This window comes from Paenibacillus sp. FSL L8-0435 (genome assembly GCF_037965655.1).
Lineage (GTDB): Bacteria > Bacillota > Bacilli > Paenibacillales > Paenibacillaceae > Paenibacillus.
On the sequence record NZ_CP150185.1, the window covers coordinates 2,998,914 to 3,229,599 of the forward strand.

The following is a 230,686-nucleotide window of genomic DNA, read 5'->3' on the forward strand; positions in this document are numbered from 1 at the left end:
CGTAATCCTCATTCCAGGTGTGGGCATGATCAACACAGGTAAGAGCTGGGCGCTTTCCCAAGTAAGCGGAGCATTGTATCACAGAGCGATTGCCGTTATGCGTGGAGCTACTAGCCTGGGTCAATTCGTATCACTCAGTGCAAACGAATCTTACAATGTGGAGTACTGGCCGCTGGAATTGTACAAATTGTCTTTGGCTCCGGCAGAAACCGAATTCTCCCGTAAAGTGGCGTTTATCACAGGTGGAGCAGGCGGAATCGGAAGTGAAACAGCACGTAAATTGGTATCTGAAGGGGCACATGTGGTGCTTGCTGATCTCAACCTGGAAGGCGCACAGAAGGTAGCACAGGAAATTAATGATCAGTACGGTGCAAATCGTGCTTATGCGCTGAAAATGGACGTAACCGATGAGGAAGCCGTTCAATCTGCGTATGCTGATGTTGCGGTGCAATACGGCGGAGTGGATATCATCGTGAACAATGCCGGATTGGCCACATCCAGCCCATTTGACGAAACGTCCCTGAAAGAATGGAACCTGAATATGAATGTACTGGGCACAGGGTATTTCCTCGTGGCTCGCGAAGCGTTCAAGCTGATGAAACAACAGGGTATTGGAGGAAGCATGGTATTTATCGGATCCAAGAACTCGGTATATGCAGGTAAAAGTGCCTCGGCTTACAGCTCAGCGAAAGCGCTGGAAGCACATCTGGCACGTTGTATTGCAGCAGAAGGTGGAGAGTATGGCATTCGTGTCAACACGATTCTTCCAGATGCCATTCTACAGGGTTCAGCGATCTGGAACGGTTCCTGGAGAAATGAACGAGCAGCTGCATATGGAATTGAACCGGATCAATTGGAAGAGTATTATCGCAAACGGACGACATTGCTCGTGAATATCTATCCAAGAGATATTGCGGAAGGAATTGCCTTCTTTGCTTCTTCGAAATCCGAAAAAACAACCGGTTGCATGATGACCATTGATGGCGGTGTACCGGCAGCATTTACACGTTAAAATAGGAGGGTTCTTGCGGATGGATAACCAAGTCAAGCAAGCGTATGAAGCAGCCAAGGCATTGTATGCCCAGCACGGAATTGATACGGACGAGGTACTGAACAAACTCGCGGAGATCAAAGTATCCGTACACTGCTGGCAAGGCGACGATGTCAAAGGCTTTCTGAATAAAGATGGGGAGTTAACAGGGGGTATTTCCGTTACAGGTCAATATCCGGGGGCTGCGACCACACCAGCAGAACTTCGTAACGATCTGGAGCAAGCTTTTGCTCTGATTCCCGGCAAACATAAGGTCAATCTGCACGCGATCTACACGGATACAGACGAGCAGGTTGAACTGGATCAGATTGAGCCGAAGCATTATGAGAACTGGGTGAAGTGGGCCAAAGAACAAGGACTCGGTCTGGACTTCAACCCAACATGTTTTTCCCATGAAAAATCAAGTGACGGGTTCACGCTCAGTCATCCAGACCCTGAGATTCGCAAGTTCTGGATTGATCACTGCAAGGCATCCCGCCGGATTGGTGCTTATTTCGGGGAACAGCTTGGTCAGACTTGTGTAACCAATGTATGGGTACCGGACGGATTCAAGGATAATCCGGTTGACCGGTTGACACCACGTAAACGTCTCAAAGAATCGCTGGATGAAGTATTCGCCGAACCGCTTAATCCAGAGCACAACCTGGATGCGGTAGAGAGTAAGCTGTTTGGTCTGGGTTCGGAAGCATATGTGGTGGGTTCTCATGAATTCTATATGGGTTACGGTTTGCAAAATGATACGTTAATCTGCCTGGATGCGGGTCATTTCCATCCAACAGAGGTTATTTCCAATAAATTGTCGTCCTTGTCTTTGTTTACAAGTGGCATTCTGCTTCACGTAAGCCGACCGATGCGTTGGGATAGTGACCATGTGGTAATTATGGACGATGAGCTACTGGAAATTGCCCGTGAACTGGTTCGACATGATCTGCTTGCGACCACACATATTGGACTGGATTTCTTTGATGCAAGTATTAACCGTGTAGCTGCATGGGTTGTGGGTACTCGAAACACGATCAAAGCCCTTCTCCGAGCGATGCTCGAACCGGTGGAAGCTTTGAAACAAGCCGAGTTGGAAGGGGATTACACGTTGCGCCTTGCCTTAACGGAAGAGTTCAAATCCTATCCGTTTGGCGCGATCTGGGACTACTATTGTGCTCAGCAAGGCGTTCCAGTTCGTGAAAAGTGGATCACCGATATCAAAACCTATGAACAAGACGTATTACTACAGCGTGATAAATCATTGGTGTAACTGTATTTAAGTTTTGTATAAACCACTATGGAATGAATATCCCATGGTGGTTTTTTGGCATAATCACGCTGAAATGCATAACTTAGGCGATTGCTTCCATACTAGGAATATGGATCTGTATCGTATACGATTGCCACGCAGAGGAGGAATAATGGAGTTGAATCTATCCCACAACAAACTGTATATCGCTGCACTTGGCGGTGTGAATGAAATAGGGAAAAATATGTATTTCATCCAGTACAATCAGGACATCATCGTGATTGACTGTGGTTCGAAGTTTCCCGATGAGACATTGCCTGGTATTGATCTGATCATTCCGGATGTAGCGTATCTGCTGGACAATCTGGATAAAGTAAGGGGTCTTGTGGTTACTCACGGACATGAAGATCACATTGGTGGTATTCCCTATTTGTTAAAACAAATGAACATCCCGGTGTATGCATCCAGGCTCACTCGTGGGCTGATCGAACTAAAACTGAAGGAGCATGGGCTGCTGCGCAAGGCGGACCTGCATACGATCGATGCTCATTCCAGCATTACGCTGGGAGGAATCGAGGTTTCCTTTTTTGCAACGAGTCATAGTATACCGGATTGTCTTGGTATCTTTTTTCAGACCCCAGCAGGCAATGTTGTGCATACCGGAGATTTCAAATTTGATATGTCGCCTGTACATGGACCTTTCCCAGATCTGCACCGCATGGCCGAGATTGGCAAACAGGGTGTCCATATTTTGCTCTCCGAGAGTACCAATGCAGAAAGACCCGGATTTACACCTTCCGAGCGTGTTGTGGGAGACCACATTCTGGATGCCTTTATCCGTGCAAAACAAAAAGTATTCATCTCGACCTTTGCGTCGAATGTCAGCAGGGTACAGCAGATTGTGAATGCAGCATTCGAGACGGGTCGCAAACTGGCACTGTTGGGCAGAAGTATGGTGAATGTGGTATCGGTGGCCAGTGAATTGGGGTATTTGCAAGTTCCTGACGGATTGATAATTGAAGCTATCGATTCGGATCAGTTTCCACCTGAACAAGTTGTTGTATTATGCACTGGTAGTCAGGGAGAAGCGATGGCAGCCTTGTCACGTTTGGCATCCGGTAAACATCCTCACGTAAGAATTGACGCCGGGGACACGGTCATTATTGCTGCCGGTGCCATTCCGGGTAATGAACGGAATCTTGCACATGTAATTGATAACCTGTATGTTCTTGGAGCACGTGTGATATATGGTTCAAGTGGTGCAGCTGGGATGCATGTATCGGGACACGGCAGTCAGGAAGAACTCAAATTGATGCTTACCCTGATGAAACCGGATTATCTGATTCCGATCCACGGTGAGTTTCGCATGTTGTATCAACACAGACTGCTTGCTGAATCCGTAGGTATAGAGCGTGATCATGTGTTTATCGTGAATAATGGGGATATGGTCCAGTACAAAGATGGCATTGCTTCGCTGGGTCCCAAAATTGCATCAGGAAATAGTCTCGTAGACGGTCTGATCATGGGTGATGTCGGCAATATTGTACTTCGCGACCGCAGGCAACTGTCCTCCGATGGCATGCTGGTGATTGTGACTACACTGAGCAAAACGGAAAAACAGATGGTCACATCACCCGAAATTATCTCCAGAGGGTTTGTATTTGTTAAGGATTCGGAAGAATTCATGCATGAGATCCATGAGCTTGTTCTAAACCGGATGGATGAGTTGACCGGGGCTGGGGTGAATCAGTGGAATGTGATCAAAAGAAAGCTGAAAGACGAGATCGGTCACTATATTTACGCTCAAACAAAGAGAAGACCTATGATCTTGCCAATTATTATTGAGGTCTGAGTCAGCAGGGATAGGGATTAGCCTTGCCTTAATGGTCTGTGCAAACGTGTATATGGAAGCTTAACAGCCTGATGAATGTGGATCATACTTCGGTATGAAGTCACATTGCCATCGGGCTTTTGCTATTACATCGGGAATGTACAATAGATGTACGATAAATGGAGTTGAATCAAATTCGCCATGGGTTTGCGATTCGAAGTATAATAAAAGGTAAACCAGCTAATAGAAATAAGAGGAGTCTTTATGAATAAAACCATTTCTGATATCGCTCAGATGGCAGGTGTGGCAAAAAGCACGGTCTCTCGCTTCCTGAACGGCGGATCGGTTAGTGAAGATACACGCCAGAAGATTGAGCGCATTATCAAACAATACAATTATGTTCCCAACACATTTGCACAGAGTCTAAAGGCAAAGAAGACCAGTATTATTGGTACGGTTGTGCCACGTCTTGATTCTTTTGCAACATCCCAGACATTGATCGGAATTGATGAAGAACTGCGGAGTAATCAGTATCAGATGCTTATCGCAAATACGAGTCAGGACATGCAACGCGAGATTGATGCCATCTATGATTTTGCACGACAGAAGGTGTCGGGTATTATTCTGCTGGCTGCTGAAGTGACTGAAGCACATCTGAAAGCAGTGGAGGACATACGTATCCCCGTGTTGTTGGTGGGGCAGCAGCATGAGCAACTACATAGTCTGGTTCACAATGATGACCAGGCAGGTTATGAGATGGGCAGATATGTCGTCGAACAGGGTCATCGCAAGATCGTGTATATGGGGGTTAGCGAGAAGGATCGGGCGGTAGGGATCTATCGTAAACAAGGGTTCCAGCGTGCAATTGCCGAGTGTAGTGGCTGTGAAGTGAAGTATTATGAGACAAGCTTCAAGATGTCGGAAGCCATCGTTACCGCTGAAGCCATTTTGAAAGAAATCACACCAACGATCATTGTCGGGGCTACGGATAATATTGCACTGGGTGTGATGAAGATTGCGTTCTCCAATAAAATCCGCATACCGCAAGATTTGTCTGTTACCGGATTTGGCGGATACGACATTACGGAGATGATTCATCCCACGCTGACGACTGTGAAATATCATTATTTGCAGGCGGGCAAAGTAGCGGCGAATCACATTATTCGTCTAGTCAAAGGCGAGTCGGTGGAGGAACGAACAACACTGGACGTAGAGCTAATTCCTCGAGAAAGCGTTGACAAATTATAAAAACATCCTTTATGATAATTCCATCGAACCGGTTCCACTGTGAATATCCAATGAGGATATGCGAACACGGGCAGGCATTAATGCCATATGGAATTATTTTTTTGCTTTGTGTGGAACCGGTTCCTATATTTTGATTTTCGTATAAGTTATATAAGAAAAAAAACATTTACGGAGAGGGCAGAAAAAATTCGAAGAAACGTAGTGTTCGCCTTTATCACCGGATTTCACCTTTTAGAAAAGGGATCAGGAAATCTGGGGATAACAGCGATCGGAGGATTGTTCTGCCATCGTAGTCCCAGTGTGAAAATTTCTTGGTCTAACTTATATAAGCAAGAATGGAGAACAGCTATGAAAATGACTAGAGAGCAACGCTACAGACGAATTGAGCAAGCGGAGCCTGGAGAGATTGCGAAGCTTGAAGCACAGATATCCGTATGTCCTTGGCGACAAAGTTATCACATTCAGCCGATAACAGGTCTGCTTAATGATCCTAACGGCTTTGCATATTATCAAGGCTATTATCATCTGTTCTATCAGTGGTTTCCACTTGGGACAGAACATGGCATGAAATACTGGTATCATACCCGCTCGAAGAATCTGGTGAACTGGGAAAATGTCGGGATTGGAATTGAACCGGGTGGCAGATATGACTCACACGGGGCTTATTCCGGCAGTGCGATTGAAAAAGACGGCAAGCTGCACTTGCTGTACACGGGCAATACGAGGGATGAGGCTTGGGTCAGACATCCGTATCAATGCCTGGCAGTTATGGATGAAAGCGGTTCAGTAACCAAACTGAATGATCCCGTGATCTCGTCTGTGCCAGCCGGATACACGGAACACTTCAGAGATCCCAAGGTGTGGAAACAAGGAGACACGTATTATGGTGTAATTGGTGCGCAGAGAACAGACGAGACGGGATGTACAGTGCTGTATCGCTCCATTGATCTGAACAACTGGGAGTTTCTTGGTGAAATTCGTACGCAATTAACCTCCTTTGGTTACATGTGGGAGTGCCCGGATTATATGGAGATAGACGGGAGAGGTGTGCTTGTCTTTTCCCCCCAAGGCATAGACGCTGCGGGAGATCATTATCAGAATATTTTTCAATCCGGTTATCTGATCGGTGAGCCGCTCAATCTCCAGACAAGAGAGTTCAATCATGGTGAATTTCAGGAGTTGGATCGTGGATTCGACTTCTATGCTCCGCAGACGATGCTGGCTCCGGACGGAAGACGTATTCTGGTTGGATGGATGGGACTTCCCGATCTGGAATATCCGACAGACGATAGTGGCTGGGCTCATTGCCTGACCATTCCTCGGCAATTGTCAGTCCGAGACGGCAGGTTAATCCAGCTACCTGTTACAGAGATGGTGCAATTGCGTCTGCAAGAGGAAGGGACTCATATTCGCGCAACGATTGACAATGAAAGCCGATCTTTCACTGGTTTTAATGGGATTGCCTATGAGCTGAAATGTGAGATAAGCCCTGTAGATGCAGAGATTGTAGGCATCGAACTCCGGGCAAATGGAACTGAAAAAACGGTTCTTCTGTATGATCGGATTCAGCAGAAAGTTGTCTTGGATCGGACGATGTCTGGTACCGAGCTGGCAGAGCAGAATGGCGTTGTACGACAGTGCACACTTACTGCGGATGTGATTAAGTTCCATCTGTTCGTAGATGCATCTTCAGTCGAGGTCTTTGTAAACGATGGTGAGGAGGTCTTTACCAGCCGCATTTTCCCAAGCCGGGACAGCGTGGACATTCGTTTTTTTTCACACGGAGGCAAAGCTGATTTTGAAGCAGCAAAATGGAATTATTAAGTATTACGTGAGAGGAATGAGATTACATGTCGGAGAATCAACGCATTGCCCAGGAAGTCATTCATGCCATCGGGGGCAAAGAGAATATCGCATCATTTGCACATTGTGCAACACGTCTTCGCATCATGGTGAAAGATAAAGAAAAGATTGATCAGAAAACGGTCGAGAACATCGAGAAGGTGAAAGGGGCTTTTTTCAACTCGGGTCAATATCAGATTATCTTTGGTACGGGAACAGTGAATCGAATCTTTGAAGAGGTTGAGAAGCTGGGCATTGAAGGAACGTCCAAGGATGATGTGAAGAGTCAGGGGAAAAAGGAAGGAAACGCTTTTCAGCGGGCTATTCGCACATTTGGTGACGTATTCGTACCCATCATTCCCGTTCTGGTAGCTACAGGACTGTTCATGGGATTGCGCGGATTACTTACCCAGAATGAAATTCTGGCGTTGTTCGGTGCAACACCTGATGATATTTCGGCCAATTTCCTGTTGTTCACTCAAATCCTGACGGATACGGCTTTTGCATTCCTGCCTGCGCTTGTAGCGTGGTCTGCGTTCCGTGTATTCGGCGGAAGTCCGGTACTAGGTATTGTACTGGGGCTTATGCTGGTCAATCCCGCATTACCCAATGCTTACGCGGTGGCAGATGGATCAGCACAGCCGCTGCATATGTTCGGTTTTATACCTGTCGTGGGTTATCAAGGATCGGTTCTGCCTGCGTTCTTTGTAGGTTTGATTGGAGCCAAGTTTGAAAAGGTATTAAGAAGACGGGTACCTGAGGCACTGGACTTAATTCTGACTCCTTTTATTACGTTGACAGTCATGATTACGCTTGGACTTTTCGCAATTGGTCCCGTATTCCATTCCCTAGAAGAGTGGGTGCTGCATGGAACAACAGCTGTATTGGATCTTCCGTTTGGCATCGCAGGTATTATCATTGGATTCTTCCATCAGATTATTGTCGTTACCGGAGTACATCACATCTTTAATTTCCTGGAGATTCAACTACTGGAGAAAACGGGATTTAACCCGTTCAACGCAATCATCACCTGTGCTATGGCAGCACAAGGAGCGGCTTGTCTTGCAGTCGGTCTGAAGACCAAAAATATGAAACTCAAAGCACTCGCGTTGCCTTCTTCCTTGTCCGCATTTCTGGGCATTACCGAGCCAGCCATCTTCGGAGTTAACTTGCGTTACATGAAACCATTTATTATGGGGCTGGTTGGTGGTGGTGTGGGTGGTTTCATCGCTTCTCTGTTCCATCTGCAAGGTACGGGCATGGCTGTAACGGTTATTCCCGGTACACTGCTCTATCTGAACAGCCAACTGCCGTTGTATATCTTGTCCAACGTGGTTGCCATGGCGATTGCATTTGCACTTACCTGGTTCTTCGGATATAAGGATCAACCGGTCGCAGAAGAAGCGGTGAGCCATGAGAACAGTGGAGTAACATCAACTGAAGTTAAAGCAGAGGACTCTAATCCGCGTCTTAATTCAGTTACCGATGCCGTTACAAGCAATCGTCCTAAGGTAGATTTTCTCGAAATAGCTTCGCCAATGAACGGTACCGTCGTTGCTCTGGAGCAGGTTCCTGACCCGGCGTTCTCGGAAAAACACATGGGTGAGGGCATTGCCATCGAGCCATCAGAAGGAAAAGTGTACGCACCGTTTGATGGTGTCATCGCACATGTCATGAACAAGAGTAAACATGCGGTGATTCTGGAGCATGAGACAGGTGTACAGATGCTGGTTCATATCGGAATTAATACGGTAGGACTGAAAGGAAAAGGTTTTACCGCGCATGTGAATAGCGGAGATCGTGTAACTGCAGGACAATTGTTGATTGAATTTGACATGGATGTCGTTCAGGCAGCTGGTTTTCCTTTGATTACACCCGTGTTGATCCCAAGTGGAAACGAATCGATAGCAACGGTTACAGCAACCTCAACCGGTCGTGTGCAAGCCAATGGGGAAGTGGTACTTGTAGTGAATTTTACTGAGCCACAATAGAGGAGTATAGAGTGGGAAGCGGGGAGAGATTCATCTCACCCGTTTCCCTTTTTTTGTGTACAATCGTATGAAATTAAAGAAACAGATCATCGGTGATCTAAGTAATCCAAGTGAGTTAGCACGCAAGAGAGCACCATTTTACGATTATCCAATCTACGCCCGATGAATTAACAAACTTTAATCGTAATCCTATAGGCCAGCGTGCCGTTTCAGTCGCTCTGCAATCTGCATTAGATCTTCTGCAGATATCCCTGGCGCAAATTCTTCCGGTAGATCAGGCAGCTCAGGCACTGGCCCTCCATACCCCGGCAAGCCTGCAAAAGCCTCCAGTTTACCGCCATCGGTTGGGTGTGTCCCTTTCCAGATCTGGGCAATGCCCTGATAATCCTTGTCGCTGAACGTGTACAACCTGCGGTGCTCACCCTTCGCTTCCCACTTACGTGTCGTTTCAAAAGCTTTGTTATCTAGTCGTGGAATAGGGAACATCTTCGTTACATCCACACCTGTTGCAATTTCCAGTGCCTTGGCATACGCAAGAACGTGCACACCTCCGCGTACAAGCAGGTATCCTGTCATTTCTCGGGCTGTTTTGTTGTCTGTCATTTCGTAGACTCTCATTTTGTGAGTTCTTGCTCCGCATTCAAGAAAGAAGTTATGCAACAGATCAAAGATCAGATTGCCACTGCTCACGACATATGAACCATTCCAGGGTCTTCCCATGGAGTCATACGGGAGCGCTGTCTGAGCCGATTCGATAAAATGTGAAGTCATCCGTGCGTCTTTGCCTACACGTAGCGGGGTAGAGTCCGGGGCGCCTGGTGAAGTGGAACCTTCAAGCATGAGGTTAATCGTATTGGCGACAAGTTCGACATGGCCGAATTCCTCCGCGGTAATACTTGCAACAATGTCATAAAATGGACGCAGCTTGGATCTGCCTCTGAAATTAAATGACTGAAACATATAGTTATTTAATGTTGACATTTCCCCGAACTTTCCACCAAGCAACTCCTGAACTGCACTAGCTCCATTAGGGTCCGGATTATTGGATATGGGTAATTCGATGGCAAGACGGTCTACACGTTTAAACATGACATTTCCCCCTCAATCCTAGTTACTGTAAAAGTATGAAGGGTTACTTGTACGTTATTCGGTCGTTGGTGAAACAAAAAAACGTTCTGCCAGAGCTTAAAGCTCTGAACAGAACGTTAGATGAGTTCTTATTTGGAAGCTACGCCAACAACGCTTGTTCCATTTTTCGTGATTTTGTACGTCAGCACATCTCCGTTCCAGAAATGGAACTTAAGTGTGACTTCGCCATCATTGGTTTCATTGAAGAAGTTAGGTTTCAGTTCAATCACATTACGTTCGTAGTCTGGGCTAAATGTGTAGGAGAATTCTTTGAACGAAGTCCAGTTCTGTGGACCGGCGTTCTCTCCGTTTGCATATGTTGCTTCCATCGTAGCGAGCTGATTGCCGTTAAACGTAGTCGGAATGGCAAATGCACTGGTTGTGCCTGTTGCATCGTTCAACTTAGGTGTGTCATATTTAATGATATTAAAGTTCCAGTCAGCACCTTCATTGAATCCAGCTGTAAGTGTGGCATTTACGCCCAAATCACCAGAGGTTGTCAATTTGGTTAACAGATTGGATTTTAACGTAAGTACATCTTTTTTGATCGTATAGTCTTTACCTCTTACAAGAGGGTTGGTACCATTTTTCAACGAATTGAATTTGTTCCCATGCAGATTGAGTTTTACCTTCTGATCTTGAATGGCTTCATTTTGTTTAAGATATACGAGATCCGTTTCGGCTGTGGATGAACGACCTGTCCAGCTGGCTTTCATGGTATCAAATAATTCCTGATCAGACCAAGTAAAGCTTGTGCGACCGAAGTGTTGTCCGTTATCCCACAACATCGTGGTCATCTGTTTTTGACGCAGATATTGTCCAACAAATTCGAAGAATTTCAGCTTTTCGCCTTGCTCAATCACACCTGTGTGCTGGTCGAAACCAAGCAAGCCATACTCACCGACGATAACCGGAACGCCTTTCGCTGTGAAAGCATTGTATACCCGATCAAATGTGTCGGTAACATCCTTCTGTACTTCCTCGTTATACTTGGTGTAACCTGCGATGTTCACACTGAATGGCCAGAACCCGTAGTAGTGAACGGTTGCAATAATATTGCTGTCATTTAATTTTTGAATGGTCTTATTCAGTTCATCCAGATCAGGCTGAGCGGAAGAGGTATGCATCGTTGGAAGCACAAGTGGACGTGTCTCGTTGTTTCCACCCGAAGTTCTTACGATCTTGTGAAAAGAAGTGTTCAACTCGTCCAGCATGCGATATCCAATCGCTGCATCTGTTGTGCCGCCTTCAGAGAAACGTGGTTCGTTAACACTTTCGAACATGAGTTTATCGGATGCATCTTTGAATTTGTCCGCAATCTGAGTCCAAGCAGCGTTGTAACGTGCAAGCACGTTGTCATGGTCTTTCTCCATGTAACTGATCCAGCGCCAGGAATCATGGTGAAGATTAATCATGACGTAGAGATCCGCATCAAGGGCCCAGTTTACTACTTCTTGAACCCGATTCATGTAAGCGGAATCAATTGTGTAGTTGGGTGCGTCACCGATGTGGGCTTCCCAGGTCACTGGAATACGGATACTGTTGTAGCCCTCATCTGCGATCGACTGAATTAGTTCCTTCGTAATGCGCGGGTTGCCCCAGGCCGTCTCATCTTCACCAACGGCGTCAAGAGAGTTACCCAGATTCCAGCCAGGCTCCATGGCGTTCACGTAGGTCTGCATTTTGCTTGGCGCGGCTGAGGTATTGGCCTGTTCGCTGTTGTCAGTTGCAGCTGAAGCCATAGTAGAGGAGAAGAGAGATAGAATCATGGCGGTCACGAGCGTAAGAGATAAGACTGATTTGCGGTTTTTTTTCATTAATATAGTCTCCTTCGAATAGAGAATGGTTGAACATGAATAGCGGTTAAGCAGGGTGGAAATAGAGTTCAACGCAAACAAAAGTTCACTTGTTTAATACTGGAATCACCACCGATTTATGTACTGAAAGCGTTTTCGTAATTTACTATATCATGATTTAATATTGGACAATACCTGCACAATTGGAATAAAAATCATGTAAAAATCAGTGATTTTGCCATATTAATAGATTGTGTAGTAAGCGTTTATTTCATTGGAAATGAAAATCATAAGGTTGCTTTTAAATGATAATTAGATTTAAATACCCTGGGAGGGATCTAATATGAAACTGGATGCACATCAACATTTCTGGGAATACAGTGTCGCCGAGTACGGATGGATTGGCGAAGAGATGAAAGCCATTCGTCAATCTTTTCTTCCGGAAGATCTTGAACCTTTATTGCTCCAATCAGGACTGGATGGATGTATTGCGGTACAAGCCAGACAATCACTGATAGAAACGGAGTGGCTTCTGCAGCTGGCAGATCGGCATGAATGTATCAAAGGTGTTGTCGGATGGGTGGACCTTTGTTCGGATGACGTTCGGAATCAGCTTGAACTGTTCGCGTCCAATCCATATCTGAAGGGCGTACGTCATGTTATACAGGATGAACCTGATCTGGATTATGTATTGAGAGAAGACTTTCAGCGCGGAATTTCGTTGCTAAAAGAGTATGATTTGGCCTATGATCTGTTGGTATCCAAGGAGCAACTGCCTTATGCCGTTGAATTGGTTAAGACGTTTCCTGAACAGCGATTTGTCCTTGATCATCTAGCCAAACCCGACATAAAATCAGGTATACTCTCACCATGGAAAGAAGCGCTTGAGTCAATGGCCGCACAACCTAATGCGTACTGTAAACTTTCAGGGATGGTGACGGAAGCAGACTGGGCAAATTGGACTCCAAAGGATTTTACAGCCTATGTGAATATCGCCATAGAAGCCTTTGGTGCTGGACGGTTAATGTTCGGGTCCGACTGGCCCGTGAGCAACGTTTCAGCTACGTATTCTGAAGTATACGGTCTTATTAATTCTCACATTAATGCCCTACCTATACCAGAACAACAGATGATTTTTGGCGGCACATGTGCTGCGTTCTATCAAATATCGTAGTGGGCAATCCGAAGCTAAACCGGTTTCAAGAAGTTGACAACTGTTCTGATTCTTGCTAAAGTTTTATCCAATCCGCATAATCAAGATCTGGGAATGTTACCGATATGGGCATAACCTGAGCTGGCTTGTTTACACGTAATCGTGTACCCAGGCTGGTTCGGGTTTTTTCTATTTAAGTTGAACAACCGATTTTACACGAGACGACTGCGCGGCCAGAACAATCTTCCAATCGCTGTTATCCCCAGATTTTTTGATCTCCTTTTTAAAGGGGAAATCCGGTGATAAAGGCGAGTTTATGCTTACGAAGTAGCTTTCCATTGAAAGCTTTTAGCTTCGCTTCTCCAGATTTTTTCTGTCCTCTCCGTTTATGTGTAATTGTGTAGTTAACTTAAATATTTTGTCTTTTTAATATTCTAACGATTTGAGCGGATAGCTGAATTACATATTTGGAAGGAGAATGATGATGACGAATTTTACATTTCCTAAAGACTTTCTGTGGGGTGGAGCCATTGCTGCCAATCAGGCGGAGGGCGCATATCTGAAAGATGGCAAAGGGCTGAGTATCGTTGACTTGCTGCCTACCGGAGAGAATCGCAGAAGTATTATGAAAGGTCATGTTCCGGCTTTTACGCCGCTTGCTACCGAGTTCTATCCTTCGCATGAAGCGATCGATTTTTATCACCGTTACCCTGAAGACATTGCTCTATTTGCCGAAATGGGATTCAAAGCACTGCGTATCTCCATTGCCTGGGCACGGATTTTCCCAACAGGAGAAGAGGCACAGCCCAATGAAGCGGGATTACAATTTTACGATAACCTGTTTGATGAATTGTTGAAAAACGGCATTGAACCTGTGGTTACATTGGCTCACTTCGATGTGCCTGTGCATCTGATCGAGAAGTATGGCAGCTGGAGAAGTCGTGAACTGGTAACTCTTTTCGAGACTTACGCTACAACGGTATTCACTCGCTACAAAGACAAGGTGAAATACTGGATGACATTTAATGAGATCAACATGTTGCTTCATCTTCCATTCCTTGGGGCGGGGCTGGCGTTTAATGAAGGGGATAACATCAAGGAAATTCAATATCAGGCTGCTCACCACCAACTGGTTGCAAGTGCATTGGCAGTCAAGGCATGTCATGAGATTATTCCGGGTGCCATGATTGGGTGTATGCTCGCCGCAGGAAGCTTCTATCCGTATACTTGTAATCCGGAAGATGTGTTCCAGGGCATGGAAAAAGATAGAGAGTCCTATTTCTTCATCGATGTGCAGTCACGTGGGGAATATCCGGGTTACGCCAAACGTTTTTTCAAAGATCACGAGTTGAACATCGTTATGCAGCCGGGTGATGCCGAAATCTTGAAAAATCATACCGTAGATTATATCGGGTTCAGCTATTATTCAAGTCGTACAACCAGCACCGATCCGGAAGTTATCAAAAATATGACCAGTGGTAATGTATTTGGTTCGGTAGCCAATCCATATCTGGCGAAGTCCGAATGGGGTTGGACGATTGATCCCAAAGGGTTCCGTATTACCGCTAATCAACTGCATGACCGTTATCAGAAGCCGCTGTTTGTTGTTGAAAATGGATTTGGTGCCAATGACGTGGTTACTCCGGAAGGTGAAGTGGATGATGCATACCGGATTGACTACTTGAAACGACATGTAGCTGAAATGGGTGAGGCTATTCAGGATGGGGTGAACATCATCGGTTACACCAGCTGGGGACCTATTGATATTGTAAGTGCATCCTCAGGTGAGATGAGAAAACGTTATGGTTACATTTACGTGGACCGTAATAATGAAGGTCAAGGTGAGCTGACACGACTGAAGAAGAAAAGTTTTGAGTGGTACAAAAATGTGATCGAATCCAACGGAACAAACTTGGGTGACGCGTAGTTTATATTTTTCTGAATTAAAATGGTTTTGTACGGCAATAAAACATCGGAAGTTTCATCTATATAAATTGAACTAAACACTTACACAAAACGGAGAATACAGAAAAAAAGCTGGGGATAACAGCGATCGGAAGGTTGTTCTGTCATCGGAGTAGCTAGTGTAAATATTATCTAGTTCAATTTATATAACCATGGGACTTCCGATTGTTCCTGCATTGAAAGCGTTGACATATAGTCAGGTTCGCGCTATACTTGACGCAATTATATCGTTTCTGGGATTGTTACTACACGACGTAGGCAAAACCTAAGCACCAAAAAAAGCAGACCACCATGTCTTGTTTATTTTGTGATGCTTCAGGTTTTTTTTGTATGCCCAAAAGACGATGTATAACTGCCAAGAGAGTGGAACGTGACGGGGGGATTGAAGTGAAAATAGCAAAGGTTATCAACAATAACGTCATTAGCATCTATCAAGCGGATGGAGCAGAGCTTGTGGTGATGGGACGTGGGATTGCCTTTAAGAAAAAGCCGGGGGATAAAGTAGACGAGACCCGCATCCAGAAAGTATTTGCATTGAAAAACAAACAAACATCCGATAATTTCAAAATGCTGCTGCGTGAAGTTCCGATGGAACTGATTGAAATTGTGGAAGAGATCATCACGTATGCGCGTGAGAATCTGGGCCGAAAGCTGAATGAGAACATCTATGTATCCCTTACGGATCATATTAACTTTGCCATCGAACGTTATCGGGAAGGTGTGGAGATCAAGAACGCATTAATGTGGGAGATCAAGCAGTTGTACAAGCCCGAATTCGCACTGGGCATGAAGACGCTGGAACAGATCAACACCCGTATGAATATTGAGCTTCCACCAGATGAAGCCGCTTTTATTGCTCTTCATATTGTCAACGCAGAGATGAACGAAGAAGTTATTACAACGATGAATATTACGAAGTTTATCCAGCAGATTATTAATATAGCGAAATATCATTTCAAAATGGAATTTGATGAGGACTCTCTCAGTTATTTTCGCTTTATCACACATCTGAAGTTCTTCTCCCAGCGTGTGCTCAGTGGTACGCATTACGACAACAACTATGATCATTTCTATGACATGATCAAGGAGAAACATCCGGATGCCGCAGCGTGTACGGAGAAAATTGAGTTGTTTGTCAAAAAGGAATACAACCATGAGTTGACCAATGAAGAAAAATTGTATCTGACGGTTCATATCGAACGAGTGGTTAATCGATAATATTTAAATGTTGACAAAAATGGTTTAATTATAATAATATGTGATTAACAGGAATTGAATACGATTTAACTGGGATTGTTACTGGTTATGCAGGCAAAACCTAAGTCATGAGAAGGTCAGGACCATTGTGTCTCCTTGCTCAAGGCTTAGGTTTTTTGCGTGCAAAAAAATCGGTAAGAGGCCTGTTTGAGAAAAAGTGGGGGTGCAGATCATGAGTCAAGAGAAACTGGCCAAAGAGATTGTAGAACTGGTTGGCGGTGAGAAAAATGTGGAATCGCTGGTTCATTGTGCAACACGATTACGGTTTGTATTGAAGGACGATGCCAAGGCAGACAAAGCCAAACTTGAGAAAACAGAAGGCATCATCGCAGTCAAAGAAAATGGAGGACAATTCCAGGTGGTTGTTGGTAACAAGGTGCCTGAAGTCTATAGTGCCATTGGACAGATCAGTAACATTCTGGACGATTCGTCAGATAAAGAAAAACCTCGCAAAGCAGCCAAAGGACTCGGGGGTATTATCGATATCATATCCAGCATCTTTGCACCACTTCTGGGTGTTATGGCGGGAGCCGGTATTCTAAAAGGGTTATTGTTGATTGCGAGCAATATTGGATGGCTGGAAACGACAGAAACAACATATACGATCCTGTATGCAGCAGCAGATAGTCTCTTCTATTTCCTGCCTCTGTTGTTAGCGGTTACAACAGCACGTAAATTCCAGGGAAATATGTTTGTTGCGATGACGATTGCAGGAGCACTGATCTATCCGTCCATCGTCACGTTGAAATCAGAGGGAACACCAACGGATTTCTTCGGTATCCCTGTCATCTTGATGAACTATTCATCTACAGTTATTCCTATCATTTTAGCTGTCATTGTCATGAGCAAGTTGGAAAAGTTCTTTAATAAAACACTTCACGATAGTGTGAAAAACTTTGTTACACCATTATTTTTGCTAGTGATTATGGTACCACTGACCCTGTTGGTATTCGGGCCATTTGGTGTCTACGTTGGTAATGCAATTGCAGCCGGACTCGTTGCCGCATTTGGATTCAGTCCATTGCTCGCTGGAGCCGTTATGGGTGCAAGTTGGCAGCTGCTCGTTATCTTCGGAATACACTGGGGTCTGATTCCGGTATTTATCAACAACGTTGCCGTGTATGGACAGGATGGCGTTAAACCGGCTGCGACAGCTTCGATCTTTGCTCAAACGGGCGCTGCTTTTGGGGTTATGTTGAAAACCAAGAACAAAAAACTGAAAACGCTGGCGGGATCATCCACGTTGACGGCTTTGTTTGGTATTACGGAACCGGCCATCTATGGGGTAACATTACCACTGAAACGTCCATTCATTGCAGGAGTTATCGGTGGTGCAGTTGGTGGAGCTATCATTGGTCAAGCGGGCACATTGGCATTTGCATCTGGCGCACCGGGACTACTGACCTTGCCAATCTTCTACGGACCAGGTGGACAAGGTTTCCCTGGATTGATTCTGGGTATCGTAGTATCGTTTGTTGTTTCGGCTGTACTGACGTACATCATGGGCTTCAAAGATCCGGTTGAAGAAGAAACAAAAACTGAACCTACTGCATCTGCCGAGCAACCTGCCCGTACAACGAATGCTTCAGACGAAGATGTATTTAGCCCAATCGAAGGAACGATTGTTGAATTGTCGGAAGTTCCAGATCCGGCCTTTGCATCGGGAGCAATGGGTAAAGGGATTGCGATTGAGCCAACTGTGGGCAGAGTCGTAGCGCCTTTTGATGGTACAGTTACCGTTGCATTCAAGAAAAAACATGCCTTGGCTGTAGTGTCAGACACCGGTGCTGAAATATTAGTTCACGTGGGAGTAGATACCGTTAAATTGGATGGGCAACATTTTGTTTCCCATATCAAGGAAGGCGATCGGGTCCAAGCGGGAGATCTGTTGCTTGAGTTCGATATTGCACAGATTAAGGCTGCTGGTTATCATACGGTAACGCCGATTATAGTAACGAATTCTGCCAACTACGAGGAAGTAATTCCACAGGCTACCGGACAGGTTAGTAGCCAAGAGCTTCTATTAAAATTAAGTAGCGGTAATGGTCAGGAACATAAGTAGATTGATGCTGATGTACTAATCCGATGGTGTCGTGTTTTCATGGTTCCGTTGACATGGTGGAATTGGAAAATTATAATTGGAGTTGTACATCTACATCTATACATGTTAATGAAAGGTGGATTATTGAACATGACAAATGCGATGAGATTGCGCTTCCTTCCTTTGAATCGGTAATTGAATACGTTCAAAGGCTCTGACTATTGGTTCAGAGTAAACGGGATCAGTCTGTCATTTTCAATCATCCTGACCTTAAAATAAGTGTTATACTCGCTTTCCCGTTTACGTTGAATCACAGGCCGTGGCCTGTGATTCTTTGTTTTTTTTCTTCTGATTATCTTAATCAAGTAAATAATTAGGTAAAGGCGCTCAATACAGACTACTGGAGGTAACCGCTATGATGACGTTACTGTTCTATTGATACGAGCTGGCACGATAAGCTCGTATCGATAGAAGCGTGCTTCGCTATCGATACGAAATAAATCTTATTTCGGAGGTAGCGAATATGGAAAAGATATGTTTTGAGTTAGAACAGGTTGAGATGACCTATATGGATAAAACAATACTGAACATTGAGCGACTGGCTGTGCATCAACTGGATCGCATTGGTGTAGTAGGTGGGAATGGTCAGGGTAAAAGTACATTGTTGAAACTCATTGCGGGACAGATCCAGCCAACAGCCGGAAAGGTAAAACGTCATGCTGAGTTTGGTTATTTGGAACAAGTGGAACCACCCCAGTCTAACGAAAGTATTGAAGTTGACGGGGCTTTACTGAGTAAATTAGCCATACCTCAACACGACCAAGCATGGAGTGGCGGAGAACAGACCCGTTTAAAACTGGCTCAAATGTTCACCCATTATCATGAAGTACTGTTACTGGATGAACCAACAACACATCTGGATCAAGAGGGCATTACATTTTTGCTGGATGAATTGCGTTATTACTATGGGGCGCTTGTGCTGATCAGTCATGATCGTGCGGTTCTGGATGAACTGGTGACCACGATCTGGGAAATCCATCAAGGTGAGGTTCACGTATATTCTGGCAACTATAGTGATTATCAGGCACAGAAAAGGCTGGAGCGTGAACAACAAAACCAGGCCCATGAGCAGTTTTTCAAGGAGAAAAGGCGATTGGAGCTGGCCGCTCGGGAAAAGATGAAGAAAGCCGAGAAAATAACGCAGGCCGGAAGCATGTCCAAAAAAGAATCCAAGGCAAAAACAAACCGTATGGTTGAAACAAAATCCAAAGGCACCAGTCAAAAAGCGGTGCACCGCGCAGCTAAAGCGATTGAACAGCGAATGCAACAACTTCACGAGGTAAAAGCGGTGCAAGAGGATCGTCCTATGATCTTCCGTCAGCCAAAGACACTGGAGCTGCACAACCGATATCCAATTATGGCAGATCGCCTTACACTGGAAGTGGAAGGTAACGTATTGCTGGAGGATGTAAGTTTTCAGGTTCCATTAAAACAAAAAATAGCGATAACCGGAGCCAATGGCAGCGGGAAAAGTACATTGCTTAACCATGTTTTCCATGCTGGAGATCACATCACAATGTCTCCAAAAGCGAAGCTCGGTTATTTTCAGCAAATGAGCTATCGATTCACAACAAAAGAGACCGTATTACAATTTCTGAAAAATCGTTCAGATTATGAGGAATCAGAGCTCAGAAGTGCGTTGCATGCGATGCAGTTTACAGGTAATGACCTGCTGAAGAATGTTGGGACATTAAGTGGAGGAGAAGCGATTCGTCTTCAATTATGTCACTTGTTTCTTGGACAATATAACATTCTATTGTTAGATGAACCGACGAATTTTCTTGATATGCATGCATTGGAAGCGTTGGAGCGTTTTATCAAGGCCTATGAAGGGACAATTCTGTATGTATCTCATGATCAGAGGTTTATTGGAAATACAGCGGATCAACAATTTCAGATTACAGAGCGTCAATTAATTCAGGTGAATATATAAGTTGAACTAAAGAAGATTTACACGGATCACTCTGATGACAGAACAACCTTAGAGGAAGAGAAGTAACGAAAACCGCCAAAGTGATTTTGGCGGTTTCGTCGTTTTCAAAGATAGGCAGATCAGTTACCTTATATAGCTTCTATTAAGAATCCGCTTTTATAACCGTGGAATGCAGGTTACCTGTGAGACGTTGAGGTGGGAAAACCATGCGCACGGGCGCAATGATGATGGCAGCAAATACAGCTTTGATCAGATCCCCAATTATGTAAGGATAAAACCCTTGAATCATGGCCTCAGGTATGTCCATTTTGTAAGCATAGGCAAGCCAAGGGACCCCCGAGACATACACGAGCAGTGAACCAAATAGTTCAAATACAACAAAAGCGAGTATGAATCCTGTTACACCTTTGATGTTGATTCGTGCAAGCAACAATCCAATCAATAATGCGGAGAACGGCCACATCATCACATATCCTCCGGTAGGTCCAAGAAGTACTGCAAGTCCTCCGGTCCCGTGCAGCAAGGGGAATCCAAGAGCGGTGAGCAGAACAACCATCGTGACACTTAGAAAACCATAGAGTGGACCAAGTAATCCTCCGGCCAGCATGACAGCCAAAGTTTGTAATGTTATTGGTACTGGGGAGAAGCCAATGGGAATGCTTATGTAACCAAAAAGTACTAAAATTGCGGCCATAAGTGCGCTGAATACAATGCCTCGCAAAGATAATTTCATGTTTGAACAATCCTCTCCATTTTGGTAATATGATTGTTAACCAATTAAATAAATGTGGTTAACGATTAGGATCGTACCACATAACAATAGAAAGGGAAAGGACTAATTTACGATGCAAGGCAACCTGCCTATAATTACATTAGAAGATGTTCGAGTGCATTATGCTTCCGAAGGTAGTCAGGTGAGGAAAGCACTGGACGGGGTTTCACTTACGCTGCACCAAGGAGAATGGATTAGTATTGTAGGAGCGAATGGCAGTGGGAAAAGCACACTTGCTGGACTACTGATCGGATTCATTCCGCTATCGGGAGGGGTACGGAATATCTCGGATGAACTTACTGTTCGGGGTGTACTGCAGCAACCGGATGCTCAGGTACTTGGCGATACGATTGAAGAGGAGTTTCATTTTGCGCTGTCACCATTAATGGAATCTGTAGAAGAGCAATTGGAGCGCAGGCAGGATGCATTACATACCGTAGGACTTCAATATCCCCCGGAGAAGGCGGTCTCACAATTATCCGGGGGACAGAAGCAACTGCTTAATATTGCTGTAGCGCTCGCAGCCAAACCGGATATATTGATTCTGGATGAGCCAACAGCCATGCTTGATCCAGGAGCAAGAGACCGTATCGAGGCCATCGTTCAGAAGATTACCCAGCGGGGGACAACGGTGATCTGGATTACACACCATCTGGAGGAAGCAACCCTGTGTGATCGAATCATTGCTATGGAGAGGGGACGTTGTGTGTACAACGGGACGCCGGAGTCCTTTTTCTATAAAACAGAGTTGAATGAGAAGGCTACTCGGGAAAATGTACAGCTATCTCCCTGTGAACGCTTAGGGTTGGACCCTCCTTTTACTGTAAAAACTGCGTTATTGCTCAAGCAAAAAGGTATGATGCCAGAAGCCATGCCACTGCGACCTGAGCAACTGGCCAAGGAGGTCGCACGTTGGAGATCAAGCTAACCAATATACGCATAGAAGCATCGGAATCGGGCAAACGTGCACTGCTTGAAGATGTGAGTGTACAGTTGAACAGTGGGGAAATCACCTTGCTGCTGGGCTGCACGGGTTCAGGAAAAACGACTTTATTACAGACGTTGGCTGGTCTGAGACCGCCCGATGCAGGAAGTATCACATTAGATGGCACACCTTTATGGAAAGAAGGAAAAGTGCCGCAGTCGATTTTATTGCAAATGGGACTATTGTTTCAATTTCCGGAACAACAACTGTTTGCCCGAAGTATTCAGCGTGAATTCACATATTCTCTGCGTCCCTATCGACTTTCAGAGAAACAGCAACAAGAGCAGATCACAAAAGCACTGAACCAATGGGACCCGCCAGTATCTTCGGAGTTGGACCGACGTTTTCATCTGGACAGGTCGCCATTTGCTCTAAGTGGGGGAGAGAAGCGCAGGCTTGGACTTGCTCTCGGAAGTGTGACCAATCCACACTGGCTTCTGCTGGATGAGCCGAGCGCAGGGTTGGAAGCGCAAAGTGTCGGGCTTCTGCTGGATGTATTGGAGCAACATCGTCTGGCAGGTGGTGGTGGCGTGGTAGCAACCCATGATCTGGATACATTCTTGCCTTGTGCGGATCGAGTATTGTTGTTGCAGGAAGGCCATCTAATCGCAGATCTTACGCCGAGAGAACTTCACAAAAGGCCTGAACTGCTGGAGCAGACAGGGATCGGACTGCCACCATCGATGAGACTGACACAGCAGTTTAGAGCAGCGGGTCTTGAGCTGCCATTGACCGCAATGACGCCAGAAGAGATGGCTGAATGCATTGTTCAGTCTACGTTAGTTGAGGTGGGGATTCAGGACGGATCGAAAGAAGCATCAGGGACGGTAACGATGGAAGTCAAGAGCGATGCAATGAAGTATGAAAAAGAAGCACAGATAGCGTCGTCCATTAAAACGGAGGATGATCCGAAGCTTCTTCCGAACACCTTGACTCATTCGGGGGGATTATATGGCGTCATGGACCCGCGTCTGAAATGGATTTTGTATATTTTGCTGGTCACCGCAGCTATGCTTCAACAGCGATGGCTGGGATTGACATTAACACTGGTGCCGGTAGTAGCAGCACTTGCCGTGCTCCCGCGTCAGACTTTGGCTGGATGTATGAAGTTAATGAAGCCATTATTATTCTTTTTCATCATATCAACGGCCTTATCTGGGACAACTCTTTCAACAGAGGGAGGAGGTCTGCACTTTGGCTTTTCCCTGATGCAGGCGGAAGGCACTTTGCTGAATGTGTATCGTTTGTTTATCGTCACAATGGCAAGCCTTTGGTTTTCGTTGACGACACCTTATGGGCGAATGGTAGAGGGGCTTAACTGGGTACTCGGTATCAGTAAAAAGATCAGGTTGCCCGTAGCTTCGTTTGCTCTAGCTGTAGCGTTAATCTTTCGATTTATCCCGATGATCTGGAGTGAGTGGCAGCGATTCTCACTGATCGTACGGGCACGTGGAAAGGCAGCTTTAAAACCAAATACCGTTCGAATTCGTGACCTGGGTCCGATGGTGATTCCCTTGTTAATGGCACTGTTCCAACGTGCGGAGGATATGACCATTGCGATGGAAATGCGTAAAGTTAGAGAGCACTCTATGCTCGGAGGACGTTCATCATTATTGGCATGGTCCAAACGTGATACCTGGATTAGCATGGCTGGCCTCATTGTTTTTGTACTATTGATATGGATTCGCCAATTGTGATGGCGATGATTAACGTGATGGATCCGGTAATGGAACAAAACCTAAACGCAGTGTTTTCCAAAGATCATGCATAAATGCGTTTGTCCTCGCTCACAATAAGTGGACGTTGGTCATCTGAAGTGGATCAGGAGGGATAAGCGATGAAAGATAAGTTTTTGCGAGAAGAACGGCAAGAATATACCGATGTGTCTACGGTGGAGTCGCAGCGAAACGATATCACACTCGAAGAATTCCCGGAGGGCCCTTACGGTTCATCTTTACTATCCGAGTCTCTTGGGAAAAGTTCTCCGTGGCGGGTGGACCAGCGGTCTGCACATCGTTTTGACTATGAAAATCATGAGCTTCACGAGGGAGACGTAAGGGATTATCCAGGTCAGGATGTTTTTGACGAAACGGTTCCGGATAACGTGTCCAAGCCTCAATATACGGAAGAATCGTAAAGGGATTTTGATATAAATTAGAGCGTAGCCTCCGACAGGTTTTATCCTGTTCGGGGGTTATTTTCGTTGTGTTTAATGAAAACAAATCTCCTCCAATTCCACATTATGGGTTATCATGTTTGTAGCTCGAAGTAAATTTGGTGGTATATGCGGGGGGACTTGGAATGAGAGAGATCGATTATAGTCAATATTTCTGGCAGGATGATAAGATCAGATTACGTGCTTTGCGTGAAGAAGATTGGGAGGATCATTATTATAACCGCTTTGATACACCTGCCCGTCGGTTATTGGAGTGTGCAGTAGAGTTGCCGCCAACCCATATTGAAGCGAAGAGTTTCACGGAAAACTTCTCTGATTTTTCTTTAGCCAAAGGACGGATCATGTTTACAATTGTAAATATGGATGGTGAAAATGTCGGAGGTGTGAATCTGAACAGCATTGATGAGAGAAACGGTACCTTTAGCATTGGCATTCAAATTGACAGGGATCATCGAGGAAAAGGATACGGAACCAGAGCCGTTCGAATCTTGCTAAAGTATGCCTTCTTCGAGCGCAGGCTCAATAAATTTAATGATTATGTACTCGAGGGAAATGAACCTTCCGCAGCAATGATGAGAAAACTTGGATGTGTCCAGGAAGGTGTGCGTCGCCAAGTGATCTATACGGATGGAAAATACCAGGATCTGATCCTCTTTGGTTTAACCAAAGACGAGTTTATGGAAAAAGAGGGCCTTGTTTGAAGTAAAGGCTAATAAGGTGTAATTAAGTGTGTAGTAGGAGGAACTATGAACCAACCCATACTAACCGATGAATTAATCATCGATTGCAAGGATATTTATTTGCGCGAGTATCGAATTGAAGATTTAGAGAAACTGCAAGAAATTACGTGGCAACCTGAGGTGTATGAATTCCTACCGGGATGGAATGCTACGATTGAAGACAGGAGCCTGTGGCTCACCGAATATGAAATCCCTGAGAATCAGCGTTTTAAACAAGCTGTGATGGCGGGAGGGTATATCGGAGAGTTATATTTACGAATGGCTATCATACTTAAAGAAAATGACGAGTTTATCGGATGGTGTTGCTCGGGGATCAAGGAGGAACTGCCAGCTCCCAATAGGGAGATTATGTATGGCATTTCCAAGCATTACAGAAATCGTGGTTACACAACGCAGGCAGTGAACGCAATGACGGAGTATTTGTTTGAACATACAAATGTAGAAGTGTTAAATGCCATCGCTTTGACTACCAATCAAGCATCCAATAAGGTGATACAGAAATGTGATTTTGAACGGGGCAGTTCGATTGTGATCGAAAATGGAAAGTATAACCATTACCACCTGCGTAAGCAACAAGGCCAATTTTAATAGAACGTAGTCCCTTAGAGAAGTGCTATAAAATGAAAGTTTCGGATCAGGTTAGACAGTTATTGGTCTGGCTGTCTGATCTTTTTTTTGTTTATTTTAAGAAGCTACTGAGGAAACCTTGTTAGGATACGTGCTCCCTTACATAAATGCAAAAGTTTAATCTATCGCATAAGGCTTATATTAATAATTTTCCCCTCGATAATAGCGCTCCAGTTTGTTATCCAAATGAACAAGCTGCGCTTTTTTCTCCTCGATATCATTCAGCAACTTTTGCTTTTGATCCTCAATCAGCTTGGTTCTTTCCTTCAGCGTGGAGGTTCCTTCATTGACCTGATCATAATACTTTTTGATGTCTTCCACACTCATCCCAGTTTCGCGAAGACATTTGATAAAAACCAGCCAGTTCAGATCATCCTCCAAATAAAGACGGTTGTTCTGCTCATTTCGTGCAGCAGGTTTCAGCAGTCCCTTTCTTTCATAAAAGCGGATCGCTCCAATGGAGATTTCAACTTTTTTCGCTACTTCTCCAATCGTTAACATGTTAATCCCTCTTTTTATAAAAATAATTTGACCTACACTAAGTGTAGCATAGTAACTTATACATTGTTAAATATATATCAAATTATGGAAAGAAGGATTCGCATGAAAAAGACTGTTTTTGTAACCGGAGCAAATAAAGGAATTGGATATGAAATCGTCAAGCAGTTAGGTGAAGCAGGTTGGAGAGTTCTCCTCGGCGCACGTAGCGTTGAACGGGGTGAAAGAGCTGTTTCCGAGTTAACTTCTAGGGGGTTAGATGTAGAATTTGTACAGATCGACATGTGCGACTTGAAGAGCATTGAGCAGGCAGCCGATACGATTCAGAAGACTTATCCCGCAATAAACCTTCTGATCAATAACGCGGGTATGCCGGGTGCTTTCTCTCATTCCTTCACGGATACAAAAGAGGAAGATCTGCGGAACGCCTTTGAAGTGAACTTTTTCGGCACCTTCCGTTTGAATCAGCGATTGTTCCCGTTAATCAAAGATAATGAAGGCACAATCATTAATGTATCAACCGACATGGCTTCTCTGCATCATATGCAAAATGAGGAATCTACTTTAAATGCCTTCGACTATAATTCATCCAAAACGGCCAACAGTGCCATGACACTTTCGATGGCTTATGAAGTCAAAAACAGCAGGGCGCAAGTCTTCGCGGTAACGCCCGGATTCACATCAACAGATCTTAATGGCAATGCCGAAGGCGGTAAATCAAAAGAAGCCGGCGCTGCGATTATTGTGCGCTATGCGACGGATGGTAAACGCCATAATGGGGAGTTCCTAGATGAGAATGGCGTATACCCTTGGTAGTCCGCCGTTGCCAAAAGCAACGATAGAACAGGATGAATTTTAGCGTGTATCTTCAAACTCAAACTCATATTCAAACTTAGGCGAGCTATACGATGATGGATACCAAGGTCTCAAAAGTCTTGAGGTCCAAGATGGCTGATCCTGACGATTGGGTAGACAATTTTCTAACGAACATAGGACGTCTTATTGGCCTTTCGGTACGTTTCTTAAATTGTAAGGAACATCAGACACGCTATTTCCCGAAATACCCTTAGAAAAACGCAGTAAACGGCTGTTTATGGACCTATGTCAAAAAAGTAGACACTACGCTGCGGATTTGTCCGTAAATTGCATCGCAAAACGAGCAGGGGAAAGATACCCTAGCGCGCCATGCATTCGCTTGCGGTTGTAATAGAACTCAATGTACTGGTAGATGGCAGTATAAGCCTCTTCCGGCGTCTTAAAACGAGGGCTGCAGTAAATGAGTTCCTTCTTTAAAATACTGTGCCATGACTCAATACAGGCGTTATCATAACAGTTTCCTCGGCGGCTCATGCTTGATTCCATTCCGTATGATTTTAGTTGCTCCACGTATTCTTTTGACGTGTATTGAGAGCCGCGATCCGAGTGATGGAGTAATCCCGGAGCGGGGCGTTTGGCCTTGTAAGCATCCTCCAGTGCACCTACCACCAAACTGGTTTCCATATGGTTATATAGACGCCAGCCTACAATTTCACGTGTGCACAAATCCAGAACGCTGGCGAGATATAGACGACCTCCTCGGCAAGGAATGTAGGTGATGTCGGTAACCCATACCTTATTCGGTTTGGACGTTTTAAATTGCTGATTCAGCGTATTTGGCGCAAGGGGATGGTCGTGTTTGGAATCCGTAGTCTGAACGCGATATTTGGGCATGACCACAGAACGTAGATTCATTTGACGCATATATATACTGACGGTACGGGAAGAGATTCGCAACCCTTCTAAATGGAGCAGATACGTAATTTTAGGGCTTCCACACCGCATCTGGTGGTCGTAAAAATGATACCGAATACGCTTCATGACCTCGTCTTTACGGTTCTGCCGCATGCTGGTTCGGTCCATTCGCCATTTGTAATATCCGCTCCGTGATACTTGAAAGGTACTGCACATCTTCTCCAAAGAAAACTCGGAGCGATGATCTTCCACAAACTGAAATCTTAGCTCTTTGGTTTGCTGAAGATGTGCACTGCTTTTTTTACAATCGCCAGTTCTTCTTGTGTATCCGCAAGCGTGTGATCTTTCTCTTGAAGCAACCGGCGCATCTCTTGAAGCTCTGCTTCCAGTTCCTTCACTCGATCTACGCTGGCAACAGGCTCATGTTTTAGTTCGCGGTACTTACTCATCCATTGGTGCAACGTACTTTTTGGAATGTTGAGTTCTTCTGCCAAATCTCCAAGTGTCTTCGTCTGCTCTTGAATGAATTTGACCGTTTGTTTCTTGAATTCTTCGTTATATCGTTGCCGCTGTTCTCCCATGTGGACACCTCCGTTAGTCTTATTATCCTTCCGTCCGTTAACGGGTGTCCACTTTTTATTCTAGCTCCATTATTCTAATATAACGTGGCTCAGGTTCATTAGATCTCTGCGGACGCTCCAAATGCTTGAATAAGACGTCTCAGATTCATTAGCCTGAAAGCCTGAAACCAATTGAGCTACTACTCTACACTCTATTAATCGGATACAAAAAGAATCCCCCTTTCATTCCTCAACCGAGATGAGAGGGGATTCGTCATGCAATGAAAAGCCGGAATTAAAATGGAAGAAAAGCAGCATTTGGAGCTTGACTAGAGCTTGAGTAATGATCAAGTAGATCTTACGTAGAGCTGCTTATAGCCAACCTACTTGGAGGCTGCGCTCAGTCTAGACATCAGCCTTATACAGCGGCAGCAATATCATAAATTCCGTTCCCAGGCCTACCTGACTTTGTACCGTAACTTTCCCACCATGCGACTCCACAATCGAGCGGGTAATGGCTAGGCCGAGACCTGCGCCACCTTGTTTGCGCGAACGAGAACTGCTTGTGCGGTAAAATCGTTCAAAGATATGGGGCAGATGTTCAGGTTCAATGCCTGTGCCATTATCCTTCACTGATAATTCAGCTTTATGGTGCGTGGCATACAACGTTATGGAGATGGCTCCATGCTCAGGATCGGTATGCTGCACCGCGTTATGGAACAGATTCAGCACAACCTGTTTCAGTTTGTAAGGGTCAGCAAGTACATACACTTCAGCCGTCAGATCAAGATGAATGGATCTTTGCTGAGCCATCATGGCGAGTTGTGGCTGCATTTCGAGCAGCAGACTGTCTAGCTGAATGACCTCCCGCTCCTGCTTTGGAGCCTGATCGAGCTTGGTTAGTAACAGCAAATCTTCAACCAGCTTGTTAATTCGTACCGATTCGCCGTGCATGCTTTCCAGTGCTTTATACAATTGATCTTGATTGGTCGCTGCACCCCGTTGTAGAACTTCAATGAAGCCGTGAATGGAGGTGAGTGGGGTACGAAGCTCATGAGAAGCATCAGACAAGAAACGCTGCATCTGCTCTTTCGATTCCCGCTCCGCTTCAAACGAGTTCTCCAGCCTTTCAAGCATGCCATTGAATGAAACTGCAAGCTGATCCACTTCTTCTTGTCCCTGAACGACGGGAAGGCGTTCTGCGAGACTTCCTGCATCGATCTGCTGTACTTTATTCACCATGTTGGACAGGGGAACCAGCGTCCGGCGTAATACCTTAGTGTATAGAATAAGACCGGCTACCATGGCCAACAGCGATAACATGAGGAAGATTAGAAGCTGTTTAATAATCAAGTCTCTCAGTGGTTTCGTAGCCGTGCCCATCTGGACCATTGGTAAACCGCGATTGCGTGGACCGGGTGAAGCGAATACAATCAATTGGTCATTCCCTTGGCTATCCGTGACGATCCGGTAGGGAATGTGTTTTTGTTCTTTCAATTCATCTGTAATGTCCTGATATTCAGCGGTTGATAGTTGAGGGGCTTTCAGACCATCTTCTCCAAAAACATCCTCGAACGTACCTTGGTTATCAAACAGGGCCAGTGAACGGTCAGGAATAAACAGCACCCGATTACCAGACCCGTTTCCTGCCTGTCCACCAAAAGGATTGTTGGAAGAGCCATTACGTGACTGGATTCCGAGCCAAACCGGGGGCATGGACATGAGCTGTTCTTCCATGGTTTTTGCCTGATTCCGGTAGAGAAAGCTTTCCATGATCCAGAATTGCAGGATACCGATTAACAATAGTAACCCAGCAAGCACGAACAGTGAACGTGAGAGCAATTGAGAACGTAATGAACGAGGCCATATCCATTGGTGCAGACGTCTTAAACGAAGTTTATTTTTCTTAGGCAGCGAGTTCATCAGAGATCCACCCTGTACCCGACACCTCGAAGTGTGCGGATGAGTTTATGCTCTTTATCCCCGAGTTTGTCGCGCAAGGAGCGAACGTATACCTCCACAATATTTTCTTCCCCGCCAAAATCGTAGCCCCACACCCGACTCAAAATGGTCGCTTTACTCAGTACAATCCCATGATTAAGCACAATGAATTTTAATAGTTCGTATTCGGTAGGAGATAGCACCAGGACCTGATTCTGATAGGTGATTTCTTTGCGCTGATCATCAATTCGGAAGGGACCGTGGGTGACGGCTCCTATTAATAAAGGAAATTGATTACGCAGTCTGGCCTGAATCCGGGCGAGCAACTCGTCGAAGGCAAAGGGTTTGACCATGTAATCGTCAGCACCTAACCAAAGGCCCTTAACCCGATTCTCGACTTCGTCCTTCGCTGTCAGCATAATTACACCAACCTCGGCACCGGTCTTACGCAGACGCTCGACCACTTCGAATCCATCCATCTCTGGCATCATGACATCCAAAATAGCCATATGTGGCCAGAATTCAAGCGCCAACTCAAGCGCAGCCGCTCCATCGGGTGCGGTGCGCACATCGAAGCCCTCATTGCTTAATCCCAATTCTAGAAATTGTAAAATATGTGGTTCATCATCAGCCAATAGTATTTTAATTCCGCTGCTAAGCTTCATAATGTTCCTTCTCTCCTTGCCTGATCCATCTAGATTTCTCCCTCAATTGCGAGGGACTGTATGTTGTATTATCGCTTGCCAAACTGAAATTTAGCTGAAAGGATGGTGAATTATCCTCAGACAACATTCAGCGGGTACTCATCCCAGTTTTATTTTGGCATGTCACAATACTAGACATGAAGAACTTTGAAGGAGTGATTAACTTTGAATAACACCAAAAGAAGGATGGATCTTGTCCTTCTGCCGATTGTATTACTGGCGGCATTTCTGAATGGGTACGGTATCTGGAACGATCAATATGCCAATTCCTATTATACGACTGCCGTTGGGAGTATGCTCAGCAACTTCCATAACTTTTTCTATGCTTCACTAGACTCAGCAGGCTCGGTCACTGTAGATAAACCACCAGTCGTCTTCTGGATTCAGACGGCCTTTGCCTATGTCTTTGGATTGCGCGGATGGAGTGTTATTTTGCCGCAGGTATTAGCGGGAATCGGTTCGGTGCTCCTGATCTATTTCATGGTGAAACCTACATATGGACTTGCAGCAGCACGAATCTCGGCACTTGCGATGGCAACTGTGCCAGTTGTGGCTGCAGTCAGTCGGACCAACAATATTGACAGCATGCTGGTGTTTACACTACTGCTGGGTTCATGGTTTTTGTTCAAAGGCAGCAAACAAGGCAGTACTTGGCGCATTCTGGTTGCTTTTGGGTTAATAGGCGTAGCCTTTAATATGAAAATGCTTCAAGCCTACATGATTCTCCCGGCTTTTTACTTGCTTTATCTGCTTGCATTTCAGGCGAAATGGAGAAGGAAGATCATCCTGCTGATCGGCAGCACAGCGGTTCTGGCGGTCGTTTCCTTATCCTGGGCGGTCACTGTGGATTCTATACCCGAAGACGAGCGGCCTTATATCGGAAGCAGTGAAACAAACTCGGTCATGGAACTCGCCTTTGGATACAATGGTCTGGCTCGCCTAACGGGTCAGCAGAATACTGCAGGTAACGCAGGTATGCCAAATGGTATGGGACAGGGAAATAATCGGGGAAATCGAGAAGACTTGTCTTCAGACCCTAATCAGACAGGCAGTGGTGTTCCTGGTGCTGGGCAAGATGTCAATGCACCGGATAACGATAATACGAATGGTTCGAATGGCTTGAACACCATGGGTGGCATGAATGGGCCGAATGGCAATTTCCCGAGCGGGCAGATGCCGAATGTTATCGAAATGCCAAACGGAAGAAATTTCGGCGGTGGCATGGGCGGAATGTTTGGAACAGGGGAGAAAGGTCCTCTGCGTCTGTTCCAGACTGAACTGTCAGGTCAAGCTAGCTGGCTGTTGCCAGTTGTGCTGCTTGGATGCATTGCCATATTTGCAGGATTAAGACGGAGAAATATAACCAATAAACACAAGGAAGCCTTGTTCTGGCTAGCCTGGCTGCTTCCCGTTGCTGCCTTTTTCAGTGTGGCAGGTTTCTTCCATCAGTATTATCTGATTATGCTTGCACCTCCAATTGCGGCGCTGACTGGCGCAGGATTTGTAGCGATGTGGAAATCATATCGTGATCGCGATGGATGGCAGGCATGGTTGCTTCCGGTGTCCCTGCTGCTGACGACTCTGTTCGGCTGGTATATCATGCAGGTGTATAACGATACGATTGGTGCAGGCTGGTCCATTAGTGAATTGATCGCAGGCATACTGATTACGGTTATCCTGGTCGTTATACTTCATCGCACACATCAATGGAAACAGGGCTTCATTATCGCGGGATTCATGGTGATGCTGATCGGTCCAATCTACTGGGCATTCACCCCAATTACTTATGGTGGCAACAGCATGATTCCGGCAGCAGGACCGACTGGTTCCAATGGTATGGTTGGTGGAGCAAGAATGGGCATGCCAATGGGTAACGGTGCAGGAGACACAGAAATGCCTGCAATGGGTGGACGTGGCGGAATGGGTAACCGTAATGAAGAAGTGGATACAGCCACATTGAATTATCTGAAAGAGCACAATACAGGCGAAACGTATCTCTTCGCCACAACAGATTATAATCAGGCAGCACCTTATATTATCGACGAGAAAGCATCGGTAATTACACTTGGAGGTTTCTCCGGGTCAGACCCGGTGTACACAACAGAGGAACTTGAGCAACTCGTCAAGAGCGGGCAAGTGAAATACTTCATGGTTGGTGGCATGGGTGGCCGCGGAGGGAACTCGGAAATTAGCGATTGGATCAAAGAGCACGGAACCGAGATTCCAACGTCAGAATGGCAGACAGGCACCGACAGCGGATCTACAGATAACGGAGACACAGGAAACAGAGCTGGATTTGGATTCGGCGGACAGACGACCTTGTACGAAGTGAAATTGTAAGCCGAAATGAAAATCTCGAACGAAGTCCATTGGAAAAGGGAGGGGACAAACATGGCTCACGCGTACCGATACAGCATTATTATTCCCATGTATAACGAGGAAGCGGTGATCGAGGAGACTTATCGACGTCTGAAGAAGGTCATGGGCAGCACAGGAGAGAGTTATGAACTGTTGTTTGTTAATGATGGCAGCGTGGATCGAAGTGCACAGATGATCCGTGATTATGCCCGTTGGGACGAGAGTGTGAAACTGATTGATTTTGCCCGTAACTTCGGACATCAGATTGCGATAACAGCGGGTATGGATTACGCAGTGGGGGATGCCGTGGTTATTATTGATGCGGATCTTCAGGACCCTCCCGAACTGATATTGGATATGATCGCCAAATGGAAAGAGGGCTATGAAGTCGTATATGCCCGTCGCACCAGACGAAGTGGGGAAACTCGCTTTAAGAAATGGTCGGCGAGTCTGTTCTATCGTGTCCTTCGTGCTTCAACGGATACGGATATCCCGGTAGACACCGGAGATTTTCGCCTGATTGACCGCAAAGTATGTGATGAGATGAAACGTCTTCCGGAGAAAAACCGGTTTGTGCGCGGGTTGGTCAGTTGGGTCGGATTTCGTCAGACTGCGATTGAATATGAACGTGATGAACGTCTGGCAGGCGAAACAAAATATCCGCTGAAACGCATGCTGAAACTGAGCTTGGACGGCATTACTTCATTTTCGTATAAACCGCTCAAGCTCGCAGGTTATGTAGGTGCGATCCTGTCGGTTGGCGGATTCATCTATATGTTAACGGTTATTGTTTCGGCCATCTTTACGGATACAACGATTAAGGGATGGCCATCCATTGTAAGTATCATGCTGATGTTTAACGGATTCATCCTGATCATGCTGGGCATTCTGGGCGAGTACGTTGGCCGTATCTATGATGAGACCAAGGCGCGTCCACTATACATTGTGAGAGATGTGGTTCATGCCGAGGGCCAGCAAGCGCAATCCCGATTGACAGCTCGAGTTGCTCATCATGACTAAGCGTCTGGTGACACTCTTCAAGTTCGGTATTGTGGGTGTTGCGAATACGACAGTGGATGCGGTGGTGTTTGCTTTGCTTGCGGTGGTTGGTGTACCGCTTCTGATGGCTCAAATAATCTCGTACAGCTGCGGTGTTGCGAACAGTTATTGGCTGAACGGCAGGTGGACTTTTCGAGATGCGGCACGAAGGGGTGGCGATAGAGCGAAACTTATTCGTTTTCTAATCACCAATCTTATCGTTCTCGCGTTATCCGCCCTCATTCTGATGACTTTGCACGATGTGTTGGGTTGGAGTCTAGTGATGAGCAAGATCCTGGCGACCTTGATGGGGATGGTTCTGAACTATATGGCCAGCAGATATTGGGTGTTTCGTACAACGAACATATGAAAGGAGTCTATGATGATATGCGAATTAAAAAAGCAGTTATTCCGGCAGCGGGTCTCGGAACCCGTTTCCTGCCAGCGACCAAAGCACAGCCCAAAGAGATGTTACCGATTGTAGACAAACCGGCCATCCAGTACATTGTTGAAGAAGCAGTACAATCTGGCATTGAGAATATCCTCATTGTGACCGGACGCAACAAAAAATCCATAGAGGACCATTTTGATAAATCGGTTGAACTTGAACACTCTTTATATGCCAAGGGCAAACAGTCTTTACTGGAAGAGGTGCAGGCCATCAGCGAGATGGCAAATATTCATTTTATTCGTCAAAAAGAACCGCTGGGTCTGGGGCATGCCATTGGGTGTGCACGGCAATTTGTAGGAGATGATGCCTTCGCTGTATTGCTGGGAGATGACATTATGGTGTCTGATCCGCCTGCACTTGCACAGATGGTCCATCTCTATGAAAAGACAGGCAACCAGATCATTGGTGTCCGTCAGGTAGACGCGGCAAATGTGAGCAAATATGGCATTATTGATTCGAAGGGTGCAGAGGACCGGGTTCACCGGGTCACCAATCTGGTCGAAAAACCTTCCCTTGGAGAAGCGCCATCCCGAACAGCTGTAATGGGACGATACATTCTGAAACCTTCCATCTTTCCTATTCTGGATCAGATCGAGAGAGGTGCTGGAGGGGAATATCAGTTAACGGATGCCTTAAAAGAAGTAAGTCAGGTGGAGGAACTGTTGGCCCTTGAACTGGAGGGGCGTCGCTACGATATAGGCGATCAATTCGGATATATTCAGGCGATCTTGGAGATCGGACTGATGCGCAAGGAATTACAGCCCATGCTGACACCCTATCTTCAGAAGCTTGCAACCCAGTGGGGATAGGGATTGATATGCAGCAGAGGTTTAGATCTGCTGTAGGACGGGTTCTCCTCCGTGTCGTGGTTCTGTCATAGACTCTAGTATTGTACAATTATTCCAGTAAAGCTACAATTAGCAAGAAGTTTAAGTTGCTCTTTGAGGGGTGAGGAATCATGAATGAATCTATCATCAAGGACCTTATTAAGTATATGGACGTGGAGGACAACGCAGCCATTCAGTACATTCAGACTGAGCATCGGATGAAACTGGGACTCTTTTGGGGGATACAGGAAGGCAGCCGCGTTCTGGAAATCGGATGTGGTCAGGGAGATACAACGGCCGTGCTTGCACATCTGGTGGGGGAGAATGGGTACGTTCATGGTGTAGATATTGCACCAGAGGATTATGGTGCACCACTGACCGTAGGCGAAGCGGCAGCCAAGCTGCGGAGATCTCCGCTGGGTGATCGGATTCGAATGGATTATGATTTCGACATTCTAAGTGATCAAGCCCAATTCTCTGAGAATGAGTTTGATGTTATCGTACTTTCCCATTGTTCTTGGTACTTGAAATCGTTTGCCGAACTCGCCCAGATTCTTAACGAGGTTAGGACATGGGGACATCAGTTATGCTTCGCCGAATGGGATGCGCGAGTTACAGATGTGAGCCAGCTCTCACATTGGTTATCCGTTCTGATTCAGTCTCAGATCGAATGTTACAAGGAGAACAGCTTCTCCAATGTGCGCACGCTCTTTACACCGGGGGATATCCAAGAGCTTGTCTCTGCCGCAGGCTGGACGATTAAGGAAGAGAATTCGATCCATTCTCCTGAGCTGCAGGACGGTCGCTGGGAAACCGAAATGACACTGGCAGAAGCGCCTGTGGAACTGAAACTGCTTCAGATCCCGGACAAAGTAAAAACACTTCTTCTTTCTGAACTAAAATTACTTAGGACACATCATGCCACGGGGCCTGGGAGCCCACTGGGAACGTATGCGATGGTTGCCAAAAAGCAGTAAAGAAATAGCTATTTGTAGTATGTTATAATAAAAATGTCTATCGACGTACTTTTCACAGAAGACAGACCGTTTAGCTGAAGTTTTTCTTGCGATAATTGAATAGTTCAGTTCCGCTGGAAACATATAAATTCCATGATCTAAAAAAAATGTGTTTACTTCATCACAGTAATTTTGATATTATAATCGCAATATCAAATGCGACGAAGAGACGAGTAGATAAAATTCATTCTTTCAAAGAGAGCTCCGGCAGCTGAAAAGGAGTAAAGAATCTTTTATTGAATAAAGACTCAGAGCAGCACATCGGAACTTAGCATTAAGGGATGGTGTGACAGGAGCTCCTGTTACAGAGCTAGAGTATGAACGGTCTACAGCTAGCAACATGGTTGTAAACCTTTACTTGAAGAGGCGGATATGGTGACATATCGGCGAATCTGGGTGGTACCACGAGAGTTCAATCTCGTCCCTGAGACTATTGTCTTGGGGATGGGATTTTTTGGTTTTTCCGGGGCTGTGACTACACGCTTTGGAATTGCCTGAATAGTGTTAATTAAGGAGTCCATTTCATAATACGTTTTTAGTGAGTTATGATATTGATTCAAGAGAAGAATCACTCAAACCGAAAGGAAATGATGATTGAATGTCAGCAAAATTGAAAGTCGGTATCGTCGGAGGAACGGGAATGGTAGGTCAACGTTTTGTGGACCTGCTTGATCAGCATCCATGGTTTGAAGTAACAGCTATTTCTGCAAGCGCCAATTCGGCAGGTAAAACATATGAAGAATCCGTACAAGGCAGATGGAAACTCGCAGTTCCTATTCCGGAAGCGGTGAAGAAAATCGTTGTTCAGGATGCTTCCCAGGTAGAGGCTTTTGCCAGTCAGGTTGATTTTATTTTCTGCGCGGTTGATATGAAAAAGAATGAAATTCAAGCGCTCGAAGAAGCTTACGCTAGAACAGGCACACCTGTCGTGTCCAACAACTCCGCTCACCGCTGGACAGCAGATGTACCCATGGTAATCCCTGAGATTAACCCGGGACATCTGGACGTGATTGAAGCTCAACGTAAACGTCTGGGCACAAAAACCGGATTCATTGCTGTAAAACCAAACTGCTCAATTCAGAGCTATGTGCCAGCACTGCACGCTTTGCGTGAGTTCAATCCGACTCAGGTTGTTGCTTCCACGTATCAAGCAATCTCGGGAGCAGGTAAAAACTTTACGGACTGGCCAGATATGCTCGATAATGTCATTCCATACATCGGTGGCGAAGAAGAGAAGAGTGAGCAGGAACCACTCCGGATCTGGGGCAGCATCGAAAATAATGAGATCGTCAAAGCATCGGCTCCATTAATTACAACACAATGTATTCGTGTACCGGTAACGGATGGACATCTGGCTACGGTGTTTGTAAACTTCGAGAAAAAACCAAGCAAAGACGAAATTCTGGAGCGTTGGTTGCAGTTCAAAGGCCGTCCACAAGAGCTGGCTCTGCCAAGCGCACCGAAACAATTCATTACGTATTTTGAAGAAGAAAACAGACCACAGACAAAACTGGATCGTGACATCGAACGCGGAATGGGTGTCTCCACAGGCCGACTTCGCGAAGATTCACTCTATGATTATAAATTCGTGGGATTGTCCCACAATACGCTCCGTGGAGCAGCAGGTGGTGCGGTTCTAATCGCAGAACTGCTTAAAGCTGAAGGATATATTCAGCCGAAATAAGCATACGGCATCATAAGCAGCAACAGATTTCTGAAAATGATTTGAGCAAAACCGTCACTCGTTGATGGTTTTTTTCTATTGTGGGCAGGGCTCGGATAACGAGAAGCATTAGTTTAAAGAGATTAGAGAGACTACCTGCAGAGATATTATAGTAGAGGGTTATAGTGACGAAAAACGCCGACAATCATGTCGGCGTTTTTTTAACATTCCAGTATTTTGTTAGGCCGCGGATGTCTTATCTGACTTTTGCAGAAGCTGAGAGCGACGACCGAGCAGATAACCTGTCAGAGAAGCAAGCATCTGTTGAAATACCATGCCAAGCACAACCGGGACAGCAACTGGTGGCGGAAAATAAGAAACAGCGAGTACTGCACCTGCGCTAATATTACGCATACCTCCATTGAATACGAGAGCGACCTGATCAGCCTCATTCCAGCCCAGCAATCGGGCGATGAAGTAACTCAGTGCATAACCGAATGATGCCAGGAAAATAATGATGACCGCAAGTCCAGCGAGCTTCCAGTTGAAATCAGCCAAGTAGGGCGCAACGACAGACCCGTTAATCGCAACGACAGATGCCATAAACAATTTGGACAACGGGTTCAACCTTGGTCCCCAGACCGGGACAATGGCGCCTTTGGTCCACTCATTCAGCAGCATACCGAGAAGGGATGGTACAACAATCATCCAAAACAGACTGCTCATCATGGCTGCCGTATCCAGTGTAACACTGGTGCCGATTAGCAGGGATAACACGCCGGGTACAACGAAAGGAGCAAGCATGGTATCAATCAGGATGATGGAAAGCGTAAGTGCAATATTGCCCCGATAGATGCTGACCCAGATGAAGCTGCTGATTCCTGTCGGAATCACGGCTGCCAGAACAAGGCCCGTTATGGTGTACGCATCTGTAGGGAAAACCAGATGACCCATACCAAGAGCAATTAGAGGCATCGCCAAATGCAAAATAAACAGACATACAAACAGGGGGAACGGCTTCTTCAGCACGTTCACAAAATCCCGTATCCCCAGACTGATACTTCCAGCGAACGTCATGAACGCAAAAAGCCAAGGAGATAAAAAGGTATAAGAAGAAAGAAAACTCCCGCATAACACGCCAATAATAATACTGATTGGGGTAATCAGTGGCATGATGCGGTTCAAGCGTTGGTTCAAGGCTTGAAGCATAATCATGACATCCCTTTACCGTGTGATTTTACTATTATACATGTTAATAACGCTGGCTGCAGACCCATTTGCAATGAAGCAGTCTGAACAGGTATCATGGACTTGGAACAAGGATTCCGATTAGGAGAAAGGGAGATGATCATGTTTATAAGAAAAAGAAAGCACACATTAATGATGACAGGTCTTATTGCATCAAGTATTCTTTTGATTTCAGCCTGTTCAGTCGTGGAACAAGCTAATCAAAGTTTAAATTATGTGAGTGGGGCTACTGATTATATAGAACAGGTATCAAACGCCGGGGCTGATCTGCAAGAGCTCGCATCGGGTGCGGTGAATAATCCGGAGATTACAACGCAGATTCAGGAGAAAATCGATCTGATCCAAGCAGAAGCAAGTGAATTTTCTCAGTTGACTGCTCCTGCAATAGGAGAGAGCATTCATGAAAATCTGGTTAGTTACAATACTCAATTAACAGAAGTTGTAGACAATTTCGAGAATACAATTGCAGAGCAAGGTTTTACGGCAGAGAATTGGGAGAAGACAGGCATTCCTGAACTGATCACCAACATCAATAATTTGAAAGATCCGCTTAGCGGACTTCAGGGTGAATAAATTGAATTGATCTTACCACATTAAGACAATCCAGTTTGGAATCGAATACTTGAGAAGGGCGAGATATCGGAATGATTGAATTACCGTTATGCTCGCTTTTTTATTTCCCAAACGGATGCATATTTAATATCACAGGAGCTAGACTATATCATGTAAATAGGAGATGTATATGACATTTATCTCATATTTATGTGAAGATGGTCTATGGTTTTGACAAGGTTGGGACAGAGGCGTATGATAAGTATATAAGTTAATAAAATATAGTTACTTACTATAAGTTTTGAACTGCCCTTAAATATATTTTGCCAAAGGAGAGCTGAGTCATGACTCAACACAATGGAAAAGTAATTATTATTACAGGTGGAGCCAGTGGTATTGGTAAAGAAACAGCACTTCAACTTTCGGATCAAGGTGCGACTATTGTTGTCGCTGACTATAATGAAGACGGAGCGAAGAAGCTTGCGGCAGAGATTGAAGCAGCAGGCGGAACAGCGGGCGCGTACAAAGTGGATGTATCCAAAGGGGACGAGATTAAAGCCCTGATCGACTGGACCGTAGAGCAATATGGTACGTTAAGCGGTATTTTCAATAACGCAGGCATTGGACTTGTGAAGCCATTTCTGGAGATGGACCCGGAATCCTATCACAGAGTCATTGATGTAGATCAGCACAGTGTATACTACGGTATGTATTATGGCGCGAAAAAAATGGTTGAATTAAATGTACAAGGTACCATTGTAAATACAGCTTCGATCTATGGAAGTGTTGCTGCAGTAGGCAGCTTCAACTACAACGCAGCCAAGGCTGCGGTTGTTATGATGTCCAAATCCGGTGCACTTGAACTTGCTGAGCATGGAATTCGTGTAGTTGGTGTAGCACCTGGTTTTATCGAAACACCAATTCTGGGTGATGACCAAGCCATGAAGGATGCGCTTGCTACTCAACATATGCGTGGAGAGCTCATTCAACCAGAGAAAGTAGCCAGTGTGGTTACCTTCCTGTTCAGTGATGCAGCAAGCGCAGTGAACGGTACAACCGTAGCCGTAGATGATGGATTCCTCAGCTTCAAAACCAAATAAGTCCCCTTTTATAATTAAGGCAACTCATCTCAAAAAAACAGAAAAACGGTGCAGAACGATTTATTCGTTTTGCACCGTTTTTGTATTTTCATTATAAAGTAATCGTGGCATATGAGATGGAAATAAGTTTGTCGAATCATCCCGAAATTTCAGAGATCGTGATACAATTAACAAGGCTATAGCTTTTTATCATTTTGTGGTGTCATATACAATTCGAACGCCAAGAGAGCCATAACTCTCTTCTTTGTAATGACATTGAGAACAAGTTTTCGTCGAACATAACGCATCGTTATGAACTTGTAATTTTTCGTTGCACTGTGGACATTTATTTTCAAAAAGAGTCTTCAACACGTTAAACATGCTTAATCACTCATTTCGGATTAATTTACTTGGTTTTCATTATAACGGATAATATTCGCTGTGTATAGCACTTTTGAGTGATATCGAAATGAGATTTATATTGCACGAAAGGAAGCGCATAACCGATGGATCTTCTGCTTTTTGTCATCATGTTTATACTGGGTCTGGTCGGTTCATTCTTCTCCGGTTTGTTGGGTATTGGTGGGGCCATTATCAATTATCCGCTGCTGTTATATGTTCCATCCTGGATGGGACTGGAGCCATTCTCAGCACATCAGGTATCTTCGATTAGTATGTTTCAAGTGTTTTTCGCTTCACTTGCCGGTGTGATTGCATTCCGCAGAAAAGTAAAGACGGGTAGAAGTGGTGGAGCGATCGTCCACCGCGGTTTGGTGCTGTACATGGGCTCCAGCATTCTTGCTGGCAGTCTGATCGGCGGGTTCATATCCGGTCATCTGGACGGAAGGGTTATTAATCTGATCTATGGCATTCTGGCGATCATGGCGATTGTGCTAATGCTGATTCCCGGAAAGGGAACGCTTGATACCTCAGCTCCACTGGTGTTTAATAGATGGATTGCAGCAGGCACTGCTTTTGCAGTAGGAATTGTATCAGGAATTGTTGGTGCGGGTGGTGCCTTTATCCTTATTCCCATCATGCTGACGATTCTCAACATCCCTGTACGAACGACGATTGCTTCTTCACTGGCGATTGTATTTATCTCCGCAATCGGCGGCGTTATAGGGAAAATTACGGGTGGAGACATTCCGATGGAACCCATCATCTATACGGTGATCGGCAGTTTGCTCGGGGCATCCCTTGGTTCACGGGTTAGTTCGATGATCAATGTGAGGGTACTTCGATATGCATTAATCGTACTTATCGCCATCACAGCGGTCAAAGTCTGGTCTTCCATTCTGTAAAACCACGTATATGGGAATGAACAGTGACGATTTCGTAACCAAACGGTTGGATCGCCGTATAAAGGTTATGAACATGAGCTGAAGCGTTGGATACACGATCAAATGAGTTCAGTTTTCGTCCATGGAGCACCTCATCTCCTTTCATGGATACATGTTTAACATTAATAGAATTTGAGGTATCCACCCTATGAATAACGTACTTACAGAACAGGCTGATGCAGGATATCGGCTAGCTGAGCAGAAAGCATCTCAGTATTTCACTTCTCTTAGGCAGCAACTTATGAATAATACGTATACGACAGCACTTACCCAAGATATTCATGTATGGCAAAAAAAACATATTCATCGTTTTGCCTGGCTTTCTTTTTTATCACCTAGCAAAAGAAAACCGGATCCCCGGGATGTTCATAGATATATCCACTGGCTGAATACTACTGGGAAGCTGGATGATTACCTGGATCGGAGTATCTCCTATGTTTATATGCGGGATCTGGGGCAAGCCCTTGATTCTCCGAGTACGCAGGCCCGAATTCAGCACGTTGTCCAGAATACCAAAAAATACTTTATGGGCTCCGCTACTGGGCGCAAAGGACAGCCTGATTATATCAGTCTGGCTGCGTTGTACCGCTGGGGACAGAAGGAGCACATTGAAACGGCTGTCATCTGGGTGATGAACAAATTAAAGAATGTAGCATCCAACATCCCGAAGGAGCTGGATGCAGAGCAGGCGCAACGGAAGCTCATTAAGATCATTCTGGGTGTGGTCCTTCATGTGGACGATGAGATGAACGAGCAGACACCACCAGAAGAACGGGCCCGGAGATTTGATGCGGCGATTCGACTTGGTTATTCTTACGGTTTGACGTATCCATTTGTGGATGATCTGCTGGATTCTCAAGCTTTGACTGTTCAAGAAAAAGAACAATATTCCCAGATGATACGCGATGCACTTCTTACCGGGGTCGTACCTGATCTGGGGGAGTGGAAAGGCAGCAATCTGGAAGTGATCGAATATGTACATTCCGAGCTTCGGGAAGCATTTGAGTACATTAAGGACTATCAGCATCCAGAGAAACAGCGCACGTTCTTAGAGCAATCCTATGTGTTCTTTCAGTCTCAGGAGATCGATCACAACAAGAAATTAGCCAATGCGAATTATACGAATGAAGAATTGTACATTCCGATTATTATCAAATCTTCTTCTTCCCGATTAATCGTCCGGTCTGTTCTCAGTGCGCCGGAGGATGAGGGATTTGATCTGCGGACGTTCTATTACGGAATATATAATCAGTTGGCAGATGATTTTGCCGATATGTTTGACGATATGGAAGAAGGGGCAGTAACTCCATATACGTACTATTTGAAGTATCGAGATTTGCGTCCCGACTTGATCAATCCTTATGAATTGTACTGGGCAGTCATCTCACATCTAATCCATGATGTTTACAACTCGGATGCCAAGACCCGTGAGGTTATACTGGATCGTGCCATCAACGGGCTGAAGCGTTGTAAAGAACGGTTGGGGCAGCAAAAATATGATGAAGTGATGACGATCTTTGCCTCTGGGCAGCCTGAATTCAATCAACTGGTTCAACAGATGGTGCGAAAAGCGGATGACGTTGATTTCCTCGATAAATTGTTACGGGATCAGGTCGTGCTTCAATTGAGAAATGACAAGCAGGAGAAAGAGGAGTTCAAACAGACCATTCGAACGGTTCGCGAACAGATTAATGTGGAGTTGCAGATAGCCAAGCCAGGTGGACTTCATGAGATGAAAGAAACGCTGATCGATGCGGCCAATTACAGCTTGCAGGGCGACGGAAAAAGACTACGTCCGATATTAACTTGGGTTATGGGTGTGCGCGAGTATGGTTTACCTGAAGCCTCCATCGTTCCACTGCTTAGGTCGCTGGAGTACATGCATACTGCTTCCCTGATCTTTGATGATCTGCCCACCCAGGATAATGCTTCGACAAGACGTGGACGATCCACGCTGCATCAGGTACACAATAGCGCCACAGCGGAGCTCACGGGTCTGTTTCTCATTCAGAAGGCAATTGGTGAGCAATCCTCATTGAATCGCTTTGATGCGGCCACCGTGCTCACGCTCATTCAATATTCAGCTGAAAAAGCAGAGGATATGTGTATGGGGCAGGCGATGGATCTGAACTCCAAAGGCAAGGCATTGACGCTGGAGCAGTTGAACATGATCTGTTTTTACAAAACTGGCATTGCCTTCGAAGCTGCCCTGGTTATGCCAGCGATACTTGCCCAAGTGAAGGAACCGGAGATGGCTGCGCTGAAAAAGTTCGCTTATCATGCAGGGATCGCCTTCCAGATCAAGGACGACTTGCTGGATTTCGAGGGAAATCACCTCATTCTTGGGAAACCTGCAGGTCAGGATGAGCGGAACAACAATTCAACCTTTGTGTCTATTCTGGGTGATGAAGGCGCGAAGAAAGCGATGTGGGAGCATTATTGTCTTGCTACAGATGCATTGAACGAGATGCCGAAACCTATTCCCTTCCTGAGACATTTATTGGATTATCTTATTGGTCGCGAGCGCTAACCCGTTTTACTAACGATTCCGTGTTGCATATGACTTATTATGATATATAATGACAAAGGTCGGGATTCCATTGGATGGATTTCAGGCCTTGTTTGACTTTGTAGACACCAAACTTTTGAAAAGATATGTTTCAATAACTCAATTTTTGGGTACTAAGCTGGTATTGTGGTTTTAAAACAAACCGATCCTTTGTGGAACAACTTCCTTCCAATTAAAATTAACTTTCGACTATTTATAACATGAGTTTATATGCCAAAAGGAGAGTTTACAATGCAGGTTCAAAAGGTCGACCATCACGAATTGTTCGAGCAGATATACAACCAAGCACCTATTGGAATTGCACTCGTTGCTCCGACAGGAGAATGGAGAAAAGTGAATCCCGCATTTTGCTGTATGCTGGGTTATACGTATGAGGAATTAACGAAGCTCACCTACCAGGATATTACGCATCCGGATGATTCACCACAAGATGTGATCTATAATTGCGAGCTATTCGAAGGTAAATCGAAAGAGTATCAATATGAAAAGCGTTATATCCATAAAAATGGTAACGTCTTATGGATTTCGTTGCATGTTTCATTAGTTCGTAGCGAAATTACGGATGAACCTCTTTACTTCATTTGCCATATTGTTGACATAACTGACCGCAAAATGTCTGAACAAAAACTTCTGCATAGTGAAGAGATGTTCAAACTTATTACAGATCATGCTCAGGAGATCATCTATATTGCAGATCAGGAGGGCGTTTGTCGATTCTGCTCTCCCTCAGTCCAACGTTTGTTGGGTTATTCGCCAGAAGAAGTAATTGGTCAAAATAATGATGCATATTTCCACCCACAAGATGTGGAACGGATCTCACAGATGGACTTGACTAAAGGAAATCTGTTGAATATCAGGGTCCGTCATAAAGAGGGACATTATCTGTGGTTCGAGACCACATACAAGGTCTTTGGTGATGCTGAGCATGGACAGCAGATTCTTTCGATTGGACGAGATGTATCCGAACGAAAAAAACATAAAGACATCAGTGCAGAGGCTGAACGTATCGCTTTAATTGGCAGTTGGGAGTGGGATATGGTCAAAGACCAGATCGCGCTTTCCGATCAGATTTTTGAGATTTTTGAGCTTGAGCGCACCCGTAAATCATACTGTGCAAATGATGTTTTTAAAGTTATGAATGCTGCAGACATAGCTTCTTTACAAGAACAAATGGAATGGGTAAAACAAGGAAAACCGCTTGATTTTGAATACAAGCACAGTAGCTCTGATGGAAGTGAGAAGTATCTTCACTTACGCGGGCTGATCACGCTCGATGAATATCAGCAACCAGTTCAGCTGAACGGAACACTACAGGATATCACTGAACGTAAACGTATTGAATTTAAATTGCAGGAATCTGTGGAGCGATACACTTCACTTAAGAAATATAATCATGACGCCATTATCTCGTTTAACATGGATGGTAATATTATGAATGCGAATCCAGTAGCGGTGAAACTGACGGGTTGTCCCGTGGCTGAAATGATCGATACAAGCATAAGCAGATTTATTGGAGCGAGTAATCTCGGTCTGATCCTGCGCAGTAATAATGAGTTGGCTGAAAAGGAAATCAATGCTGTTCGTCATACGGATGGAACCGAGACAGAAGTCTTGGCTACGCTTGCTCCGATCATTATTAATAACTCTAATGTCGGGTACTACTTGATTGCAAAGGATATTACGGAGCAGAAGAAGCTGCTAGTTGCCAAAGAGACAGCCGAGAGAATGAATAAGGCCAAAAGTGAGTTTCTTGCGATGATGAGTCATGAAATTCGTACACCAATGAACGGTGTAATTGGGATGACGGATTTGCTTCTGGATACCCCTGGTCTTAGCGGGGAACAGAAGGAATATATCGAAATCATCCAGAAGAGCGGAGATTCCTTACTCGCCATCATTAATGATATTCTTGATTTTTCCAAAATTGAGTCAGGCAAAACCGATTTGGTAGATGATCCTTTTGATCTCGCAGAAATCGTCACAGAGACCGTGCAAATCGTAAAACCACTGGCTCGCGACAAGAAGTTGGATGTTCGTATGTGCGTAGATGACGCCATTCCGACTCCTGTGTATGGTGATGCTTACCGTCTTAAACAGGTACTTACCAATATCATTGGCAACGCGGTTAAGTTCACTTCAGAGGGCGGCGTTGAAATTGACGTTGGTATTAAGGAGAAGTGTGGCAATACCGTACAGCTTTATTTTAAAGTGAAGGATTCGGGTATTGGGATTCCGGTTGAGAGAAAACAACAATTATTTGAGCCATTCTACCAACTGGAGAATTTCATGACTCGCAAACCTCAGGGCACGGGTCTTGGCCTTGCCATTAGCAAAAAATTGGTGGAGCTTATGCAGGGAGATATCTGGATCGAGGAATCGGATGAACCGGGTACAATATTTGTATTTACTGCACGCTTTAAATTAACGAACGGTGAAGAGGGCAACAGGTTAGATCAACAACAGAAAAAGAACAGAACATCCGCTTTGCGGATTTTAATTGCAGAAGACAATGAAGTGAACCAACTCGTCCTTAGCAGAATAATCGAGAAAAAAGGACATGTTGTGGATCATGTCGTGGACGGTGTTGAGGCGGTTGAGGCGGTCAAACACAATGCATACGATATTGTCTTCATGGATGTGCATATGCCAAGACTGGATGGATTCGAAGCGACAAAAATGATTAAAGAATTAAAGTCCTCTGAGGATTGTCCATATATTATTGCGGTGACTGCAAATGCCGTAAGAGGAGACATGGAAAACTGCTTGAAGGCAGGCATGGATGCGTATGTCAGCAAACCGATAAAAATTGAGTCCATTATGCAAGCATTGGAGACCTATTACATCAAAAATAACCTCTGAGCGCGCTAAAATGGATTCATGAGCAAAAAGCTGCTAGCTTATATAAATAGGCTAGCAGCTTTTTTTATGCACAAATCTCTAAGGATTTTTGATCCACAATTTGGAGATGTCCAGATAACCGAATTCTGCTACCTGCATGCCGAAGATGCTCTGATCCAGTTCGGCCTGCTTGTTCATGTGACAGCCATGCAAGATCCAACAGTGATCACGTAGCAAGGCTTCAGCTTCATCCAGGAGCGCAGTACGGTCTGCCCGATGAAGTGTTGCGAAATGATCCAGTTTGTCATCCAATTGAGACTGGAATGCAGGAGACATACACATATGAAAATGGTTGGACAGGTTTTTGAAAAAGTGAATCATGCCGTACTGCCAATCTTCCTCCAGGATCTCTTCAGCGAGGATCAATTGCGCGTTTGTGGTTTCCTCAGAGTTGAAATAATCCACAACGGCCTGCATGCTGATGTTCAGACCGATGGACTCTGCCCGACACTGGAACCACTCCGCAACTTCTGCATCCTTATTATGTTTATACGATAATGTTACCGTCTCACCCTGGTACCCACAGTTATGCAGCAATTCACGAGCATGCTCAAGAGAGGCAACGGTCCAGTCTTGGGCTGCACTTTTCCACGGCAGAAAGCTGCTGGCTGGTGTGATCCGATTCCCGCCGAGATCTCGGACAAGCGCGACCGCATCATAGACGATACGCAGGGCTTGTCGAAATAAGGGATGATGATGGATGCCTTCCTTGTGAAAATTGAACAGCATATACTGACAACCCAGCGCCGGATAATTGATACTGTTCGTCTGATCACAGCCTGTTGCGAGACTCAATCGATCTGTCCCCGGTAGCTCATAATAGCGATCATTCGGACTCAGGTCAGGCACAAACCAGAAATGGACTTGATCCAGATGTGGCCGGATGCCGTAGTAAGCATCAAAAGCAGTAAGCTCCAGCACATCCTCATTCAGCTCAGAGATCTGAAAAGGACCGGTACCTATCAATGTATTGGCTACATTGTAATCGTAGGGCAGGATTGTCATCCGAATACAACTGAACAGATGCAAGAAGAATCGATTAGGACGATGTAGAACAAACTTGATGCAGTAATCACCAGCTACTTCCGCACGTTCAATATCCCGATATAACCAGATGGACGGACTATGTACATCAATCAATCGTTGCAACGTCGCTTGCACATCCCGGGACGTCATGACACGGCCGTTGTGGAAACGCACACCTTTTCGGAGATAGAAGGTCCATAAGCGATGGTCCTCGCTGCACTCCCACATGTGAGCCAGTGCTGGCAGGAATGATTCTGTCTTGGCATCATAAGTGATCAACGTATTACAGACCTGGCTTAATAGGTAGGTTTCAAATGCAGTATACACAAAGGCTGGGTCCAAATCACCTAACTGGCGTGACCTCATGATGCGCAGAATATCCTGACCAGAGGCAGTTTCATCGTGGCTATGAAATCCCATCTGTTGATGGAGGGAGAGCATGAGCTGTTCTCGCAATGTATCATCCACCTGAACAGTTCCGATGAGTTCAATAGCATTTTTCATTTTGCCTTTACCTAAAAGTTCGGTAAAACTCGCTTCCAGCGCTTCATTCATGCTACGCAGCATCGTTAACGCCGAATGATGTCCACGACCACGCCCGGCCTGCCAATGGATAAAGCCTTGTTCCTCCAATTTTCTAAGAATGAATTTCACATTACGAGGGGTGCAGCACAAGGCAGCGGACAGGCTATCAATCGTTACCGCTACAGGTTCATGAAGTTTGAATGAAAGTTGTTCCGCCCCGGCGAGCCTTATAAAGTGTGTATGCAGGGTATCCATGGTCATGACTCCTCTATTAAAGGTGAAAAGTGTGATCATATGTTTACACTTTTACTTCCCCCTTTTATCCTTACAATTATACATTAGAAGATGTAGTTCAAAAAGTCCGCTTTTGATTACGAAGGATGCCTATCGGCATCATCAGCATCGAATATGGAATTCAGCCGAAATGTCCGTTGCTCACGTAGTTTTGCCTACGCTCCGCTACTCCATTTCTAGCTTCATCCCATCTTCTCGGTACTGAAAACCGAACTTTTTGAACACGCATTAGAAGAGGTTGTTAAATCACCCCGCATTGGAGCACTTAGAAAGAATAGGAGAAGTTCGCATGAAGCAATATTTAAGACAAATTCACCCCTTGGCATGGACGATCATTATCGGAACCATGTTTGGACGTCTTGTGACGTCAATGAGTATCCCGTTTCTATCCATCTATCTGACACGTGTGCTAGATGCTACACCAACCCAGACCGGTATTACTGTGGCCGTTAGCTCGCTGGCAGGTGTCATGGTCAGCTTTTATGGAGGTTATATTTCGGACCGGATCGGTCGCAAAATTGTGATGTTAATCTCGGTATTTAGCTGGGCAGGTGTGTTTTTTATCTTTTCAGCAGCAGAGCATCTATGGGTGTTCTTTGTTGCCAATACGTTAAACGGATTATGCCGTGCAGTATTTGAGCCGACCTCCAGAGCACTGTTATCGGATATTACTTCACCGGAGAACAAATTGCTGGTGTTCAACCTCAGATATGCTGCAATTAATCTCGGTGTGGTGTTTGGGCCAATTATCGGATTTCAGCTGGGATCATCTGAATCGACGTTTCCGTTTGTGATCTCCGGCTTGGTATACATAGCCTATGGACTTGTATTATTTCTGCAATTCAAGCTACAGCATGCCAATCTGCCGGAGCGTCACCAGGCTACCGCCCCACGTTTGCGTGAAGCACTCATGACCACTGGTCGCGACCGGGTATTTCTGCCGGTATTAATCGGTACCACATTTTGTGTGCTGGGTTATGGGCATTTCAGTTCCACGTTGGCACAGTACTTGGCAAGGAGTCCGATCTTTGAGAATGGAAGTCAGATGTTCTCGTACATGCTTTCCCTGAATGCCGTGACGGTACTGATTATTCAGTATCCTCTTGTGCGAACCTTCCGAAACTTCCCACCGCTTGTCCCTCTGATTGTGGGTAACCTGCTGGTGGCAACCAGTCTGATGATGGTTGGAATCGCTGAAGGTGTACTCATGATGATGATGAGTGTCATACTATTTACCATTGGGGAAGTGTTGTTGTTCACCATGATGGATATGCTCATTGACCGGATTGCGAAGCCGGAATGGAAAGGGACGTATTTCGGTACCATCGGATTCAATAATATCGGTAGTGTCATTGCTCCTGTCATGGGAGGGGTGTTATTAAGTCAATTTGGAGCGGAGAATGGGCTCGCTGTCTTTCTACCGATTGCACTGACGACTGCCCTGGGAGTACCTTTTCTTCTGATCGCACATAGACGTCTTGTTGTTAGAGAGAAGCAAACCGAGTCCACATCAGTAAGTATGTAGCGAGAATAGAAAAGATTAATGACATGAATTAAATAACAATTCAGTTAAAATTATCTTGACGGATGTTAGTCCAGCGAATACAATAAACAACAAATATGTGAAACGGGTGGGATGATGATTATGTTTATGCCTATACAAATTTCGAATCGATAACTGAATACGCATGAGCATAGTGACATTAATCCAATTTTTTTGCAATGATCGCGTTGGGACAGTCATGTTTGTGCACCTCTGTCGTGGACGCTCATCATTATTGCGATGCAGAGGAGATATGGGAAATGTTTTGCATTTCATTCGATCTCTTTTGGCTACAAGCTGTAGATGAACATTAGTTCATCTATGGCTTTTTTGCATGCATTCCACCCAATTCGTTCACATGGAAAGGAGCGTTTGGAGCGTTATTTTATAAAAAACTAACTTGTTAAAAAGGAGAATGTACAATGGTCAATATATGTTCTACATATCAATTATGGGCGGGAAATCCCGATTTTAATGTCATTATGTATGACTCATCCTAGTGGGGGTAACTGCGATCGAAAGGTTATTCTGTCATCATAGTTACAGTGTAATGTTCTTTATTTCATTTGATATAAATAAACCGATAAAGAGGTGGGACCTGTGCCCAAAACAGAGAAAATCTCCATGTCATGGCTGCTGCGTTATCTAAAACCAGTTAAAGGACGGCTGGCCTTACTTTTAATCATGTTGCTCACATCAACGGGGCTTCAGCTCTTGAATCCACAGATTATCAAACGTTTTATCGATACAGCAGCAAGTGGGGGAGTCCTCACCAATCTTGTTCAGCTCGCAGGAATATTTCTGGTTGTTGCCGTGTTTAATCAACTCATCACGGTAGCGGTCAGTTATTTGGGGAACGACGTGGCCTGGCGGGCCACGAATCAACTGCGCGGAGATCTGCTGAAGCACTGCCTGCGTCTTGATATGCGTTTTCATAATGTGAAAACACCTGGAGAGATGATTGAACGTGTGGATGGTGATGTAACGAGTATCTCCAATTTTTTCGCGATGTTCATTGTGCAAGTGATCGGGAGTTTTGTACTGCTGGCCGGAATTCTCGGTTTCATGTTCAGTGTCAATGTGCCCATTGCTTTGGTTATGACCGTGTTTACATTGTTATCGATCCTGTTCATGGTGTTCATACGGAATCTGGGAGTTGACTCTTCCAAAAATGAGCGGGCGGCCAGTGCTTCCCTGTTCGGATTAATTGAAGAACGCATTGCCGGGATTGAAGATGTGCAAGCAAATGGTCATGTGCCGTATGTGATGAACCGTTTTTACCGCACAATGCGCACGGTATTCCGTAAGGGAAGAAAAGCCTGGCTGCTGCGGGTTATTCCGTGGAATACCACTGTAGTTTTGTTTGCTCTGGCGGTCACTGCGGTGCTTTTGCTGGGTGTGCATTATTATATGGAAGGTCTAATTAGTATCGGAACATTATTTCTGATCTACCAATATACACAGATGCTGAATGATCCGATTGAGATGCTTGGAGATCAGGTACAGGAGTTTCAAAAAGCAAAATCAGGCATGCTGCGCTCCAGAGAGCTGTTGTCTATGTATAGTGTGATTGAAGAGGGCACAGAGGAGCAATTGCCGGAAGGACCGCTTGGATTGGAATTCAGTCAGGTGCACTTCAGTTATAACCAGGATAAACCGGTATTGCAGGACATTAATTTTGCTATTAAGCCTGGTGAACGTCTGGGAATCATCGGTCGCACAGGTAGCGGCAAATCGAGTCTTAGTCGTGTTCTTCTCCGGCTGTATAATCTGGATCGGGGCACGATCCGTGTAGGTGGAACGGATATCACAAAGCTTTCATTACAAGCGCTTTATCGCCGCGTTGGCATGGTGACACAGGACGTGCAATTGTTTGATGGCACGCTGCGTGACAATCTGACCCTGTTCAATGAGGATGTATCGGATCAGATGATCAAGGAGACGACGGATCGCCTTGGACTTAGCCAATGGATTAATTCACAACCAGAAGGGCTTGATACGTATCTGGCAGCAGGTGGGGCTTCATTGTCCGCAGGGGAAGCACAGTTATTTGCCTTAACCCGCGTATTCCTGACCGAACCGAGTCTGGTTATTCTGGATGAGCCTTCGTCACGTCTGGATGCTGCGACCGAAAGTATGCTGCAATCTGCAATTGACCAGTTAATGAAACAATCCACAGGAGTCATCATTGCTCACAGACTGGCTACGCTGGAGAAAGTGGACCGGATTATGGTGCTAGGTGATGGGAAGGTACTGGAATTTGGAGCGAGAGAAGAACTTGCCAGTAACCCGGCATCTCACTATGCCAGACTGCTGATTACAGGCCGAGAGGAGGAATTGGCATGACTGTAGCAGGATTTATAGGCCGTTTGTTTCGATTCAGGCCTTTGTTATTTGTAATCAATGGATTGTTATGGTGTATATTTCACTCCTTACCGCTAGCCATTGGTATTGGAATGCAATGGTTTTTTGATCGCACAACAGTGGGGTCCAATGACTACATGTGGCTTGCTGTGCCGCTTATCTTTATTGCTTTGGTCCGAATGGCACGGGTGGGCACATTTTTTGTAGCCTTCTATGCATGGGTTACGTATCTGTATCATGTTCAGGCGATTTTGCGAACCAACATGCTCGCAGCGATCATGCGCTGGCCTGGGCGTAATCTTCCGGCTTCACCAGGAGAGGCGATGAGTCGCTTTCGGGATGATGTCGATGAAGTCGTCGAGTATGTAGAATCATGGGTGGACTTCTGGGGACGACTTGTATTTGCTGTTGTGTCCATCGTCATTATGGCGAACATTAATTGGCAGATCACATTGGTTGCTGTGCTGCCATTGGTGGTCGTGACCTTACTCAACAACCTGTCCGGGAATCGGGCTCGGAAGTATGCACAGGTTAATCGTGAAGCGACTGGGCGAATTACCAGTTTTATTGCGGAAACGTTTGGAGCAGTGCAAGCCCTGAAACTGGGTCAGGCCGAAGAGCATGTCTCTTCACGTTTCAACCAGTTGAATGAAGATCGTCGCCAGGCTGCACTTCGAGACAATCTGTTCAAGCAGTGGATGAGATCGATGAATCAGCATGTTCTAAGTATCTGTACCGGATTGATTCTACTGATGTGTGCAGCTGAGATGAAAGCAGGGAACTTTAGCGTAGGTGATTTTGCCTTATTCACCAGTTATCTGGCCAATATCGGATTTAGCATCTCACTGTTTGGTTATATGGTGTTTCAGCACAAAAGGCTCAAGGTATCCTATGATCGTATGCGTAAGCTATTCCGCCCGGGGGAAGAAGACCAGATCATGGATTCGAGGGAAATCTATCTGTATGAAGATCCGCCGGAGCTTGTAAGTGAACAGAGGGACCCTAAGGAGAAGTTGCAATCTCTTGAGGTGAATAAGCTGACTTATCAATATCCGAATTCTGCAAATGGCATAGAAGAGATCAGTTTCCGTCTGAAACGTGGACAATTTCTTGTTATTACGGGAAGGATCGGGTCAGGTAAATCAACACTTGTACGCACACTTCTTGGACTGTTACCCAAGCAAAAAGGGGACATTCACTGGAATGGAGCAGCTGTTGATCCAGCCACGTTCCTGATGCCGCCTAGAGCTGCGTATACCCCGCAAGTGCCAAGACTGTTTAGTGATACGTTGAAAGAAAATATCGTCCAGGGCAAACAGGGGAACACTGAGCAAGTCCTTGAAAAAGCCATTCGTCTGGCTGTGATGGAGAAGGATATCAAACATCTGGATCAGGGGCTTGAGACCCCGGTTGGTCCAAGAGGGGTGATGCTGTCAGGCGGGCAGATTCAGCGCGCGGCCACAGGACGCATGTTAATGACGGAGGCGGACCTCTTTATCTTTGATGACCTGTCCAGTGCACTGGATGTGGAGACAGAACAACAAGTATGGGAAGGGCTGTTCCAAGAGCCGGATGTCACCTGCATCGCAGTTTCTCACCGCAGGGCAGCACTTTCCAAAGCAGATCACATTATCGTGATGAAAGATGGACGCATTGAAGCTGAGGGAAGTTTGGCCGAATTGCTTGCCACCAATGAAGAGATGCAGCTGCTGTGGCAAGGGGAGCAAACCCCCGCGAAAGTCGGGTAGCTTTGAAAATTTAGAAAAGATAATAAGAAAGCAAAAAAAAGCCTTACAGACAACTCATTGAAGAGTACGGTCTGTAAGGCTTTTTATTGTTATAACGAGTGTAACGATGTAATATTTTTATCTCATCATTTGAGCAATCAAGGAATACGCAATGATGACCAGGAAGATAATAGTGATATGGTTAATGGAGAAGATAAACATCCGTTTGGACCATTTCTCTGTTTCTTTCTTATCAAAGGTAGCCACACTAAGAATGAGCCAGGCCAAGCTAACCAGAAATGCCACAATAGCGACAAATGGACTCATCGGCCAGAATAAAAAGCTGGAGATCAGTAACAGTACCAGATACACATTTGTCTGAATGTATGTCCGTCTGATGCCTTTAACAACGGGCAGCATGGGAACACCAGCAGCCTTGTATTCGTCAAAACGGCGAATCGCAATCCCATAGAAGTGAGGCATTTGCCATAAGAGCATCGTAACAACCAATGCCCAGATCTCGAAATGACCCAGTTCAGGTGAAATGGCTGCCCAACCGATGAGTGGAGGCACAGCACCCGAAAGACTTCCCACTTCCGTGTTGTAGATCGTTGTACGTTTGGTCCACATCGTGTAAGGGAACACGTAAAGCAACAGACCCAAAATACCAAATACAGCAGCGGATGGGGAAGCGATGTACAACATGATGCCCCCGATGATGGTGATTGCAATACCGAGAATCAGACCCGACTTGGTATCTACGCGTCCCGTAACGGTAGGACGTTTCTTCGTACGTTCCATGATCGCATCAATATCACGATCATACAAGTTGTTAAACACCCCTGCAGCTCCAATAATGAGAGAAGACCCAATAAAGGAAAGGATGATTGGTACAATATTAGCTAAGATTGAAGCATCAAATACATATAAAGCCAAACTTAAACCCGCAAACATGGCGATCAGGTTGGACTTGATGATTCCGATTTTGATCGTATCGAAGAAAACTTTCGGAATCGAGCTATACTCCAGGCTGATATTGGTCTGTGAACCATTGTTCAATGTTTTCAAGAACTCACTTCCTATATCTATACTTATATATTATGTCGCTATTATACCATTCAATACACTATGTGATTTAATTAACGTTTTAGTATTTAAAATAATGTCATTTGATTGTGAACAATTTAAAAACAAGGTTTTTTTTAATTGTTAAATAATTATTTCTGTGTTACAGGAGAAAATCTAAAAATCCGGTATAACAGTGATTCAAAGTTTGCTCTGTCATTGTAGTGTAAGTGTAAATAATCTTTTATTCAACTCACACAGGCTGGATTGAAGAAGGGAGTTAAAGATATATGTTGCAAAATGGTTAGGTTTTGTTTATTGTAGATATAAGATATCTTTAATGGTTTTGTTTTGTTAGAGTGTGTTCTTGTAAATCTCCGATATTACTTTCTTAAGAGAAAGCGGAGGTTATTTTTAAAACTAAATTAGAGATATTAAATATCTGGAAAGGGTGAATATTATGAGTAATATGGATCAACTCTTGGATGTACTTATTATTGGTGGAGGACCAGCGGGGCTTAATGCAGCCCTAGTACTTGGCAGGGCCCGCAAGAACGTTGTGGTCATTGATGATGAGACACCGCGTAACTGGGTTACAAGGGAGACTCATGGGTTTGTGACAAGAGATGGGGCAAGTCCACGTGAATTCCGGAAAGCTGCCAAAGAACAGATTGCAGCGTATCCTTCAGTTCAATTTGCATCCGATACAGCAACAGCGATAACAGGTAGCGATGGTGATTTTGTAGTTAAAACTACACAACGGGCAAGTTATCGCACGAAAAAGATTTTGTTTGCGGTAGGTAAGAAAGACCTTCCCTTGGATATTAACGGATTAACAGAGGTTTACGGTAAAAGTGCGTTTGTGTGTCCATATTGTGATGGATGGGAGTTAAGAGACCAATCGCTGGTCATCATCGTTAATGGAGTTAACGCATTACATATGGCAAAAGTCATATCCGGCTGGACAGAACGTTATACGATCTGTACGAATGGATCAGATTCCTTAACCGATGAGCACCGTGAAGAGCTGAAGCAGCATCATGTTACTGTATTCGATGCACCGATTCAATCCATTGACTCTGAAGAAGGGATGGTACAGCAAGTTGTACTACAGGACGGTACTGCGATTCCATGCACAGGGGTTTTCTTCCAACCGAAACTGTTTACCGGATCAGAACTGCCAAAGGCCATCGGTTGTGAAATTTCAGAGTTGGGAACGGTTATCGTTGATGCTTCCGGCAAAACATCTGTAGCGGGTGTATATAGTGCTGGTGATGCAGCATCCGAGATATATCAGGCAATCACGGCTGCGTCTCTGGGGGCATTGTCTGCGGTAAGCATTAATAATGAATTGAATTTCGAGAACTGGGATGAGCCAAGTCAACATTAGAATAAATTAAAAAGCTTCATAGAATCAAAGCGTCATTGGTTCATACAGTAGGGGATTGCATATGCAATCCTCTATTTGTTGTTATTCAACTTAAACGTTGAACGGTTCAAGTGAAAGTTCCCAGCCGGAAGAAAATTTGATATTAAATTTATTATGGTTTATTGTATTATCAAATGATATATATTACTATCATTTATAAAATCATCAAAGGAGAGATCACTTATGAATGAAAGCAGAACAGCCATCATATGGCTAACGAATACCTTGCTTCACGGCGTACAGATAAGAGGTGATCATCATGAGTGATGCAGCTTACATTCCACAGCCCAAAATGTATGGACCACTTGGCAATCTGCCTTTGATTGATAAAAATAAACCAACGTTGTCGCTAGGGGTGCTGGCTGAACAGCATGGACCAATATACCGAGTTACCGTTCCCGGTTATTCCGGTTTAATCGTATCTGGGCCAGATCTTGTGGCTGAGTTGTGCGATGTGTCCCGGTTTGACAAGTTTGTATACAATGAACTCGATAATGTACGTGCCTTTGGCGGCGATGGTTTATTTACAAGCAGAACATCGGAGCCCAATTGGAAAAAGGCCCATAACATTCTGCTTCCCACCTTCAGCAAACAGGCCATGAAAGGTTATCATCCCATGATGGTTGATATTGCCGAACAATTGATCAACAAATGGGCACGCCTCAATTCCAACGATACGATTGATGTTGCGGACGATATGACACGCCTTACGTTGGATACCATTGGACTATGTGGATTCAATTATCGGTTTAACAGTTTTTACAGACAGGACCACAGTCCTTTTATTGAAAGCATGGTTCGGGCATTAAATGAAGCAATGCAAAAGAGCTCACGTTTGAAAATTCAGAATCTGCTTATGGTCAAAACCAAACGACAGTTCCAAGAGGATATTCAGACGATGTTCTCTCTGGTAGATCAAATTATAGAGGAACGTAAAGCGAGTTCAGCACCCGAAGAGGTCGACTTGCTCGCACGTATGTTGAATGGTAAAGATCCGGAGACTGGAGAAATGCTGGATGATGAGAACATCCGGTATCAGATTATTACGTTTCTCATTGCCGGACATGAAACCACGAGTGGTTTATTATCTTTTGCTCTTTACTTTCTACTGAAAAATCCGGATTCGCTTCAAAAGGCGTATGACGAGGTGGATCAGATATTGGTCAGTGACTCACCACAGTACGAGGAAGTTCTTCAGCTTTCCTATATTCGCATGATTCTTAGTGAATCGCTTCGTCTCTGGCCAACAGCCCCGGGATTTGATGTATATGCTAAAGAAGACACCGTCATAGGTGGCAAATATCCCTTGAAGAAAGGGGAAAGTTGCAGTATTCTTCTGCCCCAGCTACACCGTGATAGAGAGGCATGGGGAGAGGATGCGGAGCTTTTCCGTCCGGAGCGATTTGAAGATACGGCGAAAGTGCCTCATCATGCGTATAAACCTTTTGGTAATGGGGAGAGAGCGTGTATCGGCATGCAGTTTGCTTTATATGAAGCAACACTTGTGCTGGGCATGGTCCTTAAACATTTTGAGCTGATCGATTATAGCAACTATGAGTTGGATGTTAAACAGACACTGACATTGAAGCCGGGAGACTTCCGGATCCAGGTGAAAGCGCGCGAAGTGTCACAAAAGACGAATAAGTCTACCAGATCTGTGGAAGAGAAACCTGCTCCTGTTGTTCATAAAAATATAACAAGTGACAGCCAGAGGGGAGAAATCCTGGCCGTTGAAGCAGATGGTAACCCTTCGCTCCTGGTGTTATATGGTTCCAATCTGGGAACGGCAGAAGGCATTGCCCGAGAGCTTGTGGAGAAAGGGCGTTCGTACGGAATCCCAAGTGAAGCAGCCGCTCTCAATGAGTGGATGGGCCGCTTACCCCGTCAGGGTGTCGTTCTCATCGTCACAGCTTCGTATAACGGTAAACCTCCGCAAAATGCTACGGCATTTGTAGACTGGTTGAAGGGAGTAGAGCCAGAGGAAGCACGGGATGTAAACTATGCCGTTCTGGGCTGTGGAGATCGGAGTTGGTCCGGGACGTACCAGAGCATTCCTCGATGGATAGATGAGAAGCTTGAAAAATGGGGAGGTAAAAGACTGTTATCTCGCGGTGAAGCGGATGCCGGAGGTGACATGGAGAAACAAGTCGAGGCGTGGCAACATATGTTGTGGCCTCAGGTGTTGAAAGCTTTAGGGATCAACGAGGAAGCAATCAAATCCTCGAAGCCAAGCGCCAGCAGACTTCAAATGGAGTTTGTCCGCGAGAAAACGGATATGCCTCTTGCACGAACTTATGATGCCAGCTATGCCACGGTTGTAGTCAATAAAGAGCTTCAGGCGCTGGGAAGTGGAAGAAGCACACGTCACATCGAAGTGTTACTGCCTGAAGGCATGAATTATAGAGAAGGCGACCATCTCGGCGTGTTGCCTGGCAATCCGAAGCAGAATGTGGATCGGATACTCAGTCGGTTCGGACTACGTGGGGATACTCCGATCCAATTAACTTCGGACGTCAGCCATCTTACACACCTACCACTGAACAGACCCGTCAAGATTCATGAGTTGCTCGCTTATTGTGTGGAATTGCAGACACCAGTCTCCAGAACACAGTTGCAGGAGTTAGCTAATCATACGATATGTCCACCTCATAAGCGTGAACTGGAAGGCATGTTGGACGAAAACAGCTACAGGGATGATATTCTTGCCAATCGAATCACCATGTTGGACCTGCTAGAAAAGCATGATGCGTGTGAGCTGCCTTTCGAAAGGTTCCTTGAACTATTGCCTCCGCTTAAGCCCAGGTATTATTCAATATCCAGCTCGCCAAGCCTGAATTCCGAGCAAGCGAGCATAACGGTATCGGTAGTAAGAGAGCCTGCACGGAGTGGCAAAGGCGAATACCAGGGAGTTGCTTCATCGTACCTTGCCGGTTGTCCATCCGGAGAACGTATTCTGATGTTTGTACGTACGCCGGAATCCGAATTTTATCTGCCGGAAGAGGCTGACGTACCCATGATCATGGTGGGACCAGGGACGGGGGTTGCACCGTTCAGAGGTTTCCTCCAGGCGAGAGCTGTCATGAAACAGAGAGGTTTGCCACTGAGTGAAGCGCATTTGTTCTTTGGGTGCAGGAATGATTCAGATTTCATATATCGTCAGGAGCTTGAGCAATACGAAAGGGAAGGGATCATTAAGCTACACACTGCTTTTTCTCGTGCGGAGGGCAAGCCCAAAACGTATGTACAGCATCTAATGAAAGAGAATTCCGAACAGTTAATTCACATGCTAATGAACAAAGGAAAGCTCTACGTATGCGGGGATGGAAGCCAGATGGCTCCTGCGGTAGAAGAGACTTTACAGCAAGCATATCAGGAGGTGCAGGGAGCAACGATGCAGCAAGCGAAAGACTGGCTCATTCAGCTTCAGGCCGAAGGCCGCTATGTGCAAGACGTGTGGGCGGGTAAAGGTCTGGTTGAACCCTCTCAACTTATCTATTAAAACTTAAAATGAAAGAGTAGTTTCAACTTCAATCAGTTGATGGTCAAACAGGTTATACATGGACCGCGATCTACGGAGGTTATGTAACCTATTAATTAATAATGAAATAATACTAATCATCCAAAAACAGCCGTTCGATCTGGAGTTTCACATCCAAATCAGCGGCTGTTTTAATTAGGTGTTTTGTAAGAACGAGTAATGATTCTTATCTGGAATCCTGAATCGTTGCTGTACTGTTGTTGGCGCTCAGGGCGGAAATCGGATCGAAAGGCGGCCCTGTTATTGTACCTACGAGCAGTGCAATATCCACCGCATTGACCGGACTGCCCCATGAATTTCCAGAGAAGACCATAACGGCCTGGTCATTAACAAATCCTCTCGTATTATAAACAACATTGCTAATAACTTCCCCAGTTGTATTAGGGTTAAAGTAGGCTGGCTGACGTAGGGAATAAAAAATATTGTTTTGTACAAGCAAGCCGGTCATATTACCGATTTGGGTCACGAGACCTCGATTGACAACCCAACCTGAAGAAGGGCCAGCTTGAGGAGGACCGAATATCGTATTATTTATTACGGTATGATTGGTTCCGCCTAATTGAATAAATTCAACAGCATAAGGATTATCACTCGTGATCGTTAATCCGTCTACAGTTACTCCGCTTCCAATGATGGTGAAAGGGATAACAGCAGCTTGTAACAGGATGATTGTACTAGGATAGCCTTTTAGAGTTATTCCTGCTTTATTAATGGTAATGTTCGCAGTGATTGGGTATGTGCCACCAAGAATATGAACGGTTCCTGTTGGAGATACCGCGGTTACACCTTGTTGAATCGTTCCAAAAGGACTGGCCTGTGTTCCGTCCCCGCCAATTGCACCTTGCAAAACATATACATCAAAGGGATTGGGCTGCACTGTGCCCGTAGCGCCCGTAACACCAGTAGCTCCAGTAGATCCAGTGGCTCCAGTAGATCCAGTGGCTCCAGTAGCTCCAGTAGCTCCAGTAGCTCCAGTAGCTCCAGTAGCTCCGGTAGTTCCGGTAGTTCCAGAAGGTCCAGAAGTTCCAGTAGCTCCGGTATCTCCTGTTGCACCAGTAGGGCCTTCTGGACCGCCGGATGGACCCGTATCTCCCGTTGCACCTGTAACTCCTGTAGAACCAGAACTACCTGTAACTCCGGTAGGGCCTGTTGAACCAGTCACGCCTGTGGCTCCAGTGATGCCAGTCGCTCCAGTTACACCAATCGTTCCCGTATCTCCAGTGGCGCCTGTCGGACCTGTAACTCCTGTTAAACCCGTGATCCCGGTATCACCGGTAACTCCGGTAGGGCCTGTAATACCTGTAGGTCCAGTAGGACCTGTTGCGCCAGTATCACCGGTTGTCCCTATGACTCCAGTGAGACCCGTGGCACCTGTAATTCCTGTAGATCCCGTGGCACCCGTCGCCCCTGTAATTCCGGTAGCGCCTGTTGGTCCCGTAGCACCGGTGAGTCCTGTGGCACCTGTGGAGCCAGTGCTACCTGTCGTCCCCGTAGCTCCATTAAAATTCTCGCTGCCAAATAATTCGGAATAAACGAGTCGGTGAGCAGCAACCAAAGAGCCGGCACTGTTTTTCCCCCAAAAAGAAACCAAAATGTCCTCAGGGGCTGCTCCTGTAACTGTAATAACGTATTCGAAACTGTTAAGATCGGCAAAATAAGTTCGTGTAGCAACCGCACCGGGTAAGATTGTGAATTGCTCACTTACGTATAAAGCTCTGCTTGTAATTAATGAATATCCCTGGACAAGTATAGTTGCGGCGTTCACGGCACTCTGATTTTCAATTTTAATGGAAACGATCTGAGTTGGCCTTACCCCATTTACGGGGCTATTATCAATAGGGCCAGTTAGCAGGATTGCCAAATTTCTCACTCCTTTTCTCAAAAATCGAAATTAAGTGTGACTCACACTGATGTATGTTTATTCGAAGACAGGGAAAAGTTCCCTACTTTCTCAGAATCAAATGTATAAAAGGTAATAATTAAAAAAGAGGATAATATGATGACTCTGATATGAAAATGCTTTCAAATAAATTTGAAATAAAAATGATTGACAGTGCCGATCTGAGCGGGTTTAATTATATAGACCGATTGTTATAATTATTTGAAGGAAGTGGCTTTCGTTGAGTGAAAAGTCTAATGCTAGAGAGTCTATTGTCAGCACAGCAGCGAGACTGTTTTTTTCACAAGGATATCATGCGACCGGTCTGAATCAGATCATCAAAGAGAGTAGTACGCCGAAAGGGTCGTTGTATCATTATTTCCCGCAAGGCAAGGAAGAGCTCGCGCACGAGTGTATTCAAAAAGCCAATGAACATATCCTGCTGACATTTGAGAAAACATTTGCAGCCCATGACAATACGGGGGACGCCATTCAGAGATTTATTCATGATTTGGCTCATGAAACAGAAGCAGCCGGGTTTACCGGATTTCTGCCATTCAGCTTCTGGGCAGCTGTGGAGACATCGTGTATTAGTCAGCAGTTGCGTATTGCATGTCAGGGTGTATTTGCAGATTGGCAGGATGTCATTAAGAAACATCTGATTCTGGATGGCGTTGGTGAAGAGAAGGCGCGGGAGACGGCACTTCTGATCATTTCTTTGATGGAGGGAGCACTGATTATCAGCCTGACGAATCAGGATAAACAGCCTCTGCTGACGGCTGCTGATTATTTGTCGGTTGTGACGAAGAACGCCAAACAGGTTCAATAATTTATAGCAAGAGACAGAGAAAAAGAAAGTTCGATACGTTTGAGGAGGATGGGATCGTGGAGGTTTCCATGAAGGCTGATTCTGCACAGAATCAACAAGAAACACAGCAATACAAGGTATTTCCGATTTTGTTCGCGATGCTGCTGAGCGGCTTTATTGGTCTGTTTGGAGAAACGGCATTAAACGTGGCATTGACGCCACTTATGGCTCTACTGGAAGTAGGTCCTACAACGATTCAATGGTTAACTACAGGTTACTTGCTTGTGTTGGGAATCCTGGTACCGGTATCCGGTATGCTGCTGCAGTGGTTTACCACAAGACAGCTGTTTACAACATCTTTGATTTTCTCGATTGCAGGAACATTTGTTGCTGCACTTGCACCTAGTTTCGAAATTCTATTGGTGGCACGGGTACTACAGGCGATAGGTACAGCGCTATTGTTGCCACTGATGTTTAACACCATATTGGTTATTTTCCCGATTGAAAAACGTGGAGCGGCCATGGGATTGATTGGTTTGGTTATCATGTTTGCGCCAGCAAGTGGTCCGAGTATCTCCGGTCTGATCCTGGCTAATCTGAGCTGGCATTGGATCTTCTGGATCTCCTTGCCGTTCTTCCTGATCTCACTGGTATGCGGCTTGTTGTTCTTGCCGAATATTTCGAAACTGACCAAGCCCAAAATTGACATACTGTCCATTATCCTTTCTACCCTTGGTTTTGGTGGTATCGTATACGGCTTCAGTAGTGCAGGAGGACATGGAGAAACTGGCGGTGGCTGGACAAGTCCAGTTGTTATCTCCACTATCGTAATTGGCGCACTGTCCTTGTTGTTATTCAGCATCCGTCAGCTGAGAATGAAACAGCCAATGATGGATCTGCGAGCGTTCAAATATCCGATGTTTACGATTGGCCTGATCCTGATATTCATCTGTATGATGATGATGCTGTCATCCATGCTGATCCTGCCAATGTATCTGCAACAAGGTATGGCCGTTACAGCGTTAACTGCCGGACTGGTTCTATTGCCGGGCAGTTTGCTGAATGGTTTACTGTCTCCGGTTATGGGTCGACTGTTTGACAAGTTCGGTCCGAAGTGGCTTGTGATTATTGGTCTGGCTATCGTAACGGTTGTACTCTTCATGTACACTGGAATTACACCTACAACAACACTGGCGAAAATCATTACGCTGCATGTGTTCATGATGGTCGGAATCTCGATGATTATGATGCCTGCACAGACGAATGGTCTGAACCAATTGCCACGTGAGTATTATCCTCACGGTACTGCCATCATGAATACGTTGCAACAGGTTTCCGGAGCGATTGGTACGGCTGTTGCGGTAAGTATACTGAGCGCAGGACAATCCCGCTTTTTGAGCGGAGTGGCGAACCCGGAAAGTCCAGAAAATCAACTGGCAGGTTTCACGTCAGGTGTACAGAATGCGTTTGTATTTGCATTAGTTCTGTCGATTATCGGTCTGATTACTTCACTCTTTGTGAAACGGGTCAAAGTAGGATCAACGCCAGGACAACAAGGTCCTATGCATTAATCCATTAACTAACATGAATAATTGATATTGTATAAGAGCGATGTGACCCTTAACGCTAAGGGTGCATCGCTTTTTTGCGTAAAATTTATTCTATCTTTTTTGGTCTTGACGTGAAACGGGTTACAGCCATTAGAGTAATAATGTAGACGGAATACGGCGATTTAAAGAATGAATTTCAGAGCAAATACTTCATGTTCCGGCAAAATTGTATATGTTCATACTAATATAAAAGGGTAATATAGAATGTATTAGTACAATTTTTAACCAATTCGAAAACGGTTTATATTTTATTTTTAATCAAGGAGACATTATTATGATCATCATTAATCCCATTGGCGATAACATTGAAAAGATGCTGTTGCACTACGAAAAAAACGGCCATCTCACTCTACAGGCTTCGCTTATCAGTAATCGCTCGGTTGTATATAGATTGCAAGACTATTGTCTTAAGGTATATGCTTCACGTGCAAGATTGGATGGGGAGATGGAAAGTGAGGCACTTAGGGCATTGCAGAGTAATCCCTATGCACCTAAATTGTATGCGTATTCACCAGGTGAGTACACCCTGACAGAGCGGATTGAAGCATTCAAACTGAAAGAGTACCGTGTGACATATGGACACATTCCTCCCAACTTGATATACGATATGTTTACGACGGAACTTCAGCAGATTCATGCTGGATATTGGGACTGGGATGTCATCCGATATGAGAATTTGCTCTGGACCAAGACAGGTGAAGTGAAGAGAACGAACTTTTGGTTGTGTGAGCCTGTGAACTCCAGACGTGAGAGCTTATATAACCAGATCATTCGAAGAATTGAGAACATCTACAATGGCGATCGAACCGAAATGGAGGCGATGGAACAGTACTTTTATCGTCACCAGTTGACTTCATTAGAGATCGAACAAGCTTTCAGCGATTTCAGGTCCCAACGGCCAAGACTGGCGATAGCACAATAAATCTCATACTTAAAACCCCAAAGATATTAGAGAATCTTTGGGGTTTCTTTTATGATATAACATAGCCTTACTTTAGCAGGATGTACGTTACTTCTTCACCAGGGCCAATATCTCATCCGCAACGAAGTCCGGGCGATATTGATGGATGTAGTGATCGGTATCTTTAATGGTCACCTGTTTTGAATCATCCGACCAGGATTTAAATTCAACTTGAGTTTTGTCCCATTCGGGTTCACTGGCACCGAGGTAATCAGCGGTCAGTATGGTGAGGGGAAACGGTAATTTTTGCTTGTGATCTACGACCACTTTGGCATTGGCAGCTATTTCACGTAATTCATCCAACGTGTTAGCATTACCATAGTTGTACAACAGCGCAGTTGTATCCAATTTTTTTAGATCGTCGGGTACAAGTTTCAATTCATTACGATTGGCATTGGAAGTTTCGACAACCAAGTCAGATTGCATCGAGAGGCGGAATAGTCCGGTTTGGATACGTAATTTATTCGCAAAACCACCAATTGTGTCTGCCAAAGAGTCATCGTCATTCGAATAATATTCGGGACTTCCGCCATCAATCATGACGATGCCTTTCACGAGATCCGGGTATTTTTGTGCAAAACGGATGGTCTCCAGCGAGCCGAGCGAATGTCCAACTAATACATAAGGCGGCTTCTGTCCAGATACCTGCAATAACTCGTGTAATTCTTCAGCTACGGTATCGACATCACGTTTCTTATCGGTCCGATCGCTATATCCATAGCCAAATCGATCATATACAGCGAATTTTGTGTTGGGAGCAAGCTTTTCATATAATGGATAATAATCTACATAGGGATTAGCAGTACCCCAGCCGGAGGCGAGGACGACTGTTACATCGCCTTCTCCTCCAGTATATAGATGCATATTGTCTCCATGGACTTCGTAGAGCTTTCCAGGGGGTACGAGTATTTTGGCATCGTGCCTTAAACCCACTTGTTGGTAGATCACGCCAGTACCCAGAAGCAACAGAACTATTGCCAGGTCAAATATCAAAAACTTAACTAATCTTTTGCGCCATTTCTTCATGTTCTCTCACATACTCTCCATGTATTTTCTCTATCATATATGCCTAATCTTATACGAGAGAAAACAGAGTCTTAATTCTATCTTAATTAACCGAAAATTGTATATCAACGGCCAATGAATTAAGATATAGCTACGATATGAATAGTTCTTATCCATATATTGAATCACAGATCGATTATATAGAACAGAAGGTATGTATAATGACAAAATACGAAAATCAGCTTCCGACATCAGCCGGCATGAACTTCAAATCCCTAATCAGTATATTGAGAGATTCCATGCGTGGCAATGTAGAGCGGAGGCCATCTGGCACGATGCCTATGGAGATATGTGAACCTGCTGAAACCTTGAATGCATCCGATAATCCACAGGTTACATGGTTCGGTCATTCGGCCTTTTTGCTTGAGATTGAAGGTCACAGATTGCTCTTTGATCCAATGCTGGGCAATCGTCCATCCCCGGTATCCTGGGTAGGTACCAAACGTTATAGCACGAATCTACCGATTCAACCGGAGGATTTCCCGGCGCTTGATGCAATCATTATATCGCATGACCATTATGATCATCTGGATTATGACTCCATCCGCAGATTGAAGGATAAAACAAAGCGATTTATCGTGCCACTTGGCGTCCGTCGTCGACTGATTCAACTGGGTGTGCCTTCAGAACAGATTACCGAGCACAACTGGTGGGATGAGTTATCGTTCAAAGGTTTAACATTCGCTTGCACGCCAGCTCGCCATTTCTCGGGCAGAGGATTATTCGACCGTAATTCTACCTTATGGTGTTCGTGGGTTATCGCTGGACAACATACAAAGGTATTCTTTAGTGGTGACAGCGGATATGGTCCTCATTTCAAGGAAATTGGCAGTAAATACGGTCCATTTGACCTCACTATGATGGAATGTGGGCAATATGACGAGCGGTGGTCCAACATTCACATGATGCCGGAAGAAACGGTGCAAGCGCATTTGGATGTAGGGGGTAAGTTGCTCATCCCGATTCATTGGGCCGCATTCACGCTCGCCTATCATGCCTGGAATGAACCGGTTGAACGGATTACGAAGGCTGCACATGCTTTGAACGTTAAGATTGCAACTCCCAAAATCGGCGAGAAGGTTGTTCTTCATACGGAGGATTATCCTACACGTCCATGGTGGAGACCGGAATTAGGATAAAAATAAAAGCGTTCAGCTCATCGAATGAGTGGACGCTTTTTCTATTGCATTTTACATCAGGATCGATAGTGCACTGTAAATTAACAACATACCCATGACGATATTAACAGGCCGCTCGTATCTTAATAAAAAGCTCTGGAATAACATGCCACCAAACGCCCAGGTCATATTGGCACTAATCCCGATGAAGGTGAGTAGCAAGGAAAATACGATTAAATGAACATGGGACTGCCCAAGAGGCAGAACAAAAACGGATATGGCAGTAAGCCCATACAGAATGACTTTGGGATTGATGAATTGTAGGGTGAACCCAAATAGAAATGAATAATGATTGACCTTGTTGTCTTGCGAATCTGCAGGTTTACTTCGCATGATTTTGAGTGCCAGATAGAGCATATACACACATCCTAAGACGTTCAAGACAGGTGTGATTCTAGGAATGTATTGATGAAGAATAAGGTTGAAATAACTGGACAGAAACATAATAAGCAGGCAGCCAGCTGCAACTCCACTAATAAAAGGAAGGGTCTTGAGGAACCCCTGATTTCTGGCATGCGTCATGGAAATGATATTGTTGGGTCCGGGTGTAAATGAAGCAATGATTGCATAGGTCACTAAAGGTATGATATTCATGGTTCCTCCACGTTTTCTTAGTTGTGTGATATAATGAACTGAAATGTACGTTATAACGTACGGTCTTTATTATTGTACAATATGTACGTTATAAAGCACAACACATAAATATAAAATGAGGAGGATGGATTTTGAAAAACATTAATAGTATTCTTGCTCAGAACCTGAAACAGCTTAGGGAACAACGAAAACTCAGTCTGGACAAAGTCGCCGAAATGTCTGGTATTAGCAAGACCATGCTTGGTCAGATTGAACGTGGTGAATCCAATCCATCGATTGCAACCGTATGGAAGATTGCTAATGGCCTGAAAACCTCCTTCACTGCTTTGATTCACGAGCCGAAGTCAGATACTACCGTTGTAACGGGCGATGATATTCAAGTATTGATGGAAGACGAGGGGAGGGTTCGAATATATCCGCATTTTCCTTTTGAAGAAGGACGTCGCTTTGAAATGTACATGATGGATATGGATATGGAATCTTCTTTAAGTGCTGAGCCGCATATCGAAGGTACGGAAGAATTTATTACTGTCTTTGAAGGAGAAGTTACGATTCGGGTAGGGACGGAAGAATATATGGTGAACCAAGGGGAGTCGATCCGTTTCCGTGCAGACAAGCCCCATGCCTATATTAACTCCGGTGCTAAGTCGAACAGATTGAACATGGTTATTCATTATTCAAAGTGACAATAAAGCAGCCTGATGTAATGAACTGAAACTCCTTTGTTAGTCGTGTCTCACAAAGGGTTCGGTTCAATACATTGGCTGCTTTATTGATGTGTGCACTATGATGGAGCCCAACCGCTCGCGATAGGGGACTCTGAGTTAAGGCTTTTCTTTGGCCTGACGCTGGATTTCCTTGGCTGTTAATGCTTTATCATATACTCTTACATTATCCAAGCTTCCGTTGTAGAACGGATCAGCCGTATAACGACTCTTGCCTACATAAGCTTCCGTTACCTGCAGATCTTTCGGGTTAAAAGTAATCTCAGAGCTGCTTGCAACCGATGTACCATTTACATACAGAGTTCCTACATCGCCCTGAAGGGTTATAGCCACATGAACCCACTCTTTAACAGGCAGTGGATTTGCTGCAATCAGGCTCTGATCCCGTCCCTCATTATGGATGGTGAATTGTAATGCCCCATTATGTTGGGAGGGAGTAAGGAACATATGCCTCGTCAAGCCATTTCCAAAGTCGAAAATACGCTGCCAAGACCCGCCACCGTCCCAATTGATCCATGCGCTAAACGTGAAATCCGTTGTATCTGTAATGAGTCCAGGTAACTGAATGTAACTGTCGGTTCCGTTAAATGTGGCAGCCTGATTTTTGCCACCAGCAGTAGAACTGACCACATTAAAGGCTTGTCCGTGATATTTGTTTTTACTGGAATCCTGTGCGACTTTGGCAAGTTTCTTGTGTTCAAAAGTATACTCCCCGAGCAATGGGCTTACCGCTTGCTGTGGAATGATAACGTTAAACGTTTTGGAGCTTACCGCAGTTCCTTTACGAATCGTGGCGGTTAATTTGACTTTGGCATCACCCTTACCAGCGCGTGGTCGCTGCACTACACCTGTAGCGGATAGAGCCGAAGCATTGGAGCTTTTCCACGTAATGTCTGCATCACTTGTTCCCTTGGTAGGCAGAGACAGATTGAAGAACACGTGATCCGTATTGCTAATGCTCAGGTCCTTTTTCACCGCATCTACAATGTCCTGATCACTCCGTTCAACACCTTGACTTCCCCAGATGGCAATTCCGGAGGAGGAGAGGGCACTAAAGGTCAGAACCGTACTTTGAGATTCCGAGTTCCATTCATGTGTGAAAACGCCTTTGTACACAACGTTATTCGAAGTGATCTGAACCTTGTTGTCTGCGTCAAGACTCCAAGTTCCTGTCACGGCACCATGAATCTGCCCATCTGCCGTGAACTGCGCGGTCTGGGATGACTTAATGTCCGCCGTGATGTCCTTACCATGATTCACCCATTGGTACTGACCAGCGATATCCTGAGTTGTCAGTTGCGTTGTATCCTCTCCCAAAGCCGCATAGCGATATGGAGAAACAACGGGCCAACCATCTGCATTCATATGCATCTCATGTACGCGAACTTCATGCTCTTCGCCACGCCCTGGAAAGCGGGTATGGAAGATAAGAAACTGTTTGCCAGTCTCCGGATCAACATAAGCAGAGTTATGTCCTGGCGATACATAGCCGCTACCTAGGCCTGTGCCCGGATCACCGATCTGTCTCTCGAACAGGAAGTTCCCCATTAATTTGACTCCAAAAGGCTCAATAGAACGATCATCAAACAATGGTTTATCCTTGTCAGCTTTAACGTTGATCATATCGTTTCCTTCCGCATCAAGGAAAGGCCCATCTGGTGTTTGGGAGCGAGCAACACGAATGTTGTATCCTCCATCAGCACCTAGTCCACCGTAAGACAGGTACAGATAATAATAATCGGTTTCGGGACTGTAGAGCATGTAAGGTGCTTCAATACGACTATGATTGCCTCCGGTCAGCTTTTTGCCATAACCTTGATTCGGCAGTGGTTTGCCTGTCGTTGCATCCATCTCCAGAATGAAAATCCCCCCGGAGTATGAGCCATACACCATCCATAACTTGCCGTTTTTATCATAAAAGACATCCGGATCAACCACATTGGGATGAATCGTTGCATCGTAAATGGTACCATCCTCACTGATCTGATCCCACATGCCGGATTTCAACAGAATGCCTTGATCCTTATAAGGCCCTTCGATGTTGTCTGCGACAGCAATGCCGAGCGCTGATCGCGGGGAGTCCCCTTTACAAGCATTGTAGTACATATAAAATTTGCCGTCCGCGAGCTGAATGACATCTGCCGCCCATAACGTATCCGTCTGCGCCCATTCCAGCGCTTCAGCGAATTCCTTGGTTACATTGGGGACAACAGGATTGTTATCTGTAACGCCGGATGCGACCAAATCCCAGTTCAAAAAGTCTTTGGACTTGGCTACTTGCAGATGAGATCCAAAAATATAAAACGTATCATCCACTTTAATGACAGAAGGGTCATGAACGGAAACATTTTTGAATGATGGAGCAGGAGTTGCGATAGAGGTGGTGGAGGTCTGCGAGTCACCCACAGTTGTCCCTGAAGCATTTGCAAACACCGAGACCGGCGCCAAAGTTGTTGCAGTAATTAATGCGGTGCTTAGTACAGAAATGTTAAGTACGCGTACCCAATAACGTTTCATACGTTTCCCCTTTCCTATTTCCGGAATGAAAAATTAACCGATACTTGGCAACACACGATATAAGGTTTGGCAGCCCTCCTTTGGAGCGATTCCTAAATCAAGCGCTTTCATTTGTTATATTATCAATTGGTTTATATGTTTGTAAACCATAAATATAATGTTTATAAGACTAAAATGAATAATTAAAGAGAGACGGGAAGAGCCGATACGGCTCATTACACTCAAATAAATCAGTTGTCTTTCTCAAATTAGGATTGAAATTGGGATCGATGATGCGATATTATTACGTTTAAGTAATGTGTTTAACTATATATCAATCATTTTATATTAATGCGAATCAAAAGGGTAAACCGACAATCCCCAACTACATAGGAGGTAAGAACATGAGCACATATCAAAATCAATTAATCGCACAATACACGTTCGAGGATACCGTTCAGATCGGAAGGGACAGTTCCGGTAAGGGACATGATGCTATAGCCAAAGGTGAAATCCTACCTGTGGTATCCGAGGTGAGAGGTAGATCAGCGGTAACTTTCAACGGGGGAGCGAATGGAACTTCTTATCTGCAATTACCTTCAGATCTGCTTCGGGATGTAAGCGATAACACAGGAATTACGATTGCCACTTGGGTGTTTCTGGGTAAGGGGTCCAATGTGTGGGAACGCATTTTTGACTTTGGTAAAGGGGAGAAGGGACCGTATTTATTTCTGACACGTCAGCTTCTGGGTACGTTATACGCTGGTGATAATCTGGTTGTCCACCCAAGCCGGGGAGTTGCAAGTGGAGAATGGATACATATTGCACTCTCGGTGGCAGGCAGCCAAGGGGGGACGTTGAGCAGTGCAGGGCCAATTGTATATGTAAACGGGGAGAAGGCGGCAGATGGATCGATCAGTCAGACGTCCAGTGGCAATTATGCCAAATTACGCGAATGGTTTGACTCTTTCATCGATTCTGAGAATTATAGCCAGAATTATATTGCACGTTCCCAGTATGAAGCGGATGTGGACTTTGCAGGTTCGTTATCCGACTTTCGGATCTACCAAGCAGCGCTTACCATGGATGAAGTCATTGAAGTCATGTGTGAATCACTGACAGATGAAGCGATTGTGAAGCTTGCGGCGGACAAGTACTTGTCCTTCCCCAACCGAATCATCACCAAGGATGTGTCACTGCCGGCACACTTGTTGGGTGGTAAAGTGTCTGTTGAATGGAGTTCCAGTAAGCCGGAAGTCCTGACCGAGAACGGAGAGGTCCAGGCAATCACATCGGCACAAGAGGTTACGCTCCGTGCGCTTCTGAACAGAGGTGATAGTGAGCAGAGTCAACGCTTTGACGTGTCTGTTGTGCCCGCGCATCTCCCGCCTTATACGGTCACCATCCATGGAGATCAGAAGGTAGCTGATATCAGTGAAGTCATGTATGGCCTGTTCTACGAGGATATTAACAACGCGGCAGATGGCGGAATCTATGCAGAGCTTGTTCAGAATCGATCATTTGAATCTTTTGCATTTGATACGTACTCGCATGACTCTGGAGAATGTGGTTGTTCGACAGGTCGAAATCGTGAACCTTTGTTTGCCTGGTCAGGCGATACGGAGAAAATGCTCGTACAACATACGGATGGACTAAACGTTCATTTTAACGTGGAAGACCCTGAAGTAAATGCTTATTATGTAACGGTTCAGGATGGGGCAACGATTCGAAATCGTGGATTCTCAGACTCCAACCAGCATTGTGCCATGTCCATCAAGCAGGGTGAATCCTATGACTTTACCGTATGGGCAAAAGCAGAATCGGCAGGAACAATCACCGTTCAATTGCAGGATGGAAGGGACATATCCATCAGTGATTCGGTAACACTGCATGTTGAAGGCGGGAACACATGGAAGAAATACGGTTTGTCTCTGATTGGAACGGAGACTGTACTTGGTCAACTGGCACTTACGTTTGCAGGTGACATCTCGATCGATATGGTGTCCTTAGTCCCTCAGAATGTATGGGGAGCTGATCCGACAGAAGAGGGAATATCGGCTACGGCACATGCCAATTACACAGGTAACCCGAACTATCGATTGAGAAAAGATCTAATCCAGGCACTCGCAGATCTGCATCCGAAGTTCTTGCGTTTTCCGGGAGGATGTATCTCGGAGGGATCTTTTATCTGGGATAACGTATATGACTGGAAGGATTCTGTGGGTCCGGTTGAGCTCCGCAAAGAAAATTATAATGTTTGGGGTTACATGATGACGATGGGCCTCGGTTATATGGAGTACTTCCAACTGGCGGAAGATCTGAATGCCGCTCCGGTTCCAGTCATGGCTTGCGGTGTGTTGTGTCAGGCACGCTCGGATTATGCTCACCCTGCGGGTGGCGCTTTAAGGGATTATTATATCCGCAACTTTACAGATCTGATTGACTTTGCGCTCAGTACAGACTTTGAACACAACGAATGGGCGACGGTACGAAGCCGGATGGGCCATCCTGAACCGTTTGATCTTCGTTATCTGGGCGTAGGCAATGAGAACTGGGGCACTGAATTTTTTGCCAACTTCGAAGTATTCAAACGTTCGATAGATGAGTACATGAAACAGAACTATCCTGATCATGAGCTGCACATTATCTCGACGGTTGGTGCTCAGGCAGATGATGATGCGTATCAGGAAGGATGGAAGTTCCTCAGCGGAAATCTGACCGGATCAGCTCAAGTGGCTTTTGCCGATGGTACTGAGGTGATTGAGGAGACCGTAACCTGGTATGAGAACCAGGACAATTACATGGACACCATCGCAGATGAGCACTACTACCGATCTAATGAATATTTGCTGAATAACGTAGATCGTTACAACTACTATGACCGGGCCTATCTTGAAGACGGAAGTATCGATTGGAAAGAAACATCCAAAGTATTTGTGGGAGAATATGCTTCCACGGACAAAAACACGCTGGCAGGAGCGGTCGCAGAAGCTGCGATCATGACCGGATTTGAAAATAATGCAGACGTTGTTCGTTTGGCTGCCTATGCGCCATTGTTCAACAAAGTACTAACGGACGGTACCTACCGCTGGACGCCGGACTGCATCTGGTTTGATGATGAAACGGTATGGTATACACCGAATTATTATGTACAGCAGCTTTTTGCAAAATATGTAGGAGATCAGGTGCTCGAGACTTCATTCTCCACCTATAGCAAAGGCAAACCGCTGAATCTCATTCCGCGTGGCGGCATCGAGATTGCAACAGGTCATGCAGACATCGTGGTGAAACGAGTCACGGTCACGTCCAATGTGGATGGCACCATATTGCTAGAGGAAGATTTCAGGGAACGTACAGAGCTTAGTGAGGCATGGAACCAGATTCCCGGATCGGAAGGATATACGTTAACCGCAGGAAAAGGACTCATTTTGAAGGCACAATCAAGTGGATTGAATGGATTGTACCTGTTGAATGACGAATGGACTAACTACAAGGTGCAGGTTGAGGCTGAAAGAATTTCAGGTGAGGATGGTTTTTACATCGGCGTGGGACTGACAGATATCTCGTCCGAGAACAAGGATGTCATTGAGTACGCAATCTGTTACGGGGGAAGTGCCACAGCGGTGAAGGTGTACAAACAAGGGATTGAGGGTTATACCTTAGGAGACTATTCATCCAGTTCGGCAGCGGGTAACCTGAGAGCGGCCAACTATGAACCACTCGAGAATGGGACCGATTACACAATCACGGTTAACTATGGTGGAGATACAGGAAAGAATCTGATCTGCTCCTATACAGACGGTCGCAATATCAGCAAGGTTCTGGATTACAAGCTGGAAGCTTACAACAGGGAAGTATTCCACTCTGTTACAAAGGACGCACGGCATGTGTATGTGAAACTGGTGAATGCAGATGGCGTGGATAAATCAACCCGGATTTGCCTTCAGGATCTGAAGGTTGATGCTTCAGCCAGATTGATCACACTTACTGGAGAAGATCATTTGGTGCATGTGCCGAATGTGAATCAGAAGAATGATGAGAAAGTGGTTCCCCAAGAACAGGAGATCAAGTTGAATGGTGAATCAGTGATCGTTGGTTTGTCAGCTCATTCGGTAAATGTTCTTATTATGGATCTTCTGTAAGCAAAATATATAAATAAAGGCCCCCTTAAGCAGACATCTGTCGTTTGCGATAAGGGGGCGTTTTGCTATTGAACTTCTTTTGAACTAGAAAGCAATTACTTTTCCACAAAAGGGTTAACATGTCCTTAGTACGGTATGTTAACCAATAAGGACATGGTCCTCTGCATAACCGATTTTGGATGTACGTTTCTTCTGAGCCAGTGCAAAAGCCAGAGTTAATGGTCCCAATCGTCCTGCAAACATCGTAATAGAGACTATAATTTTACCGGCAACACTTAACTCACTTGTCAGACCCATCGAGAGTCCTGTGGTGCTAAATGCTGAAGTGGCTTCAAACAGAACATCCAGAAAATGATTTTCAAGAATGCCTTCGGATATGGAGAGAAGAATGGAGATCCCAAGCACAAAGGCGAGAGAACTTAAGACAACAGCAAGTGCACGCATTACTGTTTCTTCTGCAATTTTACGCTCAAAAGCATGAATCTGTCCGCCGCCCCGAAATGTTTGTATGGTCGCAAGAACAAGGACCACAAAAGTATTGATTTTAATTCCTCCACCTGTTCCGCCGGAAGAAGCCCCAATGAACATTAGAATAATAATGAAAAATTGGGATGTGGCCAACATACTTCCAATGTCAATGGTATTGAATCCGGAGCTTCGAGGAGCGGTGCCCTGAAATAGAGAAGCCCATATACGTTCACTGTAAGATAAATCAGCGAACGTTGAAGGATTCCAACTCTCGAGTAAAAAAATGGTGAGGAATCCAATCAAGTAGAGAGAAAAACTACCGATTAACACAATTTTTGAATGAAGAGAGAGCTTTCTCCATGAACGTTTGCGGAATACATCCACAACCACAATATAACCCAAGCCGCCAATGATAAAGAGCGTAATGACCGTAAGATTAACAATCGGGTCACCAACAAAGGGGGTGAGGCTATCACTCCAAAGAGAGAAACCCGCATTATTGAAGGCAGAGATGGAATGGAATATGGCGTAATAGAAAGCTTGTCCCCATCCCAAATCGCTCTGCCAGCGCAATGTAAGAACCACTGTAGCCAGCGCTTCAAAAGCAAAGGCTATAAGTACAATATACATGGATAGCTTAACCAGACCTTGAGCTGAGGAGGTATTGGTGGCTTGTTGAATAAGAAGCCTCTGTTTCAAGCCAATCCGTTTCCCCAGAATAATGGCAACCATTACACCGAGTGTCATGAACCCTAGTCCACCAACCTGAATCAAAATCATGATAACGACCTGTCCGAATGTTGAAAAGACACTCCCTGTATCCAAGACAATCAGCCCATTTACACATATAGCAGAGGTTGCTGTGAACAAGGCATCAAGTAAACCGATGGAAGTCCTGGTACTTGAAGATATGGGCAATGCAAGTAATATGGCTCCGATCCAGATGAGAGTGAAGAAGATCATCATGATGAGTTGGGGAGGACTCATATTATTTTTCAACTTGTTCACAATCGATTCAATATTCGTCAAAGCCGAAGTTCCCGTCACACGTTTATCTCTTTGGTTCATAATCACTCTCCAGATTTCGAATGTCATCGTTACTACCTATTAACAAGAGCATATCTCCCGCACGGACTATGTCTTCCGCCATGGGTGAGATATTCAGGTTATTCCCCGTTTTGATGGCGATAACGGTACATCCATATTCAGCTCGAATATTGAGTTCCAGCAATGTTTTTTGATTCATACTTAAGGGAGCTTTGATCTCGACCAGATTATAATCTGAAGACAATTCAATGGAATCTATGATGTTGTCTGAACTAAGCTGATTACCGAGTCTCGTGGCCATGTCACGTTCAGGGTAAACAATCTGATCCGCACCGATCTTGCTAAGCACACTACCGTGGTTATCATTTTTGGCCTTGGCTGTTACTTTGGGCACATTAAGTTCTTTCAATAACAGAGTGGTCAGTATACTTGCTTGCAGATCTTCGCCGATCGCAACAATGGCGTGTGAAAAGTTGCTTGCCCCAAGCTCCATAAGGACTGATTTGTCAGTACAATCTGCTTGTACGGCATGGGTTGCCACCGTTGAAATCTCCTGAACAAGAGTTTCGCTTTTGTCTACTGCGAGCACTTCATGCCCATTTTTAATGAGTGTGTGTGTCAAGCTTGAACCGAATCGTCCAAGACCAAGTACCATAAACTGTTTTTTCATAATATCCCTCATTGTAATCAAAATAAATAACGGTTTCCTCTATATCCTAATAGGTAAATATTACATTACGTACACAGGATTGTAAGGTTTCATATTGTAGTTACCAAACCCTGTCCAACATGTCTATGTCTAAGGATATCTCAAAAGAGTACATTCTAATGCCTCAAGAATAGAATTGCAACTGATTCGTTTCTTTTATGGGATATGCTGTTGAACTGTGGAAAGCAGTCAACAAAAGATACCCAAAGTAAATAGCCCACACTATTGCGGTGATCTGGCTGCTCCTATAATAAACGTTGAAGGAGGAGTCAGCTATGCGTTCCAACTACAAACAATTTATCCGAAACGTTCCGCTTCATCTTATGATTCTGCCTGGACTGCTCATTATTATTGTATTCGGTTACATTCCGATGGCAGGTCTCTCTATTGCCTTTCAGAATTTCTCTCCCATTGCCGGATTCAAAAATCTAAATTGGGTGGGTTTGGACAATTTCAGGTATCTGTTCGATCTGCCGGGGTTCTCGCAGGTTGTATGGAATACGGTATTTATATCAACGATGAAAATTGTGTCCGGCTTGGTAATTCCGGTACTTGTAGCCTTATTGCTCAACGAGGTTCGCAAGACAGGATTTAAACGAACGATTCAGACGGTGATCTATATGCCTCACTTTTTCTCATGGGTTATTCTGGCGGGAATCATCGTGGATGTGTTATCTCCAAGCACCGGGATCGTTAATATGTTGCTGAAAGCCGTGGGCATTGACCCAATTCAATTCCTGGCCAGTAACGAGTGGTTCCCTTACATACTTGTCATCACAGACCAATGGAAAGAATTCGGATTTGGGACCATTATCTATCTGGCCGCCCTCACTAATATTGATAAATCTCTGTATGAGGCCTCTGTTATGGATGGTGCGGGAAGATGGAAGCAGACATGGCATATCACGCTGCCAGGCATTCGCCCGATCGTCATTTTGATGGTAACGCTTAGTCTGGGTAACGTACTTAACGGTGGCTTTGACCAAGTGTTCAACCTCTATAATCCATTGGTATATGAATCAGGAGATATTCTGGATACGATGATCTACCGGATCGGATTGCAGGATGCTCAGTATTCTGTATCGACAGCGTTGGGTCTGATCAAATCTGTCGTGTCTTTCATTTTTATCGGACTTGGTTATTTCTTGGCCTATCGGTTCGCGAATTATCGGATATTCTAGAAAGGAGGCAGAATCATGCACCATGCTTCAAGAGCCTATCGGTGGTTTCTAGGGTTTAACTACGTCATCCTGACGATTCTTGCCTTGTTATGCCTGTTCCCGATTGTGAATATATTAGCGATTTCATTTAGTTCAAGTGATGCGGTAAAAGCGGGTAGCGTCACATTCTGGCCTGTCGATTTCACGTTGTCCTCCTATCAATACATTCTGGAAAATCAGCAATTCCTGAACTCATTCGGCACAAGCCTTCTTCGTGTCGTTCTGGGGGTTACGACCAATCTGATCTTCACGATTCTCGTAGCTTATCCGCTCTCCAAAGAGGCTGCCAAATTCCGTTCAAGAACGTTCTATGCCTGGATCTTCGTATTCACCATGTTATTCAGTGGAGGATTGATCCCGGGTTACCTGGTGGTTAAGGAAGCGGGGCTGTTGGATTCCATCTGGGCTTTGATTCTACCGGGCGCCGTTCCGATCTTCAATGTACTTCTAATGCTTAATTTTTTCCGGGGATTGCCGAAGGAGCTTGAAGAAGCTTCCTGGATGGATGGGGCAGGACATTTCCGCACCCTATGCAGCATCTATCTTCCTATTTCTCTTCCCAGTATCGCGACCATTACGCTGTTTGCCATGGTGGGACACTGGAATGCCTGGTTCGATGGCATGATCTACATGAAGAGCCCGGAAGGCTATCCGCTGGCTACATATCTTCAGTCCATGTTACAGCAGGTGACGATGATTCAGAGCGAGATGATGACGCTAGAGGATGCAACGCTCTTAAGTCAGGTATCGGATAGAACAACCCAAGCTTCCCAGATCTTTTTGTCCGTTATTCCGATTCTGCTCGTGTATCCGTTCCTGCAGCGGTATTTCGTTCATGGGCTTGTCGTCGGAAGTGTAAAGGGATAAGATCGATAGGAGGAAAACCGATCGATGGAAGGAGCCGATTACTGGCTCCTTTTTTGCTATTGAGGAGAGGGGAGATGGAATATTGAGAGTCATCCAGGGGAGATGGAGAGAGTCATCCATTGTCGTCAAACTGATGATTGCTTTTGTACTGGTCATTCTGCCCTTGTACGGGATAAGCATTATGATTACGCAACTCAGCTCCAAACAAATGCAGACGGAGGTGGAGAAAGCACATGAGTCCAAATTGTACTTCTACCATAATCATCTGCAATTCGAATTGGAGCGAATGAGTGCGCTGGTTACCGAATTTTCATTTGATGAACCCATGTCCACGCTAAGTACACGAGCCGCGATTATGAGCAGATATGAAGTCACGTCCAGTCTGAACAACATTCACAATAAGCTGGGTCAGATCATGGTGACGAGTCCCTACATTAGTGATGTGGTGTATTATGTTCCCGCTCTGCATAAACGAGTCAGTGCGGTGGACGGGATTCGGGACGTAGAGGATACCGAGTGGAAGAATCTGCTCGCGACGATGGGGAATCTGAATGGCGAATTATCGCATTCCAATAACGATCTCTATTTCCTGAAAAGTAATCCGTATAACATGAACCATGAGGAGCCACCTAATTTCATATTAGGGATACGCTTGTCTGCTGAAGAACTGAAACACCGTTTGCAGCAGCTGTCGGAAACGGGTGAAAGTGAGATTACACTGAGTTTTGGTGAACAGCAACATGTAGTGATCTCTTCTTCAGAGCAGCCAGCACCTGTAAACCCGATTCGAACAGTTTCACCTGAACCATCCGAGTCCATGCAAGTTACGAAGTTCCAATCTGATCCATATCTATATTATTCGTTACATGATAAGGATCACTCGTTCACGCTGACAGCCACTATTCCGCAAGATGTGCTGAGCGCACCGCTGGAACAATACAACGTATGGTTATGGATGGTGACCTTCATGTCGGTTGTGATCATTGTTGTCTTCTCGTTTTCGATCTACAGATCGATTCACCAACCCTTAGCGGTGCTCATTCGAGGATTCAGGATGGCAGAGCAGGGCCAGACAAGCGTACATATTCCTTCATCCAGACGGGATGAATTCGGCTATTTGTACTCTCGATTCAACCATATGATAGAGCGCTTACATATTTTGATCGATGAGAATTATGTTGCACGGATTCGAACAAGTGAAGCGGAACTCAAGCACCTGCAATCCCAGATTCAACCTCACTTTCTATACAACAGTCTATTCAGCATCAAGCAAATGGCTGAAGTGGAGAATGTGGAGCTCATTCAGGAATTCACCGACTACCTGGGTCAATATTTCAGGTATATGTCCCGTGATTCTCATACGGAAGTATCGTTGGGGGCTGAGATTGACCATGCGCTGGTCTATGCGTCCATTCAAAAAATCCGGTTTGGTTCGAGGATTCAATTGGAATTGGAGGATCTGGATGCAAGGTACAGAGTTATTTCTGTTCCCAGAGTCATGATTCAGCCGATCGTAGAGAATGTGTTTGAGCATGCACTAGCCAAACGTAGCCAGGGAGGTATTCTACAGGTTTCGTACCAAAAGGATCAGGATAACCTGTCTATTCGCATCGAGGATGACGGGGATCAGTTAACCGACGCAACATTGAATTACTTGCAATCCTCCTTCGAAGAGACAGATCGGAAACATGGAAACGAAGAGATAACCGGGCTAATGAATGTGAATCAGCGATTAAGAATCAAATTCGGGGCTGTCTATGGTCTTACAGCACAGCGAAGTGAGCTCGGTGGATTGTGCATTATAGTGAAGATTCCATGGAAAGGGGAGTAGGATTATGCAGCGGATGCTTATTGTCGATGATGAACCTGTTATTCTGGACGGACTGTATGCGTTCTTTCAAAAAGCAAATCTACAGGACATGGAGATAATCAAGGCATACTCTGCCTATGAAGCTATTGATTGGTTGAACTCGGTAAAGATTGATATTGTACTCAGCGATATCTGTATGCCTGGCATGGATGGCATGCAGTTGATTGAGCAGATTATGGACCGGTGGCCACGATGCAAAGTTCTATTACTGACGGGACATAACGAATTCGATTATGCACACCAAGCCATTCGAAATCCTTGCGTTGTTGATTACCTGTTAAAGACAGAGGGCATGAACCACATTCGGGCTGCAGTAGAACGGGCATTAGCACAGATCTCGGAAGAGAATGATTTTCGCTACCAAGCTGCCTGGTTTCGCAGTAAATTACCGCGAGCGCTGCCCCAGTTACAGCGTCAATTGCTGCTGGATGTACTTAAGCGAACGGATAGACATGATACCGTTTCACTTCAAGAAGAACTGGATGCTGTGCAGCTACCTTTCGAATCCGATCAACTCGTTATTCCAGTGATCATCCGGGTAGAAGAATGGAACAACTATCAATCCCAGGCGGATCGCAGTCTAATCCGCTATGCCGTTGCCAATGTTGCGGAGGAGTTGCTGCAAGACAAGGCCAGGGTGAAGGCGATTGATCTGGACACTCAGATCATCGCTTGTTTTATTCAATCGCAAGAGGCGCATTCGTCACACGTATCTAATACGCAAGGGGAACGAGGGAGTCAGCTGGACAGCTGGAACCAGACCCTTCGTTTTGTCTATGGCACACTGGAGTCTGTGCAGCAATCCTGTGCGGACTGCCTGAACCTGTCTGTATCCATTATGGTCAGCGAGCAAGCGGTAGAGTGGAGCAGGGTTAATCAGGCGATCGCGCAGTTACGCCTGTCGATTCATGAGAGCCCCGGGTTTGGGATGGAGAAGCTCTTGCGTGTAAATATCCAGGATGAATTGCCATACACCCCTAGCATTATGAATCAACAGGGTGTTGTAGCGCTGCATCTGGATCAGATCAAACAGCGAATAACCGCCGGGGATCGGGAATGGATAGAGTCATTCCATAAATGGACCGAGGCGGCGAAGGAGGGACTTCAAGATCCGTTCTTTCGCATGAAAACGTATACGGGTGCAGCTAGTATACTCATTGAAGTCCTGCATGAACTAGGGTTGTACGAGTCGGCAATGGACGAAATATCGCTGTCCCAAATGCTGCATTTTGACATCCATACGGCATGGTCCGATCTGGTCATCTTTTATCAATCGGCATACGAATGGATGATCTCCAAACGAAGCGATGCCCGCGTGAACGACCAATCACAGATTCTGATTACGATCCATCAATACATCAAGCACCATCTGGAGGATGACCTCTCACTCACACGGATCGCACAGGAAGTCTCTCTTAACCCTTCTTATCTGTCGCGTTGGTATAAACGAATTACAGGTAAAGGCATATCCGACTACATCCATGACCGTAGAGTGGAGCGAAGCAAAGAGTTGCTTCTGGGTTCTTCTTGCAAGATGCATGAAATATCTGCGAAGGTTGGATTTAGCGATCAGCATTATTTTTATCGTTTCTTCAAAAAAGCAACAGGCTGCACCCCTCAAGAGTATCGGGATCAGAAAAGTTAAATGATATTTCAAATGGTAAATCAAAGATACCAGATGTCAACGGGGTACACTCGAAGTGATAGCGCTTTCTTTATAAAATAAAATTATATATAAGATGAGTCAAATTAAACCTTGAACGGAGAGAGCAGAAAAAAACTGAAGAAGCGAAGCGTTCACCTTTATCAACAGATTTCACCCATAGAAAAAGGGATAAAGGAAATCTGGGGATAACAGTGATCGGAAGGTTATTCTGCTATCGGAGTGGATGTTTAATATTTATAGTTCATCTTATATACCTCACGGGAGGAGAAAAAAGGGGGATTCGCATGAATATATCATTCAAGAAGTTCTCATTATTAACATTAACCATGGTGCTGGCCACCACGCTTGCTGCCTGTTCGTCTGGTGCGGGAAGCGCCGAGAATGAAGCAGCGCCGAATACACAGCAGGATGCGGGAGGACCACTTACGAAATATGACCCACCCATTAAATTGACTTCCACCATGAATGAAACAGGGAAAGAATCGCTCGCCCAAGGAGATACACACGCCAACAACATCTGGACCAGAGGGTACAAGGATGAACTCGGTATTGATGTAACGTACGAATGGATCGTTCCGGATGCCAATTATAACGATAAGATGAATGTCACGCTGGCGAGTGGTGATCTGCCGGATGTACTGAAAGTAAGTGCTGTTCAATTCGAACAACTTCATGAAGCGGGAATGCTGGAGGATCTGACCGAAGTATATGACAAGTATGCATCCGAACTGGTGAAGGAGTTCATGGCTGCTGAGGATGGAGCAGGTCTGAAGCCGGTAACGAAGGATGGGAAAATATATGCCATGGTAAGCTTCCCGGGCTCGCTGGATTCTTCTGATATGATCTGGATACGCCAGGATTGGCTAAAAAAGGTCGGTCTTGAGGCACCCAAATCCATGCAGGATGTCATCCAGATTGCAGAAGCCTTTACCTTCGAAGATCCAGACGGAAATGGCAAAGATGATACGTACGGTATTGCCTTGAACAAAGATTTACCTATAAATGCGTTCTTGCTCGGTTATCATGGTTACCTCGAAACCTGGATTAAGGATGCTTCAGGTCAAGTCGTGAATGGAACGATCCAACCGGAAGTGAAAGAAGGATTGCGTGAACTTCAGACTCTGTATCAGAAGGGTGTGCTTGATCCCGAATTTGGCGTGAAGGATTTTGCTAAAATGATGGAGGATGTGAATGCAGGTAAGTCAGGCATGTTCTTCCTGCCACAATGGGCACCATTTCAGGTTAGCAGCATGATTAAGAAAGACAAAAACATCGACTGGATGGCTTACCCGGTTCAATCGATTGATGATCAGCCAGCCAAAACACAGAATCATCTTAGTCTGGGCGGTATATTTGCCGTTCGCAAAGGCTACGAGCATCCAGAAGCGTTGATTAAACTTCTTAATTTTCAGGCTGAAAAAATGTTCGGTGAGTCTGCCAAGGAAGAACGGGCTGCTTATTTGAATGGACTGACAGGTCTTGGTTTTCATAATGCGACAGTCTCCAACCTGCCAGCCAACAAAAATGTGAAAGCACAGGATGAAGTAGAGCAGGCGCTCAAAACAGGAGATACCTCTGGATTGGAACTCGAAGCGAAGCTGTTCTATGACGATATTATGGATTATCGGAATGGGAATCTCGATAAGTGGCATATGGAGCGTATCTTTGGCCCAGAGAGTTCACAAGGTGTGATTAAATACTATCGGGATAATGACCTGATTGTTATGAATGAATTCATCTATGCACCAACGAGAACGATGAATACCAAACAGGCAACACTTGATAAACTGAGAGCCGAGACGTTTCTGAAAATCATCTATGGTAATTTGTCGATTGACGAGTTCGATAACTTTGTAGCCAATTGGAAGAAACTTGGCGGGGATCAGATCACACAAGAAGTGAACGACACCATCGCAGCTAACCAATAAAAGGGTTGAACTTCATAAGATCAAAGAAAAAATAGAAATGGTGCGCTCCCCTAAGGAGAGGCACCGTTTTTTTAATTGGGATTATCTGCGTTTCAATAACAGAACCCCACTGATTTCAGACGTTTTGTAGCGGTATACCACTTTGAATCCAATATCATTGTCCAGCAAGCAGTTCAGTGCATTGATCAGCCGTGCACCAGGAACCAGTGTGAATGTACATGGAGATGTATTACCAATTACACGCACACTTTGGATTCTGCGCGCAGAACCGGGAATGAGCGGATTTCTAGACCAGTAGATTAATACCAGATCCGGTTGTGGAACAGCATTGACACGAGCCATACTAATCATCTCTTTTCTATTAAAGGTTCTTAATAGTAGATGAAAAGTAGAGGAAAGGGTGTTAGACGGAAGACATGATGTTTAATAAATAGACTCTACTTATTCGTTGAGTGCTGTTTGGATGGCAACTTGTCCCCTGGCGTTCCCTTGCTGTTGTTTTTATTGTGACGCGCTTTTTCGGCATTTTCGTTAACTTTCTTCACAAAATCTTGAGTACTTTCCATTGTAAATTACAGCTCCTTCCATAAGCAAAATGTGTATTCCGATTGTTAATATAACCACTGGCAAGTGATATTATTTTGGTGACATCGCTAAATTTAATTCTGATTCCACATTCCTAGGTCAGTTGGGACATACTGGACATGGGAGGTTCATGCATCTAAACTAGATAGACCAGACACACTAAGAAGGGATGCGCAGATCCATACCATGTTGCAGAAATTCGGGTTTACACAATATGAAAGTCAGGTATACGAGGCTATATTCGCGCAGGATGAACCACTTGATGCCACATCGATTGTAAATTACTCCAACGTTCCCAAAGCCAAGATCTATGAAGTGCTTAATCGCCTGATCGACAAGGGAACGGTGCTGACAACGATGGATGGGAAGAAGAAACTATATATGGCGGTGGATCTTCAGTCCATTATCCATAAGATCAAGGCTGATTTTGAGAAAGATATTGAGGAATTGAAAAGTTACAAAATCAAACGTACATTCACCGATGAACATATCTGGACGTTAAAAGATGAGTCGTCCATCGCATCGAATATCGAACAGCTTATCGAGGAAGCAGATTCATCAATTCTTTTTCTGGCCTGGAATGAGCGAATGGAGAAATATCGTGAACTGCTGGAGCAGAAGGAAAAGCAGGGCGTATACGTTGAAGTACTTGCCGTTGGGGGCATGGAGACATCCTTAAACCGGATATACTCGTTAATCCCATTGCTAGATGCACCGGAACCTTCACAGCTGCTTATTGTGGATCATGCATATCTGCTGTTTGCCGGTGTGGAGCATGATTCATGGCGAGCGATCAAGACGATGTCCAAACCGATTGTTAAAGCGATGACGGATTATTTCTACCATGATGTTGCACTTACTCAGATTACCAAAAAATACGGTGACCAACTATTACAGGATGCTGAAATCGAGAAACTGCTCACCAGGTTGATCTATTAAAACTATTCTCTCGCAGGATAGTTTTTTTTGTTATATCTTTGTTTGAAAAAAACATGAAAATAACTATTGAAACTTTCATTTTTATGGGTTACTATCGTAGTTGTAACTTTTTGAGGAGGATTCAACATGAATAAGAAAGTATATGTGCTCGCTATCGCAGCATTTGTGGTTGGAACCGTTGAACTGATCTTGGGCGGAATTCTGGACCTGATTGCTACGGATCTTCATCTTTCCTTGGCGAAAGCCGGGTATTTAATCTCTATTTTCTCACTTGTCTATGCGTTGTCTGCGCCGATTTTGTTAAATATGACGGCCAGATTCGAGCGTAAAAAAGTATATATGTGTACGCTATTTGTTTTTCTGATCAGTAACCTGATCTCTGCATTCAGTACCAGCTTTTACATGCTGATGGCGGGCAGAGCACTCGGAGCCGCAACGGGTTCACTTATTTTTGTGCTCTCCCTGACCCTTGCAGCACGTATTGTGGAACCACAATACAAAGGACGTGCCGTGGGGATCATTACCATGGGAGGCAGCGCATCGCTTATCCTGGGTGTACCACTTGGTATCTTTGTAGGTAACTTGGCAGGCTGGCGTGAGGTGTTTATGTTGATCGCTGTTCTAACCGCAGTGGTTATGATGGCCATCTGGATTGCGATGGACCGTGTTCAGCCTATTCCTGCCGTATCTCTGAAGAAACAGCTTACGGCTCTGTGGAATCCAAAAATGTTGGCAATCCATGCTACAACTTTGCTTGTGCTTGCGGGCCATTTGACTTTATATGCGTATTTCACGCCATTTTTGCAAGAAACGCTGGGTGCCAGCGCCACGATGGTTACCTTTATCTATATGATGTTTGGGATCGCCGCTGTTGCAGGTGGAGGCATAGGTGGCATGTTATCCGATCGTCTGCATCCTGCCAAAGCCATTGTCATTGTGCTGATTCCCTTTATTGTGACTATGGCTGTCATTCCGTTCAGTGTAGGATTGCCTTTGATCGCATTCTTGCTATTGTTAAGCATCTGGAGTGCATTGAGTTGGACGGTTACGCCCGTTCAGAATAGTCTCATTATCAAAACTTCGCCGGAAACAGCCGAAACGCTAATCAGTACCAATTCAGGAATTGCACATGCAGGTATTGCACTGGGTACCTATATCGGTGGCATGGTGATTGATCATTCATCGATTCTGAACACTGGATGGGTTGGTTCTGTTCTGATTTTGCTTGGTTTGGTGTCTGCCATCTATGCCATTAGCGTTAAGGAAAAAACCGTTCAGGCGGTTGCTTAGAATAAAGAAATTGGAGATTGGACAAAAGGCTTGAACCTCTGCATTCCCATAGTTTAATGGGTGTAGAGGTTTTTTTATTGTTGATACACTAGAGTACGCGTCAGTAGATTAAACCATTTTCATATCGAGAAAAACTTGCTTTATTCATGGTAATCTATATAATTAAAAGAGTTTTAAAAAGTGTTATTTAATGTTGAATTACATGATGTGTAAAGAGGGAGCGGTGATCATGACTACGAAGACGGAAAAACAGAAAATGCTGGATGGCGAGCTGTACATGGCTTCGGATCTTCAATTGTCTGAGGACAGAGAGTATGCAAGAAAAATGACGCGGACGTTCAATCAAACGACGGAAACGGACGGTGAGCTTCGCACCAAGTTATTGAAGGAACTGTTGGGATCTACAGGTGAACACCTGGGTATGGAACCTAATATTCATGTGGATTATGGATATAACATTCATGTAGGCAATCATTTTTATACCAATTTTAATTGTACGATATTAGATGTGTGTGAAGTTCGTATTGGAGACCATTGCTTAATGGGGCCAGATGTACATATCTATACGGCTACTCATCCACTGCATCCGCATGAACGCAATACGGGTGCAGAATACGGCAAGCCAGTCACGATTGGCAATAATGTATGGATTGGTGGTAGAGCCGTTATTAATCCGGGGGTTACCATTGGAGACAACGTGGTCATTGCTTCCGGGTCTGTGGTTACAAAGGATGTTCCCGATAATATGATTGTTGGCGGCAATCCTGCTAGAATCATAAGAGAGATTGAGCTTTAATTTATTTTTAGATAGAAGATGGGAAGTGCTTACGAAATGATGACTGAAAAAGAGAAATCCCAATTAGGGCTCTTATATAACGCCAATTATGATCAAGAGTTAATTGAAGAGCGTTTACATGCCAAGGGACTTTGTTACGATTATAACCAGCTTCATCCAGCCAAGATCAATGAAAGAGAAGCGTTAATCAAGAAACTGCTGGGGAAAACGACGGATCGTTTCCTGATTGAACAGCCATTTTTATGTGATTACGGCTATAATATTGAAATTGGTGAGAACTTCTATAGCAATCATAATATTGTCATGCTGGATGGAGGAAAAATCAGTTTTGGAGATAACGTTTTTGTTGCTCCCAATTGCGGATTTTATACGGCAGGCCACCCTTATGATGTTGAGCAGCGCAATGAAGGTCTGGAGATCGTTGGATCCATCACGGTGGGCAATAATGTGTGGATCGGTGGCGGTGTGACGGTTCTTGCCGGAGTGACGATTGGAGATAATACGATCATCGGCGCAGGGAGCGTAGTGACCAAGAGTATACCGTCTGGCGTGATTGCTGCGGGTAATCCTTGCAGGGTCATTCGCAAGATAACGGAAGAAGACAAAACAAAGTACAGCAGGGATGTAGTGAAGTGTCGAGGGACAAGAACATATTCCCATTGAAGTCGCTATTTTAGCGGCTTTTTTTATGTTATCGGTACAAGAACATGTTCCTATTTCCGATTAGACATATAACTAATCTTTATTTTCCCCTTAATTCATTCAACTAACGGAATCGATAGCGTTATGAAACAAAAAAAGCAGTCGATTTACGAGATCGGTTGCTTTTTTCAACTAACGGCCATTTCTCGTGAAAAGATCGGGTACATAGAAGGAGCACTTATTTTCTTAAATGGAAACGATGGTATGCGTTATGTTAATCTGTCTAATAGTGGACACCATTCAGAGAGAGGGATGTTACTTGAGAAGAAACTTATTATACATCGAAGATAATGAGAAGATAGGTAAATTGGTAAAGGAGGAATTAGAACAGCGAGGCTTTTCGGTTCAATGGCTACTTAGTGGTGAGGGAGCTGAAAAAGATGTACATCAGTATGAAGTCGTTATTTTGGATATCATGTTACCTGGCTTAGACGGATTTACTGTGGGAAAACGATTAAAAAAGGTAGCTCCTGATGTTCCGATATTGCTGTTATCTGCTCGAACATCGATCGATGATAAGGTAGATGGTTTACAATTTGCCGATGACTATGTAACGAAACCATTCCATACAGATGAATTAGTTGCAAGATTAGAAGTACTAATCCGGCGAAGTGGCGGAATACATTCCGAACGCATTTCATTAGGAAATCATATTGAAGTAGATCTAGGAGTCAAAATGATATTTGATAAACGCACAGGTGAAGAAATTATATTGACAGGGAAACAACATCGAATATTAATGTACTTCTTACGCCACCCTAATCAAGTTCTGCCAAAAGAACAAATCTATGAGGCTATTTGGGAAGAAGCTTATATTACTGGTGATAAAACATTAATGGTACATATCCGTCGGCTGCGTCAGAAGTTGGAACGTAATCCAAATTCCCCGGAGATTATAGAAACGTTGAAGGGAATAGGATATCGGGTGAAATTATGAGACAGAATAGGTCATTATTTCGCCGTTTTCTAAAAGTACATTTTCTATTTATCTTTTTTCCTCCCATAGTGCTTATTTTCTTCAGTGCGTTTGTTGGGTTTGCGGGTAGTATCCATGAAGAAGATCTGAATACGTTGAATTTATTTTATATCACTGTTCTATTATTTAGTTTTATCATGGTTGCATTTGTTGTTTTGTCTTGGTTGTTCTTCTTGAAACTTCGCAAACGTCTCACCTACTTACAAGAATTCATGTCGTTTTCAGCTACAAATCACTCATTTCCTAAACCAATATCGGTTCAGAGTGATCGCATGGATGAAATAGACCAGTTAGGGAGTTCCTTTAATTGGATGATTCAGCAGCTTGAGGACAGCCGCAAGCGGGAAAATGAAGAGGAATCATTAAGACATCGGCTCATCGCGAATTTATCTCACGACTTACGAACGCCACTTACTATTTTGAGAGGACATGTCACCAGGTTAAATGAGGAATCAATTAGTTTGGAAGGACAAAACTCATTAACGGAAATGAACCATACAATTACAAGAGTCGGAGAGCTAATGGATGATTTACTTTCTTATACCTTGATTACATCAGGGAAACATCCTTTTCATCCGACTTCAACAGATATTGGACGCTTAGTAAGAGCATCAGTTGCTGCGTGGTATCCTGCATTTGAAGAACAAGCAATTCGGATCGATGTTGATTCACCGGCAGAGAAGACTTTTTATTGGGAAGTAGATCCTAAATGGATGACACGAGTTCTGGATAACTTATTTCAGAATGTTCTTCGGCATGCAGCAAAGGGGGAATATGCAAACATTGTAGTTGATATAGAAAATGAACAGATTATTATTGAAGACAGAGGTCCGGGTATGAATAACTCATCCGATGAGCGCGGGGTGGGGATTGGCTTATCGGCTTCAAAATATATGTTGAAAAAAATGAAGTTGAAAGCTGTCTTTACATCCAATAAAAATGGCACAAGAATAGCTATTGGCAGGGCTTAACCTAAAGTTAACCCAGAAGTAAACAACATGATATCCGAGATGCAACTTTGCTTCTTTATAATTACAACCATAACAGAAGGGATGTGTTATGGTTGATTACCATTAATAACTTAGTCAAACACCGAGGAACCCAAAAAATCTTATCAGGTATCAGTTTCAAAGCCAGACCAGGTAGAGTCACCGGTTTTTTAGGTCCAAATGGGGCAGGGAAAAGTTCTACACTTCGTATCCTGCTTGGATTAGATCGTGCCTCCTCAGGGAGTGCACTAATTAATGAAAAGCCATTTGCAGAATTACACAATCCTTTAGTAACTGTAGGCGCTGCAATGGATGGATCGGGAGCTCATCGCATGCGAACAGGACGGGCGCACTTACGTTGGATTGCTCGTGCCGCAGGCTTGCCTCGCTCACGTGTCGAGGAAGTTTTGGAAATAGTAGGTCTTACTACTGCGGCGGGCAAAAGAGTCGGGAGTTATTCACTTGGTATGGGGAAAAGACTTGGGATGGCAGCTGCACTACTTGGCGATCCAAAAATATTGATTTTGGACGAACCCGTAAACGGGCTCGACCCGGAAGGGATTCGCTGGATTCGGACATTTTTACGTGAACGTGCCGCGTCTGGAAACACCGTGTTACTATCCAGTCATCTAATGGGAGAGCTTGCAGAGACGGTTGATGATGTGGTGATTATTAAGCATGGGAAAATCGTTGCAGATGGAACATTGGAAGAAGTCATAGGTACCCATTCCACGCTAGAGGAATCCTTTTTTGCCCTGACATCTGAACGTGCAGGGAATGCTCTATGAGAGCAATCAACGCTGAACTGTCTAAATTACTTTCCCTGCCGGGCATTTGGCTTGCTCTTTTTATTGGAGCATTTGCTCCAGCGGTCTTTGCTGCATTGGATAGTCTAACACAAAAAGCGGACATTATAGCTGGAATCAGCACACGCCTAGCGGAAGTCGGCTATATTGGATTAGGTTTTGGGGTACAAGGCGTCATCATCCTTGGTGTGCTTGCTGTAAGCAGTGAGTATTTGACAGAGAGCAGTGAATCTGGTGGAGGACAACAGATGACAACCAGTTTATCTGTTGTTTCATCCCGACTTTATGTTTTGTTGGCAAAAGGAGGCGCCGTAACAGTAATTAGCGCATTGCTTTGTATGGTTGCTATTATAATAATGGTGCCCACAACGCATCTTATTCTTGATGAATATGCTCCTGCATTTGAATGGTCCAGACTGTTCGGTGCCCTTTGTTACTGGATATTTACCGCTCTTTTAGCAGTTGGGTTCACTGTTCTAACTAAAAATGGCGTTATACCTCTTGCTGTGCTCATGATCAACTCATCCATCGTATCATTTAGTGTTCTGCTTTCTAAGATTACGACGTTGGCGATGTACTTACCCGATCGGGCTGGCATTGATATGTTTATGTCTATGAGTGACAGATTCCACACTCCGTTCATAGGCGGTTTAGTCATGTTTGCTTGGGTATTTGTTCTCTTCATTATTGCAGCTATTGTATTCTATAGGAGGGACGTTGCAGCATGAGTGTCTCTTCTAGTAAAAAGATAACACCAATTCTCAGTGCTGAACTGGGCAAACTCGTTACATTACCATGGATATGGTTCACTCTTACGGGAGCGTTCATTGTCAATTTAGTTCTAGCTGTAGCGTTTACTTCTATTGGCCAACAAGGGGCTGCAGGAACTCAAAGGATGGTGGATACAGGACTTGCGTCTATGGGATATCTTCAAGCAGGGTTTATTATTCTTGGAATCTTAACAACTTGTTCGGAGTATACCGGCGGACGGATTCGAACCACTTTAACTGTGACACCTTGGCGTGGGTTTCAATTATCCGCGAAGCATCTGGCATTGGCTATTATAGCTATTCCCGCGGCGTTTATTATGGTTGCATCAGGTGTGCTATATGCTTTTGTTATGATGAGAGACACAAAAGTGATTGAGATGAACACATTAATTAAAACATTAGTAGGTGCAACAGGCTATTTAACAATGACTAGTCTTCTCAGTGCAGCTATAGGTGCTTTAATTAGACGAACGACTCCTGTACTAGTCATTCTGCTTGGGTATTATTTTGTTGTCAGTCCATTGGCAAGAAATTATCTGCCTGGTATTAAACATGTTTTTCCGGATACGGCAGGATATTATATGTATAGGTCGCTTTCCTCTGATGAAATGAATGTCCTTACACCAATGCAAGGGACAGGCATTTCAATGTTATGGACACTGATCTTTATTATATTTTCTGTTGTATTATACCGTAAGCAAGATGCCTAAGCGATCAATGGTCAGAGATATTCATAAAACAAAGGTAACCAAAAACTTGTTGTTGTATAATCATGGTAAACACAGATATGTGAGGAGAGAGTTTGCACAGAAAAAGGTTTTTTTAAGGATGCTGAAGAGGTCATAGCAAGAATAAGTAATTATGTAACTTTTGCTGCGTTTGGTATCGTGTGTTTTTACAAGAGGAATGGAAGTCAAGAATCAAAATGAAGAATGATTTAAGCAATAAACGAGATGGAGGTGAAATTGTCCAGCAGCTACCGTTCGAATTAATCATAGTCCAAAAACTAGACGTTAAAGATAGCACGATGAATGTGTCAACAGTAAATCATTACGCTAACGGGAAACGATAGCTCTATAATACAAAGAAAGCAGCTGATTAATGTGATCAGCTGCTTTTGTTCAGAATAGTTAAGTACCCATCACGACACAGTTGGAAATCGAAGGATATTTAAAGTCAATTTCAATTGTCCAAGGCAAGAACATTGTGTCATCGCGGATTAAATTGTTATCTAAATATTATCTTGAGATAAATTATGTGGTGGGATAAGGCTCAAATCATTCTCTGAAGGCAAAATCTCCGTTCCACTTCTGAATAGAGTGGGATATTTAATCTGTTTCATTAAGCTAATAGCAGGTTAGCTTACCTAAATGTAAGTCAAGAGGGAACAGAACTTGTTCTCTTTATCGATTAGATAAATGTCAAAACAAAAAAATCATTTACTTAAAAAAAACATATAGTGAAGAATATTATATTAGCCATTGAGAATACCCGATGTTTATCATCGGGTATTTTTAATAAAATCCCCAGACAGAAAACATGCCAAGGTATCGTATAACCGACACTTTTTCATGTGATAATGTCTGGGGGATAGAAGAATGGATCTGTTACATTTGCTTAAAGAACCTTAACGTTGCAAACTTTTTCCGTTACTGCTGATCACTTCTTTGTACCAATGGAAGGATTTCTTGCGATAACGTTCGAGTGTTCCTGATCCATCGTCATGACGATCCACATAGATATAACCATAACGTTTTTTCAACTGGGCAGAAGACGCACTGACCACATCAATGCAACCCCATGATGTATAACCCATAATTTCAACTCCGTCTTCAATGGCTTCGCCAACCTGAACCAGATGATCATTCAGATACTGGATTCGGTAGTCATCTTCTACTGTTTTCTCACCGTCCGCACCCGTGATCAATTCGTCCACAGCTCCCAGGCCATTCTCTACAATAAACAGCGGTTTTTGATAGCGGTCATAGAACATGTTAAGCACATAACGCAATCCTTGCGGGTCAATCTGCCATCCCCATTCACTTGCTGGCAGATAAGGGTTTGGTACACCCCCAAGAAGGTTACCTTCACCTGCGATTTGTTTCTCCGGGTCTGCTGTCTGACAGATACTCATGTAATAACTGAAAGAGATAAAGTCTACTGTATTCAGTAACATTTCCTCGTCGCCAGCTTCCATCTGAATCTCGATTCCATTTTCACGGAAGTAACGTTTCATATAACCAGGGTAGCGACCTCTTACGTGTACATCGCCGAAGAAATAGTTGCTATGTTCGAATTCCATGACTTTAATCATATCGTCTGGATTTGGTGTCAGCGGATAGGTAGGCATACTGAGCATCATACAACCAATCTGTGCCGTAGGAATGATCTCATGACAGAGTTTCACAGCGGAAGCACTGGCTACAAACTCATGATGGATCGCCTGATAGAGATCTTGCTTGCTAAGCTTCTCCTTAGGCGTGTAGATGCCTCCACTCATGAAGGGTGCTTCAAGAATGGAGTTGATTTCGTTGAAAGTAAGCCAGTATTTTACTCTGTTTTTATAACGTTTAAATACGGCAGTTACATAACGCTCATAAAATCCAACCATTTTCCGGTTAACCCAGCCGTCGTATTCTTTGGACAAGTGAAGAGGTGTCTCATAGTGGGATAGCGTAACCAGTGGTTCAATCCCGTATTTGTGGCATTCGTCAAACAGATCGTCGTAGAATTGCAGACCTTCTTCATTTGGTTCCAGCTCGTCCCCTTTTGGGAAAATCCGGGACCAGGCGATGGAAGTACGGAATACCTTGAAGCCCATCTCGGCAAACAGTTTCACATCTTCCTTGTAGCGATGATATAGATCGATACCGATCAGTTTCATGTTATCTTCGGTTGGTTCTTCCGTGATTGGCCCCATGATACCTTTGGGAGCTACATCCTGTGTAGATAATCCTTTGCCGCCTTGATTGTATGCACCTTCAGCCTGATTGGCTGCAATTGCGCCACCCCACAGGAAATTTTCCGGGAATTGATAAGTATGATTTTGAGAGTTGCTCATGTGTATCGCTCCATTCATCAAATTGATATTAAGATGATTCATATATGACATAAAAAAAGCTTAAACGTTGTAACGGGTTACACGTCAAGTTTTACTTTTGACCCAGATCTGAGGCATACTATTATTCTATAGTTTTTTAGCAAGAAGGGAGTCTCCGATGTCCAAGTTTGATGAAATTATGAAGCGGTCCGGTTACTCAAAAGCGACAGTGTCACGCGTGATTAATCATTCTCCGCATGTTAGTGATGAAGCAAGACAGATCATCACGGATATTATGAAACAGTTGAATTATATTCCCAACCGAAATGCCATATCGCTATCTACAGGGCAAACGAAGCAGATTGGAATTGTGACTTCTACCACAGGTGAGATCATTCTTACATTCATGAATCAATTCATTGATACAGCCATGGATTTTGGGTTTCAGACGATTATCTATACATCCCGTGGAGATCCGGAGATTGAATTGCAGGCATTCGAAGATCTGCGCAGTAAACGAGTCGATGGGCTAGTTATTATTGCTTGTGTCAATGATCCTCGGAAATTAAAGGCGTATATGGAATACGGTCCGATTGTCTCCTGGCAGCGAATGGGGAATGACGAGATTCCGTCTGTTGCGATGGATCAGGCAGAAGGGTATAAGTTAGCTCTGGAGCATCTGGTATCAAGAGGATACACCCGAATTGCGAATGCATTTGGCAGGGCTGAAAGTTTGAATACCCAGAGCCGCCGAGAAGCCTATGAATCTTTCATGAAGAGCAGAGGGTTGCATGTGTGGACTGAAGCATATCAATATTCCGTATTTAGCTCCTCCGATGGCGAAGAAGCGATGCGAAGAATGGCTGAAGGGTCAGAACTTCCACAGGCCGTATTATGTTCAAATGATTATGCAGCCATCGGTATTCTGAGTGAAGCACGCAGACGGAATATTCAGGTACCGGAACAACTTGCCATTGTGGGGTTTGATGATATCGAGCTTTCCCGTGTTCTTGGAATCACGACCATACATAATCCGATTGCGGAGCAAGCTACCCAGGCTTTCCATCTATTGTGGGCCGTATTGGGTAAAGTGGAGTTGCAGACCGAACAGCTGACATACCAGCTGATTGAGCGTGAGACGACTTGAATCCGTAAGACCTGATGCTGGAATCTGGTTTTATGGATTCAATAATTATTCAAATTTGAAGCATCTTCGAGTCAAACTCATACGTTATACTGAAGATGTGCTTTAGAACGACATATCTGTACAGAGATGTCGCTGAGGTTTTTTGTATCATGTTACAAGTTACATATTTCACAAACGATTAGCGGGAAAGGTGAGAATGGACTTTATGAAGACAGTGACAGGCCGATTCAGAATTGCGGGCATATGGGAGGGTGTATCCTTACTTCTATTGATTTTTATTGCTATGCCTCTGAAATATTTTGCAGATATCTCTTCCGCTGTAGCCGTAATGGGCATGATTCATGGTATTTTATTTCCCTTGTACCTTATTGCGCTAGTTCACTTGGCTCTGGTCAAAAAGTGGAAGATAACGCGTTGGCTGATGGGTGGACTCGCCGGTCTATTGCCGTTTGGAACTTTTGTATTTGAATCTTATCTTCGGAAGAGAAATTGGAAATAAAGATCAATAAGAATAAATGAAAGCAGGCGACTAATTCAAATGTTATCCGAATTGTCGCCTGTTACTTTTTGTACAAGTACTACTTTACTGTACCTTGCTGACGATCGGACAGCAGGCTTACGCCAATATCGCCAGAGGCATTCGACACAGGTGCATACGCCGAGAAGGAAGTAACAACTACCAGGGCAGTGAACAGAAATACGAATGATTTTTTCATACCATAACCTCTTTCATATGGGGATATATTCCATTTGATTCTAACGCACATAGGTTATACTTGAAAAGAAAAAGTTTAAAATGAGCAAGCTATTGATGACTGAAAGGATTGAGCTTCTATGAAAGATATTCATGAGTTAACATCCATAGAAATGGTTGAAGAAGCTATTCAACAACATGAATTGGTTTTTTTGTATGTATCTCGTCCAGAGTGCAGTGTATGTCACGCTTTACTCCCCAAGATCAGGGCATTGCTTGAACCTTATCCATCGGTATATCTGGGTCACATTAATGCTAATGAAGTGGAAGAGGTTGCATCTAAGTTTCTTATTTTCACCGTTCCAACAATGATCATGCTTGTGGAGCAGAAGGAATATATTCGAGCGGATCGTTTTGTTCGCTTGGAACGTCTGGAAGAGCAGCTGCAACAGATTCAATCCATGTATATCCAGGATGAGGAATAGAAGCTAAAGCTTCATGAACGGCGGCTCATACATGAGCCGTTTTTTTGCGCCCGCAGTGGCGTATAGCTATGAACAAAGTTACATGATGCCTGAACTCGCAAATTAAAGTGTTGCCATGAAAACGGTTTTATGATAATTTAAACATTATAAAAACGTTTTTATAGTAAAGGAACAAAACTTATGGCAAAGATAACGATTAAAGATGTAGCAAGGGAAGCGGGCGTATCCATATCTACTGTCTCCAACGCCTTAAATGGTGTGGATGTCTTGAACCCGGAGACCAAATCACATGTTCTTAAGGTGGCAGAGCGTTTAAATTATGTGCCCAATCTGAATGGCAAGCTGTTGAAGTCCGGTCAAACCAAAATGCTCGGTTTTTTCACCACAAGTGTATCGGGTCCGTATTTCTATAAGCTGGTTGAGTCAATGTCTCGCGAATGTGATCGTCTGGGGTACGGGCTGAATGTATTTGTGACCAAGGATAAACACGTTATTATGAGTAATATTCTGGGTCGGCGGGTGGATGGTGTCATTATCTACGAAGAGCTTCGGATCGATGAGCAAGATATTATCGCCATGGAGAAAGACAAGATCAAGGCTGTTTTTCTGGATCGGGTCTATCAGAGCGATACGATGGGAAGTGTCATTTTTGACTCGTATGTGGCGGCTTATGAAGCTACCAAGTATTTAATTGGGCTGGGGCACAAGAAAATTGCTTATATTTCGGGTGTGGATACGATGTTTGACAGTGTACAGCGTAGGGATGGCTATCTGGCTGCCTTGCATGAATACCAGCTTCCAATCGATGAAGATTACATTATACAAGGGTATTTTGAGGAGGAGAGCACGTATAGTGCGATAAAATCTTTTCTTCACTTACACCCGGGCAAGCGGCCTGATGCATTTCTTGCAGGGAATGACTTGAGTGCAATTGGCTGTATGCACGCGTTGAAGTCTGAGGGCTTTGAAGTGCCTCAAGATGTTAGTGTCGTGGGTTTTGATGATATTGATATCGCACAGTATTTTTCTCCACCGCTTACAACGGTAAGAAATCAAATTGCAAGACAGGGTATCCTGGCCATCAATCAACTGGTGGGTATGATCAAGGAGAAAGAACAAGGTGCTGCACAAAAATTGGCGGGTGAGCTGGTGGTGAGAGGTTCAAGCCATGTGAAGATCGACCGGAAAGACTACCGTACATAAGTTGATTCAGCTTCTTCTCCGGTCTTTTTTTACTTAATTATAAACAAAGGGGTTTTTTATGTCGAAAAATAAAAACGTTTTTATGAACATGCATGCATGATGGAGGGGAGTAAAAAAACGTGGATAAATTAGCCGTAGAGACATCAACCGGTAAAAATGTGATCAGTCCCAATGGGAAGAAACCCATCGGACAACGGATCAAAGAATTCATAGTCGATTATCGGAGACAATGGGAGATTCAATCGATGATTATCCCGGGCATTATTTTTATGATTATTTTCTGTTATATCCCGATTTACGGTTTGACGATTGCCTTCAAAAATTACACGGTCATTGATACGCTGGCTACCGCTCCTTGGGTAGGGCTGGATAATTTCAGAATCATTTTGTCAGACAAATACTTCTGGGATGCGGTCGTGAATACGCTGGGGATCAGTTTTTTGAAATTAGGTATCGGGTTTGTCATTCCGATCATTCTCGCGATCATGATCTACGAGTTAAACAGCGGACGCTTCAAGAAGTTTGTGCAAACGGTTTCATATTTACCTCACTTTTTGTCCTGGATCGTACTTGGGGGAATGCTGATCACGTGGTTTTCAACCACGGGCTTATTTAATCAGTTGTTACTTAGCCTGGGAGTGATCTCGCAACCGCAGAACATCTTGCTGGATGCAGGTAAGTATTGGTGGATTGCTACGTTATCGGATATTTGGAAAGAAGCAGGTTGGGGAACGATTCTGTATCTGGCGATCATGGCAAAGATTGACCCAACATACTATGAAGCTGCCAAAATTGATGGTGCAAGCCGTCTCAGACAGATCTGGAATATCACATTGCCTAATATGAGATCAATCATCAGCCTAAATCTGATTCTAACTGTAAGCGGTTTATTGGGGTCGAATCTGGATCAGACCCTGGTTCTCATGAACTCTCAGAACCGCGACAAAGCGGAAGTCATCAATTCGTACGTCTATCGTATGGGGATGTCTCAGGGTGACTTTTCATATGCAACGGCCGTTGGCTTGGGTGTCTCCATCATCTCTGTCATTTTACTCGTCACGGCAAACAAAATCACAAGCAAATTAAACGATAATCAATCTGTGTTGTAGAAGGAGGCATCCCGCGTGAATGGAAAGGTGGCAAAAGAAGATCTCGATAGTCGGATCTTTGATACCTTAAATATGATTTTGCTAATCATCTGTACGGTCGTTATTCTCGTTCCTCTCTGGAATGTCATCATTTCTTCCTTTAGTTCAGGCAAAGCGCTGGCGGAAGGTGGATTCATCTTCTGGTCACCGGAATTCTCGCTGGAGAATTACAGAGCTGTATTCAACGATCAGGGCATCTGGCAGGCTTTCTTCATATCAGTGTCCAAAACAACGATTGGCGTTGTTACACATGTGTTCTTCTGTGCCATGGTTGGTTACGGTCTGAGCAAAAAGTACATAAGAGGCCGTAAATTATACGTTGCCATGGGTGTTATTACCATGTTCTTCTCGGGCGGCATGATCCCGACGTATCTGTTAATCAAATCACTTGGCCTGCTTAACAGCTTCTGGGTGTACATTATCCCGGCGTTATTCAGCTTCTATGATGTCGTGATTCTGATGAATTTCTTCCGGAATGTCCCGGATTCGCTGGAAGAATCGGCCAAGATTGATGGTGCAGGGGATTGGCATATTTTCCTGAAAATATTCATTCCGCTCTCCATGCCAGCCATGGCGACAATTGCGCTATTTAATGGGGTGGGGCAATGGAACGACTTCATGACAACCAAGTTATATATTACCGATCAGTCACTGTATCCACTCCAGATGATGCTGTATGAGATTATCGTTCAGTCCCAGACACAATCCATGCAAAATGTCGGGGGTTCCGCTGTCATTGAAACAACGACCAAAGGCGTGCAGTTGGCCACCATTGTCATAACAACACTCCCTATCGTGCTGATCTATCCCATCGTTCAGAGATATTTTATCTCGGGAATGATGCTCGGAGCGGTCAAGGAATAGGAGCAACAAATACCCCATTTTGAGGAGGAACAAAAATATGTTGAAGTTGAACAAGGTATCAGGCAAAAAAGGGATTAAATTGCTTGCAACACTGCTCACAGCCGCACTTATGATTACAGGTTGCAGCGGTGGATCGGGGGGCTCCAGTGAAGGGAATTGGGTATCCATTGAAGATCGTTATACGGTTGACCCGGAAAAGCCGGCTTGGCAGTTGGATAAAAAAGAAGAGGCTACCGACTTGACCTGGTACGTCAATGCAGACTGGTGGAACACTGATTTTGGCAAGGATATTGTCACCAAGAAAATCAAAGAGGATCTGAACATCAATATCAAATTTATCACCGGTGATGATACCAAGTTAAACACCTTTTTCGCAGGTGGAGATATGCCTGACTTGCTGACCGTATTTGACTCCAATTCTCCTGTGGTACAAAAAGCAGCAACCTGGGCTATGCCGCTGAACGATCTGGCGGAAAAATATGATCCTTACTTTAATAAAGTTGCGGCTGCCGATACATTGAACTGGTTCCAATTGGCTGATGGTAAAACCTATGGTTACCCGAACTATTCCAATACGCAAGAGGATTATGATAGCGGTAACATTCCAGCCAAGACGGCATTTATCATTCGTAAAGATGTGTACGAAGCTTTGGGTAGTCCGGTCATTGGAACGCCAGAAGAATTCCAGAGTGTGATGAAACGAATTAAACAAGAGTTCCCTGCGCTGATTCCGTTTGGGTTCAACTCCATTGGTGAAGGAACAGGTTCACTCGGGGATACGTTGCAAGATTTCATCGGTGTTCCGCTGGAGACTGAATCAGGAGAATTCTACGATCGTAATCTGGATGAAGATTACCTCACGTGGTTGAAAACGCTGAACACCGTGTACAGAGACGGCAATATCAGTGATGACAGTTTTGCCGATGATGGAACCGCTTTTGAGGAAAAAGTGAAGTCCGGTAAATATGCGACCATGCTGCTTGACGGTACACCTCAACAAGGAGGAAACCTGCAAATCTACATGAGTGCCAATCCAGGCAAAGAATATGTTGCTATCGATGGACCGCAGAGCACCAAAGGCAATGCACCAACATTGAATCAATCCGGTATTACCGGGTGGATGATCAATTTCATTTCCAAGGACTGTAAAGATCCGGCCAAGGCCATTCAGATATTCACATACTTGCTGAGTGAAGAGGGACAGACGCTTATGAATTACGGGATCGAGGGGGAAACCTACCAAACCAAAGCCGACGGTAGTGTAGAACTGCTGCCAGCAGTGAAAGACATGCAACTCAATAACGCAGATCAATTCAAAAAGGATTATCGGATGGGTGAATTTATGTTCTTCGGTCATGACCGCCACAAAGCACTCAGTGCAGATGCTTTTCCGGAAGCGATTAAACAGATGCAGGAGTGGGGTAAAGGCAAGCTGAAACCACACTTCATTCTGGAGAATATTAGCCCGGATCAAGGTACACCTGAAGCTCGTGCGTTGTCAGCAATCAATACGAAGTGGAATACAACACTGGTCAGTATGGTACGTTCCAAAGATGATGCCTCGTATGACAATGCACTGGCTGCTTACAAGTCATTTTTAGGTGAGAACCGTTGGGAAGAGATTGTGAAGGTACGCAGTGAAAAGATGAAATTGAACAAAGAGAAACTAGGCATTCAATAATAGAAATACAAAGGAGAATCCCATGACAACTTTCAAAATGTACAAATCCACGGGTGAAGAAGATTTATTCGTATCTCTATCCCAAGAGCAATTAAAGCCTCTGGATGCTCATAAGGAGACAACGACCATCCTTCTGGATGATCAGCTAACGTATCAGGAGATGGACGGATTTGGTGCTTCTTTTACCGATTCATCTGCCTATTTGATCAACCAAATCTTGAATGAGGAGCAACGGGATGAGGTCATGACCCGTCTATTCCATCCAGAGAAAGGGATTGGGCTGTCAGTCATCCGTAATCCAATGGGGGCTTCGGACTATGCGAGAACGGTGTACAGTTATAACGATATGCCCGAACAACAGACAGACCCAGAATTAACCCAATTCAGCATTTTACATGATGAAGAGGATGTTATTCCTTTGACGCAAAAGGCGTTGGCATTGAATCCTGAAATGAAACTGTTTGCTTCACCATGGAGTGCACCGGGATGGATGAAAACGAGCGGATCGATGATTACCGGACAGTTGAAGGCGGAATGGTATCCGGTTTATGCGCAATATTTTGTGAAATACATTCAAGCCTATGCCAAACATGGATTATCGATCCATGCCATCACACCACAGAATGAGGCGCTGTATGAACCAGGGCACTATCCTGGTATGTTGATGCCAGCCGAAGCCCAAGCAGACTTTATCAAAAACCATCTCAAACCAGCCTTTGTGCAAAATGAAATTCAAACCAAGATTCTCTGTTATGATCACAACTGGGATCAACCGGACTATCCCCTGACCGTACTTGAACAAGCGGGAGAAGAAGTGGATGGCGTAGCCTGGCATTGGTACGGGGGAGATTCTTCTACTCAAACGAAGGTTTATGAAGCTTTTGCAGGTAAAGAAGTTCATTTCACTGAAGGCTCAGGTGGAGAGTGGATTCCACCATTTGAGCAGGCCTTCTCAAATGTGATGCGGACGGGAATTCAGATTCTTCGCAATTATAGCAAGTCCTTTGTACTTTGGAATATGGCACTAGATGAGAATAATGGGCCTACGGTTCCTGGTTTTGGTCGCAGTACGTGTCGTGGTATCGTGCAAGTGAATCAGCAAACAAAGGAACTTACGTATACACTTGATTATTATGCTCTGGCTCATTACAGTGCTGTGATCCGTCCGAAGGCTGTTCGGATCGAAACAACATCCAGTGATGATGGAATTTGTTCTGTGGCTTTTAAAAATGCCGATGGTTCCGTAGGTTTAGTCCTCTTCAATGATGGGGAGGAGACGGGCAACATACAGGTTAAGCTGCGCGACGATGTATTGATGAAGTTCCAGCTGGAAAGCAAGAGTGTCTTGTCCGTATTAATCACAGATTGATAAATGGATGAGTTATAACCAGGCTTCATCAGAAAAGAAACCAAAAGAAGCGATATCCGGAGTGTACACGGATATCGCTTCTTTTTGGTGAAATTCATCTATTCAGAGTTATATTATACGGGCTGAATAGCGAGATGGGGTGTCCCGCTACTCTCATCAACGAACAGTATATATTGGTTGCCAGCTGTCCCTGTTAAGACCAGACCGGGTTGACCTGCAACACCAGGATTGTAATATCTGAATTGTTGCAAAACGGGGAGGGAGACTGGAAGCCATTAATTGTGTAGCGGCCTTAACGCTATCTCCAGCTTCAACCACCCCGCCTACACCCAAATGGTTGACAATCGAGGAGCTGGCGTTGATTTGAAGGCTGCCTGTTACGGTCTGACTGCCATTGACGTTTAGATCGACACCAACGGTTTGATTACCATTAACTTGATTTCTGATCTATCGACCAGCCAGTATTCCGCAATGTGAGGAAATGATTCAGTTTGGCGTGAATTGGCTTTGAAACATGGCCTGAAAGGGATTCATTTTGTGCAGACCATTGATGGATTCCCTACATTTAATGGTCAGATCTTTGATGCGAGTATGGAATTTGAACCACATTATACGTTTGCACATGGACATATGAATGGAATCTGGATCGAAATGAACATCAAGGGACAGCAGCATATTGCTGTGAATTACGACAAGGTATGGTCCTCCATTCTCGAACGAACACCACACCGTAACGGAGAAATTGTCTTTCCAGGAGCTTTTGTCAATTGGGATAATACACCGCGGAGAGGCGTTGACGGACAGAGTACGCTTGGGTCCACCCCAGAGAAGTTTGGGCTGTATCTATCCAGACAGATGGAACGAGCGAGGACGCTGTACAAAAGTGAATATCTTTTTGTTAACGCCTGGAATGAGTGGGCGGAAGGGGCATATCTTGAGCCGGATCAAAACTATGGTTATGCTTATTTGAGAGAACTCAAGAAAGCAACTCAGCATGAATCGAACAGAAACAAGTCTGTAGGAGGGAGTTCCGAATGAGGGAACTCTCTCTGTTTTGAGGTTGTTTACAGACCATGTTTCGTTGTAAGTAACGTTTTTTGTTTGCGGTACTCCGTTGGAGTTAACCCTGTATGTTTTTTGAACTGCCTGGAGAAGTAATACAAATCACTGAAACCGAGATGCTCGGCGATGGCAGTTATTGTGTTCGGGGTGCAGGTTAACAGTTCCTTGGCTTTGTCGATTTTTTTGCCAGTAATATAGAGGATCGGAGGAACTCCGATCTGCTGCTTGAAGAATCGAATGAAATAATTTGGATGCATGTAGGCGATCTGAGCCAGATCCTGAACCGAAATATTCTCTTCGATGTTGGAATCAATATAAGCCAGGATGGTAGACAGTTTCTCCATGACAGGAACGTTAATAAAAGAGATCTGATCCAGATCCAGATTCATTAGATAGTGGGATAGTAACTCGGTCAGTTTGCTCTTGGCCATCATATGGGCATAGACTTCATCGGATTTTGCATATGTAAGGATACTGCTGAAGATTGCTTGAATCAACTCAGGTTGATCTATCGTGCAGATGTGTGGGAATTTCAGAATTTGGAACAAATTGATTCCCCCAACCTTCGCGCTAAAGTGACACCAATATTTGAGAAAAGGACGGTCGTTAATGGCAGAATAAGACTGTTTGATCCCCTCTGGCATTAAAATAAGCTGATTAGGCGCAGGATAATACTCCTCATCCCCAATTTTGAGCCAACCTTCACCTTCGCATATGAAATAAAACTTGCTGTAATCGGGCGTGTAATCCAGGTCCCGCCAATCCGTATCGCACCGATTGTAGTTGACCATGAACAATTCGACTTGGAGATTGGACAGGTAGTTCGTAAGCAAAGTTTGGTGATTCATACTTTTCATCTCCATACAAGGTTATTATTGTCCATCTAAAAGTTAGTGTTCTGCATGTCTATCCTTCGGCTGCAGCACTACAATACAGCTACAGACAATAACAGAAGGGATGAGAACATCTCATGGACAAAAACGAATATTTGCAACAGATTGAAGCAACGATTGAGCGCGGTAAATTCAAAGACAATTGGAGTTCGCTTAGCGCCTTTCAAGTTCCCGAATGGTACACAAGAGCGAAATTCGGCATATTCATTCACTGGGGGCTATACTCTGTACCGGCCTATGATAGCGAATGGTATTCGCGAAATATGTATATACAAGGCACCAAAGCTTATGAACATCACCTTGAGGTGTATGGACCTCATAAGGACTTTGGATATAAAGACTTCATTCCGATGTTTCGTGCAGAGAAGTTTGATGCAGACGAATGGGCAACGTTATTCAAACAGGCTGGAGCCAGATATGTTATGCCTGTGGCTGAGCACCATGATGGTTTTCAGATGTACAAAAGTTCTATCTCTCACTATAACACATATGAAATGGGTCCCAAACGGGATCTTCTGGGTGAGATGAAGGTTGCATACGAGAAGCAGGGGCTGACCTTATGTGTGTCGTCTCACCGCGCCGAGCACTGGTTCTTCATGTCTCACGGGAAGGAGTTTGATTCAGATATTAAGGAACCCCTGGAGCGTGGGGATTTCTATTGGCCTGCCATGCCTGAGCCGAATCATCATGATCTGTATGGTTCGCCTCCAACCGAGGAGTATCTGGAGGACTGGTTGATTCGATGCTGTGAGCTGGTCGATCAATATCAGCCAAAGATTTTCTATTTCGATTGGTGGATTCAAACGGTTGCGTTCAAACCCTATCTTAAAAAATTTGCTGCCTATTATTATAACAAAGGCGAAGAATGGGGTGTGCCTGTAGCTATCAATTATAAACATGAGGCCTATATGTTTGGAAGTGCCGTTCCGGATGTGGAGCGGGGACAGTTCGCTGAGCTTAAGCCCTATTTTTGGCAAACGGATACAGCTGTCGCTAAAAACTCATGGTGTTATACGGAAAATAATAACTATAAAACGGCTGAGGAGATCATTCGGGATCTCGTCGATATTGTAAGCAAAAACGGGAATTTACTGCTGAACATTGGACCAAAAGCAGACGGCAGCATACCGGAAGAAGATCGCGACATTTTGCTGAGCATTGGCAAGTGGCTGGAAGTGAATGGGGAAGCGATCTATGACACGTCATTCTGGCGTACGTTTGGCGAGGGTCCGACAGAGGTGAAGGAAGGGCAATTCACGGATGGGGATACGAAGATATTTACGAGTGAAGATATACGGTTTACGTTAAAAGAAAGCAGTCTGTATGCCACGGTTCTTGCCTATCCAGATAACGGAGTGATTCACATTAAATCCCTGAAGGAAAATTCTCACCATTTTCAAGGGGTCATTCAAGATATTCAGGTACTTGGCTATGAAGAACAGCCGCAATGGGAGAGAACAGCGGACGCACTGACGATCACAACGACAACTGTGAAAAGTAAGGCGCCTATTGTTTTCAAAATTAAATTGGACTAATCAACAAAGATAAATTGAATGCTGTAAATATAAAAAGGGCGCGTCCAGGAGTATTGTACTCATCGGATAGCGCTCTTTTGGTTTGGCTACTACTCATATAATAATCACGAAATTCTTACTTGATAATATACTGATATCATCAAACCAGTGATGTTCGCCTGTAATGGAATGATTGAGACTCACTAAGGAGGATCTGCAAAAAAGATGAAACCAAAGAAACGCATCAGATATGGTTGGAGCGGATTTAAGAAAAAAAAGGCTGAGGACTGTGACCATCCCCAAGAGCAGCAACAAAAACACCATCACGAGCACCATCATAACCACCACAATAACCATCATCATAAGTGTTTTGACAAAGAAGCCGAATTGCTTCTTAAATTGATTGGTGAGTTGAAGGGCGCAATTGTACAGGTTTTTGCCAATCCCACTCCGCACAATGTTTCACTTCTGATTGAGGTACTGCGTAAATTACTGGCTCTGGTTCATCATTCGGATTTGAAAAAGGGAACCAAAGCAGACCTCGAAGCGGTCTTGGAGCTCACCATTGTATCTGTAGAGGCCGTTCCATTTTCTCCGATCAGTGTGGGAACCAATTTGCAGCAATTGCTGGATGTGCTCCTATCTGTCATTTTACAGGGGAATATCGATTCGTGCGAGAAAGATAAACTGGTCATTTTGATCCGGGCGACCGAATTGGCTATCACAACAGGGCTTAGAAACATAGGGGGTCAAGGTCCGGCAGGACCTGCAGGGCCAGCGGGTCCTCAGGGCGTACCTGGTCCACAAGGCCCGGCTGGCCCAGCAGGTTCTCAGGGTGGTGTAGGTCCAGCGGGTACACCGGGAGCTGCTGGTACCCAGGGACCAGCAGGTGCTACTGGCGCAACGGGTGCGGCAGGCCCAGCAGGTGGCGCAACGGGAGCCACAGGTGCAACGGGGGGGACAGGAGCTGTTGGGGCAGCGGGCGTTACAGGAGCAACAGGTGATCCTGGCGTAGCAGGAGCCACCGGAGTCACAGGGAATACGGGTGCAGCTGGACTTGCGGGAGTCACCGGGGCAACGGGTGCAGCCGGAATTGCAGGGGTAACCGGGGCTACCGGCGCAACTGGGATTGCGGGAGTAACTGGCAGCGCTGGTGTTACAGGAGCTACGGGTTCGGGCGCCATCATACCGTTTGCTTCTGGCGGACCTGCCATATTAACAACGGTTCTTGGTGGACTGGTCGGAACGACAAGTCTTATCGGTTTCGGCAGCTCGGCAACCGGAGTCAGCATTCTGGGTGGCACCATTGATTTAACGGGAACGATTGTTGGACCACTCATTAACTTTGCGTTCTCTGTTCCACGGGATGGCGTTATAACTTCCATTGCTGCCTATTTTAGTACCACAGCAGCCTTGGCCCTGGTTGGTTCCACGGTGACCATTACTGCGCAATTATTCAGTTCACCTACTCCTGATAATGCATTTACTGCGGTTCCGGGGGCGGTCGTTACACTGGCACCTCCACTCACCGGTATTATTGCATTGGGTAGTATCTCCAATGGCATAACAACCGGATTGGCTATACCGGTGACTGCACAGACACGTCTTCTGCTTGTATTCTCCGCCACGGCAACTGGACTTAGTCTTGTGAATACCGTTGTTGGTTATGCAAGTGGCGGCGTGAACATTACATGATGAGTATAAATTTTGATATGAACGACATGGGAGTTCTCATGTCGTTCTTTTTCTTGATTTGAAATTTTGAGCATAAAGTCTTGGTTATATAGAACTTTGAAAAGCTATTATTCATCAAAAACATGCAGAAATACGAAAAATAAGATGAAATACGTAAGCGACATGAGACACATAAAAGCATTAAATAGACTTATTTTCTATATTTTTCAATAAAGTGCTTGTATATATCGAATAATGATTTTATACTATACCAATAAAATCCAATTAAATTCCTAATCAACTATTATATGTAATTAAAATATTTGACTATTCACTCGAATCACGATCGAAAGTCATATCCACCACTCCTTAGCAAGCGTTCTGCTAACGCTCCAGATTACCCTTCCACATGAATGCTTATAGACATTCACTCTCATTGCATTATTCAAATACCCAAACTATTCTCTCACATGGTTTAATCCGATTCATTCAATCTCCTAAACTTCCAAGTGAAAAAACATAGACTGATCTGTTATCTCTTCTGACTCATATTGATTCCTAACCAGACCTGTAAAGGAGGTGAGGCTTTATGTGAAATCCAGGGTATCTATTTCGTCCGCAATAAAGGTATTTTACCGTTTTATTCTGCAGAGAAGGGCATATGTACCAGACTAAATTAAAAAACCGGGTAAAAGGAGTGGAAAAGTTTGATAAAGATTAATCGGTTACGCAAGCCCATCTCCATGGGGCTCTCGCTTCTCCTTGCATTTTCGATCATTCATCCGGTTTCAGCTGAAAACTCCACATCATCCAAATTGGATATGAAATCTGGACTTGCCAAAGTTACGGAGTCCAAAGTAAACGCAAAGTTGACCAAAGAATTTGATGGTAGTGAATATGTTACCTATCTGGTGAAAATGAAGGAACAGGTGGATACAGCAGCAGTCTCCAAACAGGCCCTGGAAAAAGCGACCATCGCCAAACAAACGGCCTCAGCAACAAAGCTGTCCGTTCGTAATTCGGTCGTCAGCTCTCTGCGAGAAACGGCCTCACGTACACAATATCCATTGGAAACTTATCTGGAAAAGGAAGTTGACCTGGGCAAGGTCAAAGAATATAAAGGCTATTTTATTGTCAATTCACTGGCAGTAACGAGTACCAAAGAAGTCATGGAACAGATTGCGCTGCTGCCTGAGGTGGAGAAGATTCTACCGAATGAGACACGATACTTACAGAAAGCCGAAGTGAGTAAAGAACCGGCGAATGCGGTATCAGGCAAAGATGCTGTCCAAACGCCAGCTAAAGACTCTTCAGTCGGAGTCAAAGACAAAGAGCCTGCTGCAAAAGACAAGCTTGCAACAGAAAACGTGGAATGGAACCTGGATTACATCAATGCGCCAGCCGTGTGGGATCGGGGCATCGATGGAACAGGGATTGTTGTTGCCAATCTGGACAGTGGTGTAGATTATACCCATCCGGCGCTTCGCAGCAAATGGCGGGGACTGGATGCTTCAGGCAATATCGTTGATCCCGAACTGAGCTGGTATGATCCGCACAGTAATGCTTCCCTCCCTGCGGACGGAGACGGGCATGGTACGCACACGATGGGTACGATGGTTGGCTCTGAAGCAGATGGCACCAACCAGATCGGGGTTGCTCCCGGTGCGAAATGGATTGGTGTGCGGATATTCAATCCGGAGACAACAGATGCCATTATTCTGGATGGCGGACAGTGGTTGATCGCTCCGGTCGATGCGGAAGGCAATCTGCATCCTGAACTTGCACCGGATGTCGTCAACAACTCATGGGGCGGCGGCCCGGGACTTGATGAATGGTTCCGACCTATGGTTCAAGCCTGGCGTGATGCGCAGATTTTTCCCGAATTCTCTGCGGGAAATGTAACACTGACGAATCCGGGTGGTCCCGGCTCCGTTGCGAACCCGGCCAATTATCCCGAAAGCTTCGCAACGGGAGCCACAGATATCAATGGTAATCTGGGTTCCTTCTCCCTGCTGGGCCCATCCCCGTATGATGAGATCAAACCGGAAGTATCTGCCCCTGGTGTGAATATCCGTTCAGCAGTTCCGGGCGGAGTATATGAGGGAGGCTGGAACGGAACATCCATGGCAGGCCCGCATACAACTGCACTTGCTGCGCTGCTGCTTCAGGCCAATCATTCCCTTACGGTGGATCAGCTGGAGCAGATCATTACAGATACAGCTACGCCGAGAACCGATAGTCAGTATCCGACCTCTCCTAATAACGGCTACGGTCACGGCATTATTAATGCCCTCGATGCTGTAGGTTCTGTACTCGAAGGGATCGGCACAGTATCCGGCAGAGTGGTTACCGCCGGAGATGATCTGGAAGAGCCGGTACTGGCACATACCCCTGTTAATTCTGCCTTTACAGGCATCGATATACCATTAACCGCTCATGTGACAGATAACGTCGCGGTAGTCTCTGTCGAGGCTTTTGCCAAAACGACAGGCACCAACCAGTACGTTTATCTGCCGATGAACCGGATTGCTGGGGATAACAAAGATGGGACGTATACAGCGACAATCCCTGCTTTTCTTATTGAACCGCAAGGTGTGGAGTATTATATCCGCGTAAATGATTACGGCAACAACGGATTCGAAAGTCAGGTATATAAAGTGGCTGTATCCAATGGTGTTCAGCCAGGGTACCTTCAGGATTTTGAAGAAGATCAGCTGGGCTTCACGACTGGCGGAACCGGAAGTACTTGGGTATGGGGAGCACCAACCAGTGGTCCTGGAAGTGCATACTCCGGTGACAAGGTGATTGCAACCAATCTGCAAGGAACTTATGTGGCGAATAGCAATGCATATCTGCTTGCGCCGCCAATTGATCTCACCGAGAGTCCGGAAGGGGCATTGTTATCCTTCAAGCACTGGTATGATCTGGAGAACAACATCGACTTCGGCAAGGTATACATTGCTTCCGAGGATAGCGATTATGTGTTCGAAGAGCTGTTAACCTTCACGGGTACAGGTGGCAATTGGAAGACACAATATGTGGATCTTCGCGAATACGCGGGACAGCAGGTGTTCATCAAGTTCAATCTGACGAGCGATAATTCATTGCAAAAAGCTGGCTGGTACATTGATGATTTCGCTGTAGAAGAGCTGGATGAGATTGCTCCGGGCGCACCTGCCGGATTGTCTGCGACGGCCGATATTCTTGGTAATGTAGCCTTGAGCTGGACTGGTCCGAGCGATGAGGATCTCGAATCTTATATCGTATATCGCTCCACAAACACAGGTACAGGTTATGAATCCATTGGAACTGCAACAGGAACAACGTTTACAGATACGGCTACGGTGACAGATTCGACGTATTATTATACCGTTGCCGCACTTGATTATAGTGGCAATGAAAGTGATAAGTCGAATGAGGTCTCCATTACAGTAGAGGTGCCACAGGATATCTACATCGATCATTTCGATGGCAGTGATGATAATGGTTGGACTCATTCGGGAACCAAAGATGAGTGGGAACGAGGCATTCCGGTAACGGGACCTGCCAGCGCGGTTTCTCCTCCGAATGTCTGGGCGACTGATCTGGACAATACGTACGAGAATGGCTCCAACTATTCGCTCGTATCTCCGGTCATTGATTTGACAGATGTATCCGAAGGAACACTTACGTTTAATCATTGGTACGAGATTGAGAGTGGATACGACTACGGATATGTGGAAGTCACCAAGGATGGTGGGACCACATGGTCAGAACTGGGCAAATTCTCACATACTACAAACGGTAAACAATGGACACCTGTGTTTTATGATCTGGATGCACTTACCGGGAATGAAGTACAATTCCGGTTCCGTCTGACCTCAGACAACAGTGTTGTGAAGACAGGCTGGTTCATTGATGATTTCCGTGTACTGGGTGTTGCTGCGGAGACGGTAACGGAGGACAATGCGGTTGTGCTTAACAGTGACAAACCAAAACCGTCCTATGATAATCCATGGTACAAAATTTCGCGGACTGACAAAGCGGAATTTAACAAAACGAAACAGCAACAACCGGAAATTGAAAAACCAGGATCAGGTTCGGTTAATCCACAAAGCCTGCCTGCAAGTGCAACGGTTACCGTACTGGAAACCGGACGTTCGGTGAAGACGGATTCAGCTACAGGCAAGTATAACTTCACACACGTAGCAGGTGATTACACGTTAAAAGCTGAGGCATATGGATATTATCCTCGAACTCAGCAGGTAACGATCACCGATGGCGGTGGAGCCAAAGCCAACTTTAATCTGGAGGAAATCCCGCATGGGCAGATTGAAGGTGTAGTAACCGATGAGCGGACAGGCCAACCATTGGCTGATGCATCCGTCCTCGTGGTGGAGGATGCCAATGTAGGTGAAGTTCGCACGGGTTCAGATGGCAGCTTCGATATTCAGGTATTGGAAGGAAGTTATACCCTGTCCATCCGGGCTGCGGATTATTACAGTAAAACCGTCACTGTGACTGTCCCTGGCAATGGTACGGCTGAGGCAAATGTTGCCTTGAAACCATTCATCGGTTTCCCAGGGGAAATTGCTTATGATGATGGAACAGCAGAGAATGCACGAGCTTTTAACGCTGCGGATAACGCTTGGGCAGTTCGAATGACACCAGAGCTGGAGACCGCTCAACTGACAGGTGCATCGTTCCGATTCTGGAACACAGAGTGGCCTGTGCCTGGAGGTACAACGTTCCAATATGCCGTCTATGATGCATCGGGTGCCGGTGGAGCTCCGGGACGACAGCTGGCGGGACCATTCGATGGTACTGCACTTCGTAACGATCAATGGACAACCGTTGAATTCCCGGAACCAGTGATTGTAACGGGTGACTTCTATATCGTGTATGTACAAAGCGTAGCCGGAACAAGTGCTCCGGGACTCGCTACCGATGAGAATGGTACGAATGCTGGTCGAAGCTGGCAGCGTGTAAGCGGAGCATGGAGTACTTCACCGGTAGAAGAAGGCAATTACATGATTCGTGCAGTCGTGAGATATCCGGTAAATGCACCTGTGCTCACAGTACCTGCAAACACGTATACGAATCAATCGACCTTCACTGTGTCGGGAACGTCTCCGGCATCTGGAGCTCAGATCAAGATCTACAACGGCAAGGATCTGGCTGGCACCACAACGGTGGCAAATGGGAAGTTCTCATACGGTGTGAAGCTCCGTTCTGGCATTAATGCGATTACTGCGGAGGCAGTGGTAGACGGTAAAACAACGGACCGTTCACTCCCCGTAGTCATTATTCTGGATCAGACCAAACCACAGTTGACAATTGTTACGCCAGCTCAAGGGGATCGTATCAATGCAGAAGTGGTTTACGTAACGGGTAATGTCGTTGAACAATTCCTCGATAAGGTAACCGTTAACGGACAAACCGTACAAGTGGGTAAAGACAGAAGTTTCAGTCACCGTGTATTGGTCAATGAAGGCGAGAACACAATTACCATGACAGCAACCGATATCGCTGGTAACAAAACAACCGTAACCCGCACCGTCTATGTGGAAACGGCGTTGCCAGAACTTACGAATATTACTCCGGCTGAGGATGTTCGAATCACATCAGGGGAGAGTGTTACCGTTTCATTTGACAGTAAACCTGGTCTGCAAGCATCTTTCCGTATTCAGTTACCTTTGAATCTGAATGACCAAGGCGCAGGAGAGATTCCATTGCTGGAGACTGAACCTGGTCGTTACACGGGTACGTACACAACACCTTCATCCCTTGTTCTGGATGGTGGAGTCATTGTGATTCGTGCTCAGGATGCAGCAGGCAACAAAGTAGAGGCGGAAGCAGCTGGACGATTGTTCGTCAGCGCAGCACAAGAACAATCAGTTCCAGAACCAGATTCCAGCCCTGAAGAGACTGAAACAGAAGTAGGTCCACCGTCCGCTGAGAGTCTGCAACCTTAAACATGCAAAGTGTGACATGGATGATAACTGCATTTTGACCGTGTAAGCAAGAAGCCGATAAGCCGAGGTATCAGGGCTTGTCGGCTTTTTGTTGTATCTCGATTCACATCTCACGCCTAATTTATCTACGCCAAATAAATTTATTAATAAACTTTTGGAAATGAAGCATCCATGGGGTGCTTTTTCTTTTGTTCTCACATGAAAGCAGGTGAGTTGTCTCCTTTCTTCACATTAATGATATAACATGATATATTAGGATGTAGAACATGAGAAGTATGGGTATTTATGGAGGTGCTTGTATTGGGGAAAGATTCGGCATCCAAGCCGATGTATGAACAGATCTTTGAATCCTTGCGCGAACGGATACAGCTTCATCAATATCAAGTGGGTGAGCGTGTTCCTTCGGAGAAGGAATTATGTGATGAATTCGGAGTGAGCCGGATTACAACTAAAAAAGCGCTTGAGATGCTGGCGAGTGAACAATTAATTGTTCGTCAGCCGGGACGGGGTTCTTTTGTAGCCGACACAGCAGAAATGTTACAAGAAAGATCTAACAGACCTGCTCCGCGTGCTGCGATCAAAGATCCAGAGAAGAAGCTGCTCATTGGTCTGGTCATCACTAACTTCAGTGATATGTATGGTACAGAACTGTTATATGGGATGGAAGAAGCTTCCCGAGAGCATGATTGTTTTCTCGTACTTAGACGTTCCTTCGGGATTCCCGAACAGGAGGAACAGAGCATTCAGGAACTGCTGGAACTGGGTGTGGATGGATTGATTATTTTCCCGGCACAGGGTGAATATTTCAGCGATGAGATTCTTAAACTGGTCGTTAATAAATTCCCGTTTGTCCTGATTGACCGGTACTTGAAAGGCATCCCGGCTTCATCTGTCAGTACGGATAATGTAGGCGCGGCGCGAGAAGGGACGAATTATCTGTTCGATCTCGGTCACCGACACATCGCTTTTCTGACGCAGCCTCCGGCGAACACTACACCGATCGAAGAACGAATTGAAGGCATTATTGAGGCTCACAATGATCAAGGAGTTCTGGTGAACAGGGAACTGTGGTTAGAATCTTTTCTTTCGACACTGCCAAGTGTGTTTGATCCTCAAGTCGAGGTCCGTGATGTGGAGACACTGGTGGAACATTTACAGAAATACCCTCAGATTACTGCACTCTTTGCTGCGGAGTATCATATTGCTTTACTTGCAGAACAGGCAGCGGATCGGCTTGGTCTGAGAATCCCGGAAGATATGTCCATCATTTGCTTTGACAGTCCAAACGCTGCCGAAGGAAGCCGAGTAACCCATATGAGACAAAGCCAGTTTGATATGGGAAAACAGGCATTCGAGATGGTGCTTCAAAGTATGCAAAATAACGAAATGACAGTGAACAGAGTTGTTTTGCCTGCCCGTTTGGTGAAGGGGAAGTCAACGAGTATGGTGAAACAAAAGGGTTAATTATAGCAACTTAATATTCATTGTGTTCAATCAGGGGCTTCGTGTAAACGAGGCCTCTTTTTGGTGTGGATAAAATGGGGAGAATTGCTTTAAATGGTATGTTATTTGATGCCGTTGAATTAAAATAACATGCTAATATACAAATAAATATATTGACATAACATTATATTCGTTTTAGGATGATGAAAGCGGTTAACAAACTGGATTACATAAGGAGGACAACATGCTGACACCCAGAGATGATCAAGAAATTTCCCCCTCGATATACGACATGATTGATCGGGTTAACAAACGTATGCCGGAATATCCGGAACTTAACCAAATGTTTAAAAATTGTTTTACCAATACGATGGCAACCACGATTCAGCGCAAAGAAGATGGAACAACTTTTGTGATTACGGGAGATATTCCTGCCATGTGGTTACGTGATTCTGCTGCTCAGGTCAGACCATATTTGGTTCTCGCTTCAGAGGATGAAGATATTGCCGACATGATCGCTGGACTGGTTGAACGTCAACTGAATTATATTCTCCTGGACCCTTATGCAAACGCTTTTAATGAGACGGAGAGTAGGAAAGGACATCAGGAAGACCTGACGCAAATGAATGATTGGATCTGGGAACGGAAGTATGAGATCGACTCATTGGCTTATCCAATTCAGCTCAGTTATCTCTTGTGGAAGAACACAGGAAGAACAACTCAATTCAATGATACGTTCCGCAAAGCAGCCCAGATCATCATGCAGTTATGGCAAGTGGAACAGCATCATGAGACGAAATCACCCTACACGTTCCAACGTCTGGATGCTCCTGAAACCGATACGCTCACCCGAGAGGGACGAGGTACTGAAACGGTATACACAGGCATGACCTGGTCGGGATTCCGTCCCAGCGACGATCGCTGTGAATATGGATATCTGATTCCATCCAATATGTTCGCCGTGGTGGCGCTTCGATATCTAAAGGAAATTGCTGAAGCGGTGTTCGAAGATGAAACGCTGGCAGCGACTGCTCAGCAGTTGGAGGAACAGATCAACAAAGGTATTCAGGATTATGGCACCGTTGAACATCCGGAATATGGAACCATATATGCATACGAAACGGATGGGAAAGGCAATTACAATCTGATGGATGATGCCAATGTGCCGAGCCTGCTGTCTTTACCTTATCTCGGATATGTGGAGGAGAACGACGAGGTGTATCAGAATACACGCCGTTTCATTCTATCCTCGCACAACCCGTATTTTTATGAGGGAACAGCAGCAGCGGGAATTGGTAGTCCGCATACACCGGAAGGGTACATCTGGCATATCGCTTTATCGATGCAGGGGCTGACTACGGAGGATCGCAATGAAAAGCTACGATTGCTTCAGCTCATCCATAAGACGGATGCGGATACCGGACTGACCCATGAAGGTTTTTCGGCCAACAATCCACATGAATATACACGTCCATGGTTTTCATGGTCCAACATGCTCTTTAGTGAACTGATGATGGATTATTGCGGATTCCGCGTACAGAAATAGGATAGGAAAGCAAGAGATAACCTGCGAGTACATCATAACGTTCGGAGTTCATTGAATTCCGACAAGAGGAGAGCGAATCATGAGAAAAATATCATTGAAAATGCCGGTAGCAGCAGTTATGACATCCTTGCTCATTCTTACTACAGCCTGTTCAGGTGGAAGTTCAAGTACAGGCACAACCAGTGATGGCAAGAAGGAAGTAACCGTATCATTCCGTTCTTCAGGATCTGAAGATACACTTACGAAATTCTTCCAATCAGGCTTGGTGGATCAATTTGAGAAAGAAAATCCGGATATCAAAATCAATATCGCGCCTGTCTTGGCAAGTGAGGGTGATTATACGTCCAAAATGGTTTTGCAGATGAAATCCCCGGATACGGCACCTGATGTTATTGCCGAAGATACATCCATCATCAAATCCGATGCTGCTGCGGGATATCTGGAGCCGCTGGATACACAGGTTCAGGGATGGTCTGATTGGGAAGATCACATCATCGACAACCTGAAGGCAGGGGTTACCGGAGAAGACGGCAAAGTGTACGGCGTTCCGGCTACTTCGGATACACGCGGAATCTGGTACAACAAGGAACTGTTTCAACAGGCGGGACTTGAAGTTCCGTTCAAACCTGCAAGCTGGGCAGAAGTACTCGAAGCAGCACGTACCATCAAGCAAAAGCTGCCGGGTGTGACGCCACTTAATATGATCGTGGGCAAAGCAAACGGGGAAGGTGTCACCATGCAAACACTGGAAATGCTGCTCTATGGTACGGCGGATACGCTGTATAACGACACCAGCAAGAAATGGGTCGTTAATAGCCCGGGGCTGCTGGATTCCTTCAAATTCATAGATCAAGTGTTTAACACGGATAAAACAGGTCCAACCATGCAGGTTGCCCTAAATGGACAAGCTGGCAGTATTGCATTCCAGCAACAGTTCCCGCAAGACAAACTGGCGATGGCTGTAGATGGTAGCTGGGCAGGTTCGACATGGGCCGAGAACGGTGCTGCTCCAATCGCCAACGTTGAAGAGAAAATAGGTTTTGCACCATTCCCGACACAAAATGGGCAAGAACCTGGAGCAACTACAATGTCTGGAGGATGGGCTTGGTCTGTTCCTGCACAGGCGAAGAATAAGGAAGCAGCTTGGAAATTTATCGAGTTCCTGATGAATAAGGAAAATGCGACTGCTCGCGTAGTAGCGGAAGGCAGCCTCAGCCCACGTAACGATTCCACAGAAGTTGAAGGTTATACGGAGCGTCCATATACCAAAGAAGCACAGGAACTCTTGAATGTGGCCCACTTCCGTCCAGCGAACGATCAATATGCAGCGGTATCCGCACAATTGCAAAGCATTGTTGAGAGTATTGCCTCTGGCAAGCTGACGCCGGAAGAGGGAGTTACACAATTGAAGGACAACGTATCCCGTTCCCTTGGCGCGGACAGCATCGAAGAGAAATAAGGATATCGATATATTCGGAGGGGGAGGCACAATCTCCCCTTTTTCCGGTTCGAATGGAGAGTGACTTATGAAAAGGAAAGCACCAGGTTCATTTCTGTTTCTCATGCCTTCCGTACTGTTATTACTTGTGTTTTTCATTGTTCCCATCATTCTGACGATCTGTTTTGCCTTTACGAATATGGCTCTTACCGGGGCGGCAGCCAAGAGTTTGGAGTTTGTTGGATTCCAGAATTTCATTAATATGTTCCATGATCCGGACTTCCGGATTAGTGTCTGGCGCACGCTGGTCTTTCTCATCTTCTCCGCAGTGATTGGTCAGGTGTTGCTTGGGTTCATACTGGCTCTTCTAATGAAAGAGAAAAATGTGACGTTCCGCCGGGTCATCGGGATCATCGTCATTGCCGGTTGGGTGACACCCGAGATTGTCGTGGCCTTCTGTATGGTGGCCTTTTTCAGTGACAATGGTTCATTGAATCAGATCCTCGGCTGGTTTGGAGCGAATCCAGTCTCCTGGTTGTTCAGTTTCCCTATGGTGAGTGTCATTATCGCGAATATCTGGCACGGCACAGCCTTTTCGATGATGGTCTATCAGTCGGCTCTGGATGATATCCCGAAGGAAGTCGAAGAAGCTGCGATTATTGACAGTGCAACCGGGTTCCAGATTGTCAGACACATTACGATTCCAATGGTAAAAGGCTCCATCGTGACCAACATGATGTTGGTTACCCTACAGACACTGGGTGTGTTCACGCTGATCTATACGATGACCGGTGGTGGCCCGGGTACTTCGACACAAACCTTGCCGATCTTCATGTACAACCAGGCCTTTGTGAACTATCAATTTGGATACGGCACAGCCATATCTCTGGTTCTGTTGTTCATCGGTATTATCGCCAGCCTGTTCTACATGCGATCCATGAAAGTGAAAGTGTAACCATGAAGGAGGTTCGATCCCTATGGTCAAACATGGGCTTCAACGCAAAATCCAGTACGGGATTCTAGTCTTTCTAGGGCTCTGTTTTTTATTGCCGCTGCTCTGGATCATTCTGGCTTCATTCGACCCGAACGCGCAACAGGGCATCAAAATGCCCAGTACCTGGACCATTCAAAATTTCAAGGATGTGCTCGGGGATTCGAGCAATCTTCGTTCATTCGGTGTAGGCCTTATTCTGTCGGGAGGGCAAGCGATATTGGTTGTTCTGGTATCAGTTCTAGCTGCTTATCCTTTATCCCGTTATGAAATGAGATTCAAAAAAAGCTTTCTGTTATCGATTCTGTTCATGACAGCTCTTCCGATTACTGCCGTGATGGTTCCGGTATTTCAAATGTTTCTGTTCTTCAAAATGCAAAATAGCATCATTGCCACGATGCTGTTCCTGACCGCATCCTCACTTCCTTACGGTATCTGGATGATGAAAAACTTCATGGATTCGGTGCCGATTGATCTGGAAGAATCGGCATGGATCGACGGTGCATCCGTGTGGAACGGATTGAGACGAATCGTGGCACCATTGATGTTGCCTGGTATTGCAACGATAGCGATATTTACCTTTTCGGGAAGTTGGGGCAACTTCTTCGTGCCATACATCCTGCTCCAGACACCGGAGAAACTTCCGGCATCAGTCACGATTTATCAATTCTTTGGCAGTCACGGTATGGTTGAATACGGCAGATTGGCTGCATTCTCACTACTTTATACAATGCCTTCGGTTGTGTTATATATCTTCTCCCAGCGGTACATGTCAAAGGGCTTCAGCATGGGCGGGGCAACCAAAGGTTAACGACAGGAGGTACGCAACATGACAACCAAAAAGACGGCACATCTTATCTCGCATACCCATTGGGATCGCGAATGGTATATGCCTTATGAACACCATCATGTACTGCTCATTGAGCTGATGGATAAACTGCTGGACACGCTTGATCAGGACCTGGAATATCGTTATTTCCATCTGGATGGGCAGACGATTATTCGTGAAGATTATTTGCAAGTTCGGCCCGAACAACAGGAGAGGCTCGACCGTTATATTCGTGAAGGACGCATCCATTTTGGTCCATGGTATGTGTTGCAGGATGAGTTTCTGACCAGCAGTGAGGCCAACTTGCGTAATCTGCTCATCGGGCATCGTGATGCTCGACCTTTGGGTGTGATATCCAAGACGGGATACTTCCCGGACTCGTTCGGAAATATGGGACAGGCACCGCAGATTCTGCAACAGGCGGATATTCATAACGCGATCTTTGGGCGTGGGGTAAAGCCTACGGGATTCAATAATGCGGTGGTTGATGCAGACAGTTACGAATCTCCCTATTCCGAGATGATCTGGCGTTCGCCGGATGGTTCGGAAGTGCTCGGCATTTTGTTCGCGAATTGGTACTGCAATGGGATGGAGGTTCCCGTTGATTCGGAGAAAGCCCGAGTATATTGGGATAAAAATCTGGAGGATGCCGAGAAGTTTGCCTCGACTCCACATCTGTTGTTCATGAATGGTTGTGATCACCAACCGATCCAGACGGATCTTCCCGAGGCTTTACGTACGGCAGCTTCCTTATATCCTGATGTGGAATTTATTCACTCCAATTTTGACGATTACATTGAGGCGGTTACGAAGGATGTCCCTGAGCATCTGGCGACTATTGAGGGCGAGCTTCGCAGTCAGCACACGGATGGTTGGGGAACACTGGTGAATACGGCATCCGCACGGGTGTATCTGAAACAGTTGAATCAGCAGGGGCAGACGGTGCTTGAAAAAGTAGCCGAACCACTCGCTGCCATGGCCCATATAGCTGGGGTAAAAGATTATCCGCATCATCTGTTGACACATGCATGGAAGATGCTGATGCAGAACCACCCACATGATAGCATCTGCGGGTGCAGTGTCGATGAGGTTCACCGTGAGATGGTGACCCGATTCGCCAAGAGCAGACAGCTTGCAGAGAAATTGGTTTCCCAGAGCGCGCAGGCGATTGCTGAGTCTATACTAGTGCAACCTGCTGAGGCTTGGGGAGAAGAAGCGGTGCTGTTCACTGTGTTCAACACGAGTGGGTGGAATCGAAATGGAATCATCGAGATGGACCTGATTGTGGACAAAGCATTTTTCCCGGAAGGTCCTAACCCTCAGGCACTTGCGCAGAAGGTGGAAAAAGATGCACTGCCAGTGTATCAGCTGGTCGATTCGGATGGACGCACGTACTCGGCAGAAATCAAGGATCTGGGTGCGCATTTTGGCTATGAACTTCCGAAGGATCGCTTCCGACAGCCTTATATGGCTCGTAAAGTAAGAGTGACTTTTCAGGCGGTGGATGTACCTTCTCTGGGCTATAAGACGTATGCTCTCATTCCAGTGGAGAAACAAGCAGAGATTGCTGAAGTGCCCGATATGAGCGAACTCATCCAGGTTCAGGGAATGATGATGGAGAACGGTCAATTGCGGGTGACGGTTGAAGAGAATGGTACGGCAACAATTGAAGATAAGGTCTCAGGTGCTGTATACCAGGGATTGAATTCATATGAGAATACCGGTGATATCGGCAATGAATATGTCTACCGTCAACCCGAGGGAGAGACAACGCTGACCACGGAGCATCTGAAGGCGGACCTGCGGATTGTGGAGCAGTCTCCGTATCGGGCAGTTATGCAAAGTGTATTACGCTGGGATATTCCTGCTGGAGCAGATGAACTGTTCGAGCTGGAGAAGCGCCAAATGGTTCCTTTTACAGAACGGAAGGCACAGCGAGTCGAGCAGAATGTTCCGCTTGTGATTACGACAACGTATACGTTGGAAGCAGGCAGTAATATGGTCAAGGTAAAGTCTGACTTTAACAATCAGGCCAAGGATCATCGACTGCGTGCACTCTTTCCATCCGGACTGGTGACAGACAATCATTATGCAGATTCCATCTTTGAAATCGCCAAACGTTCCAATACACCGGCCAAAGAATGGGTGAATCCAAGTAATGCGCAGCATCAGCAAGCGTTTGTACATGTGACCGATGGTGATCATGGCTTGATGATTGCAAACAAAGGGCTGAATGAATACGAGATTTTACAGCATGAAGAGGGCAGTACGATTGCAGTTACGCTGCTGCGTGCCTCTTCGGAACTGGGAGATTGGGGTGTGTTTGAAACACCGGAAGCTCAATGTCTGGGATCTCAGAGTGTGGAATATGCGATTATTCCATTTGCGGGCGATGCTGCACAGTCAGGTGCATGTGCATCCGCATACGTGTATCCGATTCCGTGGACGACTGTACAGCAAGGGGCACTTGCGTATACATTTGAGCGAGAAAGTCATGCCGGTGCCGATGGGTACAAGGTGGAACTACCTTTGACGAAGCAATGGTTAGCGTGGAATTCGCAAGGTTCGACACTGGCATTCTCCACATTGAAGATCGCAGAGGAAACCGGAGATTTGATTGCTCGCTGGTATAATTTGAACTCTGAATCGGTTGAGTTGAACGTGCAAACTGGATTCGAATGTGCTTCCGTCTATGAGAGCGATGTGCTGGAACGGGTTAAGGGCACGTTGGAGGGACACAGCCAGATGGTATCCGGGTACAAAATCGTTACACAAGGGTATGCGTTACGTTGAGTTGATTATTGAACATTATAATTATAGAAACCTTCTGTTCACGTTATTGTGGACAGAGGGTTTTTGTTAGTCGAAACATTCAGCAAGTAAAAGTCGCTAATATAGTGGCTTTTTTGTTTTAAGGAACCAAGTTCTTGTCCCAAGCTGAGACAAGAACATTGTACATTGCCGAAATGGACAAGAACATTGTGTCATTTCGGATTAGGTAGTTATCTAATTGCTTAATGATGGAGATTTTGAGGCGAGAAAAAAGCACATGAATTAAGAATTCGCGTGAATAACGATTTTTTTTGTGTCAGGAATTAGATTCTTCCGGTCAAAGCAAGAACTAGTTCATCGTTGAAATGGTTAAGAACTTGGTACCAATGTCGTTAAAAATCTTTATCTGTTTCATTAAGCTTTCGGGCAGGATAGTGCAAGGAAGATGAAGAATACACTTAATTGAACTCAATAACCAATGGAATTGGCTGCTTTGTGTAAGTAAAAGTTTAGGAAAGTGAATCCCCAGACTTTGACGGAGGTAATTAATGACAACTTTATCGGAACTAGAAAAGCTTATTAATGAAGGAGCTAGTGAACAAAAGTTACAGAGGGAATTGAAAAAAGACTTGTCAATTTTTTCGAAAATTTGTGCTATTCCACATGATGAGTACATAATTTTCTCAGAACTTCCAGTTGGAATTACAGGAGATTGTGATTTTGCGGTTTTTACAGGTAGATAGTATATGAAGGTTTATTTTATTGAAGTAAAAGGTGCCGACTTTAGCTTAATAAACAATCCAACTAAAAAGGGAGCAACATTCAATGCAAGCTTTCTAGAAGGGATTGACCAAATTATCAGACGAAAACAGTATTCGCTAGCTAATGAATTATCTTACCGTGATGAGGCACATAGAATTCGGACTATTGTTGCATCGGGTACTCAAATGTATAATTCATTACTTTGTGCTAAAGGTCCCCTTTTGGTCGATAAAGGAAAACCTGTATCGGTTAGGGGTGTGGTTATTGGAGGAAGAAGTATCCAAGGTTTAAATCAGATTGAGGCTGAGAAAAGAGATGCATGGAGGAAATCGATAGATTTTCATATTGAATTAATGTCGTGGGATAGTTTTCTAACTAGTGTGCGTTGAGAATTATCCTATAACCATTTGGAGGTGATGTGATGTCAAAAAAAACCTACTACTTTTCGAGCTATGTACGTGAACATGGGATTGTTACGAACCCTTCTGTAATATCAGATAGTGATCAGTATCGTTATTTGATACGTATACCATTTAAAGATAGGGATCAACAGAAAGGAAAGACAGCTGTTGTTATTATGAAGAATCCAAGCAAAGCAGGCAGGAGAGATCCCTTGTCTACAGAGAAAATTAGACGCATTTCAGATGAGACAATTTATCGTGTTCTTGATTATCTTTACAAACATTCGGAGATTTTTTCGTCAGTAGTCATTCTAAACTTATTTGCTAACTACGCTTCAGTTTTAAAAGAAGACGAAGTTAAACTTAAGAGTAGCCAGGAAAACATTGTGTACAAGTTAACGGATAACGATAGTCTTGTGAAAAATGATGCTGTGATTGCCAACATTATTGCTGAATTAAAGGATGGAGATCGAGTGATAGCTGCATGGGGAGGATACCCCGGTTTAAAAGGATTCCAAGGTACATATCGAGAACGAGTAACGAAAGTCAGGGAATTGATGAAAGATAAGGAACTCTGGAGAGTAGGAAATATTGTACGAAAAGGTACTCAAAAATTTCCTCAACACGGTTCACAATGGGTCGACTTTGAAAGGATGGAGTTATTCTAGGAATCAAACTAACAGTTATTTAACTAACGTAGAAACGATAGCTTAATATAAACACAAAGGCACCGATCTCAACATGATCGGCTGCCTTTATTCACTAACGGGCAGGTTACCCAGGAAAAAAGATACGGGACGTGACTGAAACAAAGCTTTTTAGTATGACTAGGTGGAATATAAGATAATTTCTTAACAGTACTACTTTAACCGAGGAGAACCGAATCAGCTACATTTTAATTACGTTTCATATATAGATTGGAACCATTCGGTATGTTTTATGCAAGTCGCTCATTGGATAATATCAACTGTTTAAGTTTTTTTTGTATATAACTAGGACCGCATGAGAAACATCGTCTGATTATCGTTTGTATAGGCATCGATTATTCGTACAAGATCATCTTGAGTTTTCGTAAAAAAGCCAAAAAGTTTGAGGAAACTTTATTGACTAAGATATTTTAGCGAATTTTAGGATGATTCTTGGTAAAAATCCAATCAGAAAAAATTGAATTGAATGCAGAGTTTCTAAGTATAATGTTATAATTTGGTTAACAAATGATTTATCTGTGCCTAGTTATGTTAGTAGAAATGAATTTTTAATTGATAAATTTTTGAACAGAAGGGTGCATAGAAGCCATATGACTAAAAGGATGGATACAAATTCATTCGAATTTTCTGCTTTACGTACTGCATATTGTGATTTATCAGGTATTATATCGCTTTTACAATTTACAGGAAATAAAAAGTTTACGGCAGTTCCCGTATTTTCAATTGCAAGAGATGTTTGTTTGGTTCTTTACCAAATTAACAAAGAAATACTAGGTTCTTCTTATGAACTGAATACGGAAATTAAAAAAATTCGGCATAAAGTAAAATTGAGTAGCAGTAATAACCTAAAGATGCATGAAGAAATATTGGAATTTCATGTTGAGAAATATGGTGATGATGTAAACAACCTAGGATTCTATCTGGAAGATGGGCATCTCACAGGAAGTACACTTTATCCTACATACCTCTATTATGATACGACATTTTTTAAAAGTGATAATATCGAAAAAAGCATTTTTTCGTTTTTTCGTAACATAGGAGCCATTAGCGTAAAATTTCTACAACAGGTATCCAGTCTCTCTCAAGGTAAACTTCTGTTTACTATTCCAGAATCGATAATTTTAGCAGACGATCTAGAATATAGTGGAAAAGATATTCCCCATACATCACTTTTCACGAGTGATAAAACGAAGAATGCCCTTATTACTAGACTCCTATTAATACAGCAGGAATTAGTGACCTATATTTGGCTAAAGGATAATATTACCGTTGAAAACGTATATGCTCTCAATAACGCAGGGTATATATTGTTACGATTACTAACAATGAAAATAGACCAAGTAATGGATAATTTAAAAAATATTCAAAAATATCTTCCCGATTATTTTTTAGAGTTGAATCATAAATGTAAAAGTAAGCTACTGGATCTTATGAATGTTTATGAAGCGAGCATTTCGGAGGAATGTAGAACTTTAAGAAATATGCTTCATTATAGTAGTACTGAAGTTAACTTTTATGATTATTTAGAGCAGAGGTCATGTAAGAATAACAAATACATTAGTCTAGTTGTCGACGAAATCGTACTTAACTTTGCGAAACCTTTGAGTGCTATGTTCTCTGATTACTTTAATATTGCTAATTTACAAAGTATGAGTGATATGGAAATGATTTTGAATCGATTGAAAAGCAAAGGATTTCTTTCTTGAAAGTAAGTTCATTCCGTCAATCTAACAAAAATAATATATAAGCAAGAATTGGGGGTACATATGTATATTTATAAAGTTGAAATTGAAAAATACAGAAATTTCAGAGAAAAGGAAGTCACGTTTAACGATGGTCTTAATGTGATAATTGGTCATAATAACGCAGGAAAGACCAACCTAATTAATGCATTAGCTTTAATTTTAAATTCCAATGGTAAAAAGAGATTAGAAATTTACGATTTCAATAAAAATACCTCTCTTTAGGCAAGCAAATCCACCCAGAATACAAATAGGCGTAATTAGCATATATAATCAGTGATTGATTCCTCGTTGGATCGATAAGCAAACGACCAAAGTGTTCAGACAGCATACTCCCTTAGTCATTGGTAGTTGGAAAACGTCGAAATAAAGTAGTTATATTCGTTGAAAAGAAGACACATTATTATCTGGTTCAATAGATGATCGACTGAAGAAGCTTATTCTATGGAGATAGAAAAAGTTGAAATTATTGGATCAACTAATTAAAAATATTCTATCAAATAAATACACCCACACGTTAATAGAGCTACAAGTAAAAACAAAAATTAAACAATTTTTTTAGAGATTATTTGGGAGAATTTTGAGGAATTGTGTTTAAACTAATCCTTACCAATTCTAAATTATGGCGAGTAGGATAAGAACAGTCAGGTATTGATATCTATGCACTAGAGAAATCCACTACAGACTTTTATTGCATAGAATGACTATTTCTTATCGGCGCATGTCGAGATCATGAATATGGTCAAATTATAAGCAAGCTGCTATTTGGTAGAACCCTGTCAAGTAGACAATACAAAGAAGAAAAAATTAAGCTGTGTCCGCTTCCCTTGCTCGACCGGGGGGATGGTCATTTAGTTTTTTGGGTTATAAAACAAAAATAAAAACGTAGTAAAGTACAAACATAATTAATAATGTTAGGAGACATAGTATGAGTTCACAAAAATCACTTTCGGATGTAGTAGAGATGCTAAAAGATAGGGAACATGAAGATATAAGTGTAACTATTAATAAATATGCAGGATTCTTTGTTACAGCAGGAACAATTGCAGCCATATTGATTGCACCTGCTCCACTTTCTATGATTGCAACTCTTGCTACAGGTGCCACTCTTACAGCATTTAAGCCGGGCAACCTTTTTAAATCATTGCATGATAAGTTTAATTATCCAGATAAAGGTAGGGGGCTTTCAGCACGTCAGAGAGACGAAAAGCTAAGCATAATTAATATTCTTGTATTAAACTTAGCCGCTAGAGATGCTTTAAAGGAGGGACTCTTCCCATATTTGGAAGAGTTGCTTGTTAACTATGAACTTGAAGAAGAGCATTTGGAAAATTTACAAGAAATGCGGCAGCAATGTTTAGAAAAATCTACGTTAGGGATACCTAATTTTAGAGATCTAACGGAAATGCATTCTTACGTTAGTAAATTATTTAATACAGTGAAAAATACTATTGAAGAATATGTAGGTGATTGCAATAAAGATTATTTAAGAACCTTAGTACATGAGTGTATCGATAAAACAAAAATGATATATAATGCATACATTGTAAATTTAATTGTTGATTTCCCTGAATTCGCCTTATGGATAGACATGAAACGACAGGATCAGTTATTGAATTATCTTCCGAAACTAGTTGGGGAGGTAGCTGATGAAGTTAATAAAAGGTTTCAACCTTTATTTGATCAAATAGTGACATTGCAGAATGATTATTATCTAGGAGATGTAGGCTTAAAGAAAGTTATCACCAAAGAGACTTTTGTAAATCGCCATATAACTCCTCTTGTCAACGAAAAAAGTACTGATAGATTAAATCATATTCATATGCATCATCGAGTTTTAGTTGACTACTTATATAAACCTATTCTTGATGATAGTGAAGAATCAGAAGGCATTAATTTCTCTACTAATGAGAATATGTATATCCCTCAGAGTTACAAATTATTAACTTATTCTGAAGAGAAGTTTGCATATGACTTTCTTTTGCCTGATTTTTGGGATAAACCTGATAAAGGTATTATAAATGGCGAGGATGTAGGAGGGCAATTAATAAAATCTTTGTTAGATCCTAATAATGCTACTAAACCTCTCTTAATACTAGGAAACCCAGGTGCAGGTAAATCAATGCTTAGCCAGATTTTTGCAGCTAGGTTATGTGAGAGCCACGATTTCGTTCCATTTTTTGTCAAGCTGAGAGATGTGGCTAGTAGCAATAGTCATGTGGTAGATCATATTAACCAAGGTCTAAGTTTGTCATTACCAGGACGTCCAGAAGTAGATTGGTTTTCATGGGTTAAAGAATGTGATAAAAGGATACCAGTACTAATAATGGACGGATTTGACGAACTGCTGCAAGCCTCACCTACTATGCTTAATGGTTACCTGAGTGCAATCAGAGATCTTCAAAAGCAAGCATATGTGCAAGAGATATCACTTAGAGTAATTATAACAAGTCGTTTGTCGATTATGAAAGATATTACCATACCTAGAAACACTACTATCATTAAGTTAGAACAATTTGATGACAAAAGAATAAATCAGTGGATTGAGGGATGGAACAAACTACAGACAAAGTCAGACTTTCAACCATTTCGGATACCTGACAATAATCATATCATCGATCTTTCTAAAGAACCCTTATTATTGTTGTTACTCGCAGTATATGATTTTGAGAATGCCGAACTTCAAATGGAAGTGAATAAAGATGATTTCAATCAATCAAAGCTATATGATAAGTTATTCCAAAAATTCACAATTAGACAATTAAGGAAAGAAAAAAACTTTAGTAATTTAAACGAAATACAACGAGATCGCGAAATAATGCTCTACCGATTAAGGTTGGGTCTTATCTCACTTATGATGTTTTTACGCGATAGCACTAACCACAATGAGATGGATCTAACTAATGAGATTGAACAGTTTGAACTTAATGCTGAGAATATTGATGGAAAGAAAGTATTTAGTGGATTCTTTTTTATACATGAGAATAAGGCAACAAAAGAAGCTGGAGAGAAAGTATACAATTTTGAGTTTTTACACAAAACATTTGGAGAATTTTTGGCTGCAGATTTTTTACTTCGTGTTGCAAATAGTAGAGTAGATAGAAGTTTCCGAAAACTAAATAAAGAAGGTACCTTCAGATTCTGTTTTGGATATAATTGGCTCAACAAACATCCTAAAATTGTTTCATTTCTTTTTGAACATAGTAAAAATGTTATTAGATTAAATAGAGAAGCTCTGGTATCAAGTATTTATTCAGAACTTGAGTTGACCATTAGTAGTAAAAATCAAATGCCATTTCCCGTAAATGAAATTAATGTTGGCATTAACCCACTAACTGTATTGGAACATTTATCAATTTACTCTCAGAACTTAGTATTATTACTTGTATCACTAAATGAGGGAGATAAGATGGAATTTGAGCTTGGTGAAACAATCGCTAGCACGAGTACAGAACAAAATGAGTCAAAATTAAGCAAAGTTCGATCAACTCAGGGAGAACTTCCTAGAAGTCAAAATGCACTGTTATGGAGAACAATGGTTGAACTTTGGAATACCTCAGGCAATAATATTTCAGTTGCAAAGTTACTTGAGTGGATCAATGTTGATCATTCGAACGGTAGTCTGTATTTAGTTAAAAATAGAAGTTCGGTTGAGCATTTTTTTAGTAATTACTCCAAAGTAGCAGGAAATAATTATAATATGTTGCTAAGTTTACATCAGGTTGAAAAAATCGATTTTTATGAGTTGAAACTTATAATTCATAAGGAGCCTCAGCTTCTACAACATGGATTGGAAGTAATATATCACAAGTTTGAGGAATTAAAACATAATCATGGTATTTTGCCCTTAATAGATTTGATATTCGTACTTGTCGATAAGAGTTCAAATGAACTGGTTTATAGTAATCTATTTGCTAAAATGTTAGTTAGTGCCGATTGGGATGAGCGCATTAATGAAATATTGCTAACCCCCGAGTCTAAGAACCATCTCGCAATAAATCTGAATTCTTCTATCTTGAGAAGTCTTCTTGAAAAAAAATATAATTTGAAATCTCGTTATTACGAGGAATTAATGAATGAGTATCTTCGTAGATATAATAATTATTCCGAGCTGTTGCTTATTACTGAAGTCTTAGCTGATCATTTTAGTCCTAATAGACCCTTCGTTCGAGAAATTATTAATCACTTACTTGGAAGTGTTGAGCGTGTTAATTTCTTTTCACATGCTGAGGTGTTACGATATTTAAAATTGGCTTCTCGCATCAGAAGCGAGATGTCGAGTGATCTTAATTTGTTGGAGGAATTTTTCCAACGAGCCATTATGAGTAATAAAATTAACCCAAAATATGCACTGAGATTGTTTCAATACACTATAGAGTTGCGAGTACCTTACGCATCAGATAAACTGGCCTTCATGCTTTTTGATGATTTTATGACTGATATACATCGTAAGTGGAGTCCACATTACGAAGTTTTACTTGTTGAACTCATTATTTATTGTGAGCCAAGAGAAGAATTTATGAAATATATCGTGGAAAAGGTAAAATTTAATCTGGATAAGAGCACAAATATACACATACAATTATCGCAAATAAAAGCTTTAGAAAGTTTAATAGTTCTCGATGCTAATGTAATTTGGGTAGAAGATCTTATTAATCGAGTTTTTGAGCAAACTACCTTTATCAAGAAACACAATTATGAAGTTACTCTAGCATTGTTAGATTTTGTCTTCATTCATTGTAGAGTGTTACCAATACACGAAAAGTTAATCAAATTCGTAACTAATTATATGTTAGAAAACCAACACGGTTTGTCAGCAAAAATCAGATTTGTTGAATTAGTAGATAGTTATGGACCACGTATTGTTGATGTTGAAAATTACTTGGAAGAAATAATGGAAAAGTTCCAAGATACAAGATCAGCTAATAATTTATTAACTATAGAAGATCAACGTACATTGCATATGTTGTGGAGGCGTTACAAAGGACGTATACAATAATGAGATCTATCATTAAAATATCATTACTCCTTCTCTTTGTTGTTACTGTTATTTACTTTTCTTATCAAATAGGTTATGAAAAAGGGCGGAAATCTATATTCATAGAAAATACCAACAAAAACTACATTTTTGTCGATAGACAAGAATAAAGTCATTGAAATTTTGGTCATAATCTTGTCATATTGATTAAACCGAGAAGAATAAGCTTATGCTTCACCCTTCTCCAGTAAATTTGCTGGGATAGATGAGGGGAGAAATACTGTACCTTCAGCCGCATGCCACTACTTGGTCGATGCCGACCAGAAGTTACGCCGGATTGTATACGTAGAGCTGGGCTCAATTTAAACTTGAAATCAGAAAGCCACCGTAAGGTGGTTTTTGTTTAGATAAAGGGAAATGAAAAATATCGACCAAAATTAGTATGTGTACGATTGTGGTTGAGGGACAAGAACATATTGCCTTTTTAAAGTATTTATAATTTGAGAAAGACGAAGAAAAATGATTTACTGGATATGTATTATAGTTGTTACGTTAGAATACGGTGTTGCACTTCAAATGAGTGCGTGGATTGAGATGATCATCGCCGGATCACGGATCGGTTGAACAGTGGTCGCACTCCATAGGAGTGTGTGGTTTGAAATAGCCTCTTTGATAGAAAGAAGCAAGCTATTGATGAAATACTAGAAGAAACAATGTATGGTATCCTACAGATCGTTAATAAACATGAAAAACTATTTTTGCTATGAGGTTTCATTTAGGGGTCTATAAAACGTTAGGAAGTCGCGATTTTGGTGCTGACGTAGTTTTCACTGATCGGGAAGGTGTTAGAAATGTCATCCAAGCAAAGCGATACTCAATAGAGTATCCAGTCGGCATCAGCGCTGTGCAAGAGGTGTTTTCTTGCATGAGATATTACAAGGCTAAAAAAGCAATCGTAATTACTTCATCCCATTTCACAGAGTCGTGTGAGACATTAGCTGGTATTAACTTTGTAAAGTTGATTGATCGAACTGACTTGATTCATGTGATTGAGGCTTTTAGAGGCGGTGATATGATTGAGGCGCGTGACTTCATTGAAGCGGAACCGAGGATGATACTTGAATCCTGGTCGGAAGCCAATAGCAATACGCTACATGAGGTTCGAAAAGATTACAAGGCAGAAAAGTATGTAAAAAAAGTGATGAGTAAGTGAAAACAGATAGCATAGTATTCAGTAGAAAAATGATTGATTCCGTTGACTGTTCATACATAACCTAAGTGGGAAGAGGGGGTTCAATTTTAGTGAAAAAAATGAGCTGGATTTCTTTATTTTTAGTCCTAATTTTGTACTTTATTTCGATGTACTCACTATATTCTCATATGAATAATAAATGGTTAGTTAGTCCTCCCAACTATGTAATTCTAATTCTTTCTATTTTAGTATTAGCTATAGCTATACTTGGTTTCAAAGAAAATTTGAACAAGTCTACGAAGGTAAGAAGTTGGATCTCAACGGTTCTATCCTTAGCATTGATCTTCATCCTTTTGGGTGCTTTGTCATTTACATCGATATTTTCTGGGTACAAACAATTACTTACGACTACACATTCACCAGATAAGCACTATACTATAAGTTTCTATAAAACTGACGCTGGAGCCATGGGATCGTTTGGTGTTATGGGGGAATTAAAAGGCCCACTTTGGTTTAAAAGAGTATTTTATTATGAGGGAAAGACGGATCAGGTAGACTTGGAATGGGTTGATAACCATACAATTTCAATTAATGATCAAAAAGTTAATTTATTAAATGGTGAAACTGTACGCCGTAGCCCTTAATTTTATAAGATTTTTTTCTTAACTGATAGCTAAAGTGAAATTCCTTTACGGAGTTTCGCTTTTTTTGCGTTTCGAGAAAAAGATGGATAGAAGAGAAAGTGATCATCATCAGGAATCCTTTGAGGTTTTATATGAATGAATAGAAGAAGTTAAACATGTCGTGATTTTATACATTTATTGTCGTGAGTTTCTATTAAAAATAGATTAAGTCTGTGATAACTTATAGATAAATGTCAGAATATTATATAGTATGGAGGTAAGACACATTGACCATTCGAATTGGGAAAATTAGCTTGTGGCATGTTCACGCATGGGATTACATCAAGCAGGCACAGGAACATGAGGATACAGTCATCGCAGCTGTTTGGGATGACGATGCCAAGCGGGGGCAGGAAGCGGCTGAACGTTTAAACGTACCATTCTATGCTTCACTCGAAGATATGCTGTCCAAGGATGACATCGAAGCCGTTATTGTAGATGCGCCAACCCGCATCCATGAAGAGGTGATCACCGCTGCTGCAAAAGCAGGTAAACACATCTTCACGGAGAAGGTTATTGCATCAACACAGGCGGAATCCAACAGAATCCTTAATGCGGTAAAGGCAAACAACGTCAAGATGACAGTTTCCTTACCACGTCTGAATGCAGGGTATACGTTAACGATTCAGGATGTACTTAACCAAGGATTACTTGGTAAAATAACTTATGTTAGAGCGCGTTTATCACATGATGGAGCAATTTCGAACTGGTTGCCTGAACACTTCTATGACCTGAAGGATTGTCAGGGCGGTGCGTTGATTGATCTGGGCTGCCATCCCATGTATCTCGCCAAATTGTTTCTGGGTCAGGAAGTAACAGCGGTTAACGCGAACTTCGGATATATTACAGGCAAAGAAGTGGAAGATAATGCAGTCGCAACCTTGTTTACGGATTCTGGAGCAGTCGGCGTTGTTGAAGCTGGTTTTGTGAACAGCCATTCTCCATTTACGATTGAGGTTCATGGTACGGAAGGTACGCTTCTGTACGGAACACCCGAAGAAAAGTTATTGATTCGCACGAAAGCAGCAGAGGGACAGTATCAAGAGTGGACTGAGCTTCCTTTGGCAGACCAAAGAGAAAGCGCATTCAATCAATGGGTTGCACATATACAGAATGATACGGATGCAACCGAAAACGTGCAGATTGCTATGGAGCTGACCCGGTTGATGGAAGCAGCGAATCTCTCTGCCAAAGAAGGGCGCAGAATCACTCTGAATGAGTTGAAGGGTTAGGTTTTATTAAGGAGGTATGCAATCTTGAGCCTGTATCCTTATGAGAAAATGCTTGAACGGCAGGATCTCCTGGAGAGACTGGATATTTCAATGGTTTGGGGACATTATGAGATTCGCGTGATGCGATTTCATCTGACTTCTTTTCCAGCGGGCCGAGTTGTGGATTTCCATAATCATGCAGAGTTTGAGTTTCATTTTATCCCAAGAGGTAAAGGTAAAGTTATTCTCGATGATCAGACACATGCACTCTCGGAAGGTATGCTTTATTTGACTGGACCGGGTGTACTTCATTATCAGGAGGCTGATGCCAAAGAGGACATGGATGAATTATGTCTTCATGTGGATATCGTTCACAAGCCAAGAGAGCATGTTGATCCCTGGGAAGCAGCAGAATCTGAGGAAACGATGGAAAAGCTGAGAACGCTTCCGCTTACTCCAGTGAATGATTATCATCGGGCAATGCATTGTTTTTTGGAAGCCTACGAGGCATGTGATCAGAAATTGTTAGGTTATTATACGTCGATCAAGCAACTGGTTATCAGCATATTACTCAAAACCGTGCGAGCATACGACACCGGGGGGAATCGACCGGAAGCCCCTGTGCGGGATATGTCGGTGTATCGCTATGAGTATGCAGTGCAGTATATGGAGGCGAATCACCCTACAGTGGTCACGCTGGAGCATGTAGCTGAGAAACTTCATATTAGCAGCAGACAATTGCAGCGAATCTTCTACCAGGTACAGCCGGAGATGCCGTTCAGCCGTGTACTGGAGGATATTCGTCTGCGCGCCGTGTGCCGCAATCTGGAGGAAAGTAACGTATCCATTGAACAGATCGCTCTTGCTTCAGGCTTCAATAATGCCAACTATTTGCATGCTGTATTTCGCAAACGTCTGGGGATGACCCCGTCGGCTTTTCGCAAAATGAAACAACCAATACTTAAGTGAGGGTGAATATATATGAGTAAAGTATATCGTATCGGAATTATTGGCTGTGGTGGAATCGCGAATGGCAAACATCTGCCGAGTCTGAGTAAACTGGATAATGTTGAACTGGTGGCTTTCTGCGATATCGTTCAGGAACGTGCAGATGATGCCAAACAGAAATATGGCTCTACTGATGCTGAAGTCTACACGGATTATCAGGAATTGCTTAAGGATGAGTCTTTGGATATTGTGCATGTGCTTACGCCGAATATTTCTCATGCCGAGATTTCTATTGCTGCTCTGGAGGCGGGGAAACATGTCATGTGTGAAAAGCCGATGGCGAAGACATCTGCTGAAGCACAACTCATGCTCGAAGCGGCAGAACGTACCGGCAAGAAACTGACCATCGGATACAACAACCGTTTCAGAGAAGACAGTCAGTATTTGAAGAAGGTGTGCGAAGCAGGTGACCTGGGTAATATTTATTTTGCCAAAGCACATGCAATTAGACGTAGAGCAGTACCAACATGGGGTGTTTTCCTGGATGAAGAGAAGCAAGGTGGCGGTCCGCTGATTGATATTGGTACGCACGCACTTGATCTGACGCTCTGGATGATGGATAACTATCAACCAAAAGTTGTGCTTGGTACGACCTATCATGAGCTTTCACAACGTGAAAATGCGGCCAATGCCTGGGGCCCGTGGGACCCAAAACAATTTTCCGTAGAAGACTCAGCCTTTGGTATGATTGTGATGGAAAATGGAGCAACGATCATGCTGGAATCCAGTTGGGCACTGAACTCACTGGATGTGGATGAGGCAAAATGTAGCTTGAGCGGTAGCGAAGCGGGTGCGGATATGAAGAACGGGCTGCGCATCAATGGTGAGAAATTCAGCCGTCTATACACCAATGAGATTGAACTGAGTGCAGGCGGGGTAGCTTTCTACGATGGTAAGAGTGAGAGCGCACCGGATGTTGAGATGAGAAAGTGGATTGAAGCGATTGAGAAGGACCAGGAGCCAGTCGTTACACCGAAACAAGCGCTGGTTGTATCTCAGATCCTGGAAGCTCTCTATGAATCTGCTCGCACAGGCAAGGCTGTATACTTGAATAACGGTAGCGAAGCATAGAACAGACATAAAACAATTAGATTACAGAACCCTTTGTCCTGTTATTTGGGGACAGAGGGTTTTTGGTGTTTTGGTTACTAGCTATTGGTCCATACCAGACTCTATTTCGGCACATATGATGAGAGAAAAATGAGCTGAAAAGAGGGTATGTCTTGACTAAACACAAAACGGGTCATGGTGTTTCCATTGTTGTATGTACCAATCGGCCGCAATTTTTTGATAACATCCTGCAAAATTACAGTCGGCAGCTTTATAAAAGCAAAGAATTGATCATTGTCCTGAATCATGACAGTATGAATCTGGCATTATACCAAAACCGGGTTCGAAAATATGCGAATGTTCATGTATATCAAGTTCCTGAGAGCATTTCCCTAGGACAAAGCCTGAACGCCGGCATGACGAGGGCTCGTTTTTCGTTGATTGCCAAATTTGATGATGATGACTACTACTCGCCGTATTATTTAACAGAACAGGTGAGAGAACTGAGACGGACCAAAAGTGATATTGTTGGCAAACATTCGTGCCTGGTCTACTTGGGTGCGTCCAAGACACTGTTGGTCAGATCTCCAGCTGAAAAAAATAAACCGGTTGAATTTGTTCAAGGGGGCACTATTTTATTCAAAAGAGAGATCTTGAAAAAAGTCCGCTTCACGGACCGTTCAATAGGGGAAGATGTGACCTTCCTGAGACAATGCAGGAAAAGAGGATTCAAAGCGTACGCGACCTCTCCTTACAATTATGTCTATCACCGCAGACAGAACAAAAAAAGTCATACCTGGAGAGCGGATGACAGCTTTTACCTGGAGGGAAGCAAAAAACTTGCGGTTACAGAGGATTTCAGACCCTATGCTAATAAAAAGTTATAGTCTGTAATCGTAGTGCCCATGTGTGTCGTCAAATAACGAAAGCGAAGATGCATCTGCTGCGTGTAGATGCGTCTTTTTTGTGCCAAAATGCTTCAATTTGGTGGTGGTGAGAAAAAAATATGAATTTACTTGAAAAAAAGTATTGCATATAAGTTTAGTCGGAATTATATTAATGGTATAAGGTCTAGACCATATACAGATCGGAGTGTTTAGATGTCCAGTACGTTTTCATTTCGTTTTGAGAAAGTATCTACCAAAAAGGTTAGTGAATTCATTAGGGAACAACTGGAAGAAGCCATTATTCTGAAAGAATTAATGAGTGAAGAACAGCTTCCAGCCGAGCGAGATCTGGCAGAGATTTTTAACGTAAGCCGCATTACCGTTCGTGAGGCACTCTCTTCACTGGAAGAGAAAGGCTTGATTGAGAAAAGGGTGGGTGCCAAAGGCGGAACATTTGTACTGCCTCTGACAGCCAATTCGCATAAGCGCACGAGAGAAGAAATTAAACGGGATTGGTCACAGATGCTGAAGGTGTTTGAATTTCGAACCATCATCGAGCCAGAGGGAGCTTTTCTCGCTGCTGAGCGGATCACCGCAGGCGAACTGGAGCTGCTTGAGAATTACATGGAACAAAGTATAGAGCCAGACTGCACAAGGGAATGGTTCAGGGCGCTGGATGTGAAATTTCATCTGACCATCGCCAAGGCTTCGGGGAATCCATACTGTGAGAGAGCCGTCAGACAGATCCGGACCAAAATTAATCCGGCGCTCGACTTGATGCCTTATGATGACCGGATACGTTCCGTCAACCACGGTGTACATATGGAGATTCTTGAAGCATTGAAAGCCCATGATAGCATCAAGTCCAAGGAGACGATGAAAAGGCATATCGAATTCTCGGCTGACGCGATCTATGCCCGTTTGGTTTCTGAATCGGAAGAAAATGAAGGGAATGACAGCAAATGAATCGTTCAGAACTAATACAGCTGGCTCAGCCACTGCAAGCCCAGTTAAGCGCTTGGCGCAGAGATTTACATCAGCATCCGGAGATCGGTTATGAGGAACATCGCACATCCGCTATCGTAGCCGAGCATCTGGAAAGCCTGGGACTCGAAGTTACACGCAATGTCGGAAAAACCGGGGTTACAGGCCTGCTTCGCGGAGAGACCGATGGACCAACCTTTGCCTTGCGCGCAGACATGGATGCTCTGCCAATCCAGGATCAGAAAGCGGTGGAATACCGCTCGCAAGTGGAAGGCAAAGCGCATCTGTGTGGACATGACGCTCACACCTCCATCCTGATGGGAGCCGCCCAACTGCTTACTGGTCTTGGAAGACCGAAATCAGGCAACATCAAATTTATTTTCCAGCCAGCCGAAGAGGGACTTGCAGGTGCAAGAGCCATGATCGAGGACGGTGTTCTGGAGAATCCGAAGGTTGATGCCATCGCAGGATTACACATGACACCTGGACAGAACACGGGAACCTTGGGTGTAAGTCAAGGCGTTGCGTTTGCGTCAGCTGATCCCTTGATTATCAAGGTGTTTGGCAAGGGTGGGCATGCAGCTCGTCCGCATGAGGGTATTGATGCGATCGCGGTATCCGCTCAGGTCATCACCGCATTGCAAAATATCGTCAGTCGGATGGTTGATCCACTTGAACCGGCAGTAGTCACGATTGGCAAAATCACGGGAGGTTATATGGGAACAGCCATCGCCCCCGAAGTGGAGATGATCGGTACGGTTCGTACACTCTCACCTGCCATTCGTGAGCGGATGCCAGCTTTGATCGAGCAAGTTGTTAAAGGGGTCTGCGATTCTTTCGGCGCAGGATGCGAGGTAATTTACGGCGATGGTTACCCTGTTGTTGTGAATGATCTCGGCATGGTTGACCTGCTAACAGAGACTTGTGATCAGGTTAATGCGGAGAAGGGATGGACTTATATCAAACCCTCCACAGGGGGCGAGGATTTCGCTTTTTATTGTGAACAGGTTCCGGGTGTGTTTTTCAGACTAGGATCTGGGAATGATGAGGAACGTACTCGCTATCCACTCCACCATCCCATGTTTGATCTTGATGAGACAGCGATGCCTTATGGTGTTGGCATGTTGTCTGCAGTAGCACTTGAATTTTTGGCACGGAATACATCTTCTGAGGGGGAGCAATCACAATGAAAAAAAGACAATGGACAGGCTTGTGGATCACGTTACTGGCAGTCGTAATGGTACTCAGCGCTTGCGGAGGAAAATCGACAAGCACAAATGATGGTTCCGCAACAGAAGGAACGGGCAGTGGAAGCGCAAGTACAACACTGACCGTTGCTGCGGCAACCGATATTGAGAGTTTCGATCCGCACAATAACAACAACACTTCCAGTGAGGCGGTTCTGGTCAACGTTTTTGATTATCTGATCAAAAATGACAGTGAACAGAAAAAAGTTGCGGGACTTGCGACATCATGGGATCAGGTTGATGATACAACGTGGAGATTTAAGCTGCGTGAAGGTGTTACCTTCCACAATGGCGATCCATTCACTTCAGCAGATGTAAAATACACGCTGGAGCGCGTAGCCAAGGACGAGACACTGAAACAAAACAGTTATTTCAAAAATATCGTAGAAGTTAAAGTGGTGGATGACTATACCGTAGACATCATCACGGATGGTCCAGATCCGTTGCTCCTGAATCGTCTGTCCAAAATGGGAGCAGGCATTCTGCCAGCAAAATATATTGCAGATAAAGGATTCGATGCTTTCCTGAAACAACCGGTAGGCACAGGCCCTTACAAGTTCAGTAAATGGACCAAAGATGATCGTGTGGAACTTGTGAAAAACGAGAACTACTTCGACGGTGAACCAAAATGGAATGAAGTGGTATTCCGCGTTATTCCTGAAGCGTCCACTCGTGTATCCGAATTGCTTGCTGGTGGTGTAGATGTTGCGTCTTCCATTCCATCCACTGACATTGCACGGATCGAAGGCGAAGCAGATAAGAAGATTGTCAAAGCGCCAATCCAACGTGTGCTTCAGTTGATCTTCCGTCAGACAGAAGGCAGTATCACAGCTGATCCAAAAGTACGTGAAGCCATTGACCTGGCTATCGACAAACAAGGCATTGTGGATAGCATTGCCGGCGGAGCAGGTATCGTAACCCGCACATCCGTAACACCAGGCAACTTCGGTGCTGATCCTTCATTGTACAAAGCGTCACTCTATGACCAGGAAAAAGCCAAACAACTCCTGCAAGAAGCTGGCTATGCGGAAGGTGAAGCTGAGATGACCATCTCCGTTTCCGCACAGTACAAAGAACAGGCTGAAGTTGTCGCAGCGATGCTGGAACAAGCCGGATTCAAAATCAACCTGGATGTCCTGGAAGCAAGTGCATTCAGTGAACGTTACAGCTCCAAATCATTCAAAGAAATCTTCATGATTGGTATTGGTAACTCCTTGTTCGATGCTTCGAATAACTACAATCGTTATATGTTGGAAGAAGCGAAAGGTGAGTCGGATTACAACAATCCTGAAGTAGAGAAACTGCTTCAATCTGCATTGGTGAACATGGACCCTGCGTCTCGTGAGAAAGAGTATCAGCAAGTACAACAGATTTTCTCTGAAGAGCGTCCAGCCGTATATCTGTACCAAATGGAAGGTGTATACGGAACAAATGATAAAGTGAACTTCGCGCCGCGCAGTGACGAGATGTTCTATGCTGACGAGATTACACCTGTTGCACAGTAACATCGGGTATAACACCGGTCATTGAAAAGATAGGCCGTGAACGGCAGGGACTGGATAACCATGTTCCTGCCGTTCTTTTTAATAAGGGAGGTGAACAAGGAATGGGCAAATACGTACTTAAGTCATTACTGCAGATCATTCCGGTACTGTTCATTGTTTCATTAATTGTGTTCATTTTGGTTCGAGTCACCGGTGATCCGGTTGCGCTAATGTTGCCTGAAACGGCTACCGCTGAAGATCGTGCTGTTTTGACACAGGCACTTGGTTTGGACCAGCCTTTATATACGCAATACGTGAAGTTTCTGGGCAGTGCAATACAGGGAGACTTTGGTCAATCTTTTCGCTACAATCAGCCTGCATTGGAGCTTGTGCTGGAGAGGTTGCCTGCCAGCTTTGAACTGGCGGTAGCGGCTATGTTTTTTGCCGTGCTAATGGCTGTTCCACTTGGTGTCATTTCAGCTGTGAAACGCAATACATTTACCGATCTTATTATTTCAGGAATATCCGTTATTGGTAAGGCGATGCCAAACTTCTGGATGGGGATTATGCTTATCCTCTTGTTCTCCGTCATGCTGGGTGTATTGCCAGTATCCGGCCGCGGAGGATTGTCACATCTGATCTTGCCGGCATTTACACTTGGCGTTGGACTGGCTGCGCAGATGACCCGGCTGATTCGCTCCAGCATGCTGGAGATTCTGAATCAGGACTATATCCGAACAGCCCGCAGCAAGGGGCTTGGCCGAATGGTTGTCATTGTGAAACATGCATTTCGGAATGGACTGATTCCAGTCGTGACAATTATGAGTTTGCAGTTTACAAGTCTGATCGGGGGGACTTTGATTACGGAAACGGTATTCTCCTGGCCTGGACTGGGGCAATTGCTGGTCGTTGCAGTCAACACCCATGATATGGCGATTGTACAGGCAGCGGTGTTTGTCATTGCCTTTATCGTTGTGGTAATCAACATCTTGACGGATGTAGCTTACAGGCTACTTGATCCGCGCATCAAATACGACTAGAAGGAGGTGCAATCATATGACAGGCAGCAATGAAATGCCAATTCCGGGTACAGAAGAGGAACAAGACAATGGGCGTGCACCAACGGGATTTCGTTATATCTGGCAACAACTGATCATCAGCAAGACCGGAATGTTTGGTGCTGTGCTTGTATTGTTGGTTGTGTTAATTGCCATAGGTGCACCTCTATTGACGAGTCATGATCCGGCAGCGGTGAATCCGCTGGGCCGACTTAAACCACCAGCATGGCTTGAGGGCGGAACGGCCGAATACTGGCTGGGTACCGATAATCTCGGCAGAGACATGTGGAGTCGAATTGTATATGGTGCTCGAGTTTCCTTAATCGTGGGGATGGGTGCCGTGATTGTATCAGGAATCATTGGCGCGATTCTGGGGCTGGTATCCGGATTCTATGGGAAATGGCTGGATGCTGTCATCATGCGTGTAGGTGATGCATTCATGGCCATTCCAACCATTCTGTTCATGCTTGTTGTGATGGCGATTGTTGGTCCGGGTATTACAACGCTGATCTTTGTCATCGGTGTAACGAATTGGGTTCCATTCACCCGTGTGGTAAGAAGTGAGGTTCTCAGTATCAAGGAGCGGGATTTTGTTCATGCGGCCAGATCAATTGGCGCGAAAAATGGAAGATTGATTCTCAAACACATTCTGCCGAATATCCTTTCATCCTTTATCGTCATCTGTGGTATGAATGTCGGCACAACGATTATTATGGAAGCTTCACTCAGTTTTCTGGGTCTGGGTATCAAACCACCCGATGTGTCCTGGGGAGGGATGCTCAGTGATGGCAGACAATATGTTGCTACAAGCTGGTGGGTTGCTACATTCCCGGGGCTAGCCATTACATTTACCGTACTCGGTGTTATTTTCCTTGGAGATTGGCTGCGTGATGTGCTTGATCCACGTACGGAGACAACCCATAAATAAACGGAGAAGGGAGCTATCAATATGAATCAAAGACCAATTATGCCGGAGGATCTGAGTCACTACCGTTGGATCAGTCAGCCGGTGATCAGTCCTAACGGACAAGTAGCTTATGTGGAACAGACCATAGATCAGGATAAAAACGAATATAACACACAAATTCGAGGAATTTCGCTCGATGGTGATAAAGATATTGCACTTTCGGATGGAACAAAGGATTCCTCACCTGCTTGGTCGCCGGATGGCACACAACTCACATTCATTCGCTCAGTGGATGGGGGCAAAGGACTATGGACGCTCCATTCAGATCAAAAAGAGCCAGTCATGCTGATATCTCCCGCACGTAAAATATTGAGTTATATCTGGTCTCCGAACGGGCAGTACATTGCGTTTACCAGCAAAGTACAACCGGAGGACCAACAGAAGAAAGCTGACGTCCAACAGGAGCCTGCACCTGCACTGTGAGGTAAAGTCTTTGAGCGTACAACGCCGAAGGCGGAAGGTGCTGGCTGGTGGGATGGTCTATACAGCCAGTTGTTTGTATATGAGAGTAAAAGCGGGGAGATCACGCAGGTGACTTCCGGGCTATGGAATATCAGTGCTCCAGCATGGTCGCCAGATAGCAAGCAGCTTTCTTTCATTTCGAAGCAAGTAGAGGATGAGGAACTTGATGCAGATCTACTGTACTTTACGGATATATACAGCGTTCGATTGGGAGAGCGTGATCTCTTCAAAGTGACGGATTCCAGTCTGGCGATAAGCCAGTTCTCCTATTCGCCCGACGGGCAGCAGCTGATCCTGATCGCCAGTGATCGTGAGTATGGAAGTGGGAGCCACAACAGCTTATACGCTGTCCCCGTTCATCGAGGTATACCCAGGCCAATCGCACCTCAAGTAGATATGCAGCTGGGTAACGCGGCGCTTGGTGATATGAAGTCAGCAGGTGCGTCTCCTTCTCCAATCTCGGATGCCCATCATCCAGAACGTGGTGTATATGTACTCGGAACGCATAACGGGGATGTGGACGTGTATCGCATTCAAGATAATGGAGAGTGTAAATCCGTTACGGGCGATGGTGAGAAGGATGTGTATCAGTATACCTTAACACCAGATGGTTCATCGCTGGTAATCGCTGCGTTGACTGCTGAACACCCTGGAGAGTTATATCGCGTGGATATCGACAGTGGTGAAATGTTCAGACTCACCCGGCGAAATGATGAATTCATGGCTGAATTGGCTGTAAATGTGCCAGTCCGTGTAGAGTTTAAGTCCTCTGATGGATGGCCGCTTCAAGGTTGGTTAGCCACACCGGCAATACGTGACTCCAATGGGAAATTGCCATTGATTTTGCAGATTCATGGTGGACCGCACGCGATGTATACGGGTACATACAGTCATGAAATGCAGACACTCGTTGCGCAAGGGTACGCTGTGCTGTGGATCAATCCTCGCGGAAGTATGGGATACGGTCAGGAGTTTGCCAGAGCTTGCCGTGGTGACTTTGCCGGAGGGGATTACCGGGATCTGATGGAAGCTGTTGATTATGCCCTGGCTACATACGATTTCCTTGATGCATCACGTCTGGGTGTGGCGGGTGGCAGTTATGGCGGAGTGATGACCAACTGGATTGTAGCGCATACCCACCGTTTCAAGGCGGCCGTAACCCAGCGTTGTATCTCCAACTGGTTGTCCATGTATGGAACGAGTGATATCGGAATTTCCTATGTTGAGGGAGTCATTGGAGGTAATCCGGCGGAAAACGCTGAATTCCTGTGGTCCCGTTCACCTCTTGCCCATGCACATCACATTGAGACGCCACTTCTGATCATGCACGGAGAGCAGGACTATCGGACACCGATTGCGCAAGCGGAGGAATTATATACTACGCTAAAACGATACGGCAAAAAGACCAAACTGATTCGTTACCCGGGTTCCAACCACAGTTTGCTGAAAAGCGGTAAACCTTCACTTCGGATTGATAGCTTCGAACAGGTGAATGCCTGGTTCAATCAGTACCTCGGGAATGAGGAGGGCGAGCAATGAGTCAGACTCAGCTGTCCATTCCTGTAGGCCTCCTTGTAGAAAATGTTCTGACAAGCGGGGAATCAAAAGAAGTGATTATTGAATGTTTGCAACGTCAAGACTATTCCCGGTTGTTGCCTCTGGTTAAGGAATCCACGATGGATTTTGATGAAAGACTACAGACAGCAGCTGATATCGGAGACGATTGGGAAAAGGCGATACGTCAAGGTTATGAGTTCAAGTTTTTGCATATTAACGGGTTGAAGCGATTGCTCGATTTCCGGTTTGACCGTAAGGTGGATCGGGATTACGTTCAAGATGAACTGTCACTGAAGCATATTCAACTGACCGTAGAAGAGATTGAATTGCTACAAACGTTAATTGGCAGGCAATGGCTCGTGCAAGCAGAAACAGAGCAAGCAGAAGAGGGCAGAACAGATAGGGAGTTATCTTCCTGCATTCCTGTCCGTATTCAATTAAAATTCCCTTAATATGGACCAGAAGAAGCCGCGATGATCGCGGTTTTTTTGCTATGTACAGGTAGAAATGTGGATGACTGAATTCAAAAGTTGAAATCGGACTTCGTATGATTTATATTTGTATTAAATGATAATATTATCTATCAAAAATACGGGCGCAAAGAGGGGGACCTAGGATGTCCATTCAAAATGTTTTGGGAAAAATTCAAATATCGGATGATGTGATCTCCAAAATTGTCGGCAAGATTGCAAATACTACCAGTGAGATTTCCTCCATGTCGACAGGACTTGTAGAAGGCATCACCAAAAAGTGGAGCGGGAAAAGTCTGCAAAATGGCATAGCTATCCGCAAGGTAGAATCAAGACTGGAGATAAACGTAAAGGTTGTCGTGTGTTATGGAACGAAAGTGCATGAAGTCTGCAGGGAATTGCAAGACAATGTGAGATTGCATGTGGAACAGCTGACCGGATTAACCATTGATACGGTGAATGTGATCGTTGAGGGGTTATCATTCAACCAACCTGCTGCCCAGCTTTAATTCAATTTCAGCTACCTAGAGGAGTGACAGCGATGAATAAGATTTCCATAACAAAAGCCAGTCCACAATCATTAGTCGGCGGGCAGCTAAATCAGATGGCACTTGAATATATGGCCTATTCGCTTGCAGGTACCAAGGATAAAGGCATTATAGAGAAAACATTTAACAAGTTATGGCGTTCGAATCAGAACCGATTCAGTCACCAATATGCTTATGAAGCTAAAATGGGTAACCAAACGCTGGGCATGATCGTATGTTATCCGACCACTATCATGAACAAACTTGCTTTACCAACGTTCTCCAAGCTGTTTGAACTTCGTAAATGGAGCCTGATCAAGTATAATCTCCAACACTGGAAAGAGTTCTACTCCATGGTGACATTAAAAGAAGCGGAGAACGACGAGTACCACATTGGAACATTAGCTACCTTGCCTGAAAGCAGAGGACTTGGTGTAGGGACACAACTCATTCAATTTGCTGAGGAGCAAGCTATAACACAAGGTCTGTCCAAATCTTCACTTACGGTTAAAAAGGAAAATATACTAGCTATTAAACTCTACGAGCGTTTGGGATACCAGAGAGTAGGGGAAATCAATAAACCTTCGTTATCCCTGTACAGAATGTCCAAAAAACTGGTGTAATGTTTTCAGATACGAATAGAAAAAGCAGCTAACTGAAGAGTTTCACATATATATGCCCACATTGGAACGGTTAAAAGTGTGAGCTGGAGGGGCGCTTTATGTGTCCCTTTTTTTAGTTTTCAGATTTTTCTCATAAAAAAAGTAACTTGACTATTGTGTGTGATTAAGCAGGTACTTGACAGGAGTGTGGTATAGTATAAAAAGTTCTTTTAATGAAGAAAGACGGAGAAATATACAATGTGGGGTGTAACCAGTGTATCAATATAAGGATCAGGAATATGAAGCAGTACATTTTGAGGGACGTGATCTGCGCTATGGAGAACTCATAAGCTGTGTTTTCAAACAGTGTACATTTATGAACGCTTCTATGGAAGAAATTGAAACGAGTAACTGTCGTTTTATCGAGTGTGACTTCAAAGGGGCTTCCATGAATGGTTCGATTCATACGGAATCGGCTTTTGAAAACTGCACCTTCGGTGGTGCGAATCTCTTTGCTTCCAAATTCAGCTCCTGCAAGATGACAGGCTCAGACTTTTCAGGTGTGCAAATGGATGGCATCACCCTAAGTCACGGCGATTGGTCCTATACCAATCTGAGACATACACGTTTGGGGAAACAGGATCTGCGAGGAATTCGTTTCTTTGAGGCTGACTTTACGGACACGGATTTCACCAAAGCGGATTTGAGAGATTGTGATCTTACCAGAGTTGTATTAAGCAGAGCCAAGCTGCAAGGGGCCGATCTTAGAGGGGCTAACCTGGAAGGAATCGATCTGAAATCACTGGATATCAAAGGCGTACGTTTGGATCGCGAACAAGCTGTTCTGTTTGTACGCTCGTATGGTGCGAAAGTAGATTGAGTTGAACATACACAGCAGCAAGCCGCCCTTGAGGCGGCTTTTTTGACGTTAAAGCTTTCCCAATTCAAACAAATTGGCAGGAATAAGAGATCTAAACAAGAAGTAGTTAACATAAGTTTCAACTAAAAGGAGGTTATCATGACAGTCACATTAATTTTTATTGTTGCTATTATTGTCATTGGGCTTATAACCGGCACGATCACTACGATTATGGCATTTAGACTGCTACGTAACAATAAAGAGCAACATCACCTTCGCAAGAGCATCTTGATGGACGGAATTCCAGCAGAAGCAATAATTCATGATATTGTACAGACTTCATCCAGTATGGATGGAAGGCCTGGCGTGCGATTGGATTTAACTGTAACCCAAGTTGACGGCCGCACCTTCCCAACAATTGTAGAGACTTATATTCCAATCACACATATTCCCCACTTTCAGAAAGGAAATGTCATTAACGTAAGATACATTGCGATGGGGAATGAACGAAAAGTTGAGGTACAGGATGCCTACCTTCCGTGAGGTGCCGCAGGGTGGTAAGCTTCGGTTATCAGGCATATCAAAAACCATTACCTGAAACAAATCAGGTAGTGGTTTTTAACGTTAATTTAATTGAGTTAATCCTCTTCTTTTGACATATTTCGTATATACCTCGCTTTTCTTCATGAAGTGAATTTCATTACGTTTTAACGCTGTGCTTGTGGGCTCTTTTCAACCGCACAGCAACCCAGCTCATGATCAGAGCAGCAATGAACAGAAATACGGTCACACCTGCAATGACAACAAAGAAGGATTGGTCAAATGCAGCAAAGGCGGCATTTTTGAGCGATTCAGCAGACGCAGCAGGCAATCTTTCGGCAGCGATAAGTGCTTCATCCAGACTGTCTTTCGCATTGGCTGGCACACTAATTCCCACAGGGATCTTCATAGCGAGTGTGTAGAAAAGGGTCGACATGCTGCCGATGATTGCAATACCGGATGCCCCGCCCAGCTCATAACCTACTTCCTCAATGGAAGCGGCCATACCCGCTTTGTGTGGTGGGGCATAACTCATAATGGAATGTGATGCAGCGGTCATCCCTGATCCAAGACCTGCACCAAGCAGTGCCAAACCGAGAATTTGTCCGGTGAACCCAGCATTGAAATACATCAGATACGTTCCCATGCCAAGGGCAGCGATGAAAAGAGTGAAGCTTTTGATATATACAACATCCACACGGTGCATAATGGCCCCCGTAACAGGTCCGGCGATGAGTGCTGCAACAGGTATGGATACGGTGAATAGTCCAGCCTGAAGAGGTGACATGCCTTCCACCAGTTGAAGCCGCTGAGTGACCATATATTGCACACCCATTTGTGCAAACAAGCCAACCAGTGCGGTAATAAAGCCGGTGCTGAATCTTGGGATTTTGAATAAGGATAGATCCAGTAGCGGATTGGGACTGTTATTCTGACGGCGAATAAAAATGATCAGGGCCAGAACACCGATCACAGCAGCAATGATAGCGAGTGTGAGAGATCCTTCGCGTCTTGTGAATTCCTTAATGGAATAGATAATTCCGACCATGGCAATCATGATCTGAATAGAACTGGTGAAGTCCCACTTTTTCGAGGTATCCCCTTGATGTTTAGGGATCATTTTCAAGGCGAATACAAACGCGATAATGGCTATGGGCAGGTTAATCAGAAACACAGAACCCCACCAGAAATGTTGAAGAAGCAGTCCACCAACAATCGGTCCTAGTCCAGCACCGCCTGATGCAATGGAACCCCAGATGCCGATTGCCAGTGCGAGTTCTCGCTCATTCGTAAACGTAACTCTGATAATCGACAATGTCGCTGGCATCATCATGGATGCACCTACGGCAAGAAGAATTCTGCTCATGACCAGCATAGCCGGTACTGGAGAAAAGGCAGCGGCAAGAGAAGCAGCAGAAAAGACGAGCAAGCCCAGGGTAAATATTTTTTTATGACCAAGACGGTCTCCGAGTGTTCCCATTGCAGGAAGCAGACCCGCCATGACAAGGGAGTAACCGTTCAGAATCCATAATTTCTCCGAAGCTGATGCACCGAGATCATGGGTCAAGCTGGGTAAAGCGGTGTACAGGATGGTCATATCCATCACAATGAGTAATAGTGCACTTGAGACAATAACTAGAATCATCCAACGTTTGAATTTTGACATGTTTCCCTCCGGCGATATGAATAACTTACAATTTAAGACTAAACTATCGGGTAACCCTATAGTCAAATTTTTCTTTACAGACTATAATGCATGTATATTGATAAAACTTAGACTACATATGTACATGGAGGGCCATAGATGGCTGGACATCACGCACAACATTTTACCACCAGTGAATTTGCCAAGATCTGCGGAGTGACCAAACATACCTTGTTTCATTATGACGAGATTGGGCTGTTAAAGCCTGAATATACCAATGCCAAGGGCTACCGCTATTATGGTATGCAACAAACGTATGTGCTGGATGTCATACATGTGCTGAAGAAGGCAGGAAGCTCACTCCAAGAGATTAAGTCGTTCATTCAAAATCAGAATACACCATTGTTAATTGAGCTGTTTGAACAGAAATTAAAAGCACTTGAGTTGGAGCAACAACGAATCAAACGTATGCAAAAGCTGCTAAGTGGTGCCATTGAAATGACGAAACAAGCCACGGATGCTTCTCCTGAAGGGCTGCATATCGAACAATGTGAGCTGGAGTATTTTATTACTGTTCGATTGGAGCAAGGGGATGGGGATAAGGAATTCTTCCGTAAGTTCATTGAATACAGGACCCATTGTGATGAACAGATGATCGACTATGAGTTTCCGGTATGGACGATCTTAACTCAGAAGCACTATGAGGCAGGAGAATACTATCCGGATTACTTTGGCAACAAAATAAAAGCTCCCATTTCAGGGGAAACGATATGGATTAAGCCAAAAGGGATGTATGCCGTCATGAATCATCGAGGTTCATACGAAAGCATGCCAGAGACGTATTCCCTCATGAAAGAGGAGATAGAAAAAGAGGGACTGCGAGTCTGTGGACATGTGTATGCACTGGACCTGCTCACTTATTTCGCAGAAAGTAATCCCGATGAGTACATCATCAAAATTTACGTAGAGGTGTGTAAGCCAGAAAACACAATGGTTTAACGGTACGGGGATGGGAGATGAGATCGAGGCTGTACTGCCTTGACCCATGGCGTATTCCATGTTAAGTTTTCTGTAATAAATTGTGAGTTTTCAAAGGGGGTATGGAGTGATGACAGAATTAGAGGTTGTGGATGTTTATGTGGACCTGTCAACGAACATGAACAGTGGCATGGTTCACAATATGACTAATCAGAATCTGACACTTTATCCTCCTATGCATAGATCTACTTGGCGCTGAGTGGTTTATCGCCAGGTTTCTTTTATTGTATAAGCGAATCTAAATTCTGATTATGTTCAAATATTAAAGTGAGGGAATCCATGCCATGTTCCATGGTGAAATCCCATCAGTTTACTTTTATATTTCACATAAAAAGGATGATATGCATGTCTTTAATCAACGTTACCAACCTGACCTTTGCCTATGAAGGCAGTTACGATAATATATTTGAAAATGTTAGTTTTCAGTTGGACTCCGATTGGAAATTGGGTTTTACCGGAAGGAACGGCAGAGGCAAAACGACATTCCTTAATCTGTTGCTTGGCAAATATGAATACAGCGGACATATCTCGGCGAATGTTAGCTTTGAATACTTTCCTTTCCAGGTAGAAGATAAGGGAGCCATGACCATTGATGTCATCGGTGAGATTCATCCTGAATATCTGCACTGGCAAGTTGTGCGCGAGTTTAACCTGTTAAAAGTGTCAGAAGATGTGTTGTATCGACCTTTTGATACGTTATCCAACGGAGAACAAACAAAGGTGATGCTGGCTGCTTTGTTCCTGAAGGATAATCGGTTTCTGCTCATTGATGAACCTACCAATCATCTTGATCTTCATGCGAGACAAATTGTAGGTGATTATCTCCGCAGCAAGAGTGGATTTATTTTGGTGTCTCATGATCGATCCTTTCTGGATCACAGCGTGGACCATATCCTTTCCATCAATAAAAGTAACATCGAGATTCAGAAAGGCAATTTCTCCGCTTGGTGGGAAAATAAAAGAAGGCAAGATCAGTTTGAACTTGCGAGTAATGAGAAATTAATAAAGGATATCAAGCGTTTATCCGATTCAGCCAAACGGACCGGTGGATGGTCGCATGAAGTTGAAAAAACCAAAAACGGTACGAGAAATTCCGGCTCCAAGGTGGATAAAGGATATATTGGGCACAAGGCTGCCAAAATGATGAAACGTTCCAAAAATATCGAACAAAGGCAGCAATCTGCGATTCAAGAGAAATCCAAACTTCTCAAAAATATCGAGAGTGCAGAACGTTTACAGATTCATCAGCTGGAGTTTCACAAGCAGGAACTTGTTGAATTGGAACATGTGTCGATATCATACGGCTCCAATACGGTGTGTAAGGATGTCAGTATCTCGGTTGAAAAAGGGGATCGTATTTCCCTATACGGTAAAAATGGATCTGGCAAATCAAGCATTCTTAAACTGATCTGTGGTGAAGATATCCCTTATACAGGTCTTTTCCGAAAGGATCATCAACTTAAAATCTCGTATGTGTCGCAGGACACATCTGATCTTGGAGGGCATTTATCTGAGTATGCGGCCACACAGGGGATTGATGAAAGCCTGTTTAAATCGATACTTCGAAAGTTGGATTTTTCCAGACTGCAATTGGAGAAAGATATCTCAACGTTCAGCGCAGGGCAAAAAAAGAAAGTGCTCATTGCCAAAAGTCTTAGTGAGAAAGCTCATCTGCATATCTGGGATGAACCACTAAACTTTGTAGATGTTATTTCACGTATGCAGATCGAAGACTTACTCTTGGAATACTCGCCAACCCTGCTTTTTGTAGAGCATGATCGTGAATTTTGTACAAATATCGCAACGAGAATCATCGAACTGTAAGTAACGTGAAAGATAACCATGCTAAGAGCCGCCAAATGGCGGCTTTTAGTATTACTCGTGAGGAAATATGCTATAATTTTATAATCTCATCCAATCATATGATGGATGATCAGATCAATTGTAGACTAATTCGCCAAGAGGTGTAATACCTATGAAAAAAGAAATGACAACAATCAAACAAACAAGGCTACATTCCATTCTGGACGAGGCCACCAAATTGCTGATTGAAAAACCGAATGCTTCCATGAATGAAATTGCAGAATCTGCAAAAATCGGGATCGCGACGTTACATCGATACGTGGAAAGCCGCGAACAGCTTATGGTATATCTCGGATTACGCGCAATCGAGGTGGTCAGTGAGACCATGAAAGAAATCCAACTGGATGAGGAGCACTGTGAAAAGTACATACCTGAGCTGATCGAGGCGCTGATTCCATTAGGCGACAAAATATATTTTCTGGCTCATGACACCACCATTAACTATAATCCCGAAATTGAAGGAGCAGATCTGAAACTGAGAGAACCGGTACTGCATGCGGTCGGTCTGTTACAACAGAAAGGTTATTTCCGCTCCGATCTCGATAAAACCTGGATTGTCGATGTGCTGTATTCCATCATGTTCCTGACGTGGCAGCAGGTTGTAAGTGGTCATATCGCGAGAAAAGCAGCCCCCGCGCTTGTGGTGGATACGTTTTATCATGGATTTAAGCAGAGGTGAGACTAACTCAACAGCATCAGCTCGTTACTCAATGACCAAATGATTTCATAAAGTCGCTAATTTAGCGGCTTTTTTTGCTTGTTTACATGTATATAGGCCTGTTCAAGTAGAGATATTGAACTAATCTATTCTAGGTATCCGAGAATTTAGCAAAACCAACTATAAACAAAATGAACGATTACATAACATTATTTGTCTTATTAATGAAAACACGGCAAAGGGGGGGGATAGAATGACTGACAGAGAAATTTTTGAATTGTACAAAGAGCAAGTTTATTACTTCTGTTATTATCTGATGAAGAATCAAGCAGATGCCGAGGACATTTGCCAAGAAGTATTTGTCAAAGTTATTTTGGCTGACAGAACTAAGGTAAGGAACATGAAATCATGGATATTGCGGATTGCTTCAAATGAGTGTCATAGCGTTATGAGAAGACGGAAATCTGGATGGTTGAAAGAAGTGCGGCATTATTTGTTGTCCAAATCCCAGAGTTATAACCCTGTGGAAGAGGGTGTATACCATCGGGAAACAAAAGAAGAGCTACGAGGATTATATAGTGGGCTTCCTGACAAGATTAGGACGGTTGTTGTCCTTCGATTTATCAATGATTTGACTATACCTGAGATCTCTAAAGTTATGAACATACCTGAAGGGACTGCAAAATCCAGATTAAACAAAGGATTAAAACTTCTCAATAAAATGGTTGAACCTCAACTAAAGGAGCTGAGTAATAATGAATCAGTATTCTAATTCTAATAAGGAAAAAAATATATCTCATCCGGATTATGACTTGATGTGGACAACCATTGAAAAAGAAGCACATAAACGACGAGTCAATCTGGAATCTTCACAAAAGCCTACTGGATATCGAGCTAAAGCAATTCCTATATGCATCATTTTCACTTTTTTCTTACTTGTTGCTATTCCTGTATTCGCCAGTATAACGATTGATTGGGATCGAATCGGAGGTAGAGGCGTCGCAAGTGCAATAAATAATGGTATCGGTCAGCAATATGATCTTCAGTCCGCTAGTTCAGGTGTGACAATGAATCTAAGCGGTGTTGTAACAGATGGTGAAAAAATGAAGATGCTGATATCTCTGGACACATCAATCGATCTCTCTCCATACAGTGAATTTGCGACTGAGGAAAATACTATAATAGGAGAATCCGATGCGAGTGCGAACGTATATGGTTATTTGGGGCGCGATCCTGACAGTCAGAAACTCATTGGGATCTATGAAACAGCTGATACTTTAAAGGGCGGTACCAAAGAGTTTACATTCGAAGCAAAAAATCTTATTCTTTATCGGAATAGGGATATTTTTCTGAAATCTAATCAACATACTGGGAAATCAATGGTTACTGGTGTTTCACAGTTTCCGGCGATTCATATTGAATTGGTTAGACATGCAGATAATCAAACGGTCATCCGTTATAAAGTCGAGGTAGCATCATCAGATTTGGAAAGCGTCAATCCTCGCTTGAGAGTTCATACCGGGTCCCAGGTTGTAGATGCTATTCCGACCATCTTGCCTAACGAAGAAAAAGGATTGTTGATTGAACAGGTATTTGATATAACGGAAGCGGATTGGGCGAATGCGAACCTTCATTTCAATTATGTGGAAGCAGCAAAACGATTGACAGGTACTTGGAAATTCGATTTTGTCGCAAATGGGAAAAAAGCAAGTGAGTCTATTTACACTAAAAAATTGTATACCAATCCTGAATTCCAAGAAAAAACAGGAGTTACTTTAGATCAACTCAAAATAACCCCCTTGGATCTCCAGATTCTAATCGATGAAGAAGGTTCATATTCAGAAGGTATTGTTCAATATAAATCGATTCAGATGATTATAGATGATAAACCAATCACGGGGGTGCAAACCACAAAAGGGGGGCATTCTGAAAATAATCAGCATTTACTCCAATTTGAATCCCCTGTGTGGTATCAAAACTGGTCTGATGTTCCAATGAAACTCATTTTAAAAGATGCTGTTGTTGAGAAACGAGATACCACTAAAAACTGGATTCATTTAAATGAACCCAAGAAACAAAAGCAGTACACCAAACTCACTGTCGATGGACTTGAAATACAATTCTCTTATTATACGGATGGGGAGAATTTAATTGTAGAGTCATATTCCAAAACTCCTAGTTTCAGAGGTGTGAACCAAACTATGTTACGTATTAACGGCAAAGAAGTGGTACCTGAAGTTACACCTAAGGGCATGGTATCTTCAGGAATTTACATTGATACCTACAAGGGTATTCCACTTGACGGAAGGATTGAACTAAATCCTGGTATATATAAATATAGCGATCCACACCGGAACGTAGAAGTTAAACTATAAGGTAAATTTATTTAAAAAGTCAGGCTAGAACGTTCAATTGAATACGGATATAATTGCGAACACCCCAAAAAAGTCAACTGTATCGGTAGATACACAGACTCTTTGAGGGTGTTTTTTTGTGTTCACATCAGCGTTTCTCAGTGCGCAAGCTGCAAAGACTTGATTTTCTCACATATTCAAATATTAACAGCGTTCAGAATTTAAGATTTCCAGTTTACAAAAAATGATATAAATTTCTAGTAGATTCAAATCATTACCAAATAAAGACAAAATATTCAAGCAAGGGGGGCCGGACAGAAACACCAGCAATTGTGCAGTTCGAATCAGCTTATGTACTCATTCCATCAACCCAAATCAGGAGGGATTCCATGCTTTACACCATTATTGTGCCAGTCAACCAGGACTATAACATTTTGAACCTGTTCACAGATTCGCTGCTCCGGACGGTAAGCCCATCCACTCAGATTATTTTCATCAACGATGGTTCCGGCTCAGCAGTCTTTCAACATCTGGATAAACTGAAGCAAGAAGTAAGAGAAGGTGTGACCATCGAGATTCTTCAGCATGATTTTCCACTCGGTTGCGCCGTGTCGATTAATAGCGCACTGAGTCTTGCCAAGGGAGAGTACATTTTCTTCCTGGATTCTGACACCATTCTTCAACCGAACTGGCAACCGATGATGAAAGAGACACTGGATAGCGATATTACGATTGGCATGATTGGAGGGGTTCTGTTGTATCCGCAAACAGGAGGCGTGCAGCATTGCGGCATTGCTTTTGCGGACACCATCGGCCGACACCTGTTCCTGAACGCATCTCCTGATGACATCCCAAAAGAAACCTTCTCTGTTCAACTGGTGGTGTTCGCCATGTTTGGCATGAAGCGGGAGGTGTATGAGACCATCGGCAACCTCGATGAGAAGTTCTTTAACGGATACGAGGACTTTGATTATCAGATGCGGGCACGAGCTGCCGGATACGATACGGTCATTAACCCAAATATTCAGGCGTATCACTGGGAACGCAGCAGCGGCATTCACCGCAACTTCAACCGTAAGAACAATCTGGCACGCTTCTGGAAAAAGTGGGGCGGTCAAATCGAGGCTGATGTGTGGCCATTCGTTTTCAGTCATCTGAAAGCACAGCTGGAAAGCCAAGAGGAATACCAGCATCTGCCGATTGTCGGGATTGACCTTGCCGAGGTTCGAAGTGATGCCGATACATTCTGGACCAAGCTAGAGGAAGCCGAATTTGCAAATGTAGCCGAAGTACGGGACTATTCAAACCGCTTTAATTCCAATGGGGCCATCTGGCTGCCACAGGTACTGGGCAAGGAACTGATTCATAATGAGAACCGGTTACTGTTTTTGGTGGACAATTTCGCCCGTTTGCTGGAGAACCGCTACTGGATTGAGATGAGACATGCTCATCGAGCCAAGGATCTGATCATTGACCTGTATGGCAATGTGATCACGATGGATCGCATCTACGATGGATGCTGGCCTGGAACCAAAGTTCGGTAATTCACTCACAACGAAAATAAACAGGGAGGTACTTAAGGTGAAAGAAAAAGAGAGCACGCTCGATCGTGCCGTACGATTTACCCGTAATCTGGAGTGGTTGGAACAAGTCGAAAAGGTAATTCCGAGCGGATGCAGCACTTTAGCCAAAGCACCTGAACGTTTATTTCCGGGGCATACCCCCGTATGTTGTGCAGAGGCTTATAATTCCCGATTTACAGATATCGACGGGAATGAATGGCTGGATTGTGAGATGGCCATGGGTACGGCGTCATGGGGCCATGCCAGACATGAAGTCCAATTAACCGTCATTCACCAGTTGAAAAAAGGGACAAGCTTTTCTTTACCTGCCGACATCGAGCTTGAATGTGCCGAGTTGATTCTGGATCGGTTCGAGGGTCGTTATCCATCGCTGCGCTTCACCAAGAGTGGTGCTGATGCAGTGAGTGGGGCCGTGCGTCTGGCCCGTGCCGCTAGTGGCAAAAGCAAGGTTATTGCAACAGCGTATCATGGGTGGCACGACTGGTCTGCCTACGGTTATTATGGTGGCCAGACGAAAGAACGTGGCATCCCGGTGGATATCGAGCGTTCAACGATCTGGATCAACAAACCTACTACGGAGCGAATTGAGGCTCAGATTACCTCATCTCCCGAGGATATCGCATGTATTGTTCTGTGCCCCAACGAGTGGAAAAAGGACGCGCTGGAGCAAGCCGTAAACCTATGTCGGTCTCTGGACATCATTATTATATTCGATGAGGTAACGTCCGGTATTCGAATGGGCAAGCAGGCTACAGCAGGAGAATATGACATCTGGCCTGATCTGCTCTGTATCTCTAAGGGTATGGCAAACGGTTTACCACTCGCAGCGGTTATGGGACCTGAGCACTTGATGTCTTTGTCAGGACAGGTCAGATTCAGTAATGCCCATTCCAGCGAAACGACAGCGCTCGCGGCAGCGATTGCCTGTGAACGATTAATGAAAAATGCGAAAGTATGGCCGACTTGGCGTGATCCGGCAACCCGGATCATGGATCGTCTGGAATCTGAACTTGTGTTACTCGGATTGACGGATCAATTGGAAGTGAGAGGGACGTATGCAAGCTTCTGCATTCAATCCCTGGCTGAAGATAACTTCCAGACAGACCCTTTCCGCGAGTTCATGGTGAAGAGAATGGCTCACTTCGGCATTTTCACCAAAGGTTACTTTATTTTCTCCGATGCCCATACACGGGAAGAATTGCTGTGGGTCGAGGAAGCGCTGTTGCAGATCCTGTCAGACTGGAAAGAGATTCAGAAGCAGGAACATCTTCATGCGATGCAACTTTCGAAAACGTTTGAAGCTTAATCCATAGATCATAAACGACAATCGACTAGGAGGAATTATTCAATGAAAGCACTCGTATATCAAGATCTCAAACAGGTGACTTACCAGGAGATTGATGAGCCAACCATTCAAAAGCCAAACCAGGTAAAAATTAAAATCTATGGTTCCGGCATCTGCGGGACAGATCTGAATATTGTCAAAGGCAAAGTGCCGGCGAATAAAGGAACGATCATTGGTCATGAAGGTGTAGGTACAGTGGTTGAGGTGGGCGACGAAGTTCGTGGTTTCAAGATCGGTGATCGGGTATTGGTTGATCCCACGCAATCTTGCGGTACCTGCTCATACTGCCGTGAGGGTCTGTTCATCTACTGCGAGAATTTTGATGACTACCAAGTAGGGATGACGACACACGGAACCTTTGCCGAATATTTTGTCGGGGACGAAAAGTATATCTATGCCATCCCGGATTCCATGAGTTGGGAAACGGCCATGATGATCGAACCACTGGGATGTGTACTTCAGACGTTCATGAAAGCAGGGACTAAGCCCAGTGACTCTGTACTGGTCCTCGGTTCTGGTGCCATCGGTTCCCTGTGTCAGCTTGTGAGCAAACGATTGGCGAGGCTTACTGTAGGCACGGAAGTTGATCCATACCGCAAAGAGTTCGCTTCAGGGATCGCGGATCATGTGTTTTATCCTCAGGATCTGACACTGGATAAAGTATACGAGATCAATAATAACAAAAAGTTTGATATTGTAGTGGACGCGGTTGGTAACCAGCTTCATGTAGGGTTTGAGCTGATTGCCAAAGGCGGCAAAATTATTCCGATGGGATATGACGATAGCTATGAGGTGACGTTCAAATCAACAGCCGTGATTAATGATGGTATAAGTATCATTGGCGCGGTAGCTAATCACTCGATGATCAGTACGGCACTGAAATTTGCCCAAAGTATCCCGGAACTGGAACAGATGGTGACAGCCAAGGAACTGCTGAGTGATTATGAACAGGCCTTTAATGGAACGATTGGTTATGACATGCATACTGGAGAGAAACTGCCGATGAATTCGGTGAAAACAGCTCTTATCCTATAAGAGGTACTATAAGCATGTAGACATTAGCGGGTTTGCCGCTGCGAGAAGTTGGAATTCGCAGCGGTGAAAACCGCAGAAGGAAGGGATATCGATTGAAATTGCTTCAAGATTTGCCGAAGAATCCACGCTACTCCATTTTACTCGAACCGGTATGGGCCATTCCGGGCACGATCGTTCTCTTTTACGCTCCTTTATATATGAAGGAAGCCGGACTTTCGGACATAGAAATCGGTTTAATCAATTCGGTGAATCTTTATTTTGCCTTTATCTTTCAATTGTTTGCGGGTTCTATTACGAATAAGCTGGGGCGCAAACGAACAACACTGATCTTTGATCTGCTTGCCTGGAGTGTTCCCATGTTCATCTGGGCCTTCTCCCAGAACTTCTGGCTGTTCCTGATCGCTTATTTACTGAATGCTACATCCAAGTTTGTAACGGTCGCCTTTAACTGTCTGATCATAGAGGATGTGGAGGAACACAAACGATCCAAGGTATTTGCCATTCTCAACATGATTATTACAGGGGCTGGGGTACTCACGCCGATTGCCGGAGTTGTCATTGCTGATTATGGTATTGTGCCTACACTCGCCAGCATTTACTTTGTCGGAGGCATCCTCATGACCGCCATGTTTTTCATTCGTAACCGATACACGGATGAGACTGAAGTTGGCAAGGAACTTATGGGATTGCATAGTAAAACCCGCGTGCTTCAGAGTTTGGGTTCCAGTCTGCGCCTGTTCGGCAAAACGTTCTACAAACGGAGACTTTTTCCGATTATCCTGATTACGGTGTTATCCAATCTGATTCTGCAGCTGAATTTCTTTCAGGTTATTTTCTTCAAGGAACAGTTGAAGTTTGATGACCGTGTCATTTCGTTTATCCCAGTAGTGACTGCGGTAACCGTCATGCTGCTTTATCTGGTCATCATTCCGAGACTGAAACGGCGTTCCGAAGAAAAGTATGTTGGTTTTTCCATCGTGCTTAGCACGGCCGGAGCCATTCTGTTTCTATTGATCCCTGTGGGGAATATAGGGATGTTGTTTCTCACGCTAATCGTGCTTGCTGCGGGTAACTTCATTTTGCAGACGTACCGGGATTCCTTGTTGATGAACCGATTGGGTACGCATGAGAAAGCCGATATGTTCTCGGCCGTGCAGACCGTCATGACACTTACAGCCATTCCATCCGGTTACCTGACGGGCTTGCTCTACCATCACAATCCAACACTGTTGTTCAGTGTCATTCTTGGTCTATACGTTGTACTCATGGTCATTATGTTCTTCCTGCCAGATCCGCAAAAGCACCCCCAAGTGCTGGAACCTTACAAAAATATGTAGAAAAAGGGGTTTACTGTATCTGGAGCGAATATGTAGTACAGAAAAAAATGAGTAAATGCATGTTCAAAAAGAGCGGTTTTCAGTACCGAGAAGATGGGATGAAGCTAGAAATGGAGTAGCGGAGCGTAGGAAAACTACGTGAGCAACGGACATTTCGGCTGAATGCCATATTCGATGCTGATGATGCCACTAGGCATCCTTAGTAATCAAAAGCGTACTTTTTGAACTACCTCTAGAACATATTTTAACTTGGGAGGCTGCTAACAAATGACTAACATAATGACAACAGAAGCACGGAAGCAATGGAGTTGGATGAACGAGCCCGAAACCTGGTCCTATACCGATCAGGGAGGTGTGCTGGTGGAAGCGAAGGCGGACACCGACTTTTTCCAAGATCCAGCGGGGAAGCACATTCGTGCAACTGCTCCTTTCTTGTCCATGCCTGTGCCTGGCGATTTCGAAATCACAACCCAATTAACCGTAGATATGAAAAATCAATATGATTCCGGATGTCTGATGGTGATGGCGGATGATCTTAACTGGTGCAAAATTTGTTTTGAGTATGATGGTAAAGTGCCTACCATCGTGTCGGTGGTGACACGTGATGGTTCATCCGATGATTGTAATTCGGTGGAAGTCTCCGTACCTAATCCCTATCTGCGTATACGCAAAGTAGAGGGCTGCATATCATTCTTTTATTCACCCGATGGGGATGAGTGGAAACTAATTCGTTATTTCGGCATGCCGATACAAGGGGAACTTCGAGCTGGATTAGTTGTTCAGTCGCCGACTGGAACGGGCTGTACGTGTCACTTTTTATCCGTGAACGTTACTCATCCGGACTTGACCGCACGTTTCTAATCCGCTCCCCTGGCCGATCACTGGAGGGAGAACAGGTTCATGGTAAAAGCATTTATATTTGATTTTGATGGACTCATTGTGGATACAGAGACACCTTGGTATTATGCGTTTCGCGATATTTATGAAGAGCACGGAGTTGAACTTGGTCTGGAGTTATGGTCGAAAAATGTGGGGACATCCTTTGAGGAATTTCATCCATTCCTGTATCTGGAGCAGGCGCTCCAAAAAAAGATAGATCATGATCATATCAAGCTGTTATCAGAACAGAAATACGAAGTCTATTTGGGACAAGCTGCTATTCTTCCAGGGGTGCATGAATTGCTTCAGTCTGCGAGGGAGAAGGGGATTCAGCTTGCGGTTGCTTCCAGCTCCACACGAGATTGGGTGCATGGTTACTTGCAGAAATTAGGCATTTTTGATTATTTCACAGTCGTTCATACATCCGAGGATGTGAAGCGAGTGAAACCGGACCCTGAACTGTACCTTCTTGCTCTCCAGAGTCTTGGGATCGAGGCTTCCGAAGCGATTGTGTTCGAAGACTCACCTAATGGCTTAAAGGCAGCCAATGCGGCAGGTATTCGTTGTATCATCGTACCTAACGAGGTAACGCGTGGTCTGGAATTCGCCATGCATGAACTGCGGTTATCCTCGCTGGCCGAGATCGATATGGAGGCGCTCTAATCCAGATACTGCTTGCGTAGCTCGATAGGGGAGATCCCTTCGTATTTTTTGAACACTGATCCAAAGTAACTGGCACTGTTGAAACCAACGGCTTTGGCTATTTCATGAGCGGTCGTAGCGTCATTTTCGATGAGCATTTCCTTGGCTTTCAACAACCGATATCGCATCAGATACTCCAATGGAGTCATTTGAAATTCTTTTTTGAATATCCGATTCAGGTGCTGTTCGGTAACGTCCATCTGCTCAGCCAACATGGGGAGAGAGATATCCTGATGATAATTTTGTTTGATAAAAGTAATGAGTTCATCCAATCTTAATCGGGCATCAGAACGTTCGTAAGCACTATAGCGTTCACCTTCAATGGTTAATCTGACCAAAAGCATGTACAGTAATGCGGATACGTGCCAGATCTGATCCTTGTGCCGGGACTGCAGCGCCAACGTAATTTCACGCAACAGGATATGAAGCATTCCATCCGGCTTGAAGGCGCGCAGCTCCCCGATCTGCAAGGAATGCAAGAACCGTGGCAATAAATAGCCATTGAAAGACAGACAATCAAATCGTAATGAATCACTCAGATTGTGGTAACGATAGGTTACCTCCGGGAACAAAATGAGAGCGGTCCCTTTTTTGATCGAAAATTCATGATTCTTTGCTGCGATTCGCCCTGTTCCTCCGATGCACTGTACAATGCTGTAATCCCGTGAATGGTCGCTCCAATTCATCAATTCATCAACGGTCAACTGGTTTTGCCCTGTAATCATGAGCGGCATATCGGTATCCATCGGATTCCCCATACTAGGTTTCGGCATCGTCGTGTTATTCCTCTTTTCGTTAAAGGATCATGTGCGTAAGTGGCGTGGTTACAGCGTTAAAAGAAACCTAGAAAGAATTATATTACATAAATGGAATAATTTTAATTGAATGACGGGCAATATATAAAACGTTTTCATATGAATGCTTCAACAATTCTTTTTGGATGAATGAGTATGAACTGTGGTCTGATCAGCCTCAATTTATGGATCTAAAAGTACGCCTGCCTTGCCAACAGAATGCGAAACGGTATACGCTATAACGAATGAGTGATTAAGGAAAGGGATGCAAACATGAAGAAAGTCATCGTAGTGGGATCGGGTATTCTGGGGGCATCAACAGCCTATCAATTAGCCAAACATGGCGCAGAGGTCGTCATCATAGACCGAAAAGATATAGGGCAGGCGACGGATGCAGCTGCCGGTATCATCTGTCCATGGCTGTCACAGCGACGTAATCAGGACTGGTATCAGCTTGCCAAGGCTGGTGCGCGGTTCTATCCTGGCATCATAGCGGAGCTTGAAGGCGAAGGAGAAACGGAAACTGGTTATGCTCAAGTGGGTGCGCTTAGTATTCATACGGATGTGGACAAAATTAACAAGATGGAAGAGCGGGCCCATCTACGCAAAGCAGATGCACCGGAGATTGGTGACATTACACCTCTTGATGCCAAAGAAACCCGTGATCGTTTTCCTCTACTGGATGAACGTTATCAATCGGTACATATCAGCGGTGCTGCACGTATAGATGGAAGGGCGCTGCGCGATGCCTTGATCCGGTCTGCACAGCGAAATGGAGCGGAAGTGATCCATGGAGACGCCATGCTTCAATTCGAAGAAAATCGGGTCATTGGTGTGAGTGTTAATGATCAGAGTTTCCTGGCAGATGAAGTCGTTGTCTGTGCAGGTGCATGGGCCAACGAACTGCTGAAGCCACTCGGCATACACTTTAAAGTGCATTATCAAAAGGCACAAATTATGCATCTGCATGTCACGGATGGGGAGGATACAGGCCGCTGGCCTGTAATCATGCCACCTTCTGATCAATATCTGCTGGCCTTTGATCAACAGAAGATTGTGATTGGTGCCACTCATGAAAATGATGTGGAAGGTTATGATACAAGAGTAACCGCAGGGGGCATGCAGGAAGTTTTGAATAAAGGTCTGGAACTGGCACCGGGGCTAGCAAATAGCACATTCCAGGAAGTAAGGGTTGGGTTCCGTCCGTTCACACCTGGCTTTCTACCAGTAATGGGGGCTGTTCCAGGATGGCAAGGTCTGATTACCGCAAATGGACTTGGAGCCTCTGGATTGACCATGGGTCCTTTTATCGGGAGTCAACTGGCGAAACTCGCTCTCGGCATGGAGCTGGATATCGATATTGAGCCCTATACTGTTGGCAAAGCAATGGATGAAATTGAAAGAGGTGAGTCATGACATATTCACAACGTTTATCCGAGGGAGCGAACTCGTCCGACATCATATATCTGGAGCATCAGATCGGTACGACAAAAGAAAAGCTGCGCATAGCTTTGGAGAAACAAGAAACATACAAACGCGAATTGTCGGCATTGAAGTCATCACCAATCTGGAATGCATCGGAAGACAGTTCTGAAGAGCAAATCATAATGGAGAAGGCAAGCCTAACGCAGAATTTAATTGAAACCCTGTCTGCACAGCTGGAACAGCTACAGGAAGCATTGGCGAAACTAGGCGATTGATCGGTTCGTATGGCTTATCTTTCTGAAACCCCGACAGAAATAATATACGATACGTATAAAACAAAAACCCCTTATGTTAAGGGGTTTTTATGATTTAGTTCAAATGGTTTATATCAATAAATGAACGTATGGTATAAAATGGAATCAGGTGCTGAACTGTCAATTCAGGTACCCATGTAACCAATCACAAAACGATGCTGAGAGGTGGATTCCAAATGTATAAAGAAGTGATACGCGTTGAGGACATCACGGGGTTTCAGTCCAGATCTGAAGAGTTTTTCCCACTTCACTGGTTTCGAAAAATGCTGTCCGAGCATCCTGTGTACTATCACGAAGATACAGACACCTGGAATGTGTTCAGATACAATGATGTGAAGCAGGTCCTCAGTAATCATGAATATTTTTCAGCCGAAGGAAGCCGGACGACCATTGCCGTTGGAGCAAAGAACAATGAAGGCACACCTCCAGACAAATTCAATATGTCAAGTATTGATCCTCCCCGTCATCAAAAGAGTCGTTCGTTGTTATCTGCTGCTTTTACACCGCGTAGTCTGAAAAACTGGGAGCCACGAATTCGCAACATTGCAGAACAGCTGGTAGCAGATATTGAGCCAAATACGACCATTGATATTGTTCAAGCGTTGGCCGCTCCACTGCCTTCGATGGTTATGGCCGATCTGCTCGGTATCCCCCTTACAGACAGCCATCGATTCAAGAACTGGGTAGATATTCTGTTTCAGCCCGCCAATCCAAAGACGGCTGAGGAGAGTGAACTGAAAAAACAAACTGCAGCGCAAGAGTATTATCAATTCCTATACCCCATTGTAGTTCATAAACGGACCCACCCTGGTGAGGATATCATTACCGACCTGTTGAACGTTGATGTTGAAGGTGAGAAGTTCACGGAGGATGAGGTTGTTCGCACAACCATGCTGTTGCTCGGAGCTGGAATTGAGACAACCAGTCATATGGTTTCAAATACATTCTATTCATTCCTGTATGATGACCCCAACTTGTATGATCAACTAAGACAGAATCCCGAGTTGGTTCCGCTCGCAGTCGAAGAAATGCTCCGTTATCGGTTCCACAATGCCAAGCGACATCGGACAGTGAAGCAGGATAATCAATTGCTCGGAGTGGATTTGAAAAAAGGCGATGTTGTGATCTCCTGGATGAGTGCAGCCAATATGGATGAGCAGATGTTTGAAGACCCCTTTGAGCTGAATATTCATCGTCGTAATAACAAAAAACATCTTACCTTTGGCAATGGCCCACACTTTTGTCTGGGTGCCCCGTTGGCAAGAATGGAACTCAGCATTGCCTTGACGGCATTTGTGGAGAAAATTGCGCGGATTGAACCAGTGGATTCATTTGATCTGGAGAATAATCTGGCCACTTCAGCTCCGGGGCAGTCGTTGACCCATCTGCCAGTGAAGATCGTTGGGTAGAGGGAAAGGTTCATACGGGATACAACCTAAAAAGCGGCAGATCAGACGTATACGTCTTGATCTGCCGCTTTGTTATGCAAGCAAGTATGAGGCTGGACACCTTAATTTGAATTCATGGAAACTTTTTGTCTTACCACCTGTTTGATTTCTTCCTCTTTCGCTTGTTTGGTGCGTTTGATAAAGAAGGAAAGGACCAATCCCACAACAGCGATACCGATGATAACAACATAAGCATCATTGATACCCTGGATCATGGATTCTGTAGCAAGCTGTTGTTGACTGAGACCATTGGCTGCACCAGTCGCCATCATATCCTGTACGTGTGCCGTTGTACGGGAGGTCATGACACTTACGAGCAATGAAGTACCTACAGCACCAGCCACTTGTCTGACGGTGTTAGAGATAGCTGTACCGTGTGCACCAAGTCTTGGTGGCAGTTGGTTAAGCCCCGCAGTCTGAATCGGCATCATGAGCAGAGCCATACCAATTCGGCGGCCGGTAGACATTAATACCAGGTAACCATAACTGGTTGAATCCGTTAAGTCGATGAAACCAATTGTCGTCACGATGGTGATCACCATCCCGATAACAGCGAGCCATTTCGCTCCAAATCGGTCAAACAATTTTCCGGCTACTGGCATCAGGAAGCCCATGACAAGCGCACCCGGAAGGAGTAATAATCCGGACTCCAGTGCAGTGTAACCACGTGCATTCTGGAGATACAAGGGAAGTAACATCATGTCAGCATACATGATCATTGTAATCGCGATACTAATGACCGTGGTCAAGGAGAACATGTTGTATTTGAATGCCCGCAGATCAAGCAGCGGAGTTTCAGAAACGAGCTGTCTCCATGTAAACAGGGCAAGAGAAACAATTCCAGCCCCAATGCAGATAAGAACTTCTGCACTTGACCATCCCAGACTTCCTGCTCTGCTGAAACCATAGAGTAATGCGCCAAATCCGATCGTGGAGAGCACCACACTGATGGTGTCGAACTTTGTGTTGACCCGTTCGGATACATTCTTCAGGTATACAAATGCAAAAGCAATGACAATAAGAGTTAATGGAATCATGCCGTAGAACATCGTTTGCCAAGAGTAGTTCTCGAGGATATAACCGGCAAGGGTAGGCCCGATTGCAGGGGCAAAAATGATGGCAAAACCAACCATCCCCATTGCAGATCCTCGTTTTTCAGGGGCAAACAAGGTCAAAATAACGTGCATTAAGAGCGGCATGATAATGCCGGCACCCGCTGCCTGAATCATACGTCCTGTCAGCAATGTACCAAAGTTATCTGCAAGAGCGGATACGATGGTACCAATCAGGAAAATAAACATGGAAGCTTGGAATAATTGCTTGGTTGAAAAGCGTTGCATAAAGTAGGCCGTGATGGGGATAAGCACCCCGTTCACCAGCATGTAACCTGTCGTTAACCATTGTGCTGTTGCGGCGGAGATGTTAAAATCACCCATCAGTTCCGGTGTAGCGACACTCATGATCGTTTGATTCAACGTTGCAAGGAAGGCTCCCAAAATCATGATAAACAGGATGGGGCCTTTCTTTACGGATAATTCTTCTTGTACTCTAGCCTGACTCAATCCTTTTCATCCTTTCAATCCACACGTGACTAAATTTACAACGTGTTGTATAGTTTACATTGTATTTATTAAATTATATACATATTCGGACAGATTACAATTTACGTTATGGCGTGTTATCGTTGTTTATTTTACAAAAAAAATAAATTTGTTGTGTAAATCAAAAATAAACGACTTATCGTTTAAAATTGTAATGTTTAAAATTTAAAGGAGGAATACATGTGAAAGACGAGAAGAAATCGGCCGTGGACCCAAGGATTTTGCGAACTCGTCAGTTAATCCGGGGTGCATTTGTTGAATTGCTGCAGGAAATGGATATTGAGAAGTTGTCAGTCAACAAAATTGCTGAACGAGCGACGATCAATCGGGTAACCTTCTATCTGCATTATCGGGATATTACAGATATGATGGAGAAGATGGCTGACGAGATGATCGAGCATATTGAACGGATCGTGGATGAATATGCCCCTCATTTTGAGAAACAGAGAACGGAAGAGGCTTGGCCTGTTCTGGTCAAGTTGCTGGAGCATTTTGCAGACAACGCATCGTTCTATCAGGTGGTACTTGCCACGAAGCGCACACCAATCTTTACCGAACGGCTGCTCAAATTGTTAAGTACGCTGGTCAAAGCCAAGATTGATCGGGTGGAGATCGAGGATGAACTGGAAGAGTCCGGCATTCACAAAGAAATCGCAATCTGGTACGGCTCTTCCGCCCTGATTGGGACCATTGTTTCCTGGCTGCGCAATGATATGCCTTATTCACCGCATTTCCTGGCTAAACAATTCTCGTTGATTCGCTCGTACTCTTATAATGACCTGATATAATCATGCTACAATTGCACCTAAGGTTAATAGAGGAGGAATAATGTAATGAAATATAGTGCAGAACGTATCTATGTGAGATTTTGGAATGTGGAAGATGCCTCATTGCTTCTAGATCTACAGGTTCGCAACCGTGCGGAAATTGAAAGAATCTCAGCGAGTAATCGGGATGAGTCTTTCTATAGCTTGGAGGGGCAAAGGTCACTCATTGAGAGCTGGAACAAGAAGAGAGAAGAAGGAAATCGCTATTCTTTTGGTATTTTTCTACATACAACGGATGAACTTGTCGGTGAGATTTCCGTGTTCGAGATCATACTGGATTCTACCCCAAAATGGATCGTTGGTTATGTGACGGATACTCTTCATCAAGGAAAAGGATATATGAGCGAAGCCCTGCAATGTGTACTGGAATTTGCCAAACACGAAACTGAAATTACTCGAATCGAAGCTGGCGCTGTGCCCGATAATACAGGCTCCATCCGTGTCCTTCAAAAAGCAGGATTCAAGGAGAATGGGTCGCAGCCTGTGCCAATCCAGGGAACGTTGAAAGAACATACGATGTTTGCTGTGGATATACTATAAGCAAGATGTTTTACTATTTACTATATCAGTTGAACTATATATTTAAACGTAACGGAGAGGACAGACAAAAACTATGGCTACTATACTCGTTGCAGACGACGATGCGAACATTCGTGAACTCGTCTGTCTATTTCTCAAAAACGATGGATTCACCACAGTGGAAGCTGCGGACGGTAAAGAAGCTCTCACTATATATGGCGAAACTCCAGTGGATCTGGTCGTCCTTGATATTATGATGCCTGTCATGGATGGCTGGGCACTGTGTAAAGAACTCCGAAGAGCCAATCCCGACCTTCCGTTACTCATGCTGACGGCGAGAGGAGAGACGTGGGAGAAGGTGAAAGGATTCGAACTGGGTACGGATGATTATTTGACCAAACCGTTTGATCCATTGGAGCTGACCGCTCGTGTCCGAGCATTACTGAAACGATACAAAATTGGCTCCACTCACACAATCCAGTTTGGCAACGTCATTCTGGACCGCCAGACGTATAAGGTGATGAGAGGCACAGAGTCGCTTACGTTACCACTTAAGGAGTTCGAATTGCTGTATAAGCTTGCTGGAACACCAGGACAAGTCTATACACGTGAGCAATTGATCGATCAGATATGGGGTATTGATTACGCTGGAGATGATCGAACAATAGACGTACATATTAAACGCCTGCGCGAACGATTCGCGACTACACCTGATTTTCGGATTGAAACGGTGCGTGGGCTAGGGTACAGACTTGAGGTCTATGAATGATCCGATCCATATATATTCGTGTGGTCCTGACCTTTTTGGGGTCTGTCATCGCTGGTACGGTCATTTCATTTTTTGTGTCTACTTGGATATTCGAAGAAAAATTGAACGAAAACGCGCAAATTAACTTACGCAACTTCGGCCAAGACGTTTTGCAGATCTATAAGGCCCTGCCAGAGAGTGAGGCGGACTTGTACGTAAGTGGAATGAAGCAGCTCAGCTCCTATCATATTCGAATTTTCGAAGCTTCAGGTGAGTTCAAGACTTATGGAAAACTTAACGGACATAAATCTGCTACAGTGACGAGCGAGCAACTAAAGAAAGTGTTAGCTGGGGGCGTTGTTCAAGACTCAACGAATGGGATTGCTACAGGGTTCATAGGATTACCGTTGAAAACGGAGATGGAAACAAAAGCGATGTTTTTGGAGACACTCTCACCGCCTTCAACCTCTTTTGTGATTAAGTGGGGTTTAATCTTCGCAAGCTGTTCGTTGATTGCAGGAAGCTTGTTGATTCTGGTTGCTTCTATATATCTGGTGAGACCGATCAAGAAATTGACACAAGCGACCAAACGGATTGCAGCTGGAGATTTCAACGTCAAGCTGAACATTAAGCAAACGACTGAGATTGGTACGTTGGCCCGGAGCTTTGAAGAAATGATGCGCGACCTGAAGCAGTTGGAGCAGATGCGGAGGGAATTCGTTACAAATGTGTCGCACGAGGTTCAGTCTCCGCTCACCTCGATATCCGGTTACGCTTCGGCACTGAAGCAAGTAAATCTCTCAGAACACGAGCGAAACCGTTACCTGGATATTATCATCTCCGAAGCAAAACGAATGTCCAAAATGAGCGATAGCCTGCTCAAATTGAGTTTGCTTGAATCGCAGTCACAGCAACTACGGCTGAGCTCCTTAAGCCTTGATGAACAGATCAGGCGGGTTATTGTCGCGCTTCAACCGCAATGGTCTGAGCGCAACATTCATTTCGAACTTGATTTAGAGAACGTTAAGGTAACAGCTGATCACGACCAGTTAAATCAGGTATGGACGAACATCGTCGGAAATAGCATCAAGTTTTCCAAGGATGGCGGCATGATTAAAGTCAGTATCAAAGTGGATATTAAAACTGTGACTGTTCGAATATCCGACACGGGTATTGGTATTCCCCTTGAAGACCAGAAGCGTATATTCGAGCGCTTTTTCAAGGCAGATCGTTCCCACAGTCGTAAATATGACGGGAGTGGTATGGGACTTGCTATCGTTAAACAGATCGTGTCCCTTCATCAGGGGGATATCCGTGTGGAAAGCGAACCTGGTCAAGGCACAACCTTTATGATCACGTTACCCATCCATCCACCAACGGATACTTAGGCTCTCAGCATAGGCCAATGAATAGAATACCTATCGGAATATCCTAGACCGAATGTTCATGTCATGTGTAACATGCAAGCTTCCTTGTATGTTACATATGGCATTTTTTTTGCTTGTTCATACTCCGTTCATATTCCGGTCATGGGGAGTACATCTTTGTTGAATAGGATTTCTTAAGAAGACTGTTAGGCCAATATACAGATGAGGATAGGAGCAGATGAATGTGAAACAACAAGCAGACAAAGAAGTAGAGAGTAAAAGCAAAATCAAGAAAGTGTTAAGCACTTTGTTTAAAGTACTATGCGCAATCATTATAGCAATCCTACTTTTTGTAGCTATCGTATATACCGTCAATAAAATTAGCAGTTATTCGGAGCAACAAAGAATGGAGCCGTATGGTCAACATGTATCCGTAGACGGAAAAAATATGAATGTGTTCATTCAAGGGGAAGGCGAGGAAACAATTGTGCTTCTGACTGGTTTTGGAACAGCGGCACCAGCGCTTGATTTTAAGCCTCTCATCTCCGAGTTATCTCCATATTATAAAGTTGTCGTTGTTGAGCCCTTTGGTTACGGATTGAGTGATCAGACTGAAAAGGAACGCAGCACAGCAAATATCGTCAGTGAAATTCATGAAGCGTTACAGCGTCTACATATTGATCGTTATATCCTCATGGGTCATTCCATTTCGGGGATCTATAGCCTGGATTACGTGAACAAATATGCAGATGAAGTAAGTGCATATGTCGGGTTGGATAGCAGTGTTCCAGCGATAAGTGAACAGAAGATTGATTCATCAGACACACAACCGATTAAATGGTTCCGCAACTTGGGTTTCGCCCGAGTGCAACTGAAACTGAGTGCTGACCCTTATGATGGACTGCCTTATGATGAGCAAACGAAAGAACAATTGAACATTCTGATACGCAAAAATATGTATAATACCACGCAATTAAATGAGGCAGAAAGTATGTATTCCAACTTTAAAGCAGCTGAACAACTAACGTTCCCTGTTAATCTTCCAGTTCTTTTCTTTGTTCAAAAGAATCATCCGGCAGCAGACAATTGGGTTCCGGAACACGAGAAGTTACTAGAGAACTCTGTGCGTGGTGAAGTGGTGCTGCTGGAAGCAAATCATTATTTGTATCGTTCCCATGCCAAAGAAATTGCTGAAGGTGTCAGAGCATTTATGATCCGTGATGAGAGAGAGGAATTCAATTGAGATTATTTGAGATACTGTTAGTTCTATCCTGTTTTGCTTTACTCGTAGACCTACTATTTATTAAAAGAAGTGCAAAGAAAACAGGCTGGGGTTTGGGAATAGGAAGTAGCGTTATACTCGTAGTTCAATTGCTGGTTGAGGGATATAGATGGCAGTTGCTTGTGGTATACATCATGACGGCTCTAATCATAATCATCGTATTATTCAGACATTCCCAGAAGATGGTAAATATTAAAATAGGGAAGTTCTTGAAATATAGTTTATCTTCCTTAATCGTTATTCTGCTTGTTGGTTCTACCGTCTTGTCTGTATGCTTACCTGTTTTTAATCTGCCGAAGCTTGATGGTCCAGAGAAGGTGGGTACTCAAACATTTCATTTAACAGACCAGAACAGAGACGAAATCTTCACAGAAGATCAAAGCGATAAGAGAGAACTAATGATCCAAGTTTGGTACCCAACTGAAAACAGTAATAATAACAAGCGTGACACGCTGTTTCCAAAAGATAAAGAGAGGTTCAAAAAGTATATTCAAAGCTTCTCTGCTTCTTTAAAACTACCTGAATTTGTGCTCGACTACTGGAAGTATAGCCAAACTAACTCTTATGAAAATGTAGAAATATTACCTTCTACAAGTCCTTATCCCGTGGTACTACTATCTCATGGTATGGGAACCAGTAGAGTTCTACATGTATCACAGGCCGAGAATCTGGCCAGTCATGGGTATATCGTGGTCACCATCGATCATACGTATAGCACCCTTGCTACCCTTTTTCCAGATGGCCGTGTAACGGATTATAAAAAAAGTACAACTACACTAGATGAACGTACAAAAACAGGGGATATATGGACGAAAGATGTGGAGTTTGTAATCGATCAAATCGAAAAGCTGAATTCAGGTGCAATCGAAAGTCAGTTTAAAGGAAAAATCGATCTAGATCACATCGGCGCGATGGGGCATTCTTTTGGGGGGGCAACCGCGTTTAATGCAACGTATTTAGATCATAGAATCAAGGCCGGGGTTAATATGGATGGGTCACTATATGAAGTGGAAAATAGAGATGATATAAACAAGCCGTTTATGTTCATCCGATCGGGAAGTTTTGAAGACTGGTTCGCCAACTTTGAAATGGATAGAAATTCGGATGATGAAGTAACTAAATTTCTTTCAGATGAGCTGCACATTATGAAAAAAGTTATTAATCATGGGGGAAAAGTGATCTATGTAGAAGGAACCCAGCACTTCAATTTCACGGATCTTCAATTCTACTCGGAGTTGATTAAACTGTCGGGCATTACAGGAGATATCAATGGTAAAAGAGGAGCAAACATCGTAAATCAATATGTACTCGATTTCTTTAACAAGCAACTGAAAGGAACGGGTGGAGATCTGATTCAGGGACCAAACGACTTGTATCCGGAGGTGAAATTTGTAGACCCAGAAGAAATCAACTAACCAAAACACTTAAAATTCAGGAGATGATGTGAATGGGACGACAAAAGGGAAAACGCACTTCAATCGCCGTGTTAACGCTGGCATTAACGATGTTAGCTCCAATGTCTGCAATGGGCGCGCCTGCTACAAGTAGCAGTGATCATACGTATGAACCAACCAAGAAAACGGTGATGGAGAAAGCCAAGTTACTCACCGAGAAACATGGAATCACAAGTCTGCAATATGCCCTTATCGATGGTGGCGAGATTGTGGTGTCCGGTCAGACGGGCAAAAACGATAAAAACAACAAGGTGCCTCTTACGCCGGATACGATCTATGGCATAGGATCAACGAGTAAAATGTTCCTCACAGCTTCTGTTATGAAGTTAGTTGAAGAAGGCAAGGTGGATTTGGATCTGCCTGCTGTGAACTATATACCTGATTTTCAGATGAAAGACCATCGCTACAAACAAATCACACCACGCATGCTGTTGAATCATTCTTCCGGTCTGCTGGGCAGCACGGGCAGCAATGCCACATTGTACGGGGATAATGATACGTACTCACATGATACGTTTCTGGACCAATTGGCGAGTCAAAACCTGAAGGCAGATCCCGGCGCGTTCTCGGTGTATAGTAATGATGGTTTTACGTTATCCGAGATTATGGTTGAACGTGTTAGCGGCATGAGTTTTACCGCTTTTATACACCAATATTTTACGGAACCTTTGGACATGAAACATACCAAAACACCACAGGATGTGGTTGACACGGCAGCAATGGCGGGAATCTATTCTCCTATGTATGAGGGTCAGCTTCCACAAGAGAATTATAATGTTATCGCAACTGGAGGCATTTATTCCACCGCTGAAGATCTTGCGAAGTTTTCACAAATCTTCACGGGAGAGGTCCAAGGCATTCTTACCGATAAGTCTGTAGAAGCCATGGCGCAAGAAGAATACAAAAAAGGCATGTGGCCAGAGGGTGGCGATACCTCTATATCTTACGGATTAGGGTGGGATAGTGTAAATCTGTACCCATTCAGTGAATACGATATCAAGGCAGTAACAAAAGGTGGAGATACCATATCGTATCACTCATCATTAGTCGTACTGCCGGAATATAATCTGGCTGCAGCCGTTACCTCATCAGGTGGGACAAGTGCCAAAGATCAGTTCATTGCGAGTGAATTATTACTCAGCGCACTTGAGGAAAAGGGCATTATTACAGAACGGAAGCCGGAAAAATCGTTTGGTGTTCCAGTGAAGGCAGATATACCTAAAGAAATAGCCACGAATGCAGGTATATATGGCGGCAATAATTCAGTTAAGAAGATCGAAATGAATACAGCTGGACAAATGACTGTATCCACACCTTCAGCTCCAAGTGATCCGGCTCAAAAATACACCTATACAGCGGATGGTACTTTTGTTAACGATGAAGGCACGGAAAAGCTGAAATTTGTTAAGGAGAAGAATGGAAGGACTTATCTGTGGTATCGATCTTATATATCCTTACCAGGACTTGGACAATTGGCTTTCTCCGAATATAAAATGGAGAAGCTGGAAGCCAATGAATTATCCCAGAATATTACGGCCTCATGGGAGCAGCGTGAAGGTGAAAAATATTACCTGCTGAATGAGAAATATACATCAACGGTTTATCTCAATTCGGCACCAATTCTCCCTATTCATTTGGACAAAGAGACCCCTGGGTATGTATCCAATACTAAGATTATTGGAGCAAACGAAGCAGTCACGGAGCTGCAAATCCCTGGCCTGGCTGGACGTGATACAAAGGAAATTTATTTTGCTAAAAAGAACGGAGTAGAGTACATTACAGCCGTTGGTAGCATATACGCCAGTGAGGAAATGGTACAACCACTCTATTCGGGTAAACAATCTCTAGCAACGATTCAAGCAGACGGATATGCCAGATGGTTTTCGATACCAGCAACGGTGAAAGGAAAAGTCATGACGGTTAAAATGCCTGCAACTGGCGCCTTTGCCGTATATGATCAGAAGGGTATTTGTATTAATCATACCGTAGTCAGTGGTGAGAATGAGGTTGTCTTGCCGGAAAACGGCCACATTGTATTTGCAGGTGACGTGGATTCCGCATTTGAAATTTCATTAAAAAAGTAAATGGATTGGTTCGTTGATCCAATGAAAATATAAAGACATAAAACCTTCTCCATGACGTAGAGGAGGTTTTATGTTGTTGTTGCAGAGCGTATTCAAATTTTGGAATTCAGGATGGAATTAATTCCCCTCCGAGGCGTTTGCCTGCTTGATCCGAAAGGAAATTGTAAAGCTCAAGAGAACGAAAAGCAATTGAAGAGACAAAGCTAATATAATCCCGGTCAACAATCCCCAATTTAGTGAATGACTAACGGCAATGAGCGCTCCGCCGATTCCAATGCTTACCCCCGGACTAAATGCATCTGTAAACTGAAGGCTGGCAGATATCTCTCCTTCTTCACCCGTTTTCGTGTGCTGTAATGCAATCGCCCCGGTCGTGGGATGTGCCAAACCGATGCCAAATCCAGTGAAAAGCTGTGAAATTACTGCAAATATGATCCCGCCTTCAGGGAGGCCAACAGCAAGAATGACCGTAGCAACTCCAATGATCATAAATCCTATACCAATGGTTACCCGTTTCTTTCGGCCCATCCCATGGTCTTTAGCATCGAACTTTGACTGAAGCCAGGCTGCCGCTGACCAGCTTAATGCACCCGCAGCTACAATTAATCCCGCCATATCTGCTGGGAGCTTTTTCACATCTGTCAAAGCCAGGACAACATAGCTCTCGGTCGCATTATAACTAGCAACAAAGAATCCTCTTGAAGCAATCGTGGCCGGTAAACCTCTTCTGGCACTTAAAGTTCCCTCAGGCAGCAGCTTTCGCAAAGGCTGAATCATGATAAGCAATCCTGCTACCGAAAGTACAATTCCTCTCCAATCCGATATAAATCCTAGCCCAGCAAGCAACATTCCCGTTCCAATGGTCAGTAGTACTGCATAACCTTCTTTTCGGTTATTCTTGGAAGGGGTATTCCTTCTAACTGTAAATTTTCGGAAAGCAGGAAGAGTCAGCATGACAGCCAAACCAATGAAGGGAAGCACAAGCCAAAAAACAACTCTCCAAGATATATGCTCCGCTATAAGGCCAGCAATATAAGGGCCAATTAGTGCAGGTATAATATATGCGCCGGAAAACAAAGCAAGTATTTTTGTTCTCAGCTTATCGGGATAACCTAAAGTAATGCTGTAATACACACACGTAATGATCCCGCCTCCACCAAAACCTTGAAACACTCTTCCTATAATTAGGGTAATCATATTCACGGAAGTAGCCGCAATCACAATGCCGATCACAAAAAAAAGTATCGATATGCCAAACGATGCGAATACGCCGTTTTTGTTGATCCGCGCCCCAATGATCATGGTTCCAAGGATTTGTGCCAAAAGAAAAGAGCTGAATATCCAACCGTACAAGTGGAGCCCATTCAATTTTTGAGCCAGGCTTGGGGCAATCGTAACAACTGCTAAACCTTCAAATGCGACGGTAGTGACAGCAAGAATAATCCCAATGGTCAATGCTCTGTACTTGGCGTCGAAAACACCTGCTTCTTTTGGTGTTATATCCATTTTAAAAATCTCCTTTTAGAATAAATTTTAATAGTCCCAACCATAGTTGCTGCAGCAACTATATGTCCAAAAAGTTATCCCCCCCTTTAAAGTGGAGAGGACTCCTCTGTGGACTATAGATCTTTTACGTTGTTATACATTACAGTAAGAATCCTTCTAAACATCTCAACCTCCTCCTTGGATAATCCCTGGATCGTTTTATTATATGCGTCCTTGGAAGGAGCAAGAATTTCATCTTTCATATCTCGTCCTTTAGGAGTTAAATAAACACGTAAAGATCTTCTATCCGTCTCATGAATCACACGATAAATAAATTCCTTCTTTTCTAGCTTAAACAGCATTCGTGCAACATTGGTCTGGTCCTTGTGCAGTCTCTCGGCAAGGTCCTTTTGAGTAATCCCTTCTTGTTCCCATAGTACGACCAGGATTTCCCACTGATCCACTGTGATGTCAAACGGAGTGACTACCTTTTGATAGTAATTATTCAGTTTAAGTGCCGCGCGCTGTACATTAACACCGATATATTTTTCTAATTCCAAAGTTTTCCTCCTAAATAACCGTCATGATTATAGTTGCTGTGACCATTATAATTCCGCCTCTTTTTTGTGTCAATCATATTTATTGGAGTGAAAACGCCGCCGCTAATCTAAGCATTATCTCCATTTAAACAAGTTTTCCGGTACGCACTAAATTGTAAATCATCATGTACTAAAATTATTTTGCCTGTTCATATTCGGTTCATATAGACGTCACGAGCAGTCCATTTACATGGGTTAAGCTTATTTTAGCGCCAAAGCAAGATACTCTAATAAAGAGATACTGACAGGAGAAGATGCAGATGATACAACAAGAGAAAATGAACGCGGTCAAGAGAGCAATCAAAAAACGAACTTCAATTGCAGCTTTAACCCTAGTGTTAACGATGTTAGCCCCGCTATCTGCAATGGCCGCACCGGCTCCCCTGAACAACAGCAACCTTACGTATGAGACAACAAAGAAAGCCGTGATCGAAAAAGCCAAATTACTGACCGAGACGTACGGTACGACGAGTCTGCAATATGCGCTCATCGATGGTGGAGAGATTGTGGTGTCCGATCAAACGGGCAAAAACGATATAAACGATAAGGTGCCTCTTACTTCGAACACCGTCTATGGCATTGGTTCAACCAGTAAAATGATGCTTACAGCCGCTGTAATGAAGCTGGTTGACGAAGGCAAGATTGATTTGGATGCGCCTGTTGTGAACTATATGCCTGACTTTACAATGAAAGATACCCGATACAAACAGATCACACCCCGTATGTTGCTAAATCATTCCTCCGGTCTTCTGGGCACCTCAACCAGCAATGCCACATTGTACGGAGATAATGACACGTATTCACATGATACGTTTCTGGAGCAATTGGCGAATCAAAACCTGAAAGCAGATCCCGGCGAATACTCCGTCTACAGCAACGATGGCTTTACGTTAGCCGAGATTCTGGTCGAAAGAGTTAGCGGTATCAGTTATACCGCGTTTATACACCAGTATTTTACGGAACCTTTGGATATGAAACATACCAAAACACCACAGGATGTGGTTGATCCGGCAGAGATGGCGGGAGTCTATTCCCCTTTTTATGAGGGACAACTTCCCAAAGAGAATTATAATATCATCGGTACTGGAGGTCTGTATTCCACCGCTGAAGATCTGGTCAAATTTTCAAGAATCTTCACGGGAGAAGTTGATGGTATTCTTTCCAGTAAGTCTGTCAAAGCTATGGCGCAAGAAGAGTATAAAAGAGGCATGTGGCCAGAGGATAGCGATACGCTGATGTCATACGGGTTAGGGTGGGATAGTGTGAACATGTTCCCATTCAACGAATACGGCATTAAGGCCGTTATGAAAGGTGGAGATACGTTATCTTATCAGTCTTCACTGGTGGTACTTCCGGAATACAATATGGCTGCAGCCGTTATCTCTTCAGGCGGGTCAAGCTTAACCAATAATTTCATTGCGAATGAATTATTACTCAGCGCACTTGAGGAAAAGGACATCATTACAGAACGGAAGCCAGAAAAATCATTTGGCGTACCCGTGAAGGCCAATATGCCTAAGGAAGTCTCCAAGTTTGCAGGTATATATGGTGGCAATAATTCAGTTATGAAGATCAAAATAAATAAGGCTGGACAAATGACTGTATCTTCACTTACAGCTCCGAGTAATCCGGCTCAAGAATACACATATACAGCAGATGGTACTTTTGTTAATAACGAAGGTACAGACAAGTTGAAATTCGTTGTGGAGAAAAATGGGAAAACCTACTTGTGGTCACGATCTTATATATCCGTTCCAGGACTCGGACAGCTGGCTTTCTCAGAATATAACGGGGAGAAGCTTGAAGTCAATAAATTATCCAAGGAGATTAATGCCGCATGGGCAAAGCGCGATGGTAAAAAATATTATCTGGTGAATGAGAAATACACATCAATGGTTTATCTCAATGCTTCATCGATCCTGCCTATTCATATGAATCAAGAGAATCCAGGGTATATGTCCAATCATAAGATTATTGGAGCAAACGAAGCAGCCAATCTTTTGCAGATTCCGGGTACTGCCGGACGTGATACGATGGACATTCAATTCTCTAAAAAGAACGGTGGAGAGTATCTTACAGCCTTAGGTTATGTATACGCCAGTGAGGAACTGGTAAAACCCATCTATTCGGGTAAACAATCCGCAACAACCATTCAAGCAGATGGATATGCCAAATGGTTTTCGGTACCAGCGACTGCGAAAGGAAAAGTCATGACAGTGAAGTTGCCTGCAAATGGAGCCTTTGCTGTCTATGATCAGACTGGAATTTGTATTAATCACAGCGTGGTCAGCGGTAAGAATGATGTTGTTTTACCAGAAAACGGCCGTATTGTATTTGCAAGTGATGTTGGCTCCAAATTCGAAATTTCATTAAAAAAATAAAATGAATGGATTTCCAAACGGCTGAACACCAAACGAACTCAACAGGAGAGAACCATCATGATGAAAAAAATATTAATCATTTTGCTCAAAATATTCGGAGCCATCGTTATCGCTTTTGCATTATTTATTGCCACTGTCTATATTGTTAATGTATTTAGCAACAAATCGGAAGAAGGGAAAATAAAACCCTATGGCCAGTTTGTAGCGGTTGACGGGAAAAACATGAATGTGTTGATTCAAGGAGAAGGCAAAGAAACGGTGGTATTGCTTCCTGGATACGGAACACCTGCCCCAGCCCTTGATTTCAAACCGCTTATCGATGAGTTATCTCCATTTTACAAAGTTGTTGTCATTGAGCCTTTCGGTTATGGATTAAGTGACATTACTGAAAAAGAGCGTACCACTGAAAATATGGTTAGTGAAATTCATGAAGCGTTACAGCAACTTGGTATTCATAATTACACGCTCATGGCTCACTCCATTTCAGGGATATACGGCCTGGATTATGTGAACAAATATCCAAACGAAGTAAGTTCATTTGTAGGAATTGAGAGCAGTGTCCCAACGCAGGGAGGTAACGATGATCCATTCCCAACTGAAACGTACAAACTGCTTAAAAAATCAGGATTCTACCGATTGTTAATGAAACTGGCCCCTGATCAACTGATTGCACCCGATGTTGATGATGAGACCAGAGAACAAATTAGAATACTTTCACTCAAAAATACGTTTAATTCGAACAACCTGAATGAAGGTGAAAACTTTGGTCCTAATTTCAAAGCAGCTGAGAAACTGTCCTTCCCCAAAGATCTTCCTGTGATTTTCTTTTTACAAGCAAATGATACGGAAACAGAAGGCTGGATACCCTTGCATGAAGAGCAAGTCAAAGATTCTGTGCATGGAAAAGTGATGACATTTGAGGGAGAACATTATTTGCATCACACCCGATCCAAAGAAATGGTTCAAGAATATAGAAAGTTTATGAGTGAGATAAAATAGTAGTGTCGCCAACAAAAGAAGTCGCGAAATCGCGGCTTTTTTCTGTTGGCAAAATGATGAACATACAAGCGTAGTTACTTTATTGGAAAATTTAGGTTGACACTTCTTTTTATCGCGTATACAATCGTATACATGAATACGATTGTATACATATGTATACACGTAATGGGGGTGGCAAATATGAGAGATCGTCCTATCGAAGAGATGGATGGAAGTGTACGTCAAGGTGAGCGTCCGAGACGTGGTAAAGGGCATGGCGAACATGAGGGAAAACGGGGGCGTGGAGCGCAAACATTCCGTCGCGGCCGAATTCTTGTATTTCTGGAACAAATGCAGAATCGGAGAACAACGCTTGTCCGACAACTTGGACAGGAGGAGTATGAACATATTCGCCCGGTGATCAGTGGGGAGTTAAAAGCTATTGATCAGGTCATCGACGAGTATATCCATCTATTCGAGCTGCAAAATGAAGATGTAAACCCCAATAAGAATCTGGAGAGTGAGAGTGAATAAGTATGATTCGTCGGTTTTTTTCGTATTATCGTCCCTATAAAAAACTGTTTTTAATTGATTTTGGATGCGCTGTACTCGCAGGTCTTCTGGAGTTGGCTTTCCCCCTTGCCGTCAGCAAATTCATTAATGAATTGTTGCCAGGTCAGGATTGGCCTCTCATTATGCTTGCCTGTGTTGTGCTGTTATCCATCTATGCACTTAATACTGTATTGAACTATGTCGTTACATACTGGGGACATATGCTGGGCATTAACATTGAGACCAACATGCGTGAGAAGATGTTCGCTCACTTGCAGAAGCTGTCCTTCCGTTTCTTCGATAATCGTAAAACAGGCCACTTAATTGGTCATCTTACGAATGATCTGAACGACATCGGCGAGGTTGCTCACCATGGACCTGAAGATGTATTCATCGCAGTAATGACATTAATCGGATCGTTCTGGCTGATGGCTAACATTAATCTGGAGCTTGCGCTGCTTACCTTTATCATTATCCCAATTATGGCTTGGGTTATTATCGTATTTGGTGGCCGCATGACAAAGACGTATCGGCGACTTTTCGGAGACGTCGGCAATTTCAATGCACGCATTGAAGATAACGTTGGTGGCATGCGTGTTGTACAATCGTTCGCGAACGAAGAACATGAGAAAGAACTTTTTGCGGTGGACAATCAGAATTTCCGTAAAACCAAACTGCTTGCCTACAAAACGATGGCGAAAAGTATCTCGGTGAGTTATATGATGATGCGACTGGTTACCGTATTTGTCATGATCAGCGGGGCCTGGTTTTATATCGATGGCAGAATCAATATGGGTGACTTTATGGCCTTCCTGCTTCTGTCCAATATCTTCTTCCGCCCGATCGAGAAAATTAACGCTGTCATAGAAAGTTATCCAAAGGGCATCGCTGGTTTCAAGCGTTATCTGGAGATCATTGATACGGAACCAGAGATTGCTGATAGCAAAAACGCCGTTGAATTCGAAAGTGTGAAGGGTGATATTCGTTTCGAGAACGTCTCGTTCGGATATGAATCCAGTCGGCGTATTCTGAGTGATATCAGTCTATCTGTTCGACCAGGGGAAACCGTAGCTTTTGTGGGTCCTTCGGGTGCAGGCAAGACGACGATCTGCAGTCTGCTGCCCCGATTCTATGAGGTTGAAGAGGGACGTATTACTGTGGATGGCGTCGACATTCGTAACGTTAAGCTTCAATCCTTGCGCAAGCATATTGGAATCGTTCAACAGGATGTATTTTTGTTCTCGGGTACCATTAAGGAGAATATTGCTTATGGTGATCTGAGTGCAACGGATGAACAAATCTGGGATGCCGCCCGTCGTGCCTCGTTGGAGGAATTAATTCTTACGTTGCCAGACGGTATGGATACAGTCATTGGGGAGCGTGGAGTCAAGCTGTCCGGAGGACAAAAACAGCGTTTGTCCATCGCACGTATGTTTTTGAAAAACCCGCCCATTCTTATTCTGGATGAGGCAACCTCTGCGCTGGACACGGAAACGGAAGCACTGATTCAGCAATCACTCGCTGAATTGTCGGTGGGCAGAACTACACTTGTAATTGCACACAGACTGACAACTATCAAGAATGCAGATCGAATTATCGTAGTAAACACAGATGGCATCGCTGAGCAGGGTAACCACGAGGAATTGGTCGCCGCTGGAGGGATATACAGCCGTCTTCATCAGGTGCAATATAGTCACTCTTAATCCATGTAAATTGAATTTACACTAGCCACTCCGATGACAGAACAACCTTCCGATCGCTGTTATCCCCAGATTTTTTTATTCCTCTTATCTAAAGGGGAAATCCGGGGATAAAGGCGAACGCTCCGCTTCTTCAGGTTATTTCTGTCCTCTCCGTTTTGTGTAAATGTTTAGTTCAATTTATATAGAAACTTAAGTAGCTGACTAAGTATCTGGATCAAGTATCTAAAACAAGTAAACCTTGCCGCGCATATGCGTGGCTTTTTTCTGTTTGGATGTTAAAAATGAGATTATTAAATGCTATGTAAAAGATAATGTTGACAACGTCCACTAACGTGATTATTATAATGTTGACAATGTCCACTAAAAAGGAGGGTTTGACATCAACTCTCAGTACATATATCCAGATATACTGGCTGACATGCGACGTTTTAACCGTTTTTATACCAATATTCTTGGTGTACTCGATAAGCATATTCTTGGAACAGGGTACTCGTTTGCGGAAGTACGGGTCATTATTGAGATTGGAATTCGGGGAGAGAGCATTGCAAACAATCTGGTAGATACACTGACCATTGATCGCAGTTACATGAGCCGAATTGTGAACAAGCTGTCCAAGGAAGGACTGCTGGTGAAAGTGGATTCTGCTGCCGACAGCCGGGTCAGTCTGATTCGTCTGACAGCCAAGGGTGAGGAACTGTATGCCCAATTGAATGATCGATCCGATCAACAGATCCTGAAGCTGATGCAAGAATTGAATGAAGAAGAGATTCAAGAGGTGTACACCTCCATGATGAACATACAAGAGAAGTTGAACAAGAAGGCAGGAGAGACCACACGATGATACGATTTGAATGTGATTATAACGAAGGTGCGCATGAACGAATTTTACAAAGACTGATGCAAACCAATATGGAACAGACGAGCGGGTATGGCACGGATGAGCATTGTAAACGGGCGAGAATGCTTATTCGTCAGGCATGTGACAATGAGCAAGCTGATATTCATTTCTTGGTTGGCGGTACACAGACAAATACAACGGTGATTGCATCTATTTTGCGTCCATATCAAGGTGTAATTGCAGCGAGCTCAGGACATATTGCGGTTCATGAAACCGGAGCTATTGAAGCTACGGGACATAAGGTGCTCACAGTTCCAAGCGAGGACGGAAAGATCACGCCAGAGCAGGTTAGAGCAGTCTATGATGCACATATGAATGACTCGTCACCGGAACACTGTGTTCAACCAGGAACGGTCTACATATCCCAGCCAACGGAGAATGGAACGATGTACAGCAAGGCAGAACTGCAAGCATTGCATACAGTGAGCAGGGCATGTGGTCTTCCGTTTTTCGTGGATGGAGCACGTCTTGGATATGCACTTGCTTCTCGCGATTGCGATATGGCACTTGCTGACCTTGCACGCTTGTGCGATGTATTTTACATCGGGGGAACCAAGATTGGCGCATTGATGGGAGAGGCGGTTGTTATCCTGAATGAAGCGCTGAAACCGGATTTTCGTTATATGATCAAACAAAAAGGTGGTCTGCTTGCCAAAGGCAGACTGCTGGGAATCCAATTTGAAACGTTGTTCGAAGATGGTCTGTACCTCGATATTTCTCGCCATGCCGTAGATATGGCCTTGAGAATTCATGACTCACTCGAACAGCAGGGGGTACGCTTCCTGTACGATTCACCAACCAACCAGCAGTTTCCGATTCTGCCTGATCGTTTGCTTGAGAAATTACGCAGTGGTTATACCTTCTCCTTCTGGGAAAAGGTTGACGATACACACAGTGCGGTGCGATTTTGTACCAGCTGGGCAACGCAGCAGGAGAATGTGGATGCACTGACTCGTGATATCACTCAATTATTGCACGAAGAGATCAAGGTTCCTGAACGGGTCGAAGCATTGGTCTAATCTAGAAGGACAACCTATTGTGGTTGTCCTTTTTTGGTTTGCCTTTTGTGTGATAGTTGTGAGATAGGGAGTGCATACTCGGTTACTCACTAAAGGCCATGTCATATTTCTCTTTCAACCGTCGGATATCGGCTCTTGGCGGCGCACCGAATTTGCGTGCATATTCGCGGCTAAATTGAGAAGCACTCTCGTAACCAACCCGGAACGCTACATCTGCCGCGTCAGCAGATTCGGCCATCAGAAGTCGCCGGGCTTCCTGTAATCTTAATTGTTTCTGGAATTGTAATGGACTCATGGCTGTGATCTCTTTGAAGTGACGATGGAATGAAGAGACGCTCATGCTGGCGGTCTCAGCCAGATCTTCAATGCGAAATGGCTGTTCCCAATGATGAACGATGTACTCAATCGCTTCTCTGATCCGATAAGTGCTGCTACCTTCAACCGCAATCTGCGCCAGTTCTCCTCCGTAAGGCCCTTGAAGGAGGCGGAACAGGATTTCTTTAACGTACAACGGAGCCAGAAACGGAATCTCTCCCGGCGTATCCAGCAATCGAACAAGTCGGAGTACAGCGTCCTGAATGGACGATTCCATCTGACCTACAAACATAGCTCGTCTGGCGTTTTCGTTGAATGTTACCTTGATGTTGCATTCGTTAAGTACTTCGAGAATTTGGTTCGGTGTGAATTCGAGCTTGAGACTTAAGTAGGGTGCATCGGTGGATGCCTTGATAATCTGCCCGATGACCGGGAGATTCATGGAAGCAATCAGGTAGTTGGAAGGTCCATATTCATAACGCTCCTGTGCGAGCAATACTTCTTTCAACCCTTGAACAATCACACAAAATGAAGGTTTATATACTCTGTATGCCGGCTCACTAATCTTGGAATGGTGATAGACAAACAAGGAAGGAATCGCTGTTTCCATTGCACCGTTATGGTGGGAATGGCGTTCGATCAGGTCACTTAATTCCTGTTTTGGTTGAAATAATTCTTCGGTCATACGTATCCTCCTCACAGATTTAACCTACATACATTATAAAGCTTACCGTACAGAATCAAAAGGAGGCCTGAGAGGATCAGGCAATCAATTAAGACGATTGATATACCGCTTGCAGCCCATGACTCGGCATACTAAGAGTATGTTAACAGAGCCAAGCGATTAAAGTTTATTTGAAAAGTTGGGTGAACAAGGTGAAGAAGTGGTTATCAAACCATGTGAGGCAAATTTTGATTGACAGGCTCGAATCACAAATTAAGTATGAAGAAAATTCCGTACATCGAGAGATATACTTCACATGCTGGTTAGAGCTAGTTACCGAAGATTTCGAGTGAACTTCAGTTTACAGAACAAATTCAAGGAGAGTGTGAAATATGGAATATGTGGGCTAACACGAAATCTCAGTTGATCCGAATTCTTAATGTTAAAGTCGCCATTTGGCGGCTTTTTTTATGGTGATTTGATGAGTGAATTGACAGTTCCTTTATATTGAAGTTATTATAGATATATTAGATCCTTAATTGAAAAGGAGATTATAATCCATGAATAACGGACATTCATCCGGCCAAACGAACGAATCGTGGAGTGGTCATTCCGCTCCTTTTGCTACGTTACAGGAAACACATATCTTATCCTTGCTCCAGCCATCCCAAGGTGAACGAATCCTTGATGTAGGTTGTGGCAATGGGGATCTGACAGCCAAAATTGCAGCCGCAGGAGCGCTGCCAACAGGCATAGATTTTTCAGAAGAGACGATTAGGCAAGCTAAACAGAAATACCCTGATATGAATATTAATGTAGCAAATGCTTGTCATTATCGGACAGAAGAACCGTTTGATGCTGTCTTCTCTCATGCCGTTCTGCATTGGATAAAGGATGCTCCAGCTGTAGTACAATCAATACAGTTAGCGCTCAAGACGGGCGGGCGATTCGTGGCTGAGTTTGCTGCAAATGGCAACACGGCTATATTAATTACAGCGGTACAGGAAGAACTGGATGCCCGTGGATACAAATGGGAAGGTCGGAATCCGTGGTATCATCCAACCCTTGGTGAATATGCTAATCTTCTGGAGCAACACGGATTTCGAGTTAGTCTGGTCCAGCACGTGGACCAATTTACTCCGTTCAAGCCAGGTGCCAGAAAGTGGTTGACCAGTTTCGCGGAGTATTTATTCAGTGGTATCACACCTGCGGAACAGGATGTTATTATGGATGCTGTTGAGAAAAGGATACAGCCACAACTGATGCGGGATGGACAGTGGTATCTGGACAGAAGCCGACTGCGAGTCGTAGCTATTAAAGAATAGGGGAATACGGGATGAAAATGGACAAACCCAAGATTCAGGAGCAGTTGCTCGAACCGGAAACGATGGCATTCCTGGAATCCAAAGTGGAGTACAAACACAAACTGATCGAGAACATTACATTGGATCAACAAGAGGCGAGTAAGGTTTCCTTTGAAAATGTTGTATTTAGACATGTGACAATCTCGGAGTCAACCTTGGAACAATTTGAATTCACCGATGTCCGGTTCGAACACTGCGACTTCTCCAATGTCAATCTCTCTGGTGCCTTCATGCATCGGATCGAATGGCTTAACTGCAAGTTTGTCGGAACTGATTTTTCCAATAGCCGATTGCAAAATGTCAGTTTCCTTCATGGTCTAGGTGACTACAGCAATTTCCGTTTTGCCCATCTGAAACAGGTCTCCTTCTCGGAAAGTACCTTGATTGGTGCGGACTTTGCCTATCTGGCGCTGCAAAAAATGGAGTTCAGTCAATGTAACATCGACCAAGCTTCCTTAACGGGGACCAAAATGAAGGATTTGGACCTTAGCGATTGCGAATTTGACTCCTTGGTGCTGACCATGGAAGATCTCAACGGTTGTGTGATTTCACCACATCAAGCCGCCACATTTGTAGGATTAATGGGTTTGATTATCAAATAAATGGCATGATCACATATAAGTTGCCAAGATAGTGGAAGTGTGTATAATTGGAGACACATTAGAATAAAAACAGGTTTTCTAGGGTTCCGCGATGGATGTGTCGGTCTGGTCCGAGAGAAAACCCGCAACCTGTTGGTTGTGCCACGGAGGGATAAAAGCCTGGGAGATGAACTGCTACATGCAGTTTGTTTCCCGGGCTTTTTTTGTTTTTTCGCTAATGAACCTTTACAGGTTGTACAAAAAAATGTAGTAGAGAAGGAGTGTTACATGAATGAATAAAACGTGGATGTCGGTTGTGATTGCTGCGTTGTTTGAAGTGGGTTGGGTCATTGGGTTGAAACATGCCAGCGGTCTGCTGGAATGGGGGGTTACGTTGGTTGCAATTATCATTAGTTTCTCCTTGATGATTGCAGCTTCGCGGACATTGCCTGTGGGAACCGTGTATGCAGTATTTGTTGGCCTGGGTACCGCAGGTACAGTACTTTCAGAGATTGTTCTGTTTAATGCACCTGTCCAAACCGGAAAAATGGTACTCATTGGTGTACTTTTACTCGGCGTAATCGGTCTTAAAATGCTGAGCAAAGAGAAGAATAAGGAGGTGCAGCTATAATGAACTGGGTATTTCTTATCTTGGCAGGGGTATTTGAGATGATCGGAGTGCTGATGATAAACAAGTTGCACAAAGACCGTAATCTCATTTCACTGGTTCTATTGGTAGCCGGGTTTGGTTTAAGCTTCCTGTTCCTATCCATTGCAATGGAAACTCTTCCGATGGGAACAGCATATGCCGTATGGACGGGAATCGGGGCTTCCGGTGGTGCCATTCTGGGCATGGTGTTTTATGGAGAACCTCGAAATGCCCTAAGAATTCTGTTTATCGCTATGGTGCTGGGATCAGCAGTCGGCCTTAAATTGGTCAGTTAAACAAAATGATTTTAAAAAGATAATGTACAAATTGCGTTTTTAATGGTATCCTTATACGTTACGTGTGAAATAAAAGATGCGTCTTATTGATAGATGTGCGTAAATGAAGGAGACAACATGACATTTAAGGACTTAAATATTATCCCCTCTATTATGGAAGGGTTAAGCAAAGCAAACTATACTAATCCTACCCCTATACAGGAACAGGCCATACCAGCTGTATTAGCTGGCAGAGATCTGCTGGGATGTGCACAGACAGGAACAGGCAAGACCGCAGCATTCTCGGTGCCGATCATTCAATTATTAAGCGAAAGATCCAAAGGACAAGGATCAAAGTCCGTACGACATATTCGCTCATTAATTTTGACACCAACACGAGAGCTGGCTATTCAGATCGCGGATAACATCAAGGTATATAGCCGGTATACGGACATTCGTTGTACGGCAATCGTTGGCGGCGTTTCGCAAAAAGTGCAAGAGCGTGCGCTGAATCAAGGTGCAGATATTATTATCGCAACGCCTGGTAGATTGAACGATCTGATTAACCAGAAACGTATTGATCTGAAGATGGTTGAGATTCTCGTTTTGGATGAAGCAGACCGGATGTTGGACATGGGCTTCATTCATGATGTGAAAAGAATCATTGCCAAAATGCCGAACAAAAAGCAGACGTTGTTCTTCTCAGCTACGATGCCTCCTGAAATCACCAAAATGGTTAAAACCCTGCTGGTTGATCCAGTCAAAGTAGAAATCACACCGGTATCTTCAACGGTAGACCGCATTGAGCAGTCTATTTATTTGCTGGAGAACGGCAAGAAGCAACAGATGTTGAACCAAATTTTGGAGGATAAATCCATCGTCACGGCATTGGTGTTCACACGCACGAAGCGCGGCGCTGACCGGGTTACACGTGATTTGGCCAAAGCGAATGTTACGGCACAGGCTATTCATGGCAACAAGTCTCAGAACGAGAGACAACGGGCACTGAACAACTTCAAGAGTGGTGCAACACGTGTATTAGTTGCGACGGATATCGCGGCAAGAGGAATTGACGTAGAGGAACTTTCACATGTCATTAACTTTAACCTGCCTAACATTCCGGAAACGTATGTTCACCGTATTGGACGTACAGGGCGAGCTGGCAAAAGCGGGATGGCAATTTCGTTCTGTGAGAAGGATGAACTTCCATTCCTGAAGGATATCGAGAAAGTAATCAAAAAGACGATTCCTGAAGTAAAAGGTCATCCGTATCCAATGACAGGTGTACCTGTGTTTGATAAAACCAGCAAAGCATCAGGCAGTAAACCTTCGTTCAACAAATCGGCTGCAGGCAAACCGGCGAAGTCCAAAGCTAACCCGGCACGCAAGCCCAAATCCGAATGGTTTGCCAAGAGTGGTAAATCAAACAGTAGTCGTTCAAACGACGGTAGACCCAATAGCAGTAGATCAAACAGCAGTAGCAGTAAATCTAACCATGGCTCATTCAGCCGCAGCAGCAAAACTAGAAATGATAGAGCTAATTAAGATCTAAATAAATCCAGACCAAACCTTCTCCATTCATATGGAGGAGGTTTTATTATGCGCTTTTATGTGTAACAACCTTATTTACATACGAACTTACATTCGATATCATTATATCGTTCACTGGTGAAAGGGAGGTACTGACTTGAAGGATACGATAATTGAATACGGTTTGAAGAAAAAAGGTGCGACCAAGGATTATCCATTTGGGCCTGATCCTGTAACCATTAAGGTCGGAGGGAAAATATTTGCATTACTTTTCGAAGACAAAGAAGAAAATGGTCTATTAAACTTAAAATGTGATCCTATAATTGCAGAGAACCTGAGAGAGCAGCATGAAGCGGTTCGACCAGGATATCATATGAACAAAAAACACTGGAATACCATTACGCTGGATGGTTCATTGTCCGATGAAGATGTCTACGTCATGATTGATCACTCCTATGATAGGGTTGTCCAATCCCTTCCGAAAAGGATTCGGGATTCTCTGAACGGTAAGAGATAAGAAGAAATAAATGAGGTAGGTAAAAGGCTAATGGTCTGCTTCACTAACAGAATGAATATCCTATGAAAATGAAGACATGTTTGAAGTCCATTTGGTTCCATTACCTTGGAAATAAACAAGATCGAACGGCCTTGTTTAATGTGGCATCCCTTGTTATCAATGCTGTAACAGGGATAGGCAAGTTAATCTTGGGCATATATCTGCTTTCGGGATGGTTCATTACAAATGCTGTATATTATCTGATTCTGTGTGTAGCGAAAGGCCAAGTGCTCCATAAATATACAGTTACCAAAAGGATGGACTCTCCCGAAGAAAGATATAGATTAGAGCTTACGGTATATAAGCGCGGAGGTCTGTTCCTGTGTTTACTGGGTGCGTCCTATTCGATGGTCTGCCTGCGAATGTATCTAATCGGCGATGCTTTCATATATGAGGGTATTATCGTGTATATCGTTTCTGCAGTTGCTTTTACCAAGTTGGTTTTTGCCGTGTATGGAACCTGGGCTAACCGTCATCTCCATAACCCGATCATATCTACATTGAAAATGATTAACTTCACCGATGCGATGGTATCCATCGTGGTGACCCAAGCGACATTACTTACCATGCAAGGCTCACCTCTTGCATTAAAAACCAGTAGCTTGTTTGGCATGGGGTGCAGCGTTTTATTTTGTTTGATGGGGGTCTGGATGATGTTCCACAAAAAAAGGGAAACAAGCACGGATCCAAACCGATCTCCTGGCACTGAATGTTAACATTGAAGCATTATTGGCAATCCATTAAAGGAGTGATATCTATGGATCAACAACAACAATTGGCAATGGTACAACGTATGCGTCAAAATGTCGTCGGTACAGGAGCAGCTCTTCAACCCAGTTCCATGTATGCTGTCACAGTAAAAGAAGTCATGATGCCTACGACTAAAGGTGATACACGTGTACTTGTGTATACACCGGATAGGGATCATTCCGCGCCTCTGCCGGTCTTCTTTAATATGCATGGGGGTGGTTTCATCTTGGGACAAGCAGAGATGGATGATCCATGGTGTCGCTTGATCGCTGATCGATCTGATTGTGTGGTCGTTAATATCGATTACAGTCTTGCACCAGAGCACAAGTTCCCAACGGCGGTCCATGAATGTTACGACGTTATACAGTGGGTGCACGCCAATCCGGAATCCTTCTCGGTTAACCCGTCTCTATTCGCTATCGGGGGGCATAGTGCTGGTGGTAATCTAGCTGCAGCAGTATGTTTATTGAACCAGCAACGTGGAAGCAAGCTGCCTATTGTACTTCAGGTTATCGATTATGCCGTGTTGGATGTGGCTACAGATCCGGCCGAGAAACCGGGTTTTGAAGAAGCCATTCCAGCCGATATCGCCAGAACGTTCAATGCCATGTACCTTGAAACGCCAGAAGATGCGCATGACCCGTTGGCTTCACCTGTGCTCGCAACATCAGTCGAGGGACTTCCGGAAGCATTAATTATTACCGCGGAGAAAGATTCACTAGCCCAAGAAGCAAGAACATATGCAGCAAGGCTGGAAGCAAGCGGTGTGAAGGTGACGCTTAAGGAGTACGAGGGAGCTGCTCATGGATTTACGCATTCTGGGGATCTCCAGATGGCTGAGGATGCCTGGTACCGGATGAGTGACAAGATCAGAGAAGCATTTTCCAAATAACGTGTATCAAAAGTGATGCTTAAAAGGAATATGGTTAACTTGAAGTCGCCTAATGGCGGCTTTTTTTCGTTCATTGGTGTGATTGCTTCAATGGCTTGGTGAAACCAAGCTTCTGAGCTTGCGAATGTGTTAATAAACTAGATTAGGAGCCTTATTGAGATTATAACGATATCGTTAAGGGTAAGAGTTGTTAAATTAGAGGAAATAATGACCAATACAGGAGGTTTATTATGAACCAATATAACAGTCCATCCGATATTGCGATTCTTGGCATGGGAACGGCTCTACCTGCTCACCCTGTAGCACAGTCAGATATTGCAGAATTAATCGCTTCTTCTCTTCAGGATCGGCCAGATTTGGCCCGTTTTGCCAGACGAATATTCAAGTCCTGTGGTGTTGAAACACGATATACTGTGGAACCGAGCTATCTGGGTTCACTGGAAGAATGCCGTTATCTGCCCTCTGGTGAGCGATCAGACATCCCGACAACCGAAGAACGAATGAATACATACAAGCGAGAGGCGCTTCCGCTCGGGATTGAGGCTGCAGAGAAAGCCCTGGAGGATTCAGGCGTATCTCCTAAGAGCATCACGCATATCATCACGGTCAGCTGCACCGGTCAATATCTGCCGGGTCTTGATGTTATGCTCATCCGTCATTTGGGTTTGTCTGCCCGAGTTAATCGACTGCCGCTGATCTTTCAGGGGTGTGCCGCAGGGTTGAAAGCCATTCAGATGGCACGAGATGTCGTGCAGGGTGCTCCGGGAGCACAGGTCCTTGTTGTCTGTGTAGAGTTGTGCACCCTTCATTTTCAGCCCGTACAAGATCGGGAAGCGCTGTTTGCAGCTTCATTCTTCGGAGACGCTGCTTCTTCTTGTGTAGTGGGTACACCAGAATCTCGGCACAAGCATTATCTGAGTCTGGGAACGGGTTATTCTGTGCTTCTTCCGGATTCGACTGAAGATATGACCTGGGAGGTGGGGAATCTGGGGTATGACCTGTATCTATCCCCACGTATTCCGAAACTGTTAGGTGTTCACTTGGAAGAGGAACTGCGTCTCTTATTGCAAAGTGAACAGCTGCCTGAACTGTGGGCCATTCATCCGGGAGGACGTGGGATTGTGGACTCTGTGCAGAATGTAATGAAGCTTCGAGACGAGCAAACAAAGTATAGCAGGGATGTCCTCAGAATGTTTGGTAACTTATCCTCCAATACCATTCTGTTTGTACTGAACGCGATGCGTGAGGACATGAAGGTACAGGGTCAATCCTCTACAGATGGTGTAGCCATGGCATTTGGACCGGGACTCACCGCAGAGTTGATGCAATTCACTTATGTACCCTCATTATCTTCAGTGATGGAGGAGCACGATCATGTCCTTTTTTAGAACATTGTCCATTCGGGCCAAGGAAGATGAACTGATGGATGACTTCTCTCTGGGAGGGGAGGAGCTGCGTGAAGCGCTTAGACATCTGAGACGTCTTAACAAAATATTTGCAGCACCTGGCCCAACTCTGGCTGGTGTAGAGAAGTTATGGAACTCCGTCGGTAAGCCGAATAAGCTTACCCTGCTGGATGTGGGCGCAGGTTCAGGAGATGTGAACCAGAAACTACTACAATGGGCGGATCGTCAGGGTGTTCAGCTGGAGATTACACTGGTTGATCTGACGGAAGAGGCGTGTGAGGAAGCGAGACAACTATTCCGTCACGAACCCCGAGTCCAGGTACAACGTGCCGATCTTACACAACTGCCGGATGCTTCAGCAGATATCGTGACAGGTTCCCAGTTTGTACATCATTTTGACGGAGATCAACTGGTTGATATGGTTTCTCATATGCTGCGAGCATCCAGATACGGTGTCGTTATTAATGATATTCACCGCCATCCCGTATCCTATAAGGCGGTCTGGATTACTACACGGATGATCTCGCGCAATCGGTACATTCGTCATGATGGGCCTCTTTCCGTAGCCAAAGGTTTTACAGGGAGGGATTGGAAGGAACTTAAACAACGTCTCAATCATGATACGATGACCTATGAATGGAAGCCCTTATTCCGTTACTCTGTTGTTATTCCCACGAAAGGCAGGTGATCTTACGTGTCGAAATCGATAGATGTGATTGTCATCGGAGCCGGAATTGCCGGCAGTACATGTGCAATGCAACTGGCAGGGAAAGGACATCGGACCCTTTTGCTGGATCGCCAGGAGTTCCCGCGGCACAAAACCTGCGGTGAGTTCATGTCACCCGAAACCAAAGAGATGTTAGAAGTTCTGGACATTCACCTTCTGGACCAGTCGAAGAAACCCAGCACCATGGATCATGCCAAAATCGTTATGCCACATGGCGGAGTGATCGAAGCACCGCTGCCGGGATTCGCATATGGCATAAGTCGATATGAGCTGGACCAGATTTTGCATCAGAAGGCTCTGGAGGCCGGAGCCCAGATTGTGACCAAAGCGACCATAACGAGCATCGAGCAGCTTGAGGATGCCAGTTATGAGGTTCAGGTGAAACAGGGAGATGAGCGGATCAGCTACAGAGCCAAAGCCGTTATCGGAGCACATGGGACCAAAAAGCCGCGGGGGATGGCTTCCTCACCTGATCTGCGGGACCAAACCATATATGTTGGCGTTAAGTCCCACTTCAGCGGGATAGAGATTCCCGCACGGGTAGAGTTATATTTTTGCGAGGGTGGTTACGTGGGCATTTCTCCGATTGAGGATGGCATTGTGAATGTCGCCGCATTGTTAACACTGGATACCGTTCAGGGAAGTGGCAAGTCTGTAAACGATATTTTACAGGCGGCATCGCTGACAAACGTGAGTTTGGCGGCCCGTTTAGCTGAAGGAAAGCCTGTAGATGGAACACAAGTGTCGATTGCGCCGCTGCATCTGTCCAACGTTCCTGAGCCGTGGTCTCAATATCCGCATATCGGGGATGCCATGCTGATGATACCGCCCTTATGTGGAGACGGAATGTCCATTGCCCTTCGCTCCTCACTCCTGTGTGCAAGGTGGACTGACAAGTACCTGCAAGGCGATATTGAACATGCCGATTGGCAGAGTAATTACACGCTGGAAGCAAGCCGGGAATTCACCCAATTGCTCAGACGTGCAAGAAGAATTCAAAAGCTGGCTTTTGCCAAGACCAATAAGTTCTATCCTGGTCTGGCTCGGATGATCCCCGGTCTAGCCGCTTATGTTGTGAAGGCCACACGGTTATCTGAGATGAACGCAGTGCGCTAATAGGCTGAAATTTTGCTCAATACTTTTGCGAAAGAGGTTGCTAACGGCGGCCTCTTTTTTGGCGTACAAACATTAATTTTGTGGAGACAGTTTGGAAATTCGGGAAATGCTCGTATAATAGAATCTAATGTAATGATAGAGAGTTAATTCAGATGAAATGTCGGGAGGCACTATTTAAGATGAACTATTCATTTTCCAATCGTATCGCAGCACTGCAACCATCCATTATTCGTGAGATTCTGAAGGCTTCTTCGGGACAAAATGTGATTCCATTCTCCGCGGGAAATCCTGCTCCGGAAACCTTCCCTATTGAGGCGATTCGCACATTCACTCAATCCATTCTGGAGCATGACCCAGTCACAGCTCTGCAATATGGGATTACGGAAGGATATGTTCCCCTCAGGGAAGCATTGACTCAACATTTGAAGACAGGTTTTGATACCGGTAAACCATCCGATCAATTGTTCATTGTATCTGGAGCGCAGCAGGGGATTGAACTGGCCTGTAAAGTATTCTGTAATGAAGGGGACACGATTATCTGCGAGAGTCCGAGCTTTATCGGTTCCCTGAACTCCTTCCGGGCATCCGGTGCAAAGCTTGCCGGTGTTCCGATGGAGATGGACGGTATGGATATCGAGAAGCTGGAACAGGCGCTGCAAACGGAGCCTAATGTGAAACTGATCTACGTGATCCCGAGTTTTCAGAATCCGACAGGTGTAACAACGAGTCTTTCGAAACGTAAGGCCATATACGAGTTGGCTAAGAAGTATGGCGTTATGATTTTGGAAGATAACCCGTACGGAGAACTTCGATTCAATGGAGACGATGTGCCAACCATTAAATCTATGGATGATGAGGGTCTGGTTATCTATGTTGGATCATTCTCCAAAATTTTGTCGGCTGGACTGCGCGTTGGTTTTGTACAAGCGCCACATGAAGTCGTGGAGAAGATGGTTGTTGCCAAACAGGGAGAAGACGTACATACGGCCATGCTTCCACAGATTCTGGCATACAAGTTCATGAGAGAGTATGACTACGCAGGGCACATTAACAGCATCCGTGAGGTATATCGGAGAAAAGCAACATTGATGATGGACAAGCTGCAAGAGCATATGGGTGAGTCCATTACCTATACCCAACCGGACGGTGGACTGTTCCTCTGGTGTGATCTGCCAGCACATGTGCCAATGCTTGATTATGCTAAGACAGCGGCAGCTCAAGGGGTTGCGGTTGTACCGGGAAATGCATTCCTGGTGAACGAACAAGACCCTTGTAATGCCATCAGACTTAATTTCTCAACCCCGTCAGACGAACAGATTGTCAAGGGTGTAGAGATTTTGGGGCAGGTATTGAAAGGGTATAACGCTTAAAAATGCTTCAATGTGATATATCTACGAAAAGCCGCCAATTGGCGGCTTTTTGGGCTTTTTCTCAGTCTTAATTATCGATTAATGCACTTAATTCTGCCTGAAATACCTTTTGATTCTTCTGATTGAAAGTACTCAGCAGCACCGTAACAATCCCATTTCCTTTGCGTCTGGGAGACAGTCCAATAACTTCTGCAATGACGTGAAGTTCATCTTCCGGAAAGACCGGTTTCAGGAATTGAATGTTATTCATTCCGGTGCCCGCCACGACATGCTCTCCATAGACCCCGACCTCAATCCATAATTTAAAGGAGATATTCATCGTTTGCATGCCAGAAGCAATTAAACTGCCGAAGCGGCCTTGCTTGGCCCTTTCCTCATCCAAATGCATGTACTGTGGATCATAGATTGTGGCAAACTCAATAATATCACTCTTGGATAATGCCAAGGATGTGGTTTCATAGCGCTGACCTATTACATATTCACTAAATCTCATGAAGGCACCTCGGTTTCTTTAATATGTTTTTTCGTAGTTGATGTTTTGCTAAGAGACATGACCGAACTGACGTGTTAAAATGCTAGTGAACTATCCCGTGTGTATTGCTGTGTTACGCCATAATGGATTAAACAGATGAAACTGTCTTTGAGGAGTATATATGATGACAACGATTAAAGATGTAGCCAAGATGGCTGGTGTAGCCAGTTCCACCGTATCTTGCGTACTCAACGATAAAGGGAATGTAAGTGAGCCGACAAGACTCCGAGTACTTGAGGCAGCGAGCCAACTCAATTACGTTAGGCATGGTCCTGCATCGGAATTAAAACGAAATAGTACACAAACCATTGGTATTATTGTCCATGACATGTCCAGCCCGTATTTCTCGGATTTGGTAAACGGAATAGAAACCGTCGTCATGAGTCATGGATACGATATGATCGTATGTAGTTCGTTGGGTGGAGAGAAATCGACAGCCCATCGTTACATTCGTGAAAGAAGAATTGACGGAGCTATTGTTATTGCTCAGAATATTCAAGATCAATTGCTGATTGAAGCATCTGAAGCAGGGTTTCCAATTGTTGTCATGGATCGGGATCTGGATGCTCAACATATTGTAAAGGTTTTGATGAGTGATACGCAAGGCGGTTACTTGGCTACCCGTTATCTGATCGATAAAGGGCATCGGACAATAGCTTATATTAGTGGCCCGTCACAATCGGAATGTAATCTCCATCGTTATCGAGGTTATTTGAAAGCCTTGAAGGAGGCAGGCATTGAAGAGAACCCCGAATGGAAAATTGGCGGACAATACATGAAGCAAGATGGCTACAATGCAGCCAAGAAACTGCTTGAAGGAGAGTTGCCATCCGCTGTATTTTTTGCCAATGATGAAATGGCGATCGGCGGCTTGGAAGCCTTCAGGGAGCATGATATCTCAATACCTGAGCAGTTATCCGTAATTGGTTTTGACAATATACCTGCATCTCAGTACATGAATCCACCTCTAACCACATTTCGTCAGCCGAAGAGGGATGCAGGCCAGCTTGCAGGTCATGTTCTCTTCCAACTGCTGAATGGAGAGAACGTAGAGACGTTATATACACTGGACATCCAATGCGTGGAACGTGATTCTGTTCGGCTCCTCAACCTGAGTTGAGGAGTTTTTTCATTCTATAGAAATTTTAAATACTTAAAAAGAAAGGAGAGTAGCCATTAATGCATAATATAAAGACGAGGAGTTATTTTCATTGGAAATAAATGGAGGGTGATACGATGGGCGTACCCACTTTTTTGGAGACAGGCCATATGCAAGAAGGTTTTCCCATTCGGGTAATTCATACAGGAAATCAGTTCAATTATGCTGCACACTGGCATGATGAGGTTGAGCTGGTTCTCGTCAATGGTAAAAGCGCCAGAATTGGTGTGAACGACCACGTGTGTGAGTTGGAAAAAGGGGATGTGCTGCTGATCAAACCAGGGGATGTGCACTGCTTTTTGCCGGGGACCGAACATTTGACCATTATCTTGTTCCGACTCGAATTGTTAACCGGGAGTTTCACGACCGAAGCCGAAATTCAGGATCTCGGACAACTTTTCAACAAAACAACAGTTATTCCTTCGAATACGGGAAGTCAGAACAATCTGACTCAATATATAGATGATATCATTACCGAGAAGAAAAATCAGAAGCCCGGATACCGATGGTTAATGGTATCCAGGTTGTATGATCTCATCATACTTTTATTGCGTACAAAAGTACCGGTTACCACCGATGAATCTTCATCTTCAGGATGGGCATGTACTTCATCCAAAAAATTTGAATTCCTTGAATCGGTCTGTGAATACCTGGAGGAGCACTATGCTGAGTCCATTAAGCTGGAACAGGTGGCGGAACATATTAAATTTAGCAAGTTCCATGTCTGCAAGCTGTTCAAAGAGATCAAGGGAGTAACACTGATGGAATACTTGAATCATTTTCGAATTATCAAGTCAGAGTGGGCCTTATTGTTCCGTCAGGATACGATTCTGGAGATTGCGATTGGACATGGATTTAACAATGTTAACTCCTATAATCGTCTTTTCAAAAAATATAATGGCTGTACACCCTCCGAATTTCGTAAGAAACATCGGACGAATATCACAAAATATGAAGGGTAATGCACAATATTTATGGAGAAAGCCCTCTCCAAAATCAATATACTCTAATAAATTGTAAGCGTTTCCTTTTTGAAGGAGGGGGCCTATGAAGAAGTGGTTTAAGCCAACTATTGTATTTGTATGTGCAGTGATGTTGTTAGCTGGTTGTCAGTTCAGTCCATCGAATCAAACCAAGCAACAGGAGATTACCGTGTGGAGTTTTACGGATGAAGCAGGGTACGCCATCGAGAAATTCGAACAGAAATATCCTGACATCAAAGTGAACTTTGTCAACATCCCTGGTAATTTCTATATCACCAAGCTGAAATCTGCGCTACAGACAACCTCGAAGGCTCCAGATGTATTTATGATTGAAAATGCGAATATTCGAGAGCTGATTGACGTTCCATATCTGGAGAATTTATCAGCTTCGCCGTATAACGCCAATGAACTTATCCAGGAACAATATGCTTTTGTTCAGGCCAATGAACAGGACAGTGATGGAAATGTCAGAGCGATAGGTTATCAGGGAACACCAGGGGGCATCTACTATCGTCGGGATTTGGCCAAGAAATATCTGGGCACCGATGATCCTGAGCAGGTGGGTTCACAGATCGATACATGGGAGAAGATCTTCGAGATTGGAGAGAAGGTACAGCAACTTAGCGGGAATAAAGTACATGCATTGGCGAATTGGAATGCTATATCGAATTCATATGATGGTATACCTTGGGTGAAGGACGGCAAACTTGTCATCGATCCAACGTACTTGGAAGTGCTCGATCTTGTACGTGAAGCACGTGAGCGGAATGTACTTGCCGAGTATGAAGATGGAAGTGCCGGTTACGCTGCATCCATGCAAAAAGGAGAGGTCATGTTCTATCCCGGGGCAACCTGGGGTTTGCAATATACGTTCAAGGCAAACGCTCCGGATACCGAAGGCATGTGGGGCTTAGCCCAGGGACCTTCAGCCTTTAGTTCAGGTGGAACCTATATCGCGATGTACAGTAAAAGTGAGAAAAAGGATTTGGCCTGGAAGTTTATTGAGTTTTATAATTTTGACCACGATTTTCTGTCCGAGTTAGCAAAAGAACAGGATTATTTCACCAGCAACATGGTTGTGAATGATGAACTTGCCCCGTCTCTCTCATCGTCCTATTTGGGAGGACAGAAGCATTTCGAGTTTTTCTCGGAGGCTGCAAAACGGGTACCTGTATACGAACGCACCAAATATGATGCCACGATTAACAATGATATCTACAAGATTGTACTCCAGTTATATCTCAATAAGGACATTCAGACCAAAGATGAAGTCGTAAAGCGAATCAAACGTGATGTTACCTTGAGATTTCCGGAACTGGAAGTGGATTAGCTTAGGACGTGTCTCAAAACTCGCTGAAGTGCATCTTTTACCGCCTTTTCGCCCCATGCTGTGTCACTTTCCCTTGACGTGCCCCGGCACGCCTGCGGAAAACTTCCTTGCTTGGAACGAAAATTCGGCAAAATCTGCTTCCTTCGGAGTTTTCAGACACGCCCTAGAAGTAAGCGAATGAATATACACATCCGATGATAACTGGGGGGATAGAACATGTTTGCCAAAACGATTCGCAAGGACCATTACGGCTACTACTTCATTGCTCCGTTTTTTATTATTTTCACCACTTTTGGGCTGTATCCCATTTTATATTCCCTCTACATCAGTTTCACCAACTTTGATGGGATCACGACACCTGATTTTGTAGGGATCGGTAACTACGTTGCCGTATTACAAGATCCGTTGTTCTACAAAACCTTGTTTAATACGTTATTCATCTGGGGAGTCTCCGTGGTTCCGCAGCTGACAATCTCACTTGTGTTGGCTTTTATCTTGAATGATAAGCTGCTCAAAGGACGGGACTTTTTCAGAGCCGTATACTTTTTTCCCAACATCGTTACGGCGGCATCACTTGGATTGCTTGTCAGCTTGATTTTTGACTGGCAGTCTGGCGGACTGAATCATTTTTTGGTGCAGACCGGCATAATACAAGATCCAATTAACTGGAAAAATGATCCCTGGTTTATGCGTCTGATTGTATCATCCATTTTGTTTTTTCAATACTTTGGCTATTCGATGGTCATCTACTTAGCTGGTCTTCAGGGCATTGACCCTTCTCTGCTGGAGGCTGCCCAGATGGATGGCGCGAAAAAGAAACATATTTTCATTCATATAATCGTGCCGATGCTCCGTCCAATTATTCTGTTTCAGATGATTACATCCATTATTGGGGGCATCCAGATTTTCGATCAGCCATTTACACTAACCAACGGCAATGGCGGTCCTGACCGGGCAGCCATGACGAGCATTATGTATCTCTATAATGTAGCATTTCAGAGCACACGATTTGGTTACGGTGCTGCCATCGCATTTTGCCTGTTTATTATCATCATATTGTTGTCCGTTGCATCCTTCATCATGACCAAGCGGAAGAGCCGTTCATAGGGAGGGGAGTTCTTATGCAAACTGCAAAATCAGTTGAACAACCAAATGCGGCGATTCAGCAATATGCCAATACAAGGGGGCTGACGGCAGGCAAAATCATCATCTATCTGTTGCTGACAGGTCTTGCCGTGCTATGCATTATTCCATTTTATCTGATGCTTATCTATTCCACACACAATAATGCAACGATTGCTTCAACGTTCACCTTTCTTCCCGGATCATTCTTGATTGATAACTATATGAACATGGTATCCAAAATCAACATATGGCGTGGGTTTGCCAACAGCATATTTATTGCCGGAACATCGACCGTATTGTCTCTGTATATTGGGGCCTTAACTGCGTATGGATTTGCCAAATTTAAATTCAAAGGACGAAACGGATTGTTCCTGTTTCTGTTAGCAACCATGATGGTACCGGGTCAACTGGCTTTGATTGGCGTATATCGACTATTCAGCATGATGGGACTTCTGGATAGTTATGCCGCAATTATTTTGCCTGCTGCGGCTAATGCGTTTAATGTATTTTTTATCAAGCAGTTCATGGAGAGCAGCATCCCGGATGAGATTATTGAATCTGCTCGGGTGGACAGTGCCGGTGAGTTCCGGACGTTCAATCAGATTGTACTGCCTATTCTGGGGCCGGCAATCGCCGCCCTTGGCATATTCACGTTTATCGGATCATGGAATAATTTCCTGACACCGCTTGTGCTGTTTTTCTCCCTGGATAAATATCCGCTTCCAGTATTGGTTGCGCTAGTGCAGGGGTACTACGGGATGGATTATGGGCTCTTGTATTTGGGGGTAGCGATCTCAATCCTGCCTATTATTATTGTATTCTCTATATTTTCCAAACAGATTATTGGGAGTGTTGCTTTGGGTGCTGTGAAAGGATAGTGATTAATAGAAAATAGGGAATTGCAAAGAGCAAGATCAACGGATTCGCAGAAATGATTAACGTTTTATATCATCAGAGTCGCTCATGAGGGCGGCTTTTTTGGCATTCTATATTTTGCGTATATATCCCATCTGATAAGTAAAGGATACCTTTAACTGAGAATATCTGGACGGAGTGTTTACGGAAAGGAGAGGCGTCATGGACACATCAGAGATAACACAACAGGACCTGCCATTAACCGGAAATCTTGCTATTGATCAAGAAATGTTACGCTCCGTTTTTGCGGGTTGCTCGGACGTTGTATTTCATACATTCCAAACCGCGTGTCTTACATCAGCATTATGCGTATATTGTGTTGGTGTATGCGATACGGAGCGGCTGGAACGCCAGGTACTAACGCCCCTTCAGGAAACAGGGATCGAAGCTGCGCAAGTTCCTCTAGCTTCAGTTAAGCATGTTGAAACGACTACTCAGGCAGTACAGGCCATATTAGAAGGAGAAGCTCTGTTACTGCTGGACGGTTCAATAGGCGGAACTACATATCCTCTATACCAAGCTGCAAATCGTTCAACGGAGGAACCGTTAGCTGAATCGACCGTGCGTGGTGCACGGGATGGGTTCACAGAGTCGTTGACCATGAATATGTCTTTACTGCGCAAACGCCTCAAGACACCTGCATTGAAGATTCATACACGTAACATGGGAGAACGTACAAACACCAGTATTTCACTTGTATACATGGAGGGGATTATTGACCCCAAACTTGTTAAGGAAGTGCAGACACGACTTGCCGATTTAAAGCTCCAAGACGTACTGGAGAGTCAATACATTGAAGAAGGGATTGTCGATGAGCGATATTCACCATTTCCACAGATGATTGCGACGGAGCGTCCGGATGTCGTTGCTTCCAACTTGCTGGAAGGTCGGTTTGCTATTCTCGTTGACGGAACGCCGTTTACCCTTATCGCGCCAGTAACCATTTTTTCCATGTTACAATCCCCTGAAGATTATTATCAAAATGTGTTCATGAGTGTTTTTGTACGCTGGCTGCGATACATTTTTTTTGTTTTATCCATGCTGCTTCCATCGGCTTATGTAGCGATTACTACGTTTCATCAGGAGATGATTCCTACCGTATTGCTTCTCAGTATTGCTCGGGCGAGAGAAGAGATCCCTTTTCCCGCACTGGTGGAAGCGCTCATTATGGAAATTGCCTTTGAAGCACTGCGTGAGGCTGGCGTCCGATTGCCAAAGCAGGTCGGATCAGCGGTCAGTATCGTGGGAGCCTTAATTATTGGGCAAGCGGCGACGAGTGCCGGAATTGTCTCAGCCCCCATGATTATCATTGTCGCGATTACTGGTATCGCTTCTTTCATGATCCCTCGCTATGCTGCCAGCATCGCGACCCGTCTGCTACGTTTTCCCATGATGTTTCTGGCAGGAACGCTGGGCCTCACGGGTGTCATGCTGGGAGTCATCTTGGTTGTCATTCATCTAAGCAGTCTTCGTTCATTTGGAACACCTTATCTCTCACCGGTAGCACCTACGATGGCTAAGGAACTTAAGGATGTATGGTGGCGTCCATCCCCAAGGAACAAACCACACTAGAACAATCTACATTCGAGCAAACAGGGAGCGGGATTACATATGTTGACGGACAAAGGGAAAATATCGGTGACTCAATTGGCATTTATGGTCTTTCCCGCCATTATCGCGACGGCTATCTTATCTGTGCCTGGAATTACAATGCACTATGCGGGACATGACATGTGGATGACTCCAATCATAGGTTCTATCGTTGGTTTGGCTGCTATTGGTATTTCCGTTGGACTTGATCGTCTGTACCCAGGAAAAACGCTCATTCAATCCAGTGTATTGATCGTCGGTCGGATTCCGGGCAAGTTATTCGGTCTGATCTATATCGCTTTCTTGCCCCACCTGACGGGCTTGATTATTCGGGAATACGGTGAATTCATTGTCAATAATGCACTTCCGCGTACACCTTTGTTTGTTGTGATGGGTACGATGGTTGTTGTATGTGCGATTAATGTTAGACTCGGAATTGAAGTTGTCGGACGAACCTCTCAGGTGTTTGTTACCCTGCTGATCGTGCTGCTGGCTTTGATCTTTATATTGTTGATTGGTGAATTGAATCCTGCCGAGCTGTTTCCTTTTATGGAGAAAGGTCCAATTCCCATTATTACCGGGGCTGCTGCACCTGCTGCATGGTTTAGTGAGTATATTGTGTTGGCTTTTCTGCTACCTTATGTGAATGAAAAAAAACGAATAACCCGGGTCATGCTGGGTTCCCTTGTATTTACAACAACTGCAATGACAGTTACCAATCTGTTTTGCCTGTTTTTAATTGGTGATTTGACGGATACATTTGTATTTCCAGTCATGATCGCAGCAAGATACATAACCATTGCAGACTTTCTGCAGCATATCGAATCCCTTATTATTGCCATCTGGATTTTCGGTATTTTCGTTAAAATTTCCGTTTTTCTATATATCTTTGCTACATCAACCGCGGAATGGTTTGGTTTGCGGGACTACAAACCTGTGGTTGGTCCACTTTCGTTTCTGTGCATGGTATTTGCTTACTGGGTTGTGTCCGGTGGATCTGGTGTTTCCAGTTTGGTTAGTGCTTCAGCCAATTTGTATACGATCAGTATTTTATTAATCCTTCCGGCTATGATCTATGGTGTTGCATGGCTGAAGAAAGGGTGGGCACATTTTCGGAAGAATCGAGCGAACACCTGATTGATGGGGGGAGGAGCACTTGCGAATATATAGAGTACTACTAATGCCAATATTGTGTTGTGTGCTTTTAAGTGGATGTTGGGATCGTATCGAGATTAACGATTTGGCTATCGTGCTGGCTACAGGGATAGATTATGAAGATGGCAAAGTACAATTGACTTCACAGATTTTTATTCCGCGAAAGGCGAGTGCAGGAGATAGCAGTGGGAGTGGAGGCAGTCCAAGCGGGGTAACAATGATTCGAACAGCGGAAGGACGTACAATTGCCGAGGCATTGAATCGGTTACAACGTAAAGTTCCACGGAATATGTTCTGGGGCCATTGCGAAGTCATCATCATTAGTGAGCAAGCCGGCAAACGCGGTATCCGCGAGTATATCGATTTTTTCCTGCGTTACCCTCAGTTCAGGGAGCATGCATATGTCTTTTCCAGCGAAAAGGCTGCGAAAGATATCCTTGCGTTACTTGATCCACTGGAGCGAAGTTCTGCTGAATCGCTACGTGAGATGGCCAATCTGAAGTTAGGTACACGTGTCACTGCCCTTGAACTGGCTAAATCTATTGAAGGTCCGAGCTGTTCCGCTATTTTGTCTCGCATGTTAATCTTACCTCCGGAGCCCGATCAGGATAAACTGACGACAACGCCATATGTGAAAGGCCTGAGTATGTATAAGAAGGATCGCTATGTCAAGACGATCAAAGAACCACTAAGCGTAGGTGTATTACTACTTGCAAAAGAACTGAACAACATTATCATGCCCGTTGAGTTTGAGCCGTTAGAGGGTTCTTTCTCGATAAGACTCCTTGAAAATAAAACCTCCTTGAAGCCGCGAATTGTAAACCAACAGTGGAGTATGAAGGTCGACATCCAAACCAGGGGAGAAGTGGTGTTAAATACGACGGATGCCAATCTGACTGATCCCGCTGTACTAACTAAACTGGAAAAGGAATGGTCGGCTAAGCTCACATCTTTGGCTCATGATGCTATAGTCATGTCTCAGAAAGAGCTGCGCTCCGATTTCTTCAAATTCGCAGTTGAATTCCGCAGATATTATCCGCACCAATGGAAGGTGCAGGAGAAGAACTGGGAAACCATCTACCCTGATATGGACGTGGAAGTCAAAGTAGATGCACATGTAGTACGTACCGGAAAATCAACAGGACCTCAGGGGATACCTAATGAGGATGAAAGTTGAACAGAATCAGCTCCTGTACAAGCTCGAGAAGAGAGGTGATTGCATGAAACTAGGCTCAATCCTTGGAATTTTGATGCTGGCGACTGCGATAGTGTATGGAGAGTGGAAGAGCAGCAAAGAGAAGCGAGCCAGAATAGTAAGCGCGGGAATTACTGCAGTGGCGGCAGTAATTGGGATCATTCTTCTCTTTCAGCCCCGTTTGCCTGGTCCTACCCAGATTGTGAAGTTTTTATTTGGAAGTGTGGATAAATTTATGAAGTGAAATGATGGAGAAAGAATGACCAAGTCTCTGAGTACCAGAGGCGTGGTCATTCTTTTATTTAAGTGAGCTGTATCCAGTCAGAATGTTTACTCTTTGATCACAGAAGCATTCACGGCATCTTCCATTTTCGTATTGTAGGAACGGAACAGACCCAGGCGCCAGAAAGCGGCTCCTTTGAGGTTATAACGTTTGGCGAGACCGAGCTTATCATCAACAGAGGACGGCGTTTCACTGCTTAGACTGATTCCGAGCAAAAGCTTGTTCTTTGGGACACCGGCCTGTATGGCTAATTGGATCGCCTGATCCACAAGACTATTTGGCTCAGGTACCTGAGATTTGGTGCCAACCGGATTATACTGATAGGCCATAATGATCAGATCATCTGCGATGGAGGCAAGTGTTTTGTAATCATACCCTTTATAAGCACTATTTAGCGGCGGTACCGCCAGAGATAAAGCTGTGTCCAGGGGCAAGGAGCTTCTTAATTGCTTCACGTAAGCATTGAGCAGCCTCTGTTGTTCTACCGCATCCAGTTTGAAGCCCAGTCCTTCAAAATCCAGAACAACTCCGCCAAAACCATGCTCTGCTACAGCAGCAGTTATACCTTCAATCGATTTCTGCCGCAGACTGCTGTCGCTCAGAACTTTGGTCAGTTCGCCGTTTCCATCCAATGCATACACCATGAGCTGTGGTTGGATCTGTTGATCTGCTGCGTCAGCAACGATAGACTGCGGTGTAACATCACCCGCAGCAGCAGGGAGACGGTACTCATCCCCTTGGAGCGTGAACTGACCTTCACGATCAATGCGGCTCCAGCCAAAGGCCACGGAATTCATGGAAGTAATAAGGTCCTTTTCTTGAAAGGATTGCAATGCATAGAAGGCTCTCAGGTGCATCTCGCGTTGTGGGGAGATAAGGGAGACCGTCTTGGTTGCCTGATTCCAGCTTGCACTTACACCGAATTGATTACTAAAAGAACTGAGTGGAATAAGCACGCGTCCTTCGCGCTGAACGGGTGCTGCAGCAAGTGTAACTTTTTTTCCATTTACGGTCGCTGTGGTGCTGCCAACTTGTAATAGTACCTCAGTAGTTTGTCCTTTCACAGTGTTCGTTGCTTTTACAGTCTGTGATCTGCTGTTCCAGGTAATATCGATACCTAGGGCTTCCCCGACCGTCCGAAACGGGACGTAAGTGACACCTTTATCAACTCGTGGAGCTGCATCAAACTTCAGGGGAACATCATCCAAGTGTACTGAAATGGCTGGGGCAGCATAGGCTCCACCGATATTGGGTGTACTTCCAAGGATAGAGAGAGCAATTACAGTAACCGCGGCGATTTTTCCTACACGTTTAATAAGCATGATTTGTGTCCTCCAACTCCGAACATGATAGTAGAATTTTGTTATGAACAGTAATCTAGTAATCTAGCATAACAAAATTTGCAAGTAGATCCAATATTCAATTGAGATCCTAGTCATAACGGTAGCAGAAAAACGAATATACTTTACTATATATTGCGGAAGGAGTGTGCTTTTTGCCAAACTCTACGGGTTTTATTTACAATCCAACATCGGGTGAAACCCAATCCACTCAACTCATTGTAACGTGCATTAATGATTCCCTTAATGCTCCAGTCAGTATTGAGTTGGAAATTTTCAGATGGGACACCACTCAAACTGCGCGCATACCTATAGGTCATGATCTGTTTGAATTACTACCTCAAGCGACCCGAAGCTTAATCTATCCATTGATCAATGCTGCTTTTTACGAGGTGCAAAGCGATTATTTTAGTGCTACAAGTACGATCATTCATGTATACGGTGTTAATTCTACAGGTCAGATCATCCAACGTGTACTTCAATCGGAGATGACATTAATTGACCGGTTCACAAATATCCCTTAAAGGAATCGAGGTGAGCAGATGGTAGTTGTGAATATTACCGGGGCTTTGGCAGGCAGTCAATTCGAACCCTCAATTGCAGTTAATACGCTGAACCCGAATATTATGTGCGTGGTAGCTGTGGATACCAGTACCGGGCCAACATTGACTGGTTTCTATCGTTCCATTAATGGAGGCAGTACCTGGACCACCACTGTGCTTCCTCAACCGGCAGGGTATGCAGGAGCAGAGGCGCCTACGATAGACTATACGTTTCCGAATACCTTTATCGTTACCGTACATTTGTTTAACGGGATCAATGATGGGACGATTGCGAGTTATACTTCTTTTGATGATGGACTTACGTGGCAGCCACCGGTTATCGTCCAAGCGGGGTTCGGTACTATTGTTCATAATGATGAGCCTTTAATAGCTGTTGATCGTTCTCCAGGTAGCCCTTATCGAGGCCATGCATATGTCGGATATACTCCGCTTGCTACCGCATCTTCCGCTATATTTACGCAAAGATCGCTCACTCAGGGGATAACCTGGGAGCCACCTGACCGACAGTCGAATCCGCGAGGAATTCATGACCGGGCAGCGTTGGCTGTTGGATTCTCGGGTCAAGTCTATGCAGGATATATCATTACGGGTCCTGCCAGTCCGTCCGCTTTATTACGTATTTCGTACGATGGGGGCATTACCTATCAACCTCTTCTGGAAAGACAGGCAACGTTTATTTCATCCGTAGTACCGGCACCTTCGCCTTTACCTGTGCCAAATTATGCTTTTCGAGTGCAGACCAACCTAAGTCTGGGAGCAGATATTTCCGTTGGACCTAACAGTGGAACTGTGTATGCCGTTTGGAATGATGCACGTGCCGGATATACCGATGTTTTACTCTGTGAATCTCCGGATGGCCTTTTATGGTCAGACCCCATCAGTATCACAGGCGCGCCACCGGGTACACAGAATTTTTTCCCGTCGATAACCGTATCACCTTTTGCAGGGACGATCAGGGTTATTTATTACTCCAATCGAATTGACGGATTCCTGCTGGACGTTTTTGTTGCGGAATCATTTGATGGCGGGACCAGCTTCTCCAATCGACGTATCACAACTACATCTTTTAATCCAAACGGCAACTCTCCGATGCCCACAGTACTCATTGGAGATTATATTACTGCGGCTACAGTTAGTCCGGATAATCTCGCAGCAGTGTGGATGGCCACAACGCCGCCCACGGGTAAGCTGGATGTTTATTTTGGTAACTGATTCAATGTAAACTGGAACACCCCCACACCTTAATCTTTATGAACAAACAGATTAAGAGTATGGGGGTGGAGGTGTTCATTTTAATCCGAAACGACAAATCCGTCGAAACTCTCTGGGCCAACTCGAACCGTTCCGAGCAGGTTGGTACTGATAAATGCGCTGTAGGTTAATTGTGGCACGATCGGTGTGTTAAAGTCATTGGCAGAGAAAACGATCACTTCAGGGTTAAGCAGACCGTTCAGACCGTACGTGTAGTTTCCGGAGTAAACAATCGGATCGGTTGCAACTGTACCTCTTACAATAATAATCCTCACTTGAAATAGGGCAAGTGGTAATTGTACCGTTATGGTTCCTTTTAGGGAGACTCTTAGGTTGGGTCCCGCTCCGGCAGTCTGCAGACCAATCTGGCCGAATAACTGAGGCGTGTTAATCACTGGAATCGGTATGGAAATAGAATTAAACAACGCAGCATTTTGCGATGATCTTGCATCCAGAAATTGTGTCAACATATATACCTCCTATCCGTTCAGATAGAATAATATATTCATCATTCAGATTTTCGCATGGACGGAGGGTGCAGCGCTGGAGATATTAAAGACAAACCGACTGCCCATAGGACTGGACTCTTTAAGCCATACAACGCCACCCATTAATTCAGCGAGTTGTTTACAGATGGACAAGCCCAGCCCGGCTCCGCCATATTTTCCTGAATTACCATGAATCTGGGAATAGGATTTGAACAACAGATCCTGACGATCCTGCGGGATACCGATGCCCGTATCTCTTATCTCGTAGGATGCATGGAGAGTACCTTTTTTATCAGCAGATACCTCAGTAGAGATACATACTTCCCCTTTTTCAGTGAATTTAAGCGCATTCCCAACGAGATTGATTAGAATCTGACGAACTTTGTGCTGATCACCCATAAGCATCAGATGATCAGTAATATTGTATTCTGCGTACAACCTAATTCCTTTTTTCTGTGCTTCAGAAGAGAATAATTGTAATACATGTTCAACTGTTTCAGTGACACTATAAGATTTGATCTCCAGAGAGATCGCACCAGCTTCTGCTTTGGAGTAGTCTAGAATTTGATCCATCATCGACAGAAGGCTGGTACCACTTGACTCAATGACATTAACATATAACGATTGATCCTCACTCAGCCTGGTCGATTGCAACAGATTGGCCATTGCAAGAACACCATTCATTGGCGTCCGGATTTCGTGGCTGAGAACGGCCAGCAAATTTTTCTTTTCTTCAAGCACTTTTGCAGCGGTCTCTTCCGCCTGTTTTAACTGTTGCAGAGTTGTTTCCATCTCAAGAAGACTCGTGAAAAATGAAGACAAGGCCAGAAGCAGATCCACGTCCTTTTGTTGATATGAATAGAAATCCTGATCAAATGAGCAGAGGGAGCCGTAAATTTCTCCGTTCTCATTATGTATGGGCACACCGACAAATGAGCATCCACCTACGAATTCGGTTGCGTCCATATGTCTGGTTAGTGGATGGGTTAGATTATTATGGATTACTAACGGGCCTTGGGAATGTTCAGTCACAAGTGCACAGTATGACTCGGCGTTATCAACGACCAGCCCCTCACCCAGAATTAGTTTGTCACGATTATATACGTTCAGAACTTTGGTAGATAGATGATCCAACTGGGCAATACAAAACGTATTTGCAGGAATTAACCTGCTTGCCGTGTCCATGACGTTAGCAGCCGAATCATATAATTTATGTGAGACAATGGATAGTACATCAATGAATTCTGTTTTCAACATATTGATTTGACTCCTCCTGATTGTAGAAATTCGTTGTGCACTGTATTCAGTATATATGAATTGTAAGAAGAGAGCATGGTTGGTTTTGACAGTGAAAGACGGAAATGAGAAAATATATTGCTGTGGAACATGTATATATTAATAAAGTTTTGGAGGCAAATCAATGAATCAGCGTTTTCGAATTACCCGATCCATGCAAGAAAGCAATGCGGAACAATCCATCTCGCTGGAAGAGTGCAAACTCTACTTCGAATCCCAACCCGATTTTACCTATTCACCGGTTCTTAACATTGTAGGAGCTGAGAGCACCATGACCATCGAGGGGGACTTTTTTATGTGGGACCTTGAGGGTGCACAGATTGCTTTTCGTTTGTACATGGGGGATCTGTATGTAGCTATTTCTAACGAAGCTATTGTTCCCAAAATGATTGAGATTGCAACGGATCTACGTGCAGATATCGTTGAAGGATAAGAAGTACAGAACTAGAGTTTGATAATAGCGTAATCATGTTGGTTGTAGTCTGCTTTAGACACTCCTGTAAAAATGAGACTAAAGGTTCATTTATATTCCATATGTTAGATTGTAATATATGGAATATAAAACATTTTACAGGAGGGTAATGAAGTGAAAAAGACCAAATTAATACTTGTTGTATTCATGAGTATGATCCTTGCCTTATCAATAACTGGAATAGGATCGAGTTCAAAGGCTTCTGCGGCTACGGCACGTACACCCATTGTATTGGTACATGGATTGACTGGTTCAGATAGCAATTTTACAGCAATTGAGAGTTATTTACGTAGCCAAGGGTGGACAAGAGACGAATTATTTGCGATTGACCTTCCTAGCAAACAAGGAAACCAGCTGTTGAACTCCGCAGCAATTAGTCGATTCGTAGATGATGTTCTGCGCGAAACGGGTCATACAAAAGTCAATATTATAGCTCATAGCATGGGTGGAGCTAATAGTCTCTATTACATACTTAACCGTGGAGGCGCTTCCAAAGTGGATAAGTTGATTACCCTTGGCGGGGCTAATCGATTGACCACAACGACAGCTCCGAGTGGAATAAAGGTGACTTCGATCTATTCCACCAGTGACACGATTGTGTCCCCGGTACTTTCCCGGTTGAACGGGGCGAACAACGTTTCGGTTTCCCTCGTATCCCATATCGGTCTGCTGTTTAACTCACGGGTGAATGCCCTGATCAAAACTGCGTTGAATGAATAGCTGAACATACAAAATGTGCAATTTTCATAATATACTGAATGATTGACTTGAACACGACTGACCATTCATGGTTAGTCGTGTTTTCGTATTACCCGGAAATGCCTCGCTGAGGTAAGTTTCAAAAATAGGTACATCCATTCTATAATTAGAAATCAGAATAAAAAAGGAACAAGTTAAAGGAGTCTGTATACATGCAATCTCAACCGAATGATCGAATTAAAGTTCATCCAGGCTTTTGGGCTGGATTACATCAATTAGGGATTGGTGCCGACGACATCGCTCGCACAGCACAACTATCTCTTGAGACAATAAATCAACCTGTAGTGACCCAATCTCAATACTTCGCAATCTGGCAGGCCTACTCTGATCTAAATAGGAACACCGCCGAGGGCATCATCAAACTTGCAACCGGATATGAAATATCGAAGTATCCTCCGCCTGTACTGGCGATGTATCATGCTCGTGATTATCGTGATGCGTTGAATCGCATGGTGCGTTACAAGCAAATGTGTCCTCCCGAGAGTTTGCAGATTACCGAAGCAGGGGAGGAATGTATCATTGAACTAGGATGGTTACATAAGGAGCAACCAGGTCCGCCATTACTGGTCGGTATTACGCTGGCATTTCTGATCGAACTTGGACGGAGGGGCACAGGACAACCTTTGATTGCAAAACGGGTTGAGTTCTCCCAACCGATGGGTGACGTAGCCACCCTTGAGGATTACTTCGGCTGCCGAGTCGATACGAATTCCAACTATAATCGGCTGACGCTGGAACGGAAAGATCTGAGTCTTCCATTTCTATCGTATAACGAGGAGTTACTGGAGATTCTGACCCCGGCACTGGATCGGTCGCTCGACGAACAAGAGAGCAATCGTTCCGTTACTGAAGTGGTCAAATGGATTATGAAACGCAGCCTCACAGGAAAGCGCCCTGACATCCAGACGGTCGCCAAAGAGCTTCGCATGAGTGAGCGCAGCTTGCAGCGGCGACTGACGGAGGAGAACACAAACTTCAAGCAATTATTAACCGAGGCCAGACGTGAGCAGGCCCGAGCATATCTTGCAGATCCTTCACTTGATATCAAAGAAGTGGCATTTCTGGTTGGATATGAAGACCAGAATTCGTTCTATCGTGCTTTCAAGACCTGGGAAGGGGATACACCTTCCAATTGGCGTGTAAGGCAATAACTCTGGCGCAAAATACTAGTTACTAGGTCCTTCAGACTGCGTAATATTATACCTATCCGGTGCTGCCGGATAGTTGTAATCATGAAGGAGAAATGCAGGATGGATATGGGACTAAAAGAGAAAACAGCTTTAGTTACAGGATCAACAAAAGGGATCGGTAAAGCGATTGCTATAGAACTCGCCCGAGAAGGAGTAAATGTTCTCATTAATGGACGTAATGATGAAGAGGTGGAACGAACAGTTCTTGAAATCAAGTCCACTTTTCCAAAGACCTCTCCGCAAAAGGCTACCGCTGATCTTGTGGATCTGGCGCAACGCCAAGCTTTATTCGAGAAATTTCCTGAAGTTGATATATTAATCAATAACATGGGGATATATGAAATCATGAGTTATGAAGACATAAATGATGAAGTGTGGGAGAAATATTTCCGTACTAATGTACTTGCTGCCAATGGCTTGTCTCAATTTTATTTACCTAAAATGGTGAAGAACAATGACGGGCGTATTATTTTCATCGCAAGTGAAGAAGCCCTTATGCCTTCAGGCCAGATGCCCCAGTATTGCATGACCAAGTCAATGCTGCTGTCATTATCCAAAAGTTTGTCCAAACTGACAGCAGGGACCGAGGTTACGATCAATACGATCCTGCCAGGGCCGACACTTTCCGAAAATGTACAAGAAATCATTGAGGGCATATACCCTGATGAGACGTTGACTTTCGAGGAAAAAGAGAAAGATTTTATGAAGAGTAATCTGTCACAGTCCGAATTACAGCGATTCATCAAGCCAAGTGAAATAGGCAGACTCGCTGCATTTGTATGCAGCCCATATGCTTCAGCCTTCAGAGGCTCTCCCATCCGGATGGACGGGGGCATGGTTCCCACCATATTTTAAAATTGTTCAGGATACAGGATAGTATCCATAAGATGTCGCCAGTCTTGGCGACTTTTTTATTTGTAAAATAATCTATGCGAGGGGCGTCAATCGAGTTTATAATACAGGTATGATTTTCGAAAACGATTTCTGTTCATTGGAAGCGATTACTTTTATCGATTATATGAATCTAAAAGGGGACACTATCATGATAGCTGCATTAAATCTGGAAGGCATATGGAAACTCCAACTCGATGAACATAAGGTGGAACGTGGTCTGAATTTCTCAGACGTTATTACATTGCCAAATACTACATCTCATGCGGCCAAGGGCAAGAAAAACGAGAATGTGTTAATCGGTGCGCTGACGGATGAGTACTTATTTGAGGGTTATGCCTGGTTTTCACGAGAGATTGAAATTCCCGAACAGTTGGCTGGCAAATGTTGCTTCTTGCATCTGGAACGAACAAGAGTTACCACAGTCTGGATTGATGGGGTGGAATGCGGAACACAAAACAGTCTGAACACACCTCACCGTTACGAGATTGAGGCAGGGCTAACCGCTGGGACTCATACAATTACCATACGAGTGGACAATACCAATTATCCAACCAAAGGTGGTCATCTTACATCCGAAGACACGCAGACGAATTGGAACGGCATCACCGGGAAATTGGAACTTCAATTTTTCGGGCGTGTTTTCCTGGATAATGTTCAGGTCTATCCCGATCTTGCGACTCGATCTTTCGAGATCAAGGCAGCACTTGTTGGTGACCTGCAAGAAGTACGAATCGTGGTATCAGCTGTTGCTGTCAGTGCAGATCCAGTTCATACGACCGAGGAACAGATTTTCGCCCCGGATTCGCAGGAAATCCAGCTGACGTACAAGATTGGCGAAGATGCGATGTTATGGAGTGATGATGAACCTAACCTGTACCAACTTCATATTCATCTGCAAGATCAGAACGGCGAAGTGCTGGATTCCACCGAAGTATGGACGGGATTAAGGGAATTCCGGGCTGCTGGAGACAAATTCACCATTAATGGTCGCAAAACGTTTCTTCGAGGCAAACATGACGGGCTGATCTTTCCGCTCACGGGATACGCGCCAACAGATGTGGATGAGTGGGTTCGTATCCTCGCTATCTCCAAGTCCTACGGTATCAATCACTACCGTTTCCATACCTGTTGTCCTCCGGAGGCTGCTTTTATTGCAGCGGATCTGCTCGGCATCTACATGGAGCCTGAACTTCCGTTCTGGGGAACTATTACGGATGAATCTTCGGATGGGCATAATCAAGCCGAGCAGGATTACTTGATTAGCGAAGGATTTGCGATGCTGCGTGCTTTTGGTAATCATCCTTCGTTTGTCATGATGTCCATGGGGAATGAACTATGGGGAAGCAAGGACAGATTGAATTCGATCCTGAAGGCATACAAAGCATATGATCATCGTCATCTATACACCGAAGGTTCGAATAACTTTCAGTTTGTGCCGGACATTCTGGAGGAAAGTGAATTCTTCTGCGGGGTTCGTTTCTCCAAAGAGCGCCTGTTCAGAGGTTCATATGCGATGTGTGATGCTCCGCTTGGTCACGTGCAGACCGACCTGCCAAATACATTAAAAGATTACGATTCAAACATTGTACCTGAGCAAGGCAGCGATGCTGACCCTTCTGGTCAGACTGGGGACAAAGAGATTCAGATTCAGTATGGGACAGGTTCCAAAACAGTGCAGGCCGAAGCTGGAAGTGACCAACTTGTCTCACACGTACCAATCATCTCGCATGAAATTGGACAGTACGCCACGTTTCCCAATTTCGAGGAGATCAACAAGTATACGGGTTCTCTCAAAGCCAAGAATTTCGAAGTATTTCGAGAGCGTCTGAATGCCAAAGGACTGGGACATCTGGCGGAAGCATACTTCAGAGCCTCTGGTAAACTCGCGGTCGCATGTTACAAGGAAGAACTGGAAGCTGCTTTTCGTTCGCAGCAACTAGCCGGGTTCCAGCTGCTGGATCTTCAGGATTTCAGTGGTCAGGGAACAGCGCTGGTGGGTGTACTGGACGCATTCATGGATTCCAAAGGCATGATTACACCTGAGGAGTGGAGAACGTTCTGTTCCGACGCAGTTTTGTTGGCGAGATTCCCCAAATATAATTATCAAGCGGGTGAATTGTTCGAAGCACGCATTGAACTAAGTTACTTCCGGAGACAAGCCTTGGATGGACTTCAATTGAAGTGGGAAATTCAAAGCGAACAGATCGAAGGAAGCGTCCTATTGGAAGGGAAAGTAGACCTGCCAGCGAACCATGGAGAACATTATGTGAATATCGCGGATCTCAGCATTCGCATTCCTGAAGTCTCCAATATGACCAAAGTGGAGCTTAGACTGTCCATTCCGGGCACGGATATCCGTAAGTCTTACGACCTGTGGATCTACCCGAGCCAACTGGACGTGGAATTCACCGGATTAAATCTCTTTACCGAACTCTCCGAAGCAGCGCTGGTGTTGCTAGAACAGGGAGAGGATATCATGCTTTTCCCAAATCCCGACCAGATTCAACATGCGATTCAAGGTTTCTATAGCACCGATTTCTGGTCTTATCCCATGTTTCGTTCCATATCAGAGAATATGAAAAGAGAGGTTCCCGTGGGCACGATGGGCTTGTTGATTCAGAGGGATCATCCAGCATTCGAACATTTTGTCACGGAAGATTACTCGACCTATCCGTGGTGGAATATCGTATCCAACTCGTCCTCGATGATTTTGGATGAACTTGGGCCAGAAATTACGCCGATCGTGCAGACCATTGACAATTTTGAGCGAAACCACAAGCTCGGCCTGTTGATGGAGTGTCGGGTCCGGAAGGGGAGAGTGCTGATGGGAGCGCTGAATCTGGAGCGTCTGATGACTACATTGGAGGGCAGACAGTTGTTATACAGCTTCCAGCGTTATGTACAAAGTTCCGCTTACCAGCCAGTTGCACGTCTGGAAGTAGAGGAACTTCGCAAGTTGTTTAACTAAGATATAGGGAGAAGAAGTGTCAGGTTTCCCTTAATTATGCCAACGAGCCCCTTCCGCGAATGGAAGGGGCTACAAGACATGCAGATTGAATCGGTTCATTTTCTCATTAAGCGTTAGATGAACCTGCACTTTTTAGGATTACATTCCAATCTTCTTCTTCAAAAAGTATGTTGTTTTTCTCCTCTGTTACTCCGATCCGGACCTCAAGGATCACCATCCTGGTTTCAGCCAGAATAGAAAAGAGACTCTCCTTGGTAATTGCGAACTGATTGCCCATACTCACTTGGATGACCTTTCCGTTGACAAGCACTTGCCCACTGCCTGCAAGCACGGTCCATGCTCTACACCCAGTTCTATGCCAGTTCAACCCGATATGTTTGCCCGGTAGAACCGTTATGTTTAATGTGGTTACAGTTGTATTCTCATCTTCAAACGAACTCTCAATGACACGATAATTGCCCCAAGTTGCTTCACCATACATCGGTTTTAATGGCAAGTTACCCAATTGCGCTTTAATTTCATTTGAATTATTTTTGTTGGCAATGAGAATGCCATCCGGACTTGCGGCAGCGATAATACCTGGCACACCAATGACTTGAATGGGGTAGGGAAGCTCGTTAATAATATAGGAATCGGAGGAAGAACCCGAGATTCCACCGTGTCCGATTACATGGGTATCTAACTGTGCGCACAGCGTATCCCAGCTTCCGATATCCTGCCATACTCCCTTATAAGGAAGGACTACGGCCCGCTGCGCCTTTTCTGCAACATGCTTATCAAAACTGCGTTCAGGCAACGCTTCATACAGGGACGACAATTGATCATAATGAACCGGAAGCCCCATTTTTTTAATATGGGATATCATAAACTCGACGGTGAATGCGTACACACCGCAGTTCCATAGTGCCCCACGTTGTAGCAGAGTTTCAGCAATGGTGGCTTCGGGTTTTTCTATAAATTGTGTTATGGGCGCATAAGCATTACGTTCTTCCCCACCCGGCAGGATGTATCCATACTGCTCTGAAGCATGTGTAGGCCTTGTCCCAATTAAAGCGATATCGGCTTGAGAATGTTTCAATATATCCGGCAGTAATTGGAAGTTGCTGAAAAAATCTTCACCAGCGAACACATCAGCTGGAGCGATACAGATCACATCGTCATCTTTGGCCATTCGGAAGGATTGCAGATATAACGTCGCTAAGGCCGCCGCGGTAAAAGTGCCTCGTTTATAAGGTTCCCCGATGACTGGTATTTTGCCTTGAGTATGTCGAGCCGTAATATTAGCCTGGTCCTGATGTGAAATAATGAGTGTTGAATCCGTTAGGGATGAACTGTCAAGCTGGCGGCATACTCTGCTGATCATGGATTCCCTACCTCCAGCGGGTGATGGAAGTATATCTATGAACAGCTTGGAGCGAAGCTCATTGGATAAAGGCCAGAGCCTTTTGCCAGAGCCGCCGCACAGCAGTACGATATGCATGGGCTTCCTCCTTAAGCTCGGGGAGCTTTACTATAGATTTTCCGTTTATGAAAGGAAAGAGATCGGTATTTAAGAGCCAGATTACGGATTTGTTGCTCTTTTAACGAAGAAGCGTTCACATTCAGACTTTTATTCTTGGAACTTCTAAGGACCATGCTGCCTGGGTTTTTCGTATACATAAAATTGGCATACGTTTCATATTCGGAGAAACCAAACTGCTTTTTCTTATTAATATTGGAGATGATCGCTTTGTACCATGGCAGCTTATGAACCGCTTCAATTTTCTGTTTTAAGGCAGCGAGTTTCGATTTGTCGAACAGCATATAATGAGTGACAAAAGAGCGGGGACGCGGAGCTTTCATGCCTAACAACTTGCGGTAGGTATTGAAATATTCCGGCTGGCTCCAGTCACGGCAGTAAAAGACTGTTTTGCCTTCTACAAGAAATGAATGAGGTTTAATCAGTACGGTATCTGCATCCATGACTAGAAAGTACTTTGCCTTCACAATGGAATCTCCGTTCATTTTGAGCAGCTGCTGATATAACCAGCCTGACCGATTCCATCGGGAGGACTGGTAGTGTATGTCGTTTTTGGTTATAGGCAGGACGGATCGCTCATTAACAAAAATGCAGTTTTTAAGGGAACAGAGTTTTCTGATTTTGGTGCTGACCGGAGAAACAATATATATGCTTCCAATGGGATGTTTTACATAACGGCGAATGTTATCGATGACGAGGGGAAGGGTAGCCAAATCTTTCTCGATCGCGGGTATAAGAACATCAATCTTAGGCGCATTATTCAACCGGATTCCAGGCAGGACGGACATCTTCTCAACTCCTTGCACAAATCGTGATGACTCATTATATGGTATGTGTGCAAAAGTGTTTTGGTCAGGGCATGTGCAAATATACATTTTTACGAATAGGGGCTTTTGTTGAGGGTTCCTTTATCGGTATTACATATAATGCTTGCAGGATCTTGATCAAACAGCAGGCTTTGATTCGGTTGCTGAAGGGAGAGTTTACGACATGGGAGTTGATAAGTTGCAGCCGTTAAGAAGCAAGTGGTTAAAAACAAAATTGATCATTAATAATGAATTAATTAAACCGTTTATCCCCGACACACAGAAATATAACAAGACGAATCTGAAATCCATGATCAGCAAATATGGAATGGTCTATGTCAAACCCGAGAGAGGTACTTTCGGGATGGGTGTTATTAAGGCAGAGATGGAAAGTCAGCAACATTTTGTCTATCAGATAGAGCAAAAACGCCTGACGTTTGACAGCTTTGAATCGTTTTATAGCAGTCTGACTCGTTTGGTGCATAAAAGAAGTTATCTGATTCAGAGAGGAATCCATCTGCTTAAGCATAATAACAGACGTTTTGACATCCGAGTCATGATACAGCTAAGCCCGACCAAACAGTGGGAAGCTACCGGAATCATCGGCCGACTGGGTCATCCAAAGAAAATCGTAACCAATTATCATAGTGGTGGTACACCGATGGATATTCACAAGCTGCTACAATCACATGCATCCACTAAACGCAGGAATGAACTGGTTCAGGAGATGAATGAGCTTAGCCTGCGCATAGCTCGTCATATGAAAAAAAAGTACCCGCATCTTAAGCAAATTGGTGTAGATATCGGCCTTGACCACAGTCTGAAACCCTGGATTATTGAGGTGAATGTCAAACCTGACCCATATATATTCAATCAATTAAAGGACAAGACGATGTATCGCAAGGTAATACGATATTACCGCCACGCTGTGCCCAAAAAATCAGAATAACAGACCGCACTTTTCATAGAAATGGCTGGAGAAGGTTTCAAGTTCAAGAGTCGCCAATGTGGCGACTTTTTTTGTTGATCTGCGTTTGAGGGTCGGAATAATGCATTTCATCCCAATTCGACTCCCAAACCTATGCTAAAATAGTATATTCGAGAGTGAAATTCAGAGTCGATGTCGATGAAAGGCGGATGTTCCCCCATGTTCAATATTGCAATCTGTGATGATGAGGAGCAGCAACGAGAACGTGTGAAATCCATGCTGGTCTCCTTATCTCTAAAAACCAATTTTGATTTTCAAATTAGCCTATTCACATCTGGTGAACAACTGCTCTCACACTACAGAGAGGTTGGGGATACATTCAATATTCTCATCTTGGATGTGGAGATGGGCGGAATGAACGGGATTCAGACCGCTAAAGAGATCAGGAACATGAAGTTTCTGGATGTACAGATTATGTTTCTGACCAGTTACCCGGAATATATGGTGGAGAGCTTTGATGTCATCACCTTTCAATATCTGATCAAGCCAATCCAGCCGCAAGTTTTCGAGGAAAAGATGATTAAGCTGTGTCAATATTTTCAGGCATTGGACAAAAAGTATATATTAATCAAATCAGATTATGATGAACTGCTTTTGAAATATGATGATATTCTCTGGATTGAGGTCGTCAAAAGTTTAACGATCAAGAACAAGTTGAATTTTGTGACTCAGGAAAATGTATATGAGACCAAAGGCATTTTATCCAGCTACGCTACCGGTTTGAAAGACCATGGTTTCTTGCAGATTCATCGCTCAATTATCATTAACCTGATGCATGTTCAGAAGTTTTCCGGCACCCAAGTCGTCATGTTGAATGGAACGGAACTGCCCATAGGTCGCTCCAAGGTCAAGGAAGTCAAGGATGCCTATACCAAATACATGATTATGAGGATTCAATGACATGGATACGTATATGATATTTTCTATCTTCTTCGTGACTTTACTTATGGCATTTCAGGCGAATTTTTATTTTGATTCTGTGTTGGGCAAGTCCAACCGTAAACCGCGTAGAGCGATCTATTTCTTGGTATTTGTCATGTTGGGTTATTTTTATTGGGTTTCTTCCTTCTCTGATATTGGTTCCACTGCGGTTGCTCTGCTATTAATCTTCAGTCTGGCACAATCCTATGAAGTAGAGTTTAAAATCAAGCTTGTTTTTACCATCCTGTATGGGGTTCTAATTACTATGGCAAATGCCATCGCTGTATATATTCTCGGTGTTCTGGAATCCGCGGATTACAGTTCAATGGATCAGTTTAACGGAGAAGACCACTGGGTTCTCTCCAAGGTTATGCTGCTTGGTTGCAGCATCATGTTCGTTGTCATTCAAGTTGTCCGTCTCGTCGCCAAACGTAGAAGTTTTGCCGTTCACTATCGGTATTATTTGCTGTTTCTCATCGTACCGATCATTACGATCTATCAGATCAATGTGGCCTCCATATACAGTGAAAAGAACATATTTTACGTCTTTTCTGTACTGGGCTCTCTTTTTCTCAATGTGTTCATAGTCTATGTGTTCGATAATATGGTGGAAAAGGTACAGCTTGTGCATGCAAATGCCCAGTTACAGCGTCAGATGGATCATCAGGATGCCAACTATGAGAAGACCGTTCACAGTTTCAAAAACATTAAAAGCATCATCCATGATATTAACCAGCAGTTTCTGTATATTGATGAATGTATCCAACGTAACGAACTGGCGGCGGCAGGTGACCATATCAAGTCTACACTGAATACGATTGAAGGTGCTTACCAGCGGGTGAACTCCGGCAATCTAGTCATTGATGCACTCGTTACAAATACCTTGGCTATGGGGCAGGCAAACGGGATCAAAATCGACACCAAAATCCAGCTTCACTCGCAACATGTGCAGATTGATCGATATGATCTGTGCGTGGTGCTCGGTAACATGCTCGATAATGCGATCGAGGCTTCCAAGAAGGTCAGACAAGCCGAGGATCGATATATCCTGATTGCCATTCACTCCACATCATCTGCACTTGTCATCCAGATTATGAATCATGTGGAGCAACCGATAGTTGACTTGAAAAGTGACAAGCCCAATCCGGAGTACCATGGGATCGGTCTAACCAATATATCGAGAATGTGCGAGAAATATGGTGGACATATGAGTATTGAGCATCAGCATCGGAAATTTAACAACATGGTCGTACTTCCGTTCCACACCGACAACCCCTGAATCTACCATTCAGGGGTTGTTTTTTTCCATTCAGGGTCCGTTTGCGTTCGAACAGTCTCTTCCCGGATATGATGAATTCATTCATAAGAACATTTGAGGGAGGACATAGGATGAAGAAATTAATTAGTCTTTTATGTACAGCGGTGCTTGTAATTACGCCGCTGACATCTGTCAGCGCAGAGGTGAATAACAGTGCAACGATTGAGGCACGGGCGGAGCAGATCGCCAAGGAGATGGTGCAAACCTACGGTGTCACCAGTGTGCAATATGCGATCATGGATGAAGGGGAATATATTTTATCAGATAGTGTCGGATTGCACGATAAGGCATCACAGAAGCCAATAGACACGGATAGCATGTATGGCATAGGCTCGGTTAGCAAAATGGTTGTTACAGCAGCCGCTATGAAGCTGGTCGATTCCGGTAAAGTAGATCTTGATGAGCCGCTTACTTCGTATATCAAAGAATTTAAAATGGCAGATGCGCGATATACTCAAATCACACCACGCATGTTGATGAATCATTCATCCGGTCTTTACGGTACACATTATGGAAACAGCATGTTGTTTGACGATAACGACACCCGCAATCATGATGAGTTATTGCTCAAGCTTCAGTCCGAAAAACTGAAATCCAAACCTGGCGCATACTCCGTCTACGCCAATGACGGTTTTCAATTGCTTGAAATCCTGGTTGAACGGGTGAGTGGTTTGAGCTACAGCGAATATATCGCCAAGTATATCAGCGAGCCGTTGAAGTTGGAATCAACGAAGACACCACTAGATTCCTTTGACAGAGCACAGTTATCCGAAACCTATTGGCCTACACTTGAGATGAAGATGCCTACCGAAAATGCTAACATTATCGGCACCGGCGGAGTGTACTCTACCGCAGAAGAATTGAGTCAATTCGGAGAGGTTTTAATGGGGAACAGACCGGATATTCTGTCCGAATCTGCTGTGAAGGCCATGCAATCTCATGAATATCGTAATGGCATATGGGTATCAGATGAACAAAATACGATCAATTATGGCTTGGGCTGGGACGCGGTTGACCTTGCACCGTTCAGCGATTATGGGATTACCGCGCTTGCCAAGGGCGGAGACACCATGCTATATCATGCCGTGTTAATCACCATACCGGAACATGATATTTCAATGGCGGTTCTATCCTCTGGCGGATCTTCCGTCTACAATCAGATGTTTGCCAGCAAAGTGCTGCTGGACGTTCTGGAGGATCAGGGCATCATCGACGATGTTCAGCCTGATCAGAAATTCTCACCACCTGTCAAAGTGAAGATGCCGACGAAGTTGAATGCTTACTCAGGTCTGTATGGTACGGTAGGTGCAACGCTGGACATAAAGATCAATGATGGTGAGATGCAACTGCCTGCCTTGCTGGGAGGAATTATTCCTGAGCAGACCTATGTGTACACAGGCGACGAACATTTTACAAGTGCGGATGGCAGTGTAAAAGCTAGCTTTGTGAAGGAACGTAATGACAAGGTGTATGTTAAAGTTCAGGGCATGATTACGTTACCCGGCATAG

At 44.3% G+C, this 230,686-nt stretch carries 189 protein-coding genes, 1 riboswitch and 1 other annotated feature (2 of these 191 only partly in view); of the genes, 155 read left to right on the plus strand and 34 right to left on the minus strand.

All coding sequences use genetic code 11. The annotated features are described in order from the left end of the window. The 6 genes from NST33_RS13160 to NST33_RS13185 all read left to right on the plus strand — a co-directional run. On the plus strand, nucleotides 1-1,012 hold the 3' portion of the coding sequence (locus tag NST33_RS13160) for a bifunctional aldolase/short-chain dehydrogenase (RefSeq protein WP_339308168.1). Its footprint begins 1,058 nt before the window's first position; 1,012 of the gene's 2,070 nt are visible here — the last part of the coding sequence; its start codon lies off the left edge, out of view; its stop codon occupies nucleotides 1,010-1,012. A gap of 19 nt (nucleotides 1,013-1,031) precedes the next feature. Next, the gene (rhaA, locus tag NST33_RS13165) at nucleotides 1,032-2,303 is read left to right on the plus strand and encodes an L-rhamnose isomerase (RefSeq protein WP_339308170.1); all 1,272 of its coding nucleotides are present in this window, start codon (nucleotides 1,032-1,034) and stop codon (nucleotides 2,301-2,303) included. Nucleotides 2,304-2,454: 151 nt separating this feature from the next. Further along, the gene (locus NST33_RS13170) at nucleotides 2,455-4,134 is read left to right on the plus strand and encodes a ribonuclease J (RefSeq protein WP_339308172.1); all 1,680 of its coding nucleotides are present in this window, start codon (nucleotides 2,455-2,457) and stop codon (nucleotides 4,132-4,134) included. 243 nt (nucleotides 4,135-4,377) lie between these two features. Continuing rightward, nucleotides 4,378-5,361, plus strand: a complete 984-nt coding sequence (locus tag NST33_RS13175) for a LacI family DNA-binding transcriptional regulator (protein ID WP_221819545.1) — start codon at nucleotides 4,378-4,380, stop codon at nucleotides 5,359-5,361. Between the two features lie 348 nt (nucleotides 5,362-5,709). Beyond that, nucleotides 5,710-7,185, plus strand: a complete 1,476-nt coding sequence (locus tag NST33_RS13180; RefSeq protein WP_221819544.1) for a sucrose-6-phosphate hydrolase — start codon at nucleotides 5,710-5,712, stop codon at nucleotides 7,183-7,185. Between the two features lie 26 nt (nucleotides 7,186-7,211). Further along, entirely contained in the window at nucleotides 7,212-9,194 is a 1,983-nt protein-coding gene (locus NST33_RS13185; RefSeq protein ID WP_221819543.1) for a sucrose-specific PTS transporter subunit IIBC, read from the plus strand. A gap of 189 nt (nucleotides 9,195-9,383) precedes the next feature. Here the strand turns inward: NST33_RS13185 and NST33_RS13190 are convergent, their stop codons facing one another. Together NST33_RS13190 and NST33_RS13195 are read right to left on the minus strand one after the other, a co-directional pair. Further along, nucleotides 9,384-10,283: a manganese catalase family protein gene (locus tag NST33_RS13190; protein ID WP_101313990.1), complete on the minus strand. Its 900-nt coding sequence runs from the start codon at nucleotides 10,281-10,283 to the stop codon at nucleotides 9,384-9,386. A 128-nt stretch (nucleotides 10,284-10,411) separates the two neighbouring features. Further along, on the minus strand, nucleotides 10,412-12,139 hold the full coding sequence (locus tag NST33_RS13195; RefSeq protein ID WP_339308175.1) for a cellulase family glycosylhydrolase: 1,728 nt from the start codon (nucleotides 12,137-12,139) through the stop codon (nucleotides 10,412-10,414). A gap of 322 nt (nucleotides 12,140-12,461) precedes the next feature. Here NST33_RS13195 and NST33_RS13200 point away from each other — a divergent pair, with 322 nt between their 5' ends. From NST33_RS13200 to abc-f (NST33_RS13220), 5 genes are all read left to right on the plus strand, one after another. Then, complete coding sequence (locus NST33_RS13200; RefSeq protein WP_339308177.1) at nucleotides 12,462-13,292, plus strand: amidohydrolase family protein; 831 nt, start codon at nucleotides 12,462-12,464, stop codon at nucleotides 13,290-13,292. Between the two features lie 463 nt (nucleotides 13,293-13,755). Next, a complete protein-coding gene (locus tag NST33_RS13205) occupies nucleotides 13,756-15,198 on the plus strand; it encodes a 6-phospho-beta-glucosidase (protein WP_339308686.1) in 1,443 nt (480 codons plus the stop codon). 425 nt (nucleotides 15,199-15,623) lie between these two features. Beyond that, the gene (locus tag NST33_RS13210) at nucleotides 15,624-16,454 is read left to right on the plus strand and encodes a PRD domain-containing protein (RefSeq protein WP_339184701.1); all 831 of its coding nucleotides are present in this window, start codon (nucleotides 15,624-15,626) and stop codon (nucleotides 16,452-16,454) included. A gap of 211 nt (nucleotides 16,455-16,665) precedes the next feature. Then, on the plus strand, nucleotides 16,666-18,555 hold the full coding sequence (locus tag NST33_RS13215; protein WP_339308179.1) for a beta-glucoside-specific PTS transporter subunit IIABC: 1,890 nt from the start codon (nucleotides 16,666-16,668) through the stop codon (nucleotides 18,553-18,555). A gap of 502 nt (nucleotides 18,556-19,057) precedes the next feature. Beyond that, entirely contained in the window at nucleotides 19,058-20,527 is a 1,470-nt protein-coding gene (gene abc-f / locus NST33_RS13220; protein WP_339308181.1) for an ABC-F type ribosomal protection protein, read from the plus strand. A 142-nt stretch (nucleotides 20,528-20,669) separates the two neighbouring features. On the opposite strand, the gene NST33_RS13225 is transcribed toward abc-f (NST33_RS13220), so the two are convergent. Continuing rightward, entirely contained in the window at nucleotides 20,670-21,260 is a 591-nt protein-coding gene (locus tag NST33_RS13225) for a biotin transporter BioY (protein ID WP_221819537.1), read from the minus strand. A gap of 112 nt (nucleotides 21,261-21,372) precedes the next feature. On the opposite strand from NST33_RS13225, the gene NST33_RS13230 reads away from it, so the two are divergent. From NST33_RS13230 to NST33_RS13250, 5 genes are all read left to right on the plus strand, one after another. Next, the gene (locus NST33_RS13230) at nucleotides 21,373-22,227 is read left to right on the plus strand and encodes an ATP-binding cassette domain-containing protein (RefSeq protein WP_221819536.1); all 855 of its coding nucleotides are present in this window, start codon (nucleotides 21,373-21,375) and stop codon (nucleotides 22,225-22,227) included. After that, nucleotides 22,212-23,981, plus strand: coding sequence for an ATP-binding cassette domain-containing protein (locus NST33_RS13235; RefSeq protein WP_339308183.1), 1,770 nt, complete (start codon nucleotides 22,212-22,214; stop codon nucleotides 23,979-23,981). Before NST33_RS13230 ends, NST33_RS13235 begins: the two co-directional genes overlap by 16 nt. A gap of 140 nt (nucleotides 23,982-24,121) precedes the next feature. Next, nucleotides 24,122-24,421, plus strand: a complete 300-nt coding sequence (locus NST33_RS13240) for a hypothetical protein (protein ID WP_036608432.1) — start codon at nucleotides 24,122-24,124, stop codon at nucleotides 24,419-24,421. A gap of 164 nt (nucleotides 24,422-24,585) precedes the next feature. After that, nucleotides 24,586-25,161 (plus strand): GNAT family protein, encoded by a 576-nt coding sequence (locus tag NST33_RS13245; RefSeq protein ID WP_339308185.1) that lies wholly within the window; start codon nucleotides 24,586-24,588, stop codon nucleotides 25,159-25,161. A gap of 45 nt (nucleotides 25,162-25,206) precedes the next feature. Further along, entirely contained in the window at nucleotides 25,207-25,788 is a 582-nt protein-coding gene (locus NST33_RS13250) for a GNAT family N-acetyltransferase (protein ID WP_339308187.1), read from the plus strand. A 180-nt stretch (nucleotides 25,789-25,968) separates the two neighbouring features. On the opposite strand, the gene NST33_RS13255 is transcribed toward NST33_RS13250, so the two are convergent. Continuing rightward, nucleotides 25,969-26,328, minus strand: a complete 360-nt coding sequence (locus NST33_RS13255) for a MerR family transcriptional regulator (RefSeq protein WP_076249478.1) — start codon at nucleotides 26,326-26,328, stop codon at nucleotides 25,969-25,971. A gap of 102 nt (nucleotides 26,329-26,430) precedes the next feature. Between NST33_RS13255 and NST33_RS13260 the strand changes: the two genes are divergently transcribed. Continuing rightward, nucleotides 26,431-27,141, plus strand: coding sequence for an SDR family NAD(P)-dependent oxidoreductase (locus NST33_RS13260; protein WP_339308189.1), 711 nt, complete (start codon nucleotides 26,431-26,433; stop codon nucleotides 27,139-27,141). Nucleotides 27,142-27,444: 303 nt separating this feature from the next. Here NST33_RS13260 and NST33_RS13265 read toward each other — a convergent pair whose 3' ends face one another. The 4 genes from NST33_RS13265 to NST33_RS13280 all read right to left on the minus strand — a co-directional run bounded on the left by NST33_RS13265 (nucleotide 27,445) and on the right by NST33_RS13280 (nucleotide 31,222). Further along, complete coding sequence (locus tag NST33_RS13265) at nucleotides 27,445-28,308, minus strand: IS3 family transposase (RefSeq protein ID WP_339308191.1); 864 nt, start codon at nucleotides 28,306-28,308, stop codon at nucleotides 27,445-27,447. A gap of 11 nt (nucleotides 28,309-28,319) precedes the next feature. Continuing rightward, nucleotides 28,320-28,637, minus strand: coding sequence for a transposase (locus NST33_RS13270; protein WP_074094933.1), 318 nt, complete (start codon nucleotides 28,635-28,637; stop codon nucleotides 28,320-28,322). Between the two features lie 384 nt (nucleotides 28,638-29,021). Beyond that, complete coding sequence (locus NST33_RS13275) at nucleotides 29,022-30,539, minus strand: ATP-binding protein (protein WP_339308193.1); 1,518 nt, start codon at nucleotides 30,537-30,539, stop codon at nucleotides 29,022-29,024. Then, nucleotides 30,539-31,222: a response regulator transcription factor gene (locus tag NST33_RS13280; RefSeq protein WP_339308195.1), complete on the minus strand. Its 684-nt coding sequence runs from the start codon at nucleotides 31,220-31,222 to the stop codon at nucleotides 30,539-30,541. Before NST33_RS13280 ends, NST33_RS13275 begins: the two co-directional genes overlap by 1 nt. Nucleotides 31,223-31,426: 204 nt before the next feature. Here NST33_RS13280 and NST33_RS13285 point away from each other — a divergent pair, with 204 nt between their 5' ends. The 6 genes from NST33_RS13285 to asd all read left to right on the plus strand — a co-directional run bounded on the left by NST33_RS13285 (nucleotide 31,427) and on the right by asd (nucleotide 38,635). After that, nucleotides 31,427-33,601, plus strand: coding sequence for a glycosyltransferase family 39 protein (locus NST33_RS13285; RefSeq protein WP_339308197.1), 2,175 nt, complete (start codon nucleotides 31,427-31,429; stop codon nucleotides 33,599-33,601). Between the two features lie 51 nt (nucleotides 33,602-33,652). Next, nucleotides 33,653-34,639, plus strand: a complete 987-nt coding sequence (locus NST33_RS13290; RefSeq protein WP_339308199.1) for a glycosyltransferase family 2 protein — start codon at nucleotides 33,653-33,655, stop codon at nucleotides 34,637-34,639. Then, nucleotides 34,632-35,027, plus strand: coding sequence for a GtrA family protein (locus tag NST33_RS13295; RefSeq protein ID WP_339308201.1), 396 nt, complete (start codon nucleotides 34,632-34,634; stop codon nucleotides 35,025-35,027). Before NST33_RS13290 ends, NST33_RS13295 begins: the two co-directional genes overlap by 8 nt. Before the next feature lie 17 nt (nucleotides 35,028-35,044). After that, nucleotides 35,045-35,917, plus strand: a complete 873-nt coding sequence (galU, locus tag NST33_RS13300) for a UTP--glucose-1-phosphate uridylyltransferase GalU (RefSeq protein ID WP_339308203.1) — start codon at nucleotides 35,045-35,047, stop codon at nucleotides 35,915-35,917. Nucleotides 35,918-36,066: 149 nt separating this feature from the next. Further along, complete coding sequence (locus NST33_RS13305; RefSeq protein ID WP_221819525.1) at nucleotides 36,067-36,912, plus strand: class I SAM-dependent methyltransferase; 846 nt, start codon at nucleotides 36,067-36,069, stop codon at nucleotides 36,910-36,912. A 191-nt stretch (nucleotides 36,913-37,103) separates the two neighbouring features. Then, nucleotides 37,104-37,380, plus strand: a binding site (T-box leader). Between the two features lie 169 nt (nucleotides 37,381-37,549). After that, entirely contained in the window at nucleotides 37,550-38,635 is a 1,086-nt protein-coding gene (gene asd, locus NST33_RS13310) for an aspartate-semialdehyde dehydrogenase (RefSeq protein WP_017688716.1), read from the plus strand. A gap of 219 nt (nucleotides 38,636-38,854) precedes the next feature. Here the strand turns inward: asd and NST33_RS13315 are convergent, their stop codons facing one another. After that, nucleotides 38,855-39,823, minus strand: coding sequence for a bile acid:sodium symporter family protein (locus NST33_RS13315; RefSeq protein ID WP_074094894.1), 969 nt, complete (start codon nucleotides 39,821-39,823; stop codon nucleotides 38,855-38,857). 135 nt (nucleotides 39,824-39,958) lie between these two features. Between NST33_RS13315 and NST33_RS13320 the strand changes: the two genes are divergently transcribed. From NST33_RS13320 to NST33_RS13340, 5 genes are all read left to right on the plus strand, one after another. Beyond that, entirely contained in the window at nucleotides 39,959-40,435 is a 477-nt protein-coding gene (locus NST33_RS13320) for a DUF6376 family protein (protein WP_047842787.1), read from the plus strand. Between the two features lie 323 nt (nucleotides 40,436-40,758). Beyond that, nucleotides 40,759-41,514 carry an SDR family NAD(P)-dependent oxidoreductase gene (locus tag NST33_RS13325; RefSeq protein WP_047842788.1) on the plus strand — a complete coding sequence of 252 codons (756 nt, stop codon included), beginning with the start codon at nucleotides 40,759-40,761 and terminating at the stop codon, nucleotides 41,512-41,514. A gap of 485 nt (nucleotides 41,515-41,999) precedes the next feature. Continuing rightward, nucleotides 42,000-42,797 (plus strand): sulfite exporter TauE/SafE family protein, encoded by a 798-nt coding sequence (locus NST33_RS13330; protein WP_076318014.1) that lies wholly within the window; start codon nucleotides 42,000-42,002, stop codon nucleotides 42,795-42,797. Nucleotides 42,798-42,984: 187 nt separating this feature from the next. Next, complete coding sequence (locus NST33_RS13335; protein WP_339308206.1) at nucleotides 42,985-45,366, plus strand: polyprenyl synthetase family protein; 2,382 nt, start codon at nucleotides 42,985-42,987, stop codon at nucleotides 45,364-45,366. A 270-nt stretch (nucleotides 45,367-45,636) separates the two neighbouring features. Then, a complete protein-coding gene (locus tag NST33_RS13340) occupies nucleotides 45,637-48,264 on the plus strand; it encodes a PAS domain S-box protein (RefSeq protein WP_339308208.1) in 2,628 nt (875 codons plus the stop codon). A 78-nt stretch (nucleotides 48,265-48,342) separates the two neighbouring features. On the opposite strand, the gene NST33_RS13345 is transcribed toward NST33_RS13340, so the two are convergent. Then, on the minus strand, nucleotides 48,343-50,109 hold the full coding sequence (locus tag NST33_RS13345) for an ABC transporter substrate-binding protein (RefSeq protein ID WP_339308210.1): 1,767 nt from the start codon (nucleotides 50,107-50,109) through the stop codon (nucleotides 48,343-48,345). A gap of 328 nt (nucleotides 50,110-50,437) precedes the next feature. Here NST33_RS13345 and NST33_RS13350 point away from each other — a divergent pair, with 328 nt between their 5' ends. The 3 genes from NST33_RS13350 to NST33_RS13360 all read left to right on the plus strand — a co-directional run bounded on the left by NST33_RS13350 (nucleotide 50,438) and on the right by NST33_RS13360 (nucleotide 55,803). Continuing rightward, a complete protein-coding gene (locus NST33_RS13350; protein ID WP_339184745.1) occupies nucleotides 50,438-51,673 on the plus strand; it encodes an MFS transporter in 1,236 nt (411 codons plus the stop codon). A 618-nt stretch (nucleotides 51,674-52,291) separates the two neighbouring features. Next, nucleotides 52,292-54,037: an ABC transporter ATP-binding protein gene (locus NST33_RS13355; RefSeq protein ID WP_339184748.1), complete on the plus strand. Its 1,746-nt coding sequence runs from the start codon at nucleotides 52,292-52,294 to the stop codon at nucleotides 54,035-54,037. Continuing rightward, nucleotides 54,034-55,803 (plus strand): ABC transporter ATP-binding protein, encoded by a 1,770-nt coding sequence (locus tag NST33_RS13360; protein ID WP_339308212.1) that lies wholly within the window; start codon nucleotides 54,034-54,036, stop codon nucleotides 55,801-55,803. Before NST33_RS13355 ends, NST33_RS13360 begins: the two co-directional genes overlap by 4 nt. 117 nt (nucleotides 55,804-55,920) lie before the next feature. On the opposite strand, the gene cyoE is transcribed toward NST33_RS13360, so the two are convergent. Next, nucleotides 55,921-56,850: a heme o synthase gene (cyoE, locus tag NST33_RS13365; protein ID WP_036608378.1), complete on the minus strand. Its 930-nt coding sequence runs from the start codon at nucleotides 56,848-56,850 to the stop codon at nucleotides 55,921-55,923. A 466-nt stretch (nucleotides 56,851-57,316) separates the two neighbouring features. Between cyoE and NST33_RS13370 the strand changes: the two genes are divergently transcribed. Together NST33_RS13370 and NST33_RS13375 are read left to right on the plus strand one after the other, a co-directional pair. Further along, nucleotides 57,317-58,237, plus strand: coding sequence for an NAD(P)/FAD-dependent oxidoreductase (locus NST33_RS13370; RefSeq protein WP_339308688.1), 921 nt, complete (start codon nucleotides 57,317-57,319; stop codon nucleotides 58,235-58,237). A gap of 298 nt (nucleotides 58,238-58,535) precedes the next feature. Beyond that, nucleotides 58,536-61,775, plus strand: coding sequence for a cytochrome P450 (locus NST33_RS13375; protein ID WP_339308214.1), 3,240 nt, complete (start codon nucleotides 58,536-58,538; stop codon nucleotides 61,773-61,775). A gap of 205 nt (nucleotides 61,776-61,980) precedes the next feature. Here NST33_RS13375 and NST33_RS13380 read toward each other — a convergent pair whose 3' ends face one another. After that, nucleotides 61,981-63,675 carry a collagen-like triple helix repeat-containing protein gene (locus NST33_RS13380; protein WP_339308216.1) on the minus strand — a complete coding sequence of 565 codons (1,695 nt, stop codon included), beginning with the start codon at nucleotides 63,673-63,675 and terminating at the stop codon, nucleotides 61,981-61,983. Nucleotides 63,676-63,934: 259 nt separating this feature from the next. On the opposite strand from NST33_RS13380, the gene NST33_RS13385 reads away from it, so the two are divergent. The 3 genes from NST33_RS13385 (at nucleotide 63,935) to NST33_RS13395 (ending at nucleotide 67,033) form a co-directional block, all read left to right on the plus strand. Continuing rightward, nucleotides 63,935-64,522 carry a TetR/AcrR family transcriptional regulator gene (locus NST33_RS13385; protein ID WP_221819514.1) on the plus strand — a complete coding sequence of 196 codons (588 nt, stop codon included), beginning with the start codon at nucleotides 63,935-63,937 and terminating at the stop codon, nucleotides 64,520-64,522. 68 nt (nucleotides 64,523-64,590) lie between these two features. Then, complete coding sequence (locus NST33_RS13390; RefSeq protein WP_221819641.1) at nucleotides 64,591-66,072, plus strand: DHA2 family efflux MFS transporter permease subunit; 1,482 nt, start codon at nucleotides 64,591-64,593, stop codon at nucleotides 66,070-66,072. A 313-nt stretch (nucleotides 66,073-66,385) separates the two neighbouring features. After that, on the plus strand, nucleotides 66,386-67,033 hold the full coding sequence (locus NST33_RS13395; RefSeq protein ID WP_339308218.1) for a hypothetical protein: 648 nt from the start codon (nucleotides 66,386-66,388) through the stop codon (nucleotides 67,031-67,033). 87 nt (nucleotides 67,034-67,120) lie between these two features. On the opposite strand, the gene NST33_RS13400 is transcribed toward NST33_RS13395, so the two are convergent. Beyond that, entirely contained in the window at nucleotides 67,121-68,065 is a 945-nt protein-coding gene (locus NST33_RS13400; RefSeq protein WP_339308220.1) for an alpha/beta hydrolase, read from the minus strand. Between the two features lie 233 nt (nucleotides 68,066-68,298). Here NST33_RS13400 and NST33_RS13405 point away from each other — a divergent pair, with 233 nt between their 5' ends. After that, nucleotides 68,299-69,276, plus strand: a complete 978-nt coding sequence (locus NST33_RS13405) for an MBL fold metallo-hydrolase (RefSeq protein WP_221819511.1) — start codon at nucleotides 68,299-68,301, stop codon at nucleotides 69,274-69,276. Between the two features lie 51 nt (nucleotides 69,277-69,327). Here NST33_RS13405 and NST33_RS13410 read toward each other — a convergent pair whose 3' ends face one another. Next, nucleotides 69,328-69,909: a LysE family transporter gene (locus NST33_RS13410; protein ID WP_237175560.1), complete on the minus strand. Its 582-nt coding sequence runs from the start codon at nucleotides 69,907-69,909 to the stop codon at nucleotides 69,328-69,330. 131 nt (nucleotides 69,910-70,040) lie between these two features. On the opposite strand from NST33_RS13410, the gene NST33_RS13415 reads away from it, so the two are divergent. Continuing rightward, a complete protein-coding gene (locus NST33_RS13415) occupies nucleotides 70,041-70,595 on the plus strand; it encodes an XRE family transcriptional regulator (RefSeq protein WP_221819509.1) in 555 nt (184 codons plus the stop codon). A gap of 138 nt (nucleotides 70,596-70,733) precedes the next feature. Here NST33_RS13415 and NST33_RS13420 read toward each other — a convergent pair whose 3' ends face one another. Beyond that, nucleotides 70,734-73,151, minus strand: a complete 2,418-nt coding sequence (locus tag NST33_RS13420; RefSeq protein ID WP_339308223.1) for a family 43 glycosylhydrolase — start codon at nucleotides 73,149-73,151, stop codon at nucleotides 70,734-70,736. Nucleotides 73,152-73,534: 383 nt separating this feature from the next. Between NST33_RS13420 and NST33_RS13425 the strand changes: the two genes are divergently transcribed. Beyond that, nucleotides 73,535-77,272, plus strand: a complete 3,738-nt coding sequence (locus NST33_RS13425; RefSeq protein ID WP_339308225.1) for an alpha-L-arabinofuranosidase C-terminal domain-containing protein — start codon at nucleotides 73,535-73,537, stop codon at nucleotides 77,270-77,272. 138 nt (nucleotides 77,273-77,410) lie between these two features. Here NST33_RS13425 and NST33_RS13430 read toward each other — a convergent pair whose 3' ends face one another. Both NST33_RS13430 and NST33_RS13435 read right to left on the minus strand, forming a co-directional pair. Further along, nucleotides 77,411-78,808 carry a TrkH family potassium uptake protein gene (locus NST33_RS13430; protein WP_339308227.1) on the minus strand — a complete coding sequence of 466 codons (1,398 nt, stop codon included), beginning with the start codon at nucleotides 78,806-78,808 and terminating at the stop codon, nucleotides 77,411-77,413. Then, entirely contained in the window at nucleotides 78,792-79,457 is a 666-nt protein-coding gene (locus tag NST33_RS13435) for a TrkA family potassium uptake protein (protein WP_339308229.1), read from the minus strand. The genes NST33_RS13430 and NST33_RS13435 overlap by 17 nt, the downstream gene beginning before the upstream one ends. Before the next feature lie 314 nt (nucleotides 79,458-79,771). On the opposite strand from NST33_RS13435, the gene NST33_RS13440 reads away from it, so the two are divergent. The 5 genes from NST33_RS13440 to NST33_RS13460 all read left to right on the plus strand — a co-directional run bounded on the left by NST33_RS13440 (nucleotide 79,772) and on the right by NST33_RS13460 (nucleotide 87,047). Further along, a complete protein-coding gene (locus NST33_RS13440) occupies nucleotides 79,772-80,677 on the plus strand; it encodes an ABC transporter permease subunit (RefSeq protein ID WP_221819504.1) in 906 nt (301 codons plus the stop codon). Between the two features lie 15 nt (nucleotides 80,678-80,692). Further along, nucleotides 80,693-81,583 (plus strand): carbohydrate ABC transporter permease, encoded by an 891-nt coding sequence (locus tag NST33_RS13445; RefSeq protein ID WP_127545810.1) that lies wholly within the window; start codon nucleotides 80,693-80,695, stop codon nucleotides 81,581-81,583. 82 nt (nucleotides 81,584-81,665) lie between these two features. Then, nucleotides 81,666-83,414, plus strand: coding sequence for a histidine kinase (locus tag NST33_RS13450; protein WP_339308231.1), 1,749 nt, complete (start codon nucleotides 81,666-81,668; stop codon nucleotides 83,412-83,414). Between the two features lie 4 nt (nucleotides 83,415-83,418). Then, on the plus strand, nucleotides 83,419-85,098 hold the full coding sequence (locus NST33_RS13455) for a response regulator (RefSeq protein WP_339308233.1): 1,680 nt from the start codon (nucleotides 83,419-83,421) through the stop codon (nucleotides 85,096-85,098). 305 nt (nucleotides 85,099-85,403) lie between these two features. Next, nucleotides 85,404-87,047 (plus strand): extracellular solute-binding protein, encoded by a 1,644-nt coding sequence (locus tag NST33_RS13460; protein WP_339184783.1) that lies wholly within the window; start codon nucleotides 85,404-85,406, stop codon nucleotides 87,045-87,047. An 81-nt stretch (nucleotides 87,048-87,128) separates the two neighbouring features. On the opposite strand, the gene NST33_RS13465 is transcribed toward NST33_RS13460, so the two are convergent. Next, entirely contained in the window at nucleotides 87,129-87,389 is a 261-nt protein-coding gene (locus tag NST33_RS13465; protein WP_145317749.1) for a hypothetical protein, read from the minus strand. Between the two features lie 95 nt (nucleotides 87,390-87,484). Then, the gene (locus NST33_RS13470; protein WP_339308236.1) at nucleotides 87,485-87,613 is read right to left on the minus strand and encodes a DUF4023 family protein; all 129 of its coding nucleotides are present in this window, start codon (nucleotides 87,611-87,613) and stop codon (nucleotides 87,485-87,487) included. Between the two features lie 205 nt (nucleotides 87,614-87,818). Here NST33_RS13470 and NST33_RS13475 point away from each other — a divergent pair, with 205 nt between their 5' ends. The 9 genes from NST33_RS13475 to NST33_RS13515 all read left to right on the plus strand — a co-directional run bounded on the left by NST33_RS13475 (nucleotide 87,819) and on the right by NST33_RS13515 (nucleotide 95,610). Next, a complete protein-coding gene (locus NST33_RS13475; RefSeq protein WP_036670754.1) occupies nucleotides 87,819-88,571 on the plus strand; it encodes a helix-turn-helix domain-containing protein in 753 nt (250 codons plus the stop codon). 126 nt (nucleotides 88,572-88,697) lie between these two features. Then, nucleotides 88,698-89,861, plus strand: coding sequence for an MFS transporter (locus NST33_RS13480; RefSeq protein WP_339308238.1), 1,164 nt, complete (start codon nucleotides 88,698-88,700; stop codon nucleotides 89,859-89,861). Nucleotides 89,862-90,090: 229 nt separating this feature from the next. Continuing rightward, nucleotides 90,091-90,657 carry a sugar O-acetyltransferase gene (locus NST33_RS13485; RefSeq protein ID WP_339301225.1) on the plus strand — a complete coding sequence of 189 codons (567 nt, stop codon included), beginning with the start codon at nucleotides 90,091-90,093 and terminating at the stop codon, nucleotides 90,655-90,657. A 39-nt stretch (nucleotides 90,658-90,696) separates the two neighbouring features. Further along, a complete protein-coding gene (locus NST33_RS13490) occupies nucleotides 90,697-91,320 on the plus strand; it encodes a sugar O-acetyltransferase (protein ID WP_339308690.1) in 624 nt (207 codons plus the stop codon). Nucleotides 91,321-91,618: 298 nt separating this feature from the next. Next, complete coding sequence (locus tag NST33_RS13495; protein ID WP_339308240.1) at nucleotides 91,619-92,296, plus strand: response regulator transcription factor; 678 nt, start codon at nucleotides 91,619-91,621, stop codon at nucleotides 92,294-92,296. Further along, nucleotides 92,293-93,306 carry a HAMP domain-containing sensor histidine kinase gene (locus tag NST33_RS13500; RefSeq protein WP_339308242.1) on the plus strand — a complete coding sequence of 338 codons (1,014 nt, stop codon included), beginning with the start codon at nucleotides 92,293-92,295 and terminating at the stop codon, nucleotides 93,304-93,306. The genes NST33_RS13495 and NST33_RS13500 overlap by 4 nt, the downstream gene beginning before the upstream one ends. Before the next feature lie 83 nt (nucleotides 93,307-93,389). After that, nucleotides 93,390-94,112 (plus strand): ATP-binding cassette domain-containing protein, encoded by a 723-nt coding sequence (locus NST33_RS13505; protein ID WP_339185394.1) that lies wholly within the window; start codon nucleotides 93,390-93,392, stop codon nucleotides 94,110-94,112. Continuing rightward, nucleotides 94,109-94,858 carry an ABC transporter permease gene (locus NST33_RS13510; protein ID WP_339308244.1) on the plus strand — a complete coding sequence of 250 codons (750 nt, stop codon included), beginning with the start codon at nucleotides 94,109-94,111 and terminating at the stop codon, nucleotides 94,856-94,858. Before NST33_RS13505 ends, NST33_RS13510 begins: the two co-directional genes overlap by 4 nt. Beyond that, on the plus strand, nucleotides 94,855-95,610 hold the full coding sequence (locus NST33_RS13515) for an ABC transporter permease (protein WP_339308246.1): 756 nt from the start codon (nucleotides 94,855-94,857) through the stop codon (nucleotides 95,608-95,610). Before NST33_RS13510 ends, NST33_RS13515 begins: the two co-directional genes overlap by 4 nt. 917 nt (nucleotides 95,611-96,527) lie before the next feature. Here NST33_RS13515 and NST33_RS13520 read toward each other — a convergent pair. Next, complete coding sequence (locus tag NST33_RS13520) at nucleotides 96,528-97,961, minus strand: glycoside hydrolase family 1 protein (protein ID WP_339308248.1); 1,434 nt, start codon at nucleotides 97,959-97,961, stop codon at nucleotides 96,528-96,530. Nucleotides 97,962-98,118: 157 nt separating this feature from the next. Here NST33_RS13520 and NST33_RS13525 point away from each other — a divergent pair, with 157 nt between their 5' ends. Together NST33_RS13525 and NST33_RS13530 are read left to right on the plus strand one after the other, a co-directional pair. Next, nucleotides 98,119-99,087 carry a LacI family DNA-binding transcriptional regulator gene (locus NST33_RS13525; protein ID WP_339308250.1) on the plus strand — a complete coding sequence of 323 codons (969 nt, stop codon included), beginning with the start codon at nucleotides 98,119-98,121 and terminating at the stop codon, nucleotides 99,085-99,087. Between the two features lie 205 nt (nucleotides 99,088-99,292). Continuing rightward, entirely contained in the window at nucleotides 99,293-99,586 is a 294-nt protein-coding gene (locus tag NST33_RS13530) for a DUF3817 domain-containing protein (RefSeq protein ID WP_076212121.1), read from the plus strand. 79 nt (nucleotides 99,587-99,665) lie between these two features. Here the strand turns inward: NST33_RS13530 and NST33_RS13535 are convergent, their stop codons facing one another. Then, the gene (locus NST33_RS13535; RefSeq protein ID WP_221819496.1) at nucleotides 99,666-99,803 is read right to left on the minus strand and encodes a hypothetical protein; all 138 of its coding nucleotides are present in this window, start codon (nucleotides 99,801-99,803) and stop codon (nucleotides 99,666-99,668) included. Nucleotides 99,804-99,921: 118 nt separating this feature from the next. Between NST33_RS13535 and NST33_RS13540 the strand changes: the two genes are divergently transcribed. The 7 genes from NST33_RS13540 to NST33_RS13570 all read left to right on the plus strand — a co-directional run bounded on the left by NST33_RS13540 (nucleotide 99,922) and on the right by NST33_RS13570 (nucleotide 107,569). Next, nucleotides 99,922-100,266, plus strand: a complete 345-nt coding sequence (locus NST33_RS13540; RefSeq protein WP_221819495.1) for a thioredoxin family protein — start codon at nucleotides 99,922-99,924, stop codon at nucleotides 100,264-100,266. A gap of 180 nt (nucleotides 100,267-100,446) precedes the next feature. Then, nucleotides 100,447-101,469, plus strand: coding sequence for a LacI family DNA-binding transcriptional regulator (locus NST33_RS13545; RefSeq protein WP_017688676.1), 1,023 nt, complete (start codon nucleotides 100,447-100,449; stop codon nucleotides 101,467-101,469). Nucleotides 101,470-101,588: 119 nt separating this feature from the next. Beyond that, nucleotides 101,589-102,578, plus strand: coding sequence for an ABC transporter permease subunit (locus tag NST33_RS13550; RefSeq protein ID WP_221819493.1), 990 nt, complete (start codon nucleotides 101,589-101,591; stop codon nucleotides 102,576-102,578). A 15-nt stretch (nucleotides 102,579-102,593) separates the two neighbouring features. Then, a complete protein-coding gene (locus NST33_RS13555) occupies nucleotides 102,594-103,481 on the plus strand; it encodes a carbohydrate ABC transporter permease (RefSeq protein ID WP_076211802.1) in 888 nt (295 codons plus the stop codon). A 37-nt stretch (nucleotides 103,482-103,518) separates the two neighbouring features. After that, complete coding sequence (locus NST33_RS13560) at nucleotides 103,519-105,162, plus strand: sugar ABC transporter substrate-binding protein (RefSeq protein WP_339308253.1); 1,644 nt, start codon at nucleotides 103,519-103,521, stop codon at nucleotides 105,160-105,162. Nucleotides 105,163-105,184: 22 nt separating this feature from the next. Next, complete coding sequence (locus NST33_RS13565) at nucleotides 105,185-106,531, plus strand: glycoside hydrolase family 30 beta sandwich domain-containing protein (protein ID WP_339308255.1); 1,347 nt, start codon at nucleotides 105,185-105,187, stop codon at nucleotides 106,529-106,531. 501 nt (nucleotides 106,532-107,032) lie between these two features. After that, on the plus strand, nucleotides 107,033-107,569 hold the full coding sequence (locus NST33_RS13570; protein WP_339308257.1) for a glycoside hydrolase family 99-like domain-containing protein: 537 nt from the start codon (nucleotides 107,033-107,035) through the stop codon (nucleotides 107,567-107,569). Nucleotides 107,570-107,595: 26 nt separating this feature from the next. Here NST33_RS13570 and NST33_RS13575 read toward each other — a convergent pair whose 3' ends face one another. Continuing rightward, nucleotides 107,596-108,441: an AraC family transcriptional regulator gene (locus tag NST33_RS13575; RefSeq protein ID WP_339301244.1), complete on the minus strand. Its 846-nt coding sequence runs from the start codon at nucleotides 108,439-108,441 to the stop codon at nucleotides 107,596-107,598. A 122-nt stretch (nucleotides 108,442-108,563) separates the two neighbouring features. Here NST33_RS13575 and NST33_RS13580 point away from each other — a divergent pair, with 122 nt between their 5' ends. The 33 genes from NST33_RS13580 (at nucleotide 108,564) to NST33_RS13740 (ending at nucleotide 152,028) form a co-directional block, all read left to right on the plus strand. Next, nucleotides 108,564-110,021, plus strand: coding sequence for an alpha-L-fucosidase (locus NST33_RS13580; protein ID WP_339301246.1), 1,458 nt, complete (start codon nucleotides 108,564-108,566; stop codon nucleotides 110,019-110,021). Between the two features lie 204 nt (nucleotides 110,022-110,225). Continuing rightward, complete coding sequence (locus NST33_RS13585; RefSeq protein ID WP_339308259.1) at nucleotides 110,226-111,695, plus strand: exosporium glycoprotein BclB-related protein; 1,470 nt, start codon at nucleotides 110,226-110,228, stop codon at nucleotides 111,693-111,695. Between the two features lie 686 nt (nucleotides 111,696-112,381). After that, on the plus strand, nucleotides 112,382-117,628 hold the full coding sequence (locus tag NST33_RS13590) for a S8 family serine peptidase (protein WP_339308261.1): 5,247 nt from the start codon (nucleotides 112,382-112,384) through the stop codon (nucleotides 117,626-117,628). Nucleotides 117,629-117,919: 291 nt separating this feature from the next. Next, complete coding sequence (locus NST33_RS13595; protein WP_313771423.1) at nucleotides 117,920-119,092, plus strand: GntR family transcriptional regulator; 1,173 nt, start codon at nucleotides 117,920-117,922, stop codon at nucleotides 119,090-119,092. Nucleotides 119,093-119,315: 223 nt separating this feature from the next. Beyond that, a complete protein-coding gene (locus NST33_RS13600) occupies nucleotides 119,316-120,617 on the plus strand; it encodes a glycoside hydrolase family 125 protein (protein WP_339308263.1) in 1,302 nt (433 codons plus the stop codon). 79 nt (nucleotides 120,618-120,696) lie between these two features. After that, nucleotides 120,697-122,076, plus strand: coding sequence for an extracellular solute-binding protein (locus tag NST33_RS13605; protein ID WP_339308265.1), 1,380 nt, complete (start codon nucleotides 120,697-120,699; stop codon nucleotides 122,074-122,076). A gap of 67 nt (nucleotides 122,077-122,143) precedes the next feature. Then, entirely contained in the window at nucleotides 122,144-123,010 is an 867-nt protein-coding gene (locus NST33_RS13610; protein ID WP_036608294.1) for a sugar ABC transporter permease, read from the plus strand. 22 nt (nucleotides 123,011-123,032) lie between these two features. Then, nucleotides 123,033-123,857, plus strand: a complete 825-nt coding sequence (locus tag NST33_RS13615; protein ID WP_076211825.1) for a carbohydrate ABC transporter permease — start codon at nucleotides 123,033-123,035, stop codon at nucleotides 123,855-123,857. Nucleotides 123,858-123,875: 18 nt separating this feature from the next. Continuing rightward, nucleotides 123,876-126,668: an alpha-mannosidase gene (locus tag NST33_RS13620; RefSeq protein ID WP_339308267.1), complete on the plus strand. Its 2,793-nt coding sequence runs from the start codon at nucleotides 123,876-123,878 to the stop codon at nucleotides 126,666-126,668. Nucleotides 126,669-127,195: 527 nt separating this feature from the next. Further along, on the plus strand, nucleotides 127,196-127,390 hold the full coding sequence (locus NST33_RS13625; RefSeq protein ID WP_339308269.1) for a hypothetical protein: 195 nt from the start codon (nucleotides 127,196-127,198) through the stop codon (nucleotides 127,388-127,390). 3 nt (nucleotides 127,391-127,393) lie between these two features. Continuing rightward, entirely contained in the window at nucleotides 127,394-127,798 is a 405-nt protein-coding gene (locus NST33_RS13630) for a Shedu anti-phage system protein SduA domain-containing protein (protein WP_339308271.1), read from the plus strand. 32 nt (nucleotides 127,799-127,830) lie between these two features. After that, nucleotides 127,831-128,478, plus strand: a complete 648-nt coding sequence (locus tag NST33_RS13635) for a DUF1643 domain-containing protein (RefSeq protein WP_339308273.1) — start codon at nucleotides 127,831-127,833, stop codon at nucleotides 128,476-128,478. Between the two features lie 629 nt (nucleotides 128,479-129,107). Next, nucleotides 129,108-130,223 carry a DNA polymerase III subunit gamma/tau gene (locus NST33_RS13640; RefSeq protein ID WP_339308275.1) on the plus strand — a complete coding sequence of 372 codons (1,116 nt, stop codon included), beginning with the start codon at nucleotides 129,108-129,110 and terminating at the stop codon, nucleotides 130,221-130,223. Nucleotides 130,224-130,283: 60 nt separating this feature from the next. Then, on the plus strand, nucleotides 130,284-130,484 hold the full coding sequence (locus tag NST33_RS13645; protein ID WP_339308276.1) for an AAA family ATPase: 201 nt from the start codon (nucleotides 130,284-130,286) through the stop codon (nucleotides 130,482-130,484). A gap of 703 nt (nucleotides 130,485-131,187) precedes the next feature. Beyond that, nucleotides 131,188-135,258, plus strand: a complete 4,071-nt coding sequence (locus tag NST33_RS13650) for an NACHT domain-containing protein (RefSeq protein WP_339308278.1) — start codon at nucleotides 131,188-131,190, stop codon at nucleotides 135,256-135,258. Between the two features lie 742 nt (nucleotides 135,259-136,000). Next, entirely contained in the window at nucleotides 136,001-136,450 is a 450-nt protein-coding gene (locus NST33_RS13655; protein ID WP_339308280.1) for a restriction endonuclease, read from the plus strand. Nucleotides 136,451-136,617: 167 nt separating this feature from the next. Continuing rightward, the gene (locus tag NST33_RS13660) at nucleotides 136,618-137,073 is read left to right on the plus strand and encodes a DUF5412 family protein (RefSeq protein ID WP_339308282.1); all 456 of its coding nucleotides are present in this window, start codon (nucleotides 136,618-136,620) and stop codon (nucleotides 137,071-137,073) included. Nucleotides 137,074-137,339: 266 nt separating this feature from the next. Beyond that, nucleotides 137,340-138,344 (plus strand): Gfo/Idh/MocA family oxidoreductase, encoded by a 1,005-nt coding sequence (locus NST33_RS13665; protein WP_339308284.1) that lies wholly within the window; start codon nucleotides 137,340-137,342, stop codon nucleotides 138,342-138,344. Nucleotides 138,345-138,368: 24 nt separating this feature from the next. Continuing rightward, the gene (locus NST33_RS13670; RefSeq protein ID WP_260632632.1) at nucleotides 138,369-139,292 is read left to right on the plus strand and encodes an AraC family transcriptional regulator; all 924 of its coding nucleotides are present in this window, start codon (nucleotides 138,369-138,371) and stop codon (nucleotides 139,290-139,292) included. 12 nt (nucleotides 139,293-139,304) lie between these two features. Beyond that, nucleotides 139,305-140,402, plus strand: a complete 1,098-nt coding sequence (locus NST33_RS13675) for a Gfo/Idh/MocA family oxidoreductase (RefSeq protein WP_221819482.1) — start codon at nucleotides 139,305-139,307, stop codon at nucleotides 140,400-140,402. Nucleotides 140,403-140,554: 152 nt separating this feature from the next. Next, nucleotides 140,555-141,268: a glycosyltransferase family A protein gene (locus tag NST33_RS13680; RefSeq protein ID WP_221819481.1), complete on the plus strand. Its 714-nt coding sequence runs from the start codon at nucleotides 140,555-140,557 to the stop codon at nucleotides 141,266-141,268. Nucleotides 141,269-141,481: 213 nt separating this feature from the next. Beyond that, nucleotides 141,482-142,234, plus strand: a complete 753-nt coding sequence (locus NST33_RS13685; RefSeq protein ID WP_221819480.1) for a FadR/GntR family transcriptional regulator — start codon at nucleotides 141,482-141,484, stop codon at nucleotides 142,232-142,234. Continuing rightward, on the plus strand, nucleotides 142,231-143,442 hold the full coding sequence (locus NST33_RS13690) for a M20 family metallopeptidase (protein ID WP_339184831.1): 1,212 nt from the start codon (nucleotides 142,231-142,233) through the stop codon (nucleotides 143,440-143,442). Before NST33_RS13685 ends, NST33_RS13690 begins: the two co-directional genes overlap by 4 nt. Beyond that, nucleotides 143,439-145,004 carry an ABC transporter substrate-binding protein gene (locus NST33_RS13695; RefSeq protein WP_339308287.1) on the plus strand — a complete coding sequence of 522 codons (1,566 nt, stop codon included), beginning with the start codon at nucleotides 143,439-143,441 and terminating at the stop codon, nucleotides 145,002-145,004. Before NST33_RS13690 ends, NST33_RS13695 begins: the two co-directional genes overlap by 4 nt. Before the next feature lie 101 nt (nucleotides 145,005-145,105). Next, nucleotides 145,106-146,023: an ABC transporter permease gene (locus NST33_RS13700; protein ID WP_017688654.1), complete on the plus strand. Its 918-nt coding sequence runs from the start codon at nucleotides 145,106-145,108 to the stop codon at nucleotides 146,021-146,023. 16 nt (nucleotides 146,024-146,039) lie between these two features. Beyond that, the gene (locus NST33_RS13705) at nucleotides 146,040-146,969 is read left to right on the plus strand and encodes an ABC transporter permease (RefSeq protein ID WP_339308289.1); all 930 of its coding nucleotides are present in this window, start codon (nucleotides 146,040-146,042) and stop codon (nucleotides 146,967-146,969) included. Nucleotides 146,970-146,990: 21 nt separating this feature from the next. Next, nucleotides 146,991-147,431, plus strand: a complete 441-nt coding sequence (locus NST33_RS13710; protein ID WP_339308291.1) for a hypothetical protein — start codon at nucleotides 146,991-146,993, stop codon at nucleotides 147,429-147,431. 108 nt (nucleotides 147,432-147,539) lie between these two features. Next, nucleotides 147,540-149,009 (plus strand): S9 family peptidase, encoded by a 1,470-nt coding sequence (locus NST33_RS13715; protein ID WP_339308293.1) that lies wholly within the window; start codon nucleotides 147,540-147,542, stop codon nucleotides 149,007-149,009. Then, nucleotides 149,006-149,479: a hypothetical protein gene (locus tag NST33_RS13720; protein ID WP_339308295.1), complete on the plus strand. Its 474-nt coding sequence runs from the start codon at nucleotides 149,006-149,008 to the stop codon at nucleotides 149,477-149,479. The genes NST33_RS13715 and NST33_RS13720 overlap by 4 nt, the downstream gene beginning before the upstream one ends. 164 nt (nucleotides 149,480-149,643) lie before the next feature. Beyond that, nucleotides 149,644-150,006 (plus strand): Asp23/Gls24 family envelope stress response protein, encoded by a 363-nt coding sequence (locus NST33_RS13725; RefSeq protein ID WP_339308297.1) that lies wholly within the window; start codon nucleotides 149,644-149,646, stop codon nucleotides 150,004-150,006. A gap of 32 nt (nucleotides 150,007-150,038) precedes the next feature. Beyond that, the gene (locus tag NST33_RS13730; protein WP_339308299.1) at nucleotides 150,039-150,647 is read left to right on the plus strand and encodes an N-acetyltransferase; all 609 of its coding nucleotides are present in this window, start codon (nucleotides 150,039-150,041) and stop codon (nucleotides 150,645-150,647) included. Between the two features lie 253 nt (nucleotides 150,648-150,900). Next, a complete protein-coding gene (locus NST33_RS13735) occupies nucleotides 150,901-151,506 on the plus strand; it encodes a pentapeptide repeat-containing protein (protein WP_339308301.1) in 606 nt (201 codons plus the stop codon). 138 nt (nucleotides 151,507-151,644) lie between these two features. Beyond that, the gene (locus NST33_RS13740) at nucleotides 151,645-152,028 is read left to right on the plus strand and encodes a hypothetical protein (RefSeq protein WP_339308303.1); all 384 of its coding nucleotides are present in this window, start codon (nucleotides 151,645-151,647) and stop codon (nucleotides 152,026-152,028) included. Between the two features lie 157 nt (nucleotides 152,029-152,185). Here the strand turns inward: NST33_RS13740 and NST33_RS13745 are convergent, their stop codons facing one another. Further along, nucleotides 152,186-153,691 (minus strand): MFS transporter, encoded by a 1,506-nt coding sequence (locus NST33_RS13745; RefSeq protein WP_339308305.1) that lies wholly within the window; start codon nucleotides 153,689-153,691, stop codon nucleotides 152,186-152,188. Nucleotides 153,692-153,829: 138 nt separating this feature from the next. Between NST33_RS13745 and NST33_RS13750 the strand changes: the two genes are divergently transcribed. The 12 genes from NST33_RS13750 (at nucleotide 153,830) to NST33_RS13805 (ending at nucleotide 166,425) form a co-directional block, all read left to right on the plus strand. Next, nucleotides 153,830-154,669: a MerR family transcriptional regulator gene (locus NST33_RS13750; protein ID WP_221819472.1), complete on the plus strand. Its 840-nt coding sequence runs from the start codon at nucleotides 153,830-153,832 to the stop codon at nucleotides 154,667-154,669. 109 nt (nucleotides 154,670-154,778) lie between these two features. Further along, a complete protein-coding gene (locus NST33_RS13755; protein ID WP_339308307.1) occupies nucleotides 154,779-154,907 on the plus strand; it encodes a hypothetical protein in 129 nt (42 codons plus the stop codon). 146 nt (nucleotides 154,908-155,053) lie between these two features. Next, the gene (gene abc-f / locus NST33_RS13760; RefSeq protein WP_339308309.1) at nucleotides 155,054-156,532 is read left to right on the plus strand and encodes an ABC-F type ribosomal protection protein; all 1,479 of its coding nucleotides are present in this window, start codon (nucleotides 155,054-155,056) and stop codon (nucleotides 156,530-156,532) included. 151 nt (nucleotides 156,533-156,683) lie between these two features. After that, on the plus strand, nucleotides 156,684-157,250 hold the full coding sequence (locus NST33_RS13765) for a helix-turn-helix domain-containing protein (RefSeq protein WP_036608234.1): 567 nt from the start codon (nucleotides 156,684-156,686) through the stop codon (nucleotides 157,248-157,250). A 232-nt stretch (nucleotides 157,251-157,482) separates the two neighbouring features. After that, complete coding sequence (locus NST33_RS13770) at nucleotides 157,483-158,001, plus strand: RNA polymerase sigma factor (RefSeq protein WP_339308311.1); 519 nt, start codon at nucleotides 157,483-157,485, stop codon at nucleotides 157,999-158,001. After that, entirely contained in the window at nucleotides 157,985-159,604 is a 1,620-nt protein-coding gene (locus tag NST33_RS13775; RefSeq protein WP_339308313.1) for a DUF4179 domain-containing protein, read from the plus strand. Before NST33_RS13770 ends, NST33_RS13775 begins: the two co-directional genes overlap by 17 nt. A 368-nt stretch (nucleotides 159,605-159,972) precedes the next feature. Then, nucleotides 159,973-161,127 carry a glycosyltransferase gene (locus NST33_RS13780; protein WP_339308315.1) on the plus strand — a complete coding sequence of 385 codons (1,155 nt, stop codon included), beginning with the start codon at nucleotides 159,973-159,975 and terminating at the stop codon, nucleotides 161,125-161,127. Between the two features lie 37 nt (nucleotides 161,128-161,164). After that, nucleotides 161,165-162,472, plus strand: coding sequence for an aminotransferase class III-fold pyridoxal phosphate-dependent enzyme (locus NST33_RS13785; RefSeq protein WP_237175520.1), 1,308 nt, complete (start codon nucleotides 161,165-161,167; stop codon nucleotides 162,470-162,472). A 42-nt stretch (nucleotides 162,473-162,514) separates the two neighbouring features. Next, nucleotides 162,515-163,546 carry an alcohol dehydrogenase catalytic domain-containing protein gene (locus NST33_RS13790; RefSeq protein WP_076211861.1) on the plus strand — a complete coding sequence of 344 codons (1,032 nt, stop codon included), beginning with the start codon at nucleotides 162,515-162,517 and terminating at the stop codon, nucleotides 163,544-163,546. A 92-nt stretch (nucleotides 163,547-163,638) separates the two neighbouring features. Further along, nucleotides 163,639-164,883, plus strand: coding sequence for an MFS transporter (locus NST33_RS13795; RefSeq protein WP_339308318.1), 1,245 nt, complete (start codon nucleotides 163,639-163,641; stop codon nucleotides 164,881-164,883). Between the two features lie 267 nt (nucleotides 164,884-165,150). Next, a complete protein-coding gene (locus NST33_RS13800; protein WP_237175519.1) occupies nucleotides 165,151-165,744 on the plus strand; it encodes a DUF1349 domain-containing protein in 594 nt (197 codons plus the stop codon). Between the two features lie 39 nt (nucleotides 165,745-165,783). After that, nucleotides 165,784-166,425 (plus strand): HAD family hydrolase, encoded by a 642-nt coding sequence (locus NST33_RS13805; protein WP_017688642.1) that lies wholly within the window; start codon nucleotides 165,784-165,786, stop codon nucleotides 166,423-166,425. Here NST33_RS13805 and NST33_RS13810 read toward each other — a convergent pair. Next, on the minus strand, nucleotides 166,422-167,237 hold the full coding sequence (locus tag NST33_RS13810; RefSeq protein WP_339308322.1) for an AraC family transcriptional regulator: 816 nt from the start codon (nucleotides 167,235-167,237) through the stop codon (nucleotides 166,422-166,424). The two genes, NST33_RS13805 and NST33_RS13810, sit on opposite strands and share 4 nt — an antisense overlap. Nucleotides 167,238-167,531: 294 nt before the next feature. Between NST33_RS13810 and NST33_RS13815 the strand changes: the two genes are divergently transcribed. The 3 genes from NST33_RS13815 to NST33_RS13825 all read left to right on the plus strand — a co-directional run bounded on the left by NST33_RS13815 (nucleotide 167,532) and on the right by NST33_RS13825 (nucleotide 170,406). Next, complete coding sequence (locus NST33_RS13815) at nucleotides 167,532-168,674, plus strand: FAD-binding oxidoreductase (RefSeq protein WP_339308324.1); 1,143 nt, start codon at nucleotides 167,532-167,534, stop codon at nucleotides 168,672-168,674. Further along, nucleotides 168,671-168,958 (plus strand): hypothetical protein, encoded by a 288-nt coding sequence (locus tag NST33_RS13820; protein WP_339308326.1) that lies wholly within the window; start codon nucleotides 168,671-168,673, stop codon nucleotides 168,956-168,958. Before NST33_RS13815 ends, NST33_RS13820 begins: the two co-directional genes overlap by 4 nt. A gap of 215 nt (nucleotides 168,959-169,173) precedes the next feature. Then, nucleotides 169,174-170,406, plus strand: coding sequence for a cytochrome P450 (locus tag NST33_RS13825; RefSeq protein ID WP_339308328.1), 1,233 nt, complete (start codon nucleotides 169,174-169,176; stop codon nucleotides 170,404-170,406). Nucleotides 170,407-170,507: 101 nt separating this feature from the next. Here the strand turns inward: NST33_RS13825 and NST33_RS13830 are convergent, their stop codons facing one another. Beyond that, the gene (locus NST33_RS13830) at nucleotides 170,508-171,947 is read right to left on the minus strand and encodes a DHA2 family efflux MFS transporter permease subunit (RefSeq protein ID WP_339308692.1); all 1,440 of its coding nucleotides are present in this window, start codon (nucleotides 171,945-171,947) and stop codon (nucleotides 170,508-170,510) included. 281 nt (nucleotides 171,948-172,228) lie between these two features. Here NST33_RS13830 and NST33_RS13835 point away from each other — a divergent pair, with 281 nt between their 5' ends. The 7 genes from NST33_RS13835 (at nucleotide 172,229) to NST33_RS13865 (ending at nucleotide 180,327) form a co-directional block, all read left to right on the plus strand. Beyond that, nucleotides 172,229-172,834, plus strand: coding sequence for a TetR/AcrR family transcriptional regulator (locus NST33_RS13835; protein WP_221819461.1), 606 nt, complete (start codon nucleotides 172,229-172,231; stop codon nucleotides 172,832-172,834). Between the two features lie 45 nt (nucleotides 172,835-172,879). Continuing rightward, a complete protein-coding gene (locus NST33_RS13840; protein ID WP_339308330.1) occupies nucleotides 172,880-173,413 on the plus strand; it encodes a GNAT family N-acetyltransferase in 534 nt (177 codons plus the stop codon). A 73-nt stretch (nucleotides 173,414-173,486) separates the two neighbouring features. Further along, complete coding sequence (locus tag NST33_RS13845) at nucleotides 173,487-174,161, plus strand: response regulator transcription factor (protein WP_017688634.1); 675 nt, start codon at nucleotides 173,487-173,489, stop codon at nucleotides 174,159-174,161. Further along, nucleotides 174,158-175,528: a HAMP domain-containing sensor histidine kinase gene (locus NST33_RS13850; protein ID WP_339184860.1), complete on the plus strand. Its 1,371-nt coding sequence runs from the start codon at nucleotides 174,158-174,160 to the stop codon at nucleotides 175,526-175,528. The genes NST33_RS13845 and NST33_RS13850 overlap by 4 nt, the downstream gene beginning before the upstream one ends. A 217-nt stretch (nucleotides 175,529-175,745) precedes the next feature. Next, nucleotides 175,746-176,750, plus strand: a complete 1,005-nt coding sequence (locus NST33_RS13855) for an alpha/beta hydrolase (protein WP_339308333.1) — start codon at nucleotides 175,746-175,748, stop codon at nucleotides 176,748-176,750. Next, complete coding sequence (locus NST33_RS13860) at nucleotides 176,747-178,204, plus strand: alpha/beta fold hydrolase (protein ID WP_339308335.1); 1,458 nt, start codon at nucleotides 176,747-176,749, stop codon at nucleotides 178,202-178,204. Before NST33_RS13855 ends, NST33_RS13860 begins: the two co-directional genes overlap by 4 nt. Before the next feature lie 32 nt (nucleotides 178,205-178,236). Next, complete coding sequence (locus NST33_RS13865; RefSeq protein ID WP_339308337.1) at nucleotides 178,237-180,327, plus strand: serine hydrolase domain-containing protein; 2,091 nt, start codon at nucleotides 178,237-178,239, stop codon at nucleotides 180,325-180,327. Between the two features lie 117 nt (nucleotides 180,328-180,444). On the opposite strand, the gene NST33_RS13870 is transcribed toward NST33_RS13865, so the two are convergent. Further along, entirely contained in the window at nucleotides 180,445-181,833 is a 1,389-nt protein-coding gene (locus NST33_RS13870) for an MFS transporter (RefSeq protein WP_339308339.1), read from the minus strand. Nucleotides 181,834-181,946: 113 nt separating this feature from the next. Further along, the gene (locus NST33_RS13875) at nucleotides 181,947-182,372 is read right to left on the minus strand and encodes a MarR family transcriptional regulator (protein WP_339308340.1); all 426 of its coding nucleotides are present in this window, start codon (nucleotides 182,370-182,372) and stop codon (nucleotides 181,947-181,949) included. Between the two features lie 299 nt (nucleotides 182,373-182,671). Between NST33_RS13875 and NST33_RS13880 the strand changes: the two genes are divergently transcribed. The 6 genes from NST33_RS13880 to NST33_RS13905 all read left to right on the plus strand — a co-directional run bounded on the left by NST33_RS13880 (nucleotide 182,672) and on the right by NST33_RS13905 (nucleotide 189,942). After that, a complete protein-coding gene (locus tag NST33_RS13880; protein WP_339308342.1) occupies nucleotides 182,672-184,792 on the plus strand; it encodes a serine hydrolase domain-containing protein in 2,121 nt (706 codons plus the stop codon). Nucleotides 184,793-184,849: 57 nt separating this feature from the next. Further along, the gene (locus NST33_RS13885; RefSeq protein WP_221819452.1) at nucleotides 184,850-185,791 is read left to right on the plus strand and encodes an alpha/beta hydrolase; all 942 of its coding nucleotides are present in this window, start codon (nucleotides 184,850-184,852) and stop codon (nucleotides 185,789-185,791) included. A gap of 180 nt (nucleotides 185,792-185,971) precedes the next feature. After that, entirely contained in the window at nucleotides 185,972-186,304 is a 333-nt protein-coding gene (locus NST33_RS13890) for a hypothetical protein (RefSeq protein WP_221819451.1), read from the plus strand. A gap of 2 nt (nucleotides 186,305-186,306) precedes the next feature. Then, nucleotides 186,307-188,025, plus strand: coding sequence for an ABC transporter ATP-binding protein (locus tag NST33_RS13895; RefSeq protein WP_036670808.1), 1,719 nt, complete (start codon nucleotides 186,307-186,309; stop codon nucleotides 188,023-188,025). Between the two features lie 418 nt (nucleotides 188,026-188,443). Further along, the gene (locus NST33_RS13900) at nucleotides 188,444-188,866 is read left to right on the plus strand and encodes a MarR family winged helix-turn-helix transcriptional regulator (protein ID WP_036670809.1); all 423 of its coding nucleotides are present in this window, start codon (nucleotides 188,444-188,446) and stop codon (nucleotides 188,864-188,866) included. Beyond that, on the plus strand, nucleotides 188,863-189,942 hold the full coding sequence (locus NST33_RS13905) for a low specificity L-threonine aldolase (protein WP_339308345.1): 1,080 nt from the start codon (nucleotides 188,863-188,865) through the stop codon (nucleotides 189,940-189,942). The genes NST33_RS13900 and NST33_RS13905 overlap by 4 nt, the downstream gene beginning before the upstream one ends. An 82-nt stretch (nucleotides 189,943-190,024) precedes the next feature. On the opposite strand, the gene NST33_RS13910 is transcribed toward NST33_RS13905, so the two are convergent. Further along, complete coding sequence (locus NST33_RS13910; RefSeq protein WP_339308347.1) at nucleotides 190,025-190,942, minus strand: AraC family transcriptional regulator; 918 nt, start codon at nucleotides 190,940-190,942, stop codon at nucleotides 190,025-190,027. Nucleotides 190,943-191,481: 539 nt separating this feature from the next. On the opposite strand from NST33_RS13910, the gene NST33_RS13915 reads away from it, so the two are divergent. The 12 genes from NST33_RS13915 (at nucleotide 191,482) to NST33_RS13970 (ending at nucleotide 202,137) form a co-directional block, all read left to right on the plus strand. Then, nucleotides 191,482-192,246 (plus strand): methyltransferase domain-containing protein, encoded by a 765-nt coding sequence (locus NST33_RS13915; RefSeq protein ID WP_339308349.1) that lies wholly within the window; start codon nucleotides 191,482-191,484, stop codon nucleotides 192,244-192,246. A gap of 11 nt (nucleotides 192,247-192,257) precedes the next feature. Further along, entirely contained in the window at nucleotides 192,258-192,887 is a 630-nt protein-coding gene (locus NST33_RS13920) for a pentapeptide repeat-containing protein (protein ID WP_339308351.1), read from the plus strand. Between the two features lie 67 nt (nucleotides 192,888-192,954). Next, a riboswitch (guanidine-I (ykkC/yxkD leader) is annotated at nucleotides 192,955-193,055 on the plus strand. 103 nt (nucleotides 193,056-193,158) lie between these two features. Then, nucleotides 193,159-193,497, plus strand: a complete 339-nt coding sequence (locus NST33_RS13925) for a multidrug efflux SMR transporter (RefSeq protein ID WP_221819444.1) — start codon at nucleotides 193,159-193,161, stop codon at nucleotides 193,495-193,497. After that, a complete protein-coding gene (locus tag NST33_RS13930) occupies nucleotides 193,497-193,811 on the plus strand; it encodes a multidrug efflux SMR transporter (RefSeq protein WP_221819443.1) in 315 nt (104 codons plus the stop codon). The genes NST33_RS13925 and NST33_RS13930 overlap by 1 nt, the downstream gene beginning before the upstream one ends. A 117-nt stretch (nucleotides 193,812-193,928) precedes the next feature. Continuing rightward, nucleotides 193,929-195,335, plus strand: a complete 1,407-nt coding sequence (locus NST33_RS13935) for a DEAD/DEAH box helicase (RefSeq protein WP_339308353.1) — start codon at nucleotides 193,929-193,931, stop codon at nucleotides 195,333-195,335. Between the two features lie 142 nt (nucleotides 195,336-195,477). After that, nucleotides 195,478-195,837, plus strand: a complete 360-nt coding sequence (locus NST33_RS13940; protein WP_339308355.1) for an MmcQ/YjbR family DNA-binding protein — start codon at nucleotides 195,478-195,480, stop codon at nucleotides 195,835-195,837. Nucleotides 195,838-195,899: 62 nt separating this feature from the next. Continuing rightward, on the plus strand, nucleotides 195,900-196,592 hold the full coding sequence (locus NST33_RS13945; protein ID WP_339308357.1) for a hypothetical protein: 693 nt from the start codon (nucleotides 195,900-195,902) through the stop codon (nucleotides 196,590-196,592). A 41-nt stretch (nucleotides 196,593-196,633) separates the two neighbouring features. Continuing rightward, a complete protein-coding gene (locus NST33_RS13950) occupies nucleotides 196,634-197,518 on the plus strand; it encodes an alpha/beta hydrolase (RefSeq protein ID WP_221819440.1) in 885 nt (294 codons plus the stop codon). Nucleotides 197,519-197,748: 230 nt separating this feature from the next. Continuing rightward, complete coding sequence (locus NST33_RS13955; RefSeq protein WP_339308359.1) at nucleotides 197,749-198,906, plus strand: type III polyketide synthase; 1,158 nt, start codon at nucleotides 197,749-197,751, stop codon at nucleotides 198,904-198,906. Next, complete coding sequence (locus NST33_RS13960) at nucleotides 198,893-199,612, plus strand: methyltransferase domain-containing protein (RefSeq protein WP_221819438.1); 720 nt, start codon at nucleotides 198,893-198,895, stop codon at nucleotides 199,610-199,612. The genes NST33_RS13955 and NST33_RS13960 overlap by 14 nt, the downstream gene beginning before the upstream one ends. 6 nt (nucleotides 199,613-199,618) lie before the next feature. Next, nucleotides 199,619-200,767 (plus strand): FAD-dependent oxidoreductase, encoded by a 1,149-nt coding sequence (locus NST33_RS13965; RefSeq protein WP_339308361.1) that lies wholly within the window; start codon nucleotides 199,619-199,621, stop codon nucleotides 200,765-200,767. 179 nt (nucleotides 200,768-200,946) lie between these two features. After that, complete coding sequence (locus NST33_RS13970) at nucleotides 200,947-202,137, plus strand: PLP-dependent aminotransferase family protein (protein ID WP_339308363.1); 1,191 nt, start codon at nucleotides 200,947-200,949, stop codon at nucleotides 202,135-202,137. Between the two features lie 67 nt (nucleotides 202,138-202,204). Here NST33_RS13970 and NST33_RS13975 read toward each other — a convergent pair whose 3' ends face one another. After that, a complete protein-coding gene (locus NST33_RS13975) occupies nucleotides 202,205-202,630 on the minus strand; it encodes a MaoC family dehydratase (RefSeq protein ID WP_221819435.1) in 426 nt (141 codons plus the stop codon). Between the two features lie 160 nt (nucleotides 202,631-202,790). On the opposite strand from NST33_RS13975, the gene NST33_RS13980 reads away from it, so the two are divergent. The 9 genes from NST33_RS13980 (at nucleotide 202,791) to NST33_RS14020 (ending at nucleotide 212,365) form a co-directional block, all read left to right on the plus strand. Continuing rightward, nucleotides 202,791-203,789, plus strand: a complete 999-nt coding sequence (locus tag NST33_RS13980) for a LacI family DNA-binding transcriptional regulator (protein WP_339308365.1) — start codon at nucleotides 202,791-202,793, stop codon at nucleotides 203,787-203,789. Nucleotides 203,790-203,905: 116 nt separating this feature from the next. Continuing rightward, nucleotides 203,906-204,790, plus strand: a complete 885-nt coding sequence (locus tag NST33_RS13985) for an AraC family transcriptional regulator (RefSeq protein ID WP_221819433.1) — start codon at nucleotides 203,906-203,908, stop codon at nucleotides 204,788-204,790. An 85-nt stretch (nucleotides 204,791-204,875) separates the two neighbouring features. Next, the gene (locus tag NST33_RS13990; RefSeq protein ID WP_221819432.1) at nucleotides 204,876-206,141 is read left to right on the plus strand and encodes an extracellular solute-binding protein; all 1,266 of its coding nucleotides are present in this window, start codon (nucleotides 204,876-204,878) and stop codon (nucleotides 206,139-206,141) included. A 216-nt stretch (nucleotides 206,142-206,357) separates the two neighbouring features. After that, nucleotides 206,358-207,248: a sugar ABC transporter permease gene (locus NST33_RS13995; protein WP_036608160.1), complete on the plus strand. Its 891-nt coding sequence runs from the start codon at nucleotides 206,358-206,360 to the stop codon at nucleotides 207,246-207,248. Between the two features lie 14 nt (nucleotides 207,249-207,262). Further along, nucleotides 207,263-208,144 (plus strand): carbohydrate ABC transporter permease, encoded by an 882-nt coding sequence (locus NST33_RS14000; protein ID WP_083684212.1) that lies wholly within the window; start codon nucleotides 207,263-207,265, stop codon nucleotides 208,142-208,144. 199 nt (nucleotides 208,145-208,343) lie between these two features. Beyond that, nucleotides 208,344-209,753 carry a spore germination protein gene (locus NST33_RS14005; RefSeq protein ID WP_339308368.1) on the plus strand — a complete coding sequence of 470 codons (1,410 nt, stop codon included), beginning with the start codon at nucleotides 208,344-208,346 and terminating at the stop codon, nucleotides 209,751-209,753. Between the two features lie 39 nt (nucleotides 209,754-209,792). Beyond that, nucleotides 209,793-210,908 carry an endospore germination permease gene (locus NST33_RS14010; RefSeq protein ID WP_221819430.1) on the plus strand — a complete coding sequence of 372 codons (1,116 nt, stop codon included), beginning with the start codon at nucleotides 209,793-209,795 and terminating at the stop codon, nucleotides 210,906-210,908. Between the two features lie 19 nt (nucleotides 210,909-210,927). Then, the gene (locus NST33_RS14015) at nucleotides 210,928-212,103 is read left to right on the plus strand and encodes a Ger(x)C family spore germination protein (protein ID WP_339308370.1); all 1,176 of its coding nucleotides are present in this window, start codon (nucleotides 210,928-210,930) and stop codon (nucleotides 212,101-212,103) included. Between the two features lie 43 nt (nucleotides 212,104-212,146). Beyond that, a complete protein-coding gene (locus NST33_RS14020; protein ID WP_339184917.1) occupies nucleotides 212,147-212,365 on the plus strand; it encodes a hypothetical protein in 219 nt (72 codons plus the stop codon). An 86-nt stretch (nucleotides 212,366-212,451) separates the two neighbouring features. Here NST33_RS14020 and NST33_RS14025 read toward each other — a convergent pair whose 3' ends face one another. Beyond that, a complete protein-coding gene (locus tag NST33_RS14025) occupies nucleotides 212,452-213,726 on the minus strand; it encodes a stalk domain-containing protein (RefSeq protein WP_339184919.1) in 1,275 nt (424 codons plus the stop codon). A 173-nt stretch (nucleotides 213,727-213,899) separates the two neighbouring features. Here NST33_RS14025 and NST33_RS14030 point away from each other — a divergent pair, with 173 nt between their 5' ends. After that, nucleotides 213,900-214,268 carry a hypothetical protein gene (locus NST33_RS14030; protein ID WP_221819426.1) on the plus strand — a complete coding sequence of 123 codons (369 nt, stop codon included), beginning with the start codon at nucleotides 213,900-213,902 and terminating at the stop codon, nucleotides 214,266-214,268. Nucleotides 214,269-214,286: 18 nt separating this feature from the next. Further along, a complete protein-coding gene (locus NST33_RS14035; RefSeq protein ID WP_221819425.1) occupies nucleotides 214,287-215,519 on the plus strand; it encodes a sialidase family protein in 1,233 nt (410 codons plus the stop codon). 80 nt (nucleotides 215,520-215,599) lie between these two features. Here the strand turns inward: NST33_RS14035 and NST33_RS14040 are convergent, their stop codons facing one another. Then, the gene (locus NST33_RS14040) at nucleotides 215,600-216,025 is read right to left on the minus strand and encodes a hypothetical protein (RefSeq protein WP_145317541.1); all 426 of its coding nucleotides are present in this window, start codon (nucleotides 216,023-216,025) and stop codon (nucleotides 215,600-215,602) included. 45 nt (nucleotides 216,026-216,070) lie between these two features. Further along, on the minus strand, nucleotides 216,071-217,303 hold the full coding sequence (locus NST33_RS14045) for an ATP-binding protein (protein ID WP_221819424.1): 1,233 nt from the start codon (nucleotides 217,301-217,303) through the stop codon (nucleotides 216,071-216,073). A gap of 163 nt (nucleotides 217,304-217,466) precedes the next feature. Between NST33_RS14045 and NST33_RS14050 the strand changes: the two genes are divergently transcribed. The 5 genes from NST33_RS14050 to NST33_RS14070 all read left to right on the plus strand — a co-directional run bounded on the left by NST33_RS14050 (nucleotide 217,467) and on the right by NST33_RS14070 (nucleotide 223,625). Next, the gene (locus tag NST33_RS14050) at nucleotides 217,467-217,775 is read left to right on the plus strand and encodes a hypothetical protein (RefSeq protein ID WP_221819423.1); all 309 of its coding nucleotides are present in this window, start codon (nucleotides 217,467-217,469) and stop codon (nucleotides 217,773-217,775) included. 186 nt (nucleotides 217,776-217,961) lie between these two features. Further along, complete coding sequence (locus NST33_RS14055) at nucleotides 217,962-218,534, plus strand: alpha/beta fold hydrolase (protein WP_223869139.1); 573 nt, start codon at nucleotides 217,962-217,964, stop codon at nucleotides 218,532-218,534. Between the two features lie 191 nt (nucleotides 218,535-218,725). Then, nucleotides 218,726-219,724 (plus strand): AraC family transcriptional regulator, encoded by a 999-nt coding sequence (locus tag NST33_RS14060; RefSeq protein WP_221819422.1) that lies wholly within the window; start codon nucleotides 218,726-218,728, stop codon nucleotides 219,722-219,724. 99 nt (nucleotides 219,725-219,823) lie between these two features. Further along, nucleotides 219,824-220,618 carry an SDR family NAD(P)-dependent oxidoreductase gene (locus tag NST33_RS14065; RefSeq protein WP_221819421.1) on the plus strand — a complete coding sequence of 265 codons (795 nt, stop codon included), beginning with the start codon at nucleotides 219,824-219,826 and terminating at the stop codon, nucleotides 220,616-220,618. A 187-nt stretch (nucleotides 220,619-220,805) separates the two neighbouring features. Continuing rightward, complete coding sequence (locus NST33_RS14070) at nucleotides 220,806-223,625, plus strand: glycoside hydrolase family 2 TIM barrel-domain containing protein (protein WP_221819420.1); 2,820 nt, start codon at nucleotides 220,806-220,808, stop codon at nucleotides 223,623-223,625. Nucleotides 223,626-223,731: 106 nt separating this feature from the next. On the opposite strand, the gene NST33_RS14075 is transcribed toward NST33_RS14070, so the two are convergent. Both NST33_RS14075 and NST33_RS14080 read right to left on the minus strand, forming a co-directional pair. Continuing rightward, nucleotides 223,732-225,105: a sugar phosphate nucleotidyltransferase gene (locus NST33_RS14075; protein WP_221819419.1), complete on the minus strand. Its 1,374-nt coding sequence runs from the start codon at nucleotides 225,103-225,105 to the stop codon at nucleotides 223,732-223,734. Between the two features lie 11 nt (nucleotides 225,106-225,116). Further along, nucleotides 225,117-225,932, minus strand: a complete 816-nt coding sequence (locus NST33_RS14080; protein ID WP_221819418.1) for a DUF6492 family protein — start codon at nucleotides 225,930-225,932, stop codon at nucleotides 225,117-225,119. Between the two features lie 202 nt (nucleotides 225,933-226,134). Here NST33_RS14080 and NST33_RS14085 point away from each other — a divergent pair, with 202 nt between their 5' ends. The 4 genes from NST33_RS14085 to NST33_RS14100 form a co-directional block, all read left to right on the plus strand. Next, nucleotides 226,135-226,899 carry a YheC/YheD family protein gene (locus NST33_RS14085; protein WP_260632630.1) on the plus strand — a complete coding sequence of 255 codons (765 nt, stop codon included), beginning with the start codon at nucleotides 226,135-226,137 and terminating at the stop codon, nucleotides 226,897-226,899. A 198-nt stretch (nucleotides 226,900-227,097) separates the two neighbouring features. Further along, a complete protein-coding gene (locus NST33_RS14090) occupies nucleotides 227,098-227,838 on the plus strand; it encodes a LytTR family DNA-binding domain-containing protein (protein WP_221819416.1) in 741 nt (246 codons plus the stop codon). Between the two features lie 13 nt (nucleotides 227,839-227,851). Then, nucleotides 227,852-229,138 carry a GHKL domain-containing protein gene (locus NST33_RS14095; RefSeq protein ID WP_339308376.1) on the plus strand — a complete coding sequence of 429 codons (1,287 nt, stop codon included), beginning with the start codon at nucleotides 227,852-227,854 and terminating at the stop codon, nucleotides 229,136-229,138. Nucleotides 229,139-229,248: 110 nt separating this feature from the next. Then, nucleotides 229,249-230,686: the 5' portion of a serine hydrolase domain-containing protein gene (locus NST33_RS14100; protein ID WP_339308378.1), read on the plus strand. It continues 614 nt past the right edge of the window; the window shows 1,438 of its 2,052 coding nt (coding positions 1-1,438); its start codon is at nucleotides 229,249-229,251; the stop codon falls past the right edge of the window.

Bases quoted from the DNA above. Each gene is read 5' to 3' on its own strand.
- rhaA (WP_339308170.1), top strand. From the start codon at position 1,032: ATGGATAACCAAGTCAAGCAAGCGTATGAAGCAGCCAAGGCATTGTAT.
- NST33_RS13170 (WP_339308172.1), top strand. From the start codon at position 2,455: ATGGAGTTGAATCTATCCCACAACAAACTGTATATCGCTGCACTTGGC.
- NST33_RS13175 (WP_221819545.1), top strand. From the start codon at position 4,378: ATGAATAAAACCATTTCTGATATCGCTCAGATGGCAGGTGTGGCAAAA.
- NST33_RS13180 (WP_221819544.1), top strand. From the start codon at position 5,710: ATGAAAATGACTAGAGAGCAACGCTACAGACGAATTGAGCAAGCGGAG.
- NST33_RS13185 (WP_221819543.1), top strand. From the start codon at position 7,212: ATGTCGGAGAATCAACGCATTGCCCAGGAAGTCATTCATGCCATCGGG.
- NST33_RS13190 (WP_101313990.1), bottom strand. From the start codon at position 10,283: ATGTTTAAACGTGTAGACCGTCTTGCCATCGAATTACCCATATCCAAT.
- NST33_RS13195 (WP_339308175.1), bottom strand. From the start codon at position 12,139: ATGAAAAAAAACCGCAAATCAGTCTTATCTCTTACGCTCGTGACCGCC.
- NST33_RS13200 (WP_339308177.1), top strand. From the start codon at position 12,462: ATGAAACTGGATGCACATCAACATTTCTGGGAATACAGTGTCGCCGAG.
- NST33_RS13205 (WP_339308686.1), top strand. From the start codon at position 13,756: ATGACGAATTTTACATTTCCTAAAGACTTTCTGTGGGGTGGAGCCATT.
- NST33_RS13215 (WP_339308179.1), top strand. From the start codon at position 16,666: ATGAGTCAAGAGAAACTGGCCAAAGAGATTGTAGAACTGGTTGGCGGT.
- abc-f (WP_339308181.1), top strand. From the start codon at position 19,058: ATGGAAAAGATATGTTTTGAGTTAGAACAGGTTGAGATGACCTATATG.
- NST33_RS13225 (WP_221819537.1), bottom strand. From the start codon at position 21,260: ATGAAATTATCTTTGCGAGGCATTGTATTCAGCGCACTTATGGCCGCA.
- NST33_RS13230 (WP_221819536.1), top strand. From the start codon at position 21,373: ATGCAAGGCAACCTGCCTATAATTACATTAGAAGATGTTCGAGTGCAT.
- NST33_RS13240 (WP_036608432.1), top strand. From the start codon at position 24,122: ATGAAAGATAAGTTTTTGCGAGAAGAACGGCAAGAATATACCGATGTG.
- NST33_RS13245 (WP_339308185.1), top strand. From the start codon at position 24,586: ATGAGAGAGATCGATTATAGTCAATATTTCTGGCAGGATGATAAGATC.
- NST33_RS13250 (WP_339308187.1), top strand. From the start codon at position 25,207: ATGAACCAACCCATACTAACCGATGAATTAATCATCGATTGCAAGGAT.
- NST33_RS13255 (WP_076249478.1), bottom strand. From the start codon at position 26,328: ATGTTAACGATTGGAGAAGTAGCGAAAAAAGTTGAAATCTCCATTGGA.
- NST33_RS13260 (WP_339308189.1), top strand. From the start codon at position 26,431: ATGAAAAAGACTGTTTTTGTAACCGGAGCAAATAAAGGAATTGGATAT.
- NST33_RS13270 (WP_074094933.1), bottom strand. From the start codon at position 28,637: ATGGGAGAACAGCGGCAACGATATAACGAAGAATTCAAGAAACAAACG.
- NST33_RS13275 (WP_339308193.1), bottom strand. From the start codon at position 30,539: ATGAACTCGCTGCCTAAGAAAAATAAACTTCGTTTAAGACGTCTGCAC.
- NST33_RS13280 (WP_339308195.1), bottom strand. From the start codon at position 31,222: ATGAAGCTTAGCAGCGGAATTAAAATACTATTGGCTGATGATGAACCA.
- NST33_RS13290 (WP_339308199.1), top strand. From the start codon at position 33,653: ATGGCTCACGCGTACCGATACAGCATTATTATTCCCATGTATAACGAG.
- NST33_RS13295 (WP_339308201.1), top strand. From the start codon at position 34,632: ATGACTAAGCGTCTGGTGACACTCTTCAAGTTCGGTATTGTGGGTGTT.
- galU (WP_339308203.1), top strand. From the start codon at position 35,045: ATGCGAATTAAAAAAGCAGTTATTCCGGCAGCGGGTCTCGGAACCCGT.
- NST33_RS13305 (WP_221819525.1), top strand. From the start codon at position 36,067: ATGAATGAATCTATCATCAAGGACCTTATTAAGTATATGGACGTGGAG.
- asd (WP_017688716.1), top strand. From the start codon at position 37,550: ATGTCAGCAAAATTGAAAGTCGGTATCGTCGGAGGAACGGGAATGGTA.
- NST33_RS13315 (WP_074094894.1), bottom strand. From the start codon at position 39,823: ATGCTTCAAGCCTTGAACCAACGCTTGAACCGCATCATGCCACTGATT.
- NST33_RS13320 (WP_047842787.1), top strand. From the start codon at position 39,959: ATGATCATGTTTATAAGAAAAAGAAAGCACACATTAATGATGACAGGT.
- NST33_RS13325 (WP_047842788.1), top strand. From the start codon at position 40,759: ATGACTCAACACAATGGAAAAGTAATTATTATTACAGGTGGAGCCAGT.
- NST33_RS13330 (WP_076318014.1), top strand. From the start codon at position 42,000: ATGGATCTTCTGCTTTTTGTCATCATGTTTATACTGGGTCTGGTCGGT.
- NST33_RS13335 (WP_339308206.1), top strand. From the start codon at position 42,985: ATGAATAACGTACTTACAGAACAGGCTGATGCAGGATATCGGCTAGCT.
- NST33_RS13340 (WP_339308208.1), top strand. From the start codon at position 45,637: ATGCAGGTTCAAAAGGTCGACCATCACGAATTGTTCGAGCAGATATAC.
- NST33_RS13345 (WP_339308210.1), bottom strand. From the start codon at position 50,109: ATGGATACCCTGCATACACACTTTATAAGGCTCGCCGGGGCGGAACAA.
- NST33_RS13350 (WP_339184745.1), top strand. From the start codon at position 50,438: ATGAAGCAATATTTAAGACAAATTCACCCCTTGGCATGGACGATCATT.
- NST33_RS13360 (WP_339308212.1), top strand. From the start codon at position 54,034: ATGACTGTAGCAGGATTTATAGGCCGTTTGTTTCGATTCAGGCCTTTG.
- NST33_RS13370 (WP_339308688.1), top strand. From the start codon at position 57,317: ATGGATCAACTCTTGGATGTACTTATTATTGGTGGAGGACCAGCGGGG.
- NST33_RS13375 (WP_339308214.1), top strand. From the start codon at position 58,536: ATGAGTGATGCAGCTTACATTCCACAGCCCAAAATGTATGGACCACTT.
- NST33_RS13390 (WP_221819641.1), top strand. From the start codon at position 64,591: ATGAAGGCTGATTCTGCACAGAATCAACAAGAAACACAGCAATACAAG.
- NST33_RS13395 (WP_339308218.1), top strand. From the start codon at position 66,386: ATGATCATCATTAATCCCATTGGCGATAACATTGAAAAGATGCTGTTG.
- NST33_RS13405 (WP_221819511.1), top strand. From the start codon at position 68,299: ATGACAAAATACGAAAATCAGCTTCCGACATCAGCCGGCATGAACTTC.
- NST33_RS13410 (WP_237175560.1), bottom strand. From the start codon at position 69,909: ATGAATATCATACCTTTAGTGACCTATGCAATCATTGCTTCATTTACA.
- NST33_RS13420 (WP_339308223.1), bottom strand. From the start codon at position 73,151: ATGAAACGTTATTGGGTACGCGTACTTAACATTTCTGTACTAAGCACC.
- NST33_RS13425 (WP_339308225.1), top strand. From the start codon at position 73,535: ATGAGCACATATCAAAATCAATTAATCGCACAATACACGTTCGAGGAT.
- NST33_RS13430 (WP_339308227.1), bottom strand. From the start codon at position 78,808: ATGAACCAAAGAGATAAACGTGTGACGGGAACTTCGGCTTTGACGAAT.
- NST33_RS13435 (WP_339308229.1), bottom strand. From the start codon at position 79,457: ATGAAAAAACAGTTTATGGTACTTGGTCTTGGACGATTCGGTTCAAGC.
- NST33_RS13440 (WP_221819504.1), top strand. From the start codon at position 79,772: ATGCGTTCCAACTACAAACAATTTATCCGAAACGTTCCGCTTCATCTT.
- NST33_RS13445 (WP_127545810.1), top strand. From the start codon at position 80,693: ATGCACCATGCTTCAAGAGCCTATCGGTGGTTTCTAGGGTTTAACTAC.
- NST33_RS13455 (WP_339308233.1), top strand. From the start codon at position 83,419: ATGCAGCGGATGCTTATTGTCGATGATGAACCTGTTATTCTGGACGGA.
- NST33_RS13460 (WP_339184783.1), top strand. From the start codon at position 85,404: ATGAATATATCATTCAAGAAGTTCTCATTATTAACATTAACCATGGTG.
- NST33_RS13465 (WP_145317749.1), bottom strand. From the start codon at position 87,389: ATGGCTCGTGTCAATGCTGTTCCACAACCGGATCTGGTATTAATCTAC.
- NST33_RS13470 (WP_339308236.1), bottom strand. From the start codon at position 87,613: ATGGAAAGTACTCAAGATTTTGTGAAGAAAGTTAACGAAAATGCCGAA.
- NST33_RS13475 (WP_036670754.1), top strand. From the start codon at position 87,819: ATGTTGCAGAAATTCGGGTTTACACAATATGAAAGTCAGGTATACGAG.
- NST33_RS13480 (WP_339308238.1), top strand. From the start codon at position 88,698: ATGAATAAGAAAGTATATGTGCTCGCTATCGCAGCATTTGTGGTTGGA.
- NST33_RS13485 (WP_339301225.1), top strand. From the start codon at position 90,091: ATGACTACGAAGACGGAAAAACAGAAAATGCTGGATGGCGAGCTGTAC.
- NST33_RS13490 (WP_339308690.1), top strand. From the start codon at position 90,697: ATGACTGAAAAAGAGAAATCCCAATTAGGGCTCTTATATAACGCCAAT.
- NST33_RS13500 (WP_339308242.1), top strand. From the start codon at position 92,293: ATGAGACAGAATAGGTCATTATTTCGCCGTTTTCTAAAAGTACATTTT.
- NST33_RS13510 (WP_339308244.1), top strand. From the start codon at position 94,109: ATGAGAGCAATCAACGCTGAACTGTCTAAATTACTTTCCCTGCCGGGC.
- NST33_RS13515 (WP_339308246.1), top strand. From the start codon at position 94,855: ATGAGTGTCTCTTCTAGTAAAAAGATAACACCAATTCTCAGTGCTGAA.
- NST33_RS13520 (WP_339308248.1), bottom strand. From the start codon at position 97,961: ATGAGCAACTCTCAAAATCATACTTATCAATTCCCGGAAAATTTCCTG.
- NST33_RS13525 (WP_339308250.1), top strand. From the start codon at position 98,119: ATGTCCAAGTTTGATGAAATTATGAAGCGGTCCGGTTACTCAAAAGCG.
- NST33_RS13530 (WP_076212121.1), top strand. From the start codon at position 99,293: ATGAAGACAGTGACAGGCCGATTCAGAATTGCGGGCATATGGGAGGGT.
- NST33_RS13535 (WP_221819496.1), bottom strand. From the start codon at position 99,803: ATGAAAAAATCATTCGTATTTCTGTTCACTGCCCTGGTAGTTGTTACT.
- NST33_RS13540 (WP_221819495.1), top strand. From the start codon at position 99,922: ATGAAAGATATTCATGAGTTAACATCCATAGAAATGGTTGAAGAAGCT.
- NST33_RS13545 (WP_017688676.1), top strand. From the start codon at position 100,447: ATGGCAAAGATAACGATTAAAGATGTAGCAAGGGAAGCGGGCGTATCC.
- NST33_RS13560 (WP_339308253.1), top strand. From the start codon at position 103,519: ATGTTGAAGTTGAACAAGGTATCAGGCAAAAAAGGGATTAAATTGCTT.
- NST33_RS13565 (WP_339308255.1), top strand. From the start codon at position 105,185: ATGACAACTTTCAAAATGTACAAATCCACGGGTGAAGAAGATTTATTC.
- NST33_RS13575 (WP_339301244.1), bottom strand. From the start codon at position 108,441: ATGAATCACCAAACTTTGCTTACGAACTACCTGTCCAATCTCCAAGTC.
- NST33_RS13580 (WP_339301246.1), top strand. From the start codon at position 108,564: ATGGACAAAAACGAATATTTGCAACAGATTGAAGCAACGATTGAGCGC.
- NST33_RS13585 (WP_339308259.1), top strand. From the start codon at position 110,226: ATGAAACCAAAGAAACGCATCAGATATGGTTGGAGCGGATTTAAGAAA.
- NST33_RS13600 (WP_339308263.1), top strand. From the start codon at position 119,316: ATGCTGACACCCAGAGATGATCAAGAAATTTCCCCCTCGATATACGAC.
- NST33_RS13605 (WP_339308265.1), top strand. From the start codon at position 120,697: ATGAGAAAAATATCATTGAAAATGCCGGTAGCAGCAGTTATGACATCC.
- NST33_RS13610 (WP_036608294.1), top strand. From the start codon at position 122,144: ATGAAAAGGAAAGCACCAGGTTCATTTCTGTTTCTCATGCCTTCCGTA.
- NST33_RS13615 (WP_076211825.1), top strand. From the start codon at position 123,033: ATGGTCAAACATGGGCTTCAACGCAAAATCCAGTACGGGATTCTAGTC.
- NST33_RS13620 (WP_339308267.1), top strand. From the start codon at position 123,876: ATGACAACCAAAAAGACGGCACATCTTATCTCGCATACCCATTGGGAT.
- NST33_RS13625 (WP_339308269.1), top strand. From the start codon at position 127,196: ATGACAACTTTATCGGAACTAGAAAAGCTTATTAATGAAGGAGCTAGT.
- NST33_RS13630 (WP_339308271.1), top strand. From the start codon at position 127,394: ATGAAGGTTTATTTTATTGAAGTAAAAGGTGCCGACTTTAGCTTAATA.
- NST33_RS13635 (WP_339308273.1), top strand. From the start codon at position 127,831: ATGTCAAAAAAAACCTACTACTTTTCGAGCTATGTACGTGAACATGGG.
- NST33_RS13640 (WP_339308275.1), top strand. From the start codon at position 129,108: ATGACTAAAAGGATGGATACAAATTCATTCGAATTTTCTGCTTTACGT.
- NST33_RS13645 (WP_339308276.1), top strand. From the start codon at position 130,284: ATGTATATTTATAAAGTTGAAATTGAAAAATACAGAAATTTCAGAGAA.
- NST33_RS13650 (WP_339308278.1), top strand. From the start codon at position 131,188: ATGAGTTCACAAAAATCACTTTCGGATGTAGTAGAGATGCTAAAAGAT.
- NST33_RS13655 (WP_339308280.1), top strand. From the start codon at position 136,001: ATGAGGTTTCATTTAGGGGTCTATAAAACGTTAGGAAGTCGCGATTTT.
- NST33_RS13660 (WP_339308282.1), top strand. From the start codon at position 136,618: ATGAATAATAAATGGTTAGTTAGTCCTCCCAACTATGTAATTCTAATT.
- NST33_RS13675 (WP_221819482.1), top strand. From the start codon at position 139,305: ATGAGTAAAGTATATCGTATCGGAATTATTGGCTGTGGTGGAATCGCG.
- NST33_RS13685 (WP_221819480.1), top strand. From the start codon at position 141,482: ATGTCCAGTACGTTTTCATTTCGTTTTGAGAAAGTATCTACCAAAAAG.
- NST33_RS13690 (WP_339184831.1), top strand. From the start codon at position 142,231: ATGAATCGTTCAGAACTAATACAGCTGGCTCAGCCACTGCAAGCCCAG.
- NST33_RS13695 (WP_339308287.1), top strand. From the start codon at position 143,439: ATGAAAAAAAGACAATGGACAGGCTTGTGGATCACGTTACTGGCAGTC.
- NST33_RS13700 (WP_017688654.1), top strand. From the start codon at position 145,106: ATGGGCAAATACGTACTTAAGTCATTACTGCAGATCATTCCGGTACTG.
- NST33_RS13705 (WP_339308289.1), top strand. From the start codon at position 146,040: ATGACAGGCAGCAATGAAATGCCAATTCCGGGTACAGAAGAGGAACAA.
- NST33_RS13710 (WP_339308291.1), top strand. From the start codon at position 146,991: ATGAATCAAAGACCAATTATGCCGGAGGATCTGAGTCACTACCGTTGG.
- NST33_RS13720 (WP_339308295.1), top strand. From the start codon at position 149,006: ATGAGTCAGACTCAGCTGTCCATTCCTGTAGGCCTCCTTGTAGAAAAT.
- NST33_RS13725 (WP_339308297.1), top strand. From the start codon at position 149,644: ATGTCCATTCAAAATGTTTTGGGAAAAATTCAAATATCGGATGATGTG.
- NST33_RS13730 (WP_339308299.1), top strand. From the start codon at position 150,039: ATGAATAAGATTTCCATAACAAAAGCCAGTCCACAATCATTAGTCGGC.
- NST33_RS13740 (WP_339308303.1), top strand. From the start codon at position 151,645: ATGACAGTCACATTAATTTTTATTGTTGCTATTATTGTCATTGGGCTT.
- NST33_RS13745 (WP_339308305.1), bottom strand. From the start codon at position 153,691: ATGTCAAAATTCAAACGTTGGATGATTCTAGTTATTGTCTCAAGTGCA.
- NST33_RS13750 (WP_221819472.1), top strand. From the start codon at position 153,830: ATGGCTGGACATCACGCACAACATTTTACCACCAGTGAATTTGCCAAG.
- NST33_RS13755 (WP_339308307.1), top strand. From the start codon at position 154,779: ATGACAGAATTAGAGGTTGTGGATGTTTATGTGGACCTGTCAACGAAC.
- abc-f (WP_339308309.1), top strand. From the start codon at position 155,054: ATGTCTTTAATCAACGTTACCAACCTGACCTTTGCCTATGAAGGCAGT.
- NST33_RS13765 (WP_036608234.1), top strand. From the start codon at position 156,684: ATGAAAAAAGAAATGACAACAATCAAACAAACAAGGCTACATTCCATT.
- NST33_RS13770 (WP_339308311.1), top strand. From the start codon at position 157,483: ATGACTGACAGAGAAATTTTTGAATTGTACAAAGAGCAAGTTTATTAC.
- NST33_RS13775 (WP_339308313.1), top strand. From the start codon at position 157,985: ATGAATCAGTATTCTAATTCTAATAAGGAAAAAAATATATCTCATCCG.
- NST33_RS13780 (WP_339308315.1), top strand. From the start codon at position 159,973: ATGCTTTACACCATTATTGTGCCAGTCAACCAGGACTATAACATTTTG.
- NST33_RS13790 (WP_076211861.1), top strand. From the start codon at position 162,515: ATGAAAGCACTCGTATATCAAGATCTCAAACAGGTGACTTACCAGGAG.
- NST33_RS13800 (WP_237175519.1), top strand. From the start codon at position 165,151: ATGACTAACATAATGACAACAGAAGCACGGAAGCAATGGAGTTGGATG.
- NST33_RS13805 (WP_017688642.1), top strand. From the start codon at position 165,784: ATGGTAAAAGCATTTATATTTGATTTTGATGGACTCATTGTGGATACA.
- NST33_RS13810 (WP_339308322.1), bottom strand. From the start codon at position 167,237: ATGCCGAAACCTAGTATGGGGAATCCGATGGATACCGATATGCCGCTC.
- NST33_RS13815 (WP_339308324.1), top strand. From the start codon at position 167,532: ATGAAGAAAGTCATCGTAGTGGGATCGGGTATTCTGGGGGCATCAACA.
- NST33_RS13820 (WP_339308326.1), top strand. From the start codon at position 168,671: ATGACATATTCACAACGTTTATCCGAGGGAGCGAACTCGTCCGACATC.
- NST33_RS13825 (WP_339308328.1), top strand. From the start codon at position 169,174: ATGTATAAAGAAGTGATACGCGTTGAGGACATCACGGGGTTTCAGTCC.
- NST33_RS13830 (WP_339308692.1), bottom strand. From the start codon at position 171,947: ATGATTTTGGGAGCCTTCCTTGCAACGTTGAATCAAACGATCATGAGT.
- NST33_RS13840 (WP_339308330.1), top strand. From the start codon at position 172,880: ATGAAATATAGTGCAGAACGTATCTATGTGAGATTTTGGAATGTGGAA.
- NST33_RS13845 (WP_017688634.1), top strand. From the start codon at position 173,487: ATGGCTACTATACTCGTTGCAGACGACGATGCGAACATTCGTGAACTC.
- NST33_RS13850 (WP_339184860.1), top strand. From the start codon at position 174,158: ATGATCCGATCCATATATATTCGTGTGGTCCTGACCTTTTTGGGGTCT.
- NST33_RS13855 (WP_339308333.1), top strand. From the start codon at position 175,746: ATGAATGTGAAACAACAAGCAGACAAAGAAGTAGAGAGTAAAAGCAAA.
- NST33_RS13865 (WP_339308337.1), top strand. From the start codon at position 178,237: ATGGGACGACAAAAGGGAAAACGCACTTCAATCGCCGTGTTAACGCTG.
- NST33_RS13870 (WP_339308339.1), bottom strand. From the start codon at position 181,833: ATGGATATAACACCAAAAGAAGCAGGTGTTTTCGACGCCAAGTACAGA.
- NST33_RS13880 (WP_339308342.1), top strand. From the start codon at position 182,672: ATGATACAACAAGAGAAAATGAACGCGGTCAAGAGAGCAATCAAAAAA.
- NST33_RS13885 (WP_221819452.1), top strand. From the start codon at position 184,850: ATGATGAAAAAAATATTAATCATTTTGCTCAAAATATTCGGAGCCATC.
- NST33_RS13890 (WP_221819451.1), top strand. From the start codon at position 185,972: ATGAGAGATCGTCCTATCGAAGAGATGGATGGAAGTGTACGTCAAGGT.
- NST33_RS13895 (WP_036670808.1), top strand. From the start codon at position 186,307: ATGATTCGTCGGTTTTTTTCGTATTATCGTCCCTATAAAAAACTGTTT.
- NST33_RS13900 (WP_036670809.1), top strand. From the start codon at position 188,444: ATGCGACGTTTTAACCGTTTTTATACCAATATTCTTGGTGTACTCGAT.
- NST33_RS13905 (WP_339308345.1), top strand. From the start codon at position 188,863: ATGATACGATTTGAATGTGATTATAACGAAGGTGCGCATGAACGAATT.
- NST33_RS13910 (WP_339308347.1), bottom strand. From the start codon at position 190,942: ATGACCGAAGAATTATTTCAACCAAAACAGGAATTAAGTGACCTGATC.
- NST33_RS13915 (WP_339308349.1), top strand. From the start codon at position 191,482: ATGAATAACGGACATTCATCCGGCCAAACGAACGAATCGTGGAGTGGT.
- NST33_RS13920 (WP_339308351.1), top strand. From the start codon at position 192,258: ATGAAAATGGACAAACCCAAGATTCAGGAGCAGTTGCTCGAACCGGAA.
- NST33_RS13925 (WP_221819444.1), top strand. From the start codon at position 193,159: ATGAATAAAACGTGGATGTCGGTTGTGATTGCTGCGTTGTTTGAAGTG.
- NST33_RS13930 (WP_221819443.1), top strand. From the start codon at position 193,497: ATGAACTGGGTATTTCTTATCTTGGCAGGGGTATTTGAGATGATCGGA.
- NST33_RS13935 (WP_339308353.1), top strand. From the start codon at position 193,929: ATGACATTTAAGGACTTAAATATTATCCCCTCTATTATGGAAGGGTTA.
- NST33_RS13945 (WP_339308357.1), top strand. From the start codon at position 195,900: ATGAAAATGAAGACATGTTTGAAGTCCATTTGGTTCCATTACCTTGGA.
- NST33_RS13950 (WP_221819440.1), top strand. From the start codon at position 196,634: ATGGATCAACAACAACAATTGGCAATGGTACAACGTATGCGTCAAAAT.
- NST33_RS13955 (WP_339308359.1), top strand. From the start codon at position 197,749: ATGAACCAATATAACAGTCCATCCGATATTGCGATTCTTGGCATGGGA.
- NST33_RS13960 (WP_221819438.1), top strand. From the start codon at position 198,893: ATGTCCTTTTTTAGAACATTGTCCATTCGGGCCAAGGAAGATGAACTG.
- NST33_RS13970 (WP_339308363.1), top strand. From the start codon at position 200,947: ATGAACTATTCATTTTCCAATCGTATCGCAGCACTGCAACCATCCATT.
- NST33_RS13975 (WP_221819435.1), bottom strand. From the start codon at position 202,630: ATGAGATTTAGTGAATATGTAATAGGTCAGCGCTATGAAACCACATCC.
- NST33_RS13980 (WP_339308365.1), top strand. From the start codon at position 202,791: ATGATGACAACGATTAAAGATGTAGCCAAGATGGCTGGTGTAGCCAGT.
- NST33_RS13985 (WP_221819433.1), top strand. From the start codon at position 203,906: ATGGGCGTACCCACTTTTTTGGAGACAGGCCATATGCAAGAAGGTTTT.
- NST33_RS13990 (WP_221819432.1), top strand. From the start codon at position 204,876: ATGAAGAAGTGGTTTAAGCCAACTATTGTATTTGTATGTGCAGTGATG.
- NST33_RS13995 (WP_036608160.1), top strand. From the start codon at position 206,358: ATGTTTGCCAAAACGATTCGCAAGGACCATTACGGCTACTACTTCATT.
- NST33_RS14000 (WP_083684212.1), top strand. From the start codon at position 207,263: ATGCAAACTGCAAAATCAGTTGAACAACCAAATGCGGCGATTCAGCAA.
- NST33_RS14005 (WP_339308368.1), top strand. From the start codon at position 208,344: ATGGACACATCAGAGATAACACAACAGGACCTGCCATTAACCGGAAAT.
- NST33_RS14010 (WP_221819430.1), top strand. From the start codon at position 209,793: ATGTTGACGGACAAAGGGAAAATATCGGTGACTCAATTGGCATTTATG.
- NST33_RS14020 (WP_339184917.1), top strand. From the start codon at position 212,147: ATGAAACTAGGCTCAATCCTTGGAATTTTGATGCTGGCGACTGCGATA.
- NST33_RS14025 (WP_339184919.1), bottom strand. From the start codon at position 213,726: ATGCTTATTAAACGTGTAGGAAAAATCGCCGCGGTTACTGTAATTGCT.
- NST33_RS14035 (WP_221819425.1), top strand. From the start codon at position 214,287: ATGGTAGTTGTGAATATTACCGGGGCTTTGGCAGGCAGTCAATTCGAA.
- NST33_RS14045 (WP_221819424.1), bottom strand. From the start codon at position 217,303: ATGTTGAAAACAGAATTCATTGATGTACTATCCATTGTCTCACATAAA.
- NST33_RS14050 (WP_221819423.1), top strand. From the start codon at position 217,467: ATGAATCAGCGTTTTCGAATTACCCGATCCATGCAAGAAAGCAATGCG.
- NST33_RS14055 (WP_223869139.1), top strand. From the start codon at position 217,962: ATGAGTATGATCCTTGCCTTATCAATAACTGGAATAGGATCGAGTTCA.
- NST33_RS14060 (WP_221819422.1), top strand. From the start codon at position 218,726: ATGCAATCTCAACCGAATGATCGAATTAAAGTTCATCCAGGCTTTTGG.
- NST33_RS14065 (WP_221819421.1), top strand. From the start codon at position 219,824: ATGGATATGGGACTAAAAGAGAAAACAGCTTTAGTTACAGGATCAACA.
- NST33_RS14070 (WP_221819420.1), top strand. From the start codon at position 220,806: ATGATAGCTGCATTAAATCTGGAAGGCATATGGAAACTCCAACTCGAT.
- NST33_RS14075 (WP_221819419.1), bottom strand. From the start codon at position 225,105: ATGCATATCGTACTGCTGTGCGGCGGCTCTGGCAAAAGGCTCTGGCCT.
- NST33_RS14080 (WP_221819418.1), bottom strand. From the start codon at position 225,932: ATGTCCGTCCTGCCTGGAATCCGGTTGAATAATGCGCCTAAGATTGAT.
- NST33_RS14085 (WP_260632630.1), top strand. From the start codon at position 226,135: ATGGGAGTTGATAAGTTGCAGCCGTTAAGAAGCAAGTGGTTAAAAACA.
- NST33_RS14090 (WP_221819416.1), top strand. From the start codon at position 227,098: ATGTTCAATATTGCAATCTGTGATGATGAGGAGCAGCAACGAGAACGT.
- NST33_RS14095 (WP_339308376.1), top strand. From the start codon at position 227,852: ATGATATTTTCTATCTTCTTCGTGACTTTACTTATGGCATTTCAGGCG.